At 38.7% G+C, this 230,686-nt stretch carries 219 protein-coding genes, 5 tRNA genes and 2 pseudogenes (2 of these 226 only partly in view); 114 read left to right on the top strand and 112 right to left on the bottom strand.

What is annotated here, in order from left to right; all coding sequences use genetic code 11:
• Window positions 1–18, top strand: the 3' end of a protein-coding gene (locus RCC89_10525) for a glycoside hydrolase family 5 protein (GenBank protein WMJ73592.1). The gene continues 1,095 nt to the left of window position 1, outside the view; 18 of the gene's 1,113 nt are visible here — the last part of the coding sequence; its start codon lies off the left edge, out of view; it ends in the stop codon at window positions 16–18.
• A gap of 130 nt (window positions 19–148) precedes the next feature.
• Window positions 149–1,414, top strand: a complete 1,266-nt coding sequence (locus RCC89_10520) for a GAF domain-containing sensor histidine kinase (GenBank protein ID WMJ73591.1) — start codon at window positions 149–151, stop codon at window positions 1,412–1,414.
• Window positions 1,415–1,436: 22 nt separating this feature from the next.
• On the opposite strand, the gene RCC89_10515 is transcribed toward RCC89_10520, so the two are convergent.
• Both RCC89_10515 and surE read right to left on the bottom strand, forming a co-directional pair.
• Window positions 1,437–1,874 carry a response regulator gene (locus RCC89_10515; GenBank protein ID WMJ73590.1) on the bottom strand — a complete coding sequence of 146 codons (438 nt, stop codon included), beginning with the start codon at window positions 1,872–1,874 and terminating at the stop codon, window positions 1,437–1,439.
• A gap of 84 nt (window positions 1,875–1,958) precedes the next feature.
• Window positions 1,959–2,699, bottom strand: coding sequence for a 5'/3'-nucleotidase SurE (gene surE, locus RCC89_10510; protein ID WMJ73589.1), 741 nt, complete (start codon window positions 2,697–2,699; stop codon window positions 1,959–1,961).
• Window positions 2,700–2,810: 111 nt separating this feature from the next.
• Here surE and RCC89_10505 point away from each other — a divergent pair, with 111 nt between their 5' ends.
• Both RCC89_10505 and RCC89_10500 read left to right on the top strand, forming a co-directional pair.
• Window positions 2,811–3,722, top strand: coding sequence for a diacylglycerol kinase family protein (locus RCC89_10505; GenBank protein WMJ73588.1), 912 nt, complete (start codon window positions 2,811–2,813; stop codon window positions 3,720–3,722).
• A 129-nt stretch (window positions 3,723–3,851) separates the two neighbouring features.
• Complete coding sequence (locus tag RCC89_10500; GenBank protein WMJ73587.1) at window positions 3,852–4,367, top strand: acyl-CoA thioesterase; 516 nt, start codon at window positions 3,852–3,854, stop codon at window positions 4,365–4,367.
• Window positions 4,368–4,473: 106 nt separating this feature from the next.
• Here RCC89_10500 and RCC89_10495 read toward each other — a convergent pair whose 3' ends face one another.
• The gene (locus tag RCC89_10495) at window positions 4,474–4,626 is read right to left on the bottom strand and encodes a lmo0937 family membrane protein (GenBank protein ID WMJ73586.1); all 153 of its coding nucleotides are present in this window, start codon (window positions 4,624–4,626) and stop codon (window positions 4,474–4,476) included.
• Between the two features lie 264 nt (window positions 4,627–4,890).
• Between RCC89_10495 and RCC89_10490 the strand changes: the two genes are divergently transcribed.
• Window positions 4,891–5,415 carry a hypothetical protein gene (locus RCC89_10490; protein ID WMJ73585.1) on the top strand — a complete coding sequence of 175 codons (525 nt, stop codon included), beginning with the start codon at window positions 4,891–4,893 and terminating at the stop codon, window positions 5,413–5,415.
• Window positions 5,416–5,417: 2 nt separating this feature from the next.
• Here RCC89_10490 and RCC89_10485 read toward each other — a convergent pair whose 3' ends face one another.
• Window positions 5,418–6,395: an acyl transferase gene (locus RCC89_10485; GenBank protein ID WMJ73584.1), complete on the bottom strand. Its 978-nt coding sequence runs from the start codon at window positions 6,393–6,395 to the stop codon at window positions 5,418–5,420.
• Between the two features lie 20 nt (window positions 6,396–6,415).
• Here RCC89_10485 and RCC89_10480 point away from each other — a divergent pair, with 20 nt between their 5' ends.
• The gene (locus tag RCC89_10480) at window positions 6,416–6,910 is read left to right on the top strand and encodes a hypothetical protein (GenBank protein ID WMJ73583.1); all 495 of its coding nucleotides are present in this window, start codon (window positions 6,416–6,418) and stop codon (window positions 6,908–6,910) included.
• Between the two features lie 118 nt (window positions 6,911–7,028).
• Here RCC89_10480 and RCC89_10475 read toward each other — a convergent pair whose 3' ends face one another.
• Window positions 7,029–9,434, bottom strand: coding sequence for a thiamine pyrophosphate-dependent enzyme (locus RCC89_10475; protein WMJ73582.1), 2,406 nt, complete (start codon window positions 9,432–9,434; stop codon window positions 7,029–7,031).
• Between the two features lie 181 nt (window positions 9,435–9,615).
• Between RCC89_10475 and RCC89_10470 the strand changes: the two genes are divergently transcribed.
• Complete coding sequence (locus RCC89_10470) at window positions 9,616–10,392, top strand: DUF1573 domain-containing protein (protein ID WMJ73581.1); 777 nt, start codon at window positions 9,616–9,618, stop codon at window positions 10,390–10,392.
• Window positions 10,393–10,715: 323 nt separating this feature from the next.
• Entirely contained in the window at window positions 10,716–11,831 is a 1,116-nt protein-coding gene (ald, locus tag RCC89_10465; protein ID WMJ73580.1) for an alanine dehydrogenase, read from the top strand.
• Between the two features lies 1 nt (window position 11,832).
• Here the strand turns inward: ald and RCC89_10460 are convergent, their stop codons facing one another.
• On the bottom strand, window positions 11,833–12,201 hold the full coding sequence (locus RCC89_10460) for a type I restriction enzyme HsdR N-terminal domain-containing protein (GenBank protein WMJ73579.1): 369 nt from the start codon (window positions 12,199–12,201) through the stop codon (window positions 11,833–11,835).
• Window positions 12,202–12,323: 122 nt separating this feature from the next.
• Here RCC89_10460 and RCC89_10455 point away from each other — a divergent pair, with 122 nt between their 5' ends.
• Window positions 12,324–13,094, top strand: a complete 771-nt coding sequence (locus tag RCC89_10455) for an AMP nucleosidase (protein WMJ73578.1) — start codon at window positions 12,324–12,326, stop codon at window positions 13,092–13,094.
• Window positions 13,095–13,295: 201 nt separating this feature from the next.
• Window positions 13,296–13,502 (top strand): hypothetical protein, encoded by a 207-nt coding sequence (locus tag RCC89_10450; GenBank protein ID WMJ73577.1) that lies wholly within the window; start codon window positions 13,296–13,298, stop codon window positions 13,500–13,502.
• A gap of 75 nt (window positions 13,503–13,577) precedes the next feature.
• Here RCC89_10450 and RCC89_10445 read toward each other — a convergent pair whose 3' ends face one another.
• Entirely contained in the window at window positions 13,578–13,772 is a 195-nt protein-coding gene (locus RCC89_10445; protein WMJ73576.1) for a cold shock domain-containing protein, read from the bottom strand.
• Between the two features lie 113 nt (window positions 13,773–13,885).
• On the opposite strand from RCC89_10445, the gene RCC89_10440 reads away from it, so the two are divergent.
• Window positions 13,886–14,338, top strand: coding sequence for an SRPBCC family protein (locus tag RCC89_10440; GenBank protein ID WMJ73575.1), 453 nt, complete (start codon window positions 13,886–13,888; stop codon window positions 14,336–14,338).
• Here the strand turns inward: RCC89_10440 and hisD are convergent.
• Together hisD and hisG are read right to left on the bottom strand one after the other, a co-directional pair.
• Window positions 14,335–15,624 (bottom strand): histidinol dehydrogenase, encoded by a 1,290-nt coding sequence (gene hisD, locus RCC89_10435; GenBank protein WMJ73574.1) that lies wholly within the window; start codon window positions 15,622–15,624, stop codon window positions 14,335–14,337. The genes RCC89_10440 and hisD overlap by 4 nt on opposite strands.
• Window positions 15,621–16,481 carry an ATP phosphoribosyltransferase gene (gene hisG / locus RCC89_10430; GenBank protein ID WMJ73573.1) on the bottom strand — a complete coding sequence of 287 codons (861 nt, stop codon included), beginning with the start codon at window positions 16,479–16,481 and terminating at the stop codon, window positions 15,621–15,623. Before hisG ends, hisD begins: the two co-directional genes overlap by 4 nt.
• 202 nt (window positions 16,482–16,683) lie before the next feature.
• On the opposite strand from hisG, the gene RCC89_10425 reads away from it, so the two are divergent.
• The 3 genes from RCC89_10425 (at window position 16,684) to RCC89_10415 (ending at window position 19,004) form a co-directional block, all read left to right on the top strand.
• Entirely contained in the window at window positions 16,684–17,145 is a 462-nt protein-coding gene (locus tag RCC89_10425; GenBank protein WMJ73572.1) for a DUF1232 domain-containing protein, read from the top strand.
• Window positions 17,146–17,153: 8 nt separating this feature from the next.
• Window positions 17,154–18,125, top strand: coding sequence for an alpha/beta fold hydrolase (locus tag RCC89_10420; GenBank protein WMJ73571.1), 972 nt, complete (start codon window positions 17,154–17,156; stop codon window positions 18,123–18,125).
• Window positions 18,126–18,308: 183 nt separating this feature from the next.
• Window positions 18,309–19,004, top strand: a complete 696-nt coding sequence (locus RCC89_10415) for an SOS response-associated peptidase (GenBank protein WMJ73570.1) — start codon at window positions 18,309–18,311, stop codon at window positions 19,002–19,004.
• Window positions 19,005–19,115: 111 nt separating this feature from the next.
• Here the strand turns inward: RCC89_10415 and RCC89_10410 are convergent, their stop codons facing one another.
• Window positions 19,116–19,559: a PA2169 family four-helix-bundle protein gene (locus RCC89_10410; protein WMJ73569.1), complete on the bottom strand. Its 444-nt coding sequence runs from the start codon at window positions 19,557–19,559 to the stop codon at window positions 19,116–19,118.
• A gap of 246 nt (window positions 19,560–19,805) precedes the next feature.
• Here RCC89_10410 and RCC89_10405 point away from each other — a divergent pair, with 246 nt between their 5' ends.
• Both RCC89_10405 and RCC89_10400 read left to right on the top strand, forming a co-directional pair.
• A complete protein-coding gene (locus tag RCC89_10405; protein WMJ73568.1) occupies window positions 19,806–20,852 on the top strand; it encodes an AMP-binding protein in 1,047 nt (348 codons plus the stop codon).
• Between the two features lie 84 nt (window positions 20,853–20,936).
• Window positions 20,937–21,695: a hypothetical protein gene (locus RCC89_10400; GenBank protein ID WMJ73567.1), complete on the top strand. Its 759-nt coding sequence runs from the start codon at window positions 20,937–20,939 to the stop codon at window positions 21,693–21,695.
• On the opposite strand, the gene RCC89_10395 is transcribed toward RCC89_10400, so the two are convergent.
• From RCC89_10395 to RCC89_10345, 11 genes are all read right to left on the bottom strand, one after another.
• Window positions 21,684–22,061, bottom strand: coding sequence for a hypothetical protein (locus RCC89_10395; protein ID WMJ73566.1), 378 nt, complete (start codon window positions 22,059–22,061; stop codon window positions 21,684–21,686). The two genes, RCC89_10400 and RCC89_10395, sit on opposite strands and share 12 nt — an antisense overlap.
• A 92-nt stretch (window positions 22,062–22,153) precedes the next feature.
• Complete coding sequence (locus RCC89_10390) at window positions 22,154–23,227, bottom strand: ISAs1 family transposase (GenBank protein WMJ73565.1); 1,074 nt, start codon at window positions 23,225–23,227, stop codon at window positions 22,154–22,156.
• Window positions 23,228–23,436: 209 nt separating this feature from the next.
• Window positions 23,437–25,002: an NFACT RNA binding domain-containing protein gene (locus tag RCC89_10385; protein WMJ73564.1), complete on the bottom strand. Its 1,566-nt coding sequence runs from the start codon at window positions 25,000–25,002 to the stop codon at window positions 23,437–23,439.
• Between the two features lie 105 nt (window positions 25,003–25,107).
• A complete protein-coding gene (locus RCC89_10380; GenBank protein ID WMJ73563.1) occupies window positions 25,108–26,055 on the bottom strand; it encodes an MlaD family protein in 948 nt (315 codons plus the stop codon).
• A 13-nt stretch (window positions 26,056–26,068) separates the two neighbouring features.
• On the bottom strand, window positions 26,069–26,803 hold the full coding sequence (locus RCC89_10375; protein WMJ73562.1) for an ATP-binding cassette domain-containing protein: 735 nt from the start codon (window positions 26,801–26,803) through the stop codon (window positions 26,069–26,071).
• A 3-nt stretch (window positions 26,804–26,806) separates the two neighbouring features.
• The gene (locus tag RCC89_10370; protein ID WMJ73561.1) at window positions 26,807–27,586 is read right to left on the bottom strand and encodes an ABC transporter permease; all 780 of its coding nucleotides are present in this window, start codon (window positions 27,584–27,586) and stop codon (window positions 26,807–26,809) included.
• 90 nt (window positions 27,587–27,676) lie between these two features.
• Window positions 27,677–29,584: an ATP-dependent DNA helicase RecQ gene (locus tag RCC89_10365; GenBank protein WMJ73560.1), complete on the bottom strand. Its 1,908-nt coding sequence runs from the start codon at window positions 29,582–29,584 to the stop codon at window positions 27,677–27,679.
• A gap of 88 nt (window positions 29,585–29,672) precedes the next feature.
• Window positions 29,673–30,176 (bottom strand): RNA polymerase sigma factor, encoded by a 504-nt coding sequence (locus RCC89_10360; protein ID WMJ73559.1) that lies wholly within the window; start codon window positions 30,174–30,176, stop codon window positions 29,673–29,675.
• Between the two features lie 53 nt (window positions 30,177–30,229).
• Window positions 30,230–30,406, bottom strand: coding sequence for a hypothetical protein (locus RCC89_10355; GenBank protein WMJ73558.1), 177 nt, complete (start codon window positions 30,404–30,406; stop codon window positions 30,230–30,232).
• Window positions 30,407–30,765: 359 nt separating this feature from the next.
• Window positions 30,766–31,275: a sigma-70 family RNA polymerase sigma factor gene (locus RCC89_10350; GenBank protein WMJ73557.1), complete on the bottom strand. Its 510-nt coding sequence runs from the start codon at window positions 31,273–31,275 to the stop codon at window positions 30,766–30,768.
• Between the two features lie 249 nt (window positions 31,276–31,524).
• On the bottom strand, window positions 31,525–32,190 hold the full coding sequence (locus RCC89_10345; GenBank protein ID WMJ73556.1) for an ABC transporter ATP-binding protein: 666 nt from the start codon (window positions 32,188–32,190) through the stop codon (window positions 31,525–31,527).
• Window positions 32,191–32,315: 125 nt separating this feature from the next.
• On the opposite strand from RCC89_10345, the gene sucC reads away from it, so the two are divergent.
• The 4 genes from sucC to RCC89_10325 all read left to right on the top strand — a co-directional run bounded on the left by sucC (window position 32,316) and on the right by RCC89_10325 (window position 35,284).
• Complete coding sequence (sucC, locus tag RCC89_10340) at window positions 32,316–33,506, top strand: ADP-forming succinate--CoA ligase subunit beta (protein ID WMJ73555.1); 1,191 nt, start codon at window positions 32,316–32,318, stop codon at window positions 33,504–33,506.
• A gap of 130 nt (window positions 33,507–33,636) precedes the next feature.
• Window positions 33,637–33,708 (top strand) — tRNA-Arg (locus RCC89_10335).
• 65 nt (window positions 33,709–33,773) lie between these two features.
• Window positions 33,774–34,805, top strand: coding sequence for a nucleoid-associated protein (locus RCC89_10330; protein ID WMJ73554.1), 1,032 nt, complete (start codon window positions 33,774–33,776; stop codon window positions 34,803–34,805).
• A gap of 92 nt (window positions 34,806–34,897) precedes the next feature.
• Entirely contained in the window at window positions 34,898–35,284 is a 387-nt protein-coding gene (locus tag RCC89_10325) for a hypothetical protein (protein WMJ73553.1), read from the top strand.
• Window positions 35,285–35,347: 63 nt separating this feature from the next.
• Here RCC89_10325 and RCC89_10320 read toward each other — a convergent pair whose 3' ends face one another.
• On the bottom strand, window positions 35,348–35,566 hold the full coding sequence (locus RCC89_10320; protein WMJ73552.1) for a DUF2892 domain-containing protein: 219 nt from the start codon (window positions 35,564–35,566) through the stop codon (window positions 35,348–35,350).
• A 105-nt stretch (window positions 35,567–35,671) separates the two neighbouring features.
• Here RCC89_10320 and RCC89_10315 point away from each other — a divergent pair, with 105 nt between their 5' ends.
• From RCC89_10315 to RCC89_10305, 3 genes and pseudogenes are all read left to right on the top strand, one after another.
• Complete coding sequence (locus RCC89_10315) at window positions 35,672–36,538, top strand: outer membrane beta-barrel protein (protein WMJ73551.1); 867 nt, start codon at window positions 35,672–35,674, stop codon at window positions 36,536–36,538.
• Between the two features lie 184 nt (window positions 36,539–36,722).
• Window positions 36,723–37,604, top strand: a complete 882-nt coding sequence (locus RCC89_10310; GenBank protein WMJ73550.1) for an Rpn family recombination-promoting nuclease/putative transposase — start codon at window positions 36,723–36,725, stop codon at window positions 37,602–37,604.
• 50 nt (window positions 37,605–37,654) lie between these two features.
• A pseudogene (locus tag RCC89_10305) lies at window positions 37,655–37,945 on the top strand (PD-(D/E)XK nuclease family transposase).
• Between the two features lie 48 nt (window positions 37,946–37,993).
• Here RCC89_10305 and RCC89_10300 read toward each other — a convergent pair.
• The 3 genes from RCC89_10300 to RCC89_10290 all read right to left on the bottom strand — a co-directional run bounded on the left by RCC89_10300 (window position 37,994) and on the right by RCC89_10290 (window position 40,774).
• The gene (locus RCC89_10300) at window positions 37,994–39,094 is read right to left on the bottom strand and encodes a mechanosensitive ion channel (GenBank protein ID WMJ73549.1); all 1,101 of its coding nucleotides are present in this window, start codon (window positions 39,092–39,094) and stop codon (window positions 37,994–37,996) included.
• Window positions 39,095–39,318: 224 nt separating this feature from the next.
• Window positions 39,319–39,756, bottom strand: a complete 438-nt coding sequence (locus RCC89_10295) for a hypothetical protein (GenBank protein ID WMJ73548.1) — start codon at window positions 39,754–39,756, stop codon at window positions 39,319–39,321.
• 40 nt (window positions 39,757–39,796) lie between these two features.
• Window positions 39,797–40,774 carry a polyprenyl synthetase family protein gene (locus RCC89_10290; GenBank protein ID WMJ73547.1) on the bottom strand — a complete coding sequence of 326 codons (978 nt, stop codon included), beginning with the start codon at window positions 40,772–40,774 and terminating at the stop codon, window positions 39,797–39,799.
• Between the two features lie 48 nt (window positions 40,775–40,822).
• On the opposite strand from RCC89_10290, the gene RCC89_10285 reads away from it, so the two are divergent.
• Window positions 40,823–41,677, top strand: a complete 855-nt coding sequence (locus RCC89_10285) for an alpha/beta hydrolase (protein ID WMJ73546.1) — start codon at window positions 40,823–40,825, stop codon at window positions 41,675–41,677.
• A gap of 100 nt (window positions 41,678–41,777) precedes the next feature.
• On the opposite strand, the gene RCC89_10280 is transcribed toward RCC89_10285, so the two are convergent.
• Window positions 41,778–41,996 (bottom strand): hypothetical protein, encoded by a 219-nt coding sequence (locus RCC89_10280; GenBank protein WMJ73545.1) that lies wholly within the window; start codon window positions 41,994–41,996, stop codon window positions 41,778–41,780.
• A 106-nt stretch (window positions 41,997–42,102) separates the two neighbouring features.
• On the opposite strand from RCC89_10280, the gene RCC89_10275 reads away from it, so the two are divergent.
• On the top strand, window positions 42,103–42,597 hold the full coding sequence (locus RCC89_10275) for an AAA family ATPase (protein ID WMJ73544.1): 495 nt from the start codon (window positions 42,103–42,105) through the stop codon (window positions 42,595–42,597).
• Window positions 42,584–43,576 carry a hypothetical protein gene (locus RCC89_10270; protein WMJ73543.1) on the top strand — a complete coding sequence of 331 codons (993 nt, stop codon included), beginning with the start codon at window positions 42,584–42,586 and terminating at the stop codon, window positions 43,574–43,576. Before RCC89_10275 ends, RCC89_10270 begins: the two co-directional genes overlap by 14 nt.
• Here the strand turns inward: RCC89_10270 and RCC89_10265 are convergent.
• Window positions 43,573–44,184, bottom strand: a complete 612-nt coding sequence (locus tag RCC89_10265; protein WMJ73542.1) for a DUF4136 domain-containing protein — start codon at window positions 44,182–44,184, stop codon at window positions 43,573–43,575. The genes RCC89_10270 and RCC89_10265 overlap by 4 nt on opposite strands.
• Before the next feature lie 153 nt (window positions 44,185–44,337).
• Here RCC89_10265 and RCC89_10260 point away from each other — a divergent pair, with 153 nt between their 5' ends.
• A complete protein-coding gene (locus RCC89_10260) occupies window positions 44,338–45,624 on the top strand; it encodes a citrate synthase (GenBank protein ID WMJ73541.1) in 1,287 nt (428 codons plus the stop codon).
• Window positions 45,625–45,663: 39 nt separating this feature from the next.
• On the opposite strand, the gene RCC89_10255 is transcribed toward RCC89_10260, so the two are convergent.
• The 3 genes from RCC89_10255 to RCC89_10245 form a co-directional block, all read right to left on the bottom strand.
• Window positions 45,664–46,407 (bottom strand): prephenate dehydrogenase/arogenate dehydrogenase family protein, encoded by a 744-nt coding sequence (locus tag RCC89_10255; GenBank protein WMJ73540.1) that lies wholly within the window; start codon window positions 46,405–46,407, stop codon window positions 45,664–45,666.
• Window positions 46,408–46,793: 386 nt separating this feature from the next.
• Window positions 46,794–49,025 carry a Tex family protein gene (locus RCC89_10250; protein ID WMJ73539.1) on the bottom strand — a complete coding sequence of 744 codons (2,232 nt, stop codon included), beginning with the start codon at window positions 49,023–49,025 and terminating at the stop codon, window positions 46,794–46,796.
• 120 nt (window positions 49,026–49,145) lie between these two features.
• Entirely contained in the window at window positions 49,146–50,012 is an 867-nt protein-coding gene (locus tag RCC89_10245; protein ID WMJ73538.1) for a TraB/GumN family protein, read from the bottom strand.
• A 540-nt stretch (window positions 50,013–50,552) separates the two neighbouring features.
• Here RCC89_10245 and RCC89_10240 point away from each other — a divergent pair.
• On the top strand, window positions 50,553–50,897 hold the full coding sequence (locus tag RCC89_10240; GenBank protein ID WMJ73537.1) for a hypothetical protein: 345 nt from the start codon (window positions 50,553–50,555) through the stop codon (window positions 50,895–50,897).
• Between the two features lie 123 nt (window positions 50,898–51,020).
• Window positions 51,021–51,320 (top strand): hypothetical protein, encoded by a 300-nt coding sequence (locus RCC89_10235; GenBank protein ID WMJ73536.1) that lies wholly within the window; start codon window positions 51,021–51,023, stop codon window positions 51,318–51,320.
• A gap of 8 nt (window positions 51,321–51,328) precedes the next feature.
• Here RCC89_10235 and RCC89_10230 read toward each other — a convergent pair whose 3' ends face one another.
• Window positions 51,329–51,826, bottom strand: coding sequence for a histidine phosphatase family protein (locus tag RCC89_10230; protein WMJ73535.1), 498 nt, complete (start codon window positions 51,824–51,826; stop codon window positions 51,329–51,331).
• 127 nt (window positions 51,827–51,953) lie between these two features.
• Here RCC89_10230 and topA point away from each other — a divergent pair, with 127 nt between their 5' ends.
• Together topA and RCC89_10220 are read left to right on the top strand one after the other, a co-directional pair.
• Window positions 51,954–54,284 carry a type I DNA topoisomerase gene (topA, locus tag RCC89_10225; protein ID WMJ73534.1) on the top strand — a complete coding sequence of 777 codons (2,331 nt, stop codon included), beginning with the start codon at window positions 51,954–51,956 and terminating at the stop codon, window positions 54,282–54,284.
• Between the two features lie 3 nt (window positions 54,285–54,287).
• A complete protein-coding gene (locus RCC89_10220) occupies window positions 54,288–54,971 on the top strand; it encodes an NAD-dependent deacylase (GenBank protein WMJ73533.1) in 684 nt (227 codons plus the stop codon).
• On the opposite strand, the gene RCC89_10215 is transcribed toward RCC89_10220, so the two are convergent.
• The 4 genes from RCC89_10215 to RCC89_10200 all read right to left on the bottom strand — a co-directional run bounded on the left by RCC89_10215 (window position 54,953) and on the right by RCC89_10200 (window position 57,368).
• Window positions 54,953–55,603, bottom strand: a complete 651-nt coding sequence (locus RCC89_10215; protein WMJ73532.1) for a rhomboid family intramembrane serine protease — start codon at window positions 55,601–55,603, stop codon at window positions 54,953–54,955. The two genes, RCC89_10220 and RCC89_10215, sit on opposite strands and share 19 nt — an antisense overlap.
• A 114-nt stretch (window positions 55,604–55,717) precedes the next feature.
• The gene (locus RCC89_10210; GenBank protein WMJ73531.1) at window positions 55,718–56,044 is read right to left on the bottom strand and encodes a phage holin family protein; all 327 of its coding nucleotides are present in this window, start codon (window positions 56,042–56,044) and stop codon (window positions 55,718–55,720) included.
• A 7-nt stretch (window positions 56,045–56,051) separates the two neighbouring features.
• On the bottom strand, window positions 56,052–56,348 hold the full coding sequence (locus RCC89_10205) for a hypothetical protein (protein WMJ73530.1): 297 nt from the start codon (window positions 56,346–56,348) through the stop codon (window positions 56,052–56,054).
• Between the two features lie 198 nt (window positions 56,349–56,546).
• The gene (locus RCC89_10200) at window positions 56,547–57,368 is read right to left on the bottom strand and encodes a M48 family metallopeptidase (GenBank protein ID WMJ73529.1); all 822 of its coding nucleotides are present in this window, start codon (window positions 57,366–57,368) and stop codon (window positions 56,547–56,549) included.
• Between the two features lie 123 nt (window positions 57,369–57,491).
• Here RCC89_10200 and RCC89_10195 point away from each other — a divergent pair, with 123 nt between their 5' ends.
• The 16 genes from RCC89_10195 to RCC89_10120 all read left to right on the top strand — a co-directional run bounded on the left by RCC89_10195 (window position 57,492) and on the right by RCC89_10120 (window position 73,555).
• Complete coding sequence (locus tag RCC89_10195; protein ID WMJ73528.1) at window positions 57,492–58,103, top strand: fumarylacetoacetate hydrolase family protein; 612 nt, start codon at window positions 57,492–57,494, stop codon at window positions 58,101–58,103.
• The gene (locus tag RCC89_10190) at window positions 58,090–60,009 is read left to right on the top strand and encodes a M23 family metallopeptidase (GenBank protein ID WMJ73527.1); all 1,920 of its coding nucleotides are present in this window, start codon (window positions 58,090–58,092) and stop codon (window positions 60,007–60,009) included. Before RCC89_10195 ends, RCC89_10190 begins: the two co-directional genes overlap by 14 nt.
• Window positions 60,010–60,015: 6 nt before the next feature.
• A complete protein-coding gene (bcp, locus tag RCC89_10185; GenBank protein WMJ73526.1) occupies window positions 60,016–60,465 on the top strand; it encodes a thioredoxin-dependent thiol peroxidase in 450 nt (149 codons plus the stop codon).
• Window positions 60,466–60,487: 22 nt separating this feature from the next.
• Window positions 60,488–61,360: a transketolase gene (locus RCC89_10180; protein ID WMJ73525.1), complete on the top strand. Its 873-nt coding sequence runs from the start codon at window positions 60,488–60,490 to the stop codon at window positions 61,358–61,360.
• Window positions 61,361–61,596: 236 nt separating this feature from the next.
• Window positions 61,597–62,790 carry a hypothetical protein gene (locus tag RCC89_10175; protein WMJ73524.1) on the top strand — a complete coding sequence of 398 codons (1,194 nt, stop codon included), beginning with the start codon at window positions 61,597–61,599 and terminating at the stop codon, window positions 62,788–62,790.
• 189 nt (window positions 62,791–62,979) lie between these two features.
• The gene (locus RCC89_10170) at window positions 62,980–64,251 is read left to right on the top strand and encodes a VWA domain-containing protein (protein ID WMJ73523.1); all 1,272 of its coding nucleotides are present in this window, start codon (window positions 62,980–62,982) and stop codon (window positions 64,249–64,251) included.
• A gap of 70 nt (window positions 64,252–64,321) precedes the next feature.
• Window positions 64,322–65,278 (top strand): transketolase C-terminal domain-containing protein, encoded by a 957-nt coding sequence (locus tag RCC89_10165; protein ID WMJ73522.1) that lies wholly within the window; start codon window positions 64,322–64,324, stop codon window positions 65,276–65,278.
• A gap of 267 nt (window positions 65,279–65,545) precedes the next feature.
• Window positions 65,546–67,030, top strand: a complete 1,485-nt coding sequence (locus RCC89_10160; protein ID WMJ73521.1) for a DUF5982 domain-containing protein — start codon at window positions 65,546–65,548, stop codon at window positions 67,028–67,030.
• A gap of 147 nt (window positions 67,031–67,177) precedes the next feature.
• Window positions 67,178–67,363, top strand: a complete 186-nt coding sequence (locus tag RCC89_10155) for a hypothetical protein (protein ID WMJ73520.1) — start codon at window positions 67,178–67,180, stop codon at window positions 67,361–67,363.
• 518 nt (window positions 67,364–67,881) lie between these two features.
• On the top strand, window positions 67,882–68,706 hold the full coding sequence (locus RCC89_10150; protein WMJ73519.1) for a DUF3365 domain-containing protein: 825 nt from the start codon (window positions 67,882–67,884) through the stop codon (window positions 68,704–68,706).
• Entirely contained in the window at window positions 68,706–69,185 is a 480-nt protein-coding gene (locus RCC89_10145; GenBank protein ID WMJ73518.1) for a hypothetical protein, read from the top strand. The genes RCC89_10150 and RCC89_10145 overlap by 1 nt, the downstream gene beginning before the upstream one ends.
• A gap of 24 nt (window positions 69,186–69,209) precedes the next feature.
• Window positions 69,210–70,241 (top strand): ferredoxin--NADP reductase, encoded by a 1,032-nt coding sequence (locus tag RCC89_10140; protein WMJ73517.1) that lies wholly within the window; start codon window positions 69,210–69,212, stop codon window positions 70,239–70,241.
• A gap of 1 nt (window position 70,242) precedes the next feature.
• A complete protein-coding gene (locus RCC89_10135; protein ID WMJ73516.1) occupies window positions 70,243–70,956 on the top strand; it encodes a cytochrome c3 family protein in 714 nt (237 codons plus the stop codon).
• Between the two features lie 22 nt (window positions 70,957–70,978).
• A complete protein-coding gene (locus RCC89_10130; protein ID WMJ73515.1) occupies window positions 70,979–71,386 on the top strand; it encodes a globin family protein in 408 nt (135 codons plus the stop codon).
• 827 nt (window positions 71,387–72,213) lie between these two features.
• On the top strand, window positions 72,214–73,113 hold the full coding sequence (locus RCC89_10125) for a DUF5777 family beta-barrel protein (GenBank protein WMJ73514.1): 900 nt from the start codon (window positions 72,214–72,216) through the stop codon (window positions 73,111–73,113).
• 1 nt (window position 73,114) lies between these two features.
• Window positions 73,115–73,555, top strand: coding sequence for a cytochrome c (locus RCC89_10120; protein WMJ73513.1), 441 nt, complete (start codon window positions 73,115–73,117; stop codon window positions 73,553–73,555).
• Window positions 73,556–74,168: 613 nt separating this feature from the next.
• On the opposite strand, the gene RCC89_10115 is transcribed toward RCC89_10120, so the two are convergent.
• Window positions 74,169–76,091, bottom strand: a complete 1,923-nt coding sequence (locus tag RCC89_10115; protein WMJ73512.1) for a T9SS type A sorting domain-containing protein — start codon at window positions 76,089–76,091, stop codon at window positions 74,169–74,171.
• A 217-nt stretch (window positions 76,092–76,308) separates the two neighbouring features.
• On the opposite strand from RCC89_10115, the gene RCC89_10110 reads away from it, so the two are divergent.
• Window positions 76,309–76,662 carry a cytochrome c gene (locus RCC89_10110; GenBank protein ID WMJ73511.1) on the top strand — a complete coding sequence of 118 codons (354 nt, stop codon included), beginning with the start codon at window positions 76,309–76,311 and terminating at the stop codon, window positions 76,660–76,662.
• Window positions 76,663–76,795: 133 nt separating this feature from the next.
• Here RCC89_10110 and RCC89_10105 read toward each other — a convergent pair whose 3' ends face one another.
• Entirely contained in the window at window positions 76,796–77,137 is a 342-nt protein-coding gene (locus RCC89_10105; protein WMJ73510.1) for a hypothetical protein, read from the bottom strand.
• Between the two features lie 110 nt (window positions 77,138–77,247).
• Here RCC89_10105 and RCC89_10100 point away from each other — a divergent pair, with 110 nt between their 5' ends.
• A complete protein-coding gene (locus RCC89_10100; GenBank protein WMJ73509.1) occupies window positions 77,248–77,904 on the top strand; it encodes a DUF4136 domain-containing protein in 657 nt (218 codons plus the stop codon).
• Window positions 77,905–78,035: 131 nt separating this feature from the next.
• Here RCC89_10100 and RCC89_10095 read toward each other — a convergent pair whose 3' ends face one another.
• Together RCC89_10095 and RCC89_10090 are read right to left on the bottom strand one after the other, a co-directional pair.
• Window positions 78,036–79,034: a DUF1574 family protein gene (locus tag RCC89_10095; GenBank protein ID WMJ73508.1), complete on the bottom strand. Its 999-nt coding sequence runs from the start codon at window positions 79,032–79,034 to the stop codon at window positions 78,036–78,038.
• Window positions 79,035–79,036: 2 nt separating this feature from the next.
• Window positions 79,037–80,362 carry an MBOAT family O-acyltransferase gene (locus RCC89_10090; GenBank protein WMJ73507.1) on the bottom strand — a complete coding sequence of 442 codons (1,326 nt, stop codon included), beginning with the start codon at window positions 80,360–80,362 and terminating at the stop codon, window positions 79,037–79,039.
• A 539-nt stretch (window positions 80,363–80,901) separates the two neighbouring features.
• Here RCC89_10090 and RCC89_10085 point away from each other — a divergent pair.
• Window positions 80,902–81,864: a sodium-dependent bicarbonate transport family permease gene (locus tag RCC89_10085; protein ID WMJ73506.1), complete on the top strand. Its 963-nt coding sequence runs from the start codon at window positions 80,902–80,904 to the stop codon at window positions 81,862–81,864.
• A gap of 363 nt (window positions 81,865–82,227) precedes the next feature.
• Here the strand turns inward: RCC89_10085 and RCC89_10080 are convergent, their stop codons facing one another.
• The 5 genes from RCC89_10080 to RCC89_10060 form a co-directional block, all read right to left on the bottom strand.
• Window positions 82,228–82,806: a hypothetical protein gene (locus RCC89_10080; GenBank protein ID WMJ73505.1), complete on the bottom strand. Its 579-nt coding sequence runs from the start codon at window positions 82,804–82,806 to the stop codon at window positions 82,228–82,230.
• 118 nt (window positions 82,807–82,924) lie between these two features.
• Entirely contained in the window at window positions 82,925–83,677 is a 753-nt protein-coding gene (locus RCC89_10075; GenBank protein ID WMJ73504.1) for a ceramidase domain-containing protein, read from the bottom strand.
• Between the two features lie 66 nt (window positions 83,678–83,743).
• Window positions 83,744–85,912, bottom strand: coding sequence for an MFS transporter (locus RCC89_10070; GenBank protein WMJ73503.1), 2,169 nt, complete (start codon window positions 85,910–85,912; stop codon window positions 83,744–83,746).
• A 334-nt stretch (window positions 85,913–86,246) separates the two neighbouring features.
• Window positions 86,247–87,167 (bottom strand): transposase, encoded by a 921-nt coding sequence (locus RCC89_10065; protein ID WMJ73502.1) that lies wholly within the window; start codon window positions 87,165–87,167, stop codon window positions 86,247–86,249.
• Window positions 87,168–87,198: 31 nt separating this feature from the next.
• Window positions 87,199–87,585 carry a hypothetical protein gene (locus RCC89_10060; protein WMJ73501.1) on the bottom strand — a complete coding sequence of 129 codons (387 nt, stop codon included), beginning with the start codon at window positions 87,583–87,585 and terminating at the stop codon, window positions 87,199–87,201.
• A gap of 67 nt (window positions 87,586–87,652) precedes the next feature.
• Here RCC89_10060 and RCC89_10055 point away from each other — a divergent pair, with 67 nt between their 5' ends.
• Window positions 87,653–89,140 (top strand): hypothetical protein, encoded by a 1,488-nt coding sequence (locus RCC89_10055; GenBank protein ID WMJ73500.1) that lies wholly within the window; start codon window positions 87,653–87,655, stop codon window positions 89,138–89,140.
• On the opposite strand, the gene RCC89_10050 is transcribed toward RCC89_10055, so the two are convergent.
• Both RCC89_10050 and RCC89_10045 read right to left on the bottom strand, forming a co-directional pair.
• Entirely contained in the window at window positions 89,133–89,333 is a 201-nt protein-coding gene (locus RCC89_10050) for a hypothetical protein (protein WMJ73499.1), read from the bottom strand. The genes RCC89_10055 and RCC89_10050 overlap by 8 nt on opposite strands.
• Window positions 89,330–89,542, bottom strand: coding sequence for an addiction module protein (locus RCC89_10045; protein WMJ73498.1), 213 nt, complete (start codon window positions 89,540–89,542; stop codon window positions 89,330–89,332). Before RCC89_10045 ends, RCC89_10050 begins: the two co-directional genes overlap by 4 nt.
• A 395-nt stretch (window positions 89,543–89,937) precedes the next feature.
• On the opposite strand from RCC89_10045, the gene RCC89_10040 reads away from it, so the two are divergent.
• Window positions 89,938–90,255: a transposase gene (locus RCC89_10040; GenBank protein ID WMJ73497.1), complete on the top strand. Its 318-nt coding sequence runs from the start codon at window positions 89,938–89,940 to the stop codon at window positions 90,253–90,255.
• The gene (locus tag RCC89_10035) at window positions 90,255–90,644 is read left to right on the top strand and encodes an IS3 family transposase (GenBank protein WMJ73496.1); all 390 of its coding nucleotides are present in this window, start codon (window positions 90,255–90,257) and stop codon (window positions 90,642–90,644) included. Before RCC89_10040 ends, RCC89_10035 begins: the two co-directional genes overlap by 1 nt.
• Before the next feature lie 50 nt (window positions 90,645–90,694).
• Here the strand turns inward: RCC89_10035 and RCC89_10030 are convergent, their stop codons facing one another.
• Genes RCC89_10030 through RCC89_10015 form a run of 4 tightly spaced genes read right to left on the bottom strand, consistent with a single transcriptional unit; the run spans window position 90,695 to window position 93,247 of the window.
• Complete coding sequence (locus tag RCC89_10030; protein WMJ73495.1) at window positions 90,695–91,036, bottom strand: cytochrome c; 342 nt, start codon at window positions 91,034–91,036, stop codon at window positions 90,695–90,697.
• 38 nt (window positions 91,037–91,074) lie between these two features.
• Entirely contained in the window at window positions 91,075–92,529 is a 1,455-nt protein-coding gene (locus RCC89_10025; GenBank protein ID WMJ73494.1) for an IS66 family transposase, read from the bottom strand.
• Window positions 92,530–92,585: 56 nt separating this feature from the next.
• Window positions 92,586–92,945, bottom strand: coding sequence for an IS66 family insertion sequence element accessory protein TnpB (tnpB, locus tag RCC89_10020; protein ID WMJ73493.1), 360 nt, complete (start codon window positions 92,943–92,945; stop codon window positions 92,586–92,588).
• 2 nt (window positions 92,946–92,947) lie between these two features.
• Window positions 92,948–93,247 carry a hypothetical protein gene (locus RCC89_10015; GenBank protein WMJ73492.1) on the bottom strand — a complete coding sequence of 100 codons (300 nt, stop codon included), beginning with the start codon at window positions 93,245–93,247 and terminating at the stop codon, window positions 92,948–92,950.
• A gap of 32 nt (window positions 93,248–93,279) precedes the next feature.
• Here RCC89_10015 and RCC89_10010 point away from each other — a divergent pair, with 32 nt between their 5' ends.
• A complete protein-coding gene (locus tag RCC89_10010; protein WMJ73491.1) occupies window positions 93,280–93,768 on the top strand; it encodes an IS3 family transposase in 489 nt (162 codons plus the stop codon).
• Window positions 93,769–93,959: 191 nt separating this feature from the next.
• Here the strand turns inward: RCC89_10010 and RCC89_10005 are convergent.
• Window positions 93,960–94,250: pseudogene (locus RCC89_10005) on the bottom strand (tyrosine-type recombinase/integrase).
• Window positions 94,251–94,741: 491 nt separating this feature from the next.
• On the bottom strand, window positions 94,742–95,317 hold the full coding sequence (locus RCC89_10000; GenBank protein ID WMJ73490.1) for a transposase: 576 nt from the start codon (window positions 95,315–95,317) through the stop codon (window positions 94,742–94,744).
• A gap of 261 nt (window positions 95,318–95,578) precedes the next feature.
• On the opposite strand from RCC89_10000, the gene RCC89_09995 reads away from it, so the two are divergent.
• Together RCC89_09995 and RCC89_09990 are read left to right on the top strand one after the other, a co-directional pair.
• A complete protein-coding gene (locus RCC89_09995) occupies window positions 95,579–96,310 on the top strand; it encodes a hypothetical protein (protein ID WMJ73489.1) in 732 nt (243 codons plus the stop codon).
• Window positions 96,307–96,840 carry an integrase core domain-containing protein gene (locus RCC89_09990; GenBank protein WMJ73488.1) on the top strand — a complete coding sequence of 178 codons (534 nt, stop codon included), beginning with the start codon at window positions 96,307–96,309 and terminating at the stop codon, window positions 96,838–96,840. The genes RCC89_09995 and RCC89_09990 overlap by 4 nt, the downstream gene beginning before the upstream one ends.
• 789 nt (window positions 96,841–97,629) lie before the next feature.
• On the opposite strand, the gene RCC89_09985 is transcribed toward RCC89_09990, so the two are convergent.
• From RCC89_09985 to lepA, 7 genes are all read right to left on the bottom strand, one after another.
• Complete coding sequence (locus tag RCC89_09985) at window positions 97,630–98,292, bottom strand: hypothetical protein (GenBank protein ID WMJ73487.1); 663 nt, start codon at window positions 98,290–98,292, stop codon at window positions 97,630–97,632.
• Between the two features lie 330 nt (window positions 98,293–98,622).
• Window positions 98,623–99,114 (bottom strand): hypothetical protein, encoded by a 492-nt coding sequence (locus tag RCC89_09980; protein WMJ73486.1) that lies wholly within the window; start codon window positions 99,112–99,114, stop codon window positions 98,623–98,625.
• Window positions 99,115–99,118: 4 nt separating this feature from the next.
• The gene (locus RCC89_09975; protein ID WMJ75654.1) at window positions 99,119–100,141 is read right to left on the bottom strand and encodes a polymorphic toxin type 43 domain-containing protein; all 1,023 of its coding nucleotides are present in this window, start codon (window positions 100,139–100,141) and stop codon (window positions 99,119–99,121) included.
• A gap of 22 nt (window positions 100,142–100,163) precedes the next feature.
• Window positions 100,164–102,077: an OmpA family protein gene (locus RCC89_09970; protein ID WMJ73485.1), complete on the bottom strand. Its 1,914-nt coding sequence runs from the start codon at window positions 102,075–102,077 to the stop codon at window positions 100,164–100,166.
• Window positions 102,078–102,175: 98 nt separating this feature from the next.
• Complete coding sequence (locus tag RCC89_09965; protein WMJ75653.1) at window positions 102,176–102,757, bottom strand: 7-carboxy-7-deazaguanine synthase QueE; 582 nt, start codon at window positions 102,755–102,757, stop codon at window positions 102,176–102,178.
• Between the two features lie 89 nt (window positions 102,758–102,846).
• Window positions 102,847–103,746: a tetrahydrofolate dehydrogenase/cyclohydrolase catalytic domain-containing protein gene (locus tag RCC89_09960; GenBank protein ID WMJ73484.1), complete on the bottom strand. Its 900-nt coding sequence runs from the start codon at window positions 103,744–103,746 to the stop codon at window positions 102,847–102,849.
• A gap of 84 nt (window positions 103,747–103,830) precedes the next feature.
• Window positions 103,831–105,615: a translation elongation factor 4 gene (lepA, locus tag RCC89_09955; protein ID WMJ73483.1), complete on the bottom strand. Its 1,785-nt coding sequence runs from the start codon at window positions 105,613–105,615 to the stop codon at window positions 103,831–103,833.
• A gap of 125 nt (window positions 105,616–105,740) precedes the next feature.
• On the opposite strand from lepA, the gene RCC89_09950 reads away from it, so the two are divergent.
• Window positions 105,741–108,053 (top strand): patatin-like phospholipase family protein, encoded by a 2,313-nt coding sequence (locus RCC89_09950; GenBank protein ID WMJ73482.1) that lies wholly within the window; start codon window positions 105,741–105,743, stop codon window positions 108,051–108,053.
• Between the two features lie 45 nt (window positions 108,054–108,098).
• Complete coding sequence (locus tag RCC89_09945) at window positions 108,099–110,519, top strand: DUF5686 family protein (GenBank protein WMJ73481.1); 2,421 nt, start codon at window positions 108,099–108,101, stop codon at window positions 110,517–110,519.
• Between the two features lie 400 nt (window positions 110,520–110,919).
• Here the strand turns inward: RCC89_09945 and RCC89_09940 are convergent, their stop codons facing one another.
• Window positions 110,920–112,359: a hypothetical protein gene (locus RCC89_09940; GenBank protein ID WMJ73480.1), complete on the bottom strand. Its 1,440-nt coding sequence runs from the start codon at window positions 112,357–112,359 to the stop codon at window positions 110,920–110,922.
• Window positions 112,360–112,597: 238 nt separating this feature from the next.
• Between RCC89_09940 and RCC89_09935 the strand changes: the two genes are divergently transcribed.
• Complete coding sequence (locus tag RCC89_09935; GenBank protein ID WMJ73479.1) at window positions 112,598–113,344, top strand: DUF2490 domain-containing protein; 747 nt, start codon at window positions 112,598–112,600, stop codon at window positions 113,342–113,344.
• A gap of 152 nt (window positions 113,345–113,496) precedes the next feature.
• Here the strand turns inward: RCC89_09935 and RCC89_09930 are convergent, their stop codons facing one another.
• The 3 genes from RCC89_09930 to RCC89_09920 all read right to left on the bottom strand — a co-directional run bounded on the left by RCC89_09930 (window position 113,497) and on the right by RCC89_09920 (window position 118,042).
• Window positions 113,497–115,968: a T9SS type A sorting domain-containing protein gene (locus RCC89_09930; GenBank protein ID WMJ73478.1), complete on the bottom strand. Its 2,472-nt coding sequence runs from the start codon at window positions 115,966–115,968 to the stop codon at window positions 113,497–113,499.
• Between the two features lie 108 nt (window positions 115,969–116,076).
• A complete protein-coding gene (locus tag RCC89_09925) occupies window positions 116,077–116,502 on the bottom strand; it encodes a DUF1573 domain-containing protein (GenBank protein ID WMJ73477.1) in 426 nt (141 codons plus the stop codon).
• Between the two features lie 148 nt (window positions 116,503–116,650).
• Window positions 116,651–118,042, bottom strand: coding sequence for an AAA family ATPase (locus RCC89_09920; GenBank protein WMJ73476.1), 1,392 nt, complete (start codon window positions 118,040–118,042; stop codon window positions 116,651–116,653).
• 30 nt (window positions 118,043–118,072) lie between these two features.
• On the opposite strand from RCC89_09920, the gene RCC89_09915 reads away from it, so the two are divergent.
• The 3 genes from RCC89_09915 (at window position 118,073) to coaD (ending at window position 120,060) form a co-directional block, all read left to right on the top strand.
• Window positions 118,073–118,570: an NUDIX domain-containing protein gene (locus tag RCC89_09915; protein ID WMJ73475.1), complete on the top strand. Its 498-nt coding sequence runs from the start codon at window positions 118,073–118,075 to the stop codon at window positions 118,568–118,570.
• Window positions 118,571–118,711: 141 nt separating this feature from the next.
• Window positions 118,712–119,611 carry a DUF3822 family protein gene (locus RCC89_09910; protein ID WMJ73474.1) on the top strand — a complete coding sequence of 300 codons (900 nt, stop codon included), beginning with the start codon at window positions 118,712–118,714 and terminating at the stop codon, window positions 119,609–119,611.
• Entirely contained in the window at window positions 119,608–120,060 is a 453-nt protein-coding gene (gene coaD / locus RCC89_09905; protein ID WMJ73473.1) for a pantetheine-phosphate adenylyltransferase, read from the top strand. Before RCC89_09910 ends, coaD begins: the two co-directional genes overlap by 4 nt.
• Here coaD and RCC89_09900 read toward each other — a convergent pair.
• Window positions 120,048–120,719 (bottom strand): NUDIX domain-containing protein, encoded by a 672-nt coding sequence (locus RCC89_09900; GenBank protein ID WMJ73472.1) that lies wholly within the window; start codon window positions 120,717–120,719, stop codon window positions 120,048–120,050. The two genes, coaD and RCC89_09900, sit on opposite strands and share 13 nt — an antisense overlap.
• Before the next feature lie 121 nt (window positions 120,720–120,840).
• Between RCC89_09900 and pyrE the strand changes: the two genes are divergently transcribed.
• The 3 genes from pyrE to RCC89_09885 all read left to right on the top strand — a co-directional run bounded on the left by pyrE (window position 120,841) and on the right by RCC89_09885 (window position 123,168).
• Window positions 120,841–121,470, top strand: coding sequence for an orotate phosphoribosyltransferase (gene pyrE, locus RCC89_09895; protein ID WMJ73471.1), 630 nt, complete (start codon window positions 120,841–120,843; stop codon window positions 121,468–121,470).
• A 35-nt stretch (window positions 121,471–121,505) separates the two neighbouring features.
• Window positions 121,506–122,558: an AI-2E family transporter gene (locus RCC89_09890; GenBank protein ID WMJ73470.1), complete on the top strand. Its 1,053-nt coding sequence runs from the start codon at window positions 121,506–121,508 to the stop codon at window positions 122,556–122,558.
• Window positions 122,559–122,649: 91 nt separating this feature from the next.
• Window positions 122,650–123,168: a metallophosphoesterase family protein gene (locus RCC89_09885; protein WMJ73469.1), complete on the top strand. Its 519-nt coding sequence runs from the start codon at window positions 122,650–122,652 to the stop codon at window positions 123,166–123,168.
• 9 nt (window positions 123,169–123,177) lie between these two features.
• Here RCC89_09885 and RCC89_09880 read toward each other — a convergent pair whose 3' ends face one another.
• The 3 genes from RCC89_09880 to RCC89_09870 form a co-directional block, all read right to left on the bottom strand.
• Window positions 123,178–123,363 (bottom strand): hypothetical protein, encoded by a 186-nt coding sequence (locus RCC89_09880; protein ID WMJ73468.1) that lies wholly within the window; start codon window positions 123,361–123,363, stop codon window positions 123,178–123,180.
• A gap of 74 nt (window positions 123,364–123,437) precedes the next feature.
• Window positions 123,438–123,884 (bottom strand): hypothetical protein, encoded by a 447-nt coding sequence (locus RCC89_09875; protein WMJ73467.1) that lies wholly within the window; start codon window positions 123,882–123,884, stop codon window positions 123,438–123,440.
• A 145-nt stretch (window positions 123,885–124,029) separates the two neighbouring features.
• The gene (locus RCC89_09870; protein WMJ73466.1) at window positions 124,030–124,872 is read right to left on the bottom strand and encodes a class I SAM-dependent methyltransferase; all 843 of its coding nucleotides are present in this window, start codon (window positions 124,870–124,872) and stop codon (window positions 124,030–124,032) included.
• 164 nt (window positions 124,873–125,036) lie between these two features.
• Here RCC89_09870 and hisS point away from each other — a divergent pair, with 164 nt between their 5' ends.
• The 4 genes from hisS to RCC89_09850 are packed head-to-tail and all read left to right on the top strand — an operon-like array spanning window position 125,037 to window position 129,788.
• The gene (hisS, locus tag RCC89_09865; GenBank protein WMJ73465.1) at window positions 125,037–126,410 is read left to right on the top strand and encodes a histidine--tRNA ligase; all 1,374 of its coding nucleotides are present in this window, start codon (window positions 125,037–125,039) and stop codon (window positions 126,408–126,410) included.
• A gap of 3 nt (window positions 126,411–126,413) precedes the next feature.
• A complete protein-coding gene (locus RCC89_09860) occupies window positions 126,414–128,342 on the top strand; it encodes a gliding motility-associated C-terminal domain-containing protein (protein ID WMJ73464.1) in 1,929 nt (642 codons plus the stop codon).
• A 13-nt stretch (window positions 128,343–128,355) separates the two neighbouring features.
• Window positions 128,356–128,688, top strand: coding sequence for a YbaB/EbfC family nucleoid-associated protein (locus RCC89_09855; protein WMJ73463.1), 333 nt, complete (start codon window positions 128,356–128,358; stop codon window positions 128,686–128,688).
• 2 nt (window positions 128,689–128,690) lie between these two features.
• Window positions 128,691–129,788, top strand: a complete 1,098-nt coding sequence (locus RCC89_09850) for a glycosyltransferase family 2 protein (GenBank protein ID WMJ73462.1) — start codon at window positions 128,691–128,693, stop codon at window positions 129,786–129,788.
• Here RCC89_09850 and RCC89_09845 read toward each other — a convergent pair.
• Window positions 129,699–129,917 (bottom strand): PspC domain-containing protein, encoded by a 219-nt coding sequence (locus RCC89_09845; protein WMJ73461.1) that lies wholly within the window; start codon window positions 129,915–129,917, stop codon window positions 129,699–129,701. The genes RCC89_09850 and RCC89_09845 overlap by 90 nt on opposite strands.
• 119 nt (window positions 129,918–130,036) lie before the next feature.
• Between RCC89_09845 and RCC89_09840 the strand changes: the two genes are divergently transcribed.
• Entirely contained in the window at window positions 130,037–131,830 is a 1,794-nt protein-coding gene (locus tag RCC89_09840) for a hypothetical protein (protein WMJ73460.1), read from the top strand.
• A gap of 124 nt (window positions 131,831–131,954) precedes the next feature.
• Complete coding sequence (locus tag RCC89_09835) at window positions 131,955–132,932, top strand: pyruvate dehydrogenase complex E1 component subunit beta (GenBank protein ID WMJ73459.1); 978 nt, start codon at window positions 131,955–131,957, stop codon at window positions 132,930–132,932.
• Between the two features lie 141 nt (window positions 132,933–133,073).
• Here RCC89_09835 and RCC89_09830 read toward each other — a convergent pair whose 3' ends face one another.
• The 3 genes from RCC89_09830 to RCC89_09820 form a co-directional block, all read right to left on the bottom strand.
• The gene (locus tag RCC89_09830) at window positions 133,074–133,646 is read right to left on the bottom strand and encodes an archaeosortase/exosortase family protein (GenBank protein ID WMJ73458.1); all 573 of its coding nucleotides are present in this window, start codon (window positions 133,644–133,646) and stop codon (window positions 133,074–133,076) included.
• A 116-nt stretch (window positions 133,647–133,762) separates the two neighbouring features.
• Window positions 133,763–135,100 (bottom strand): signal recognition particle protein, encoded by a 1,338-nt coding sequence (gene ffh / locus RCC89_09825; GenBank protein WMJ73457.1) that lies wholly within the window; start codon window positions 135,098–135,100, stop codon window positions 133,763–133,765.
• Window positions 135,101–135,321: 221 nt separating this feature from the next.
• Complete coding sequence (locus RCC89_09820) at window positions 135,322–137,751, bottom strand: YfhO family protein (GenBank protein ID WMJ73456.1); 2,430 nt, start codon at window positions 137,749–137,751, stop codon at window positions 135,322–135,324.
• A 391-nt stretch (window positions 137,752–138,142) separates the two neighbouring features.
• On the opposite strand from RCC89_09820, the gene RCC89_09815 reads away from it, so the two are divergent.
• From RCC89_09815 to RCC89_09805, 3 genes are all read left to right on the top strand, one after another.
• Complete coding sequence (locus RCC89_09815) at window positions 138,143–138,772, top strand: class I SAM-dependent methyltransferase (GenBank protein ID WMJ73455.1); 630 nt, start codon at window positions 138,143–138,145, stop codon at window positions 138,770–138,772.
• A 636-nt stretch (window positions 138,773–139,408) separates the two neighbouring features.
• Window positions 139,409–140,053 (top strand): NTP transferase domain-containing protein, encoded by a 645-nt coding sequence (locus tag RCC89_09810; protein WMJ73454.1) that lies wholly within the window; start codon window positions 139,409–139,411, stop codon window positions 140,051–140,053.
• A gap of 35 nt (window positions 140,054–140,088) precedes the next feature.
• Entirely contained in the window at window positions 140,089–141,111 is a 1,023-nt protein-coding gene (locus RCC89_09805) for a LicD family protein (protein ID WMJ73453.1), read from the top strand.
• Window positions 141,112–141,299: 188 nt separating this feature from the next.
• On the opposite strand, the gene RCC89_09800 is transcribed toward RCC89_09805, so the two are convergent.
• Entirely contained in the window at window positions 141,300–142,649 is a 1,350-nt protein-coding gene (locus RCC89_09800; GenBank protein ID WMJ73452.1) for a hypothetical protein, read from the bottom strand.
• Between the two features lie 133 nt (window positions 142,650–142,782).
• Here RCC89_09800 and RCC89_09795 point away from each other — a divergent pair, with 133 nt between their 5' ends.
• Together RCC89_09795 and pfkA are read left to right on the top strand one after the other, a co-directional pair.
• Window positions 142,783–144,264, top strand: a complete 1,482-nt coding sequence (locus RCC89_09795; protein WMJ73451.1) for a polysaccharide biosynthesis C-terminal domain-containing protein — start codon at window positions 142,783–142,785, stop codon at window positions 144,262–144,264.
• Window positions 144,265–144,515: 251 nt separating this feature from the next.
• Window positions 144,516–145,520 (top strand): 6-phosphofructokinase, encoded by a 1,005-nt coding sequence (gene pfkA / locus RCC89_09790; GenBank protein WMJ73450.1) that lies wholly within the window; start codon window positions 144,516–144,518, stop codon window positions 145,518–145,520.
• Window positions 145,521–145,562: 42 nt separating this feature from the next.
• On the opposite strand, the gene miaA is transcribed toward pfkA, so the two are convergent.
• Complete coding sequence (gene miaA / locus RCC89_09785; protein ID WMJ73449.1) at window positions 145,563–146,471, bottom strand: tRNA (adenosine(37)-N6)-dimethylallyltransferase MiaA; 909 nt, start codon at window positions 146,469–146,471, stop codon at window positions 145,563–145,565.
• Entirely contained in the window at window positions 146,468–147,022 is a 555-nt protein-coding gene (locus RCC89_09780; protein ID WMJ73448.1) for a hypothetical protein, read from the bottom strand. The genes miaA and RCC89_09780 overlap by 4 nt, the downstream gene beginning before the upstream one ends.
• Before the next feature lie 313 nt (window positions 147,023–147,335).
• Between RCC89_09780 and RCC89_09775 the strand changes: the two genes are divergently transcribed.
• Window positions 147,336–147,827: a VOC family protein gene (locus tag RCC89_09775; GenBank protein ID WMJ73447.1), complete on the top strand. Its 492-nt coding sequence runs from the start codon at window positions 147,336–147,338 to the stop codon at window positions 147,825–147,827.
• A 273-nt stretch (window positions 147,828–148,100) separates the two neighbouring features.
• On the top strand, window positions 148,101–149,321 hold the full coding sequence (locus tag RCC89_09770) for a DEAD/DEAH box helicase (protein WMJ73446.1): 1,221 nt from the start codon (window positions 148,101–148,103) through the stop codon (window positions 149,319–149,321).
• A 99-nt stretch (window positions 149,322–149,420) separates the two neighbouring features.
• Here the strand turns inward: RCC89_09770 and RCC89_09765 are convergent, their stop codons facing one another.
• Both RCC89_09765 and RCC89_09760 read right to left on the bottom strand, forming a co-directional pair.
• Window positions 149,421–154,412: a C25 family cysteine peptidase gene (locus RCC89_09765; GenBank protein ID WMJ73445.1), complete on the bottom strand. Its 4,992-nt coding sequence runs from the start codon at window positions 154,410–154,412 to the stop codon at window positions 149,421–149,423.
• A 41-nt stretch (window positions 154,413–154,453) separates the two neighbouring features.
• The gene (locus RCC89_09760) at window positions 154,454–155,533 is read right to left on the bottom strand and encodes a PorV/PorQ family protein (GenBank protein WMJ73444.1); all 1,080 of its coding nucleotides are present in this window, start codon (window positions 155,531–155,533) and stop codon (window positions 154,454–154,456) included.
• Between the two features lie 318 nt (window positions 155,534–155,851).
• Here RCC89_09760 and RCC89_09755 point away from each other — a divergent pair, with 318 nt between their 5' ends.
• Both RCC89_09755 and RCC89_09750 read left to right on the top strand, forming a co-directional pair.
• The gene (locus RCC89_09755) at window positions 155,852–156,472 is read left to right on the top strand and encodes a hypothetical protein (protein ID WMJ73443.1); all 621 of its coding nucleotides are present in this window, start codon (window positions 155,852–155,854) and stop codon (window positions 156,470–156,472) included.
• Window positions 156,473–156,555: 83 nt separating this feature from the next.
• Complete coding sequence (locus RCC89_09750) at window positions 156,556–157,062, top strand: hypothetical protein (GenBank protein ID WMJ73442.1); 507 nt, start codon at window positions 156,556–156,558, stop codon at window positions 157,060–157,062.
• Between the two features lie 75 nt (window positions 157,063–157,137).
• Here RCC89_09750 and RCC89_09745 read toward each other — a convergent pair whose 3' ends face one another.
• Together RCC89_09745 and RCC89_09740 are read right to left on the bottom strand one after the other, a co-directional pair.
• Window positions 157,138–158,862, bottom strand: coding sequence for a M3 family oligoendopeptidase (locus tag RCC89_09745; GenBank protein WMJ73441.1), 1,725 nt, complete (start codon window positions 158,860–158,862; stop codon window positions 157,138–157,140).
• Between the two features lie 16 nt (window positions 158,863–158,878).
• The gene (locus RCC89_09740) at window positions 158,879–159,940 is read right to left on the bottom strand and encodes a ferredoxin--NADP reductase (GenBank protein WMJ73440.1); all 1,062 of its coding nucleotides are present in this window, start codon (window positions 159,938–159,940) and stop codon (window positions 158,879–158,881) included.
• A gap of 229 nt (window positions 159,941–160,169) precedes the next feature.
• On the opposite strand from RCC89_09740, the gene hemN reads away from it, so the two are divergent.
• From hemN to RCC89_09705, 7 genes are all read left to right on the top strand, one after another.
• Window positions 160,170–161,522, top strand: a complete 1,353-nt coding sequence (hemN, locus tag RCC89_09735; protein WMJ73439.1) for an oxygen-independent coproporphyrinogen III oxidase — start codon at window positions 160,170–160,172, stop codon at window positions 161,520–161,522.
• A 266-nt stretch (window positions 161,523–161,788) separates the two neighbouring features.
• The gene (locus tag RCC89_09730; protein WMJ73438.1) at window positions 161,789–162,985 is read left to right on the top strand and encodes a molybdopterin molybdotransferase MoeA; all 1,197 of its coding nucleotides are present in this window, start codon (window positions 161,789–161,791) and stop codon (window positions 162,983–162,985) included.
• Between the two features lie 2 nt (window positions 162,986–162,987).
• A complete protein-coding gene (locus RCC89_09725) occupies window positions 162,988–163,554 on the top strand; it encodes a molybdenum cofactor guanylyltransferase (GenBank protein ID WMJ73437.1) in 567 nt (188 codons plus the stop codon).
• Window positions 163,551–163,784: a MoaD/ThiS family protein gene (locus tag RCC89_09720; GenBank protein ID WMJ73436.1), complete on the top strand. Its 234-nt coding sequence runs from the start codon at window positions 163,551–163,553 to the stop codon at window positions 163,782–163,784. The genes RCC89_09725 and RCC89_09720 overlap by 4 nt, the downstream gene beginning before the upstream one ends.
• Window positions 163,785–163,817: 33 nt before the next feature.
• Window positions 163,818–164,249 carry a molybdenum cofactor biosynthesis protein MoaE gene (locus tag RCC89_09715; protein ID WMJ73435.1) on the top strand — a complete coding sequence of 144 codons (432 nt, stop codon included), beginning with the start codon at window positions 163,818–163,820 and terminating at the stop codon, window positions 164,247–164,249.
• Window positions 164,250–164,252: 3 nt separating this feature from the next.
• Window positions 164,253–165,149 (top strand): bifunctional molybdenum cofactor biosynthesis protein MoaC/MoaB, encoded by an 897-nt coding sequence (gene moaCB, locus RCC89_09710; protein WMJ73434.1) that lies wholly within the window; start codon window positions 164,253–164,255, stop codon window positions 165,147–165,149.
• A gap of 81 nt (window positions 165,150–165,230) precedes the next feature.
• Complete coding sequence (locus tag RCC89_09705) at window positions 165,231–165,932, top strand: hypothetical protein (GenBank protein ID WMJ73433.1); 702 nt, start codon at window positions 165,231–165,233, stop codon at window positions 165,930–165,932.
• Between the two features lie 276 nt (window positions 165,933–166,208).
• On the opposite strand, the gene RCC89_09700 is transcribed toward RCC89_09705, so the two are convergent.
• The 4 genes from RCC89_09700 to RCC89_09685 form a co-directional block, all read right to left on the bottom strand.
• A tRNA-Lys gene (locus RCC89_09700) sits at window positions 166,209–166,281 on the bottom strand.
• A gap of 130 nt (window positions 166,282–166,411) precedes the next feature.
• Window positions 166,412–166,484: transfer RNA gene (locus RCC89_09695), tRNA-Lys, on the bottom strand.
• Between the two features lie 171 nt (window positions 166,485–166,655).
• On the bottom strand, window positions 166,656–167,468 hold the full coding sequence (locus RCC89_09690) for an SDR family oxidoreductase (protein WMJ73432.1): 813 nt from the start codon (window positions 167,466–167,468) through the stop codon (window positions 166,656–166,658).
• On the bottom strand, window positions 167,458–168,273 hold the full coding sequence (locus RCC89_09685; GenBank protein ID WMJ73431.1) for an alpha/beta hydrolase: 816 nt from the start codon (window positions 168,271–168,273) through the stop codon (window positions 167,458–167,460). The genes RCC89_09690 and RCC89_09685 overlap by 11 nt, the downstream gene beginning before the upstream one ends.
• A gap of 96 nt (window positions 168,274–168,369) precedes the next feature.
• Between RCC89_09685 and RCC89_09680 the strand changes: the two genes are divergently transcribed.
• The gene (locus RCC89_09680; protein ID WMJ73430.1) at window positions 168,370–169,023 is read left to right on the top strand and encodes a hypothetical protein; all 654 of its coding nucleotides are present in this window, start codon (window positions 168,370–168,372) and stop codon (window positions 169,021–169,023) included.
• Between the two features lie 238 nt (window positions 169,024–169,261).
• Here RCC89_09680 and typA read toward each other — a convergent pair whose 3' ends face one another.
• Complete coding sequence (typA, locus tag RCC89_09675; GenBank protein WMJ73429.1) at window positions 169,262–171,076, bottom strand: translational GTPase TypA; 1,815 nt, start codon at window positions 171,074–171,076, stop codon at window positions 169,262–169,264.
• 176 nt (window positions 171,077–171,252) lie between these two features.
• On the opposite strand from typA, the gene metG reads away from it, so the two are divergent.
• Window positions 171,253–173,313, top strand: a complete 2,061-nt coding sequence (gene metG / locus RCC89_09670; GenBank protein WMJ75652.1) for a methionine--tRNA ligase — start codon at window positions 171,253–171,255, stop codon at window positions 173,311–173,313.
• A 339-nt stretch (window positions 173,314–173,652) separates the two neighbouring features.
• On the opposite strand, the gene pth is transcribed toward metG, so the two are convergent.
• From pth to RCC89_09640, 6 genes are all read right to left on the bottom strand, one after another.
• Complete coding sequence (gene pth / locus RCC89_09665; protein ID WMJ73428.1) at window positions 173,653–174,213, bottom strand: aminoacyl-tRNA hydrolase; 561 nt, start codon at window positions 174,211–174,213, stop codon at window positions 173,653–173,655.
• Window positions 174,214–174,294: 81 nt separating this feature from the next.
• Window positions 174,295–174,870 carry a 50S ribosomal protein L25/general stress protein Ctc gene (locus tag RCC89_09660; protein WMJ73427.1) on the bottom strand — a complete coding sequence of 192 codons (576 nt, stop codon included), beginning with the start codon at window positions 174,868–174,870 and terminating at the stop codon, window positions 174,295–174,297.
• Between the two features lie 25 nt (window positions 174,871–174,895).
• Window positions 174,896–175,822, bottom strand: a complete 927-nt coding sequence (locus RCC89_09655) for a ribose-phosphate pyrophosphokinase (protein WMJ73426.1) — start codon at window positions 175,820–175,822, stop codon at window positions 174,896–174,898.
• A 74-nt stretch (window positions 175,823–175,896) separates the two neighbouring features.
• Window positions 175,897–175,969, bottom strand: a tRNA-Gln gene (locus RCC89_09650).
• A gap of 175 nt (window positions 175,970–176,144) precedes the next feature.
• Entirely contained in the window at window positions 176,145–176,867 is a 723-nt protein-coding gene (locus RCC89_09645) for a porin family protein (GenBank protein WMJ73425.1), read from the bottom strand.
• A gap of 133 nt (window positions 176,868–177,000) precedes the next feature.
• Window positions 177,001–177,861: an SDR family oxidoreductase gene (locus RCC89_09640; GenBank protein WMJ73424.1), complete on the bottom strand. Its 861-nt coding sequence runs from the start codon at window positions 177,859–177,861 to the stop codon at window positions 177,001–177,003.
• A 69-nt stretch (window positions 177,862–177,930) separates the two neighbouring features.
• On the opposite strand from RCC89_09640, the gene rffA reads away from it, so the two are divergent.
• Both rffA and RCC89_09630 read left to right on the top strand, forming a co-directional pair.
• A complete protein-coding gene (gene rffA / locus RCC89_09635; protein ID WMJ73423.1) occupies window positions 177,931–179,061 on the top strand; it encodes a dTDP-4-amino-4,6-dideoxygalactose transaminase in 1,131 nt (376 codons plus the stop codon).
• 110 nt (window positions 179,062–179,171) lie between these two features.
• Entirely contained in the window at window positions 179,172–180,149 is a 978-nt protein-coding gene (locus RCC89_09630; GenBank protein ID WMJ73422.1) for an OmpA family protein, read from the top strand.
• Between the two features lie 91 nt (window positions 180,150–180,240).
• On the opposite strand, the gene RCC89_09625 is transcribed toward RCC89_09630, so the two are convergent.
• A complete protein-coding gene (locus RCC89_09625; protein WMJ73421.1) occupies window positions 180,241–181,380 on the bottom strand; it encodes a cystathionine gamma-synthase in 1,140 nt (379 codons plus the stop codon).
• 101 nt (window positions 181,381–181,481) lie between these two features.
• Here RCC89_09625 and RCC89_09620 point away from each other — a divergent pair, with 101 nt between their 5' ends.
• Together RCC89_09620 and RCC89_09615 are read left to right on the top strand one after the other, a co-directional pair.
• Window positions 181,482–182,165 (top strand): VTT domain-containing protein, encoded by a 684-nt coding sequence (locus RCC89_09620; protein ID WMJ73420.1) that lies wholly within the window; start codon window positions 181,482–181,484, stop codon window positions 182,163–182,165.
• A gap of 38 nt (window positions 182,166–182,203) precedes the next feature.
• Complete coding sequence (locus RCC89_09615; protein ID WMJ73419.1) at window positions 182,204–183,658, top strand: DUF5723 family protein; 1,455 nt, start codon at window positions 182,204–182,206, stop codon at window positions 183,656–183,658.
• 153 nt (window positions 183,659–183,811) lie between these two features.
• Here the strand turns inward: RCC89_09615 and RCC89_09610 are convergent, their stop codons facing one another.
• The 4 genes from RCC89_09610 to lpdA form a co-directional block, all read right to left on the bottom strand.
• The gene (locus RCC89_09610) at window positions 183,812–184,171 is read right to left on the bottom strand and encodes a hypothetical protein (protein WMJ73418.1); all 360 of its coding nucleotides are present in this window, start codon (window positions 184,169–184,171) and stop codon (window positions 183,812–183,814) included.
• 10 nt (window positions 184,172–184,181) lie between these two features.
• Window positions 184,182–184,742 (bottom strand): sigma-70 family RNA polymerase sigma factor, encoded by a 561-nt coding sequence (locus tag RCC89_09605; GenBank protein ID WMJ73417.1) that lies wholly within the window; start codon window positions 184,740–184,742, stop codon window positions 184,182–184,184.
• A gap of 392 nt (window positions 184,743–185,134) precedes the next feature.
• Window positions 185,135–185,449: a rhodanese-like domain-containing protein gene (locus RCC89_09600; protein ID WMJ73416.1), complete on the bottom strand. Its 315-nt coding sequence runs from the start codon at window positions 185,447–185,449 to the stop codon at window positions 185,135–185,137.
• 11 nt (window positions 185,450–185,460) lie between these two features.
• The gene (gene lpdA / locus RCC89_09595) at window positions 185,461–186,855 is read right to left on the bottom strand and encodes a dihydrolipoyl dehydrogenase (GenBank protein WMJ73415.1); all 1,395 of its coding nucleotides are present in this window, start codon (window positions 186,853–186,855) and stop codon (window positions 185,461–185,463) included.
• A 350-nt stretch (window positions 186,856–187,205) separates the two neighbouring features.
• Between lpdA and fabG the strand changes: the two genes are divergently transcribed.
• Both fabG and RCC89_09585 read left to right on the top strand, forming a co-directional pair.
• A complete protein-coding gene (fabG, locus tag RCC89_09590) occupies window positions 187,206–187,952 on the top strand; it encodes a 3-oxoacyl-[acyl-carrier-protein] reductase (GenBank protein ID WMJ73414.1) in 747 nt (248 codons plus the stop codon).
• A gap of 239 nt (window positions 187,953–188,191) precedes the next feature.
• The gene (locus RCC89_09585; GenBank protein WMJ73413.1) at window positions 188,192–190,270 is read left to right on the top strand and encodes a VWA domain-containing protein; all 2,079 of its coding nucleotides are present in this window, start codon (window positions 188,192–188,194) and stop codon (window positions 190,268–190,270) included.
• 276 nt (window positions 190,271–190,546) lie between these two features.
• Here RCC89_09585 and carA read toward each other — a convergent pair whose 3' ends face one another.
• The 5 genes from carA to RCC89_09560 form a co-directional block, all read right to left on the bottom strand.
• Window positions 190,547–191,650, bottom strand: coding sequence for a glutamine-hydrolyzing carbamoyl-phosphate synthase small subunit (gene carA, locus RCC89_09580; protein WMJ73412.1), 1,104 nt, complete (start codon window positions 191,648–191,650; stop codon window positions 190,547–190,549).
• A gap of 61 nt (window positions 191,651–191,711) precedes the next feature.
• Window positions 191,712–194,528: a carbamoyl-phosphate synthase large subunit gene (gene carB, locus RCC89_09575; GenBank protein ID WMJ73411.1), complete on the bottom strand. Its 2,817-nt coding sequence runs from the start codon at window positions 194,526–194,528 to the stop codon at window positions 191,712–191,714.
• A gap of 53 nt (window positions 194,529–194,581) precedes the next feature.
• Complete coding sequence (accC, locus tag RCC89_09570; GenBank protein ID WMJ73410.1) at window positions 194,582–195,916, bottom strand: acetyl-CoA carboxylase biotin carboxylase subunit; 1,335 nt, start codon at window positions 195,914–195,916, stop codon at window positions 194,582–194,584.
• 51 nt (window positions 195,917–195,967) lie between these two features.
• Window positions 195,968–196,456 (bottom strand): acetyl-CoA carboxylase biotin carboxyl carrier protein, encoded by a 489-nt coding sequence (gene accB / locus RCC89_09565; protein WMJ73409.1) that lies wholly within the window; start codon window positions 196,454–196,456, stop codon window positions 195,968–195,970.
• Between the two features lie 303 nt (window positions 196,457–196,759).
• Window positions 196,760–199,339, bottom strand: a complete 2,580-nt coding sequence (locus tag RCC89_09560; protein WMJ73408.1) for a phosphoenolpyruvate carboxylase — start codon at window positions 199,337–199,339, stop codon at window positions 196,760–196,762.
• A 195-nt stretch (window positions 199,340–199,534) separates the two neighbouring features.
• Here RCC89_09560 and RCC89_09555 point away from each other — a divergent pair, with 195 nt between their 5' ends.
• On the top strand, window positions 199,535–200,458 hold the full coding sequence (locus tag RCC89_09555) for a LysR family transcriptional regulator (GenBank protein WMJ73407.1): 924 nt from the start codon (window positions 199,535–199,537) through the stop codon (window positions 200,456–200,458).
• Window positions 200,459–200,623: 165 nt separating this feature from the next.
• On the opposite strand, the gene RCC89_09550 is transcribed toward RCC89_09555, so the two are convergent.
• The 3 genes from RCC89_09550 to RCC89_09540 form a co-directional block, all read right to left on the bottom strand.
• Window positions 200,624–201,097 (bottom strand): Dps family protein, encoded by a 474-nt coding sequence (locus tag RCC89_09550; protein ID WMJ73406.1) that lies wholly within the window; start codon window positions 201,095–201,097, stop codon window positions 200,624–200,626.
• 124 nt (window positions 201,098–201,221) lie between these two features.
• Complete coding sequence (locus RCC89_09545) at window positions 201,222–201,662, bottom strand: hypothetical protein (GenBank protein WMJ73405.1); 441 nt, start codon at window positions 201,660–201,662, stop codon at window positions 201,222–201,224.
• 335 nt (window positions 201,663–201,997) lie between these two features.
• Window positions 201,998–202,438, bottom strand: a complete 441-nt coding sequence (locus RCC89_09540) for a DUF2141 domain-containing protein (GenBank protein WMJ73404.1) — start codon at window positions 202,436–202,438, stop codon at window positions 201,998–202,000.
• Between the two features lie 323 nt (window positions 202,439–202,761).
• On the opposite strand from RCC89_09540, the gene ftsH reads away from it, so the two are divergent.
• On the top strand, window positions 202,762–204,654 hold the full coding sequence (gene ftsH / locus RCC89_09535) for an ATP-dependent zinc metalloprotease FtsH (GenBank protein ID WMJ73403.1): 1,893 nt from the start codon (window positions 202,762–202,764) through the stop codon (window positions 204,652–204,654).
• A gap of 833 nt (window positions 204,655–205,487) precedes the next feature.
• On the opposite strand, the gene RCC89_09530 is transcribed toward ftsH, so the two are convergent.
• From RCC89_09530 to RCC89_09520, 3 genes are all read right to left on the bottom strand, one after another.
• On the bottom strand, window positions 205,488–208,046 hold the full coding sequence (locus RCC89_09530; protein ID WMJ73402.1) for an ATP-dependent Clp protease ATP-binding subunit: 2,559 nt from the start codon (window positions 208,044–208,046) through the stop codon (window positions 205,488–205,490).
• 107 nt (window positions 208,047–208,153) lie between these two features.
• A complete protein-coding gene (locus RCC89_09525; GenBank protein WMJ73401.1) occupies window positions 208,154–208,780 on the bottom strand; it encodes a WbqC family protein in 627 nt (208 codons plus the stop codon).
• Between the two features lie 8 nt (window positions 208,781–208,788).
• A complete protein-coding gene (locus RCC89_09520; protein WMJ73400.1) occupies window positions 208,789–209,415 on the bottom strand; it encodes an L-threonylcarbamoyladenylate synthase in 627 nt (208 codons plus the stop codon).
• 105 nt (window positions 209,416–209,520) lie between these two features.
• On the opposite strand from RCC89_09520, the gene mltG reads away from it, so the two are divergent.
• The 4 genes from mltG to RCC89_09500 all read left to right on the top strand — a co-directional run bounded on the left by mltG (window position 209,521) and on the right by RCC89_09500 (window position 212,059).
• Entirely contained in the window at window positions 209,521–210,561 is a 1,041-nt protein-coding gene (mltG, locus tag RCC89_09515) for an endolytic transglycosylase MltG (protein ID WMJ73399.1), read from the top strand.
• A gap of 1 nt (window position 210,562) precedes the next feature.
• Window positions 210,563–210,982, top strand: a complete 420-nt coding sequence (locus RCC89_09510; protein ID WMJ73398.1) for a thioesterase family protein — start codon at window positions 210,563–210,565, stop codon at window positions 210,980–210,982.
• Window positions 210,966–211,898, top strand: coding sequence for a YihY/virulence factor BrkB family protein (locus RCC89_09505; protein ID WMJ73397.1), 933 nt, complete (start codon window positions 210,966–210,968; stop codon window positions 211,896–211,898). Before RCC89_09510 ends, RCC89_09505 begins: the two co-directional genes overlap by 17 nt.
• A 76-nt stretch (window positions 211,899–211,974) precedes the next feature.
• Window positions 211,975–212,059: transfer RNA gene (locus RCC89_09500), tRNA-Ser, on the top strand.
• 208 nt (window positions 212,060–212,267) lie between these two features.
• Here the strand turns inward: RCC89_09500 and RCC89_09495 are convergent.
• Window positions 212,268–212,663, bottom strand: coding sequence for a hypothetical protein (locus tag RCC89_09495; protein ID WMJ73396.1), 396 nt, complete (start codon window positions 212,661–212,663; stop codon window positions 212,268–212,270).
• A 45-nt stretch (window positions 212,664–212,708) separates the two neighbouring features.
• Window positions 212,709–213,770 (bottom strand): DUF6340 family protein, encoded by a 1,062-nt coding sequence (locus RCC89_09490; GenBank protein ID WMJ73395.1) that lies wholly within the window; start codon window positions 213,768–213,770, stop codon window positions 212,709–212,711.
• A gap of 292 nt (window positions 213,771–214,062) precedes the next feature.
• Here RCC89_09490 and RCC89_09485 point away from each other — a divergent pair, with 292 nt between their 5' ends.
• Window positions 214,063–215,199, top strand: coding sequence for a glycerate kinase (locus RCC89_09485; protein WMJ73394.1), 1,137 nt, complete (start codon window positions 214,063–214,065; stop codon window positions 215,197–215,199).
• A gap of 47 nt (window positions 215,200–215,246) precedes the next feature.
• Here the strand turns inward: RCC89_09485 and RCC89_09480 are convergent, their stop codons facing one another.
• Window positions 215,247–215,699 carry a hypothetical protein gene (locus RCC89_09480; protein ID WMJ73393.1) on the bottom strand — a complete coding sequence of 151 codons (453 nt, stop codon included), beginning with the start codon at window positions 215,697–215,699 and terminating at the stop codon, window positions 215,247–215,249.
• A 151-nt stretch (window positions 215,700–215,850) separates the two neighbouring features.
• Here RCC89_09480 and RCC89_09475 point away from each other — a divergent pair, with 151 nt between their 5' ends.
• Window positions 215,851–216,267, top strand: a complete 417-nt coding sequence (locus RCC89_09475; protein ID WMJ73392.1) for a hypothetical protein — start codon at window positions 215,851–215,853, stop codon at window positions 216,265–216,267.
• A 40-nt stretch (window positions 216,268–216,307) separates the two neighbouring features.
• On the opposite strand, the gene RCC89_09470 is transcribed toward RCC89_09475, so the two are convergent.
• A complete protein-coding gene (locus RCC89_09470) occupies window positions 216,308–217,012 on the bottom strand; it encodes a type 1 glutamine amidotransferase domain-containing protein (GenBank protein WMJ73391.1) in 705 nt (234 codons plus the stop codon).
• Between the two features lie 161 nt (window positions 217,013–217,173).
• Between RCC89_09470 and RCC89_09465 the strand changes: the two genes are divergently transcribed.
• Both RCC89_09465 and RCC89_09460 read left to right on the top strand, forming a co-directional pair.
• Window positions 217,174–217,683: a Rho termination factor N-terminal domain-containing protein gene (locus RCC89_09465; GenBank protein ID WMJ73390.1), complete on the top strand. Its 510-nt coding sequence runs from the start codon at window positions 217,174–217,176 to the stop codon at window positions 217,681–217,683.
• Entirely contained in the window at window positions 217,680–218,240 is a 561-nt protein-coding gene (locus tag RCC89_09460) for a CDP-alcohol phosphatidyltransferase family protein (GenBank protein WMJ73389.1), read from the top strand. Before RCC89_09465 ends, RCC89_09460 begins: the two co-directional genes overlap by 4 nt.
• Window positions 218,241–218,312: 72 nt before the next feature.
• Here RCC89_09460 and RCC89_09455 read toward each other — a convergent pair whose 3' ends face one another.
• Window positions 218,313–218,786, bottom strand: coding sequence for a hypothetical protein (locus RCC89_09455; GenBank protein WMJ73388.1), 474 nt, complete (start codon window positions 218,784–218,786; stop codon window positions 218,313–218,315).
• Window positions 218,787–218,899: 113 nt separating this feature from the next.
• Window positions 218,900–219,439 carry a hypothetical protein gene (locus tag RCC89_09450; GenBank protein ID WMJ73387.1) on the bottom strand — a complete coding sequence of 180 codons (540 nt, stop codon included), beginning with the start codon at window positions 219,437–219,439 and terminating at the stop codon, window positions 218,900–218,902.
• 365 nt (window positions 219,440–219,804) lie between these two features.
• On the opposite strand from RCC89_09450, the gene RCC89_09445 reads away from it, so the two are divergent.
• On the top strand, window positions 219,805–220,836 hold the full coding sequence (locus RCC89_09445) for a Gfo/Idh/MocA family oxidoreductase (protein ID WMJ73386.1): 1,032 nt from the start codon (window positions 219,805–219,807) through the stop codon (window positions 220,834–220,836).
• A gap of 541 nt (window positions 220,837–221,377) precedes the next feature.
• On the opposite strand, the gene RCC89_09440 is transcribed toward RCC89_09445, so the two are convergent.
• Complete coding sequence (locus RCC89_09440; GenBank protein WMJ73385.1) at window positions 221,378–221,713, bottom strand: hypothetical protein; 336 nt, start codon at window positions 221,711–221,713, stop codon at window positions 221,378–221,380.
• A gap of 251 nt (window positions 221,714–221,964) precedes the next feature.
• Here RCC89_09440 and RCC89_09435 point away from each other — a divergent pair, with 251 nt between their 5' ends.
• From RCC89_09435 to RCC89_09400, 8 genes are all read left to right on the top strand, one after another.
• Complete coding sequence (locus RCC89_09435) at window positions 221,965–222,507, top strand: NUDIX hydrolase (protein ID WMJ73384.1); 543 nt, start codon at window positions 221,965–221,967, stop codon at window positions 222,505–222,507.
• Window positions 222,508–222,798: 291 nt separating this feature from the next.
• The gene (locus RCC89_09430) at window positions 222,799–223,488 is read left to right on the top strand and encodes an SDR family oxidoreductase (GenBank protein ID WMJ73383.1); all 690 of its coding nucleotides are present in this window, start codon (window positions 222,799–222,801) and stop codon (window positions 223,486–223,488) included.
• A gap of 31 nt (window positions 223,489–223,519) precedes the next feature.
• Window positions 223,520–224,638: an NAD-dependent epimerase/dehydratase family protein gene (locus RCC89_09425; GenBank protein ID WMJ73382.1), complete on the top strand. Its 1,119-nt coding sequence runs from the start codon at window positions 223,520–223,522 to the stop codon at window positions 224,636–224,638.
• A 37-nt stretch (window positions 224,639–224,675) separates the two neighbouring features.
• Window positions 224,676–226,721, top strand: a complete 2,046-nt coding sequence (locus RCC89_09420) for a GDP-mannose 4,6-dehydratase (protein ID WMJ73381.1) — start codon at window positions 224,676–224,678, stop codon at window positions 226,719–226,721.
• Window positions 226,705–227,709, top strand: a complete 1,005-nt coding sequence (locus RCC89_09415) for a zinc-binding dehydrogenase (GenBank protein WMJ73380.1) — start codon at window positions 226,705–226,707, stop codon at window positions 227,707–227,709. Before RCC89_09420 ends, RCC89_09415 begins: the two co-directional genes overlap by 17 nt.
• A 99-nt stretch (window positions 227,710–227,808) precedes the next feature.
• Entirely contained in the window at window positions 227,809–228,840 is a 1,032-nt protein-coding gene (locus RCC89_09410; protein WMJ73379.1) for a Gfo/Idh/MocA family oxidoreductase, read from the top strand.
• A complete protein-coding gene (locus RCC89_09405) occupies window positions 228,830–229,969 on the top strand; it encodes a glycosyltransferase family 4 protein (GenBank protein ID WMJ73378.1) in 1,140 nt (379 codons plus the stop codon). Before RCC89_09410 ends, RCC89_09405 begins: the two co-directional genes overlap by 11 nt.
• Window positions 229,966–230,686, top strand: the 5' portion of a protein-coding gene (locus RCC89_09400; protein WMJ73377.1) for a glycosyltransferase. The gene runs 389 nt beyond the window's last position; only the first 721 of its 1,110 coding nucleotides appear in the window; the start codon lies at window positions 229,966–229,968; its stop codon lies beyond the right edge, outside the window. The genes RCC89_09405 and RCC89_09400 overlap by 4 nt, the downstream gene beginning before the upstream one ends.

Here is a 230,686-nt window from a genome sequence, read left to right as displayed (position 1 = left end):
AAGGAATCAGAAGATTAAACGTAATCCTGTATACATCAGTAAAAAAAGGTTTAAAAAAGTAGACTAAATGCTTTTTTAAACCTTTTTTTACTGATACAAGTTAACATTTCCTGAAAAACTCGATTATTTATTCTTTAAGAGTTGTAGAATGAAGAAAATCAGAAAGCTTCCCATTCCTAAAAATGAGCAGAAAAGGTTAGAGTCCATACTTGATTACGACTTTTTAGATGCACACTATGAAAAAGACCTGGATCAATTAACCACTTTTGCCTCAAAATTATTCAATGTACCCATTGTTCTTATTACAATCATCGATGAAAAAAGACAATGGTTCAAGTCAAACCACGGGCTTTCAGTAAAAGAAACAGAAAGAAGCATTTCCTTTTGCCAATACACCATAATGGGTGAGGATATTTTCGAAATTGAAAACACCCACAAAGATGATCGCTTTTCGAGTAATCCGCTGGTAACCCATGAGCCTGAAATTCGGTTCTATGCAGGCACTCCTTTAATTAATGAAAAAGGATACGCCATGGGCTCATTGGCTTTAATAGACAAACAGCCACGAAAGCTTTCGGAAGAAGAGAAAAAAAACCTGAAGTTGTTAGGCAAGCAGGTTATCGTTTTTTTTGAATTAACCATGAACAAAAAAGCCCTTGAAAAAGAAAAAGAGCTTTTAGAAAAGCGGGTCATTGAAAGGACTCAAGAAATCAACAAACAGTATGAAGAACTGGAAATCAGAGACAAAAAACTGGTTTCCCTTAACAATGAACTTAGCCGATTTATTTATAAACTGTCCCACGATTTATTAGGCCCAATAAAATCGCTACAAGGGTTAACAAATTTAGCACTTGACCAAGTAAACCAAGAAGAGGTTAAAAATTACTTACAACTCCTAAAGAAAACTGAAGACAAATTAGACCGTACAATCATAAGTCTTGTCAAGCTTATTTCCGTGCGCGAACCTTGTAAGTTTAAAACCATTGAATGGGAAGAAGCAATAAACAACACTATTAAAAGGGTTAAAAAGCGGTTTCCCGAACATGAAGTACAGTACAAAACAACAATTTCTGCCACCAAACCATTAACTTCGGATCAAGCTTTGATAGAAGTAATGCTAGAAGAATTTTTTGCCAATAGCATACTTTACAACTATTCTACTACCCCCCAGATCGATATCCAAATCTTTGACAGTAAAGATGGTATAGCTATAGAAATATCAGATAATGGCATAGGGCTGAGAGAAGAAGACAAAGCCCACATCTTCGAAATGTTTTATAAAACAGAAAAGTCGTCAGGCAGTGGTTTGGGACTTTATCTAGCCAAAAACATTATAGATAAAATGGAGGGAGAAGTTACAGCTGAAACATTAAAAAATTCCGGAACGAAATTTTCAATAAACATTCCGACATAAAAAAAGACTAACCTCTTCTAGATTAAGTTATTTGCTTTGCAAAATACCTGCTATAAATATCCTTTACTTTTTCTGTAGACAAAGGCTTTTCCACGGTTTCCCTAACCCCCAACTCAAAAAGTCGCTCCTGAGACTCTTGTTTAACAACGGCAGACATACCAATAAATACGACTTTGTCCCAGTTGCTAAAGTTAGCATCTTGCAGGCGTCGCATCAATTCTTCTGCATCCATTGCTGGCATGAAAAAATCTATAAAAATCAACTCTGGGCAGAGACCGGAAGGCAGCTCCTCACACTGCTTTAATATATACTCCAAAGCCTCTTTACTATTCGCAAAGGTTTTGACCTTATCGGCAATCTTCATTTTTTCTATAACCCGTGTAGCCACATAATTATGTGCTTGGTCATCATCTATAATCAATATTTGCTCTAGTTTATCATTAATCATAATCTCTTTCATTTAATGCATTCAGTTGTAATGACTAGAATATATCTACGCCATACAACTGAACCTACTCAAACCCTGATTATATATCCCTAAAGATTAACAAACATCTATTTTATGATATTTCTTCATATTCTCAAGCTTGCGGCCATCCGTCAAGTCAATCCGTAGAGGGGTAATGCTTACATAGTTATTTTCTACGGCCCACCTGTCTGTTCCCTCTTCCGTTGCTTCTAAAGGAGTAACAGTAAACCAGAAGTGCTGACGCCCCATTGGATCCCGATCTTCCACTACTTTTCCATCATAGTGCCTTACTGACTGCCTTGTGTACATAATATCACGTGGATTTTCAGGAAGGTTAACATTGATCAAGTCTGGCGTTTTTTCTTTCAACAACTCTTCTAGAACTTGCTCGACAAATGGTATAACATTGTCAAATTCTGGTTCATCTTTAGAAACCGGTACACTAAAAGCAATTCCCCTTACTCCTAAAAGAGTCGCTTGTTTCGCAGCGGCAAGCGTTCCAGAATGCCATATAGAGTTTCCTAAATTTGGCCCTAAATTAATTCCAGAAAGAACCACATCTACGTTATCCCACTGCGAGATCCCCAAAGAAACACAATCGGCAGGTGTACCATTGACCCTATATGCTTCAAATCCTCCTTGAATAGGCGTGTGCTTATATGTCAACGGCCGATAAGCTGTTACAGCATGGCTCATAGAAGACTGTTCAACATCCGGTGCAACAATCCGGACTTCACCGAACTTTTTGGCCACTTCTGCCAGTGCAAGAATCCCCGGGCTGTAAATTCCATCATCATTTGATATCAAAATTCTCATAACTAAATCGCAGTTAATTCTATTAGAATAACAAATAAAAACATTGATGGTTACTTAAAATCCAGATTATGCCCAAAACGCCTACGCTGGATGGTTTAAACGTTTCTTATAATGAAAATTATTTTTGCCCATAACCCCACTGCTGGAGATGGAAATTTGTCAGAGTCGGAACTAAAGACACTTTTCGGTGCAGGTCATGATATTGATTACTATAATGTAAAAGAAAAAACATACCATAAAATAGCTGAGCAAAAAGCAGACTGTGTAGTAATAGCCGGCGGCGATGGCACGGTAGGAAAAGTTTCGAAAACTTTAATTGGCCGAGAACATCCCATATATATAATACCAAGTGGTACAGCAAACAATATAGCAAAATGTCTGGGGATAAGCTTTAGCAAAGACAAGCTAAAAGAGCTAGACAAGCACAAATCCACCATTTCCTTTGATGTAGGTTTAGTGGAAAACAATTGCGAAAGATCTCACTTTATCGAATCCATTGGCTTTGGCCTTTTTTCCCATATGGGATCCATTGTCCACAAGCTCAAAAAGGAGAATTACATTACTTTTCCAAACGCTGAAGAAAAAATAAAATTTGCAGTGGATATGATGAAAAGGCTTCTAAAAAACTATCAACCGAACCAGTATCATATTAAGGCGGATGGAAAGGAATATTCGGGCACCTACCTTATGGTAGAAATAATGAACATAGCCTCTATTGGACCAAACCTAAACCTAGCCCCAAAAGCCAAACCTGATGACGGATATTTTGACTTGGTATTAGTAAAAGATAGTCAAAAAGAAAACTTGATAAAATTTCTAAATAGCTGCCTAACAACTCCATGCCACGATTACCTGCACATTGTAAAAGCCAAAGAAATAGAAATCCAATGCGCTTACTGCGAAGCCCATATTGATGATACATTTATAGAAAAAGCCCCTTCGTGCAGCAATAAAAACAAAAACCAAATAAGTTTTTCTATTAGACCCCAAAAAAGAGCATTGACTTTTTTAAAAAATACGTAAATGGACAATGTGAAATATTTAAACAAAAGATTTATGCGACGTGTATGACTGTTCAGCATTGACGCAAACCATTTTTTTTGTATATATGCATTTCAATAGGCCTCTATTGCAATAGCTTTAAATGAACTTATGAAAACTAGAAAACACGCCAAAGACTCCTTGGTAATAAAAACAGAAATGGTACTGCCCAATGATACCAACCCACTTAACAATCTGATGGGTGGGCGAATGATGCACCTGATGGATGTCGTATCTGCCATTTCTGCCCAAAAACATTCAAACCATGTGGTGGTAACAGCATCTGTAGACAATGTCTCTTTTTCACACCCCATAAAGCTGGGAAGTGTGGTAACAATGGAGTCTAAGATAACTCGAGCGTTCAGTTCATCTATGGAAATCCATATTAAAGTGTGGGCAGAAGATTTCACAACAAACTCAAGGATAAAAAGCAATGAGGCTTTTTTCACTTTTGTAGCTGTTGACAATACTGGGCGACCAGTGGAAGTACCTGAGGTAATTCCTGAGACAGATGAAGAAAAAGAGCTTTATGATAGCGCACTTAGAAGACGCCAGCTCAGGCTCATATTGGCCGGTAGGCTGCAGCCTTCTGATGCTACAGAGCTCAAAAACCTGTTTTCGTTATAAACGCAAGGTATAGGAAAACAAGCACAAACAAACCTTGGACTTAACACAAAAGGCAGTCCTTTACAAGACTGCCCTTTTTGTCAGTACCTTTCTATCGGTATCAAGGTCAGGCTCCCCGTATTACACGTAATAGGAAAGCGATCACCGCAAGCACTAATAATACGTGAATTACTCCTCCTACGGCATCTCCAAACCCAAGAAAGCCTACAAGCCACATGATTACCAATACTATTGCTATTATATAAAGCAGATTTCCCATAATTCTCCTTTTAATTTACAATCATACTGTCGTACACATAAATAACACACAGGCAATACTTATGTTTACAACAACTGTTTTATATAATCATCTTTAAACACCCCAAAATGTTTAAACCCTAAGTCAAGACATTCTAAAAACTGACAATAAACACTTTACAAATCCATAAAAAATACCGTTCACCTAAAATCAGGTAATTTCCAATCCAGCAATACCATTATTCATGATTTTTTATTATTTTCATTTCTAAAAGATACAAAACCTATGTTTTCACCTGAAGAATCAGCATTGTTTCCACACATATTCCCCGAAACACTGTACCTGATCAAAAATGAATTTGCCAGTAAGAAAAAACAGACTGGAGCGCAAGATGATGTCCTGGAGGCAAAACCACCTAAAACAAAAGCAGCTCCAACCCAACCAGAGCTGAAGGGAGGCAACAAAAAGAAGGTGTTAATTCTTATAGGAGATGACTCGCTTAGCAACCCTGCTCTAAAAGAACTACTGATGAAGATTTTAGGAGCTGTTGGGCTAACAGAAGAGGATATAGCCCTTGCCGTTCTTGAAAAAACCTTGATACCTCAGGACTATTTTCATGCTTCTAAATGCCATAAAGCAGTGCTCTTTGGTATCAATCCTTCATACGCTGGCTTTCAATCAGATTTATATATGGTTTCTTCAGGCAATAATATCAGTGCAGTATTTTCCGACCCTCTATCGAAAGTATCCACAGATGTAAACGTAAAGAAAAAGTTATGGCAAGGCTTAAAAAATCTGTTTGGGGTGTAAAGTCATACCATTAGTTGGCTACACCCCCTGATATCGCTGTTGTCAAAACGACCAAGTACTTCAAATTTTCCTTGCCTGTACCTGCCTATGTCCATAGTTTCTATAAAGGCACAAGAGTCTACATTGGCAAGGTCTATAATATTAATTCCCCCAGCACCTTTTTGGCTAAGAGAAAAAGGGTCGTTAACTTCCCTCAACAAAACTTTCATCCATGGCGGGGTAGAAAACAAGCCTTCCCTCAAAGAATAGGCCTGAGACAATAATTCACACATACCATATTCAGAATGGATTTGGTCAAGGTGAAAAGCGTCACACAGTATCTGATGAAGTTCTTCTCTTATCAATTCTTTTCGCCTGCCTTTCATACCTCCAGTTTCTATCATAATTAACCCATGAAGATCTTGACTAAACCTCTCTGCCATTTCTAACAAAGCAAAGGTAACCCCCAGAAGTACCGGTTGTACCCCTTCATCCAAAGATTCCCGTACTATAGCAATAGTATCCTGTGAAGTTTTGACATACCCTGAACCTGGCATCGCTTTTTTAATCAAATTATCTGCCATAAATATCAAAGAACTATGAGGGTTTTCCTGATAAGAAGGCAACAAGCATATCAAGCGTATATTACTAATAGCTCCATACTGCTGCTCAAAAATGTGCTGACTAACCTTTCTATAAAAATCCAAGTCATGTAAATAGTGACGGCTGCGACCGGTTTCTGAGGTTCCGCTACTCATAAAAAAGAACTCCGACACGTTAGCACCTGTAATTACTTTATGGTGTTTAAAAAGAGAAACTGGTAGAAAAGGAATATCTTCTATTCGCTCTATATCTTCCGCAACAATATTAAGTGCATGAAGGTATTTCTTATATATTTCATTATTTTGCGCCTGATATTGGAATAAACGTATAGCTTTTTCGTTAAAATCATCGGAAGAAGTCGAGAATAACTCTTTTTTAAATTTTTTAGGAAAATTCATACAACCAGTAGCTTATTAATATGAGCAAATATACTTGCATATTATTATTTTTTCTTACTACTATGGCCTTTTATAGCTGTAGCAAAAGCCCCAATTACCCAAACGAACCATTTATCCGTTTTGAAAAACTAGAACAGTTTACCTTGGGAAGCAGTGACTCATTGGTGATTCACTTATATTTTGAAGATGGAGATGGAGACCTAGGGGAAGACAGAGAAACAAATGCCGAACCCAATTTTTTCGTAGACCTTTACAGATTTCAAAATGGAGAGTTTGTATTATATGAATTAGAATTACCCCTCAATGGTACCTTTCCCCCTATGGTTGACAAAAGTTATAGAGGGCCTATTGATGGGATCTTAAAAAAAGGTTTGCCATTAATCCCTCATAGCCGCCACCCTGGAAGGTATAGAATGGATATAAGGATCAGGGACCGAGCCATGAACTATAGCAACACTGTAACTAGTCCAGAGTTTGTAATTGGACAGGAAAACAATGATGACTTCCCTTTGTAACCACGCACTTCCCCCTATTGCTACGCTCTATGTTAATGAGCAAAAACGTAACTACTTAAGAGGTATAGAAAAATTCAATTTTTCCCAAACAGGTTTATTAGAAACCAATTTCCCCAAATCAATAAATCTGAGGAAACTGCTGAGGATCGGCCTCATGCATCATTTCATACACCACATCAAATACATCTTCGGCATTTGGCTTAGAGAAGTAATCTCCGTCTGTGGAATATGCCGGTCTATGTTCTTTTGCGGCTAAAGTTTTAGGTGCAGAATCCAGCCAATACCATGCATTTTGTAAGTCCATAACCTGTTGCAACATGTAAGCTGAAGCGCCACCAGGAACATCTTCATCTGTAAACAACACACGGTTGGTCTTTTTAATACTCTTCACAATCGTGTGGTTAATATCGAAAGGCAGTAAAGTCTGAACATCTATTACCTCACAAGATACGCCCACTTTTTGCAATTGTTCTGCTGCATCTAGCACAATTCGGCACATAGACCCATAGGTTACTATAGTCATATCTGCCCCTTCACGCAAAATCTCAGGCACACCCAATGGAACCGTAAATGTCCCCAAGTTAGCAGGAAGCTTTTCTTTCAAACGGTAACCATTGAGAGACTCAATGATCAAAGCTGGATCATCAGATTGAAGCATGGTATTATAAAGCCCTGCGGCTTGAGTCATGTTTCTTGGCACCAATAAGTGAATGCCCCTTAAAGAACCTAAGATCATTCCTATAGGAGAGCCAGAATGCCAAACACCTTCCAAACGGTGTCCTCTGGTTCTAATAATCATTGGCGCTTTTTGTCCACCTTTGGTTCTATAATGGAGCGTTGCCAAATCATCAGACAAGGTTTGTAACCCAAAGAGCAAATAATCTAGGTACTGAATCTCGGCAATAGGCCTTAGCCCACGCATAGCCGCACCCAAACCTTGTCCCATAATAGTGGTTTCCCGGATACCGGTGTCGGTAATCCTCAGCTCACCAAACTTTTCCTGAAGGCCGGCAAAACCTTGGTTCACATCACCTATAACACCAACATCTTCCCCAAAAGCAACGATCGTTGGATCTTTACGGAACAGCGCTTCAAAGTTTGCCTGCAACACCTCTCTCCCATCCACCATAGGACTTTCGTCTGTGTACTCAGGTACTATAACAGGCACATGTAAAGGAGAGTCTTCAGATTGGCTAATGACATGGGAGCTATAGCGCTCAAAGTTCTCTTCACTTGTACGACGAACCCAGTCACGTAATTTACCAACTGCAGGATTTTCTTCACCTCGCAACAACCTTAAAGCTTTCTTTACCGCCCTTATCGCATCGGATCTGATTGGGTTTATAGTCTTCGCTAATTGATCTTTAATAGCAAGCAAAGCCTCTTTATGAGGAGAGTGTTCTGCACTTTCTTGAATAAACTCTAAGGCCAATGTATAGTCATCCTTCATAGAGTCAGTAAAGGCACGCCAAGCCTCCTGTCTCGCCTTACGGGCAGCCTCCTGTGCTTTGTTTTCTACAGCCACCACTTCTTCTTCTGTGGCAATCTTGTTATCTAAAATCCATTCCCTAAACTTCACATTGCAATCGTACTCCTCTTCCCACTCCAATCTTTCTTTGGTTTTATATCTTTCATGGGAACCTGATGTTGAATGCCCTAAAGGTTGAGCTAGGTCGTATACATGCAAAAGTACTGGCACATGGTCTTTTCTACAGATTTCCGCCCCCCTTTTATAAGCTTTGCACAAAGCTTCATAGTCCCAGCCGGCAACTTTTATAATTTCGATTCCGCGCTCATCAGAAGTTCTCTTAAAGCCTTCAAAAAGTTCAGAAATATCTACTTTAGTAGTTTGATATTCCTGCGGAACAGAAATACCATAGCCATCATCCCAGATGGAAGTTAGCATAGGGACTTGCAAAACACCTGCTGCATTAATGGCTTCAAAGAAAACCCCTTCAGCCACAGCGGCATTTCCGATGGTACCAAATGCGATCTCGTTACCATTTTTTGAAAACTGCTTAAACTGCTTAAGCTCTGGATTCTTCCTATAGAGGCTAGATGCCCATGCTAGACCTAGCAATCTAGGCATTTGAGCAGCAGTAGGAGAAATATCGGGGCTTGAGTTTTTTATAGCAGTAAGGTCTCGCCACTTTCCATTATCGTCCAGACTTCGGGTTGCATAGTGGCCTATCATCAGCCTACCTGCCGAAGCTGGATCTGCCTCTACATCTGTATGGGCATAAAGTTGGGCAAAATATCCTTGCAACGATAGCTCATCAATAGCCATCATAAAAGTCTGGTCTCGGTAATAGCCCGATCGAAAATCTCCATATTGGAAATATTTTGCCATGGCTATTTGGGCTACTTCTTTACCTGTGCCAAATATTCCAAATTTGGCTTTGCCCATATATACTTCCTTTCGTGCAAGAATACTGGCCTGACGGCTTTCACAGGCAACCCTGTAATCATTCAGTATTTCTTCCTTTGTCAGAGACAATTCGTCGATATTTTCCTGAGTCTTCAAAATGTTTGAACTATTTTGACCGTTTATACCCTATACAATTTTAAAGCCAAAAATAAACAAAAAGGTTTAAGCTTTCCAAGTCAGTAGCAAATGTTTAAATTATTGGAATAATATTTGGTATTTGAGTATATTTGAAAAACCTGTTTAAAACATTAAAAAAAACCTTTTATTAAAATAAACTATGAAACGATTATTTTTATCGGGTGCAGTACTTCTGCTTTCATTCGTAACTGCCCTGGCCCAAGATGGGTCTTTTAAATTTACCGAAGAAAAACATGACTTTGGTTTAATTGAAGAAGGGGTTCAGGCTACGTATGAATTTGAGTTTGTAAACACGGGATCGACCCCAATTACCATTTCTGATGTAAGGCCAAGCTGCGGATGTACGACACCAGAATGGCCTAAAGAACCAGTTGGACCAGGACAAAAAGGCACTATTAAAGCCTCTTATAACAGCCAAGGAAGACCTGGCGTCTTTAACAAGAGCATTACTATAACTTCTAATTCTGTAGAGCCGACCAAAGTCCTTTTTATCAAAGGAATCGTTGAAAAGAAAGAAGAAAAAGAAGAACCTTCTGCAGAAGACCTGAAAAATTCAGCAACAATTAACCTTAATAAAGAGAAACACCATTTTGGCAAAATAGAAAGAGGTCAAAAAGTTAGCCTTAAAGTGGAAGTAAAAAATACAGGTAAAGAAGCATTGTCCATTAACTCGGTAAAAGCTGCTTGTGGCTGTGTTTCTCATAATATAGATGGGGAAATACCTGCCGGAGAAACAGGTGAGCTTGAAATCATATACTCACCTTATTATGATGGGCCAAATACGGACAAAATCATCATTTCGTCCAATGACATTAACAATCCTAAATCAACAGTTACCCTTTCTGCAGATGTAGTTGAAAGTCTGTCTTCTGACTCTCCAGTTAAAGAAGAAGGAAGCGCAGTACCTTTCAAGTAAAAACACAACCCCTCCAATAAAAAAGGCTGTACCCTCCTAGGTAGAGCCTTTTTTTTATACTCCTCAGCCTACCTTTTTTCAAACCTTTGCGTATAAATTCCAGAAGAAATTTGTTCTAAAAAAAGTATATTCTTTAACTTGGGTTATGCATTGGATTTCGTTACAAGGGGCGAAAGAACAAAAAATCAGCGTTTTTGGTTTGCAAAGCATAATGGCCCTATGGTTAAAAACCAAATGCGAGCAAAGCGTTTGATTTGAAGTATTTTGCCACGAAATAGAAGTTCTAATGCATATTTTAGGTTAAATTTCTAAAAAAAAGAGACATGGTTATTGGAGTACCTAAAGAAATAAAAAACAATGAATATCGCATAGCCTTGACACCTGCCGGCGCTAAAACCTTAACGGCCAAAGGGCATAAAGTACTTATAGAGAAAAACGCAGGCTTAAATTCTGGCATAAGCGACAGTGAATTTACAGGAGTAGGTGCTTTAATTATTGAAAGTGCTGATGAAGTATACAGACAAAGTGACATGATTGTAAAGGTAAAAGAGCCTTTGCCGTCCGAGTATGAATTAATAAAAAAAGACCAGTTGGTATTTACCTTCTTCCACTTTGCGTCCTCCGAAACATTGACAAAGGCCATGATAGAAAATGGTTCAACTTGTATAGCCTATGAAACGGTAGAAAAGTCAGATTATAGCTTACCTATATTGGTTCCTATGTCAGAGGTAGCCGGAAGGATGTCTGTTCAACAAGGAGCTAAATACCTTGAAAAGCCATTTGGAGGCAGAGGTGTTTTGTTAGGCGGTGTGCCTGGGGTAAAACCCGCCAATGTAATAATTTTGGGAGGCGGCGTGGTAGGTACCCAAGCTGCAAAAATGGCAGCTGGCCTTGGTGCGGATGTCATTATTATGGACATTAGCCCTGCAAGGTTACGCTATTTATCTGACATATTGCCAGCCAATGTCAAAACTGAGCTTTCAAACGAATACAATATTGTTGAAAACCTTAAATTTGCTGATTTAGTAATAGGGGCTGTGCTAGTGCCAGGAGCCAAAGCGCCAAAACTGATTACCAAAGAAATGCTTTCTTTTATGAAGCCAGGATCTGTCATTGTAGACGTAGCCGTAGACCAAGGTGGCTGTATAGAGACATGCAAGCCCACAACCCATGACAACCCTGTCTATACCGTCAATGATATCCAACACTACTGCGTAGCCAATATTCCAGGTGCCGTTCCGCATACCTCTACCAGAGCACTTACAAACATTACACTGCCTTATATTGTCAATTTGGCAGACAAGGGTTGGGAATATGCATGCACACAAAACAATGAGCTAAAAAAGGGCCTCAATATTGTCCAAGGGAAGGTAGTATACCAAGGCGTCGCAGAAGCTTTCAACCTGCCTTATATACCGGTTGAGGATATACTAAAATAGTCTATTCAGAAGGTTGAGGGAAAGCAGGTATGCCAGAAATAAATTTACTGGTACCTTCTTTATGGTCAATAAAGCAACAAAAATGCTTTATTCCATTAGAAACTAGTATATAATTAGCCTTGAGAGTTTGGTTATACACAGAGGCCTGACTAAAAACTTTTTCATCGATCTTCACCTCAGGAGCTTTACATTCTACAATCATAAAACATTCACCCGTTCGGTTATAGATAACAATATCCGTACGTTTGAGTAATTTATTGTAACGCAATCCGGACTCCAACTTTATCAAAGACTTGGGATAATGGTAATATTTAATAAGAAGATGTACAAAATGCTGGCGAACCCACTCTTCGGGAGTTAACATTATCATTTTTTTTCGTATAATGTCGAAAATATGGGTTTTCCCATTAACTTGCTGAAATCTGAATTCAAATTCAGGAAAATTAAGTCTGGTCATATTAACAAATATACGTTCAGAGAACTACATATACTATGAAAAGTAAAGAGGAAATTGTCAATGACTGGTTACCAAGGTACACCGGAACTTCATTGGATGAGTTTGGAGAATATATTTTACTGACAAACTTCATCAACTATGTAGAAATGTTTGCAGAAAAATTCAATGTTGAAATAATTGGTAAAGACCGGCCTATGCAAACAGCTACGGCCAACAACATTACCATAGTCAACTTTGGGATGGGAAGTGCAGTAGCAGCTACTGTAATGGATCTACTTTCTGCTGTAAAGCCAAAGGCTGCACTTTTTTTAGGAAAATGTGGCGGTTTGAAAAAATCTAAGGTAGGTGATTTTGTTCTGCCCATAGCAGCCATAAGAGGCGAAGGTACCAGTGACGACTATATGCCCCCTGAAATTCCAGCTCTCCCCTCTTTTAGACTCCAAAGAGCGGTTTCTTCAATGATAAAAAAACATGAACAGGACTACTGGACAGGTACTGTTTATACAACCAACAGAAGGGTATGGGAACATGATGAGAAGTTCAAAAAATATCTAAGGCAGATCCGGGCCATGGCCATTGATATGGAAACAGCCACCATATTTGTGGTTGGTTTCTACAACGGCATCCCCCATGGCGCTTTGTTGTTGGTCTCGGACAATCCAATGGATCCAGATGGAGTAAAAACTTCTAAAAGCGATGAAACGGTCACTAAAAATTATGTTACAAAGCATTTAGAAATAGGCATTGATTCGCTACTAGAGCTTATAAATTCGGGAGAGTCTGTCAAGCACCTTAGATTTGAATAGTCTCAGGAAAAGTGTACACAGGAGCCTATACTCGGTATGTACAATAAGGTACGGCCATTTAGGGCATATTTCGGACTTCAAGACCTCAAAACACTTGATATTTAAGGAGGGCAACATAAGACCAAGCTTCCATTAGCTCAAATCTCCTGTGCAACCATTTTAACACACCTATTGTTTTTTTAATAACAAACAATAGGTCTTATGAGCAATACACAAATGATATTAGGAGCTATTGGTGTAATTATACTAATAGCTGCAGGAGTAGCTTATAATACGATAGATTGGGTAGAAGGTCTGATTTTGATTGTATTGATGATAATTGTAATTCCTCTCCTGTCGAAGTTTCTGAAAAGAGTGCCTAGAAGAGACGAACGGCACCATATAAATGATGATGATGACTATAAATAATAAAAACATGCCCCCTCATGGAGGCATGTTTCTTTTTGTAACCTAAAAAACCAATTAAACCAATCCGTATATCTTTTATGATACTAGTTCTACGTTAACCGCGTTCATGCCTTTTCTTCCCTGTTCTACACTAAACGTAACCAAATCATTTTGGTTGATTGGACTAAGCAAGCCACTAGAATGAACAAAGATGTCTTTTTGAGAATCATCCTCTACAATAAATCCATATCCTTTAGAGTCATTGTAGAATTTTACTTTTCCTTTTTTCATAAAATAAAATTAAAAATTGCAACTCTCATATAAACCAGATCTATACCCTTTTGTTTAGAAAAAAAATAAAAAAAACTAAAAAACTTTACCCTTTCCCTAATGGTTGACTTGTCATGAAAACAAGAACCATCAAAAGAACCACAACATTAAACAGACCTATAGAGGAAGTTTTTAATTTTTTCAGCAAGGCAGAAAACCTAAATATCATCACGCCTCCCGAAATGCAGTTCAAAATTATTTCAAAGCCCCCCATTGAAATAGCAGAGGGCACAATTATAGATTATAAGATTAAATTGAGCGGGATACCGATGTTTTGGAGAACCCAAATAACCCACTGGGAACCCATGAAAAAGTTTGTAGACAAACAGATCCGTGGACCATACCTACTTTGGGAGCACCAACATATACTTACCCCTAAAGGCACATCTACAGAAATGATAGATATAGTGGATTACAAAGTCCCCGGATGGATTATAGAACCCTTGGTACACAAACTATTTGTCTCAGGAAGGCTCAAAAGTATTTTTGACTACCGCCAGACCAAATGTGCAGAAATATTTTCTTAGCCCTGTTTAAGGTGCTTCAATCTGACTGTAACGGCATTTTTGTGCGCATCGAGCTGCTCAGCTTCTGCCATCAGCTCTATAGCAGGCCCTAATGCTTGTATTCCAGCTTCAGTTATATGTTGAAAAGTAACTTTTTTAACAAAAGAATCTAACGAAACACCAGAGTAAGCACGGGCATACCCATTGGTAGGAAGGGTATGATTGGTACCAGACGCATAGTCGCCGGCAGCTTCAGGTGTATAGTGGCCTAAAAATACAGAACCAGCATCGGTAACCATATCCGCTAAGGCTTCAGGATTTTTCACCTGTAAAATAAGGTGTTCAGGGGCATACGCATTACTAACCAACATGGCCTCTGTCATATCGTTAATCAATATAGCCTTACTATTATCCAAAGCTTTCTCTGCTAAGGATTTCCTGGGAAGTTGCTCAAGCTGCGCATGAACAGCGTCCAATATTTCTGAAATTTTGGTTTTACTATCAGAAATAAGTACCACCTGACTATCAGGACCGTGTTCAGCTTGAGAAAGCAAATCAGCAGCTACAAACACTGGGTTAGCGCTTTCGTCCGCAATGACAGCAACTTCTGATGGCCCAGCAGGCATGTCGATAGCAACCCCTTCCCTACTTACCATTTGTTTGGCGGTAGTAACATATTGATTGCCGGGACCGAAAATCTTATAAACAGAAGGAATACTTTCTGTTCCGTAAGTCATGGCAGCAATGGCCTGTGCTCCCCCTACTTTAAATAATTTAGAAATACCCGTAAGCTTTGCAGTATACAGGATAGCAGGATGTATACTGCCATCTTTAGAAGGCGGGGTACATAAAATTATTTCACGGCAACCTGCTAGTTTGGCAGGAACAGCTAACATAAGTATGGTAGAAAACAGTGGCGCAGATCCTCCAGGAATATAAAGTCCCACCTTTTGAATAGGCAAACTTTTCCGCCAGCACTGTACACTTTTAGAAGTTTCTACTTTTATAGATTCTTCCTTTTGTAGTGCATGAAATTTTTCAATATTAGAACGAGCTGTATTAATAGCTTCTTTGAGTTCCTGCGGAACCAAATGCTCTGCCTGCTGCACCTCTTCCGAAGAAACAGCTAGTGAAGAAATTTCAGCCTGATCGAACCGGCGTGTAAACTCAAGCAACGCTTTGTCGCCACCTTCTTTTACAGACGCCAACACCTCTTGGACGGCACTTTCTACTACAGTATTATCTGCATAAGGCCTTTCAAGAAGTTTTTCCAGATCGCTATTCGCAGGATACTCTATTATTTTCATTGGATAATTTTCTCTATAGGTAATACTAAAATTCCCTCAGCGCCGGCATTTTTAAGCTTTTCTATTACTTGCCAAAACTCGTTTTCATTTACCACAGAATGTAAAGAACTCCACCCCTGCTGCGCCAACGGCATAATGGTTGGACTTTTAACACCTGGCAACAAAGCTATTATTTCTTCAATCGATTCATCAGGAGCGTTCAGAAGAATATATTTAGTGTTCCTAGCCTTTTTTACCGCATTCATTCTGAACAATAAATCTTGAAGAATTTTATTTTTTTCTTCAGCCAATTGAGGACTGCTGATCATTACAGCTTCAGAACGGAATACAACTTCGGCTTCTTTCAAGCCATTGCTGATAAGCGTGCTACCAGAGCTAACGATATCACATACCGCATCAGCAAGACCAATACTAGGGGCGATCTCTACAGATCCACTAATCTCATGAATATTAGCAGAAATGTTCTCCCTTTTCAAGAAATCCGACAAGATCTTAGGATAAGAAGTTGCTATTTTCTTACCATTCAAACTCTGAGGGCCTGTATAGTCCTGATTTTTGGGTATACCTATGGATAAGCGACACTTGGAAAAACCAAGACGGTCTACAACATTTACATATTTTCCGGTTTCCTCCGATACATTTTCCCCCACAATACCTATATCAGCGACTCCATCGGCTACGTAGCCAGGGATATCGTCATCTCTCAAAAAAAGCACCTCAACCGGAAAGTTAGAGGCTGTAGATTTTAAGGAACTCCCTCCGTTGGCAATATCTATTGCACATTCTTTTATAAGCTTGAGGGAATCTTCACTCAACCTGCCGGATTTTTGTATAGCTAGACGTAGAATCTGGTTCATAAAAATTTGTTTCTAAAGAAGATTCCAAAATTAAAAAATTAATACTGATATTGACCTAAATTTTATCACTTTTTATTACAACGCTTTCACTTATACCAATAACATTTTACCATAGTCAAGTATTATTATTTATATGAAGCATAGGTAATTTTCTTATTGCTTTTTGAAGGTGAAGGATAGAAGAGGATAAATTTTACAACATATGACAACTTTGGGAAAAGGATTAAATACGCTGAAAGGAAAAGCAGGGGAGTTTTTCAGGGAGTCACCTAGGTTTGAGAAACTAAAAGAAATTGCAGGGCATTATTTCACACATCCTGAACAGCTAAACAACATGCTTTCAGATGTATACAATAAAGCCACCCACGAAGACAAGCAGGTAACAGTATCTGATATGTGGGAAAAACTGAACGCTTTTTACAGGATGTTTCAAGCGCATGTAAGAGGCGACTACAAAGAGCTTCCTACTTATAAAGTAGTTGTACTTATCGCAGCGCTTGTTTATCTTGTGTCACCATATGATTTAATTCCTGATAAAGTTCCTTTTTGGGGCGCAATTGACGATATTGCTGTCCTAATGTGGTTCATCAAAACCATCAACGAAGAAGTAGCTAAATTTCAGGAATGGGAGTCTTCTAAAATGTTGGAAGCTCAACATGCGTAAACTATAAAATGCCAGTTAATTACCAGCCGGGCTATCAAAGCCCCGCATACTTATATACAGGACACTTACAAACAATATTGCCTGCTCTTTTTAGAAGGGTGGGCAATGTGCATTACAGACGTGAAAGAATTGTTACAGATGACAATGACTTTTTAGACCTTGACTGGTCCACACCAAATAACTCTAACCACCTCGTGATTATCAGCCACGGCCTCGAAGGAGACTCTTGTCGCCCCTATGTCTTAGGAATGGTACGCGCCTTAAATCTCAAAGGATCGGATGTGCTAGCTTGGAACTATAGAGGATGCAGTGGAGAGGCAAACAAACAGATCCGTTCATACCACAGTGGTTTTACAAGTGATTTACATTATGTAATTCAACATGTGCTGGCTAAGCAACAATACGACTCACTATATTTATTGGGTTTCAGTGTTGGAGGAAACATCACATTAAAATACCTTGGAGAACAGAAGTTTACCATTCCCTCCGAAGTCAGGTGCGCAGTAAACTTTTCTGTACCTTGCAACTTGGAAACCACTGCATATCACCTTGCGCGGTTTCGCAGCAAAATATACATGCAGCGATTCATTAAAAGCCTTACATCCAAACTTAAAGAAAAGGACAAGTTATTTCCCGGCACTTTGGATCTCTCGAAACTTGGTGCCATTAAAAACTTTTATCAATTTGACAGCCAATATACTGCTCCTATGTTTGGATATAAAAGTGCTAAAGCGTACTGGCAGGAGAACAGTAGTATTCATTATATAAAAAATATTACATTACCGACTTTAATTGTCAGTGCAGCAAATGACCCTTTTCTGACTAAAGAGTGTTTCCCCATATCAGAAGCAGAAAAAAAATCTAATATTCTATTAGAGATTCCTGCCACAGGTGGTCATTGTGGCTTTTACGAAGCCAATAGTGAAGGAATTTACTGGTCTGAGAAAAGAGCTATTGAATTTATAGGCAATTATATTTAAATTTAAACCTTATTATGCAACAAGGGTCTTGGTAGGTGGCATTGAGCCAAAAGTCAGAAAACTTTCAGCCGATAAATAACTGTAAACACACAGAAACAACAAAGCTGCTGATTTTAAAACCACTTACCCAACAAAGTCCTGGCATATTCCAGGTTAAAACGTATTTCTAGAAAACAAACAATTATGTGTGGAAGGTATTCTCTTGTTCAAGCTGCTGAAAAACTGGCAGAAAGGTATAATATTCGAAACACTACCGGTTGCAAGCCCAGGTATAATGTTGCTCCAGGGCAAAGCATGCCTGTTGTTTGTAACAACGACCCCGAAGAAATAAAACTCTTCACCTGGGGACTGATACCAAATTGGTCTGTCAATGAAACCACAGGGCAAAACCTAATCAATGCCAAAGGGGAAGTTTTATTCAGCAAAGCACCTTTTAAACAAATAGCGGGTAAACAAAGGTGTTTGATACCGGCAGATGGATATTATGAATGGAAAAAAATAGGTAAAGAAAAAAAACCTCACAGAATCACCCTCTCTGACGATTCGGTTTTTTCTTTTGCAGGTCTATGGGACTCATGGGAAAATTACGACGGCAAAATCATCTATACTTTTAGTATAGTAACAACCCCTGCCAATGAGCTCCTAAAAGAGCTAAACAACAGGATGCCACTCATTTTAAAGCCAGAAGATGAAAGTCAATGGCTCGATACAACGGCTAGCCCAGACGACCTTGGCAAACTTATCCAACCATTCAATGGCGATAAAATGAGCTACTATAAATCTCACAGGATTGTCAACTCTCCTGACTATGATATACCTGAATGTTTACATGTAGCCCCTAAATTATATCCAGGCGAAACGTTTTCTCTTTTTGACTAAAGAAAAATCAGCATTTTGTTATAAAAACTCTAACAAAAAATGCCACTATTGAATGTGGCATTTTTTATTTTTCATATCGCAATTAGGTTAGTCATAATAAGCATTTTCTAATTAATGAAGTGCTTCTTTTTTAGCCTTAATATTCCCTAGAGCACTTCTAAGCTCTCCCAACTGCTTTACAATAATATTTCTAAGTTCCATTGGCAGGTTTTCTTCAAGGTTATCTTCGTAAGCTCTAATAGCAGCCTGCTCACCAGTAATACAAGCACCTAGAATAGCCTCTCTGCCACCTTTTGTAATAGAAGCCTTCAGGTCAATCCATATTTTCCAAGCATCGCCAATGGTACGCGTACCTATCTCTTCTGGATTAATTTCATCGCTGTATGGCATTAACTCTTTAACGAAATCTTCTGTTTGTCTGGCATACTGCTCAAACAAAGAGGTAAGTTCCTGGTCATTTACATCTTTAGCTGCTGTCCTATAACCCTGAACCCTTTCATTGCACACTTCAATCAAATCGTTAATCTTAGAAATAATCTCCTTTTGCTCTTTCATTTCCCGTCTTTTTAGAATCCCTCTCTTAAATAACTATATTTAAAAAAAATATGTTTGAATACTTACATCAGCACCAAAAAACACATATCTTTTTTTACTTTCAAGGCCAAGTTTAACCGGAATATATAATAGGAATCGCCATGAGGGGCAAAACAACATAACTGCTGACTTAATTTGCTTTGCCCCCAAATTAAGCTCCTAATGCATACTTCGGTTACCTTTATTACTTTAAATTCCTGTTGAGTTATGATACCTGAAATTCCTGAAGACTTTGAATACGCCAGAAACTTTTGTCAAGCATGGGAAAAAGGTGAAAAATACTTTCAAATAAATACTTCTGGCTCTACAGGAAAACCAAAACCTATTACCTTGACAAGAAACCAAATGGAGGCGAGTGCCCATATGACGGCTGAAGCTTTAGGCTTACAAAAAGGAGACAAGATATTATTGTGCATCAATACAGCCTATATTGGGGGGCTAATGATGCTGGTAAGGGCCATGGTGCTTGACCTGGAACTTATCATTTCCTCCCCCTCTTCTAACCCATTACACAACATAGACCCAGAGCAAAAATTAGACTTTACAGCTTTAGTACCCATTCAGCTCGAAAATATATTAAAACAAAGTCCTGAAAAAATACATATACTGAACAACATGAAAGCCATCATTGTAGGTGGAGCTCCGGTGAACGAATCATTGAAAACGTTGTCGAACATTATCACCGCACCTGTTTACAATACTTATGGTATGACAGAGACAGTTTCTCACATAGCACTGAAAAAGATAAATAACCAAAACCAGAAAAGTGATATCTTTACAGCGCTTAAAGGGGTAAACCTAGGACAAGATCACAGAGGGTGCCTGACCATTTCAGCCCCTTCGACTGATTATAAACAAATCATAACTAATGATGTAGTAGAACTAATCAGCTCCGATCAGTTTATATGGAAAGGTCGAGCGGACAATGCGATCAATACCGGTGGAATTAAAGTTCACCCGGAAGAACTAGAAAAGAAAGTCTCTAACATACTTAATGAACATGAGATACCATGCCACTTTTTCATTACTTCTGTACCTGATGATTTTTTAGGTGAGAAAATCATATTGGTTACTGAAGGGAAAAAAGAGGAGTTAGAAACCATTGGTCAGCTATTGAAAAACAAACTTGGGAAATACGAAAACCCCAAAGCATTATACAATCTCAACCGCTTTGTTTACACTAAAAATGATAAAATAAACCGGATCAAAACAAAAGAATTACTATTTGGAACCCCTGGGGGAAATAAGGAGTAAACCCTTTCACCCATTATAAACATTAAAAAAAAATTTTTGGACGTTTCTCAGCACGTCCTATTTAACAAGCAAGTATATAAGCACATGGACAAGATTAAAAAATTTGAAATATCTTATAATATAAACGAACTTCCGCCTCCCTTTTCCCACCAGTACCTAATAAAAGGAACACTTGAAGAAGATAGTCCCTATATAGACTTCAATGTTCAATATACAAACCGGGAAGAGCTGACAGAAGAAGAGATTTATGAAGAAGGTTTTTCACCAGATGATGACTTTACGTGGCAAGGCAATTTAAAACCTGTCTGGGGCAAGGAAATCCAAAAAGTGCTTTCTAATATTAAACTAAAAAAGAACCCCACAGCTGACATACATTTAAAAGTAACAGACCAGCAGGGAAACATCCATGAAGGCAGTCCAAAAGCAGAGCATTTTAGATTTTTTGTAGAAGAACTTATACAGGCAGTATATGTAACTACTGGCAAAGAAGTGCCTTTCACAATTGCGATAAGAAAGATAAAAGACAAGCAAACTGACTACCTGCTACATCTCACCCCAGACTTTAGCGAGAAAAAAGTTTTAGTATCTGTTTTTAAAGACAAAGGAAGTGAGGTAAAAATGGAATATCCTTGGGAAAACCTGAACGCTTTGTTAAAAGATATTTTTTCCCTTGACTTTTTCCCTGAAGATGCTTTGGAGAAAAAACCCAAAAATGCCGGAACCTATATTGATCCCGGCGAAGGTCTATGGTATAAATTTGGCGAATCTGCTAAAAATCCCGAAAATATGCAGACTTTACAAAAACTCGATAAATTGTTTGACCAACTAGCATCACATGGATAAATGGTCGGCAGAATTACTGCCGGCTTCCTTTAACTGCAATTGCCTTTCACCGATCAGTAAGTGCATTCTACGAATGGTGTTATCTTGCTGAATGAATGTAAAGAAACATTCATTTTCTGAAACCCATTCAAATTTTACATTTTCTGAGTCGAGCTCACTGCTATGTATTTCAGTTGTAACTGTTTCATCAGAGCCATAACCTTTTACATTGATACTGACATTGAAAGGATCAACCATAGTAGGCTTAACACCAGTAATTCTGATTTCAACATTTTGCTCAGGCGACTGTTCTACAATTTCTACACTTTTTTCAGTACAAGCTGATAAAAACAGAGCAAAAACAATAAATACTAAAAGGTTTCTCATGTGATGTTTCTTAATTGATAAATTTATCGATTAAGATAATGAAAAAATCAACATGATTCAAATATCGGCAGGCTCTACCAGGGCTGACGCATTTAAAAAACATCTAAAATTTCTTCCCTGAAAGCATCATTGAATATTGCCTTATACCTTTTTTTGGGTTTTGTTTCCTTAGATTTATGTTTTTGTAGCAAGATCAGGGACACTTTATTTAAGATGTGGAAGTTTTGTGCTGTATATCCCTTTCTTCTTCTGGAACTATCTTCCCCAAAAACCACATCCAGGCTCCAGTGCAGCTTGTTTTCAATTGCCCAGTGGTTGCGTATTGTACCGTTAAGCCATTCAGCGGTCTTGTCATGGCTGCTTATATAATACCTCACCTGTTGCTCCTGCTTTCCTGTAAGCTTGTTATAGCGCTCTGACTCTAACCTTGCCACTGACTTTATGCCGCACCATTGATGTGCTGCATCTATGAACCTCAGGTCATTTATCAGTTTGCAGGTGCGGCTCTCCAACCTGCCATGTCCCGTGTCTATCTGTTTGTGCACATCTGCAATTACCTGTTTTTTAAAAGCCCTGTCTATTTGCTGGAATAGCTCTTTCTGGTTGTTCTTTACAGCAATTACATAATCACCGTTTTTCCGGATTATTTTTTCCGTAATATCTTTTTGGCAGCCCATGGCATCTATTGTCACTGTTGTGTTTTCAACAGTTATCATATCCAAAAGCTTGGGAATGGCTGTGATCTCGTTGCTTTTGTCTGGCACGGCCAATTGACCGAGGGTAAGCTGGTTAGCGGTGGCATAAGCCGATACCATGTGCAATGCATTGGCGCCCTTTCTGTTGTCATACGATCCACGGATCCGCTTCCCGTCAATATTGATTGTCTCGTTTTCGACTGGTCTGAACATGGTTGATGCCCACTCTACAAAACACTCGCCAAATTCATCCGGTACTATCTTTGCAAATACCCTTTCCAGGGTATCGTGCGAAGGGACACCGTTACGGTAAGGAAAAAATTTACGTAGCCATTCAATTTTTTCTTTGCCGAATGTAACAATCTCATGCCAGTCCCCCGCATTGCTGACAACGGCACTTACGCACAGAAACAGGATCTCCTGCAGCGGATATTTGAAATTGCCTTTGATGGTTCTTCTTGGTTCTGACACAGTGCCAAATATACGAACAAATGAATCGGAAACTGAATTTTTTAATTGAGTTCTCTATATAGAAAAAAGTCAAGCAAAAAATGTTAAAACACTGATTATCAATTAAAAAATTATTATATTTGTATCATCAGTGCCCCGTAAGGCACCCATATATTAAATAAACCCAATAAAGGTTATGAGACTTGCGGAACGCCCTGTAAGGCAGTTCCTTACACCCTGAAACTTAAATGCGTCAGCCCTGCAGGCTCTACCATAATAACCTTTTCCTTTTCAACTTTGACTGCGCCTGTAGGTGCCCCTTTTACTTTTCTCACAAACTTCTTTTCTGTAACAATAACAGGGCACAGCGAGTCTGTTTTTCTCTTAGAATAAAAGGCTGCTACAGAAGCCGCTTTTTCTATTACTGGTGCTGGAAATGGTTTACCAGGCTTATTTCTTATAACTACATGAGAACCGGAAACATCACGAGCGTGCAACCACAAATCATTTTTAGCAGCATATTGCTGAGTCAACACATCATTATTGGCAGCATTTCTCCCTACCAGAATTTTGAAACCCATAAATTCGAACGTCTTAAAGTTTCCTTCGGTAGTACTTACTTTTTCAGGATCTTCCCTTTCATATTTCTTCTTGATCTTATTGAACGATTTATAGTTTTCCGCCTCTTTTGCAAGCTGAAGATCGTTTTTATATTCCTGAATACGACTTTCTCCCCCAGCTATATTATCACGTATGCTTTGTAGCTCCACAGGCCTGTTTTTAGCTTTTTGATATAGCTTTGAGGCAAACTTTTGAGGAGACATGTCTGGGTTTAGGGAAATATCCACATGTCGGTCATTGTAAAAATCATATAGGTTCACGCTTTCAGCCTTGGGAGGAATGGCATGCAAATTAGCCATAATTATATCAGCCGTTTGTGAAGGTGATGCCTTTTCTTCAAGCTCAATTAATTTTGAATACGCATTTTCAATATACTTTTCGGTCTTCTTAATAAGCTGCCCCAGCTTACTTTCCAATGCTTGTTTTTGCCTGTTTAGCCAGGTATACTTAAAAAAGTGAACATACAGCGCAGAAGAAGCTTCAATGGCAGAAGTAAATTCCTGAGCTACCTCTCCATGTGCAAAAAAGGACAAATGATACTGGCCATCGTCATTAATCAAGTAAAAATGTTTTTGATTAAGAGTATCTAGAACTTTTTGCAAAATAGATCTACGCCCATTACTGTCAGCATCATCATATCCAAGTTCAGTCAAATACTCAGCAGTTTCTTTGCCCAAAAAAGGGTATTGCTTTATGAACGTCCTTACATCTGGAAGGGCTGTCAAATCAAAGTCGACCACCCTACCAATTGAATTAATATCCAAGTTCAAGTCTTGGCGAAGGCTATTCTTGAACATTTTGCAAAAAGTACCCTGTTCAAACAAGATTATATTTGCACGATTACCAAAGAGCTTAAACAAAAGTTGATAACCATGAAAGTTTATTACAAAAGCCCTCTCGCCTTCAGGTTGCGTAACAGACTCAACCGTCGCATTTTTAAGCTCATTAAAAAGGTTAACGGTATTTTTCTTTGCTCTAAAATATTCTTTAGGGAAATTCAAAACCGAAAAAACAGAAGTCAGATGCGCCTGAATCACAAACTCTTTCTCTTGATGTGTAAAAATCAGGATTAACTCATCCTTGTTCTGACTAAAACACTCAGCAAGCTGCATCCCTGGCAATATTTCTCCCAGCTCACTACTGATATTTTTAATAAAAAAATAATTATTATGCACGGCAATTTAGTTTTGAAAGCAGGATAATAATAAAAAGTATCAGGGGAAAATAAAAGGTTCCCATTGGCATTTATTTGTACTCCAGCTTTTTTCACCCCATACTGCTCAATCATTCCTACGTGTACCGAACAAAAAATTCATCAGTCCACTGTTCCGAACCCGCTTTACCAGAACTTCAAGATCCTCTGCACTTTCATTGGCCTTTCCTAAGGTTTCATCCATAGTATCGGCCATGGTAGTATCCGTTAAAAGCCTACCTAAAGGTCCTCTAGAGTTGTTGAGTTTTTCTGTAAAAAGAACCAAGTTATCCGTAGCCTCAGCAGACTTGCTTCCAGCGGACTTTAAGGAATCCAGAGCAACATTTAAGTTTCCAGAAATTTCTTCATCTACCAACAATTTGCCCAAAGTCCCCTCCCCTCGTCTAGTTTTAGCACTTATGGCAGAAAAATCTTCTGAAACCTGAGATAAATTTTTACCAGATTGCTCCAAAGAGTAAAAAGCATTTACCAACCGATCCTGAAAATTAGTATCAGCCACCATCATACCTAAAACACCTTCCCCATGCTTAACCTTGTCCATAATTTCAGAAAGATCCGCAGTAATTTTTTTGGCATTGGCACCAGTTTCCACAAAAGTGTTCATGATATCTTCCATGGCCACAGGCTCTTCGCCCTTAATTTCATCATTTTCGGCAATTTGAGGCATGTCTGAGCTGCCTGATGAAATCACGATGATACGGTTACCCATTAAACCTTCAGAACCAATACTGGCCTTACTGTCTTTTCTGATATACTTGGCAACTTCTTTAGAAATAGCCATAGTAACCTTTACCCTTGCCCCTTCCTCAATATCCAAACTTCTTACCGTTCCTACATTAATGCCAGAAAATTGTACATTATTGCCACTTTGAAGCCCACTAACATTGTGAAAGTAAGCTTTAACATTCACGGTAGACCCAAAAAGATTGCGCTGCTGCGCCAAAAAATATAGGATCCCTATAAATATTAGCGTACCAACAATTACAAACGCCCCTAATCTTATATTCCTGCTCATTCACGTATCCCATTTAATGAAAAAAAGCCTTAATGTATGCATTATCGGAATTTCGAAGGCTTTCAAAATCGCCTTCTTCCTGAAAACGACCCTCGCTAAGTAAAAAAATCCTGTCCCCAACCGATTTTGCACAGGCCATATCGTGCGTAATAACAAGGGAAGACATATTATACTTTTCCCTCATCTTATTAATTAACCGACTTATCTCCTGACTTGTTACAGGATCAAGCCCAGTTGTTGGCTCATCATACAACATTATTTCAGGCTTTAAGACCAAAGTTCTGGCCAGTGCAATTCTTTTTTGCATTCCACCGGAAAGCTCCCCTGGCATTTTATTTACTGTATTCTTCAGACCAACACTTTCCAACACATCCATAATAGCTTCTTCTAACTCCTCTTTAGAAATACTAGCATTTTTCCGAACCAACGGGAATTCAAGATTTTCCCTGACAGTCATTGAGTCGTATAATGCACCACCTTGAAACAAAAAACCCACTTTTCGTCTAATATCCATCAATTCACGGTCAGAAAGGCAGCAGACATCTTTATCCAATACTTTTAATGTACCATTATCAGGCTTGATCAGCCCTACGATAGATTTAAGCAAAACAGATTTCCCCGTACCAGAGCGTCCTAATATGACAAGGTTCTCCTTTTCGTACAAATTGAAAGAAACCCCATCTAAGACTTTCATGTCATTAAACCTTTTTGTTATGTTAGATGCCTCAATTACAATTTTCCTACTCATAACTTACATAAATAATTGGGTAATCTGTACAGCTATCATATCCAGGATAAAAACCAGAAGAGAGGCCACTACCACAGCGGAGTTAGCAGCCTTACCGACCCCTACAGTACCTTTTGTTGCATTATACCCTTTATAGCACCCTACTATCCCAATAGCTAAACCAAAGAAAAATGATTTGACAGTGGCCGAAACTATGTCAATAAAAAGAACAGCACCTAGGGCTTGCCTCAGGAACAACCTCAAAGACATAGAGCTATCTATGTTCATTCCAAACCAAGATCCCATAAGACCTATGATATCTGCATAAAAAACCAAAACAGGAATCATGAAAGTAGTGGCTGTGACCCGTGTTACCACAGTGTAGTTAAAAGCCCTTGTGCCAGATACAGCCATAGCATCAAGCTGTTCTGTGACCTTCATAGAACCAAGCTCAGCCCCAATACCACTACCAATTTTTCCAGCACATATCAATGCAGTCAGCACAGGCCCTATTTCACGGATAATAGAAAGAGAAACCATGGCAGGAATGAAAGAAACCGCACCAAACTCTGCCATAGTTGGCTTCGCTTGGATGGTCAATACCATGCCAATAATAAAAGCAGAAATACCTACAAGCGATAAGGACTTTACACCTAAATTATAGCACTGCTTAAAAATCTCCTTCCACTCATGCGGAGGCGTAAAAGCTTCTTTAAAAAACTTCCCGGTAAACCGTGTCAGGGCTCCTGCCGATTCCAGAAATTGCGAAATATGTTTGGGTAAAAATGATTGATAATCTTTCATACAAAGAGCTGCTCAATATTATTAAGCTTTTCCCCTTGCATTTTGTTAAAAAACATACCCTAAAATTCAACCTGCATTATGCATCCAGGATCAATCAGGTTTGTCATTTTCGTGATATACGATATTGTCCTTGATATATACTTGCCCAGCGTCAGCCAACACCCTCAGTGAAGCAATAATTGTATCATTAGAGTAGGTTTTATAATCTTGTTTCAAGTCCTTTACCGACGAAGATCCTTGCTCTAATCTTTTAAGTAACTCATTTTTCAACTCTTCGGACTCTGCAAGTTCGCTTTTCTTCCGCTGTAAACAGTTATCACAAATACCACATCCGACTTCAAATTCTTCATCAAAATAATCAAGGATAAATTGTTGACGACATACCAACATCTCCGTCATATAACCTTGCATAGCACGAGCTTTGGCAAGCTCATTTTCTTTGCGCGCCTCTATCTCTTTTATATTTAAAGCCAACCCTTTCATATCAGCCCTTGCTTCAGTGAACAAAATATGAGGTTTGTCTTTTACAGGCTGATAGATAAGAACATTTGTTTTGTGAAGAAACTGAAGTCTTTCTTTTACCATTGGTTCCCCCAAGTTGGAAAGCTTGCCGATATCGGTTTCAGAAACAACGGTAAACCCGCTAAACAGTTCGCCTCCATATAATCTAAGCATAGATTTTAGCATAAGGTCAAACTGAGGATTTTCAACTCGAAACTTATACAAGTCAGCTTCGCTAATAGTCAAGTGTAAGCGTGAAGGTGTATAAAAAGATTCATTAAACTCGATAAACCCTGATTTTTCCAGTTGCTTTAAAGCATGGTAAGTTTCAGTGGCTGGATATTTATAAATACGGACAAACTCTTCAAAACTAAACTCGAACAATTCATCCTTACCAGAACCTACTGCCAACCTATAAAAATTCCCTAAGCTTTGATACACCCTCTTTATGAGGTCTGTAGGTGGGAATTTCTGGTAAATCCGATCCAAAAGACCTTGTACTTCTTGCTGGTAATAAAGCAAAACCGCATAAGATTTTCTGCCATCACGCCCTGCCCTTCCCGCTTCTTGGTAGTAAGATTCTGGGTCTTCAGGAGGGCCATAGTGTACCACTACCCTTACATCAGGTTTATTAATGCCCATTCCAAAAGCATTGGTAGCCACCATCACCCTAAATCTATCCTTAAGCCATCTATCCTGAATGCCTTCCCTTTCATTCACTGGCAGTCCGGCATGGTAATACCCGGCAGATATCCCTTTCCTATTTAGCAAAAGAGCAAGCTCCTTTGCCTTTTTGCGGTTACGCACATATACAATAGCAGCCCCAGGGACTTTATTTAAAATTTCTACAATTTTACCTTCCTTATCATCAGGATTAAAGCAGGAAAAAGAAATATTGGGTCTTGAAAAACTGTTTTTAAAACGCTTGCAGTTGGTTAAGGCCAGCTTATCAATAATATCATCTTGAACTTTAGAGGTTGCAGTAGCGGTAAGCGCAATAACAGGCACCGAAGGCAAGAGTTCTAAAAAAGAGGCAATCTCTAAATAAGAAGGCCGGAAGTCATAGCCCCATTGGGAAATACAATGGGCCTCATCAACAGCGACAAAAGATACCCGGAAGTTTTGCACGTACCTTAAAAAAAACTCAGACTGAAGCCTTTCGGGAGAAACATATAAGATCTTGAGGTAACCTTGAAGACAATTCTCAAGCGTAATAGAAATATCCCTTTTATGCATTCCAGAGTACAAAGCCCCGGCAGGTATGTTCAATTTCTTAAGCTGCTCTACTTGATCCTTCATCAACGCTATCAATGGGCTGATTACGATACATGTACCATCCATAGCAAGAGCAGGCAATTGAAAGCATAAAGACTTTCCTCCACCTGTAGGAAGCAAAGCCAGTACATTATTGCCATCTACAACACTTTGAACAATATCTTCCTGGGGTTCCCGAAAGGATTCATATCCCCAATATTTCTTCAATAACTCTGTAAGCATTTACCCATAAAACTCGACCGCACCCAAGATAATAAAAAAGGCTGCCCGATAAAAGCAGCCTTCAAATATTTACCAGTATGTCAGAACCTTATTTAAACTCTCTCAAGCAGTCCATTAAAGTTTTCCGCGCCACATGGATCCTATTCTTCACCGTACCCATTGGAATATTCAGGTGCTCGGCAATTTCATTGTATTTAAATCCTTCATAGTGCATCATAAACGGCACTCTAAATGTTTTATCAAGCTTTTTAATTGCTTTAAAAATCTCTTTAGTGTTAATATTTGCAGCACCTTCATTAAAAGATATAGTACTGGTAATGTTAAAGTTATACCCCTCATCAATAGGATCTACCAAAGTGTTCCTTTTGTCAATCTTATGGTAGTTGCTAATAAAGGTGTTTTTCATAATAATATATAACCATGCCTTGATGTTCGTGCCACTCTTAAACTTAGACCGGTTCCGAAGTGCTTTTAAAATAGTATCCTGAATCAAGTCATTTGCATCATTGTTATTGTGCGTGAACTTTAATGCAGGAATTTTAAGGGATTTTGATGCTGAATAAACCATGTCGTTGAATTCAACTGCTGTCATAAACTTAGTTTTTAGGTGGAGAATAGTTAAGGTTATTAAAAAATATTAGTTAATTATTGATTTACTTTCTTATTACCAGACTTCTTCTTGAAAGTCTCTACACTATTTATTTGCTGTGTTTCCGAAAAAGCATCCATGTAATCCTCATCATCATACTGATGTACCAATTTCTTAAATTCATGTTTAATTTTCTTGCCCGAAAGATTTTTCTGACTGAAGTGACGTTTCATAATTCAACCTAAATTTTTATTAAAAGTTCAACAAATAAATTACAAATACTATGTAAACAAAATATCAAAATACACTTAAAAAACTCTTCTTTTAGTGACTTTGTTATCACAAAACTACAGCAAATAATACACTTAGCAAATATAGAGAAGCAAAATTTACATGTAACTTATTAACCTTTTATTAACAAAATAAACATGTACCAAAAACACAAATAATTAAATAAGGAGAATAATATTTATTCATGTAATATTTATAAACATTTTACTTATTTAATTACAAAAATGAAAAGCTGGGTATAAAAAAAGGCAGACGTTAATAAAAACGACTGCCTAACACAGTTAAATACTTATATATAAGATTATCTTATCTTATAATCTTTAAGATCTTGCATAAGAATTTTTCTCGCTACGTGTATACGGTTTTTAACAGTACCCATAGGAATTTTAAGCTGTTGTGCGATCTCCTCATATTTAAAACCAGAGAAGTGCATCATAAATGGTTCTTTGAAAACCTTATCAAGGTTATTGATAGCTTTATTGATTTCGTCCATTGCCACATTACTAGTACCCTCATTGCTGGTAATAGTACTTGGAACTATCAAAGCGTAATCATCATCTATTGGGTCAACAAGATTGTTTCTCTTTTCAATTTTATGATAATTACTTATAAAGGTATTCTTCATGATTATATATAACCATGCTTTAATGTTAGTACCTTTCTTAAATTTATTTTTATTCTTTAAAGCTTTTAAAATCGTATCCTGCACAAGGTCATTAGCATCAGATTGATTGTGCGTAAACTTTAGTGCAGGATATTTTAAAGATTTTGAAGCGCTATATACGAGGTCGTTGAATTCTACATTAGTCATAAAAAACCAGTTTTTACTTTTCCTTAAATTTACTTTACCATATCACATACCATAAAGGAACAAGAGACATCAAAATCATCAGATTCAAATAAGTTCCGATAATTTATATAGAATTAACACCATGTAATATTTTAATGTTTGTTAGCTATCCATATTTTTTAAAAAAAATTTATATACAACTAACAATCAACACATTTATAAAAACAAAATCTTTTTATAAAAACTACACACGCCACTATATACAGGTAATTATATACGCACTTGTTCAATGATTTTACCGTCTTCCATCACCAGCTTCCGGTCTGTAATCTCAGCAAGCGCCTCATTATGGGTAACAACTACAAAAGTTTGCCCAAACTGATCTCTTAAATCGAAAAAAAGCTTATGAAGCTCTGCTGCATTTTTAGAGTCGAGATTACCACTTGGCTCATCTGCAAAAACAATAGCAGGTGAGTTAATCAACGCCCTGGCCACAGCGGCTCTTTGTTGCTCCCCGCCGGACATTTGTGAAGGTTTATGGTGCAACCTGTCCTTTAACCCAAAGTATACAAGAAGCTCTTTGCCCCTTTGCTCCACCTGCTCCTTATCCTTTTTGCCTATATACCCAGGCATACACACATTTTCTAAAGCTGTGAACTCTGGCAATAAATTATGAAATTGAAATACAAAGCCAATCGAATTGTTTCTAAAAGCAGCCAACTCTCTATCCGAAATTGTAGAAACATCAACACCATCGATAATAAGCTCACCACTGTCAGGCCTATCTAAAGTGCCTAAAATATGTAAAAGAGTACTTTTCCCAGCTCCCGAGGCACCTGTTACAGAAACCACCTCTCCTTTTTTAATCTCCAGGTCTATTCCTTTGAGCACCTGTAGATCACTATATGACTTATAAATGTTTTTGGCGTTCAGCATGCGTTTAAATTTAATCCTTAATTAACAAAAAATAACCCAAATCTAAGGCAAAAGGATTAAAATAAACGCTTTTCTTGATATTCATATCCAAATGGTTTAGATTCGTGCAGCTAAAATTTTTACTTATGAATATACACGAATACCAAGGAAAAGAGCTAATAAAGAGCTACGGAGTAAGAATTCAGGAAGGTATAACCGCTGACACACCCGAAGGTGCAGTAGAGGCCGCAAAAAAGTTAAATGCGCAAACTGGTACCGAATGGTATGTGGTAAAAGCTCAGATTCATGCAGGAGGAAGAGGAAAAGGTGGTGGTGTGAAGCTGGCCAAAAACCTTGACCAGGTAAAGGAGGTCTCAGGAAATATCCTAGGGATGAACCTTGTAACCAAGCAAACTGGAGCTGAAGGAAGACTTGTACGTAAAGTTCTTATTGCACAGGATGTATATTATCCAGGACCATCTGAGACAAAAGAGTTCTATTTAGGTATCCTTTTGGACAGGGCTCTTGGCAGAAACGTAATTATCGCAAGTACAGAAGGCGGTATGGATATTGAAGAGGTTGCAGAACAACACCCTGACAAGATCTTTAAAGAATGGGTAGACCCTCTTACTGGTCTTCAGCCTTTCCAAGCTAGGAAAATTGCTTTCAAACTAGGTCTAGAAGGCGATGCTTTCAAAGAAATGGTCAAGTTTGTAACCAACCTTTATAGGGCTTACGAAGGATCAGATGCTGCTATGGTAGAAATTAACCCAGCGCTTAAAACTTCTGACAATAAAATACTCGCGGTTGACGCAAAAGTAGGTCTTGACGACAATGCTCTTTTCCGTCACAAGGAGCTTGCAGAACTAAGAGACTTAAACGAAGAAGATCCATTAGAGGTAGAAGCTTCTGAATCTGGCCTTAACTATGTTAAGTTAGATGGAAATGTAGGCTGTATGGTTAATGGCGCAGGTTTAGCTATGGCAACCATGGATATAATCAAGCTGTCTGGTGGTGAGCCTGCAAACTTCCTTGATGTAGGAGGTGGAGCAAATGCTCAAACGGTAGAAGCTGGCTTCAGAATCATTCTTAAAGACCCTAATGTAAAGGCCATACTTATTAATGTATTTGGTGGTATTGTTAGATGTGACAGGGTTGCTAATGGAGTTGTAGAAGCTTATAAAAATATCGGCGACATTAAAGTACCGATTATTGTAAGGCTTCAGGGAACCAATGCTGAGGAAGGCGCGAAAATTATTGAAGAGTCTGGATTGAAAGTATTCCCTGCTATCTTGCTTAAAGATGCTGCTACTAAAGTAAAAGAAGTACTTAGCTAATAAGCACTTAAAATAATCAAAAAGGGCTGATAAAAAATTCAGCCTTTTTTTCTTTATTTTAAAATCTTTTTTCAGTTAGATTTGTATCCAAATTAATCAAGGTATACTATATAGTATATTTGGATTGTTTGCACCCGTAGTTTAATGGATAGAATATCAGATTCCGGTTCTGACGGTGCAGGTTCGATTCCTGCCGGGTGTACAAAGCCAAACCTAACAATCTAAGGTGTCATTAATTGGCACCTTTTTATGTATACTCCAACTAAGATGCTTGACTTTACCAAAGCACATCTAAAAAATTTATGTATCCATAAAATTGGAAACAGGGTTCGAAACGAAGACCTGGTGCTTTCCAATGACTTTACAGACATAAGCGATACTGAACTCAATAGCCTCTTAAAGAACTTTTTTTTGTCCTCCATCCCCAAAGAGGAACATTACCAGTTCTCTAAAGAGGACGGTATTGTTAAGCTAATTTCTGCAATATTTGAGGAACCACAACAGTTGCTTCCTAACAGCAGGCTTATTGCTGAACACCTTTACGAAATTTCCAGGCATCCTAAAATTAAAGGTGGAGAGCTTTGCATTGCTTATTTTACAGATTGTGTATACGAAGATGAACTCATAGACGCCATCGGCATATTCAAATCTGAAAACAAACAGAAGTTCCTGAAAATATATACCGCACAAGGAAATATTGGCATAAATAAAGACGAAGGTATAGATATCCATAAATTGGACAAAGGCTGCCTTATTTTTAATACATTTCAAGAAGAAGGTTATATCGTAAATATTATTGACAAGACCAACAAAGCAGACGAGGCTTCTTTTTGGAAGGATGACTTCTTAGGCCTCTCCCCTATACAGGACGAATACCACAATACTCAAAACTATTTAAAAGTTTGCAAAGACTTTATAAGCGGCAAGCTCAAAGAAGAGAAAGAGCTTTCTAGAACTGATGAGATAGAGCTACTGAACCAGTCATTTTCTTTTTTCCAAGAAAAAGAAAATTTTAACATGGACGAGTTTAACAATGAAGTGATTAAGGAGCCGGAAGTGATAGACGCATTCAAAGAGCACAAAAAAAACTACGAAGAACAAAAATCCATTGTTATAGCAGACGAATTTGCAATCTCTCCTGTAGCAGTAAAAAAGTCAGGTAAATATATAAGAAGTGTGCTCAAATTGGACAGTAATTTCCATATTTATATTCACGGCAACAAAGAGCGCATAGAAAAAGGCTACGACGAAGGGAAAGGGATGAACTTTTACAAGTTCTATTACGAAGACGAAGAATAGCAGCAACCTAAGTCGAAGCTTTACTTTTCTAGCATATATTTTCTCTTTCCAACAAACTCTCTTAACCAATCAGGGTTATCATAGAAAAAGCAATGCAAATTCTTTTTCTAACGATATTTCTGAGCTTAACCTTTCTTCCCGAAAACCTAGAGCGCTTTTTGGCACCAAAGGATATCAACCAGGAAGTCACTTTGCTGCGAAGAGCCTACCGACAGTTTATCGGGATCAATGACTCCATCCACCAAAACGATGCAGATGCAGCTGCCATTCATGCAGGCAGGTTCAACAGGATCATAACTAGACTTGAAAAAACTTTTCCAGAAAGAGACTATTCCGAGCTTATCGACCTCTCTGGAAAAATTATGATCAGTAGAACCCTGGAGGAGCAATATGAAAACTTCATCCTCTTAGAACAGGTTTTCAAACCTACCTTACAGGAAGCGGGGATTGAAGACGATTTTCCTTCCCATCAATATTAAGCCAGGTGATGCTATAGGACTGATTTTTTCTTATGATCTAAACCGTTACCATTACCTATATGCTTACACTTCAGAAGCACCTTTTCGCTTTCTATTACCAATTCGGCAAGAATTATAGTTTACCGCTTTGTTGATTGGACAAAAGGAGAAAAAAGCCGTGAGCAAGAAATACACCGCAAACCCTCCAAATATCCAACTATTGATCGAAATGGCTAGTATCAGCAAGATTATCCCTAACACAACCCGTACTACCTTATCATTATGGCATACATTCCTTGTCATAAGCTCCTTTTTATTTAATTAACAAAGCCCAACCGCAATTAAGTTTAACACAACATTAAAGCGAGATTTACGTACAAAACGCTATTGATAGAGTTTTTCAAACTGATGAAGTACTTCAAATTCTTTTTTGTTACAGCAATTATATGCACCTTCTTGCATCCAACCACAGGTGTAGCTCAAAAAGTGGGTATTAAGCTGGGTGGTGGACTGTCAAGGTTAGGATCCTCGCACTTAATGAACTCCATGCAAAACCGTACAGAAGAAAACAGTTCATTAGAGCATGCCGGGGCAAACCCAGGATATGGAGGACACTACTCCATCGGTATATTTGGGGAACATATCTTCTCTCCTTCATTTTCTTTACTTTCAGACCCTTCTGTAAATTTTACCCGCAGCAAAATCTTCTTGACCACTGTTTCCGAAAACTTTTATGAAGCAGATGGAGCCTTACATGGCAGCAGTAGAAGAATATCATCCAGTGGATCATTTAGGTTTGGATATGTGAGCGTACCCATCCTTGCCAAATACGCTTTTCCCCATAACAGACGAACTTATGCACTAGGTGGCTTTGCCGCAAACTTTGTATTCCGTGGGCGTTTTCAGTCACATGAGAAAAATATGTTTTCGGTCTATGAGTACGATGCGATCAATAACACTTATATAGAAGAAAAAAGTGCTGAAGCCCAAGTAACCGACTTTAACCCCGTCAGGTTTGATTTTATATTGGGTATTGGAAGCGCCACAAGACTTCTACGCAGAGACATGTTCATTGAGCTAAGGTATAACCTTCCACTTACTAGAACACCTCTAGTGGTCGGAGACATAGCAGAAAGCACTTATAACAACTTTATCTTTACAGAAAGTGGCAGAGCAGCAGCATTAGATCAGGCGCCACAATACCCATTATCCAACTTCAACCTCAGTACACTGACATTTACCATTAGGTATACCTTACTACAGCTCGATTATTAAGGGTTACGAGAATTAAGCCTCAACTATCAGCCCTAAACCCTCACAGTAAACAACTTGAATATGTTTAATTTTTCAGGTATATTAAAGAACAATTAAATAATAGCAGGGCGATATTTCCTTGTATTATAAGAAAAAGAGACAGGCAAATCCCCAAAAGTAGTAACTTTGTACAAAGATACTTGTCATGGCTGAGTTTAAAGAAAAATACATAAACCCTTTTACTGATTACGGTTTCAAACGCCTATTTGGTGAGGAACCCAACAAAGACTTGCTTCTAGACTTTCTGAATGTACTATTAAAAGAAGAACAAGGAGAAATAACAGATCTAACCTATCTGAAAGGAAAACAGTTAGGTGCAACCGAAGTGGACAGAAAAGCCATTTTTGACCTATACTGTGAAAATGAGAAAGGTGAAAAATTTATCGTAGAGCTTCAAAAAACTAAGCAGAATTTTTTCAAAGACAGAACTGTCTATTACTCAACCTTCCCTATACGCGAGCAGGCAAAACGTGCAGATTGGAACTATGAATTAAAGGCTGTTTACACAATAGCCATTCTCGATTTTGTGTTTGACGAAGACAAGCACGAGCCCAATAAATACCGCTATGACATTAAGCTATCAGACATAGAGACCAAAAAAGTTTTCTATGATAAGTTGACATTCGTATATCTTGAAATGCCAAAGTTCAATAAAACCATTGATGAACTGGAAACAAGGTTTGACAAATGGCTGTTTGTATTAAGGAACCTCAACAAACTAGACCGAGTGCCTGACAAGTTAAGAGAACATATTTTTGAAAAAATTTTCGAAACGGCTGAAATTGCAAAGTTTACGCCAGAACAAGTCCAATCATACGAGGACAGTTTAAAGTATTACCGTGACCTAAAAAACTCTCTGGACACAGCCAAAGAGGAAGGTAGAGAAGAAGGAAAAGAAATTGGCAGAGAAGAAAGAGCTTTTGAAATAGCTAGAGAACTACTAAAAAATAATGTAGATATAGACATTATCATTCATTCTACAGGGTTAAAAAAAGAACAAATCACAAAGCTTAAAAACCAAAATTAAGGAAAAAGGAAAATATACAAACAATGGTAGTATAGCAGAACCTCAACAAACTAGACCGAGTGCCTGATAAGTTAAGAGAGCATATTTTTGAAAAACTTTTCGAAACGGCTGAAATTGCAAAATTTACGCCAGAACAAGTCCAACCATACGAGGACAGTTTAAAGTATTACCGTGACCTAAAAAACTCTCTGGACACAGCCAAAGAGGAAGGTAGAGAAGAAAGAGCTTTTGAAATAGCTAGAGAACTACTAAAAAATAATGTAGATATAGACATTATCATTCATTCCACCGGGTTAAAAAAAGAACAAATCACAAAGCTTAAAAATCAAAAAGATCTTTAATATAAATAGAAAAACGCCTTTTTTTACCTGGAGATTAAACAACTGCTATTAAACCATTCTTGGAGGCACTTCATCATTTGTAGAATTTTCTTTCTCCTGTAATTCAGCCCGTACTTTAGGTAAGGAGTCCGGGTAATTCTGTTGAACAAATGTAATTAACTGTTCACGTACATAGCAGCGCAAATCCCAAGCCCTAGGAGCATCTTTTGCACTCATAAGCGCTCTCAACTCCATGGTTTTTTCTGTGGTATTGGTCACCTGGAGCACCCAAACTTTTTTATCCCAAAGAGGGCTACTGTCTAAAACCCTTTTCAACTCTTGCCTTAAGGGTTCTAACGGAATCGAGTAGTCCACATATAAAAACACCGAGCCTAGTATATCGGAATGGTTTCTCGTCCAGTTTTGGAAAGGTTTTTCAATAAAATAGGTAATAGGCAAAACTAACCTTCTCAAATCCCAAATCTTTACTACAACATAGGTCAAATTAATTTCTTCTATCCTCCCCCATTCATTCTCAACAATGACTACATCATCGATCCTAATAGGTTGGGTGAAAGCTATCTGAAAACCTGCCAAAATATTGGCAATAGTACGTTGAGCGGCAAAACCAATTATTACGCCAGCAACACCGGCAGAGGCTAGTAAACTGGTACCTATTTCCCTGACTCTTTCAAAGGTCATTAAGATGAGAGAAAGGGCGATTATACAAACAATGGTAATAAATATCTTTTTTATAAATTGAAACTGAGTCCTGATTCTCCGCCGACTCATGTTATCCTCAATATCAATAGTATACTTTACATAAATAAAGTCTTCGAGGACATAAGAAAGCTTAATGATAATCCAGGAAAATATAACAATCCACCCTATTTCAAGCCCCTTCTGCAAATACTGGTGCAATAGCTGAGGGAATTGAATAAGTGGATATGCCAGGTTAATAAAGAAAAGAATAAGCAATAAGTAAATAGGTAAGAAAACCCTTTTCTTTAATGAAGAAGCCATAAAATCACTTCTTCTCTGCAGTAAAAAGTATGCGATCTTAAGCATTACAAAAGAAACTCCCCAACCCAGCAGCACAACCAGAACAAGCTCACCCATGCTTATTCCAGTACGAACCCATTCATCCGTATCAAAAAAATTGGTATCCATAAAACTACTGATTCTACATATCAAAAGAGCTGTTCTACGATCAGCCGCTTTACACAATTTTGTTACCCAATGCCATAACAGTGCGCCTTGAGCTTTTTTGCCTGTTTTTCTTAAATAATCTTATAAGTAAAAATAAAATGATGTGGGTTAAACACAAACTAAATGAAAAAAAAAAGATGCCCCTGTTACTGAGGCATCACCATTATCCTTTTACCCTGAGAAAATCAGGCTACTTTTGCCAATACATTTTGAACCCCACTATAGGAATTAGTAACCGACTTTTTAACCATAGGATAGGTTCTGTTGACCCACTTCACTGTTTTGGTATAAGAAGTTGAAACTGGTTTAACTTTCTTCTGAGTCCACTTATTAAACATCTTATAACGTTTAGAGAAAAAGCGGCCTTTTTTAATATCCTTATACCATTCCGATTTGCGGATAGCCTTATATTTTTTTCTAAACCATTTTTGCACCTTAACAGTATTTGAAGAAATCGTCTTTCCAACCTTTCTATAAGAAGTCCTTACAGATTTCGCAAAATTCTTCTTCATTTTTTTCCTATACTTTCTTGTATATCTGCTAGAAAGGCCAACTGCACTTGCCAATAAAATGTCATTGAAAACAGACCTTCTTTTTTTCTTAAACAACATCATCCTTGCCATAACCCTACATTTTTTGTTTTCAAAAAAACGAAACCTACATTTATTTCTTTCTCTCTATAGTATAAATAACCAACTGGTGAAGCGATTGTTTGCTGGCAGAGTCTGGGAAACCATCCAAAAGGCCTAAGGCCTCATCCTTGATCCGGTGCATAACTTCTGTAGCATATTCTATACCGCCGGAGGACTTTACAAAATTAATGACTTCTTTAACTTTTGCCGGTTTAGCGCTTTCATTACGAACGATGTTGATAATCTGCCTTTTTTTAAGCCAACTTGCTTTATTGAGGGCGTGTATTAGCGGAAGGGTTAACTTTTTTTCTTTAATATCGATGCCAACAGGTTTTCCTATGGCTTCTGAAGTGCTATAGTCGAACAGGTCATCTTTAATTTGAAAGGCCATACCTACCTTTTCCCCAAAAAGTGCTGCGTTTTTTACCGTTTGTTCATCAGCTCCGGCAGAAGCTGCTCCTACAGCACAACAAGACGAGATTAACGAAGCTGTCTTCTGCCTGATGATCTCATAATATACATCTTCGGTAATATCTAGGTTGCGGGCTTTCTCCATCTGCAGCAATTCTCCCTCGCTCATTTCCTTAACAGCTTTAGAGACTATTTTCAACAACTGAAAATCATCATTTTCCAATGATAACAACAAGCCCCTGGAAAGCAAATAGTCACCAACCAGCACGGCGATTTTATTTTTCCATAAAGCATTTACAGAGAAAAATCCCCTTCGGTAATGGGCGTCATCGACCACATCGTCATGAACTAAGGTAGCGGTATGAAGCAGCTCAATTAAAGCAGCCCCGCGATAAGATGAATCATTTATACCGCCACACAGCCTCGCCATGAGAAAAACAAACATCGGACGCAGCTGTTTTCCTTTGCGTTTGACAATATAGGTCATTATCCGGTCAAGCAGCATGAATTTACTTTTCATGCTCTCACGGAATTTTATCTCAAAATTCTTGATATCGTCAGCGATCGGTTCCTGAATGCTCCTAAGATCTGCAGCCATATGACTGCAATATTACTATGAAAAACGTTATTTTCTTAATATTGTGGCATGGGAAATTTAAAGAAAATTAAAAACCACGTTTTTACGGACCCAAAAAGCGGTTCTAAGATTCTTTTAGATATATATTTTAAGGAATCTGATGCCCCAAAAGATGTTATTGTCTTTTCGCATGGCTTTAAAGGCTTTAAAGATTGGGGCTATTTTGACCTGATGGCAGACTTTTTTGCCAACCAAGGGTATGTTTTTATAAAATTTAATTTTAGCCTTAATGGCACTTCTCCTGAAAAGCCTGATGAGTTTGTCGACCTAGAATCTTTCGCTAAGAACACTTTTTCGCAAGAACTTGCAGACCTAGACGCTGTGATCAATTGGGTTACAGAAAACAATGAGTTCTTACCGAAAGAAAATATTCAAAAAGTCTTTCTCCTAGGCCACAGCCGGGGTGGGTTTATTGCCACTTTGGAAGCTTTTGACTCCAACAAAGTCCATGGGCTGGTAACCTTAGCGGCTGTTGCTGACTTTAAAAACCGCTATACAGAGCAACAGATAGAGCTTTGGAAGGCTGATGGCGTAATGTATATAGAAAACGCAAGAACAAAACAGCAAATGCCTTTAAACTTTACGCTTTATGAAGATTTGATAGAAAACCATGACCGATTGAATATAAACGAAAAGGCTTCAAAACTCTCAAAACCTTGGCTTATTGTGCATGGTTCAGCCGATACTTCAGTTGATGTGAGTCATGCATATAAGTTTAAAGAACTAAACAACAATGCTGAACTTATGATCATCGATGGAGCCGATCACGTTTTTGGAGGCGCACACCCATGGGAAAAACAACAGCTTCCAGATGACATGCAAAAGGCTTGTAATGAGATATTAATATTCTTAAAAAAAGTGTAGTCCTAATCACATTCCTATTATCTATAGTACAGATAGAACAAACAAAAAGGAGCATTATAGCTCCTTTTATCATCCATATTTATAATAGAAATTTCGCAGATTAACTTATGTTAATTGGTATTTTGTAATCCTCTTCTGCTTTCTCCACTTTATCACGCACATCCTTAAACCCACTGGTTTTAATTCCATAGCCAATAACACCGGCTGCAGACAAAATTCCTACACCAGTAAGAACATTTTTAGTAGTCATGTATTTCTTCATGAAGGAATTTGCTTCTTTAGTCTTTTTCTTAAGGTTTACCTTTACTTCTTTCTTCATAAATCTTATGTTTAACTAATAAGTAGAATATTCTTTTCCCTTAACCCCAAAACATAAATTACAACTAATAGGTTTTCTCACTTCTTAAAGAATCAAAAAAGAGCCTATGGTAATAGCCATCACAGGATTGCCCGGATCTGGAAAAAGCTGGTTTGCAAAAAAACTTTCCGAAAAGCTAAATGCAACATACTTTAACAGTGACCAAGTAAGGAACAATGCCTTTTCAAAAAAAGACTATTCCCCTCAAGGAAAAATACAAGTGTACAAAAAAATGTACAACCTGGCCCAAGAGGCTTTAAAAACCAACAATACAGTTGTTCTAGATGCGACATTCCACAAACAAAGCACCAGAGATAGCTTAAAAGCCCACTTTCCTGAAGTCGAAATTAAGTGGATTAAGGTAGTAGCCAATGAAACATTAATCATAGATAGGCTATCAAAAAAGCGCCAAGACAGTGATGCAGACTATAATGTATATCAACAAATTAAAAATGAGGAAGAAGACCTAAGGGAAGAACATTTAACACTTGAGTCTACCAATGAAAATATTAACCAAATGATCGCATTGGCACTAAAACACTTAGACTATGAACAAGCATGATACCCAGCAATTACATCATTACCTAACCTCAAAGCACAAGGAAGTCAAGTATCTGGAAACCCATATTTCACATATTTTCATCACCCCTGCGTACACATACAAAATAAAAAAATCTGTAAAAACCTCCTTTCTAGACTTTAGCTCACTGTCTTTAAGGAAAAAGTACTGTTTTGAAGAACTGCGGCTAAATCAACGGTTGACTAAAGACGTTTACCTCTTTGTCCAAGCATTAACCAAGAAAGGCCAGCAGGTTTCTTTTGAACCAAATGGTGAAATAGTAGAGTATGCCGTGGTTATGCATACATTACCCCAAGACAAATTAATGTCAACGCTATTGGAACAAAACAAGGTCAATAAGAAACACGTTGAAATACTGGCCGAGCGTGTGGCTGACTTTCACAAAACAGCAGACATCGTACCTGGAGCTTTTTCTACAGAAAGATACCGAAACGATTTCAATGATTTAAGGAGCATTAAAGAAATAATAGAAAAGTATCTGGGAAGCGATGGGGTTGACACAATAGAAGAAGCGATCGCCTACTCTTGTGAACACCTCCAAGAATCTCAATTTTTATATAAAAAAAGAGCAGAAGAAGGGTTCTTCAGGGACTTACACGGAGACCTTCACAGTGGAAATATATTTCTACTTCCAGAACCTGTGATTTTTGATTGTATTGAATTCAACAAAGGCTTTAGAACCATAGACACATTAAACGAAATAGCTTTTCTGAGCATGGATCTAGAAGCGTTTGGGCACTGGGGCCTAAGCAAGGCGTTTATAGATAGCTACCACTCTGCCTTCCCCAGTTACGACCCGAAGAAAGAACAGCACCTGCTACAGTACTACAAGCTTTACCGTGCATGCGTACGCTTAAAAGTCATACTATTAGGCATAGAGGACACATTTCCGCATAAAAAGTTCAACAGGTATTACGACCTTATACAAAAATACCTTAATAACACGCAACCAATCTTCTAATTCGCCTCATGCCCCTCTAAAGGAAAACCTTCAAATATCTTAGCCACATGCTCCGGAATATTTCTTTGCAACCTGTCAGGATTAGTGATTCGCTTTTCCATCCACCCTCTCCAGACAAGTCGGTTTTCATCCCTTTCTATCATATCGACAACCATAGCCCCTTCCGTATACTCTACTTGCCTTATGCCGTAACCTTCGACAAAAGGCATGGTATAAAACCGGTCATAGTAGAACGGGTGCATTGGCCCAGTAAAAATACCAGGATAATAATAACCGTAAGTACTATATAAAGGACTAGCATCAATCAACTCCTGCCTGTCTTCGAGCATGGTATGAATAAGCAAAAGAACATCAGGGCTATCGACATCGACCTCAAAACCACGGGACTCCATTTCGCTGTCCACAGCCTGCCGGATACTTTCAACCAAAATTTCATTGTTAATAAGACTGTGCTCTTTGTTTAAGGCAGTGTCTGGCAAAGGCAACCAGGCATACGTCTGAAATTGGCCATAATCCAAGCCGTCTATTTGGTCGGAGTAATAATTCCCCCTTCTACAGCCTACAGTGACTACAACTGCGGTCAGTAAGTAAATCAGTTTTAGTTTCATACCCTCCTATCCTTATCTATATAATTCACCCAAAAACAAGCATGAATGTTTCAATTACTAAAAAAAATTGCGTTGCAGGACTTTCAAAGAATCATTTTTTTTAATATTTTCGCTCGCCAATGAATCGTTTTTTCACTCCAAAAATTTTTGATAATGTCCAAACAAGCTGAACTGATCCTTGATGGCAAGAGTTACCAACTACCTGTTATAGAAGGTACTGAAAATGAAAAAGCCGTTGACATAACTAAACTTAGAGGTCAATCTGGTTATATCACTCTTGACACAGGGTATAAAAATACAGGCGCTACTCAGAGTGCTATTACTTTTCTTGATGGAGAAAAAGGGATACTTCGCTACAGAGGTTATCCTATCGAACAGCTAGCTGAAAAATCTTCTTTCCTAGAGGTTTCTTACTTGTTAATATACGGCGAACTTCCTTCTAAGCAAGAACTAGAGAGCTTTGCAGGAAGAATTAGAAAGCATACCAACCTTCACGAAGACTTTAAAAAGATTTTTGATGGTTTCCCATCCAATGCGCACCCTATGGGCGTATTGTCATCTATGGTATGTTCGCTGACTGCATTTTACCCTGGTTCTATTAACCCAAATGCAACTAATGATGATATAGACCTGACCATCATCAGGCTCATGGCTAAGCTGCCAACCATTGCAGCATGGTCTTACAAAAACTCTAAAGGGCAACTTGAAATGTACCCAAGAAATGACTTAGACTACTGCTCTAACTTCTTGTACATGATGTTTGGCCTTCCAAATGAGCAATACGAAGTAGACCCTGTAGTTGTTGATGCCCTAAATACGCTTTTAATTCTACATGCAGACCATGAGCAAAACTGCTCTACCTCTACTGTTAGAATTGTAGGTTCAGCTCACGCAAGCCTTTATTCTTCTGTAGCTGCTGGTATCAATGCACTTTGGGGACCGCTACACGGTGGTGCAAACCAAGCTGTAATTGAAATGCTAGAAGCTATTAAAGCTGACGGTGGCGATGCTAAAAAGTATCTTGCCAAAGCTAAAGACAAAAATGATCCATTTAGACTAATGGGCTTTGGTCACAGAGTATACAAAAACTTTGACCCAAGAGCTAAGATCATCAAAAAAGCTTGCGATCAGGTTCTTTCTAAGCTAGGTATCAACGACCCTGTATTAGATATAGCTAAAAAACTTGAAGAAGAAGCTCTAAGCGACCCTTACTTCATAGACAGAAAGCTTTATCCTAATGTAGACTTCTACTCTGGTATCATCTACAGGGCACTAGGGCTTAGAACAGACCTGTTTACAGTTATGTTTGCTCTTGGACGTCTTCCAGGTTGGATTGCTCAATGGAAAGAAATGAGAGAAGCTGGTGAGCCGATTGGTAGACCAAGACAAGTTTATGTAGGCCACAATGAAAGAAACTACGTTCCTGTAGAAAAAAGATAATTAATTAAGCCAAAGGTAACGATGTGATACGAAACCGTATCACATCAAAACTTTTGGATCTTCCAATTTCTTATTTAAAATATTAAGTTCATCAATAAACTGATCCCTTACCTCTTTGGCAAAGGGATTTTCTTTTTCTATGGTCAAGAACAGATCTAATGAATCTTGTCCTAAGTTCCTTTTTATATCAAGAAGGTACTGATAAGCTTGCGTTTTTTGCTCTACATCAGGTATGTCCATTTCATTGACAGCCCTTCCTATAAAATGTGTCAGCGCTTGCACATAAGCCATCTGCTTATCATGTACAACAGGCGTCCGCTCCAACACATTTAGCTCAAGAATTTTAGAAAAAAACCTGAACAAGTTGCCATATAAGCGAGTCCTCACCGGGCTAACCACCATATTAAAGCCTTTAATGCCATTCCTTCCACTCTGTGGCCCAAACAAAGGGTGCGTGCCTACAATCTGTACACTAGATGGAAGGTGCTGCATCATTAAATCTACAGGTTTGATCTTGACAGAAGAAATATCTAGCACCAGTGCATGTGGGTTGATAATATCCTTTACGGAAATAACCAAATCTTCCAAATACTGCACAGGAACTCCCAAGACAACGATATCCTTTTGAACAACTTCTTTGAGCGACCCCCATTTAACGCCCAATTTGGAAGCTGCATCAGATAGATCCATACGGTCATGGACATATATATTAAAATAAGGCTTCAAGTGCGGGACAATAAACTGACCAAAACTCCCAAAACCTACTATACCAAGATTTTTCATTTTTGATGTATCATTAGAAAAAACAAATATCTAATTTATTTTTGTAAAACTTTTATAAAGATAATGCGTTAAAAAGAAAATGTGCGAATCATGACCATTTCTTAAATTAATTTTTTTATTTTAAGAATTGAAAAAAATTGCCAGGTTTTACAATATTTATCTTATATTTGAATAATTCTATTAAAACTGTTAAAATTTATAAGGGCTTATGAAAAAATCATTATTACTCTTTGGTATGATTGTATTTCTGGCGAGCGCTTGCCGTCAATACACCTGTCCGACTTATACTAAGGAGGATGTGAAAACAATCAAATCTCAAGAAGAAAGAATCTGAGCGATTTGTCATACATAAAAAAGGGGTTAAATTGAATTAACCCCTTTTTTATTTACTTGAACTTTTGCTTAAGCTTGGCTAGCATGTCATTCATATCTCCGCCACTATCATTGGCTGAGGCTTTTCTCTTAGGCTTCTTTTCTTTAGCTTGCCCTGTCATCGGGTCTGCTTTCATTGACAGTGAAATCCTTTTTCGCTGAAGGTCAACTTCTAGTACAGTCACATTCACCTTTTGTGCCACTTTGACTACTTCGTTAGGATCTGAGACAAACTTGTCTGCAAGGTGGCTAATATGTACTAGCCCATCCTGATGCACGCCAATGTCAACAAATACTCCAAACTTGGTTATATTAGTCACTATACCAGGTAAACGCATACCTACTTTCAAGTCAGAAGGCTTTTCTATTCCTTCGGCAAAACTAAACATCTCAAATTTTTCACGAGGATCCCTACCAGGTTTTTCCAGTTCCTGAAGAATATCATTTAAAGTAGGCAAACCGATAGTATCAGTCACATACTTCTTTGGGTCAATTTTTTTCCTTAACTCAGGCTTTTTCAACAAGTCTTCAATTTCACAACCTAAGTCTTTGGCCATTTTTTCTACCAAATGATAACTTTCAGGGTGTACAGCACTAGCATCAAGAGGGTGTTTGGCATCACGTATGCGAAGAAAACCTGCACATTGCTCAAAAGCTTTTTCACCCATCCTAGCTACCTTTAAAAGCTCTTTTCTGCTATTAAAAGGGCCATTTTGATCCCGGTACTCAACAATATTTTTTGCCAATTGCGGCCCTAGGCCTGACACATAAGTCAGTATTTGTTTACTAGCTGTATTTAGCTCAACTCCAACAGAGTTTACACAACTCATGACAGTTTCATCCAGCTTTTCTTTCAATGCATGTTGATCCACGTCATGCTGATACTGACCAACACCAATAGACTTAGGGTCAATCTTTACCAGTTCAGCCAAAGGATCCATAAGCCTACGCCCAATAGAAACCGCACCGCGTACCGTCAAATCATAATCTGGGAATTCTTCCCTGGCCACTTCAGAGGCAGAGTAAACAGAAGCACCGCTTTCATTGACCATGACAATAGCAATAGACGAAGGCAACCCTGCTTTGCGAACAAAGGCCTCAGTTTCCCTACATGCCGTTCCATTGCCAATGGCAACAGCCTCAACTTTATATTTTTCACATAACCCCTTTAGCTCGGCTTCTGCTTCAGCCACTTTATGCTGATAATCATGGGGGAAAATAGTGGTATAGTGCATCAACTTCCCCTGTCTGTTCAGCACAACTGTTTTACAACCAGTCCTAAAGGCTGGATCTATAGCTAGAATATTCTTTTGTCCTAAAGGCGCAGCCAAAAGCAACTGTTTAATATTATCACTAAAAACACGGATGGCTTCATCGTCAGCTTTTAGTTTAGAGCCCATGCGTACCTCGGTTTCCATAGATGGTTTTAACAACCGCTTATAGCTATCTGTAACCGCAAGTTTTACCTGCGCACCTGCCTCATTATTCGACTTTACAAACTGCTTCTCCAAAAGGTCAATAGCATCGTCTTCCGGAGGATAAATATCTAACATTAAAATCATTTCTCTTTCACCCCTACGCATAGCAAGCATCCGGTGCGAAGGTACTTTGGATATCTCCTCTTCCCATTCAAAATAGTCTTTATACTTCTCCCCTTCTTTTTCTTTTCCAGGTATAACGCGCGACTGCACAATACCTTTTTTGGTAAATAGGTTACGCATTTTCTTTCTCGCCTCTTGGTCTTCATTGACTTTTTCAGCTATGATATCCCTTGCGCCAGCTAAAGCTTCTTCAGAAGAGTTAACCTGCTTTTCTGCATCAACATACTTCTCGGCTTCTCCAACAACCTCACTGCTATCTTGAGCAAGAAGCATCTCGGCCAAAGGTTCAAGCCCTTTTTCCCTAGCAATAGTCGCCCTTGTCCTCCTTTTTGGCTTGTAAGGCAGATAAATATCCTCCAACTCAGACATTGTTTCTGCTTGCTTTATCTTATCTTCAAGCTCTTCAGTAAGTTTACCTTGATCTTTAACAGATTTAAGAATAGCCTCCCGTCTTTTTGCTAATTCGGTCAGTTGATTGTTCCGGTCTTTAATAGAGGTAATAAAAACCTCATCGAGACTACCGGTCATCTCTTTCCGGTAACGGGAAATAAACGGTACTGTAGCACCTTCTTCAAGAAGTTTTAAAACCGCCTGTACATTTTTTTCAGGCAGGTTCAACTCTTGTGCAATCTGATTACTGTGCAATGCCAATTGATTTAAATTTTAATATTAAACACAAATAGTTTCCAAAAATATCAAAGAGAATTTAAAAAGCGGTAAGAAAATATCCACATGTAATAACCAAAGCTGTACATATTAAATTAATTATTTGACAGGAAGTGGTTTAAGCGTATAACCTTCCTTTCTTAAAAGTTCTAATATTCCCTCTTCACCAGGCAGGTGCCCTGCTCCTACTGCATAAAAAACAGGTTTTTCATGAAGGAGTTCCTGTATTCTCTTAACCATTTTTTTATTCCGCTCTTCCAACAGAGCATAGCTAAACTCATCCCCTATATCAGAGTCCTTAACAGCCACTAGCAAACCTTCCAAGTCTTGAGCTATATAGGTATGAAGCATCTTTAATGTAGCTTCTTGATATTTATCAATATTAACTACCATATCCACCAGCATTTCCGCTTGCTCTTCAAGGGAGTAGAGGTTAAGCACTTCCAACTGGTCACTGATACTTTCAAGGCCAAACACCTCTTTATCACGTTTTTTTGCTTGTCGCTGCAAATATTCATCAATAGTCTCACCTACATCTTGCTCCATCATTTTTTCTGTAACAAGAGCGGATGTAAAAATAGGCTTTATTTTATTAATCATCAGGGCATAAACACCTAAGTTCTTCCTCGCATATTTTTGTACAGTTTTATAATCATCTTTATCCAGTAACGATTTGAGGTTGACACTATCTGGCATCAAAATCATACCAATATCTTTTTTGATCACATCAAGATCCGCAACTATTTCACCAGCCATAGCATCGCATTTGTCAAGTTTGTTCAACAAAGAGTCTCCAAAGAAAAAAGCTCTTTTGTCTTTTACATGCATAGTGCCAAAAAGGTAGGAAGGCTTTTCGATACCATTGCCAGATATCTCCCAAAGCAAGGAACCCTCTTGGGAAAACACAGCGCCTGCAGAAAACCAGACAATTATAAGGGAATAAAAAATATTTCTTAAAACAACCATAATCATGTTATATAATAGTGTTACCCACTTAGATATCTTATGTGTTATTAGCTTACCAAGACTCGCTTAGCAGATTTTTGCCTCGCCGGCAGGGCCTTACTTTTTTTATTAGACAAAAAAAGTAAGCAAAAAAGTCAAGGCCTGTGATGAAATTTGCTAAACTTTATAACCATTACGCTAAAAAATTTGAAACTAACCCTCCTTGCGTCGGGCTCAAACAGCAAATTTTTTGGCCGCTTCATGCTTATAAAGTTCTTAACGCAATTTCATCAATGGCCACCTTATTTTCTAACAATGGCACATATCGCCATTTAAGAAAGGCAGTTAAAAGCATTTTATCGTACAAAAAAAACTTATTACTTCCTAGAGACTTAAATGGGTAATCCTATTTATATTATAACTATAAAAATAGATATAGCCAACATATTTTACCAAAAACCAGATTATAAAGAAGAAAATTCAAAAAAACACCTAACAATGCACCAAATCCACATGTTACTATAATAAGATAATGAATGTGGGAAGAAAATTTGAGGGGCAATGAGATATCTTATACTGGTTATGGTGTTCGCTTTGATGAGCACTGTAAATGATGCACAAGCGCAAATTTTAAGTAAAAACTCAGAAAAAAAGCTTTACACACAAAAATACAAGGAAAAAAGTCAAATAAACGACAGGAAGTTCAACAACAAAAAAAGAGTACGCGACTTAAAACGAAAACAAAAACTCGACAAAAGAAAAAGAAAACGTTTAGAGCGCAAAAAGCGTCAACAAAGACGCACCAGACAACAAAAGGTTAAAAACAACAAAAAGTATTACGGGACGCCTGCTTCAAGATATTATAGCAGCAACAATCCGTTAAGGATTTTTAAAGGAGAAAGGTAAATGACAAAAGAGGGGCATATTTCTAAAAATGTTCCTCTTTTTTTAATCTAAGGACTTTTTAATTAACTTGCAAGTGAACAATAAGTCCAACATCTGAGCGTACTTGAATAGAAAGGAATTTACATGAAATACTTATTTCTTATACTTTTTTCATTCGCTTTTTTAAATTTCACCCATACGACCTATGCCCAGTCACCAAAAAAAGGAATGGGCTCTCAGGAAGATTTGGACAAGGAAAACAAAAAAGCAGAACGTAAATCTAACAAAAAGACCTATTACGAAAAGCAAAAGGAAAAAGAGCGAAAAAAGAAAGAAAAGAAAAACAAAATAACCCGCAAAAAAGCAGAAAGAAAGGCTAACAAAAGGCTTAGAAAAGCACAGCGAAAAACCAGAAAAAACAAAAGGAACTATGGTAGACGTTAAGCCAACATTTATTTGTAAAGCTTAGGGTAAATAAACCAGTTAGTATAGCCGAGTCCGCCAGACACCTCCTCCCAGCTATCAACATCAATCCTTATACTAATAGCACCACAGGTAGGTATATTATTTATTTCATCCTTTGTAAGATATTCGGCAAACCAGGTAAAACCCGGATTATGGCCAAATATCGCCACTTCTGTATACTTATTATCCAAGTTATTGACCAAGCTCAATAAAGTTCTCAAAGAGGCTTCATAAACATCTTCATTAAAAACTATCTTATTACTATCAAAATTGATTTGTTCAGTGACCAGTTCAGCAGTGAGCTTAGCACGTTTAGCCGGGCTACTGATAATTAGTTGAGGTTGTACTCCCAAAGAAGACAATCTTTTTCCAATACGGGGAGCATCGCTATACCCCCTACTGTTAAGGTCTCGGTCAAAGTCCTTTTGTCCTGACACTGACCAGTCTGACTTGGCGTGTCTTATTAGTATTAGTGTACGGCTCATAAGCTATTTTACTAATCAAATTTAATTAAATAAGAGTTATTAATAATGCAAAGTTTGTTCTTTTTAAAAAAAAATACACATATTTGATCAAATCTAAACGTTTACGTGGGGAATTCAGATTTATATTATGTCAAAGAATTTAGTGATAGTTGAGTCGCCGGCAAAGGCAAAAACCATAGAAGGCTATTTAGGAAAAGACTTTTTAGTTAAATCTAGCTATGGTCATGTGCGCGATCTACCAAAAGGTGATCTCGCCATTGATGTTAAAAACGGGTTTGTACCTACTTATCAGGTTTCTCCTGATAAGAAAGAAGTTATAGATCAATTAAAAAAACTGACCAGCGAAGCAGAAACAGTCTGGCTCGCAACGGACGACGACCGTGAAGGTGAAGCCATTTCCTGGCATTTGAAGGAGGCACTGGACCTCAACAATGAAAAAACCAGAAGAATTGTATTTAGGGAAATAACCAAACAAGCTATTTCCAATGCCATAGAATCTCCGAGGGGCATAGATCAGGACTTGGTCAATGCCCAACAGGCAAGAAGGGTTCTCGACAGGTTGGTAGGTTTTGAGATCTCCCCTATTCTTTGGAAAAAAATTAAAACCGGACTATCTGCAGGAAGAGTACAATCGGTAGCAGTGCGTATGGTGGTAGAAAGAGAAAGAGAAGTTGAGAAGTTTAAGGCCAAAGCTGCCTTTAAGGTAAATGCCATTTTTGAAGTAGAAAAAGGCAAAAAGCTCACCGCTGAGCTAGGTGAGCGCTTCGACACTGAAGAAGAAGCCTTAGCTTTTCTGGAGAAATGTAAAGACGCAGAGTTTTCAATCAAGAACCTAGAAAAAAAACCTGCAAAAAAAACGCCCGCCCCTCCTTTTACAACTTCTACCTTGCAGCAGGAGGCATCAAGGAAACTTGGTTTTTCAGTGGCACAAACCATGACCATAGCCCAAAGACTTTATGAGGCTGGAAAAATCTCTTATATGAGAACGGACTCATTGAACCTGTCAGACTTTGCAATAGACGCTGCAAAAAATGAAATCAGTAAAGCGTACGGCGATGAATTTGCCCATGCCAGAAAATATAAAACAAAGTCTCAGTCGGCACAGGAAGCGCACGAAGCCATCAGACCTACAGACTTTTCTGCCCATGAGGTAGAAGGAGACAGAAACGAACAAAGGCTTTATGAGCTAATATGGAAAAGGGCCATTGCCTCACAGATGTCCGATGCACAACTAGAAAGAACAATAGTCACTATTGGTATATCTACCGTGCCTCAAACATTAGTAGCTAAAGGTGAAGTAATCAAGTTTGAAGGTTTTCTAAAAGTTTATATTGAGTCAACAGACGAAGAAGAAAGCGACGAGGAAAGTGCTGGCATGTTACCTCCGTTAAACATCGGACAAACACTAGGCCTGCTTCAAATGAAAGCTTTAGAGAGGTACTCTCGCCCTCCTGCTAGGTATACTGAAGCTAGTTTGGTAAAAAAACTGGAAGAAATGGGCATAGGTCGTCCATCTACCTACGCTCCCACTATTTCTACCATTCAAAAACGAGGCTATATTATCAAGGAAAATAGGGACGGAAAAGAACGGAAGCTTAAAGAACTTGTCCTTAAGAAAGGTAAAATTGAAAATAATACTATTACCGAAATGACAGGGCAGGAAAAAGGGAAACTGTTCCCTACAGACCTAGCCATGATTGTCAATGACTTTTTGGTACAACACTTCCCCAATATTACAGACTACTCTTTTACTGCCACTGTCGAGAAAGAGTTTGATGAAATAGCAAGTGGCTTGAAAGAATGGAATAAAATGATAGAAACTTTCTATTCAGGTTTTCATGACCGGGTAGAAGAAACATCTAATATTGACAGGGCCAGTGTTGGCACTTCAAGGGAATTAGGGATAGACCCAAAAACTGGTAAAAAAGTAATTGTACGTTTGGGTAGATTTGGCCCTTTGGCCCAACTAGGCGAACAACCTGCCGAAGGCGAAGATGGCGAAAAACCTATTTATGCAAGCCTCAGAAAAGGGCAGCTCATTGAAAACATTACACTTGAAGAAGCCTTAGAGCTATTTAAGCTTCCTAAAGAAGTTGGCGTGTTTGAAGACAAGCCTATGACGGTTGCCATTGGGAGATTTGGCCCATATGTAAAACATGACGGAAAATTCTTTTCCATAGGCAAAGATTTAGACCCTCTTGATGTAGACGAGAAAAAGGCTATTGAAATAATAGAGGCCAAAAGAAAGGCTGATGCAGAAAAAGAAATCAAAGTTTTCCCTGAAAACCCTGACATCAAAGTACTGAATGGAAGGTTTGGCCCATATATTTCTGCAGGCAAAAAGAATGTAAAAATACCAAAAGACAAAGACCCAAAAAGTCTTACCCTTGAGGAATGCATAGAACTTGCTGAAAAAGCACCAGAAAAGAAAGGTAGATTTGCCAAAAAGAAAAAATAAGTAATGAAAAAGCTTGTAGTCTTATCAGGAGCAGGTATAAGTGCCGAAAGCGGCATTGCCACTTTTAGAGATTCCAACGGTCTATGGGAAAATCATGAAGTGACCGATGTCGCTACCCCTGAAGGATGGGAAAGAAACCCTGCGCTGGTTTTAGAGTTCTACAACCAGCGCAGGAAACAAGCACTTTCAGCACAGCCCAATGCAGGGCATAAAGCCATAAAAAAGCTTGAAGAAAAATATGATGTAACTGTTATCACCCAAAATGTAGATAACTTGCATGAGAAAGCGGGTTCCTCAAAGGTATTGCACCTACATGGGGAACTTTTCAAATCCAGAAGCACCGTAGATGAAAACTTGATATATGATGTAGAAGGTTGGGAACTTAGGCTTGGTGACAAATGTGCCAAAGGCAGCCAATTAAGGCCACACATTGTATGGTTTGGCGAAATGGTACCAATGATGGAAGTAGCTATAGGATTGGTTGCTGAAGCTGATATTGTTATCGTAACAGGAACATCTTTACAAGTTTACCCTGCCGCCAGCCTGCTCCACTACAGGACACCTGGCATTCCCATATATCTTGTGGATCCCAAAACACCCGAACTTGAGCTTCGCGACGTAAGCATCATTAAAGAAAAAGCAGGAACAGGTTTGCCTAAACTGGTTGATCAGCTACTCACCACCTGATCGTCCGTATCACTTTCTTTAGAGTCCTTATCTGGACCTTCTTGCTTGCTCAGGATGCCAGTTTTGGGAATCGTATTAATTTTTCGGTAATACCATGCGCACATTATACCCGCCAAGGCTCCAAAAAAGTGGGTTTCCCAAGAAATGTTCTGATAAAATGGGAATATGCCCCATACCATACTTCCATAAACAATGGTCACCAATAGCGAAAGAGTTATGGACTTTCTGTCGTTCCTGAATATTCCACTGAAAAATATAAACGAAGCCAAACCATAAATCAGCCCACTTGCACCTAAATGATATCCATCGCTAGTAGCTGAAATCCATACCCATATCCCACTCAAAAAGTAAATCCAAAGCACTACTTCAAGGGCAATCTTCCGGTAAAAATATAATATAATAATCCCTAAGGTGGCCAAAGGCAAGGTATTGGACATCAAATGCTCATTATCCCCATGTATCAATGGTGCCGTAAAAATTCCAGGGAGTCCAGATACACTCCTAGGGAAAATACCTAAAGTCCTAAAATCAGTACCAAGTGCTTCCTCTCCAAGTCTTACAAGCCATAAGATACAGATAAAAATAGCGGTAAAAACCAAACTCTCAAAAGCTTTCCTATTCTCCGTTTGCATATAATAAAAACGGTTTTTACCTACTTTTGGTTATAAAGTTTTTAAGAAAAACAAGCAGCAACCCCAAGGCATTCCTTTTTGCAAAAGTTAGTAAGGTACGATAAAAAACACAATCTATTTATACAGTAAAGAGTTGATAAATGATATGCCTAAGCTAAAAAGTAGAGCCCACCAAAAATTGACTACTTCGAACCCTGGTACCAGATAGGCTGCGAGCATAACGATAAAACCATTGATGACCAACAAAAAAAGTCCAAGAGTAAATACAGTTACAGGTATGGTTAGAAAAACCAGTATAGGTTTAATAAATAAATTTAGCAGTGACAATACCAGCACCAGTGCTAAAGCAGACCAAAAACCTGTAACTGTAACCCCTGGAAGTATGGCAGACACCCCAAGGACAAAAATGGATAAAATAACGAGGCTAATTAAAAAGTTCACTTGAGTATTAGTTTAAACAACGTTCTTCTTTAAATTTTTGCATTCTTATTTGCTTTTCCAAAGTAACAGCTTTTTCTTTTTGAATGCTAAAAAACCTTTTCCAATCCATTATTTTTCTATAGTTTAGCTTTTCACCAGTTTTCAGTATTTCTTTCAAAAAATCCTGAAAGTCAAGCTTGTGCCAGTCGTGCAATTTTGAATTTAACCGCTCAAGGTGAAACTCTTTATAAAGCGACTCTTTGAATGAATTCAGAACTACTTCATACTCTCTTTCTTTGCAGTTTAGGTGGTCAGACATATTCATAGGCATACATTTTAGAGGTTAAAAATTGAATCTATAAGGAGTGTATAAAATAAACAGGTGAGCAAAAAGGATTGTTTGGGCAAAACCAAAAAAACAGCCTCCCAAAGAAAGCTGTTTGTCTAAAACAATTCGCCACAAACAAAACAATTAAGTTTCGCTAGTAAAATTACTTATCCACATCATTTAAAACCTAGAATTCTAATTACCCGCTGCTGCATGTTGCTCATAATACTCTAAAGCTTCGGGCAACGACTCTTGCATATCCTCTATCCTCTGCTCTGTAGGCGGGTGTGTAGCCAAAAGTTCTGGAGGTTCAGGTCCCCTGTTGATTTCAGCCATTCTTTCCCAAAAGCTAACAGCCTCACGAGGGTCATACCCAGCCATAGCCATAAACAATAAGCCTAAATGATCAGCTTCAGATTCTTGTCTTCGGCTAAAAGGCAACATAATGCCCACTTGAGCACCTAAGCCATAAGCAGCCATAAACAATTGCTGTGTTTGCTGAGGACGCTCACGCATGGCTACAGCCAATGCCACACCACCAAGTTCAGCAGTAAGCGCTTGGCTCATCCTTTCATTTCCATGCTTGGCCACCACGTGCGCTATCTCATGCCCCATAACAACAGCAAGCCCTGTCTCATCTTGGGTAACAGGTAGAATGCCAGTATAAAAAGCCACTTTTCCGCCTGGCATTGCCCAAGCATTTACTTGCTCGTCATCATCTATTAAATTAAACTCCCAATCATAATCTTCCAGCTCATCTTCCATATTGTTATCGCGGAAATACTGTTCTATTGCCGCTGCAATGTCATGGCCAACACGTTGAACCATTTCAACCTGTTCAGGATCATCAGAAAGCCTTTCCTGATCCAGCATCTGGTTATACTGCTCTTGGGCCATATTGTGTATCTGCTGATCAGGAACCAAGTCCAATTGACGTCTACCAGTAATGGGTACCCTACTACAATCAGCAAAAATGGTCAACACAACCAGCAAAAAGGTGTATTTTGTTTTTCTCATCCTCCTCCAAGTTTTTCCTTATTTATATATAAAAAAACATAGGCTACAGGCATTTGTTTAAGTTTGTCTTTTTATCCTGTTCAGAAAAAAATATTTTTGCATGTCATATATTAAAAACTGAAAATGAAAATCATTGCCGTAGGAAGAAACTATTCCGGCCATATAAAGGAACTGCAAAATAAAAAAAGCGAAGAGCCAGTTATATTTTTAAAGCCAGACACTGCACTCTTGAAGAAAAATGCACCTTTTTATCACCCATCCTTTTCGCAAAACATTCATCATGAAGTAGAGCTTATAATAAGGATATGCAAAGAAGGTAAAAATATTCAGGAGAAATTTGCACATAAATATTACGATGCCATAGGCGTAGGTATTGATTTTACAGCAAGAGACTTGCAGCAAAAGGCCAAGGAACAGGGACTTCCTTGGGAACTGTCGAAAGCTTTTAACGGTTCAGCACCGATTTCGGAGTTTATTCCACTAGAAGAACTTGACGATATTAGAAACTTAAACTTTAGCCTTTTTGTTAATGGCGAAAAAAAACAGGTGGGAAATTCTAATGAAATGATTTTCCAGTTTGATGAAACAATATCCTATATCTCAAAATTCATTACTTTAAAGAAAGGTGATATTATCTTTACAGGCACACCTGAAGGGGTCAGCAAAATAAATATTGGAGATGTACTTGAAGCTTATCTGGAAGACAAAAAACTTCTTACCGTTGAAATTAAATAAATCGGTTTTATATTTCATAGGCTTGTTATTAGCCTTTCAGGTCAATGCTCAACACCAAAGGCCGCCTATGCCCGAGCTGCCCAAAGACTACTTTACCTTTCCAATTAAACCAGGAAAGCAAAATTATATCGCAGGGAGCATGGGTGAACTTAGACCTAACCACTTCCACGGTGGCATAGACATAAAAACAGACGGCGTCATTAACCACCCGGTCTATGCATCAGCAGATGGTTATGTATGTAGGGTAAAGGTTTCTACCACCGGCTATGGAAATGTGCTATATGTCAGGCACCCCAATAATTTTGTTACCGTGTATGCACACTTGGAGAAATTCAGCAAACCCATAGCAGATTATGTCAGGCAAAAACAGTATGACAATGAAAGTTTTGACATAGAACTATTTCCTAAAAAAGACGAGCTCAAAGTAAAGAAAGATGAAGTTTTAGCGCTCTCTGGAAACTCCGGCGGCTCTACAGGCCCCCATCTACACTGGGAAATCAGAGATACCCTAGACAATATATTCAACCCGCTTTTACTGGGCTTTTCTGAATTGAAAGACAACATTGCTCCTATCATTCAAAAGATAGCCGTAAAACCGCTTGCTATTGATGGAAGGGTCAAAAATGAATTCGAAAGGTTTGAATTCACACCTACCAAGACAGGTCAAAATTCCTATACCATCTCAGAAACAATTTCTGCTTGGGGTACTATTGGTATAGAATTGAAAGCTATTGACAAAATGAATTATACCAGCAATGTCTATGGTCTGGAAACAACAGAAGTGATCTTTGATGGTGACACTATTTTCTCCCAAAGCATAAGCTTTCACCCAATAGAGAAAAGCCGCTATATAAACCACCATATCGATTACTGCACCTATCACCAAAAAGGCCAAAGGTTTGAAAAATGCTATGTTGATGACGGCAACTTGCTTCCAATTTATACCACCTTGCGCAACAATGGCAAAATCACTATATATGACACTGATGTACACACAGTAAAGATCAATGCATATGATGCTTTTGGCAATCTTTCGACTCTTAACTTTAAAATAAAAGGAGAAAAGCCGAAAACATCCCTAACGGGCTCCCCGCCCGCTTCTGGTTCTTGGACAAGCGATGTTACGAAAAACACCTTAAAAATCATTAATCGCAATGGGGCGACCATACCGGCTTTATTCTATACTAAAGATAGAGATACGATCAGCTTAGAGCCTGCCTATAGAAAAAGCGGGTACAATGTATACCTGTATGACTTGAAAAAAGGTATACCTGATTCGGTAGTGGCAGGAAACAACAAAGAGGTATTCAACTTTTCGGCCATGGTACCCTCGGGCGAAAACCATACAATAGAAAAAGATGGTATCAAAATAGAGTTTCCGTCCAATGCACTGTTTGACTCACTGTACCTTAAGCTAAATCACCAAGTGACGGATAAAGGCAAAGAGTATTTCCATATCCACAACCTCCAGACCTCGCTTTACCGCCCTATAAAGGTAACCATAGACCCACTGCTAACAAACTACGAAAGCAGCAACACCCACTTATATCACCTCAATAAATACGGGAAGGCCGGTTTTGAAGGAGGTACATGGGATAAAAATAAAATTGTCCTTAAAACAAAAAATTTTGGTACTTTTACATTTGAACAAGACAGCATTGCTCCTGAAATCAAGCTAAAGTCTGTTCAGGGAAACACTATCTACCTCACTATCAAAGATGAGAAATCTGGCATAGGAAGCTTCAGAGCAACTTTAGATGGTGAGTGGATACTAATGAACTATGACCATAAGCGGAACCTGCTCTGGTCTGACAGGCTTGACAAATCTGCGCCTTTAAAAGGAAATTTTGAAATAGAGGTCAAAGACAATGCTGGCAATAGCAGTATTTTTAAAACAAAACTATAAAGTTCTATGGCACTAAGTAAAGGTGACAAAGCACCAGAGTTTGAAGGCAAAGACCAAAATGGCAACACTATAAAGCTTTCTGACTTCAAAGGCAAAAAAGTTATTCTCTATTTTTATCCTAAAGATGACACTCCTGGCTGTACAGCACAGGCTTGTGACCTGAGAGATAATTATGACAGATTTCTTAGTCAAGGTTTTGTGGTGCTTGGCGTAAGTGGCGATGATGAAGCTTCTCACAAGAAATTTGCTGAAAAATATGACCTCCCTTTTTCTTTGGTTGCTGATCCTGACAAAAAGATCAATGAAACTTACGGTGTGTGGGTAGAAAAAAACATGTACGGAAGAAAATACATGGGCACAGCCAGAACAACATTCATTATTGATGAAAATGGCAACATAGAAGACATCATCAAAAAAGTAAAAACCAAGGAACATACCAATCAAATCCTAAGCTAGTATCTAATTATATTTTACATAAATGTCCACCACAACTACACAAAACTACGATATTGTATATCTAAAAAAAATGGCCACTCAAATAAGGAGAGATATCCTTAGAATGGTCAACTGCTGCAACTCTGGACACCCAGGCGGGTCATTGGGCTGTACAGAGTATTTTGTTGCCTTGTATTTTAAGGTAATGAAGCACAACCCAGATTTTAAAATGGACGGCATAGACGAAGATTTATTCTTCTTATCTAATGGCCATATCTCACCAGTTTGGTATAGCACCCTTGCCAGGGCTGGTTACTTTGAGCTTTCTGAGCTAGGAACGTTCAGAAGAATAAACTCAAGGCTACAAGGACACCCTGCTACAGAAGAAAACCTGCCAGGCATTAGAATGGCTTCTGGGTCTCTTGGTCAAGGACTTTCAGCGGGAATTGGGGCTGCACAAGCCAAGAAACTAAACAACGACGACAAGCTTGTTTATGTACTTATGGGCGATGGCGAGCAGCAAGAAGGTCAGGTATGGGAAGCTGCTATGTATGCTGCCCACAATAAAATAGACAATATCATTGCGGCCATAGACTACAACGGACAGCAAATTGACGGCCCTGTAGACGAAGTGCTTTCTCTGAGAAACTTAGCAGATAAATATCGTGCCTTCGGATGGGATGTACTAGAGCTTGACAAAGGAAATGACATGGCAGCGGTTTTGAACACTTTGGAAGAAGCAAAAAAACGTACTGGCAAAAGCAAACCTGTCATGATTCTTTTGAAAACTGAAATGGGATACGGCGTAGATTTTATGATGGGCACGCACAAATGGCATGGTGTTGCGCCTAACAATGAGCAATTAGAACAAGCATTAGGCCAGCTCGAAGAAACCCTTGGGGACTATCCAGGCTAAACTTTTGTTCTTAATAAACATATAAGAAGAGGCTGTCAATAAAACAGCCTCTTTTGTTACTGATAAACTTACACTATTTTACACAAATATCGGTTACTTATAATATAACCAATATTTATCCTAGGACATAAATAATTATAGCCGGGGAATCATTTGAGAAAAAAGGAACCAAACAAAGCTTAGCTACATAGATTTTGCATACTTAGCTAATGCCATATATTGAACAAACTTATTAGATGAGTTCACAATACAATTTGCAAAGACTTTATCATTTTGATTTCCTAAGGCTGTTTCTTGTATTAGCAGCGCTCCTCTCCCATTACCTTATCTCCCAAGACTGGCGTACACTCATGGGCACAGAAACAGTGTCCAACATAAGATTGCTTACCCGGATGTCCTTACCTGGACTACTTATTATTTTCGGTTTTATGGTAGAGTATATTTATGCCAGCAAATGGAAAGTAAAAGGAGGGGCAACCATCTTCAACAGAATGCTTTACCGTACCATATTAAGTTATTTGGCTTTTGTAGCCCTGGCTTTTGTGGGATTGCTGGCAGGGCATACAGAATTAAGAATTTTTGCTGCATGTATAGTTTTTTTGAGCACATCACTCCATGCTCATTTATTTAAATATTATGCCATACTGATCCCGCTCACCTTTCTGCTTATGTCTGTTAGGTTCAAGTTTGGATTTGTGGCCAAAAGCGTTTGTGTGGCAGCCCTGATAGCCACTGCAGAACTGCTCAACAGTGCAGACTTTGAACTGCACTATGCACTACAACACTTTGCAGCTTTGACTTTTGGATATGATGATATTTTAGGACCAAGCATCATGCATTCATTCGCTTTTGTTCTATGTGGGTCCATTGCTGCAAATTTTATTCTTAAGAAAAAAAACAGCTATTTATTGGCATTAACAGCCATGGGGGTAACATCTGCCGTGCTTTTAGGGCATGAAATATACAATATTGGATTTTCTGAATTTAAAGCCTCCATTGCCGACTATGACCAATATAGGGCAAACAACAGTTATGTATACTTCTGCTATGGCATAGTATCATTTTTATTGCTTTGGGTCATCTCCATGGTTGCAGCAAAGTTCCTGAACAGTAAAATAAAAAACGTTATTTCAGTTTACGGCGGGAACACGTTCTCGATATTCTTCTTCGGGAACATGATTATACTGCTCACCCCTAACATAAGTACCAATATTACAATTACCTTATTAGGGCTATTGGCCACCTTGGCCCTGTCTCTTTACACTTTAAATATCCTAAACTGGGCTACGGAAAAGCTTCATTGGGTAAAAATGGCAGACATTTTTATTAAAAAGCTTAATGAAGTCTTGTTTAGCTTTGTACTTAGGATTAATGAAATAATAAAGGGTAGGAAAAAAATCATAACAATCAACAACAAACAAAAAAGGTAGTCGAGCACATTATATTACACTTTTATTTTAATCTTAAACGTTATTTTTTCGTATAATCCAGAGAAAATATAATATTCAGCAAAATTGTATCTACTATTACGAACACTTTTATTACTGTTCATCTTCTTTATAATGCTTCCCCAACCAGGGTCTACCCAACAAATCCCCAAAAAAACCAGGATATTGTTTGTGCTAGACGCCTCAGGCAGCATGTATGCTATTTGGGAAGGTAAATCCAGAATGGAAATTGCCCGTGAAGTGCTTTCTAATTTGGTTGACTCCTTAAGTAACGATCAAAATATTGAGGTGGCACTCAGGGTCTATGGCCATGAATACCATAAGAGGTATCAAAACTGTAAAGACACAAAACTAGAAGTACCTTTTGGAAACAAAAACCACGAAGCCATTAAGAAAAAGCTAAAAACTATAGAGCCAAACGGTACTACGCTAATAGCCTATACACTTGAACAGGCCGCCAACGATTTTCCGAAGGATGACAATGTGAGAAATATCCTCATTCTTTTGACAGATGGCATAGAAGTTTGTGGAGGCGACCCTTGTGCTGTTTCTCTTGCCTTGCAGAAAAAAAACATATTTCTAACCCCTTTTATCATAGGCATAGGCCCTGAAGAAGACTTTGCCAAAGAACTTGGTTGTATTGGTAAATATTTTGACGCAAATAAAGTAAGCGAGTTTCAAGGCAATCTACAAAAAATACTCAAACACAGCCTTTCAGAAACCACAGTCAGGGTCAACCTGTTGGATGCATATAGCAAGCCTACCGAAACGAATGTCAATATGACTTTTAAAAACAGTATCACAGGAGAGGTGTTGCATGATTATGTACACCTGATCAAACCCAACGGAAAGTCTGACGAAGTGGAGGTAGACCCGGTAATTACTTATGATATTATAGTAAACACCATTCCTCAGACTGTGAAAAGAAACATAGTGCTAGAGGGGGGCAAAGAAAACATAATAGACATCAGTACACCACAGGGAACCTTACTGCTTAAAGACAACCCTAAAGATTACAGAAATCTTCAAGCCATAGTCCGAAAGTCAGGGTCTGCACAGACCCTGCATGTCCAAAATGCAGGCACACAAGAAAAATATATAACAGGTAATTATGACATAGAGATCTTGACCTTACCCAGAATACATTTAAAAAATGTTAAGATCGAGCAAGGGAAAATCAAAAGCATTCCCATACCCTCTCCTGGCATATTAAATATAAGTGACGCACTTACTGGCTATGGTAGCATCTATAAAATAAAAAGCAATGGAGATCCAGAGTGGGTACATAACTTTACCAACGCTCGAATGAGCCAGCCTTTACAACCAGGAAACTACAAAGTGGTTTTTAGGGTAGACAAGAGCATTAACAGTAAATTTACCGATGTGAAGTATTTTACCGTCCGTTCGGGGGCTTCTGTTGCAGTAAAATTATTCAGTAAATAAATTTACTGGAAATCATGCTGATTTTACCACATAATTTCCCAAATTTGCATGCGAAGTTTTTTATAATTCAATGAAAAAATACACCTATACAGAAAAATTTGATACCCGTTCCGGTTTTGGTGCAGGTCTTGTAGAAGTAGCAAGAAAAAATCCTAAGGTAGTTGGCCTTTGTGCAGACCTAATCGGTTCATTAAAGATGGGAGATTTCAAAAAAGAATTTCCTGAACGTTTCTATCAAGTCGGAATTGCTGAGGCCAACATGATCGGTCTTGCTGCCGGTATGACCATAGGTGGATATATTCCATTTACCGGGACTTTCGCCAACTTCTCTACCGGAAGGGTTTTTGACCAAATCAGGCAATCGGTTGCATATTCGGGCAAAAATGTAAAAATATGTGCTTCTCATGCCGGAATCACCCTTGGCGAAGACGGTGCTACCCACCAAATCCTCGAAGATGTGGGCATGATGAAAATGTTGCCTCACATGACAGTGATCAACACTTGTGACTTTAACCAGACTAAGGCTGCAACTATGGCTATTGCTGATTACAATGGCCCGGTTTATTTAAGGTTTGGACGCCCTGTTGTCCCTAACTTTACACCAGCCGATCAAAACTTTGAAATTGGCAAAGCAGTAATGCTCAATGAAGGTAAAGATGTTACCATTGTTGCTACTGGACACTTAGTATGGGAAGCCATACAAGCTGGAGAAATGTTAGAAGCACAAGGAATCGACGCAGAAATTATAAACATCCATACCATTAAGCCTCTAGATGAGCAAGCCATCATCCAGTCAGTACAAAAAACTGGTTGTGTGGTAACCGCTGAAGAACATCAGGTTTTGGGAGGTTTAGGAGAAAGCGTAGCAGGTACTTTAGGTCGTAACTACCCTGCCCCTATTGAATTTGTAGCAGTCAAAGACAGCTTTGGGGAAAGTGGAAAACCTGATCAATTAATGGAAAAGTATGGCCTGAAAGCAAAAAACATTGTAGAGGCAGCTCAAAACGTCATCAAAAGAAAAAGATAACAACACTCGTTATACCTTATAGAAAGCCGGTCAATAGCCCGGCTTTTTCATTTTATTTAACTCTAAGATTAATATAAACGGTGTGAATAAAAATAGCATACAGATAAAAACATAACTGAAACTTTAATCAACTCGCCCAATAATTTTCAACACCCCATTACCCCTTCCTAACAACTACCTGCTGAGTAAGTATAGCGTATAAGCATCCAAAGTTTTTTTATTTCTCTAACTGGCATTATCTTTAAGCTGAAAAGACCAATAGATTGAATGAAGAGAACCCTTACAGGACTGCTATACCTTGTTATAGCCACCTTTGTATCAAACGCACAGGTGTCGTTTATCGGAGACAGCATTGTAGTTACAGAAACAGACACACTTCAGCTCCCTTTTGCTCTTGATGCTTCTAAAAGATTGAACAGAGAAGACATAGAAAATAAAAGAGAAGGGTATTATGTAACGGGGCTACCAGAAATGACCATAGACCCTATTCGTGGTTTAAGTATAGGAGCCAATGCGTTCCTTTTTAACAACAGAGACCGTAGCGATCCATTTTTTTATTATACTCCCTACCGTGCGAGGTATGCATTAAACTTCAGGGCTGCTCAAAATGGACGTATTGATGGCGCTGTAAGCGTAGATGTTCCCTTTGCTTTTAACACCAAATGGAGACTACGTGGAGACTTTATTTATGCCAACGATCCCAACTGGCAATATTTTGGCATTGGAAGACAAACATTAAACCCTTTACAATATACAGACAAAAGAACAGGGGACCGTATAGATAGAGCAAGGTTCAGCAATTATTACCATAACCTTGCCATGACACAAGAAATAAATGGCCAGTTATTTACCAACGCCCATTACAACGAGCTTGACTATACAGAATTCCTAACTGCCGTGGTAGGAGAAAGAACGTTTTTTGAAGGCAGGATGCGCTTGATGTTTGGCTATGAAATACTCATAATAAGAATCAACACCTATGACAATGAAGTGACACCAGAAGCCATTCATCATGAAACAGGAGAAGATGTAGAGGCAGTTCAAGGAGAAACAAGGCTTACCAGAGATTTTCGGGCAGGCCAAGAAGACCCCAATTCTCCATGGGCTAGACATAATATTGGAGGTTATGAAGGCGGTCGCATTGGCCTGTTACAAACCGGCCTAATGTGGGACACACGTGACCTAGAGCCAGACCCATCCAGTGGTGTTTTCTTAGAATATGCCCAAGAAATATCAGCTCCCTGGACTTTGTCAGAGTTCAGCTTTACAAAACACTTAATGCATGGTATTTTCTATAAAAGGCTGTTCCCTGACAAACTGGGCAGAACGGTACTTACAGGAAGAATGGCTTTAGGTTATATCAGAGGCCAAAACATCCCTTTTACAGAAGTGCTTGACCTTTGGGGCGCTTCTGAAGAAGGTGGCATCCCGGTGCTAGGAGGCGCAAGAGCACTACGTGGATACAGAGAGGGAAGGTTCGCTGGCATGGTCACCCACCTCATGAACCTCGAACTTAGGAGCCGGTTTTACCAAACAAACATATTGAACCAACACCTGGCATTTTACGCAGTTCCATTTTTTGACGCAGGTACCATATGGGACAGCTTTAGAGAAATTGAGCTAAGCCAGTACAAAGGAAACCCTGGGCTAGGCTTACGGATTGCGTGGAACCAAGCTACCATTCTCAGATTTGACTATGCAAGGTCAGCGGAAGACTCTCAGTTCTTCTTTGTATTTGGCCACACTTTTTAATAGCATTAAAAGTATTTGATGACAAAAAGCGACTCTTAAGCCATTCAATAACTTTATAAATCGTAAAACGCCTTTTACATATCTCCAATGGTTTGGGAACTCATACAATCAACCCAAATGTTTTCTTACCAAACAAAGAGCAGTTTTATGACAGATAAACAAAAGGGTGAAGAAAAGAAGCTAAACAAAGAAAAAGAGTCCCCTAATACAGAAAAAAAAGAGAGCAAGGAAAAAGACAAGGAGCAGATAAAAAACGCTCAAGAGGAAGACATCAATGTATTAGGCAGGAAAATACACCAGCCAAAAGGTGGACATTCGGGTTCCCATGGTTAATTAATTGGTTTAGAATATCGTAAAACCACCATTTTTTTGTTAACCTGAACTATGCAATAAGGTAGTAATACCAAAACAAATATTAGGTGTCACACAGCAGGATAAACACTATTACGAGTTTTCTCGATTTGTTTTGCCACAAAAAAAGGCTATTGCATAATTCAGGTTAAATATGGTAGACATTCTTTAATCTGTCCCCATCATTCCGTACAATACCTTTATTACATTCTACCAGCAAAAGCAATAAAAGGCAAGCTCACACACTAAGTATTTTCCCGTACACAACAACAATTCTAATCTCAGTTCAAAAGTACTACTATAGTAAAACATATTCATCAAAACCAGAATCTTACAATAGATAAGACATAAATAATATTTTTAAACCATTAAATATAAATATCCAAGGAAAATTCTCGCACAGGTATTTTTACCTAATATACGTATTGACTATTTAAGTATTTATACTTATGTTTATGTCATAGTTAATACTTATAAAATTCACCAAAAAAATTATTACCATGCGTGCATTACCAAAGTTTATGGCTTTCCCTAAAGGATCGATTTTATGTTTAACATTATTGACCTTTGTTGTAGTTTCATGTGGTGACCCTTTGCCCGAAGAAACTAGTTCTGGTACAAAATACCCAATAGAAGAGGCCTTTACCATGCTGGCCCAAGAGAACGATGCTGCACGTACATTATACACAAAAGCCATTGTAGATGCTGGCAAACTTAAAGGCCTTGCTTTTGACGAGGACTGGCAAAAGAACCACATAGAAGCAGGCCCATTGCCAGCCTTATTCCTTAGAGCAACCTCTATGGAAATTCAAAAAACAGATATTCCCTTAGGATTATTTTTAGGAAGCGATTTTCCTGTGAACCAAGCAAATGAATTTACAGGAAAACAAAAAGAGTTATTTGAGAAAATTAAAGAGGACAAAGAACCAAAATTTTTCTTTGACGAAAAAGCGGGCAAACATACTGCTATGTTTCCAGACTTTGCCGTCGTACAAGGTTGCGTAACTTGCCATAATGAACATCCCGAGTCACCAAAAGACGATTGGAAGCTGGGAGATATCATGGGAGCTACCACTTGGACTTTCCCTAAAGATTCGGTTACAGTTGATGAAATGAAAGCTCTGCTAAGGGTTTATCGAATGGGAGCATCAAAAACCTACCAGTCATACCTTGACAAGACCAATACTTTTAAAGATAAGGAAAAACCGATTATAGGAGCTGAATGGCCAGCGCACGGATATTCCTTACCGGAAACGGCTGTTTTTGTTGACAGCATATCAAAGATAACATCTCATACAAGTCTAAATTCTATCTTAAAGTACTAATGAGCAACAACAAGGGATATATCATAGTTGGGTGGATCCTGCTAACGCTTTACCTAGGCCAGCACCTACTGGATATCCGATGGGAATACTTGGAGTCGCTGCAAACAGGTGAAATGTTTAACCGCTGGACGGGACTTGCCCTTGGGATATACATACTCTCCCAATGGTTTCTGACTCCTGTCAGGCTCAATAAAATGCTAGAAAAGAACAACCAGTTGTTTACAACCATTCATAAGTGGATGGGGGCTATAGCGCCACTAGTATTCTATATACATACCATGTATTTAGGCTATGCGTACCTGTTTTTTCTTAGCATCACCTTCTTTTCCAACTATGCATTAGGCTTACTTAATCCAGAGGTAATAAAAACCAAAGCAAACTGGTACTTACAGGGGTGGATGATAGCCCATGTGGCTTTCTCTCTTCTGATTTCCATGCTTATGATATACCATGTCTGGATGGTATTCTATTATGAATAATAAATAATCTAAATAAATAGAGCTATGAAACTTAAAGTATTGAATGTAGAAAAAGAAACATCTGACTCTATAAGCATCCATTTTAAACAACCATTTTTCAACAAGATAAAATATAAACCAGGCCAATTCTTGACCTTGATCCTTGATGTGGACGGCAAAGAAGTAAGAAGGGCATATTCTATCAACAGCACACCTAAGATAGACAAGACAGTAACGGTAACAGTAAAAAGGGTTAAAGATGGAAAAGTTTCGAACAGACTGTTTGAGGAACTAAAGCCAGGAGACACGCTAAAGGTAATGAAACCTATGGGAAACTTTGTGTTTGAAGCGGCCAAAGGTGTCCGGAGACACTTTGTCCTCTTTGGAGGCGGTAGCGGCATTACACCACTCATGTCCATAACCAAAAGCATATTGTATTTTGAGCCTCAAAGCAATGTTTCATTATACTACGCAAACCTAAACGAACAGTCGATCATATTCAAAAGACAACTCAAACAACTAGAAGAACAATTTCCTGACAGGTTTAACCTAGTCCATATTTTAGAAAAACCTTCACCTAATTGGACAGGAGAAACAGGTAGGATAAACAAAGACAAAATAGCTGGCTGGATCAACAATATGCTACCTGAAAGCGCCGATCAAAGAGCCTACTATATCTGCGGCCCAACAGGGATGATGGAAGTGGTTCAAAACAGCTTGTACGATTTAGACATACCTGAAGAAAAAATCCACATAGAATCTTTTACAGCGCCTGTAAAAAAAGCATGCGGGGCAGCCTCAGAGCACCAAGTGGCTTTTGTTCTAAATGGAAAAGAACACAAGGTACCTGTAACACCCAATAAAAGCATATTAGATGCTGTACTAGATGAAGATATTAAAGCGACTTACTCTTGTCTAAGTGGAATATGTGGCTCTTGTAAAAGCAAGTTAATCTCTGGAAAAATAAAAAACGAGGAAAAAAACATCCTCTCAGCAGAAGAAAAAGAAGCAGGATATATACTCCCTTGCGTGTGCTTCCCAGAAGATGACAATGTAAAGATAGAAATGAAAAGTTAGCATGAAACTTAACATAAGCAGGAAAAGAAAAAGACAGGTGTTAGGTATGTCCGTAGGGCTATTTTTAGGTGTAACGGCATGGGCAATCCTTACCATTCCATCCAATGAACATATGCTTTCTTTAGGGCCTATGAACACAGGTCATGAAGAGCTGGAATGTCAGGCATGCCATACAAAAGCAAAAGGGAACCCTTTTCAGCAAATACATGCAAACATCTTATACCTAACAGGCCAACGAAAAACGATGGCTGACTTTGGCATGCAGGATGTAGACAATGCAAAGTGCATTTCCTGTCATGACCGCCCAAATGACAGACACCCTGTACATAGGTTTGAAGAGCCACGATTCGAAGAAGCACGGCTAGCAATTGGCCCTGAAAAGTGCGAGTCTTGCCACCTAGAACATAAAGGGGTAAGGCTTACTATAAACGAGACTTCATATTGCATTAACTGTCACAGTGACTTGAATATGAAAAACGACCCTTTAGACGTGCCTCATGTGGAACTAATTCAAAACGCTATGTGGACTTCTTGCCTGCAATGCCACGACTTCCATGGAAATCACCTGATGGAAGCACCCGAAAAATTGAGGGATACCATAGAAACTGCAAGAATAAAAGACTATTTCTTAGGTGGACCTGACCCATATGGCGACAGCAAAAAATACAAAGTAGAAAAAACAGAAGACAATCAATATAAAGAAGCATCTTATTAACAACCTATAAATACCAATTATCATGACTGAAAGACAAAAAATCCTAGTGCAAAAATCTTTTGAAAAAGTTGAACCCATTTCAGAAATAGCAGCAGAAATTTTTTATAAGAAACTATTCACCTTAGACCCTTCCCTGAAACCATTATTTAAGGGAGATATGAAAGAACAGGGCAAAAAACTAATGCTTATGATAAAAACCGCTGTTAAAGGCCTTGACGATCTAGATGCATTAGTTCCTGCGGTACAAGACTTGGGCAGAAGACATGTAGGTTATGGCGTTAAACCAGACCACTACAATACAGTAGGCGCGGCCTTACTGGCTACATTAAAAGAAGGGCTCGGAGAAAGCTTTACCGAAGAAACAGAGGCCGCATGGGCTGAAGTATACAGCATTTTGTCATCCACCATGCTTGAAGCTTCATACGCCTAGGCTGGTGGCCATAAACAAGCATTTGAGGCTCCTAAAACTTGGTAAACATGGAAGCCTATATAAAATGCTTTAATAAAAAATAAGTGGGGCGACTTAACGTACCACCCACTTATTTATATTATGCCCAAGCAGTATTTTTTTACTTCAGAATATGCAACATTTTTTTAACCTGGATTATGCATTAGATTTCGTTATGAGGGGCAAAAGAACAAAAAATCAGCGTATTTGGTTTGCAAAGCATAGTGGTTCTATGGTTAAAAACCAAATGCGAGCAAAGCGTCTGATTTGATAATTTTTTGCCACGCAATAGAACATTCTAGTGCATATTTCAGGTTTAACTTCTGGATTCATAAAGATTACCTGCCTTCCTTGCATATTCCTGAGTAACTGCTTGGGTTCAATTATTTTTTGTCATAAACACCTGTTTTATAATCAAAAGCTCCTACAAAATTCCCTTCCCCCTACTATTCCATAAAAGTTTTCCCTTTCTACCCAAAAAGCAATCTAATTATAAATAGTGCAGGAAAGTATTTGAACTAAAAAAATCTCTATTAAGAGATTATAAAAAAGAAGGGCAACATATCAACAATGGAAGAAGATCATAAATAAACTATAGCATTAAAACCTACAAAAAAGAAATGATATATATCACTTTTTAACAAAGAAAACCAGTGATATATATCACCCTAATTACTTCCAACATACCATATACAACTAAAGTTATTATTAATGATTACAGTTTAATAGCATAAGATTTATGAAATATTATATCATTTTTAATATATCAATTTAAACTTAATATTGAGTTTTTAAGCATAAGATATTTTATGAAAAAAGAAAAATACTTAAAATATTCAGTCTTCATAATTATTAGTTTTTATACAACTATATGTTATGGACAAGACAGTGAAAAACCGGCAGTTATTAAGAACTTTAGAAGTAATGAACTCATAAATACACAGACCACAGAATCAATACAAAGTAATGCTGTTGAATTTAATATTAAACACAGGTTTGGTGTAGTAAGCCCCGGAAGGGAAATACTAACGGAGTTTTTAGGTATGGATTTACCATCGAACATTAGATTAGGTTTAGCTATACCAATTTCAGATCGTTTATATATTGGAGTGGGAAGAACAAGGTTTAATAAAATATATGATTTTGAAGGAAAATATATAGTAACACAACAAACCGAAGACGAAAGTTCACCTGTGTCAATTGCTGCTTATTTCAATGCGGCAATACGAACTGACAACTTCCCATCAGTACCTGATAATGCTTATTTCGAAGATGGACATACGCCTTTCGAATACCATTTTGTGCACAGATTAGCTTATAATAGTCAATTAATAATATCACGAAAATTTGGCAATAAGTTATCTTTACAAGTGGCGCCTACATTGGTTTACAGAAACCTAGTTTCGCCAGAAAGAGACAACTATGTAATGGCCGTTCCAATTGGAGGATCTATAAAGACAGGTTTAACTTCTTCTATCATTTTTGAATACTCATATATTATAAATGAAAACCTTTCAAATCATAGGTATCCACTATCTATAGGATATGAAATAGCAACGGCTGGACATACATTTCAAATATTCTTAACATCTAGCCAACATATATTACAGCAACAACTGCTCACTACAGAACAAGCAGATTATCTAAACGGAAACTTTGTGCTAGGATTTAACTTAAAAAGAGTTTTTTGGAAAAGAAACAAAAAGTAATATGAAACTAAAGAACATAATACCTCTTTTAATTTTGGCATTGCTTTTAGCTTGCGCTAAAGACAAAGGACCTTTGGTTGTACCAGAAGACGAACCCATAGCTGAAAATGGTGATGACGAAAAAGAAGAGACTTCAGATGAAGAAAACCCAGACGAAGAAACAGAAACTTATACATTTAGTTTTAAAGATGATATTCAGCCCATTTTCAACCAAAACTGTGTAACATGCCATGGTGAATTTCACCAGCTAAACCTAGAGTCTTGCTGTGCACATGAAATACTCACTACCAAAGGTTATGTAAACACTAGCAGTCCAGAGGATAGTCCTTTATACAGGGAAATAAAACATCCAAACCCAAGAATGCCTCCTGCCAACCCGCTTAGCGAAAGCGATGTGGACAAAATTCTAACTTGGATAAAAGAGGGCGCTAAAAACAACTAAAAGTAACGCTTTATAATTTTCTTCATGCTCGCTTGCTAAACAAACCCGTCTTTTAAAAGAGGCGGGTTTTCTCTTTTCACTTTAATCCTAATAAAGCAAAGTGATGGTCATAGCAAGACAAAACGCACATTCTCTTTTTTTTCAACTAGACAACTAAAAAAGCCTAATGTAAAACACCATACATGATGACCAACTAAAAATAAAGTAAACAACACCTAGAAGACCCTGCAATGAGATTTCATTTGCGGATCCAAGAGGTCTAACTTTTCGAAAAATGATTGATTCCAATACGAAAACAAGAACACTGCAAGAATACAAAACCTTGACCCAAAGCTATAAAAAAAACCACTTTTAAAGCAGGAAAAAGGCTATCTAAACCTGAATTATGCAATACATTTTAACTGGTAAAACTTTGGTACTAAGCTACATGTTAGCGTATTGTGGCAGAAAAACACCTATCGACCTAAATGTAAATAAATTAGAATGTTCAACACCTTTAGTATTGGCCGGAAAATAAAATAGGAAAGGGAACGCCCCTCTCCTATCATAACACTACACTAAAACCTATTCAACATGCAGTAAAATAAGCAGAAACCATAAAACTATAAAACGGCTAAAGCTTAACCACCTTAACGACCTCATAGCCAGAATCGAAAGTAACCTTTACCTGATACACACCAGGTGAAAAACTGGAAATGTCTAACACTTCTTCAGAAGCACCTGACGTAATGTAAAACTGCTTATCTAACAACACCTGCCCAAGCTCATTATATATTTCTACCTGATACTGTGGATCAGAATCAGCATTTACATTCAAAAACAAGCGATCATTAACAGGGTTTGGGTATAACTTAAAGGTGTAATCTTTTTCCACTCTACTAGCAGTAACCTTTTCCATAGGTTCATAAATAAAGATATGGTCATCGCCATAGCCAGCAATCCAAACACTACCAGGAAAAACGTCATCATCTCCTTGACATGTAATATCCAATGGTTTGTCCATACCAGAAGCAAATAGCGAATCGTCATAGAGTTTTCGGTCGCCCAAGTTATTAACTACACTGCTCCCAGATTCATTAAGTTTAATATGGTATACAGGACCAGTTATACTATAGCCCACAGTTAAAATATCGCCTTTCATATCATAGTTTGAGGCTTTATACTCACACATGCCATTGGTTGAAGTTGTAAAAGTCACCAAAGACGGATCTTCTTCACCTGGGTTTTGATATTCACCTTCAGCAGGATTTGCCATATCTACTGGAACAGGTGGCCAATCATTCGGCAAAGGATAATCAGAATCAGTGGTGCTTGATCTCCAAACGCCCTCTTCATCTTCACCGCCAAAGTGTGTAAAAAGACCGGCACCTTCAGGATTTGCCCTCACAGGATTAGGGTGTCCACCATAATAGCTACCTTCATCATAGTCATTAATGTTTCCAATAAAGTGCATACCATCTAAATTATTGACCATAGGCGAGTTTTCTCCAGGCCCCAAAGACCCCGGTTCGTCAGGATCATAATTATTGGTAACCGTACCATCTGGACCTTCATTGTAAGGAAAACCTCCATACCCTGGATTAGCACCATTATCAATGGCATACATGTTACCTTCGCGACCGGGAGTGCTGGTAATTAAAATATCATAGGTGTTTCTAAAACCAGAAGCATATACCTGAACAGGCCCGTCAGGATCAATTTTTGCCTGGTTCAAACCACGGTTCCCACCCCAAGGATCGTTGACATCGGACCCATCTGCATTGTTTTCCCGTGTAGGGTCATCAAGTGTTGGAAGGTCATACTTATAAGGGTGATTACCTGTTGGATCATCCTTGATGGACATAGCCTCTATAGCATCGAGATCTATGCTTAAAATGGCAGCCGACAATGCGTATTCGTTGGTCATACCAAACATAGAAGATGGTCCTCCTGCATTGGTAATCCCTCCTATTACAGCAAAAAGTCGGTTATTATCTTCATCAAACTGCAAACCGTTTGGCGCGTGGTTTTCTTGGCTCCTAGGCAAACCCCTCACAAGGTCGACTTTCTCCCAATTGCCTTTCTCTTTGCTCAATTTAGATATAATACCAGAATTGGTACAAAGATCCATTGTACCCAACGCACCTCCACCTATTCGACTATCGCTCGATGAAACAAATATAACCGGATTTGACTCTGTACCTGCCACAAAAATCCCTGTAACCAACCGTGTATTTACCTCCGGATTAGGTGAACCGTCATCATTATGATTAGGAATTTTCTGTACAAGGTTTACAGTTTCCGTAGATGTGACCTCATAAGAACTAGAGTCTTTTTTCTCTATTTCAAATATTTTAATTAAACCATTTTGCTGAGAAACATAAAGCCTTCCATCAGGGCCAAATTGTAAGGATGTAGGGTTATGAATGGAAAAATTTTTTAGTTTACTTTCAGAAAAATCCTGCGCATTACTACTATAAAAAAACACACATAAAAAGACAACTAATAGCTTATTAACACTTCTAAAAACTGAGAATAAAGTAGAATATACTTTCATAAAAAAACGATTTTGGTTATGCCATTTTAACTACCAATAATCCCATTTGTTCTTCTCCGTTTAAGTTAATCTATCACGTATACAAAAAACTTATTTAACAATGATATATATCAATATTTAATAAAAAATTCACTACAAAAGATGATAAATATCATCTTTAGAACCTTTGTTCAATACAAAAGTTAAGCAGGTAATACTAACAGAAAACTTAAACATTATGAGAAAGCTAACAACTTACTTAATTTCATCTCTAGTAATTCCGATTATTTTCAGCTTTAATTTTACAACTAATGATGATGGAGAAAAAACATTCACCCAAAATTGCACTGCTTGTCATACTATTGGAGGTGGAGACATAACTGGCCCAGATTTAAAAAACATTACGGAAAATCGTGATGAGGAATGGCTAATTGAATTTATTAAATCTCCTCAAAAAATGATCAAAAACGGAGACAAAACTGCTAATGATTTATTCAACAAATACAATCAGGTAATGATGCCTGACCAAAATTTATCAGATGCCGAAATAAAAGAAGTATTAGATTACATAACCAAAGAGAGTGCGAATTAATTAATATTATAAAAGTGGTTTTCAAAAACAAAAACAAGAATTGAACAAACAAAGGTTTTATGTTACAGACGGCATTTATAGTTGCATTTATAGTTTATTTTATAAAAGCAACTACGTGGAGGGGAATGATTTTCTATGGAATCAAAGAGAAGTTAATGGTGTTGCCAGAGTCTGTAAGAAAACCTTTGTTTGACTGTCCTATATGCATGACTCCTTGGTGGGGCACGATTATATACATCACGGGACACTTTTCAGGTCTTGAAGACTTCACACTACTAACTTTTCCTATAGTACTATTTACTGTTTTGGCCGCATCAGGAATAAATACCGTAATGCTAATATTCAACAAAATATACGATAAAATAAAATAGTCAACACCAATAAAACAACAACACACCCTAATGTTGTCTTTAACCGCCCATTTTAGAACATGCAACACATTGATGATCATACTATACCCAAGTTTAAAACGCATTGTTGACATCTACAATAATCAGCACAAACAACTCATAAAAACACCACTTTAAACATTTTCTATATCTTTATTTGTTTAATAAAAGGAGGGTTAGATAAATCGGGAAAGGAATGAAACTACGTTTGTATTTAAGTGTTTTGGCAATGTTGGTAGTGGTCGCTTCATGTAGGCGGGCTAGCTACTTTGACGAAAAAGTAGAAGGGCATGATTATGAACAATATAATACATACGCCTGGGTACCAACAGAAGAAGATGATGACGAAAATGGAAATAATCTAAGGATCAATTCAGAAATTCATATTGAGAACATAAAAAGTGCAGTAAACACCCAAATGCGCGAAAGAGGGTTTGAGCTTGACACCGAAAATCCAGACATTCTGCTTAGGGTAGATACAGAAACCGAGACACGCCGTGAAATGATTACCACAGGACCAGCCTTTGGCTGGGGCGGCATGTGGGGCCCTGGATTTTACGGCTGGGGTCATCCATATCGCGGCTGGGGTGCTTGGGGACATCCCTGGGGCGCTTGGGGCGGCTGGGGTGGCTGGGGCCATCCATATGGCGGCTGGGGCGGCTGGGGCCATGGCGTCAGGCAAGTACATTACCAGTACGCAACTATTGTGGTCGATATGTTTGACAGAAGAAACAATCAACACATTTGGAGAGGCGGCATAGAAAAAAGGGTCAACAATCCGCAAAGATTCCAAGAAAGAATTCCTAGACATGTTTGCATCATGTTTGAGGACTTTCCGGTAGATAGAGAGTAAAAGCAGGAGCCCACAAGGGCTTCTGGCTTAATCCAAAAAATAGCAGGTCTGAGCAACTTTAGGTAAACACTGAAAACTAGGCCAAAGGCATCAGAGACAAATAAGAGATAATTATATACGTCAAATATCCATTACAATATATTTACTTCCTCTTCAACTGTTTCTGCCATTAAATCAACTTCATACACTTCTCTTTTAAACCTACTTATAAAATGCTGGTTAAAAAGCTCTACACCAGCTTGAGTTAAGTGGTTAGTATCAAAAAAGTGCGTTAAAGCGTCTAGTTTTACGTCTTCTGAGTAATTATAATCCCAAAAAGGAATACCATATCTTACAGCGAGGTCATGAATAGGGTTATAATACTTAGCTTCATAATCTTTTTGAACCGAATGATACAATTCTCTGGTAACAGGAGCGGAAACCAGCATTACCCGAATATTTTTAGACTGGCACAAATCGAGAATTTTACCCAAATATTCCATTTGCACTGGATGCACGTCCCATTTAGAAGACAATATTTTACGTTCGAAACCTGGCAGGTTGGCAATGGTATCGGACATAACAAAGCCACCTGATATATAAATATCATGCGGAATATCCTTTTGTGCAACATCAAAAAAGCTATATTTCAACCAACCTAAAAAAGCAGAGTTCAGAAACCTGATATCACGTTTTTTCTCCCAGGCCATTTCAAGCATATTGCTTGTAAAACCAATATTAGATATAAGATCTATAGCCGACTCTGTACCGTCATTGACCAACATGTTCCAATAAGTTTCTATTACAACTACTTTAGGATTAACCTTTTCCAAATATTCATTCAGCACAAAATAGGTATTAAAAGGTGTTTGTATAGGAGAACCAAGATTTACAGCAGACAAACCTTCCTTATCAAAAAACCTGGTATCAAAACCCCTGTAGGCGTGAGAAGAGCCTATAAAACAAACATCTACATCAGAAACGTTTTCAGCTTCACTAAAGCGCACTAAACTATGTCCTACCCCTCCCCTGGCATCTACAATGTTTTGCAAATACCCATCTCCTGTAAAAACTAAAGCACAGACAAACATCACATAAGAAAGTCCCAAATAGGCCAAAGTCTTCAATAAATTAAAAACAAACTTCCTCATAACTAAAACTGAAAATATATGAACTCAGAACCATTGAATACACCAAAAAACACAATACATAGAAAAAGCATCGTATATGTACATCTTCGTAAGAAAACAGAACTATCGGCTACTGTAGCTGAAAAACCTTTTTCCCTAATCAACCATTCTATCAATAAAAAAACACCTAACATGTAAAAGTAATGGACAGAAATAACAAGTTTAGACTCCCACAAAGGGTTCGCCCAAAACCCTTGAATGTACCCAAAAGCATGACTAAGGCTCTCCGCCCTGAAGAAAATCCAAGCAAAACATACCAATACGAAAGTGAAAGTCATTTGCAATATTTCTTTCATGCTAGGCAAATACCTATTTTCTGCTACGGTGTCTAGGTGCTTACGGTTTCTATTAGCAAGCAGTAAGGGAAGAAAGTAAAGTGCGTTTAACCCGCCCCAGAAAATATACGTCCAATTAGCACCATGCCAAAAACCACTGACAAGGAAAATCACAAAGGTATTTCTTACCACTTTAAGCATAGTTCCCCGGTTGCCTCCTATGGGAATGTATAGATAATCTCTAAACCAGGTTGATAAAGAAATATGCCACCGTCGCCAAAATTCACTTATATCTCTTGAAAAATAAGGTGTTTTAAAATTCACCATAAGATTAAAACCCAACAAAGCGGCCACGCCAATGGCTATATCAGAGTAACCTGAAAAGTCTCCGTAAATCTGTACAGCAAACAATATCGCCCCTAGTGCCAAATAAGCAACAGACATTGACTCATAATTGCTGAAAATACGCTCTACCGCTAGAGCAGCCCCATCTGCAATAACCACTTTTTTGAACAAGCCCCACAAAATAAGGCGCATGCCATTGACAGCTTTATCATAATCAAAAATTTTTTGCCCCTGAAATTGCGGGATAAGGTTCCGAGCCCGTTCTATTGGGCCAGCCACCAATTGAGGTAAAAAGCTTACAAAAGCAAAAAAAACGACCGGATCCTTTACTGCATCAATTTGCTTTCTATAAACATCAATGGTATAACTTAGCGTCTGAAAGGTGTAAAAACTAATACCTACAGGCAATATCAGCGACAAAGAGGTAACATTTGCCTGCAACCCGAAGGCAGCAGTCATTTCCACAAAAGACTCTATGAAAAAATTGTAATATTTGAACAGCCCCAAACAACCTAGGTTAAACAAAATACTGAGCGAAAGGTACACACGCCTGAGATTCTTCTCCCTTGACTTGGAAATAGCACTTCCTAGAATAAAGTCTATCAACGAGCTGGCAAAGATCAATAATAAAAACCTCCAGTCCCACCATCCATAAAAAACGTAACTCACTACCAGCAAAAAGAGGTTCCTAGCCTTTATATTCTTCTGAAAAACAAACCAGTATAACAGAAAAACAACAGGTAGAAAGATTAAAAATTCGAACGAATTAAATAACATAGTCTTTCAAATGTTTGCCAACCCCAAAATTCCATGGAAGGCATTTTTGCACATTATTATAATATACAACTAATTATAGATGGCAAAAAGTATTTAACCAAGCAAAGTTAACAAAATGTGCCAAATAGCCTTTAGAAACAGCACCTGAATACCTGCATATACATTCAGCTATAAACCTCATTCTTAACCTGACTAGATTAAAGACAAGAAATCATACAAATCACTGGACAGCCAAAACTCCCCCTTGTTGCAAGTCTTTTCTTAGCCTGATATATATAAGTTATTGTATAAGACAGGATATGATTGATTCCTTTAATAAATTATAAATAAACATATATGCAAATCATTATAAATATAAATAAAAATTTATATAAAAAACTACACATATTTGCCGAAAAAAACTTGAGAGAAATTCTTAACTATTCAAACAAATGAATATTCAACTATTACTCGAAAACTTGACCAATCCGGCGTTGTTATTCTTTATACTCGGCATTGTAGCGGTTTCGTTAAAGAGCGATCTAAAAATCCCTGCAAACTCGTCAAAGTTTATCTCTTTATACCTGTTGTTTAGTATTGGCTTTAAAGGTGGCCAAGAGCTATCACACGAACATTTTACAAATGAGATTTTGTGGTCTATGTTTTTTGGTGTAGGGGTCTCAGTAGCAATTCCATTGTATACTTTCTTTATATTAAAGCAGAAACTCAATATTTTTGACTCGGGCGCAATTGCCGCAGCTTATGGTTCGGTCAGTGCTGTTACCTTTGTAACGGCTGTTGGATACCTAGAAATGCAGCAATATGAAATTCGTGGTCATATGGTAGCCATTATGGCATTGATGGAGTCGCCCGCAATCATTGCAGGCCTAATTTTGATAACCATTTATAATAAAAATACAGAAGACACCATTGACAAAGCCTCGGCCCTTAAGCATTCATTTACCAATGGCAGCGTTTTGATGATCCTGGGAAGCTTGGCAATTGGCTTTCTAGCCAGCGAAAAACATGCTGAAGGGATAAAACCTTTTACAACAGATATTTTTAAAGGCTTTCTGGCTATTTTTCTTCTGGATATGGGAATTGCAAGTGGCAAACGTCTAAAAGCCTTTCTTAACGCAGGGTATTTTCCAATGTTCTTTGCCATAATCATACCTATACTGAATGGCGTTATAGTAGCTTTCTTGAGCGCTTTTGTAACTCAAGATATAGGGAGTAGGTTTGTTTTTGCCATTCTTGCTGCCAGTGCTTCTTATATTGCAGTACCTGCAGCGATGAAAATTGCCGTACCGAAAGCTAACCCAGGCATGTTCCTACCTATGACCCTGGCAGTTACATTTCCAGTAAACATTACCATAGGCATGCCAATTTACTTTTGGCTGGTATGTACTTTCTAAACTCTCACTTATAATGGTAGAAAAATAAATATTATGATGGATTATAAGATATAAAAGAGCGAACTTTGGAGTATGCCACTGTGACTAAACAGTACATTTTGATAGCTGCAAGCTACCTTTGGCAATACAGCTTTATTGGATAGTACGGGGCTGTAGCTGGAAGCTACAGAGAGCGTATACGCTAATATTAAACTAAGACATTAACCGTTTCTTTTAGCTAAAGAACATTTAGTCTGAAAAATCCCTACTACTTCGGATATTCGCTAACTAAAAAAATATTCTAAACAAAGGCCAAGGGTTAGTGAAAAATATAAACTATGATAAAAATGGAAGAAATCCGCTTTCAAACGCCAGCAGAACCATTCACTCATCAAAAAAAAGTGACTGGGAGCAAGTGTGAGATAGAATGATCCGGTTCAACTTATTTCTTTTAAAGTAAAAAGAAATTCCCTCGCCAGTTAAATACAGCACCTTTCCTCTCTCTTCAAAAAGCACATGATGTTGTCGCAGTTTGGAAACAACAGTATCATAATCACAACCCAAGAAGACGCCATGTTTTGTACCCAAACTACTATTTTTGTTAAGCTTTATAAACTTTAAACCAAAAACTGTGTCTGCAACCGCTTCTGATACCTCAAATATAGGAGACACTGTATAATAGAAGCTTACATCTTTATAATGCAGAACAACATTTTTTAAAGTTGGCCTAATCCACCGACCATCATAAGTCATCACCTTTTCTGCCCTCTTTTCTACATTTTGCTTAACCGACCGAGGCTCGCCAAATATTTTCACTATATCATACATGGAACACCTACACCCAATACAATTGTTGACCAACTCGTTATACTCTTCTACATACTTTAATTGAGGTTGAGAAAAACCTAAAAAACTAATACTAACCAAAGCTAGTATATTAAACAATTTGAAAGTATAAAGCATAATCTGATAATGTAACCTATCTAAACCAAACAAATTTACTTCAATAAGTCAACAAGCTCCTTCACAGCAAAATCTATCGCATCAATCAGGTTAAAACCAAAGCAAGCAAAGTCAACCATTAGGATGCTTTGTATGTGGATTTCCCAATATACCTATACATAAAATACATGGCCAATGCTGCTGCAAGATGCTTAAGGGCATGGCCGCTATAAGACAGGGCATGCATGATTTCATGGTCAAAATGTTCAAATACTTTGGCTATTACATAACATAGCAATATAATGATAATCAGTCTCATGTTTTGGAGTTTTCTTTTCCCAGAAACGAGTATAATAGGCAAAGCCAGCATGGGAAAAAACTGTGTAAAAACATAAGGGCGCAGGTCGCCTGATCCGGCCTTTTCTGTAACGTACCAATAAATGACCGAAAGAATACCTATCGGTAAGCCAAAGTAGAATATTGGCTTTCCTTTCTCTAAACCATAAGCTTGGGTAAAAATTAGGCTAAAAAAGCTTATAAAGATAATGGTCATGGGCAAGCGGTCCCACAACAAGGTAGCGTTATGCGGATCCAGATGATAATACCCGGAACCCAATCCTGTTAAAACAAACCCTATAAAAAGTATCTGGCTAATCTGACGTAAAAGTGGAGGATAAGAGCTAAGCCTGGTAGAAAATAAACCCCAAACCCCTATGGCCACAAAAGGGATATTTGTCCATACATTATGAAAGTGGGGTATGGAAAAGCATGTTCTCTGATCAGCAAAATGATGGTACATACTGCTTTGAGGAATTGGATCCATCAGCAAAAGCAATCCTGCACACGTTAACGCAAAAATATAAAACCAGTTGTTTTGTAAGTATGTTGGCATTTTGTCGTTGTTTTAGAGTGAATCGCTAGGTTTTCTTTAAATGTCACGGCAGGTCTTGTAACTTCTTCACCCTAACCTCACAAACCCTTCCCTATCTATACTTCCCCACAATTCGGTGGCCTTCCAGTGAACATCGTCCCAGAAGGCAGCAAGGTAGCAAATAATACCGCTTTGGTTTTCGGGAAGTTCGTTGCCGTCTATGTCTACCACTTTGACGGCTACCCCAGGTAAAGGTCTGCCTATACTGCCCGGCTGGGAGCCATTAAGCTGAATCTGCTTGCCAGAGATATCTTTGATGGTGCAGTCTGGGGTACTGACGACCAGGTTTTCCAAATCGCTACCGTTTTTTGCAAGCAGCCCTGTTTTGTCCTTGCCCAACAACACCATTTGATGGGCTTTCTCTAGTGCCATGCCAGTATCATAATTATGATCTTTTATCAATTGCTTAAAATTGTATACTTCCAGCTCTTTCATTTTCTGCCGAATCTGAAAAGAAGTTAAGGGTTGATGATAAGCTTCACTAATTTTAAGATACACAAGTCTTCTTAAAGTTCTAAAATTAAACCCATAAGTTTTACAAGTACCTGTCTGGTAAGAAAGCGGCGACCCTACCACATTGCCCATGTGCAGCAGCACAACTGGGGCTTTAGAAGCTTTTATCAGGTATTCTATACCCTTTTTGAATTCCAGTAAATGCCCGTTTCGGCTGATTTGGCCTTCGGTAAACAGACATACCATGTGCTGGTTATCGAGTTCCTGCTTACATTTCATGGTAAAGTTCCAAAGGTCTTCCTTGCTCTTATTATCGCCCACAGGTATCATATTAACACTTTTGAAAAACCAGTGCAGCCATGGATTGTGATACACTTTCTCGTGCATGACAAATCTGGTATTACGAGGCACTGCGGCCACCACCAGCAATGAATCCAGTAGGCTAACATGGTTACAAACCAGTATGGCTCCCTGTGTTTTGCTAATGTTTTCCATGCCTGAAATTCTTAACTTATAAATAGTATGCGCCAGGGTCCATAGTATGAACCTTACCACAGCTGCAGGTAATTTAATAAAACAAACTAAGCTAGTAACTGACATTATTCCGCCCGTTAACAAGAAGATTCCTTTGGAGCCTATTATCGGCTGTGCCAAGGCAAAGAGAGCTGCAGAAAGCAGGAAAAATATAAAAACAACCATGTTGCTGAGCGCCAGTATCTGTCCGAGCTTTTCTTTAGAACTTCTTTCCTGCACCCAGGCATCTAGAGGCACTTTAAACAGTCCCCCCAAAAAGGCGGCAATAATTAGTACCACTATAAAAAAGGTTGGCGAAAGGTTAAACGAAAGGGCCATGGTAGCCAAACTTAAGCCAATGCCGGCAAAAGGAACAATTCCAATTTCAAGACGTGATTTGGTAACTCTTCCGGCAGCAAAGCATCCTAACCCAATACCTATGGCAAGTGCCGCGGTTACGAACCCTGTCTGGGTGGGGGTAAAACCTAAGCGCTCAGGACAATGTACCAGCAGGTTCATCTGTACAATGGACGCTACCAGCCAGAATATACCCAAGCCGACAAGGCTGGAATTAACCCCTTTAAAACTCTTTGCTTGTTTCCAGGCAGACTTGGTAAAGGTATAGGGGTTAAGGCTTATAGAAGTGTCTTTTTTATTGGCCGCCTCCGAGCGGGTGATCCTGGTGCTGGAAACATAGCCCATGATTGCAGGTACTGCCAGTGCTGTAGCTAGCAGTAAGGTTTGAATTTCTCTGGCATCGGCTATAAAACCTGCCAGTGTGGTGCCTAGCAATACTGCTGCAAAAGAGAGCATTTCCATAATACCTACAGTTTCCGAAAGCCCTTCCTCCTGTGATATTTCTTTGATAAGCCCATACTTGGACGGCGAGTATATTGCGCTTTGTAAAGCCATAAGCAGCAAGGCAAACATCACAACTGCCAAACTTTGAAAATAGAACCCAGTAATGGCAATGGCCATAATGGGCAATTCGGCTAGTTTACATAATTGTAAGATCTGCTGTTTAGGATATCGCTGTGCCAATGCCCCGGCAAGTGGTGAAAACAGAATAAAAGGAAGTACCAGCAATGCGGATGCGCAAGGAATAACCATGCTCCTGTTTTCGGGACTAAGCCAATAAACAGCCACAAAACAGATGAGGCTCTTGAGTAGGTTATCGTTGAAAACTCCATAAAACTGGGTGATAAACAAATTGAACCGTGCCTTTTTCATAAGTATAAAGGTTTATGAAGCAAAAGTAGGCCGTCTTGATAGAGCTTTCAATCCATAATCCTCACTTTACGTACTTTTTTATTACTTAAAAAAAGGCATTTATTTACATTAAATTGAATTTTTAAATTTTAAAACGTACTTTTAAAAACTAGTAAAACATTCCGTTTTTGAGAAATATTGGTAATGGAACGCCTATACCTCTTTCCTTACACCCAACATTTAAAGGGCAAAGTACGGAAACGAAACAATGAACTTAGTATATCCTACATAACTAAAATCCATCACTTTACCCTCATCGACAAACAATTTAGGGTCACCGTATTTTTCTGGGGATTTAAGCAAAAAGCTTAGAGAGCCTGAACAAGAAAAACCTGGTATCTACAACGCCTCTTAAGTTTGCCCTGAAGAGCTTTATTTTTGAATTAAAAGATTCCGCATTTGCATTGGTAGATCTATTGTCAAAGAAGTTTAGAATATTGCTCATATGGTTGCTTACTGTATTTGCTACCGTTAAAAATTCTTTAATTTCCATCTCATGAGTTTTATTGATCCATTCATTAAACTTTTTTTCAGCGGAAATTTTTGTGTTGCTTTCATATATTAGCCTAAACTCAAGAACATGGTCATAAGCTTTTTTGAGGTCTGGATAATTTTCAAAAGCTATGTTGGCTCTCTGCTCTTGGCTTTGAGTCCAATCAGCTTTCTTTTTGGCAAAGACATACCTGCAGCGGGCCAAAAGTTGCTTTGGGGTGTCCCCATTGGGCAATAAGGGTGCTTTATACCTAACGCCATTCTTTTTGGCAGCTTCGATAGCCTTGTTTTCCATATCCAGTTCAACCCATCTTTGATTGACCCTTATATGTTGTAGAGCCTCCAGGGCCAGCCTTACTACATGAAAGCGGTCTGTAACCAAATTTGCCATGGGGAAACATGTTCTTGCGGATGACTCCATGTTTTTTGCCATGTCAAGGGTTACTTCCTTTACTTTATTCCTTTGTTCCAGAGGGATTTTCTCCAGAACTTGTATGATATTTGCCGACAATGTGCCTTTTACAGAAGCTACCAAAGAGCCTCTTTTGCCTCTCCCGTTTTTATTGGTAATAAAAGTGTACAACTCTCCTTTTGACAGTGCAACTTCGTCTATACTGAGATGCTCTCCGATATTGTCCGGAAAGACCAAATAGTCTTCTGCATGCTCTTTTTGTTCCCACTGCTTAAACCCACTGCTTTTCTTCTTATAGTGCCTCCTCAACAAATCCCCTTTGACCTCATAATAGCTGCCAATGTTACCAATGGTATCTTCGCGGGTCTCGACCTGTACCTTTTAAAAAATCTGAAAGCTCTTGAGTGATTTTAGAGCCTTCAGCTACAAATGAATAGTCATTGTAAACTATTTTGTTCTTGCATGTTTTATGCCTCCACCTTCGTCGCTTAAATTCAAGATAAACGGCTTTTCCCCTTATAGGGAAATCTTGCACAATTTTAGGTTCATAAAAACCTTTAGACTCGTACTCTTCAGGATTATGTTTTCCTAATAGCCGGTTCTGCTCAATGAGGTTGATTTTATAAAAGGATCTTTTGCTGTTCAGGTCACATAGCTCTATTACAGCTTCTATTTCAAAAAAATCTAGTATGCCTTCCGGCAAAAAAGGGGCAATAATATTTTCTTTCATCTTGCCTTAAAATTAACAAATCAAACCAAAACTCCCCAACTTTTACGTGTGAGCCACAATTTACCCTATGGATAACCTGCAAGAAATAATTCACTCATTAGACGCAAGTGACTGCGAAGAATTTTCATGGTTCATTCAAAGGTCCAGATTTAAAAAAGACAGAAAGGACTTATTGCTGTTTAAGCTTCTCAAAGAAAAAAAGAAGTGGGACACGGAAGAACTTATTGCAAACCTGAACACTAAGAACAGCAATGCCTATCACACCATCAGAAAGCGTTTGTTTAGACATCTCTCAGACTTTATATTGCTAAAGTCACAGTCAAAGCAGGAAAATGAAACGGCGCAAATACAAGCCAATCTGAATACCGCCAAATTTTTGTTGGACAAACACCTCCATGAACTGGGATGGAAATACCTGCTGTCGGCAGAAGAAATGGCTTTGCAACAAGACGCTTTTCATATTCTCAACGATATTTATTTGCTAGAACTAAATTATGCACACTTGCAGCAAAAGGTGTCGCTGGAGGAGATTATTGAGAAGTATGAGCGCAATCGGGTATTACTGAATGTAGATGAGCGCTTTTCTATAGTAAAAAGTGTTATTGTGAGAGAGCTGGAGCGCTACAGACTATCAGGGAAAGAAGTAAAGTTTCAGTACCTCATCAATAAAATATTAAGTAAATACCAAATTAGCCAAGAAACCCTCCAGCAACCTAGGCTATTCCTGAAACTCTTGCAAATAATTCGTTCCGGCACCATTGCGACCAAAGCCTTTCACAATTTTGAGCCCTTTTTGACATCCAGTTACAAAAGCCTGTTTAAAAAAGAAGCGCCCCAAAGCTATGGCTCCTATCAGATAGAAATGCTTTACATGGTGGCCCATACATTGTATAGAAACAAGAAGTTTCCCCAATCACTTGACCACCTTATAATGCTGGAGCAAGCCCTGCTCGCCGGCCCAAAATCATTGAAAAAGCGTTTCTGGGGCAGGGTCATACAGATGAAAGCTGCCAACAAGATGTTTCTTGGGCATCTGGAAGAAGCTATTCAAATTTTATCAGATATGCTGGTGATGGATTATGGTTTTCAGGCTAATGAAACAAACAACACCATTATAAACCTTGGCATGTACCACTTCATTCGTGGGGATTACAAAAAAACCTTAAACCTGTTCTACCACTTTGACCATTCCGACAACTGGTATAAAAAGCAAATGGGGGTTGAATGGGTATTTAAAAAGAACCTGATGGAGGTAATTCTTTACTACGAGCTCAACAAATTGGACATCTGCGAAAACAGGATACGCTCTGTAGAACGAAGTTTTGCAGCTTTGGCTGATAATCCTATTTACAAAAGAGGGTTTGTTTTCCTAACTTTGGTAAAAAACTATATACAAAATCCACTATCTACAGATATTCATGCTAAAGTGGAAGAAGCCTTTGAATGGCTCCCCAAGGAACAGGAAGATATTCAGGCCATGGCTTTTTATACTTGGCTTAAGGCAAAGCTCATGAAACAAGAATATTATCCGGTACTGTTGGAATTGGTTAATTGATACCTAAAAATCCCGATTCAGACAAAAAAGAATAGCGCAGATCGCCAGCCAGATGCTCTTCGACTTTCTTCAAAGTAGCGTTTAAGCTCTCTAAAAATTCGTCGCCTAGCTCTTCTCCCTGTCCTTCATACCACTCATAACCTTCCTTGATATCAGCTCTGGCATCGTCTGTAAAAAATAGACTGTAACTCATTTCTTTTTGACATGTTTTTTTACTTCCTCCCAAGTATATAGGCTACTTTCCCCACGACGGTATTTTTCCATTCTTTTGTCGAGTTCTTGTTTCAGGTCTTCGCTTTTGGAACTGCTGTCTTCCAATATTTCCTGTACCTGGCTCAACAATGCATCGTCCTCGGTCTGGATAAGCTTTTCTATTAGTTTGTATTTAATTTCTGGTTTCATGTTCGAGTGCCGCATTTGGTCATCAGTAAAGTTAACGATTTATTTTCATATGTGGTTTACCTCATAGGGTGGTATTGTTGCAAGACGCTATAATAATATTGTGTATTAGCGGGTTATTTGGCAGTACGTTCTGGTAGCTGCAAGCTACCTTTGGCAATACGGCTTTATTGGATAGTACGGTGCTGTAGCTGCAAGCTACAGTGAGCATATAAACTTAAGTCTACCTTTAAAAGTGACCGGTAATGGGTCCAGCTTAATTCCCGACGCACTGAGTCGAACTTTTTTTAAAGCTCTAGTGGAAGAAGCCTTTGAATGGCTCCCCAAAGAACAGGAAGATTGGAATGTATATATTTGATAGGACAGTAAGTTAAGCTCTTTTTCTTAAATTTGGAACGATGAGTAAAAGAGAAAGAAGGTCATATGACCACGAATTTAAAACAATGGCTGTAGAGCTGCATTTAAGCGGGAAGACCAGTACCGCTGTTGGGAAAGAATTAGGCATTGGTCCTGATTTAGTAAGGAGATGGTCACGTGAAATGAAGACGAATGGCGCTGCCAGTTTTCCAGGAAATGGGAAACAGAACCTTTCAGAAGAACAAAAAGAAATTCATGCCTTGAGGAAAGCCTTAAAGGAATCTGAGCTTGAAAGGGAAATCCTAAAAAAGGCGGTAAGCATCTTTTCCAGGGGAGACAGCAAATATACCAATTCATAATGGATCATAGAAAAGAGTATGCTGTTGAAAAGATGTGTAGGACATTTAATGTTGCCAGGAACAGCTTTTATGAGTGGAAGAAGGAGAAACAACTCAAACTGGCTCAACAAAGAGCGATATTGCTAAAGGAAATCAAAACAGTGCATGAGTTAAGCAATGGTACCTATGGAAGTCCTAGAATTACATTAGATCTTAGAAAAAAGGGTTTTGCAGTATCCAGGCCAAGGGTTGCCAGGATCATGAAAGACCACGGAATCAGGAGTGTTGTAAGTAAAAAATTTAAAGTCTGCACAACTGATTCAAACCATGGATTTAGCATCAGTTTCTCATTTTCTTTTTTCCCCAACTCACATTACGCAAGCTACAAGCTTGCAATATTTTGGGTCTAAGATACGCTATCGCTAATCTTAGACCAGAGGGGGGGGATACAGCGGTTATATCACTTGCTCGGACTTTCGGGGAAGAAGCCTAATTGAGAACAACTTTTCTCAACCTCTACAATAGGTTCATCAAAAGGTTCATTATAATAAGAAAGAATATATTCTGTTATGTGAGCTTTTTCACAATCTGTTAAGTCAAAATAGGTAGGCTTGTGGTAATTAGAATCATTAATGTTCGGAATAATTAAAACTATAGCTTCTTTTGGAGTATCCTCTAAACTTATATATCCAGAATCACTACCTAAACTATGGCATGACTGGCAATTATTTAGAAATAACTGACAACCAAGTTTGGCATCAGCAAGTATCAGACATAACTTATATCCGGACAAATGAGGCATGGTTATACCGTAAGCCTTCGGGCAAGTGCATGTTGATTTTATAATTTTACCCACTTCCCGGGTAGCAGTTCTTCCAGCCTGTTTACCGGGTGATTGTCTATTCTTTCCAGAACATCTTTCATCCATTCCAATGGGTTTACACCGTTGATTTTGCAGCTTGCCACAAGCGAGTATATTTGGGCGGCTCTCTGGGCAGCATCATGTGAACCGGCAAACAGATAATTTTTCCTTCCTATGGCTACTGGCCTTATTGAGTTTTCCACCAGATTGTTATCTATCTCCAGCTTGCCATCCTCAAGATATATGGAGAGCCTTTCCCATCTGCTCAAGGAGTATTCGAGCGCCTTTCCAATAGGACTCCTAGGGGCAATATTAGGGTACAGGTTTTTCATCCATTCTTCCAGGTCGTCCAATGTTGTTTTTGCATCAAGCCTTGATTCCTTTCTTTCTTCAAAAGACATCCCGGCCTCCCTTGCTTTACGCTCAATATCATATAACTTCTGAAATTCTTTCAAGGCATGTTCTGCATTTTCTTTGTCATTGTCCAATGCTTTCTCAAACATCCTTCTGGCATGTGCCATACAATGGAACAATGTTATGCCCTTGATGTTGGCAAACATATCATATACGTTATACCCGTCACATTGCAGGTATCCCTGAAAACCCTTCAGTATATCTGATGGCCCTTCGCTCCCGCGCCCGGGACGATAGTCGAACAGCACCTGTTTCCCGACAGGGTCATAATATACCCAGTAATACCCCCGGTGGATTTTACTTTTTTTATCCTTGTCGAGAACTTTTATGGGTGTCTCGTCTGCCATCAGGTAACCGGCTTGCAGTGTCCTCTTTTTATGCAGTTCGTATAAGATTTTAAGCTTGTTTACCCCTTGTTTTACCCAGTCTGACATTGTGGAAGAAGGAAAATTAAGGCCTTCTCTCTTAAATATCTGTATCTGGCGGTATAAAGGAAGGTGGTCAACATACTTGCTGACAACAAGGAAAGCGACAAGGCTTGCTCCGGCTATCCCTTTCTCTATCGCCCTGTATGGCAATTCTCCAATGGCAACACCCTCCCCTTCAGGTTTTGCGTATTTCGGGCGTACAATTTTGCGCACATGAAACTTTCCGGTGGTATATTCAAGAACCTCTGTCACCTCTTCCCCAATTTTTTTCATGCCTGAGGTATCTTCTTCAGGCTCAACAATCTCTTCCACCCTTGGTACATGTGCCGGTATAGGGAGGCGGCCCGGGTGCTTGCGGGCTGTTTCTTTTTTGACACGCTTAAACCTGACGACCTCCTCTTTTTCAGGGGCAGTTGCCTGCTCTTCACCAAGTCCCAGGTTTAACTGTTCCGGTGCGGACGAAGGCACAAAACGCTCGCTTTTGGTGCCATATATGAGGCGCTTCAGCTCTTTGAGCTCAAACTTCAAAAGTGCGATCTCGGACATCGCCTCCTCATATTTTTCTTTATAGTCTATACCTTCGGCAAGCATGTTGCAAAGATAAATAATATACCTATGTAGGTGGTATTAGGAAAAAAAGAATAAGTTTAAAGATTTCCAGGACTTTTATATCTTTTGCGGTGCCTGACCGACTCAAGGGAAATCCCTTGTAAGACCAGTTGCAATACCGAGGCGGATATTTCAGATTTGGTCACATTTTTGCAATGGACAGGTATTTCATAAGTCCCTCTTTCAAGGCGTTTGTGATACATACTGAAACCGTCGCCTTCCCATAAAAGGAGCTTGACATGGTTTCGGTTTCGGTTCAGGAAAATAAAAATGTCCCCGTTCATGGGGTTTTCGTTAAGTTTGCTCCTTACAATACCTGATAGGCTGTCAAACCCTTTCCGCATGTCGGTTTTGCCCGAATAGAGAAAGTACCTGCACTGGTGAGACAATGAAAGCATGGCTAGCTGACTAATTGTTTAACAAATGATGGATCTGCCATGCCGTGGAATATGACCTTGGCACCGGAAGGAAAGACAACTTCCATGTTGCCGGCCGCAGGGTTAATTTCATCAGGGCTGCTTACTTTCAGAGGGACAAATCCGGTACCGGGCTCCTCTGTTCTATATTTGCCGCACCAATAGATGAATTTTTGATAATTGATGTTCTGCCGAAGGCTAAATTCTTTTTTACTGATACCGCTTTGTTGCCAGAGCTGATAAAGCTCACGCATCTGGTCAGATACTTTTGTGTTTGTTGCCATTATTTTGCTGTTATAGTTTGTAATGCAAACTTATGGCGTTATTTTTTGGGAATAAAGATGTACTTGGCCGTAGGTATACGTTATACCTGACCATGATTATGGACTTATATGATAGGAAAATAATAGGATGGTCTATGTCCACTTCGATGCATGCATATGAAACAGTAGTGCCTGCATGGAGGATGGCACTGATAAACAGACCTGTTTTTCAAGAGCTGGTTTTTCATTCAGACAGAGGCGTGCAGTATGCATGCAAAGAGTTCAGGGATGAGCTTGGTAAGCTAAATGTTACTCAGAGCATGAGCAGAAAAGGGAATTGCTGGGACAATGCAGTGGCTGAAAGCTTCTTCAAAACCCTGAAATCTGAAACTGGTTACCGGAAATATGAATCAATAAAGCAGGCAAAAAAGGGATTGTTTGAATACATTGAGATATGGTACAACAGGACCAGAAGACATTCCTCTCTTGGATATCTTTCTCCTGAAGAATTTTATAATATTCATAGAAAAAGTGCTGCGTAAAAGAAGCATAAACCTCGAAATCCTCCTATGATTTTTCTTCTAAATCATAGGAGGATTTGAGGAGCCCTGCGGCAGGCATTAATTAATCAAAAAAAGGGTCCAGCAGGTGCGTGGCTATGCTGTGCCGTAGGTGGTGGAGGCTGGTCTCTTTTGCGATATCTGTCCTTTCGATTATCTGTTTCAATACCTTGTTATGGCCGCTCCCGCTCATCCTCCCCCCCCAGCTTGTTGAGGACAAAGGCTTCTGTGTCCTTTACGTTGGCCAGCGTGGCACGCTCGTTCAGGTAATAGCTTTCCAGTTCATTGCGCACCTTTTCCGGCATTGGCACGGCCCGCCGTTTTGCCCCTTTCCCTTCCCTTACATAAAGGATGTTTTTCTTGAAGTGCACGTCCTGGATGTTCAGCGACTCCCCTTCCTTGCGCCTTAGCCCGCAACTGTAAAAAAGGTGCAGCACCGCTTTCTCTTTCAGGTTTTCCGCTGCTTTGAAGAGCTGTCCGGTTCTTCCTGCGTGAGCGGTTCCCGTGGGTTGGCGCCGGGACTTTTGAACTTGAGCACGCTCATGGGGTTATGGGGGGATTGCCTTTGCTATCCGTAGCTTCCAGCCACGGGCTAACTATGACAGCTTTGTCATTTACCTATACGCAAACAATAAAGAACACCTCCTGCCTGTTTCTTTCCGCAAAAATGTTCCATACTTAACGGCTTGTGCTGTCTATTCAATTTTCTATCAGGAGGAAGGAATCTTTGCTAACCTTAGCTTCCTGCTACGGAACACTTGTATTAATTAAACATTACAATATGTAGATAGTACGTTTGGTAGTCACAGGCTACCTCTGCAAGTACGTCTTTGTTTGATAGTACAGTACTGTAGCTGCAAACTACAGTAAGCATTAAGGGGGAGTGCGTCTTTGTTTGGCAATACGGTACTGTAGCTACAAGCTACAGTGAGCATTAAGGGGGGGATTGCCTTATTCAATATAGATAATCTATCTCTATCTCAAGAATGCTTTCCATACCAGCATATGCAGATGCGCTAGAATAAACATAGTCCTCTGCTTTATAAACCAAACCGGCCCTAACAAGATTTTCATGAATGTAGTTTAGTTTCTGGTCAAAAAAATATGTTGACTCTAGCTCTACTGGATGGTTTTCATGTGTCCATACTTTATAGCTTTTATTTCTAGACGAAATTTTACCTTCTCTGCCAAATAGTTCAAGAAGCCAAGTGCGCCTGCTTTCGGAAACATCTTTAATATGTTCGATAATTTGTTTGCTAGTATAGGACTTAAACTCTCCAATAACCTTGCTCAATTTCCCTTCTTTTACCGAAACGATCATATGCACATGGTTGCTCATAATGACATAAGCATGGACATTAAGCCCTTTATTGATCTTTGCAAACCTTAAACTGTCTATTATAATATCTCGGTAATTTTGCCTAGAGAAAATATCTACCCACAAAACCACCTGTAGCGTAAGATAAAATATGCCCTCTTCGTTTCTGATTTTATAACCTGAACTAAGATCTATGTTTTTTATAGCCGCCATAAACAAGTAAAAAAATCCAATGCAATATGCAGATAAACAATAATATATAAAATATTTATATCTAAAAACTTGGTAGTACGTTTGGTAGCCGCAGGCTACCTTTGGAAGTGCGTATTTAATTGATATTACGTTTCTGTAGCTTCAAGCTACAGTGAGCGTAGGAGGTATTAAATCACCACTGCTATCCGTAGCTTCCAGCTACGGAACACCAGTATGTTATTGTCGAAATACCAAAAGTAGCTTACAGCTACACCAAAAAACATGAAACATGTACCTGCCAGGGCTAAATATGACAGCTTTGTCATTTACCTATACGCTAACAATAAAGAACACCTCCTGCCTGTTTCTTTCCGCAAAAACATTCCATACTCAACGGCTTCCACTTGGAGAAAAACTGACTGTAGCTCCTATACAGGACACCAGTTCAGAAATATGCAAAAGGAATCTTTGGAATGGTATGAGCTTATGCAGGAAAACAAAAGGCTTAAGTCTATATTGTTTGCTATTGCAAGGGTTTGGATAAGCATTTCGGGAATTGTGCTTCCGGTATTGAAAAAGCATCACGGGGAGATGTTGATCAATGAAGTTCAAGGCCTCCTGAAAATACTGCCCGCTAATCTTTCACTGAATATTTTCAGGTTATCCTATGCTGCTTTTAGTTACAGGATTGCAAAACTTAAACTTTCCTGTCTCAGTCAGCCGTTCAGCCTTTGCCTTAGAAGGCACCCTTTACAGCTTTCAGGCAAAGAGGTCAATGTAATGAAAGGTCTTTTGTCTAGCTTTCCCTGCTGGCCGGTGTCTTCTGTTGCGCATTATGCAAGGAGAAACTCTATGCTGTTTGCTTCTTTGAGCACATGGTACAAATACGCTAACCTTTTAGGGCTGAAAAGGGTATTCAAAAGGTCTCCTGAAAAGTTGAAGGGAGTTGTTTCGAGCAGGCCTAACCAGTTCCTGCATGTCGTACTACTTTTTATACGCTCCGAGATGGCTTGAAGCGTGCTATAGTTTTTGTTTCTGATAATTTTTCAAGAAATATCCTGGGGTGGAGTGTTGGTGAAAGGTGCTGTGCTGAAAATGTTAAAAATGCACTTGCCATGGCAATACAGTCTATAAAGTTCCATTACTCTGATTTTGTCTGTGCCACGCTTGTTGCGGACGGAGGAAGCGAAAACCATGCGGTAACAATTTCGCAATTGCTTGAAACTACTCCGAATCCTGAAATCACCAAAGTGGTTGCCCTGAAGGATATTGCTTTTTCTAATTCTCCTGTGGAGGCGGTGAACAAGGTCATGAAGCGATATCTGAGATATTATGAGCCTGATTCGGGTGAAAGGCTTTATGAATGTCTTTCTCTTGCGGTAGAGGATTATTGTTCTGTCAGGCCGCATGTTTCTCTTGGTGGACGTACGCCTTTGGAAGCTTATACTGATGTTTTTCCAGGTCTGGATTTTACTGAGCAAGCAAGGAGGGCGAGGGAGGTAAGGGTTAATTTTAACAAAAGTAATGGGTGTGGGAGGTGTTGATGTCTGGTAGTACGTTTGGTAGCCGCAGGCTACCTTTGGCAGTACGGCTTTGTTTGATAGTACGTTGCTGTAGCTGCAAGCTACAGTGAGCGTTTAAGGGGCGAGTAAATGGTAGTTATATGGATTTAAGCTAGTATACTCAAGATAGGATAACATTAAGGTTTATAGTATGGGTATTAATAGGTATATAGTACGTTGGGGTAGCTGCAAGCTACCTTTGGCAATACGGCTTATTTGATAGTACGGTGCTGTAGCTGCAAGCTACAGTGAGCATTAAAGGTTAAAAGGAGAAACAGTGTACGTAAATACCTGTTTCTCTTTAATTTTGACCCGAAACTTCGCTGTAACGAAGGTTGGTTTGTGAAATTATTGTGGGATTAGCGCGGCTATTATACAAAAATATGAGCAATAGGTAAAACTACTGAAAAAACAAAAGATAATATCAAAAAAAGAACTGTGATTCTGAAATTATAAGCAAGTTTTCTGAGCTTAAAATCTTCATTATGTTTAACTTCTTTCTGCCAAAATAAAGGGTATAAAGAAACAAGCTGATTCCCATCAAAGTCTTTTGCAAAATATGATTTATGTTTCATGTATATATTAGGATGATTAGACCTTATATACTTTGAAGCTTCAACACCTAAAATGTAATGTAATATTAAAAATACAGGGAACGTAAACAAACCAAAATAAAACCCTAGTCTTTCAATTACAATACTTAACACGAACACAACAAGCCAGTATAATCCAAAAGTTTTTAGTATGTTTATTCTTTGCAGAAAACTTATCTTATTCGACTTCATCAACAATTTCTTTCAATGCTTCATAATTTTCTTTCACTTCATTTAATTCACCCTGAGCAACTTCTAATTCTTTTTCTAATTTAGCCACATATCCCTTCTGCCTCTTAGCAATACTATCCCAAGCTTCAAGAGTATAAGGATTTGCAGATCCTTCAGGCATTTTTTCCCATTTTGAAAGAAGATCCTTTTGATGAGTCAAATCTTCGGTCATTTTTTGCACTTTTTTCTCCAAAGGCTGAATCATACTATTTTCAATATTGACTAAAGCCTCATTTAGTTCAGACTTAAACTTTGACAAAACTGCCTTATCAGTAACAGGATGCAATTTTGTCTCAGTTTTATAAGCAGAGACACTAGCAGGAAAAACAAAAGCTCCAATACCCACTTGGAAATTCATTCCATCATGTTCCCCAGATTTAACATAACCAGCTGAAACATCTGCTCCCATAAACGTTGTATTACCACTTACAGAATACCCAGTTCCTGCAGCATCAAGAGGATCTTCCATATATGGAAATACAGTAAATGAAAGGGTAGACGAAATAGATATATTAGATTCCACTCCATAGCCATATGACCCATAAGCCCAAACACCTTTAGAACTAGCCACAATACCACCTTCAGAAAAACCACTGATTAAAAAACTCATGGTATTGTTTTTCCCCACTTGAACAACTTCTAAACCTTCCCACTCAACACCATCTATTACTCTATTTTCACTAAAAGCATAAGGAGAGTTATAAGCAAAGTCTGCAACTAATGGGTAAACAGCAGAAAGTATATTAAACTTTAAATCCTGTTTATCCTATAATCCTGAAAATCCCGGTTCAGACAAAAAAAACCGAAAAGCCTCGCCAAAAGACCTTCCGGTTTCTCATTTTCTTTTTCTCAACTCACCTTACGCATGCTACAAGCTTGCAATGTTTTAGGTCTAAGATACGCTATCGCTAATCTTAGACCAGAGGGGGGGGGGAAGTAATTAGGCTCCATTGGAAGTAAGATAAATATACTTTTTCATCTTATGCTTCAATTTTTGACCTACCCACTTTTCACTTATTTTACTTTTAAAAACAATTTTCAAATCTTCTACTAAGATATTAGCTGTAAGAAGAAATTCTATAGATAAGTTACTCCAATAATCTGATTCCATATTAAATGCAGTAATCGTCATTCCTTTAATAGGAAAGACTTGATCAAAATAACTTTCATTGATTTTATACTCCTGCATTTTATTATCAATAATACTTTTAAGGGTGAAATGGGGTATTTCTAATGTCTTTAATAACCCAATAAAATTATTTGAGTCCCAGAAAACTATTAATATATCAGACTCTTCAATTAACACCCACCCATCTTGACTTATCCCAAACTCATAACCTTTAGGAGGATATGTAAATATACGCAAATAATTTTTAAGTTTTTGACTTAAAGTCACCCCATTACTCTCTATTATATTTTGCAACCCTTCCATAATCTTAAAAACTAGGACCTTGAGTATGAACAACTGATTGTCCAGTTTGGTTTTCCAAAAATTGTTGAAACTGCTTACGAACTTCAGGTGTCCAATTTCTGTAAAAATGACCAGATGCTTCATTTGTTATTATACGACCATCTGATCCTCTTTTAAACAATCCGCCTACAACTTGATTGTTAGCGCCTATAGACTTAGCTAAATTCTGATGAGGAGACAATCCTGCTACAGGAGCTTTAGGGCTACCCACTACAAAAGTATTTGTATGAGGATCAAAAACAAATTCTATTGCCTTACTTGGGTTATAGTTTTTGAATTGAGCTACAGATTTAACTTGGGGACTCACCTCCAGTACTCCAGCTACAGGACCAGAACCTGTTCTGTAAGGCCCAGGCTTTAGCGCACTATTTGGTGATTTAATTACAAAATATTCCCCTAAGAATAAAGATCCTAGAAACAAAGCATTTTCAGTAATAAATGCTGTTTTGTCTGCAGTTGATCCAGAAGAAAAAACCTCCTTACCTTTATAAGAAGTATATGCTCCATAAGAAATCAAACCTATTAGAGCTTCTCGATCCCCTTCAAAAGCTCTAGAAAATTGATTATAAATATTATTCCCTATCTGTGCAACTGTGAGATTGCTAGCAACTCCTTTTATAAAATTAAGAGAGCCTCGTTTAAGACCATCAACTACGCCAGAATCATCTGTATTTTGCTCTTTACTATCATTATCAGAACCATCATTATCAGAACCATCACTATCAGAATTATCACCATTATCATTTATTCTTTCATCATCAGGCCCTTCAGAAGACGCTCCACTTGGATCTTTATAATAAATAGGGTTATTGTCAAACGCAGCGTAAGCTGATTGATACTCATGGAAAATCGGGTCAGTACTGACCCATCTTGCTATACGGGCGTCATATTGCCTTTCAAAGGTAGTATAGCTGTTCCCGGATCCAGATATCTCATCATCCTTCTCCATTCCATTGAAGCCATACCTATAACACCCTCCCCAATTCACCCACAACACAAACCTCCCCAACTTACATCACCTGAAACTCAATTCTTCTGTTAAGCCTACGGTTTTCTTCTGTATCATTAGGAGCCACTGGTTTACTTTGACCGTAGCCTTTGTATGACAACCGAGATGAATCTATACCTTTTAATTCAATATAGTCATAAACCGATTTTGCCCTATTGAGTGAAAGTTCCTGGTTTGCTTTTTCATTTCCGGTATTATCGGTATGTCCCCCAAACTCTATCTTTACGTCTGGATTCCCCTCCATAAACCTGACAATTTTGTCCAGCTCGGTTTTTGACTTTTCTTCTAGCTTATAGGAGTTAACTTCAAAGTAAATATTCTTTAAGACAGTAGCATTACCGGCTTTGATAGGGAACAAGCCTACATCAAGGTTGACAGGATCAAATGTCTCTTCGGTGTTATAGTCAAAAGTTCCTGAGTAAAACAAGTATCCGTTTTTCTGAACATAAAGCCCATACTCTCTACCTTCTGTCAAAACAATCATATACGCCCCATTGTCCGGGTCTGAACTTACCGACTGAATGGTTTTACCACTTTCCAGGTCTATGAGCTCTACAGTAGCCCCGAGTGGATCACTGGTTACTGCATCCGATACCTTACCTTTGGCATAGGTGGTTTTCTGCTTTTCTTTAAGCGCTTCGGGAATATCGAATTTGTACAAAAAAGACTGGTTAGCTTTGCCCTCTTCGGCTTTATAGGTAGAATAATACCCTTTTTCTCCATCAGCGGTAATAAAAATAGTGTTATCGTTGAGGTGGGTATTAATAGGATAACCGATATTTTCTGGCTCGCCCCACTGTTCATCTTCAAGACGGGACACAAAAATATCAAATCCACCCATTCCAGGATGGGTATCAGAGGCAAAATACAAAGAGTTACCACCAGCATGAATGAAAGGTGTCACTTCCCTACCGGATGTATTAATCGGCTCCCCTAGGTTTACAGCCTCCGTCCATTCGCCATCTTCATCCAAATAGCTCACCCAGATATCTTCTTTGCCCTTGCCACCAGGTCTATCAGAAGAGAAAAATAGTTTTCGTCCATCGGCAGAAAGCGCAGGTTCTGAATCCCATGAGGAAGAGTTAATAGCTGGCCCCATATTCGCAGGCTTCGTCCACTGGTTACCAGAACGGAAAGACACATACAAATCACAACTCCCATAACTGTCTTGCCTGTTGCATGAAGCAAAAACCAACACCCTTCCGTCGGCAGACATGGTGCAAGCCCCTTCGTTTTGGCGGGTGTTAATCACGGGAGAAATAGGTTCAGGAGCAGACCAGCCGTTATCTTTCCTATGGGAAATCATTATATCTTCATCGTCTGTCGGCCTTACACCATCACGTTTGGTAAACACAAGGGTTTGATTATCCGCAGTCAATACAGGAAAAGCATGTATCTGAAACTGGTTAATGATTTTTGGGAGCCGTTCAGGATTTACCTGCAAAGGGTTCTTTTTGGCCTCAATACCAAACTCAGCCTGTTCGGCCATTTTACGTGCGGCGTCAGACCCTTTACCTGAAGGTCGGTGCTTTAGCATTTTCTGCAGATACACCAGTGCATTGTCATAGTCCCCGTCTTTGAAATAATATTCGCCCACTATTTGATAAGCTGCCGCAAGTTCTTTGTGGTCTGGCTTAAGTTCTACAGCTTTCAGGAAGTTCTTCCTTGCTTCCTTGTCATTTCTTAAAAGTTTATAAGAGCTGCCTAAGCGAAGGTAAGCTTCTGTAAACTCAGGGTCTTTTTTTACAGCCTTTTTTAGGGCATCTATTGCACTGTCAAAATCTCGTTGTTTGATCAGTTCGTCTGCTTTTTGGTAAAGCTTTTTCGCTTTTTTATTGGTGGTACTCAGGGAGCGTTCCTGTGCAGAAACGGCAAAAACCGTCAAAAAAAATAAAACAAAAGCAAAATATCTCATATACACTTGTTAATGATCGATCAGTAAATAAACTTTTAATAGTTAAGAATATTGCCACCCGATCACCAAAAGCCCTTATATGAACCCTTGGTGCGGGATTAGGGAATATCCATGTATTTATGGGCCTGAAGAGAAATGTGCCACCTAGGGTGGGTTTTGACATAGTCTACAATAAGTGGCAGCATTTCGGCTTGTTTGCCCCACTCTGGCTGTAGAAACAGCCTGCACCGTGGCGATACCTGGGCTGCATGCTGTTCAGCCCATTCCAGGTCTGACTTGTGGAAAATAACCACTTTTAATTCGTGGGCAAGTCTATAAATCTCAGGGTTTGGCTCCTTAAACTTTTTTGGTGAAAAACACACCCAGTCCCAAATACCAGTTACCGAACAAACTCCGGAGGTTTCGATATGCACCTTAAAACCTTTTAAATGAAAGGCCTTTGTAAGAGCAGAGAGGTTATACATAAGTGGTTCCCCTCCAGTAACGACCACTGTACGGGAAGGAAACTTTAACGCTCTTTCCAACAACACATTTACATCTATAGCGGGATATTTATCTTTATCCCAAGAATCTTTAACATCGCACCAGTGACAGCCCACATCGCAGCCTGCTAAACGGATAAAATAAGCCGCTTTTCCCTGATGGAAACCTTCGCCCTGAATGGTATAAAAGTCTTCCATTACTGGCAAGGCTTCTCCGGTATGTACTTTTTCGTCACTCACGATTGGTATAAATTATAATTATTGCAGAGGCAACAACAGAACCTTAGTTATTGATATATTTCTCCTTTGGCTGAATTAAAGGTATTTATAAGCAAACCAGCAATAGTCATAGGCCCTACCCCGCCAGGCACTGGAGTTATATAACTACATTTTGGTGCTACTTTTTCAAAATCAACATCTCCTTTTAAAGCAAAACCTGATTTTTTGGTTTGGTCCTCAACCCTGGTTATACCTACATCTATAACGACCGCACCGTCTTTTACCATATCTTCGGTTATCAAACCTGGCAAACCAACCGCAACAATCAGGATATCCGCCAGTTTGGTATATGCGCTTAAGTTTTCTGTAAACTTATGGCACAATGTAACGGTACAGTTGCCTGGATTTCTGTCGGCCCCCATCAAAATAGACATTGGAGACCCCACAATATTGCTTCTTCCCACCACCACACAGTGTTTACCGAAAGTTTCGATATTATAACGCTCCAAAAGTTTTAATATGCCAAAAGGCGTAGCAGAAATATGCGCCGGAAGGTTTTTGTTCATCCTACCAATATTAACAGGGTGAAAGCCATCCACATCTTTCTCTGGACTGATCCTTTCGGTTACTTTTTGTACAGATATATGATCGGGCAGGGGGAGCTGTACGATAAGCCCATCTACATCAGGGTCATTGTTAATTTCATCAATTTTCTCCAACAATGCTTCCTCGCTGACATTACTCTCCATTCTTACCAATGTGCTTTTGAAGCCCACGGTTTCACAGCATTTAACCTTATTTGCCACGTATGTTTCACTGGCACCATTATTTCCTACGAGAATAGCAGCCAAATGAGGTGTTTTTCCACCGCCTTTGACATAAGCTTCTACTTCTACGGCAATTTCTTTCCTGATTTCTTGCGATAGTTTCTTACCGTCAAGCAATTGTGCTGTCTGCAAACTGGACATTTATCTATTATGTATTATTAAAGTTACGATCCAAAGCCGAACTGCGACCATCTGGGTGCATTCTATAACCTTACCTATTGGCACTTATTCTAGCTTCAACACTGCCATAAAAGCTTCTTGAGGAATCTCTACGTTTCCAACCTGGCGCATACGCTTTTTCCCTTTTTTCTGCTTTTCCAGAAGTTTCCTTTTACGGGAAATATCCCCTCCATAACATTTGGCAATCACGTTTTTCCGTAATGCCTTAACCGTTTCGCGCGCCACCACTTTTGTACCAATGGCAGCCTGTATAGCTATTTCAAACTGCTGTCTTGGTAGCAGTTCTTTAAGTTTTTCACAAAGTTTTTTACCCCATTCATACGCCTTGTCGCGGTGAACAATCGCAGATAAAGCATCCACTTTCTCTCCGTTCAGCATGATGTCAAGCTTTACCATGGTAGAAGCTTTGAACCCTTTAAGTTCATAATCAAGAGAAGCATACCCACGAGAGATGGTTTTAAGCTTATCAAAGAAGTCAAAAACCATTTCCGCTAAAGGAAGCTCAAAAGTAAGCTCAACCCTATCAGCCGTCAGGTAGACTTGATTTTGGAGCATTCCACGTTTATCCATACACAGCGCAATTACAGCTCCTACATATTCAGATTTTGTAATTATCTGCGCCCTAATATACGGTTCCTCGATATGGTCAACATAATTAGGTTCAGGCATATCAGAAGGCGCATTTATCTTATTGATTTCCCCGCTTTTCATATGAGCGTGAAACTGTACGGAAGGTACAGTAGTAATCACAGTCATATCAAACTCACGCTCTAGCCTTTCCTGCACAATTTCCATATGCAGCATCCCTAAAAACCCGCACCTAAAGCCAAAGCCTAGCGCAGCAGATGTTTCTGGCTCCCAGATCAAAGACGCATCATTAAGCTGAAGTTTTTCCATGGCTTCGCGCAGGTCTTCAAACTCACTGGTTTCTACTGGATAGATACCGGCAAAAACCATAGGTTTAACCTCCGAGAACCCTTTGATCATTGGGGCTGGATTAGAAACATGGGTTATGGTATCACCTACTTTAACCTCTTTTGCCTGTTTAATACCCGATATAATATAACCTACATTGCCCGCTTCTAGTACATTTTTGGGCTCTTTGTCCAGTTTAAGTATACCAATTTCATCAGCATCATAAGTTTTATTGGTGCTGACAAATTTCACTTTATCACCTTTTTTTAATGTACCGTTAAAAATACGGAACATTACTTCTATACCACGGAAAGAGTTAAACTCAGAGTCAAAAATAAGCGCCTGTAAAGGTGCAGAAGGATCGCCTTTAGGTGAAGGTACCCGCTCTACAATAGCATTTAAAATATCCTCAACCCCTATCCCCTCTTTGCCACTGGCGTGGATAATACTATCCCTGTCACAACCGATCAGGTCTACAATTTCATCTTTCACCTCTTCAGGCATGGCACCTGGCAGGTCAATTTTATTTAAAACAGGAATAATTTCAAGGTCATGTTCTATAGCCAGGTACAAATTAGATATGGTTTGCGCCTCTATACCTTGAGAAGCATCCACAATCAACAATGCACCTTCGCATGCTTTAATAGATCTGGAAACTTCATAAGAAAAGTCCACGTGTCCAGGTGTATCGATAAGGTTGAAAGTATACATTTCGCCCTTATATAAATAATCCATCTGGATGGCGTGGCTTTTAATGGTAATCCCCCTTTCACGTTCCAAATCCATGTTGTCCAGTAACTGATTCTGCATTTGTCTTTCAGTAACAGTCTGGGTAAATTCCAATAACCTATCGGCAAGTGTGCTTTTACCGTGGTCTATGTGAGCTATTATGCAAAAATTTCTAATGTTTTTCATTCTGAGCGTAAAGAAATACAAATTTAGAAAATTCAAATACTAAAAAAATAATTCATCAGTTATTAATTCATACATTTGAAATTTCCGTATATGTCTCTATAAATTAAATATATGATTGGTCTTATATGCTAAAAAGGCTTAAAAATATTAAAGCTTTTGTTGATGCGGTTCGCTACTCCTTTCCTTTTCAGTTACTTCTGAACCATTTCAAGAAGAATCAGATCTTTTTACTGATCTGGCTGCTCCTCTTTGCCTTTATTACACAAAATGCCGGAAATATGTTCGGCATTCCCTATTTATTCCTGGACCCTGAATATATGTACAAAACCTCCGCACGTGGTTTTTTTATTCTGGGTATAGCCTTGGGCATATTTATAATGTCTTTCCATATTACCACCTACATCCTTGACAGTTATAGATTTAGCTTTCTCGGCACAGTACCAAGGCCATTTACCAAATTCTGCATTAACAATAGTATAATACCTTTAGTCTTTATAATAGTTTACCTGATCTCAATCATTCAGTTTCAGCTGAGCAATGGTTTTCAACCTCCGTTTGTTATTATACTAGAAGTACTTTCCTTGCTGTTCGGTATACTCATTACTGTGCTGATCATGTTTTCATACTTCTGGTCTACCAACAAAGACATCTTCAAACTACTAGCCGGTAACCTCAACACAAAACTTAAGCAAAATACCATTACTAGGGTAAATGTACTGAGAAAATACCGCAATGCTAAAAAAGACAAGTATTTTGTTACAAGTTACCTCTCTTCACCTATCAGCATAGCAAAAGTACCAGAATATAATAGTTTTGACAAACAATTGCTTTTCAAAGTATTTGACCAAAACCACCTGAACGCTGTCATTGTCGAAATATTTATAATTGTACTGGTGATTGTGCTGGGCATGTTCCGGGACATTGCTTTTTTCCAAATACCTGCCGGCGCTAGTGCCATCTTGTTCCTGGCCATTTTGATCATGATTACCGGTGCCTTTTCTTTTTGGTTGCGTGGGTGGGCCATCAGCACCATCATCCTAATGCTTATCACCATAAATTTTTTGGTCAAGAATGAAATAATCACTACCCATTACCAAGCTTTTGGCATCAACTATCAACAGCCTCCGGTCGATTATAATCTAGAAAAGCTCCAAGAAATCACAAACCCCATCACCTATCAGGAAGACTATAATGAAACCATTAAAATTCTGGAAAATTGGAGAAAGAAATTTCCGGAAAATGAGTTACCAAAAATGGTTTTGCTTTGCACCAGTGGCGGTGGACAAAGAGCCGCGGTGTGGACTACCAGAACCTTGCAACATGTAGACAGCACTTTAAACGGATCTCTGTTCAAACATAGCGCCCTTATTACAGGTGCTTCTGGGGGTTTAATCGGAGCTAGTTATTTTAGAGAGCTTTACCTAAGAAAACAACAAGGTGAAAACATTAATATCTATAGCGAAAAATACCTTGACAACATATCACGCGATGTCCTTAACCCGATTATATTTAGCATGGTTGTCAATGATTTCTTTATCCGGTTTCAAAGGTTCAGTGATGGGAAATACACCTATATCAAAGACCGGGGCTATGCTTTTGAACACCAGGTGCACACCAACACCCAATTTAAAATGGACAAACGTCTGAGAGACTATAAAGAACCAGAGCAACAAGCTACTATTCCTATGCTGATTATGTCTCCTACCGTAATCAATGACGGAAGGAAACTATATATATCTCCCCAAAACATCTCTTATATGTCTACGGCATCTACTGTTTCTGAAAAACAGAACCTGAATGCCAAAATAAAAGGGATTGAGTTTAGGAGAATGTTTGATGATCATGATGCCGATAATCTTCATTTCATGAGCGGATTGCGCATGAGCGCTACATTCCCTTACATTACTCCAAACGTGGAACTGCCAAGCAAACCTGCCATGGAGATCATGGACGCGGGCATTTCTGACAACTTTGGTATTCATGATGCAGTCAGGTTTCTCTATGTTTTCAGGGAGTGGATCAAAGAAAATACCAGTGGGGTTGTAGTCGTTTCTATTAGAGATTGTGAAAAAGATGTACCTATAGAAAAAAGAAAAAAGCCTTCCATTTTCACCAAATGGATGGCACCTATAGGAAGTATTTACAATAATTGGGATTATTTACAAGACTTTAACAATGACAATTTGTTGGAGTATGCACACTCATGGTTTGGTGCAGATTTAAATGTGGTTGAATTTGAATATATACCTAAGCCCAAATTATGGGGAAAACTAACCGAGAAAAAAATTAACCCAGACGAAGTAGAGGCTCATGGCGACAAAGCAGCACTTAGTTGGCACCTGACCACCAGAGAAAAAGAAAGTTTAACCAGAACTATTCATGAAGGGAATAATCAGGCGGCACTTTCCAAGCTCAAAATTCTGCTAAAATCAAGGTAAAATCATATATTTACCTTTTAGAAGCACATTCTATTTGTAATTAGCGTGAAAAAGCACCTGTATTTATATATTTTACATTTATCTTTCTTCCTACTGCTAATTACTCCTTGTTTTTCCCAAACAGAAGGCTTCTATAAATTTTCAGGACAAGTCACCGACGACTCCACACACCTAGGCTTTCCATTTGTTCTAGTAGAAGTAAATCAGGGGGAGAAATATCAATTTTCGGACATAGAGGGAAGGTTTGAGATAACGTCCCCCTCACCTATTCATAAACTGAAATTTATTCATCCTGGCGCAAAGCAGCATGTTGCCTTAAGCACGGACACCTTAACAGACAGTATTAACTTAGTCTTGCAGAAAGTCCGGTTCCCAGATAACCTTACTTCCACACCAGACGATGCACGAAAACTTATTGAAAAGGTATTAAAAAACAGAAAGCGCAATAACCCTGCGAAGCAAACTTGGGAGTCTTCGATTTATTCCAAGTATACAGTATCGGCTACCGATATACCTGCACCGCCGGACAGTAGTATTCTCAATAAAATTATATCTTTTTTTTCCATACCACTCAGAGGAAGAAAAAAAGAAAGCCTATTTTTGGTAGAATCTGCAAGCAAGAAAAAGCACTTAAACCGGCAAAACCAATTTGAAAAAATTACTGGAGCAAAGTCCACTGGGCTAGATGTGCCTATGCTGTACTCCTACGTCATCCCTTTACAATACACAACGGTCTATGACAAATTTATCAATATAGGATCTGACGAATATATCAGCCCATTAACAGGAAATCCATTCAGAAGGTATGCTTTTGAAATACTTTACACATTAAAACAGAACGATGACACCACCTATATTGTCAGGTTCAACCCACTGCCGAGAAAAAGCATCCAAGAGGTGAAGGGGTTCCTTTATATATCGGCAGCAGACTACTCTATTAAATACTTTTTGGCCACAGATGCTATAGAGGGCGCTTTATACCTGGAGCTGGCCCAGCAATATAAAAAAGTGGACAAGATTACAGTCCCTGACGTTACCGTTACCACGGCCATTTTAAAACAAAATAGAAGGCCTTCCCCCATGCTCTTAACAGTGCAGGGCAAAACATGGTACGATACCAAAGTACCGGAAGTAAGGTTTAAGAAAAGAGATTTTACTGAAGTTGTTCGGGCATATGAACCAGGCGTAACCAAACAACCAGAAGAGTTTTGGGAAAAACACCGTAGGGAGCCTTTGACACACGAAGAGCAAGAAGCTTATAAAGCCTATGACTCTTTGGGCAGGGACAAGAAAATCCAAACACTCCTTCGCTTGGGCGAAAGGATTCATTTTGGTTATGTACCATTGGGCAAAGTCAATTTTGACCTTAACAGGTTTATCAATTATAACGAAGCTGAAGGCACTAGACTTGGGTTAGGCTTTCATACAAACGAACATTTTTCCAGAAACTACTTCCTCCGCATGCATGGTGGCTACGGCCTTAGGGATGGAAGGTTTAAGTATGGAATAGATGGTTCGTATTTCTTAAATGGCAATCCAGATAACCACGTCAGTTTTATGTACGGTAGGGATTTGACAGAAGCCGGTGCAGTAGAGTTTCCTTACGACCTGCCACAGTATAATAGCGAAAGGTTGAGAAACATGCAGCTTGAAATTATGGACATGAGCAGAACTGTACAGTTTGCCGTCGGAAGGAGTTTGTTTAGGAACATGCAAGGGCAAGTAGCTTTGTCCCAAACAAGGGCACAACCCGTTTATGACTATGCCTTTCGCGACCATGAAGGGACATTTAACTTTACCGAGCTAAAAGCTGGTTTCCGCTTTGCTCCCGGGGCACAGTACTTCCGTGTTTCAGGACAAAAAATACCTGCCGGCTCGGAGTACCCTGTTTTTTGGTTTTTATACACCAGAGGGATAGACAACTTTTTGAACGGAGAATATGGTTTTTCGAAATATGATGTAAAAATCCAACAAACCTTTAGAACAGCCCGCTTCGGAACCACAGGCATACAATTACTAGGGGGAATTACTGTAGGAGATGCCCCTTACTCCCGGCTATGGAATGGTCGTGGTGCGCTAAAGGTACCTTCTATTGTCATTCACAATAGTTTTGAGACCATGCGGTATAACGAGTTCCTATCTGACCGGTTTGTGGCCTTATTCCTTTCGCACAACTTTGGAAAGATATTTTCTAATGACCCAAACTTCAGACCGGAACTGGTACTTTCGCACAACATGGGTATTGGCTGGTTAAGAACCCCTGAAGACCATTCAGGCATTGACTTTAAAACCATGGAAAAAGGCTATCTTGAATCAGGGTTCTTTTTGAACAAACTCATCGTGGCCAACATTGCAGGAGCTAAGGCAGGCTTAGGTTTTGGTATGTTTTTCCGTTATGGACCTTATGCAAACCGTCATTTACAAAACAATATGTTCTTTAAAATGGCTTTGTTGCTTTACGTTTAACCTAATTATACGGTTAATTCCGCCATGAGGAGCAAAATAATCAGCACTTTGTATCGAAAAACATTGTGCACGAAGCGCGACTGACTTGAACTTATTTTGCTGCGTAACAGAAAGCTCTATTGCATGTTTCAGGTTACACTTTTATTTAGGGCGCGCTGAAAAACGCCCAAAACATTGATCTGTTGATATTTGTATAAGAATTAGGAGGTATAGGTGCAAGGTTTTTTCGGTTATTTCTTATTTTTCCGTGCACATTAAAGTGAGAAACTTTTAATCCAATACTTTTTTGGGCTAGCCACAAGCGCACAATCTACTTTATGGCCTTACATTCGAAGTATTCCAATACGTCTTCATGTAAGGCCATGCGTATCTTGCACACTTGTGACTTTTTCAGCAGTCCCTATTTAAAAAGCAAAAACTCAACTTCCTGCCCTTTTATATCTTCCCTAATAATTAGATCTCCTTCGAAAGACTTTCTATATACTACTTTATTCTTTCTTACATAAGAGTTGTCTAACTGTTCCACAAACTGTCCTGCATGCGTCTTTTCGCTAGGGTTAAATGAAAAAAATTGCTCATTGAAAAGGGAGTTTTTTGTACTAGAGGTATAATAGTTTTTCACTTCCCCTTTTTCATCAAGAATAATGTTGTGCGCTTCATTTTTATACCAAAGCCTAAAAACTATTTGGTGGTCTAGCACATCCAAAAATGTACCTCGCTGGAAAGGAGTGGCCATAATGCGGAAAAAGCTATCGTCAATCACCTCTTCCGGCATTTGAAATTGCTTATTAAACACCAAGTTTCCATTCATATCAAACTTACTTACAAAAAAACCCTCATGAATATTGCCGACAGCCCTATAGCGGTTAGGTCCATACAAGCCATAAATGTATAAAGCATTTTTATCTGGATATAACTTTAGTCCTCCATATGCACCATTTTCATGAATGACGTGAACGTTGTTAATATGCTGGTCTACATCGTCATCTTTTTCTCCGTTGGAAGTCCCTGTCAAAAATGTACGAAAGTCGTTACTATTTACAATAGCCCCACCAGCTAAGTCCTTAAGATTATGCGAAGGCATTAAAAAATCACTTTTCAACGGCACCTCTATGTTTTGTTCACCTAATAAGGTACCATCTTGTGAAACCTTGGCAAAATTAAAATGACAGCGTTCTGCTATGTGTTTTGACAAAAAGTATAATGTATCTTTTGAATTCCCTGCCAGTTCCCAGAAGGATGCATTTTCAGGATCCTCAAGTTTTGGAAGTTGGGCATTAAATGCCCCAAAACTAAAACCATTATGGGCATAGCGGTTTATAATGATTTTTTCTTCGCCCCTCTTCTTTTTACGATGCTGTAAATCTTTTTCTGTAGCAATAAGATACAAAAAGTCATTGTCACAATAGATAGTTTGCAAGTAACCTTTGGGCAAATCATCTAAAAGATGTTCTTGCAGCTCTCCTTTATCATTGATTTGTGCCAGCCTAACAATGCTTTTTTCATTAAAAGGTTGATGGCCTGAGATTGTCAATAAATAAACCATTTCGCCATCTTTTGAGGAAACAAGGTATTCCTCATATTTACCTTTTTGACGGTAAGGAGACAAACGCACCTGCCATTTCTCTTGAAGCCCTCCCTCCATATATGTGATACGTATATTCCTATCTTTTAAAAAGTCAAGATCCCGACCTGTCTTCAAAATTATATCTCCAGAACCCAAGTAGGAGACATCCAAGAGCTTGCTTTTCTTATCTAATGGTATACTATGTGTTACCTGGGCATAAACAGCATTACTAAAAAAAATTAAACCCAGAAATAACAGTTGAACAAATTTCATATATAAATCTAATGTTAAAGCACCCCAATTACTCATTAGGGATTTCCAAACTTGCCTTTTAAACATCTAAGACACTAGCACAATCAAAAATAAGAAACGTCTATATCCTCAAAACTGATGTGTCTTCGTTTACTTATTACAAAGTTAATAAACAAAAAGAATCTTTATTGCTTCTGCTCCAAACTTGGCATGCTTTTTAGTATATTGTAAGTAGTGGTCAACAAAAATAAGTTTATAAATGAAATCATTACCATGGGTGATTATACTGATATGCCTTTGCCCATTCCGAATACTTGCTCAAAACCAACCGCGTCCTACCTCCTATGGACAATGGTTTATGTATTTTGGTGATAATAAAATCAATGACAGATGGGGCATTCACTCAGAAGCACAGTTTCGAAATTACCCGCTTACTAACACATTACAACAAACATTGATTAGGCCTGGCGTAAATTTTTATGCCACGCCTAACCTCATGCTTACGGCCGGTTATGCATTTTTGCACACCCACCCAGGTTTAAACGTAACTACAGCAACTTCAGTGACAGAAAACAGGCTATGGCAGCAGCTGGTCCTTCGTCAGAAACCTTGGATCCTCTCGGTAGAACACAGGTACAGGTTTGAGCAAAGGTTTATGAATAATCATGACACCAAATTAACAAATTACTCAAAACGCATACGATACCGTGTAAATGCGCTTCTACCCTTATACCACTTTGTGCCAAAATTAAACCACATATTTATTAACGGCTATAATGAGCTATTTGTAAATGTAGGGAAAGAACAGTCAGGAGGAGTTATAGACAGAAACAGGCTATATTTTGCTGCGGGATATCAGTTTAATCCAAAAGTCAATTTTCAAGTAGGATATTTAAAACAAGTAATTAAAATTCCGGGCAAAACCACTCCTGACATCAGCCATAATTTACAAGTCGGAATATTCTACAACACTGAACTTATTAAAACAAAAAAAATGCAACCATAGAGAGCGTATATAATTTCATTGTTCTCCCTATGTCTTCGAAGCATGATAAACATACTCGTTAACTAGGCCTACTGAAAAAGCCACAAATGTGCCAGATACATACTGGAACGGCTAACCCTTCAAACCGTCTTGGCAATTTTAAGTGTGCCTAGTTAATAAGGAAGTTTAACTATCCGGTCTGTCTTTTTTCCACTTTTGTTATAAAAAGTAATAAGGTACACCCCAGCTTTTAAAGCTTCTCCATAGGAGCTTCTACTTTCAGTATTTCCACTAAAAAGTGTTACACCTGCTATATCAGACACTATAAACTCAAAATGCTCTCTACCACGAGTTTTGATTTGGAATGCATTGGCAAAGGGGTTTGGGAAAACTTCAGGAAAGACTACATCGGAATTGCCTATAAAAATTATTTTACTCTCCTCGGTACTACCATCGTAATCTTCTGAAATAAGTTTATAATATGCCGATTCTAAAAAATCATGGTCTGTAAAAATATAACGTTGTTCGTCACTGGAATTTCCTACTGCTTCTACACTACCAATATGTTTAAAATCCATACCATTCAAAGCTTTCATAATCAGGAACCTTTTAGCATTCTGTTCAGTGGCTGTGGCCCAATGAAGCAAGGCTTGGCCTTTTCTGGACGCTCCCTTGAAATACAGTAATTCGACAGGCTGTGCATCAGAACATCCACCTACCTCAGCAACCACAGGCAACCTGGCACACCCTGTACCGACACGAATCCGCACATTATAAAAAAGCGGGTATCTATCATTGTTCATGACCCAAGGGGCATTTCCTGTAAGTTCCACAACATCCTCAACGATATAAGGAAGACCGCCATTTTCAGCTCCGTATACCAAACGTCCAGAGGATCCATCTGCATCCATTAAATAGCTGCCTGGCTCGAGTGTTATACCAACATGAAGCCGAACCTTGCCTACTTCCACCGCTTTCTCTACCACTTTCAGCACTTCGCCATTTTTAGTTATGCGCACTACCAAATCTTGATCGTCCGAAGCATATACCGTTACGGAGTCTAGGTACAACTCACGTTCCACAATCAAACGCATCATTTTATCTTCACTGTCAAAATCAGAAATATTCCATACTTGACCGTCTCGCTCCAATTTACCAGTATGAAAAACTTCTTGAGTATTATCCTGCACGTAAAAAGTAGTAGTTTCTTCAACAAAGGGGTCATACTCTTGTCCCCCATGTAACAGCGTCCCCCCTTCAGGAGCTGTATACCAAGCAAAAGGGCCATCTTCCGAGCTTTGAGGAATAACTTCCAAAAAAGCCACCCCAGGCTCAGGAAGGCAATCTCCCACCCCTTCAGGAAGCGCTGAACTTATGTTTGCCATAACCTCTACCGGTTCACAACCATCTGCGCTAATATTAACGACATAGTTACCGGCAGCACGAACTTCTAAATAAGGAGATGTGTCGCCTTCTAAGGGCTGATCATTTCGATACCACTGAAAAGTGTATTGTTCAACAGGCAAACGTGTATCTAGTAAGATCTCCGCAGGGTCACAAAGATTGTATTCTGTAGTTAACTCAGGTTCTGGAATGGTTGCATATGCCCTAACGCTATCCTCACGTACACAACCTAAAGAATCTACCACTACCCGGTACTTTCCAGTTTCAGAAATTTCCAACTGCCCACTGCTCTCCGAAAGCAAAACACCATCTTTATACCATTGAAAACTTCGATCTGTTTCATCTAGTTGAGTATTTAACGTTAACGTCCCCTCAGTTCCACAAAAAGAAACATCGCTATTCAAATCAGGTGCAGTACACTCAGGGGGGAACACTTCTTCAGGAGTGGTACCGATCTTAATATCATCAAACCAAATAAAACAATCTACCCCAGGCTCCCAACCAGGGCCGGATCCACCGTGAAAAGTAGAAAAATAGAAATTATCAACTTTGTCTCCGTTATTTACAAACCTCAAGTTTTCTACCAACAAGGCATGTTCGCCATCTACCCATAGCTCCACCTCACCGTCATTATTATCGCCAGTATTAACCTTAACCCTTTCTATAATATTATACCATTTGCCTTTCTCAAAATGAACGACATCTCCATTTTCCCATGTCAGGTTATAGTCCGTGCCACAGTTGCCAGGCTTGTCCATATCATACAGATAAAGGACAGCCCTACCTTCAGCACGCCACATGAGCCTTGCAGAAAACCCATTATATCCAGTACATTCGCTACATCCACTACAGTTGCCCCCTCCTGCTAGTCCAGGCAGTTTTCCTCCAAAACTACTGGAGCCCCAGCTAAAATTATCACTAAAGCGCAACCAGTAAGAAACATAATACTCATCCCGGGGCTCAAGGTTCAACGGAGCTTGCGCACCTGAGTTGGCAGGACCCACCCCGTCTTCAGGAAATAAGACCCTTAATGAGTTTTCGCCAGAAACGGCATATTGGTTATCGACAAACGCTCGGCTTTGGTTAAAACCATTGACCCACCTTGGATCAAACCCGTCATCGATCCAAGAATCCATAGTATATTCATGACCAGAAGGGAAACTCTCGAAGCCATTGAATTCCTGGGCAGAGCAATTCAATGCACAAAAAAATAATGCTATAAAAAACAAAAGTTTCCTCATACCATATAAGCTAACGCAATACAATATAAGGAAACCAATAAAAAATATTACTTATTTTCGACAAACCTAAAAAACACCCCAAAAAGCATTATAAAACAGGCCTGTATATCATTTTTCCTCTTTTTCTTTAGGTAAAATATTAGTGACAATATTAACCGTTTCGCGATGGTTACTGGCATTAGAAAGAATGGTTACCACCTTATTCTGTCTTCCTATCTTATTTTTAGAATTAAAAACAACTTTAATATCTCCAGACTGTCCTGGCATAACAGGTTGTTTACTCCAACTTGGAGCTGTACACCCGCAAGTAGTAACTACATCGGAAACAATAAGGGGTTCAGTACCTGTATTTTTAAAAACAAAAACATGACTCACTGTATCTCCCGTCACAATGTCACCAAAGTCTTTAGATTTTTCAATGAAAGTGATTTCAGGCCCCTCTTTTGACTGTTTCTCTTTTTCCTCATTGTTTTGCGCCGAAATACTGTTCAGACCAGCGAACAAACAAAAAATAACTACGAATACCTTTTTCATCTTACTTAATTTTATAATACAATATCAAATTTTGATATAAAAGTTCAACATAAATTATGTTATGACGGGCAATATAACAAAAAATCAGAAGCGTCTGATTTGAAATTGTTTTGCCACGCAATAGAAAGTTCTAATGCATATTTCAGGTTCAAAAAAACCTATCATCAAAGTTAAGCAAATATAACTCTTTTCCAGCTCTAGTAACGGCGGTATATAACCATCTGATATATTCTTCATTGATCATTTCTTCTTGTAAAAAACCCTGGTCCAAGAAAACCGCCCCCCACTGTCCGCCTTGAGCTTTATGACATGTCAACGCATATGCGTACTTTACCTGTAGCGCATTAAGGTACTTATCATTTTTAATATACATCGCCCGTTTTCTTTTGGGCAAATCCATATAGTCCTCAGATACAGAATCATACAATTTCCTATATTCATCTCCCGACAAGGCAGGCGCATTAGAATGAAGCACGTCAAGGATTACGAGACTTTCAAAAGGAGGCTGCTCAGGATAGTCTTTTAGGTGCAACTCTAACAAGGCAAATCTATAGCCATGCATTTCAATAAACTTTCTTATTTTGCGCACCTCCACAAAATCACCATTGGCAATAAAGTCAGCTTTGTGATCTTCAGGCAAAGCGACATAGTTGTTCTTCACCACCATCAACAAATCACCAGCTTCTACCTCTTCCTCCCGAAATTGAATAGCCTGACGTATATACTTATTATAATTAACAGCAGCCTTATTAGACCTGCAAATTACTATATTATCATCAGGTCCAAATTTATCAATGGCATAGCGAAGCCCATCCTCGATTTTATCAGGCGTTATCCTATACAAGTCGCGATACCCCCTTGTTATAAATTTAAAGTCAAAACCTTTTCCGTTAACTTGCTGTCTGAGTCTTGTTGCATTGAACAATATACCTGAATTGTAATCCTGCCTTACCACTTCCGTCAATTCATAGTCGACCACATGCATTTGGTAATAAACAGCCAAATAAGAAGGGTCTAATGCAGGGCTTTGCTTTTTTCCTACCGGAGGAAGCTGCGCTGGATCACCGGTAAATATTATCTTATTGCCTTTTTTGGAGAATACATAAGTTATCAAATCAGCCAACAAACTACTCCCCCCATACTCTGCATCATCTGATATCATAGAAGATTCATCTACAATAAAAATGGTATTTGAAGCCGTATTCTTTTTTCTTTTGAAAGAAAATTGGCCAGTGGCAGCATCCTTGTCCCGGATAAATATTTCTCGGTGAATGGTACTTGCACTTTTTCCTGAGTAACCAGCCATTACTTTAGCAGCCCGACCCGTGGGTGCCAAGAGCACATAATCATACCCATTGACATGGTTTACCAATTGGCTTAACAGAGTCGTTTTTCCGGTTCCTGCATATCCCTTCAAAATATAGGCCTGCCTTACCGAATCACCGTTTGAGAGAAAAGCATCTAACAGATAGCAAGCCTCTTCTTGTCCTTTAGTTGGGGCAAATGGAAATCTTGAAAGAATTTTTGACGAAGCAGACATTCAGAAATGCATTTTGTAAATTGCAAAAGTATGGAAGATCTAAACAAAGAAATAGAAAAAGTATTCGGAAACAAACTTCGTGTAAGAGTTTCCGGCATTTGTATAAAAGACGATAAAATTTTACTGATCAGGCACAGTTCTTTAGGCCCTAAAGGTATTTTATGGGCGCCTCCTGGTGGCGGGATCCATTATGGAGAATCAGCAAAAGAAACACTAAAAAGAGAATTCTTAGAAGAAACAGGGTTAAAAGTAGAGGTAAATGAATTTCTTTTTGTACATGAATTCATGGAAAAACCGTTACATGCCATAGAACTCTTCTTTAAAGTTACTATTCTATCGGGAGAAGTTGCCCTAGGCACAGATCCGGAGATGACACAAAACAATCAAATCATTAACGAAGTTGTATTTCTCAGTTTTGAAGAAATTAAGAAAAAAGACCCTTTAATTTTTCACCATGTAATAAACCTTTGCGGATCAACAGAAGAAATTCTGAACCTCAGAGGATTTATAAGGGGACAAAGCAACTAAATTAAATTAATCTAAGAAAAAATGAAACTTTTTCTTCACTACCACGAAAAACTTCAATAAATTTATGTGATATCCCATTGGGAGGTAAAAATATTTATTTAGAACTTTGTAATAAATATTACTTAATCAGGAAAACAACATATGCAGGACAATCTGACGACTTTCTATAAGCTTACAAAAAAAATTAAAGACGATAAGTTCAGTATCGATTTGATACCTCGATATGACCTATCTCTTCAAGTCAGTACCTCATTGTTTAGGCTCTGCATAGTAGACACGGAGGAAAACCGTTGCCTGATAGTGGAGGATTACCAATTACAGGGCATTACAGACACTTCTCAACTAATCAAAGTGTTGAATGAAATTTATGAAGACCACCACCTTTTAAAAGCTGGTTTTTGGAAAACGATCAGGCTAGGCATTAAAAACCTAAACTTTTCTTTAGTACCCCACTCCCTTTTTGACCATGAGTACCTTACAGACTATTTAACCATCAATTGCAAAAAAGATGTCTTAAGCAAAGACCATGTGTACTACTACAAACAAAACAGTTCTGACGCTGTAAACATATTTTCAGCCAACAAGCAGATTGTCAAATATTTTACCGAGGCTTACCCTCTAAAAAAACTGCATATTGTCCATCACACTTCATCATTAATTGAAGGCATCTTGCAAGGCACCAAAGGGGATGAAAAAAGTGAAATGTTCATACTGGTTGAGAATAACTACATCACCTTATTGGTAAGGAATCAGAAAAAACTAGAATTTTGCAACTGTTTCAATTTCACCTCTACGCAAGATTTTGTATATTTTGTTATGTTTGTTTTTGAGCAGTTGAACTTGGACCCGGAGAAGACTAAAGTATTCCTGTATGGAGAAATCACACCAGACTCTGCCATATATATTAAGCTTAACAGTTATATATGTAACTTAAGATTTGGCAGTAGACCTGAAAACTTAAGTTTCAGCTACCACTTTGACGAGCTTTTTGACCATCGTTTTTTTGACCTTTACAACATGCACCTTTGCGAACAGCCATGACAAAAATAGCTTTATTCCCTGGATCTTTTGATCCCTTTACAAAAGGACATTACGATGTGGTCATCAGAAGTTTATCTTTATTTGACAAAGTAATTGTTTCTTTAGGAAACAACAGTAGCAAAAACCGGTATTTCTCCATTGAAACAATGATCAACAAAATAGAAGAAGCTTTTCATGACCAGCCAAAAGTCGAGGTAATGGCTTATAAGGGGCTTACAGCCACATTTGCCAAAGAGCAAAATGCTAAATATATAATCAGGGGACTAAGAAACACCACAGATTTCGAATATGAAAACACTATTTGCCAGGCCAATAAGCACCTATGGAGTGAACTTGAAACCATCTTCTTAATTACCACGCCGTCATTGGCATCTATCAGCTCTACCATTATTCGGGAAATTCATAAACATGGAGGGGAAATAAACTCTCTTCTTCCCTATAAGCTCTGAGGAGTTTTATTATATACTTTTACAATTTCCTCAATAGACTTATAGGTATTTTTCAATGCTGATTTAACCTCTTTGTTGGACATCCAAACAACCTCTTCTATAAACTCTTCTGTTTGTGGAGCCATGTCATCATCGCTAACACAGGTCATTTCATACCAGTAGGTTTTCTTTAATATTCGTTTTCCTTTTCTTATGTAAGAGTGCCAGGTAGAACCAATTTTTTTATCCAACGACACTTTAATATTGCATTCTTCTTCTACCTCCCTCAGTGCACCCTCGGCTGGGTCTTCATGCTTATTTAGCTTTCCTTTGGGCAAATCCCATTTACCTAAGCGGAATATCATTAAAACCTTATCTCCTTTCCTAACAATGCCCCCAGCAGCTTTAATAATTTTAAAGTTATCCTTTACATAGTCCTTCATCAAACCTTTGTCCCGAACAGCAAAAGTAATTGACCACAGCTCTTTAAGCTTTTTGTTTTCCAAAATCTTGATAAGACGATCTATCTGAGCTGCCTTAGCATCATATATCAAAACATCTCCCAAAAGTTTTTTAGAAGTAATATCCTCATCACGTTTCAGAACAACGTCATAATCTTTGTGAACGGGAGCGTCCAATTTTACTATAGAAACTGGCTTATCGTTTATAAAAAGTTTCATTCAGAACTTTAAAATCTATTTCTTTAAATAAAATCACATATACACTCCAACAAATTAGGATTAGCTATTGTTAAAAAAAAATTATTTGCGGTTTTTTGTATGAAATATTTTAAATGCTATCATGAATACCGCAAGAAAAACGGCAGCATCACTTCTGCAAATTAAAGCTATCAAATTAAGTCCAGACAAACCATTTACTTGGGCTTCAGGATGGAACTCCCCTATATATTGTGACAATCGGTTATCTCTGTCATATCCTGAAATACGGACGTTGATAAAGGATGGACTTGCTGAAGCGGTAAAAGAATCCTTTCCTCAAGTAGAGGCCATTGCAGGAGTTGCCACTGCTGGTATAGCCCAAGGGGCCTTGGTGGCAGATGTATTGGATTTACCTTTCTTATATGTGCGTCCTAAACCAAAAGACCATGGCATGGGCAATCAAATAGAAGGGGCTGTCTCCGAAGGACAAAAAGTGGTTTTGATAGAAGACCTTGTATCTACCGGTGGCAGTTCTCTGAAAGCTGCAGACGCTTTAAAACGGGCAGGATTCGAAGTACTGGGAATGGTCGCCATATTTACTTACGGTTTTAAAGTTGCCGACGATAATTTCAAAAATGCAGGTATCAAACTAGTAACCTTATCGGACTATAATACACTTATCGAAGAAGCTGTATCTGGAAATTACATCTCGGAAAGTGATTTAAACAGCTTAAAAGAGTGGCGAAACAGCCCTGACACCTGGAAAAAGTAAAACAAAATTAGGGTTTTCGAAGTCATACTATTGTTATGCCTAATGAAAACCCTTTTAGATTCTTTGTAAAGAAAACTTTTTTCATTGCTGCACTTATATTAATAGCAGTAATGGTCTTTTATGCCTATCACATTTTTTTGCTGTTGTTTGCAGCTATTATGATGGCTATACTTTGGAAAGGTATTAGCAGATGGCTTCACAAAAAGACAGGCATCAAAGAAAGTATTTTACTGGCCTCTGTCATTATAGTCAACTTTGGCCTTATAGTACTAATGTTCATCGTCCTTGCACCTAAGGTCGGAGAACAAGTGGAAGTGCTCAGCCAAGATATTCCCAAAGTAATGGAAGAAATACAGGATTGGGCGCAACAGTCTGAGATTGGCAGAAGACTTATGCAGGAAGTGCCAGATGACGGATCTGTTGAAAACCCTGCAGGTATTTTACAAGGTATTGTCGATTTTTTGGCAGCCACTGTTAATATAATCCTTGATTTCGCAGCAGTAATTATCCTGTCTATTTTTATCTGCGTAAGCCCTTCTTTATACAAAGGAGGCTTTCTAAGGTTGCTGCCCAAAGACGTCAGAAAAAGAGGTGATGAGGTCTTAAGAACCCTTGACTATACCTTGTTCAGGTGGTTTGTTGGAAAAATAGTGGACATGACAGCTGTAGCGATACTAACAGCTATTGGACTATGGATCATAGACATCCCCTTAATACTAACGTTTAGTCTGATAGCTTTTTTCTTTTCGTTCGTACCAAACATTGGACCGGTTATTGCTGCCGTCCCCCCTATTTTGGTATCCTTTTTAGACGATCCAAGCAAGGCTATCTATGTTGCATTGTTATATATAGGGGTTCAGCTGATAGAAAGCTCCATTATCACCCCCGCCATTCAAAAAAAAGCTATCACCATGCCACCAGTGCTATTGTTGTTGATACAAATTTTCTTTGCTATGGTAACAGGCCCACTAGGCCTGCTATTGTCCACCCCTATCCTAGCAACAGCAATGATCCTAGTTAAAACATTGTACGTCGAAGATGCCTTGGATGACCAAAAAATAGAGGTCAAAGGAGAACAAAAACTTTAGAAGGCAAACGTTGACTAAACACTTTGTTATTCCTTTTGGAGTATTGTTGACTTTTAATAAAATTTACTCCAAGTTATAAAAAAGCAGAAAAATGACAAGAATTGGGGTTATTTCTGACACGCACGGTTATTTGGATCCAAAAGTCTTTAACCATTTTGAAGATTGTGATCAAGTATGGCACGCGGGAGATTTTGGCACTTTAGACATTTCTGAAGCATTAGAGGCTCATAAACCTTTAAAAGGTGTGTACGGTAACATTGATGGGAGCGAAATCCGACTTAAACATCCAGAAACTTTAGCTTTCCAAGTAGAAGCACTAAAAGTACTCATGATCCATATAGGTGGGTATCCAGGAAAATATCCTGCAAAAGTAAAACAGTTAATAAAAAAAGAACAGCCCGATATATTTGTATGTGGGCACTCTCATATTCTAAAAGTAATGACCGACCGTAGTTTTAATAACATGTTGGCAATAAACCCAGGTGCGGCAGGGATACAGGGATTTCACCATATCAGAACTTTATTAAAGTTCGATATTGAAAATGATAAGATAGTAAATATGAAAGCAATTGAACTTGGCAAAAGAGGGGAAATAAAAAAAGGTGAATAAATCACCTTTTTATGCTTTTTCTTCGCCTTTTTTAGCTTCTGCTTTTGCTGCACCTGGAGTTTGTTGATTTTTCAGTTCATCAACGTCAACTTTTTTAACAACAGGTTTAGTGGTAAGAAGCTTAATTTGTGCTAACCTAGCTTTTGCAACAATTTTATTTCTCTTCCCTTTTCTTTGTAGTCTCGTAACTGCCATAATGATATATTTTCTTTGATAAACAAAATGCAAAATTAAGCGATCTCAGTTTCAATAAAAAACTTTTCACCAAATTATTTCAGAAAAAGAGTCATTGAAAAACAAAGAGCATGGCCTCCTAAACATGCTAACTGCCATATCCACCACTTTGGGTTAAGGTTATTCCTTCTAAAAAATCTATTGATCCATAAAGAAGAAATCAATATCCCAACCAACCCAAACATTATATTAACAGCATATAAAGCTAAGGTTTGCGTCTGATGGCTGTTTATAATCACTAATTGTTGTTCATCTTCTGAAAACTTCCCAAAAGGTTTTACTAACTTATCTCCATGTAAATAGGAAATCAACACGATGGGTTTGTCATGGGTTTCAACAACAGGCGATGCTATTCCTAGAACTTTGAAGATCAACAAACCTGTCAGGAACAATTCCAGCCTGAGAAACAGAAACGGAGTAAGCAACTTGCCATAACTCCGCTTTCGATAAATAAGATATACAAAAGCGCGTGTCCAGTTCATACTAAGACCTCCTTTCAAAAGTCTTTTTACGAAAAAAACACCGATGGGTTAAGTTCTATAATCGCAAACATTTGTATATCAAGACAAAACGCCAAAACAAAAGCCTATACATCCCTATTTTTTAAGACAGTTAAAGCTAGAACCTTTAGCCCTTTTTATATAGGTAAAACATGTATTTTTTATACTTCTTAAAATTTTCACCACTGCGTTGACCAGTAAAATGCTTATTCTGCATTTTGCCAAGCTTCTTCTTGTATTTCCACTTTACAAATTTAGCAACCCAAGGGAACCTATCTTCTGCTAGCATAAAAATCAAGTTATAGGCTGGGTGCAAAACTTCTTTGCTAAGATCATTAACAATATCTATAGTAGGTGCAGTCTCAGCGGTAATATCTTGTTCTTTAACAAGATGAACAGGATGCGTCTTCACTTTCCCTGTAAACTCCTCAAATTCATGCCCTCCCCCAAGCAAGCTTTTCTTTTCTGGATCTGTTTTAAAAAAGTCACATATCATAATATGGCCTTCAGGATTCAAATGTTCTAAAGCTTTTTGAAATGCAGAATCTATAGGAATGTATTGAAAACTTTCACTAAATATCACAAGGTCATACTTAATCTCGGAGTTCATATTCTCAAACTTCATTTGAAAAATATTAGATTCAGAGCCTAGCAATTTCCTAGCATGTTCGGTGAGAATTACCCCAGGCGAAACAGCATCAACCTTGTACCCTCTATCTACCAAAGTTCTTGCCATTTTCCCGCTACCACACCCTACATCCAAGATTTTATTAACCCCTTCAGGAATATGATCCATCAAAAACTCTGCATAATTTTTTTGTGCTTGTGCAAGGTTTCCAACATCACCTTTCAGTCCATTAGAAAATAAACCATAGTGCAAATACTCTGTTTTTAAAAAAAACTTAAAGATCAAAAGACCTATTTCTAACCCTACTTCTTTAGAATCTACTTTCTTAACTTTTTTAAACATATAATTAATCATTTTAAAAGGCTAAAAATAACAATATTATACCAAAATCCCATCAAATAAATTTTTCACGCCAAACAATAATTAGATATGATGCCCAAATGCCTTTCATATGATTTAGCTATTTTTTTATTAAAAAGTTACTTTTTGTATTAATTTTGGACTCTATGAGCGAGCAAAAACCAACTTTACCTAAAGGAACACGTGATTTCGGACCGGATAAAATGGTTCGAAGAAACTATATCTTTAACATTATAAGAAGATGTTTTCATAAATATGGTTTTTTACCACTTGAAACTCCCGCACTAGAAAACCTGTCAGTCTTAACAGGTAAGTATGGAGACGAAGGAGATAAACTGATATTCAAAATACTCAATTCGGGAGATTTCCTAAAAAAAGTAACACAGGAAGATATCAACCAAGGCGCAGCTACTTTAACACCTAAAATATCTGAAAAAGCGCTTAAGTATGACCTGACTGTGCCTTTTGCCAGGTATGTGGTCATGAACAGGCATGAAATCACTTTTCCATTTAAAAGATTTCAAATACAGCCTGTTTGGCGGGCAGACAACCCACAAAAGGGTCGTTATAGAGAATTTTATCAATGCGATGCAGATGTAATCGGAACACGTTCATTAATATGTGAAGCAGAACTCATTATGTTGCTCAATGAAGTCTTTTCTGAGCTAAACATTGAGGATATCAGCATTAAAATAAACAACCGGAAAGTTCTATCGGGAATTACCGAAATCATTGGCAAAAAAGGAAGCGAGACAGATCTTTGCGTGGCTATTGACAAACTCGACAAAATTGGCAGAGAGGGCGTAACAAAAGAGCTTCAAACAAAAGGGTTTTCTGATGAGGAAATTTCATGCCTTGACCCTCTTTTTAACTTAAGCGGAAACCACGAGCATGTTATTACGGCACTTAAAGAACTATTAGCCACCTCAGAAGTAGGACTTCAAGGTGTAGAAGAACTGGAACAGGTATATGAATACTTGATCGCTTCAGGTTACGAAGGTAGACTACCTGAGCCAGACATCACCCTGGCACGTGGATTAAATTATTATACAGGAGCCATTCTTGAGGTCAAGGTCAACAATGTAAAAATAGGCAGCATTAGCGGTGGAGGCAGGTACGACAACCTGACCGGCGTTTTTGGCATGCCAGATGTGTCTGGTGTGGGCATTTCTTTTGGCGTAGATAGGATATACGACGTCATGGAAGAGCTCAATCTATTCCCTACCGAACTCCAGCAAGCATCTTCTGCAGTTCTTGTCGCCAGTTTTGATAAGGAATCAGAAAAGTATTCGTTATCATTGATCAGAAGACTCAGAGAAGCAGGTATCAGTAGCGAGATGTACCCAGAACCAGTAAAAATGAAAAAGCAGCTCAACTACGCCAATGCAAAAAACATCCCGAATGTCATTATTATTGGCTCAGAAGAAATTTCATCAGGGTTGCTTTCAATTAAAAACATGGAAACCGGCAATCAAGCTAAAAAAACTGTGGATGAGATCATAGCTGAACTCAAACCCTGAAGCATGAAAAAAACTTTATACCTAATTCTTGCCTTGTTCATTACAAGTTTTGCCTATGCACAACCGTATAAGGCAGATTTTAAGGTTGTCGATAATTTTACCAGAAGCTGTGTGCCTTTTACCGTAACAGTAAAGGACTTGTCTGGATCTGAAGCGGATCCTCAGTTGGCAAGCCCTTTTTACTATTATGGAGATGGAGGCGATACGACACAAGCCAAAACTTATACCTACACAAAACCCGGGATTTATTCTATAACCCAATTTATCCAAACAGGTGGCAACCCGCCGGTAGACAGGATTACCAAGACTGACTATATAGAAGTACTGCCCAAACCTCAACCTGTATTTTCTGTAAACTACTGTCAGGACAGGATTGTCCAGTTACAAATAGAAGATGCTCCTTATGAAGAGTACATCATTGACTTTGGTGACGGAAGCGAAGAGGTTATTATTTTGCGTGATGAAATGGCGGAACACACTTATGCAAATGAAGACCCCAGAACTATAACTGTAACAGGCCAGTATGCACCAGGAGGTTGTGGCGAAAGCGCAACGAAGACCATTAACCCCTTAGAACAATTGATAGTGCCTGATATCATTTCACTAAAAGCATTATCTAATGAGGAACTGGTACTTGAGTTCAATGCTTATGACAATCATGTCTATAATATACTTAAAGTAAACCAGGAAACAGGAGAAAGTGATCTGATAAGTACCATTAAAGATCAAGAGGGGCTTATTGAACACACGTTAAGCGGCTTTAACCTCCCATCCGAGCCAGTGTGCCTCATCATTTCTGCTGCAGACTGCAATAGTTCTGTAGAAAGCCCTACTATTTGTACTATTAACCACACGGTAGAGGCAGTAGAAAATGAAAACCAAATCTCTTGGGCTCCTTATGTAGACTCCGAATCATTTGCCCGTTATCTCATTACCAGAAACGGCACAGAAATATTCGAAAGCCTTTCCCATACAGAAGGCCAGTTCGCTGACACTGAAATAAACTGTGGGCAAGAATATTGTTATGTATTGAAAGCAGAACTTCAGCATACAAATGCAGCAGGGACACCTATTATCGTTCACGCCGCTCCCCAATGCGTCCAAGCCTTAACCACAGAACCACCACCACCTGTTTCTGAAATTAATTCAACCATAGAAGACGGAGCAATCAAGGTATTATGGGAAATCCCTGAAAACCCTTCTGAAGTAAATGAAATTAAAGTCTATCGCTCTGTCAATGGAGGAGACTATGCCCTACTTCAGGAGCTGAACGACCTTAATTATACGGATCAAGAAATCTCCATTCCTGAAAACACCTACTGTTATAAAGTTTTTTACAAAAATCCATGTAACTTACGACCAACAACAAGTGCAGAGACCTGTCCGATCATATTGAGCGCAGAACAAGGAAGAGAGGATTTTAACCGCTTGTCATGGACTTCCTATACAGGATCTTTTTGGGAGGATGAGCCAAACTATATTCTAGAAAAACTGGAGGAAGGCTTAACACCTTACGCCACAGAAGAAATAGGCCCTTTATTAAACATAGAAGATCCACAAGAGGAAGGTGTACAGGTAATAAGGTACCGTATACGTATCCAATCAGAAGGAGACACGTCTTTCACGAGCTACTCCAATGTACAAGAGCTAAGATATAGAATGGGTATATTCCCACCAAACACCTTTACACCAAATAATGATGGCCTCAATGATACATTTGAAGTAAAGGGAAGGTTTGTAAAAAACTATAGTATTACTATTTTTAACAAATGGGGCGAAGTTGTCTATAGCAGTACAGATATGGATGAAGCTTGGGACGGAACTATTAGAGGACAAGCTCCCGTACCCGGTTCTTACGCCTATGTAATAGAAGCAGAAGATTATACTGGAGAAAGAATTAACAAAAGAGGAACAATATCCATTATTTTTTAAAAGGAGGTATATTATGTTTGATATGATGAATATGCTTGGCAAAGTAAAAGAAGTCCAGGCAAAGCTTAATGAAGCCAAACAAAACCTAGGCAAAATAGAAATAACTTCTGAGTCTGGAGGAGGCATGGTCAAAGCCACAGTAAACGGTCATAGACAATTAATAAAATTGGAGGTAGACAATGACCTAGTGAAGCCCGAAGACAAGGACATGCTGCAAGACCTAATTGTAGCCGCTACCAATAAAGCACTAGCGGATATAGAAGAAAAAATCCGTGAAGAAATGAAAAAAAGCACACAAGGGGTGCTTCCTGATATTCCAGGATTCGACTTTGGCAATTTGGTATAACAATGGAAGAAATAGCCATTGTTATACTTAACTGGAATGGAAAAAAATATCTTGAGCTATTTTTGCCTTCGGTAATAAATAATAGTGCCGGCGCAAAAATATACATAGCAGACAACAATTCTGCAGACGATTCCGTACCTTTTCTGGAGAGGAACTATCCAGAAGTTACGATCATACAGTTCTCTGAAAACAAAGGATTTTGTAAAGGATATAACGACGCATTAAATTTAATTGACTCAAAATACTATCTTTTATTAAATTCTGACGTAGAAGTAACCGAAGGGTGGCTTGAACCTTTGCTACAAGTTTTTCGAGACGATGAAAAAGTCGCTGCTTGTCAGCCGAAAATCAAAGACTATAAAAAAAGAGACTACTTTGAATATGCAGGGGCAGCAGGCGGTTTCATAGATAAATGGGGATACCCCTTTTGCAGGGGGCGCATTTTCTTTTCGCTAGAAAAAGACACAGGCCAGTATAATGACATTGCAGAGGTTTTTTGGGGAAGTGGCGCCTGTTTATTAATAAAATCTGAAGCTTTCCATGAAGTCGGTGGACTTGATGAAAGTTTTTTTGCTCATATGGAAGAAATAGATATTTGCTGGAGGCTAAAAAACTTAGGCTACAAAATAATGTACTGTGGAAAAAGCGAGGTATTCCATGTAGGCGGTGGCACCCTGTCAAAGTCTAGCCCAACAAAAACTTTTTTAAACTTTCGTAACAGCATATATAATATTTATAAAAATAATCCAGGGCAAATATCTACCAAAATAGCTGTAAGGCTCATTTTAGATGGCGTTGCCGGGGCAAGATTTCTTTTTACAGACTCTTGGCGGCATACCATGGCAATTCTACGTGCTCATTTTTCGTTTTACTTAAACATTAATCAGTTAAAGCAAAAAAGAGCGCTGGAGAAAAAAAGAAGGAAAATAAACACCCGTTCTGAACTATATCATAGAAGTATTGTGTTTGACTATTTTAAAAAAGGGAAGCAAAAGTTTTCCGATTTAAAATTAAAAGTCGCGGACAACACTTCTGCTCCTTCTCAAATGGCGGTGAATATTCATAACAAAAGCCATGCAGAGATAAATAAGAACAGGTGATCCGAGCGTTAAAAAAGATGCATAAACAAAAAAGATCCGAATACTGCTGGTCGCTATACCAAGTTTTTCACCTAACGAGGTACAGACTCCAAAAGCATATTTCTCAAGGAACGAATATAGTCTTTTCATACGCTTTAAAATAACATTAGATTAACTGTGAGGTTATTAAATTTGTTTAAAAATAGCTTTCATTTTTTGTAATAATTAAAATATAACAATAAATTCGCAAAAAAACAATAGGGTTTATTATGGTAATCAATAAGAAAATCACTTCAGTTGCTTTAGTGGCGGGACTTCTGAGTATAAACGGATGTGCCCTCAAGCAAATGATCAAAATGTCTAAAGATCAAGAACTTCAGGTACAACCATCTCCGCTGGAAGTACATGGTGACAGTGTTTCATTTGAAATGTCTGCACTACTGCCAGTAAAAATGCTGAAGAAAAACAAAATCTATACGGTAAATGCTTATTATGAGCATAACGGAGAAAAGATTAAACTGGAAGAGGTAGAGTTTAAAAGCAACGACTACCCAGACGCTAATATGAACCAGCCTAAGCTTTCTCATAGATATTCTTTTGGTTATGACCCTGAAATCGGAAATGGGGACCTCATAGTAGTTGGTACAGCTTCCAACATGGCTAAGTCAAGATCAAAATCTACAGACGAACTTCCATTGGCCAAAGGGCTTATCACCACTTCTACTCTTGTTAAAGATATATACCATGTAGCTTATGCAGATCATGGTTATGATTTTAGAGAAGAACTTATCCCTACTACTGTTAATTTCTTCTTTGACCAAGGAAGATCTAACCTAAAAGCTTCTGAAATTTCAGGCGAAGAAGGCAAAAAACTAAATGCTTACTTAGCTCAAAATAACGTTACAAGAACAGTAACTATTATTGGACAGCACTCTCCTGAAGGTTCTGAAACCAAAAACTCAAAACTTGCTGACGAAAGGGCTTTAGTTATTGAAAAGCATTACCGTCAGGCAATGAAAAAATATGACCACAAAAAAGTAGCTGACTCCATTAAATTTGTCACCAAAGGTGTTGTAATGGACTGGGCTGGTCTTAAGAAAGAGCTAGAAAAAACTTCTGCTATCAATGACGACCAAAAAGCGCAAGTGCTTGAAATCATTGACGGTAAAGGTTCTTTCGCTGACAAGCAAAAAGAAATCGAGAAGCTTTCATTCTACAAAACGCTTCTTAACAAGGTATACCCTAACTTAAGAACAGCAAGAACTGAAATTCTTACAGTTAAGCCGAAGAAGTCTAACGCTGAAATATCTCTTTTGGCATCAGCAATCGTAGAAGGTAAAGCCAATGCAGACACTTTAAGCTATGAAGAGCTTGCTTACGCTGCTACGCTTACCAATGACCTTGAGCTAAGAGAAAAAATCTACGTAGCTACTATTAAGAAAAAAGATAGCTGGGACTCTCACAACAATTTAGGTGCTGTATACCTAGAAATGGCTAAGAAAGAGCTTAACAAAAATGAAAGAGCTAAGCTTGCTGAAAAAGCCATCAACCAGTTTGAACTTTCTAACAAGCTAGAAAACAACGCTTATGCAAACACAAACCTTGCATCTGCGCTACTTATGACAGGAAAGAAAACTGAAGGTGTGCAAGCTATCAACAAAGCTGCAACTCAAAAAGCAGACAACGAGCTGAAAAAAGGTATAGCGGCTGTACAAGGTACACTTGAAATCAAAGAAGCTAAGTACAAAAATGCAGTTCAGAATCTTTCTAAAGCAAACGAAACTGCTGAAGTTCTTTACAATCTTGCACTTGCCAGTCTTTTGAACAAAGATTACCAAGCTGCTAAGAAAACTTTTGATGCAGCCATCTCTGCTGACGAAAACAATGCATTAGCACATTATGGTGCAGCTGTAACAGCAGCAAGGCTTAATGATGAAGCTTCGTTAACTAGCAACCTTAAAAAAGCAGTTAAGCTTGACGAAAAACTAAATGAAAGGGCAGTTACTGACATGGAATTTGCAGACTTTGCAAACTCTCAGAACTTTAAAAATGCGCTTAAATAATAAACCCTTTTATATAAACAAAAAAGCCCCGTTTTTCGGGGCTTTTTTGTTTATATTCCATTTGTGATTTGTCTTTCTAATTCCTATTTTTGCTCAGTTTCAAATTTAGACTATCCAAAAACACATGAGACAAATACAATTTCGCGAAGCCCTTAGGGAGGCATTGAACGAAGAGATGAGAAGGGACGAAAATATCTTCCTTATGGGTGAGGAAGTGGCAGAATATAATGGAGCATATAAAGTAAGTCAAGGTATGCTCGATGAGTTTGGCCCTGAAAGAGTCATCGATACCCCTATTGCAGAGCTTGGGTTTGCGGGTATTGGTGTTGGCGCTGCAATGAATGGGTTAAGACCTGTTATTGAGTTTATGACCTTTAACTTCTCACTTGTTGCTATTGACCAAATCATTAATGGTGCCGCTAAAATGATGTCCATGTCTGGAGGTCAATATAGTGTTCCTATTGTTTTCAGAGGCCCTACAGGAAATGCAGGAATGCTTTCTTCACAACACTCTCAAAATTTCGAAAACTGGTATGCAAACTGTCCAGGACTTAAAGTAGTAGTACCTTCTGACCCACATGATGCCAAAGGTCTATTAAAATCTTCTATCAGAGACAATGACCCTGTAATATTTATGGAGTCTGAGTTAATGTATGGAGATAAAGGAGAGGTACCTGAAGGAGAATTTCTTTTACCTCTAGGTATTGCAGAAGTAAAAAAAGAAGGCTCTGATGTAACCTTGGTTTCTTTCGGAAAAATGATGAAAATCGCTTTCGAAACTGCTGCCGCAATGGAAAAAGAAGGTGTTTCTGTAGAAGTTATCGACCTTCGCTCTGTAAGACCTATTGACTATGAAACTATTGTAAACTCTGTAAAGAAGACCAATAGACTGGTAGTAGTAGAAGAAGCTTGGCCATTAGCAAGTATTTCTTCTGAAATAGCTTACCATGTTCAAAAATATGCATTTGACTATCTTGATGCTCCTGTAGCAAGAATCACTAACCGGGATGTTCCTCTTCCTTATGCGCCAACGCTTATTGAAGAGATTCTTCCAAATGTAAAAAGAACAGTTGGTGCTATTAACTCTGTAATGTATCGCTAGTAATACATGATTTTCCAAATACAAGAGAACCACCCCAAAAAGGTGGTTTTTTTGTTACTCTTCTACTCTAACGATAAATGGTGTATCACAATAGTTTATAACTTAGTACGAATACATCTTATAACTTCAACTAGATAAACCTTACAGCGAAGGCACTTTACCTATCCCCCTAACCCACACAAGCAACATAGCACCAACAGCTATATAAGCAAGAATATTAAATAAGTCATGGTGATCCATGAAAAGATCCTTTTGGTATTGATAACTCAAAAGCAGGGCTGAAATACGTCCAATGTTAATAATTTGGATCAAGACAAGCCCTAAAAGGATAAAAGGTGTTTTATTTTTACTAGAGGGAAATGCAAATATAAAAGCTATCCAGCAGAACATGATTTTTAAGCCAAGGCACCCTGGAACAATGATAACTCCTGCCCCACTGTCAAGCCTGAGCAAAGGTCCATCTATAACAACATTGTGCCCGACCTTCTGAACTGTCAAAGCTACTAGGTAGGCCAGCCCTTCGGCCATCCATCGAATAGGTCCATACTTTTCCAGCATTGGCCAATAAAAGCTACCTCCTGGAATGCTTAAGCCACGGTAGCATTCATACATACCAAGCATGAGCAAGTAGGATATAACCAGTTTCAAGACAAAGTGGACTACTGGCGAAAAAGAAAGATACTTATCTTTGAAAAGGTTAACAGCTCTAAACACTTAGGAAAATCAGCAAAAATCTCCTAATAAGCAAATATCTTTAAAAGAAAATTCGGAGGCAAAAAAAGTGCTGATGGTAACCACCAGCACTTTGAATATGTAAATTTAAATAGAAATTATTTCCCTAAGCCTTTTAGGCCACCAGGCATCATCATCTTTTTATTACCAGACATCTTGTTCATGCTCTTCATCATCTTACGCATGTCCCCAAACTGCTTAAGAAGATTGTTCACCTGCTGAATAGATGTTCCGCTGCCATCCGCAATACGCTTTCTTCTAGGGCCATTGATAATATCAGGGTTCTGTCTTTCCTGAACAGTCATAGAGCTAATAATAGCTTCTATAGGTTTGAAGGCATCGTCGTCAATTTCAACATCCTTCATCATTTTACCCATGCCAGGAATCATGCCAACAAGATCCTTCAAGCTACCCATTTTCCTGATCTGGTGAAGCTGCGAAAGAAAATCTTCAAAGTTGAATTGGTTCTTTCTGATCTTCTGGTTGAGCTTTCTGGCCTCATCTTCATCGTATACCTGCTGTGCACGCTCTACAAGCGATATAACGTCACCCATGCCAAGAATACGCTGTGCCATCCTATCTGGATAGAAAAGGTCAATGGCATCCATCTTTTCGCCTGTACTGATAAACTTGATAGGCTTTTCTACCACTGTTCTGATAGAAAGGGCGGCACCACCCCGGCTATCACCATCAAGCTTGGTCAATACGACTCCGTCAAAATCAAGTCGCTCGTTAAAGACTTTAGCCGTGTTTACAGCATCCTGACCAGTCATGGAGTCAACTACAAATAACGTTTCTGCTGGCTTAAGCGCTTCTTTCAACTTAGAGATTTCTTTCATCATGGCTTCATCTACAGCCAAACGGCCGGCAGTATCCACAATGACAATCTTCTTATTGTTTTCTTTAGCGTGTTTAATGGCATTGTTTGCTATCGAAACAGCGTCCTTATTATCAGGCTCTGCATAAACATCGACACCAACCTGTTCACCTAGAACCTTTAGCTGATCCATTGCAGCAGGTCTGTAAATGTCACAGGCAGCTAACAAAACATGGCGGCCTTGCTTTTTAAGATAATTGGCCAATTTACCAGAAAAGGTTGTTTTACCAGAACCTTGTAAACCGGCAATAAGGATAACAGCAGGATCTCCTTTGATGTTGATATCCTCCTTTTCACCTCCCATTAACTCGGTTAGCTTTTCATAAACTATTTTTACAAGAAGTTGCCCAGGCGAAACAGCAATCAATACCTCACGGCCAAAAGCCTCTTCTTTAATAGAGTCAGTAACCGACTTAGCCACTTTATAGTTAACATCCGCATCGATAAGAGCCCTTCTGATCTCTTTGACAGTAGAGGCCACGTTGATCTCTGTAATTTTACCCTCCCCTTTCAGGGTTTTCATTGCCTTATCTAGCTTCAGCGAAAGATTTTCGAACATAGCGTATTTATCAGATATTTATTTCAGTACAAAAATAATAAAACTTACCAAAGAAATGATGAATTATTCTCCAATATGCCTTTAACCATAAAAAACATAAAGTTGTTTAGCCCCAGCACTTCAAATATAGCCATTAAAGTTACTTAATTCACATAGGCAATAGGGCTTCTATAAACTGCAAGTTCTATGCTATTTATAAAAGTCCTATGCAAAAGCTAAGGTTAACTCACTGCTTCCTCTACCAGTTCCTCTTTATGGCTTTTTTTCTTAAAAGCCACAAAGAGAACGAATGGTATCAGCAATATAATTAAAATACTGCTGATCAACATAATTATATTTCCGATCCTATAAGAAGCAGGATCAAACTTAAATTCGATTTCATGAGTCCCTGCAGGGATTTCCAAGCCACGTAGTACATAGTTTACCCTCATATGTTCTACCGGATTTCCATCTATATACGCCTGCCACCCTTCAGGATAATAAATATCTGAGAAAACAGCAAAAGAAGGTTGTGATGCCTCAAACTGATACTTAAGGTGGTTTGGTTCATAATGGGTAAGTTCTATACTTCCTTCTTTAGAAAACTCTTGTTGGTTTACCGTAAAAAGGCTGGCATCAACCACAGCTGTTTCAGAAGGGTTGAAATTACCTAAGAAAGCTATTTCCTCATCAGGTGATTGAACCTCTTCTACTTTATCTACAAGCCAAACTGGCCCTAAAGCTCCTCTGTTTTCCTGAACAGGACTTTCGGCCTGCCCTGTTATTACAAAACGTGTATTGAGCATGTTTAACACAGGTCTATTCATCTGACCCAAATGATGTTCAATGAGGTCTTGGTAACGCCTCATTTTAGCACCATGATATCCACCTACAGATTTATGGTGATAAGAAGTACGGGCTTCATTGAAAGGATCTCCTGCAAGGTTTAGGACACGGTAATATGGATCTCCTTCCCCTTTGCTCAAAATAACTTTATCTGCAGCAGTTGGAGCCAAAAAGCGTTCTTTAGCACCTTTCTCAAATTTATCATCGTAAAGAAATCTCTTATTTACGCTCCAAAGGTCAATAACAATAAGGCCTGCAAGACAAAGCATGAGAATATTGAAAGAGAGCTTCTTTTTGACATAGAAGAAAACCAGTCCGGCAGCAAATAGAATTAAAAGCAAAGAGCGCCAAGCATCACTTCTTAGTAAAGACGCCCTGTCACTACGAATGGCACTTCTTAGCCACTCAGGTAAGCGCTCGTCAACACTGCCTACATATGACGGTGATCCAGAAAACAACAGTACAAGCAGGACTATACCACCGGTAATACCAGAAGCCACCATTAAGTTCTTCAGCAGTTCTTTGTTATTTTCTTTGACATCAAAAATCAATTTTTCCAAAGACAAAGCAGCTGTTAATGGTAAGGTAAACAAAGCAATTACCAATACCATAGTCACCGCTCTAAATTTATTATACCCTGGAAAATAGTCAAACATAAAATAGTTAAAGCTTTCGAAGTTATGCCCTAACGAAAGCAGTATAGACAGAACTGTTCCTCCCAACAACCACCATCGAAGGTTATTCCCTAGAATGAACATCCCCAGCACAAAGAAGAACACAATAACAATACCTATATAAACCGGCCCACTGGTCATAGGTTGATCTCCCCAATACATAGGAGCGTTCTTAACGAAATCACGACTAGCAGCCGCAGGGTTACCAGCACTTCTAAGCGCCTTATAGGTTTCCGAATCTTCACCAAGCCTCATTTGCGAGCCTCCACCATATAGGTTAGGAACAAAGAAGGTCAAGTTTTCCAATCGGCCCTGGCTCCATCTGAAGGCATAGTCTTTGTCGAGGCCACCGTCACCATTTTCCTTTCTATCAGAAAGTTCTGCTTTTCCCCGTATAGAGTATTGACTGTACTCCTGCACAGTCCATAAGCGCCCAAAATTTGCACCAACACCCAATGAAGCAGCTATGAGCAGTACACCACATGCTTTGAAAAAATCAGGGAGTGTTTTTTTCTGATAAGAAATGATAAGCTCACTAATAAAAAATATACCTATCAGTAGAGCGAAGTAATAAGTGATCTGAATGTGCTGTGAACTAATCTGCAAATAAACAGCCAGAGCGGTAAGCAGAAGTCCAGGCAGGTATTGTTTTCTCAATGTCAAAATAATGCCCGCCAACAACAACGGAGCATATCCCATGGCTACTACTTTCCAGATATGCCCTGCGTCTATAGAAACAAAAGCAAAAGTTGAAAAAGCATAAGCAAATGCACCAGCAAAAGCTACAAGTGGACGGCATCTTAAAGTCACCAATAAAATATAGAATCCAAAGAAAAGAACAAAAACCATTTCTGCAGGACGTGGCAGAAACAGAATGATACTTCGGAGTGTCGAAAGTAAGTCGCCAGAAAAAATTATATTTATAATATAAAGAGGCATGCCACCAAACATAGAGTTAGTCCATAAGGCCTCCTCCCCTGTCCTTTCCCTATATTCCCGTGCCTCCTGACCAGAAGCTATTCCGTGAAAAGCATCATGTAATTCCAGTTCCTTTCCTTCAAAAAAAACAGGACTAAAATATATAATGACTAATAAGATAAAAGCTGCAAAAGCCAATAAGTGTGGTAAAAAAGTCTTTAAATATTTGTTCATCTTAACCAATAAATCAATTTAGTGTCAAAGCTAAAACTTTACTTTCGATTCTCAAACAACATATTGCAAATGTACCTGCTAAAAAGTAAGTTTTTACAATAGTCATATATCTAAAATCATCTCTTAAAGATTAGACATAATCCTGAAAAAAAATTAACAAAAAAATCATCCGCAGCATTCAACTCTAGCGTTAAAATCAATAAAAAATTATAAATTACCCCTGGGATAAACTATAATATAAAAAGAAACAAAAATATTTTCAAAACACACTACTTCAACAAGTTAAGACACTTTATAAAAGTAGAAAAAATCAAATAAAAACAATCCAGCTATTTCACTCAAAACACTATTTGTTCGCTTTAAAAATTCATGAAAACAAAACCTAAAATCTATGCGTGAGGGGGAAAACTACTGGGGAAATCTTTCTAAGAGAATTATATCTCCAACTGAGGTAAAGAATAAAAGGGTCGATACCACAGATTTAGAACTAGATTTTCTATCCCCCTTTCTCCACCAACACTTTGAGCTGTTGGACATAGGAAGCGGCACAGGGCTAATTATTAACAAACTAGTAGACAGGGTCAAGAGCATTACTGCAGTTGAGAAATTTGAGGGTTTTACAAGGTTTATCAACTGCCACCCTAATATGTTAGTAATCAACGCAGACCTGTATGGATTTAAAATACGCAAAGAATTTGACATAGCACTTTGCTTCGGTGTAGCTCAATATTTCGTCAGGGAAGATATGGCTGAAATATATAAGAACATTCATAGCATGGTCAAACCAGGAGGACTGTTTTTTGTCAGGATGCACTGTGGGCTCACTGAAGATGTTTGTGTAGATGGTTACTCTACAGAACTAGAGTGTCAATTTTTTGCCCAATACCGGCAGGTAGACAGCGAAATGGCATTGTTACAAGCTTCCGGATTTTCAAACATCCAATGCTTTGACATCTACCCTGATACTTTTAATGTATGGCCCAATACGAGGCACTTTCTATTTGTATGCAGTAAAGCATAAACTTTGCACCCGGATAGCTAGGGCGCGCTGAAAAACACCCAAAACATTGACCTGTTGATTCTTTTATAAGAATTAGAAGGTATAGGTGCAAGTTTTTTTCGGTTATTTTTTATTTTCCCGTGCACAGTAATGGGAGAAGCTTATAACCCAAAACTTTTTTTTGGGCTAGCCACAAGCGCACAATCTACTTTATGGCCTTACATTCGAAGTATTCCAATACGTCTTCATGTAAGGCCATGCGTATCTTGCACACTTGTGGCTTTTTAAGCAGGCCCTAGATAATAAATGTCCTCTTCTTATTTGCCATCCGGGGCAAAAACAATCTTTCAAAGTTTTTTTGTGATGCTACTCAACATTAATTACCTTTGAAGTGTTATGTTAACAATATAAATGGGTAAACCGCTTGTTTTCTAGAATTGCATTTTTCTTTAATTTTTCATGGAACACTGTAGGATGCGTCCCTATGTTTCATTTAGTAAAGTGGTTATATATTAACTTTTGCTTAACCCATAAAGAGCTTATGCCTATCAATTTCACAAGCTATATAATAGGGTCGCAAGCCTGAAATAGCAAAGGAGAATAATTGGCATTTAAGCTCTTTAAACTATTTGTAGAACAACCTTCTTTTATATTAAAATGAAAATCAAAAACGCTGTTATTTGTGCGGCAGGTCTTGGCAGCAGGCTTGGAAAAAACATGCCAAAGTGCATGGTAGAGGCAGGAAGCCATAGAATTATTTATTACCTAATAAAACTTCTTGACGATGTTCCGAATGTACGGGTAGTGGTAGGCTATCAAGCTGAAGAAGTGATGAAATATGTAAAAAACATCCGCGAAGATGTTACTTTTATTCATAATCCAGATTTTAAAACCACCACGAACTCTTATAGCCTTTACCTAGGCTCGCATGATTTAAAAGAGCCATTTATCAACCTGGATGGAGACACGCTCATGCCCCAAGAGGCTTTTGACACTTTCCGGGATAAGCTTATGGAAGGTGAAGATTTGGTTGCTGTATCACCTGCATATACAGAGTTTGCCATTTATGCCAGATTGGACGAAAACGAAAACATCGTAGAGTTTGGCAGAGATAAAATCTCTGACTACGAGTGGACTGGACTGGCTTACTTTTCTAATTTTAAAATTTCCAAAGAAGGACTGTTCGTTTACCAAGAACTAGAGAAGCATTTACCTATCAAAGGATGCATCATCGAAAGTTATGAGGTAGATACTCCTAAAGACTTGGAGCATGTCCTAAAGCATGCAAAATTTATTGAATAATTACCTCCTATAGTAAAAAAATAAGGAGTCGCAAAATGATTAAGGCATTAGAAAGAAGCGCTGCCCTAAAAAAAACCCATGAAATATGTTTGGAGCTATTGATCATAGTAGACAAACTATGTAAAGAGCATGGCATTGAATATTGGATTGACAGTGGTACGCTGTTAGGCGCTGTAAGACATGGAGGCTTTATCCCTTGGGACGACGATTTGGACATTTGCCTTACCAAAGATGAGTATGATAGGCTACTCCCTGTATTGGAAGACTTTTGTAACAACAACGAGGACTATGTCTTATTTTTCTCACCACATAAGTTCGGCTACTGGAGTGAGTGTTTTGGGAAAATAGACTACTTGTTAGATGGTGTTTTCCCAATTAAAATTGACATCGTACCGGTAAAAATCTTTGAAAATACACCTGAAGCAATCGCTAAAGATGAAAGCATCACCAATGTTGCTTCTGTTTACTTTAGAGGTGAGCCTAAATACCCTGAAGCAATCTTAGAAGAACACAAGCCATACCTTCCTAAAGGGGACAATGTTTACAAAGAAAAAGACAGGTTCTATGAGTTTTACAACAACTATCTGAACGCTAGTACACATGTATCTGAAGGAAAAGATTACTTGATCAACTTTTCTTTTAACGATTGCATGATCAAACGAAAAAGAGGTCCTTTCCACTATTCGGATGTTTTCCCTCTGAGCAAGGTAAAGTTTTGTGAAATCGAATTTAGCAGTCCAGGGAACATTGAAGCCTATCTTATAAACATGTATGGCACTTCCTACATGCAATTACCTGAAGAAAAAGACCGCTATACACACTTTACTAAAATCTACCCCAGCAAACTATCAAAAAAGCAGACCGTTTATTTGCTCAAGCAATTAAATTACTATAGTGTTAAAAACCTCGCTTTAGGTAAAAAAAACAGAAAGCTTTACCGAAAGATCAATAGCATAAAGTCTTTCCTGTTTTTATCAGCTAAACTGAAACTACGTCTGGACTTCATCACTATTTTCTATTTAATGAAATATGCCTTCATTGCTTTTAGAAAAAGATAGTTGAACCTGAAATATGCAATAGAACTTTCTATTTCTTAGCAAAACAACTTAAATTCAGTCGCTTCGCTCACATTTATATCTTAGCCATAGCGCTGCTATGCTTTGCGACCCAAAAGTGTTGATTTATTGTCATTTTGCTCCTCACGACGAAATTTATCGCATAGTTCAGGTTGAACAAGTTAAGCAACCTACGATAAAGCTCTTTTTAAAGCAGCTTTCTTCTTTAAGCTTCTGGCAGTAACTTTATTCAATAAATAAGCGAGTTTTTCAGTCTGTTTTTCATTAGAATAACAAATGATGTCAGAAGAATCGACAGTTAGCATACCTGCCTTATACTTTTTATAACTCTTCAACAGAAACTCTTTTACACCTTCAAGATCACAATAGTCAAAGGTTTCGCCAGCGCCAGTGTTACTCAATATGTTAGCCACATCAGAATCCAAAGGCCCAAAGCTTAAAATTGGCCTATGAGCCCTAAGATTTTCATATAACTTACCAGGAATACGCCCTTTGGCATTACGGGCTTGGTTTAAAGGCAGAAGAAGGATTTGAGAATTAATCATACACCGCAATGACTCTGCCCTTGGCACCATTCCTTTCAGTATTAGATTCTTTTCAAGACCAGCTTTTCTAAACTCTTCTACTACACCATAATCTACCTGCCCCATCAGAACAATCCTTAAATCATCTACAAACCCAGGCACTTCTTCCTTCAGGGCTTTAAGCGCCGCAAATAAAGGCACAGGACATCTGTCAGGCCCCATTAAGCCAGAATGGGAAATAGTAAATTTTTCATCCAGTTGCTGCGGCAGGGATTTGAAGTCATCTTCATCATATCCATAATACAAAACTTCTGTTTTAGAAGCGCCAATTTCTTCTAACTGCCTTCCCCACGTTGGGCTTGCAATTGTAATTTTGTCGGCAGCTTTAAAACACTCCTGCTCCATCTTTTTATGTTTGCGGTCTGCCCAACTTGTAAGGGGGAATAGCTTATAATAATCTACCTGAGTCCACGGATCCTGGTAATCTGAAACCCAAGGAATACCTAACTTCTTTTTCAAGTGATACGCTATCATGGTATTTGTATGTGGCGGCCCATCTGAAAATATAGCATCAACAGGGTTTTCTTGGAGATACTTGCTCAAAAACTTAACAGATGGCTTAATCCACAGGGCTCTAGCGTCTGGAAAAAACAAGTTACCTCTTATCCACAAAGACAAATGATGCATAATCCCAGGTTTTTTATCATGCGTGTTCAGCACATTGCCCATAGGATCATCTTTTTTCTTCCCAGTGATTAACTTATAAAAATTAAAAGGTTCAATACAAGGAGTTTTTAAAACAGTAATTCCTTCAGGAATATCTTTAAAGTTTGATTGATCCTTAATAGGATACTGTGCATTTTCAACAGTATGAATCACAGGCTCCCAGCCAAACTTTCTCAAATACTTGGCAAACTTCAAACACCTCAATACCCCTATCCCCCCAGCAGGAGGCCAGTAGTAAGTGATAATCAAAACTTTTTTTCGATCTGTCATAAAAATGAATGTCAAATAACTTAAACTATCAAAACTCCCAAAAACCTATCCTTACAATAAAACCCATTGATTAACAGTTCAAGTATGAAAACTGCCACTTTTTCAATAGCTTCGTCCCAAAATTGACTATTTCATGGGAATAATCCAACGCCAAAGTTTCATTGCAACCCTCCTATCCTACACAGGAATAATAATCGGGTATGTAAATGTGGCTCTCCTATTCCCGAAGTTCTTTGAACCTGAACACCTAGGACTTCGGTCTGTACTCATGGAGTTTTCCCTGATTATGGCACAAATATCCTTGCTTGGATTCAGAGGTGTTATCACCAGGTATTTCCCATATTTTAAAAACGAAGCTAAAAAGCACAATGGCTTTTTGTTTTTCGTTATCCTTGTCCCGCTTTTAGGTTTTATTTTACTAAGTACTATTGCCCTTATTTTCAGAGAACAAATTTTTGACATTTATGTTAAAACCTCACCTCTAATTTATGAATATTATCCTTTAATTTTTGTCATATCCTTCTTTATGCTGCTATCTATTATTTTTGAAATATATGCAGCGTATTTTAATATTGTTGTTTCAAATCTCATCAGAGATGTTTTTCTAAGGCTATCCCTCTCAATACTCATACTGCTCTTTATACTGGACATCATAAGTATAAACCTATTTTGGTATTTATTTGCCGCAACTTATGCCATAGCCTTTCTAATGCTGGTGGTTTACGTCAATAGTATAGGCCAGCTTCTGATAAAACTTGACCTAAGAAAATTCAAAGGTAAAATCCTTAAAGATATAGCTTCTTTCAGTGCCTATGGTTTTTTCGGAAGCACTGCTGCTTTACTGGTCTTTAAGATTGACACAGTAATGATATCCTACATAATGCAGGATCTGGCTGAATTAGGCATTTACTCGTTGGCACTTTATATAGCCTCTGTCATAGAAGTACCCAAAAGGGCTCTATTGCAAATAAGCAGTCCTATTTTATCCAATGCCTTTAAGAACGATGACCATCAACTGGTTAAAGATCTTTATCACAAAAGTTCCTTAAATCAAATGATAGTCGGAGGATATATTTTTTTGGTATTATGGACTGGGATTGATGCCATTTTTTCAATAATTCCCAATTCTCACATTTATAGTGCAGGCAAATGGCCTCTGCTTTTTGTGGGCCTCGCAAAACTGTTTGATATGGCTACAGGCAACAACTCAGAAATAATTAACTATTCAAAATATTACCGATACCATTTTTACTTCACCCTGACCTTAGTACTTCTAACTATTGCAACCAATTTTATTTTTATACCTATCTACGGGATAACAGGTGCGGCCATGGCTACAGCACTATCTGTACTTGTTTTCAATACTTGCAAATACATTTTTATAGTAGCAAAGTTCAGAATACAACCATTTACAGTTCATACACCTAAAGTATTGCTGTTAGGCATCATAGCCTATTTTATAGCCGGTATTTTACCAGAAACAGAGCATGCTGTTCTGAACCTTTTTATTACTGCAACTGCTATTACAGTAATATACTTATTTCCAATTTTGTATTTCAAGATCTCACCAGAGCTTACCGATCTGGTTTTAAAGGTTCTAAAAAGGAAAGCATAGCAAAGTTAGCCAATTTGAAGAACCCTAAACATGGATAATATTAATACAAATGTGTATAATGGATACATGACAAAACCAGGGCTAAAAGCATGCATTCTCCAAATTTGTTTTTAAAAAAAATTTTATTGAATAAATCGAGTTTAAAGTATAAAAAAATTTAATATTCATAATCGGGCAAATCTTAATGATAAATAAATTTTAAAACATCTTTTTTTTTCTTAAAATTGCCAATGATTATTTAACAGGGATATATGAAAAAGATAGCTGTATTTACTTCCGGAGGAGATGCTCCGGGCATGAATGCCTGTATAAGAGCGGTAGTACGTTCCGGACACTATTTTGGATTAGATGTTTTTGGTGTCTATCGTGGATATGACGGCATGATCAACGGAGACTTCATTGAGATGGATGACAGATCTGTTAGTAATATCATTCAAAAAGGAGGAACAATCCTTAAATCTGCCAGAAGTGAAGAATTCAGGACAAAAGAAGGCCGTAGAAAAGCATACGAAAAACTAAAAGAAAATGGCATAGAAGGCATTATTGCTATTGGTGGTAACGGTACTTTCACAGGTGCTGAGTTGTTTTACAATGAATTTGAAATCCCTTGCATAGGTGTACCAGGAACCATAGACAATGACCTTTTTGGTACTGACTTTACCATTGGCTATGATACGGCTGTTAACACTGCGTTAGCTGCTATTGATAAAATTAGGGATACCGCAGATGCACACGAAAGGATCTTCTTTATAGAAGTAATGGGACGTGACACGGGTTATATTGCTGTTCGCTCGGCTATAGCTGGTGGTGCAGAAATGGCTTTGATGCCTGAAACTAAAGACGAAGTCAAAGATGTCATTACCAAACTAAAATATGGCTCAAGCCAATCTAAAGCTTCGCATATCATTATCGTTGCGGAAGGAGAAGAAACTGGTGGTGCGCACCAAATCGCTCAAAATGTAAAACAAGCATGCCCACACCTCGACACCAAAGTAACCACATTGGGACACGTTCAAAGAGGTGGAGCCCCTAGTGCTTCTGATAGGGTGCTGGCAAGCCGTTTAGGACTTGGTGCAGTTGAAGGACTTATCAAAGGTAAATCTAACGTTATGGTTGGTGTAATCAACAGAAGCCTTTGCTATACGCCGCTTAAAGATACTATTACTAAGAAAAAACCGATCAACAAAGACCTTATTAGAATTGTTGAAATACTCAATGGCAGGAAATATCAGACAGATCCTCCTATTATTCAATAATTACAGTTGATATAAAAAAAGCCTGAATTGATCAGGCTTTTTTTATGAATGTCTTATGGCGTCTTCAATAAATTTTTGAATCTCCCTTTCCGCACCTGCCGGAAACCAGTTCATTTCTGGATCGCGGCGAAACCAGGTTATTTGCCTTTTAGCATACCTGCGGGTATTTCTTTTAATTAATTCTACGGCCTCTTCTAGTGAGGTTTTCCCCTCCATAAAATCAAAAAGTTCCTGATAACCGACCGTTTGCAATGGGTTAAGATGACGATTTTCATAAAGCCTTTCTGCCTCCTTTAGCAAACCGTGTTCCATCATCAAATCTACCCGTCGATTGATACGGTCATACAACTCCTCCCGAGGTCGCTCGATACAAATCTTAATACTTTTAAAGGGTCTTTCAGAAGCCTCTTTCTTTCGAAATGATGAGTATGGTTTACCTGAACATCTTATTACCTCCAAAGCCCTTATGACCCGCTGCGGGTTAGCCCTATCAACCGTGCTAAAGTAAACAGGATCTTTTTCTTTCAACTCCTCTAACAAAACCTCTAGCCCTCGCTCCTTTAGCAAACTGTTAAGCTCCGCTCTTACTTCAGCATTTCCTTCAGGTAGCGCATCAAAACCTTCACAAACAGCTTGAATGTACATACCTGACCCTCCTGTCATTATTACAGGGTTCTTTGATTTAAAAAGTAATGCAAGGAGGCTTAAAACATCTGACTCATATTGACCAGCATTATACTCTTCAAAAACGGAATGAGAATCAATAAAGTGATGTTTAACTCCTTCTAGTTCGCTAATGTCAGGTTTGGCTGTACCAATACTCATTTCACGAAAAAACTGTCGGGAGTCTGCAGATATCACCTCCGTTTGAAAATGCTTGGCCAAACGAACGCAAAGATCTGTCTTGCCACAAGCCGTGGGGCCGGTTATTACGACCAGGAATTTACTCATTCTTCTACCAACTCTTCTATCTGATCAAGTTTATCTTCTGAAAACTCCCCGGAAGTGGCATAAATGATTTTTCCATCTTTATCTAACACAAAAAAGTAAGGTGTATCTTTTTTGCTCAAATCAAGATAATCTTTGTAATCATCTATTTTGCCAGAATAGACAAGTACATAAGGTTGGAGCTTTTTATCAACATTCTTTTGCATTTTTTTTACGACCTTTCCTGAAACAGCTTTGCTCGCACCAGTAAACATGGGAACAAAATACAAATTCACATCATAGTCAAAGTCAAAGAGAGAGGGGGTGGATGATTTATTGATAAAAGTATTATATACAGGTTCATACCATGTAACCAAATCATCTTCGGCTTTCTTTGAATAAGCCAGCCCTAACAAAGTAAACTTTCCTTTTGTATCCACAGGAAGGTTAATTTCCTGATCCGTTAGAGTGGTACCTACCAAACCCGGAAAGCTTTTCCCCGTCTGAGCAAAAGTTGAAAAGCATAGTAGCGTACCAAACAATAAAATAGCTCCTTGTGCAGTGATTCTAGTCATACGATAATTAATTTATTTAAAACAATGATTTTCAATAATTAATATTTCATCAAAGATAACACTAGTTGAAAATTACAAAAAAAGTCAAATAAAATAACCTTAAAGTTCAATAAAATTAATTTAAAAAACGGCTTTATTGAAAATTTATGATAAAAAGGTAGTTAAGAAACGCACAATTGAACACCATCCCCACAATTATTCTATTAAAAAACCATGCCCCCCCTTCCTCATTACCAGCTATGGCTGAAGAACATTCTAATATTTAAAAAGTATAGCAATTAGTAAATGACGAGCGCTATAAACCTATATACGTATGAAATCAGGCTATTCTATCCCAAGTAAAACCCAAATAGGTCATGTACACCTTAAGGTTTCCGACCTGCAACGAGCGTTAGACTTTTATTGTGGACTCTTGGGGTTTGAATTGACTACCACTTACGGGAAAGATGCTGCCTTTATATCGGCTGGGGGGTATCATCATCACATAGGTTTAAATACTTGGTTTAGTAAAAATGCACCCCCAGCAGCAAAAAATGCCGTAGGACTGTTCCACACAGCCATATTATATCCTTCAAGAAAAGACTTGGCAACCATTCTCCAACGGCTACAGCATGTCAACTACCCCTTATCGGGCGCATCAGATCATGGGGTCTCTGAAGCAATATATCTTAATGATCCTGACTCAAACGGAATTGAACTCTATTGGGACAGACCAAAAGACCTGTGGCCAAAAAAAATGGACGGTTCGTTAGACATGTATACGAAATCTCTTGACTTGGAAGATTTGCTAAAAGAATTAGAGTAGCTATATCAGCAAACCGAAAAAATATACATTCAACCTTCTGTTGTTACTTACCATTCCGGAAACATTTGCCGTACCACGAAACCAAAAATTCGGTTAATTGGTTTAAATTAAAATAATTGATATATTAGCCTACTTCTAATATGGTTTTTAGTTACTGTCTCAGTCTATGAGGATCGGGAACAGAAATTTTTTAGCACAAACTGAAGCAAAAAACTAAAAGAGGAGAAAGGTAGAAAAGTAATGTGCTTTTCTCAGTTTAGAAACAAATAACCTATGACATTTGATGATTTTAAATTTGACAGCGCCTTATATGAAGGCATGTCATCAATGAATTTTAAGACCCCCACCCCTATTCAAGCTCAAGCCATACCTGAAATCATGTCAGGAAAAGACATAATAGCTTGTGCACAAACAGGAACAGGAAAGACTGCCGCATACCTGTTGCCAGTTATTAACCATGCTTTAAAACAAGAAAGCCGTAACCTGAGCACAATTATTATTGTTCCTACACGTGAATTAGCCAGTCAGGTAGATCAGGTAGCTGAAGGGCTTACATATTTCACCTCCGTTGAGACTTTCCCTATCACAGGAGGCGGAGACGGGGCTGCTTATGAAAGAGAAAGAAAAGCCTTAAAAAAAGGAGGCGCTGATGTAATCATTGCTACCCCAGGTAGGCTTATCAGTCACCTTGCTTCTGGATATGTAAACACAAAAGAAATCAAACACCTTGTACTAGATGAAGCAGACAAAATGATGGACATGGGCTTTTATGATGACATTGTTAAAATCATCAGGCAGCTTCCAGCAGACCGTCAGAACATTTTACTTTCTGCTACCATGCCGCCTAAAATAAGAAAGCTGGCTTCAGAACTAATGAATGATCCTGTACAAATCAACATTGCCGTTTCCATGCCAGCCGAAAAAATACGCCAAGAGGCATACGTGGTACATGAGGAACAGAAACTGCCCATTTTACAAGAGGTGCTAAAAGCAGAGGAGCTGGAAAGCATTATCATTTTTGCTTCAACCAAACAAAATGTAAGGGAGCTTAACAAAACCCTTAAAAAAGCTGGACTAGATGCAAACGCCATCCACTCTGACCTTGAGCAACCTGAAAGGGAAGCTATTTTCAACAACTTCAAGAACAGACAATTCCGTATCTTAATAGGTACTGACCTTATCTCAAGAGGAATAGATATAGAAAACATCGACCTTGTCATCAATTATGACATCCCTGGTGACGCTGAAGATTATATTCACCGGATAGGCAGGACCGCACGTGCCGCCACTAAAGGAAGAGCAATCTCCTTTATCAATGAAAAAGATCAAAGAAAGTTTCGGAGAATTGAGCAGTTGATGGGTAAGGATGTAGAAAAAATACCTGTTCCTGAACAGTTTGGACCTGCGCCTGAATACAAAGCTCTTATCAACAAAAAGAAAGGCGGAAGAAAGCCATTTAGAAAAAAGAAGTTCTATAAAAAGAAAGACCAATAGGGCTATTTAAAATTAGGCAATAGGATCGGGGTGTTAAAAAGTCCTATTGCTTATTTCATCTTGGTCTTACATAGTAGCATCAATAAATCTCGCCTAACATTACCTTAAAATATACATTTTCCCATAACCTTTCTTAAAACCTTTGTCCCCTGCTGTTTGGCGGTGATTTAGATCGTCACCGTCCCTAATTACAACTCGATAAAGGTAGACACCATTGGCCAACCTGTCACCAAACTCATCTGTACCGTCCCAAGCATACTCTGTAATATTGTTTCCTATCCTCAAAGGCCCCAGTTCTTCCATCATAATTTCTCTGACCACTTTGCCTGTTACAGTCATGATTTGAATTTTCATATCACGAGGGATCTCACTGCCCGTTAAGGTAAATACGAACCTGGTGCTACTGGAAAAAGGGTTAGGATATGGGTAAATATTAGTAATGGAAGCTTCATTGACTACCTCAAATTTTATTTCAAAAGGCCCACCTGAACTATTCCCCGATTCGTCGGTAGCCCCTTGAATACGCAAGGTATAAATTCCATCCGCCAGATTTTTGGGGTTGTAGTCGACCTTAAAACTATTTTTCTTATCAGCCGATTGTCCATAATTGACTATTTCCGGATCAGTAAAAAACACCTGTTTAAAATCGCAGTTTTCACACGGAGCTTTAAGAAAAATACGCATTTCTGCTGTATCTTTCTTCAAAAGATATTTATTTTCGTCATTAATTGAGATGTTGATCATTGGACTCGGAGAAACGATATCTCCATCCATAATGTGAATTCCGTCGAAAGCTACATCCAGTACAGGACTGGTCATATCTTTTTCAACAGTATAATTTAGGTTTAATAGGTTATTGTGATAATAAACCTCCGGTTGAAGCTTCGGGTTAACATAGACCTGAAAATCATTCTTACCGGCTGCATTTCTCGTAGGCACTGCATACTCAAACTTTAGTTTTTCCCAAGCCTTCAACTTTCCTATAGGCACCACTTCTTCTATTTTCACCTCATTGTTAGCTCTAAGCGTATATTGAACTTTAACAGTATCCTTAAAATCAAGGTCTGATATATTCTCAAAAATAAAATTCAACCTAACACTATCCCCCTCTACCCTATCTTCCACCTTGTATTGCTCAACACCAGCCAAAGTAGTGTTTAATGTACCTTCTGGAACGCCGTTATAAATCACCTGCCAACGTTTCAATTGTGGCGCTTGTAAGTTTACCGTATCCGAAATATAGGCAACCAACCTGATAAAGGGATATTGCTCATGGTTTATAAAACCCAAGTCTAAAGAATCATCAGGCATTCCACGGTACAACTCTACAGGATTTTTTTGTTCAAGGTCATAGCCTTTTATGGTCATTTTCCACTCTTTATGCTCACCTTTTACTTTTATATCACGGTACAGTTTGCCCCATCCTGAAGAAGGGCCTATAACAGTAGAAGCAATACGCCCCCTATCCCTCTTTCCATTAATGGAAATATCTGCATGCACGATATCATCTGCATCGCCATAAAGATTTAAAAGAGGTTGCCTTTCTGCAACTGGGGTATTCTCGGGATGTTTTTTACCTATTAAGACAAAAGGTTTGCCAGCAGAAAGGCTATCGATATTTTCAAACCCAAATCGTTCTTCAAGTATCTCTTTCAATCCCCAAGCACTTAAGTTTACATTGCCATAACTCATCAACAAAATATGATCGTTATCAGGGAGTTCATTAAGCACATTTTCCAAAACACTCGGAGCCGTAATGGCATTGATCACACGCGTCTGGTCTGCATATTGATTGTGTCCACAGGGATTTCCGGTCAACGCATACGGTCTACTGGTTGACCGGTTAAAGCCTACAGCCAAAATAGAATTTGCGGTACAGCTCCCCCTCGGGATTTCATTTCTGTAAAAAACCAAAGCTCGATCATTAATGGCAAGCTCGGTATTAGGTATGGAACCATTGTAATGATCTTCATATTCTGCACCCGCCGAAGCTGCTACAATTCTTGTTTGCACCGGTTCAAAGTCCCAGCGGCGTGTATCTTTATCCCTAACCACATCGTCCAGGGAAGCTCTGTAAAACTGAGGGAATGCACTTTGAGACCAACCATTCGGGCTATCTTTAATATAAATAAAAGAGCTATTTGCCCATAAAGTATCTTGCCCTGTTGGTATCTCATTAAACCTCGCACGCCAATAATAAACAGTGCTATCATTAGCTGGCGTCTCTGGCAACAAAGATGGAACATCCCACTTTAACAAAGACCCTGAGTTAATTATAGAAGACTTCCTAAAGGGACTATTAAAAGTATGTGATGTATCTAATTCAATATAATAATCTTTTTCTCCAATCAGCAGGTCTGTGGATTGAGCTATTAAGGTAACAGGCAATTCGCTAACAATTCCATATTCCTTAGGAAAGACAGGAGAAACACCCGTTAGTGGCATAAAATAACTTAAGGATGCTGCATTATTAGTACGGTCAGATTCTTCTATTTCACCTTCTGGATCTATAACTACATCAAAAACATTCATACCAAAGGTATTGGCATCTCTTGAATGAACCGTGTGGTACAAAGTATCTTTATAGGCTATTCCAGGCACACGTATTTGTCCAAGTTGGGAAGTTAACCCATTGATAGTTCTTGACAAGGCCACAGTTACCGAATCGTCACGATAAAAGTGTCCGAAATTGGTAATTACGATACCAACCTGAAAAGAATCTGAGACTGCAGTAACAGGATTATCGTCAAAAGATTCCAAAAAGATATTATCACCCGTAATATGATAATCAGGCAAAGTTGGCGCATAAACTTTTACAGAAGGGTCGCCCTGCAACATCATCTGTTGAACCTGCGTTCGGTTAGAAGCATTGTTGTACATAAAGTTCCTGACTACCCGCTGATGTATTTTACCAACCGACCTTCCAGAAAACACCCTGCTTCTAAAGGCTGTCTGGTAAAAAGACCGGCTGAAATAGTACAATTGGTCTGTTAACCCATAATCAGTATGCCCTAGCACAAGAATCGCTCCTTTGTTCTGTGTTATAATCCAGTCCTCTGTAATAGAAGTTTTTACATAAGGATTACCTGAGTTACAACCGTTCATCAAGATCATCGGATACTTTTTGTAATTATTGTACCCATGCAAAGGGTTAGAAACATATCCAATATCCACTTCAGTCAAAGCGGGAGCCGAATGTCCAAAAAAAGTCATATAGGAAATCCCTTCATTGACAATACTGGAAAAAGACTCCCGAAACGCATCGTCCACAGTGTTTGTGTTTTGCTTGGAATAAGTTGCGACAACATTTCCACCAAACACTGTATCTTCAACAATAGCTCTAAGGTTGTTAACATTGTTTCGGAAGGAATTTTGCTGATATTCACTCGTTCCTCCACTTATATGTACCAAGTGCTTTCTCCAAAGCTGTCGACTGTCCAATGATTCATGGTCTTTAACCTTTTGCAGATAAGCACGCGCTTCAGCCAAATTTCTAACTGGTGCACGACCAACGGGAACCGCAAGGTTATGACTCGGAAGGGAATCTATTAGCCCCATAACATATAAATTATCCGTTCCAGGTACTCCGGCAGGCGGTATAAAATCCTGAAGTCGAAAATCTGCATGGCTATTGTTGATAAAAGCGTGCGGGTCATGTCTGTAGAAACGATTGCCTTGGGCTGTATTTCCATGAAAATTAACGGTCAGCCCTTTTCCAAAAATAAAAAGGTATTCAGGGTTTCCATTTTCTACAAGATACTTACAGAAATTATGTATGGCCAAAGGTGTTTTCTCCCCATACGAAAATTGGTCATAAATTTTTTCTACATCAGCTAAAAGAACTTTGTGGCCGCCCCCTGTGCCAGAACGACGGTAAGAAGCATACTCGGACGCAGCCGACCATAGGGTAGGATGAGACAACAAAATAAAGTTTGCATTATGAGCATCTGCATTACGATAAGTATGCATTTCTACAGCTTTTAGCTGGTCTACTGTAATGAGGTTTTCATTACTATTGACCAAGATCTTCCTTGATGCAGTAGTATTAGGTACAGCAGCTCGTAGTGTATTGTTCTCTACTTGAGAAGCAATTTTAAAAATATTATTTTCATCTGTTATATCATAGACTACTGCATTGGCAGGTGCTCCAGGCAATTCCAAATTAGAGTTTCCTGAAGCATTCTCCGACAATCTAAAGTGTTGTGCAAGTGTACCACCCATGTTAAAAGACTGCGGATACAGAAGTCTAATAGCTGAGATAGAAACAGCGTCAGCGGCACTGCCACTGTTCAACCTGATAGAAAGACTAAGTTTACCATCTGCCGAAAAAGCAGACATAGGCACTTGCAGTAAAACCTTTCTGGTTCTATAAGAGGTAAAAGAGCTGACAGAAGAACTAGTGGCCGGAGCGTTGGGATTTCCAACCAAGACAGTTACATCATGGGGAAGGCGGTTCCTCCCTGCCAATACAACCTCCACCTTAGCATCCTTACCTTGCGCATATAAGTTTTGGGTTTCCAACTCTACGGTATGGGTAACAGTAGCCGCATTGGCAGCGCGCGAAACAATAGGGCCAGTCCACCCTTCACCAAGGTCGAATTCCGATAAGGTATTATAAGTGTTATAAACCATTCCTTCAGAATAGTTATCTGTGTATACCTTAATAAGCTCCTGCATATGATAGGTATCAGGGCTTTCAGAAGAAACAGCTTCTATCGTCTCCATTCTCTTTCCCGAAGCACTGGACCACGTCAAGAAATAAGCAGTACTGTCAGAGAAAAGGTTGTACCAAGGGTGCGGCTGTGCGTTATTGACATATAAATGAGCGTCTAACGTACCATCGTTTTCCTTACCATAAAAATAAAGGCCTTCGGAGGTGACATCTATCGCCTGTTCTACACCACGATGATACAATTTGATCGCATCAGGATTATTTAATGGCACACCTGCAGCAGCGAGTTTGTCATTACTGATATAATGTATCCCCGTTTGTGCGGTTGTAATCTTAAGATATTGATTGCCAGATTCGATCCATGAAAAAAAATCACTTTGTCCAAGCGCCACGAAATGCACCAAAAATGCAATACACAAAAAGAGGTATTTTAATAATATTGCATGCTTCATTAGCTACACTAAATGGCAAGTTTGAGAGAAAAAACGTTCGAGTACAACACCTCTGACATGTCACCAATATTTGTCAAAGCATAGTCAATAGAAAACTTATAGATTTTCACACCTATACCAAAATTTGGCTGGATACTGGTATAAGTTTTATCATCCCAATCTTTTACTTCTTGAATATTACCTACACCACCTCTAATATAGACAATTTTCTTATAATCAATCTCAAGCCCGGCGTAAGGGTCAACAGAAACCAAGTTTGTCTTAAGCAACGTGTTTCGCATCCCATCGAAAGTGCTAACAAGATCTACAGACGCTAAAATGCCTATTCTATCTTCAAAAAGAGAAAACTCCCGTCCTACTCCTATTATCAGCCTTGGTAAAGTAACTTCTATGGAATTAACAGGGATATCATTACCTGTTTGCAAGTAAATATCTTTCACGAGGGCTGTGTTATGGTTCCAAGCATTGAATGTACTTGTAACATCTCTGGCCACAGCTCCGAAACGCCATTTTTTATGGTCATATTGAATACCCGCATCTAATCCGAAACCCCATGCATTAGCAAATTGGCCTACCACACGATGGATCACCTTAACATTGGCGCCCATCCTCAGGCCCGGTATAGAAGGCGTTTGTCTGGCATAAGAAAGTAAAAAACCATAGTCTGCGGCTGAGAAAAACCGGATATTGTTATAGTTTATCGCCCCGTTATTATCATATAAAAACCGTGTATCAGGAATATCATCAACGCCAAAACGAATACCGGTAATAGCTAAAACACTGTTGGAGTCTATTCTGGTAGCAAAAGCAGCGTAGTCATATTTTGCAATACCTGCGAAATATTCCGCATGCATCAATGACACTTCATACTTAGATTCCATATGCAGCAACCCAGCGGGATTCCAATACCCAGCAGTCACATCATTGGCAATCGCAGTTTGTGCACCAGACATACCCAACGCCCTGGCGCCTACCCCTATATTTAAAAACTCATTACTATATTTGGGTGCGGTAAACTGGGCATGGCTTAAAAAAGGAAGATTAGTTAGTAAGAGAAAAAATAAAAAAACTGCGTATTTTTTATCCATAACATATAATATCAACGAAACAGAAACGTATCTGTGAGTTTTTAATTGCCCGAAGATTGCCCTGATCATTAACAAATTTAAAAAAATAAAATACTAAACTTGCTATAAACTGATTTACAAATTGACATATAAAGTAAACCATGCCATAAGCAGAATAAAACAGCTCCACCAACAAACCCATAACAAACTATCAGTAAACAACTTACCAAACAGAAACAATACCTGTCACAGGTAAAGAAATATAAAGATAATTAAATCGTTGTTTTAAAGGAACGTAAATTATTTTTATAATTGTTTCTGCATAAATTTAAGAATACTATGAAAAGATTTTTTATTGCAATTATTGCGATAGCCTCTACCTGTTTGTTCACCTTTTGCGAGAAAAAGACATCGGAGAAGCAAGAAAAGAAAGAAACCCATGAAAAGGCAATCCCATCAAGTCCAGAAGCAATAGTCGCAGAATACCAACAAATATGTGACAGTGTAGATTTCTATTGGGCCGAAATGATGCGTTCTGATGACCAAAAAATAGCAGACATAAAAAGGCTTTTACAAGAAGTAAGTTACTGCAAAAGGTACAACCAAATAGCCCTAGACAGTATCAGCAAAATGGCTGAAAACCTGATAAGTAAAAGATACGTCCAAGAAAACATGGCCGATGAAAGCATAGATGCTTATGATGCAGCTACAGACAGCTTAATCAGAGCTACTTTTGATTTGACCCAAAACACACCCGAACTTTCCAAACATTCTATCGTACCTGAACTCATAGAAGATATTACTGAAGCTGATATGACACTTTGGAAATATAGGAAAGACTACGACGACTATGCACTAATATACAACCAGTTTATTGAGGAGAACAAAGAAACCTTAAAAACAATAGACTCAATCAATGGTTCTTTAAATAAGAAACCTTTATTTCAGATTCAACAATGAGAAAGCTTTTAACGATAAATATTTTTATAATTTGTATTTGTTTAATTGCCACATCATGTGGTCAAAGAGGTCTCTTTGGCGGCATGAGCAAAAAAGCTAAAGTCAAAAAAGAGGTAGACACTGTGGTAGACAGTATGGATCAGGCATGGCATGTAATGATGGCCGCCGATGACCGAAAACTTGCTGATATAGACAGGCTTATTGGTGAAATTTCTAATGTGAGAGGTGTCGAAGAACCAAAAACTTCCGAACTGCAAAAGGACTTTGATGACTTGTTGCAAATGAGGTATCAGCCTGAATCTTTAACAGATGAGCAGATAGACAGTTACGATTTGGCAACAGATAAAGTGATAAAGAAGTCTTTTGAATTAATTGAAGAAACAGAGGAATTGGAAGACGATGAAGAAATCTCAGAGCTCCAAAAAGAGATAATGGACGAAGACAAAGATGTGGTACTGTACCGCGCCAGGTATGATGAATGGGCATACAAGTACAACAAACTAATTGACGATAACCAAAAGAGGCTAGAACGTTCCGGTGATCCGTACAACAGGCTTAAGAAAAGAAAACTGTTTAGGTTAGAACCATAAACAAAGGGCCTTAAGTGAGGCCCTTTGTTGTTTAGCAAGATCTAACAGGACAACATCCTGTCAATAGCTTGTTATCTATACTGCCAACTTATCCAACTCAGCTTTTACAAAAGACATCAACGCTTTAATATTCTCACGAGAAAAATCAAAGCGTACCCCTGCTGCTTCATAAACCTCATTTACCGGTCTGGTGTACCCCAACTTTAAAGCCTCAGTATAGCTGGAAAATCCTTTACGAGGGTCAGCCTTATAGTTTTTCCAAACGCCAACCGCACCTAACTGCGCAATGGCATATTCTATATAGTAAAAAGGTACTTCATAGATATGCAACTGCTTATGCCAAACATAGTCTTTATACTGCTCAAGACCAGTCCAGTCTGTGACAGAACTGCTAAAACTGGAAAAAATGTCGTTCCAGGCTTTCACCCGCTCTTGGCGAGAATGATTAGGGTTTTCATAAATCCAATGTTGAAACTTATCTACCGTGGCCACCCAAGGCAATGTATTGATAATCCCCTCCAATTGCTCTCTTTTAGCCCTAACCAAGTCTTTTTCATTATCAAAAAACACATCCCAGTGCTCCATAGAAATCAACTCCATAGCCATAGAGGCTAGCTCGGCAACCTCTGAAGGAGGGTTCTTAAAAATACTTAACTCCAAATCTCTGGTCAGAAAAGAGTGATAAGCATGTCCGCCTTCATGCACCATAGTAACCAAATCCTGAAGAGAAGAGGTAGCATTCATAAAAATAAATGGCACACCGGTTTCATCCAAAGGATAATTATAACCACCCGGCGCCTTACCTTTTCTAGAAACTAAATCAAGGTGCCCCATTTCTTTCATTGTCCTTAAACAATTACCTAAATAAGAATCTACCCGATCAAAACATACCAATGTTTTTTCCAACAGCTCCTCTCCTGTTTTGAAAGGCTTTAAAGGTGTTTTCCCAAGGTAGTTCACATTCAAGTCCCACGGACGCAAATTGTCCAGAGCAAGTTTATTCTTCCTTTCAACTGCCAAATCATTAAGCAATGGCACGACTTCTTCCTCAACTGCAGAATGAAACTTAAAACAATCTTCCACACCATAAGAAAACCGTCCCAAAGCTGTGTGCATATAGTCCCTAAAATTAGAAAAATCAGCATTAAGGGCGACTTTGTTTCTAAGGTTTAGCAATTTATCAAAAAGACCGTCCAACTGATCTTTGTCCTTCAACCGGCGTTCTGCTATTTTTCTATACGCTTCTTCCCTCAAGTACCTATCGTACAAGTCCAGGTAATCACCGGCCTGTTGGAGCGTCAGTTCCTTTCCCTCCATTTCCACTGTCATGTCGCCTGAGATACTACCAAACTTTTGCTCTTCTGTATGAATTTGGGTTTCTAAAGGAATATTTTCTTCCCTAAAAATTCGCTCATCCTTCTCAAGCAGCTTTTTCACAATATCATATTCAGGATCATCAAGCGATTTCAAGTAAGGGCTTTCCAGTGCTTTTTTGTCCAACCTATTTGAAAATGGTGCTACCTGAGGTTGAATTTCGTTTACAAAGTAATTGAAGCTGTCCGTATATTCTTTACTTGCCGTATCACAAGTCATTTTTATATACCTCCACCCCAATTCTTCTGAAAGCACAGATTCCAGCTCACTTCTGTCCCTAAACCACTCCCTCAGTTCCTCAACATTATTAATAGGCCTACTTACAAGCTCTTCATAATAAGGCCGAACCTGCTCCCAGTTTTCTACCTTAAAGGCTTCTTCTAAAAATCTTCTTTTTCGCTTCTTTAGCGTTAATGCTTCAGACATTCTATGTATTTTTTCTTTAGTCAATCTCGATTACTACATTGCGGGTCACCGGATGGCCTACACATGTTAGGACATACCCTTGCTCCAGCTCTTTATCAGAAAGCGCATCAGAGTCTTGCAAATTAACCTTACCACTAATACATTTTCCAAGACATGCAGTACATAAACCACTTTGACAGCTATAAGGCAAATCTATGTCTTCCTCTAGTGCAACTTCCAAAATAGATTTTTCAGGAGGAACTGTAATTTTATATTCTGTTCCTTGATAAAAAATGGTCACATCTTGGGCACTCCCCTGTTCTAGCTCTACAACCTCACCAGCAGGCTCTTTAGCATCTGAGGAGACAAAACTCTCTTGATGGACTTTATCTTTAGCAACCTCTAGAAGCGTTAATGCCTGCTGTGCCTCTTCCATCATACCTTCAGGGCCACAAATGAAATAATCGGCACGTTTCATATCCAGGCCTTCATAAGACTCCAACAGCTTTATAATTAAACTCCTATTTAACCTTCCCGCTGGTTTATAAGAAGTGTCTTTAGGTTGGCTTAAAACATGGACTACCTTAAACCGCCCTTCATGCTCCTTGACCATTTCATCTAGCTTGTCCTTAAAAATAATAGAGTCTTCATTTCTATTTCCATAAAGTAAATAAACAGAGGATAAAGGTTCTTTGGCCAATACAGATTTTGCAATGGACATTAGAGGTGTTATACCACTTCCGGCTCCTAATAATACCACGTCACGTTTTTTATGGTAGTCAAGTTCAGGACAAAAAGTACCCATTGGCTGCATCACTTCTATTACATCTCCTTGCTTGATATTATCAGCCAAATAGTTTGACACCAAACCGCCTGACACCCTTTTTACTGTAACAGCAGGGTACTCGTCTATACCGTCGGCAGAACATAAAGAATAAGAGCGCCGCACTTTTTTTCCTTCTATATCTACTATTAAAGTCAAAAATTGCCCTGACTTATAGGATAAGGGCTCCTGATTTGTTTCAAAAACCAAAGTAACAGCCTCGTCTGTTTCCTGAACTACTTTGTGTACTTTTAAATTAAAATATAAGTTACTCATGAATCCTAAATGAAAAATTTATACAAATAAAAATGATTCTGATTAAAAACAGGCAAAAAAGAAAATGGTTTTTCAAATAATTCAATCAGATTACCTGAATGTACCGATTTAGAACGGCAACAAGGGGTACAAGTGATAAATCATGGTCGCCAATATGATGTGAGTCATTCTTTCCCCTATTACCATTTTCTACATTTGCATTATCGACAACTCGAAAAAAACAGTTACAATGAACAGAGCCGATCTTATTTCCAAATACGATATACCTGCACCAAGATACACAAGCTACCCTACCGTTCCTTACTGGGAAAGTGATGGTTTTGACCAACACATATGGGCAAAACATGTAGGACAGGCTTTTCAAAAATCACCAGAAATAAGCTTATACTTGCATCTACCATTTTGCGAGCAACTCTGCACATACTGTGGCTGCAACAAACGTATTACAAAAAACCATAAGGTAGAAACTCCTTATCTTAACACCCTTCTCAAGGAATGGAATATATATCTGGAAATATTTGGCGGCAAACCAATTATCAAAGAATTGCACCTTGGTGGCGGAACCCCTACTTTTTTCACTCCTCAAAACTTAAAATATCTTTTAGAAAGCATATTTAGTAAGGCCATTATACCAGAAGATCCAGATTTTAGTATAGAGGTACACCCCAACTATACAACAAAGGAACATCTACATGTATTAGCCGCATTAGGTTTCAAACGCTTAAGTGCCGGCATTCAAGATTTTGACCCGAAAGTCCAAATAGCTATTAACAGGGTACAAACATTTGAACAAACAAAAATAGTATTTGACGAAGCTCGAAAAGCAGGTTTCACCTCATTGAATGCGGACATCATTTATGGACTCCCTTTTCAAAAGCTGGAAAGTGTAAAAGGAACAATCAGCAAAACCAGTGTACTAAAACCTGAGAGAATCGCTTTTTACAGTTACGCTCATGTACCTTGGAAAAGCAAGGCCCAAAGAAGGTATAGCGAAGAAGATCTTCCTTCAGCAGACGAGAAGCGGGAACTGTATGAAAAAGGAAAAGAAATGCTTGTAGCACATGGGTATACAGAAACTGGCATGGACCACTTCTCGCTACCGCAGGACGATTTGTATATTGCGATGAAAGAAGGGAAAATGCACAGAAACTTCATGGGCTACACAGTACAGAACACGGGACTGCTCATTGGTTTAGGCGCATCTTCAATAAGCGATAGCACCGACTGCTTTATGCAAAATGTGAAAGAGGTGGAAGAGTATGAAAAAGTGGTCAATGAAGGTAGGTTGCCGGTTCTAAAAGGACATGAGCTAACTGAAGAAGACCTATTCATAAGACAGCATATTCTTGACCTAATGTGCAGAATGGAGACAAGCTGGGATGCCAGTTCTGAATCAGAATCATTTAAAGAAGGATTAGAGAAGCTAGAACCTTTTATAGAAGACAACTTGGTCGTCCTCAAAGAAGGAAGCCTTAAAATAAAAAAAGAAGGAAAGCCATTTATACGAAACATCTGCATGTGTTTTGACGCAAGGCTATGGAGAAAAATACCAGAAACCCCTATTTTCAGCAAGTCTATTTAGTACAGAGAAGTATACGGGATACAATATAGAGCAAGTTTTTTTAGAGAGTTTATAAGGTAAAAAAGAAACCGTCCCATTAATCAATTAACATAAAACCTAATTCTTATTAAGTAAAAATACTTAAACAAGAATTAGGAATAAATAAACATTTAGCATTAATTTTAAAAAAAACAGCGCACGATATTCAATGGTCAAATGGCAACCATTTACCATCAAGCTGTTTAAGAAACCCATTTTGCAACTGATGTTTATTAAAGTTTCATGATATGATTTCAGTAGAAGAAGCCAAAAAATTAATTATAGAAAACACCTCTATTTCAGAAAATTCGGAAGAAGTACATTGTGAGCTAGCAGCAGGGAAAATATTAGCAGAAGATATATTCTCCCCTACAGACCTTCCCCCATTCAGGCAAGCTGCCATGGACGGTTATGGAATAGCATTAACAAAAGAAACCCAAAGCATTAATCACAAGGTAATTGCAGAGGTACGCGCAGGAGATTATGTAGAAAGGCCTGTAGACGCACAAAGTGCTGTCCGAATATTTACAGGGGCAAGAGTTCCTGACGATGTAAACTGTCTTGTCATTCAGGAAAATGTGAATGCCAATAACGACACGATAACATCGGACAAAGCTGATTTTTTGAAACCCATGGCCAACATTCGGCCACAGGGCGAGCAAGTACAAAAAGGGGCGCTGGCTTTGAAAAAAGGTACGCTGCTCACTCCTGCCAGCGTAGGCTACCTGAACAGTATGGGCATCGAAAAAATTAAAGTAATAAAACCTGCCAAGATCGGCATCTTGGTAACAGGAGATGAACTCCAAAAACCAGGAAGCGCTTTAGACAAAGCCCAAGTTTATGAGTCTAATTCAGGGATGCTAAAATCTGTTTTACACTATACTTTAGGGCTTAAAGATGTCAGCATCCATTTTGTCAAAGATGATTTCAATTCTGTTAAGGAAACCATAGATCATATTTTTAAAGAAAGCGACCTATTGTTGGTCACTGGTGGGATTTCGGCTGGAAAATATGACTTTGTTAAAAGAGCATTAGAAGAACTAGGCGTAAACAGTATATTTTATAAAATAGCCCAAAAACCAGGAAAGCCCTTATATTTTGGCAAAAAAGCATCCAAAGCAGTCTTTGGGCTTCCAGGAAACCCTGCCGCTGCCTTGACCTGTTACTACCAGTACGTTTACCCTTATTTAAAAAAGCACCAGGGACACTCTTCATATTTTCTTCCTGAACAAAACATGACCTTAAAAAACAGCTTTGCCAAAAAACCAGGTCTCGCCATGTTTCTTAAAGCCAAGGCAAATGGAAGTGAAGTAGAAATATCTCAAGGACAAGCATCATCCATGCTTCACACATTTTCAGAAGCCAATGCTTTTGTATATCTTCCTTCGGAAACAGGAGAAGTTAAAACAGGAGAACCTGTAAAAGTCAACTTACTCAACCATTAACTATGAAAGCTACAGGAATCATATTGGCCGGGGGGAAAAGCAGCCGGATGAAAGAATACCCTAAAGGCTTGCTCACTTTCAATGGCGATACCTTTGTCAACCATATAGCCAATGAACTTGAGAAGGTAACATCAGAAATAATTGTCAATGCCAACTCACACAAGTACGACCATTTGGGGTATCAGGTAGTCACGGATGTAATGGAAGAAAAAGGCCCCTTGGGAGGAATATATAGTGCGTTACAACAGTCTTCCAACCCACTAAACATAGTAGTTGCTTGTGATATGCCCATGGTTTCTGCATCGTTTATGCAAATGTTATTAGAAAACATTCAACATTTTGATGCTGCCATACCCAAGACAGGTGAACTACTACAACCATTGTATGCTTGTTATAATAAAAGTAGTCTATCTAAACTACAGGACTTGATCAATGAAGACTTTTTAAAGCTCCAACAACTCCCTGCCAAGTTAAACTGCAATGTCATTACCTGTAGTTTAAAAGGGGCGGATCAATACCTAAACATTAACACGCCGGAAGATTACAAAAAATTAACATCTGAACTATGAGCATAAAAATATTATTCTTTGGATCGGTAACAGATATAACAGGCCAAAAAGAGTTAACCGCCGAAAATATCTCAGACACGAACACCTTAAAAAACTACCTGTTAAATAAGTTTCCTAAAATTAACGGCTTAAATTTTGTAATAGCACGTAACCAAGAGGCCATCACCGACAATGTTCCTTTAAACGACGGAGATGAAGTTGCATTACTCCCACCATTTTCTGGAGGATAAAATTTTTGACACTAATTTTCAAGCCAACGAAAAATGGAAAAACTATTTATACAAGGCCCCATAAAACCGCTATTCGTTTCAGAAGTAATTCAAAAGCATGCTTCAGATTACAGATCTGGTGCATTTACCATGTTTCTTGGTCAGATACGCAATGACGAAATAGACGGGCAAGAAGTTCAAGGCATAGAGTATACAGCATATGAAGAAATGGCAGAAAAAGCTGCCCAGAAAATCATTGAAGAGTCTATAAAAAGCTTTGAGCTCAATACCGTTCAAATTTATCATAGCCTCGGTTTGGTCAAAACAGGGGAAGCCAGCCTTTTTGTACTTGTCACAGCAGGGCACAGGCCCAATGTATTCAAAGCTTGTGCGCATATAGTAGAAAGAATAAAAAAAGAGCTTCCTGTTTGGGGAAAAGAAATTTTTGACAACAATACTTATACCTGGAAAAAAAATATTTTTTGAAACATGGTAGATATAACAGAAAAGTCCACCACCTTAAGACATGCTATAGCACAAGCCATTGTAAAAACTAGTAAACAAGAAACTATAGACGCTATAAAAAATGGTTTGGTTCCAAAAGGCAATGTGTTTGAAATAGCTAGAGCAGCAGGTTTGTTTGCTGTAAAACGCACATCAGACACCATCCCCGACTGCCATCCTCTACCTATAGAATACACACATATTTCATATGAAATTAAAGGGCTTGACATATTCATATATATTGAGGTAAAAACCATTTATAAAACTGGCGTAGAAGTGGAAGCCATGCATGGTGCATCGGTAGTAGCCCTAACCATGTATGACATGCTAAAGCCCATTGACAAAGGCATTGAAATTGCCAATATAAAACTCTTAGAGAAAAAAGGTGGAAAAAGCGACCATAAAGCAGCAAAACCAGGAACAACAGCTGAAGTAATTGTATGCTCAGACAGCATTGCCAGTGGCAAAAAAGAAGATAGGGCAGGCAGTATTGTCAAGTCTAAGCTAGCATCTTATAATCTGGAAATTTCAGGTTACACTATCATTCCCGACAATCAAGAACTATTAAAAGAAAAGATCGTCTCAGCAAGCCAGTCAGCCAATTTGATAATCATTTGCGGTGGCACCGGTTTAACAAAAAAAGACAATACCCCAGAAGTATTAAAACCTTTGCTTGAGACAGAGATTCCAGGCATCATGGAGGCAGCCAGAAGCTATGGCCAACAAAGAACCCCAGCAGCAATGTTTTCAAGAGGAGTTGCAGGACTTATGGGCAAGACATTAGTCATGGCCATTCCAGGCTCAACCAAAGGAGCTGAAGAAACCATAAATGCCCTTTTCCCGGGCGTATTGCATATTTTAAACAACCTCCAAAAACAGTAAAACATACTGACTAGTAGACTGCTAAACATTTTTCTATGTTCCATGTTCCTTTAGAAGACAAGAAAGAAAAGGAATAGAAAGATGGAGAGAGAGAACATAAATGTACACAATACGTGGTCGGGCTTCAAGAGAGGAAATAAGATCTCATGGGGAGCCGTATTTGCAGGTGCATTGATCGCAGTTGTACTACAACTGACCTTTAGTGTACTTGGATTTGGTATAGGGATTGGCACATTGGACCCAATGGATCCTGGCGCAACTACTGAGGGATTGGGTATAGGTTCTTTAATATACTGGGTATTGACCAATTTGATTTCAATCTTTATAGGTGCATATGTTGCGGGTAGACTGGCCTCTATCCCAAAATCTTTTGAAAGTATGCTTCATGGCGTAACTACTTGGGGCGTATATTCACTATTCAGCTTTTTCCTGCTTACCACCACAGTCGGCACCATTATAAGTGGCGTTGGTGGTATTATAGGCCAGACCATGGAAGTGGCCGGAGCAGGCTTAGCTTTTACTCCTGAAGACATCGAGCAGCTTGAGGAGGAAGTGAGAGCTACCATAGAAGCAGAAGGTGAAGAAGTGCCGGAAGATGAAGAAATGCAGCAAGAAATTAGGGCATACGGACAGGAGATTACCCAAGCTGCTTCCAGAGCAGGTATATTTATGGGTATATCCTTGATCCTAGGTGCAGTTGTTTCTGCATTTGGCGGAAAAGCGGGCAAACCAGATTATGAAATTGCCCATAACGAACCGGGACCAGGACGTACACATACGTAATTAAAACATAACATAATATATATTCGAAAGAGCTTCATTGTCTTTTTGGAATATATTTGCAATAAATATAAAGCAGAACAAAAAGGTGGGGCTTCCCCACCTTTTTGTTTTTCTCCAATTAAACTTAACCCAATACTTTCTGCCCTTTTGTTGGTGTTTTCACGCCATTTTGTTGGGGTTTTCACCAACAATATTTTAAACTTAAAACACTTTACCTTCCTCAGGATGTAGGAATAGGAAATAAAAAAAGCCTCCCAAATTTTTGAGAGGCTTAAGTGATCCCGCTGGGATTCGAACCCAGGACCCATACATTAAAAGTGTATTGCTCTACCAGCTGAGCTACGGAATCGATATTTTATGTCTATCTTTTTGAGGGTGCAAAGTTAAAAATATTTTTCTTAAAATCTACAACAACTCAAAAAAGTATTCTTTATCATTTTATCCTTGTATCACGTTTTAATACAAGCTTTTTTATTTTGTGATCCCGCTGGGATTCGAACCCAGGACCCATACATTAAAAGTGTATTGCTCTACCAGCTGAGCTACGGAATCGATATTTTATGTCGTTCTGTTTCGTAATTGCGAGTGCAAAAGTAGGAGGTATTCCTTTAAATCCAAAACCTGAAGGCAAATTTCTTCAATAATTTTTCAATTCACACAGGCCATATTTCGCAATTAACATATTTTCAGAAAGATAGTAACCTATACTTTTTTTGAAAAAAATTAGGCCTTCTGCAAAGGAGAGTCCTTTTCTTTAGCCAAAACTTTAAATACGACTTTATCCATAAATCCAGGAAACCATTTATTCATGAACACAGTCAGTTTACCTTGGGTGGTCAATACAATATCCCTTTTTCTTTTTACTACAGCTTTATACATATGATTGGCTACTTCTTCGGCAGTCATCATTTTACCTTCATCTCTTGGAGATTCTCCTTGTACAGAGCCATCCTCCCCTAGCGCAGAAGTACGTATATTGGAAGTAGTAAACCCAGGACAAGCCACAAGTACATGAACGCCCTTGTACAATAACTCAGCACGCAAAGACTCCATAAAGCCTTGCATGGCAAATTTTGAAGAAGAATATCCTATTCGAGCAGGCAATCCACGCAAACCTGCAATAGAGGAAACTGCCACAATAGACCCTTTTTGTTTTAAAATATAGGGCAAGGCGTATTTAGTAGCATATACAGTCCCGTAAAAGTTGATATCCATAACTTTTTTGATCACCTCGACATCAGCATCTTCAAACAAAGCACGCATAGTAATACCGGCATTATTAATAAGTATATCAATGGTTCCGAAACGATCAACGGTATGAGCAACCATCCGTTTGCAATCTTCCTGAAGGCTTACATCTGCGATTATCGCTAACACATCAATTCCTTTGTTTTTAAGCCACTGTTCTGTCTCTTGGAGCTTTTCAGGGTTCCTACCGGTAACAACAACCTTAGCACCTTCCGACCCAAACTTTTCAGCACATGCTTTTCCTATACCAGAAGACCCTCCAGTAATGATAACAACTTTATTTTTCATTCCTTTTTCTGTAAAAATCAGCCACGGCATTGATCAGGTTACTGTGGCCGGCTTGTAAAACATAAACTTCAGAACTTTTAATATACTTCAAAAATCTTTTTAAATGGCTAATGGTGATAATTTTATCATATTTACCTAAAAAAAAAGTCACTTTTATTTCGTGCTTGTTTATCAAACTAGCAAGCGCACGAACATCATAACATAGCAACCTAAAAACCACCCAAGAGAAATAGACCCTCCTCCGTTGTTTAACGGTAGCCATTTGCGAATTGGAAAATTTAGTCACCCTATTATTCAAAAAACCAGCTCCACTAAAAAACTTTGCCATTCCCAAATAAAGCCCAGGCCTTAAAACAATCCTTCTTAGCAGCTTCCTAGGCAATCTATAACTTGTTGCCAATACATACCATGGGTTGCGCCTAACGCCGTCAGGAGCTATTAAGATCACCTCCTCTACCCTTTCAGAGAAAGCCTCCAACACCCCTAAGGCAAACTTCCCTCCCATACTAAAGCCTAACACAGAGAACCGACCAATATTTTTTTCATTCAAAAAAGATAATATCATCTCTCGCAGAAAGTGTTTTGACATTGGTTCATCTTTCTTATGCCAAAAGCTTTGTCCGTGATAAAACAAGTCAAAACTGTATATAGTATAGTTTTCAGACAGTTCCTCATCCAACTTTTTAAAACACTCATTGCTCTGACCATAGCCGTGAAACGAAAGCATCGCCTTACCTCCTCTCCCTCGGACAGAATAGTGCAAGACCGCTCCTGAAAACATAAAATAACTCGATGTATCCATCATACAACATTGAACAATTTTTTAAAATTATTATTAATCATCCAATATTTTTGATTAACTTAAACAAATTTCAAGAAAAAAATAAGCCACGCTAAAAGAATGAACCGGATATTAGGGTTAATGATGTTTTTTGTCTTTATGGGTTATTCTAGCATAGCCCAAGACAACTTTAGACAAAATGACTTTTCTAATTTTAAACGCCCTAAGCATAATGCTATAAAAACATCTCCCCTAGCAATGATACAGGGGCCGATCATTTTCACAAGCGAATACCGTTTATCTATTGAAAAAGCTGTTGGAAAGCAGCTTTCTGCCCAAATGGGACTCTCATATCTAGGGCCATCCAATCTATTGTCGCTCGATGAGTTTATACTTGCGGAAACAGGGCAGCATGTAAATACCGAAACGAACGGATTTAGACTGCAAGCAACATTTAAATATTTCCTATCTGACGAAGTAATGGACGGTTTTTATATTGGACCTCATTTTTCTTACAGCTATGCCGAGTTCACCGAAAGGTCTAACCCCCAAACAGCTATCAGAATGCATTATAGAAATGCTGTTTTTATGGGCGGTTGGCAAAAACCATTTGCAAAATTCCTTGTCATAGACTTCTTTACAGCTATAGGCGGGCGAAACAATTTAATTGAAGCAGTAGAAAGAACCGGCACCCTTTATGATAATGTAGTAGACTCAGAACAGATAAGAGGAATTAAACTTATGCTAGGCTTTAATATAGGGGTAGCTTTTTAAAATAGAAATATGCAATAGTAACTTTTATTTCGTGGCAAAACAACTTCAAATCAGACGCTTCGTTCGCATTTGTTTTTTAACTTGCTTTGCAAACCAAATACGCTGATTTTTTGTTCTTTTGCCCCTCATAACGAAATCTAATGCAGAATTCAGGTTCAAACAAGCAATCAATAATAGATATATAAAAAAAGCCTTGCCACTATATAGTAGCAAGGCTCTAATTAAATGTTAGATAATATTAAGAAACAGTCGCTTCTCTTTGCTTGTTTCTATTACGTTCTGTTTCATCCAGATATATCTTTCTCATCCTAATACTTTTAGGAGTCACTTCAAGATACTCATCCTTCTGAATATACTCCATCGCTTCTTCAAGAGAGAACTGGATTTTAGGAGCAATTTTTACGTTATCATCAGAACCCGAAGCACGCATGTTGGTAAGTTTTTTACCTTTCATGACATTCACTACAAGGTCGTTGCTCCTAGAGTGCTCTCCGATAACTTGTCCCATATATATTTCCTCACCGGGATCTACAAAGAATGTACCCCTATCCTGTAGTTTGTCAATGGCGTAAGCTGTGGAAGTACCAGTTTCCATAGAAATCAAAGAACCGTTATTTCTTTCAGGAATAGCACCTTTAAAAGGCTCATAAGACTTAAACCTATGTGTCATAACCGCTTCACCAGCGGTAGCAGTCAAAACATTATTCCTCAATCCGATAATTCCCCTTGATGGAATATTGAACTCAAGATGCTGCATATCTCCTTTAGGTTCCATAATAACAAGTTCTCCTTTTCTTTGAGTAACAAGTTCAATAACCTTTCCTGAAGACTCTTCCGGCACATCTACTACCAAAAGCTCTACAGGTTCATGCTTTTGCCCATCAATTTCCTTATAAAGCACCTGAGGCTGTCCAACCTGAAGTTCATACCCCTCACGACGCATAGTCTCTATAAGAACAGACAAGTGAAGGATACCCCTTCCGTAAACCAAGAACTTATCTTCAGAATCTGTATCTTTTATTCTTAGCGCCAAGTTCTTTTCTGTTTCTTTATACAGCCTGTCCCTGATATGTCTTGAGGTTACAAACTTACCCTCTTTACCAAAGAAAGGTGAGTTGTTGATGGTAAACAACATACTCATTGTAGGCTCATCTATGGCAATCCTTGGAAGCTCTTGAGGGTTTTCCGGATCTGTAAGCGTATCACCTATTTCAAAACCTTCTATACCCACTACAGCACATATATCACCAGCATGTACTTCAGGCACTTTTACTTTACCAAGACCTTCAAATACCTGAAGTTCTTTAATCCTTACTTTTTTAATACTTCCGTCAGCTTTGGTAAGCGCCATGTTGGCACCTTCTTTTAATGTTCCTTGGTAAACCCTACCGATGGCAATACGGCCAACGAAAGAAGAATAATCCAAAGAAGTGATCTGAAGCTGAGGAATACCTTCTGGAGAAGGTGCAGCAGGTATATTTTCTACAATAGAATCCAATAAAGGAATAATATCGTTAGTAGGCGTTTTCCAGTCATGTGCCATCCAGCCATTTTTAGAAGAACCATACAAGGTTACGAAATCAAGTTGGTCTTCTGTGGCTCCTAAGTTGAACATCAAATCAAATACTGATTCGTGCACTTCGTCAGGGCGGCAATTTTCTTTATCAACTTTATTTACTACTACAATAGGCTTAAGTCCCAGACCTAAAGCTTTTCCAAGAACAAAGCGTGTCTGAGGCATTGGTCCTTCAAAAGCATCGACAAGCAAAAGAACACCGTCTGCTAGTTTCAGAACCCTTTCTACTTCACCACCAAAGTCGGAGTGACCAGGGGTATCAATAATATTGATTTTAACATCTTTGTATCTTACAGATACGTTTTTAGATACAATGGTAATCCCTCTTTCTCTTTCGAGGTCATTGTTGTCTAGTATAAGGTCATTAAACTCCTGATTCTCGCGGAACAGCTTAGAGGCATGAATGATTTTATCTACGAGTGTGGTTTTGCCATGGTCAACGTGTGCGATAATGGCAACATTTCTAATGTTCTGCATTTTAAATTAATTACTGAAAATATCAAGATACAAAAATATGTATTTCCTTTCTATTTATAACCGGATCAATATTAAATTTAATGTATTTTTTAAAATTTGAGTTCATTATCCTTTAAATTATAAAATAAATCCTAAACTCTTTTACCTCAATTTTCTTTTTATATTTGCCTTTTCAAATAACAGAAACCATGTCTGAGCAATTTAAAAGATATACAATTACTTCTGCACTTCCATATGCCAATGGTCCTGTACACATTGGTCATTTGGCAGGTGTTTATGTTCCAGCCGATATTTATGTACGTTTCCTTAGGTCCAAAGGCAAAGAAGTTGCTTTTGTTTGTGGGTCTGACGAGCATGGTGTGCCGATAACCATTAGAGCTAAAAAAGAAGGTGTTACCCCTCAACAAGTAGTAGATAAATATCATAACATCATAAAAGAGTCCTTCAAAGAATTTGGGATTTCTTTTGACATCTACTCAAGGACATCCTCAAAAACACATTACGAAACCAGCTCTGAATTTTTTAAAGACCTTTACGAGAAAGGTTGTTTTGAAGAAACTACTACCGAACAGTATTTCGACCCTAAAGCCAAACAGTTTCTGGCAGACCGGTACATTGTAGGCACCTGTCCAAAATGTGGCAATGAAAATGCTTACGGTGACCAATGTGAGTCTTGTGGTTCTACCTTAAGCCCTTCAGAGCTTATAAATCCTCATTCCACCTTAAGTGGAGAAAAACCAGTTTTAAAAGAAACTACCCATTGGTACCTACCGCTGAACAAATATGAAGATTGGCTCAAGGAGTGGATACTTAAAGAACACAAAGAGTGGAAACCCAACGTTTATGGACAATGCAAGTCATGGATAGAGCAAGGCCTGCAACCCCGTGCCGTAACACGTGACCTTGACTGGGGCGTACCGGTACCTCTTGAAGGTGCGGAAGGAAAAGTCCTTTATGTCTGGTTTGACGCTCCTATTGGTTACATTTCTGCAACTAAAGACTGGGCAGCAGAAAACAACACCGATTGGGAAAAACACTGGAAAGACAAAGAAACGAAGCTTGTTCATTTTATTGGTAAGGACAATATAGTTTTCCACTGCATTATTTTCCCTTCTATGCTCAAAGCAAGCGGTGACTATATTCTGCCTGATAATATCCCTGCCAATGAATTCCTTAACCTGGAAGGCAATAAAATATCAACGTCAAGGAACTGGGCGGTATGGCTTCATGAGTACTTAAAGGAGTTTCCGGGTAAAGCCGATGTACTAAGGTATACACTTTGTGCCAATGCCCCAGAAACTAAAGACAATGACTTTACCTGGAAAGACTTTCAAGCAAGGAACAACAATGAACTGGTGGCTATCTATGGCAACTTTATCAACCGTGCCGTAGTATTGACGCACAAATATTTTGACGGAAAAGTTCCAGAGGCAGGCCCGTTAGAAAACATTGACAAGGACGTTCTAGAGAAGCTTCAAGCTTTTCCAGAAAAAATTGCCAGCTCACTTGAATTGTACCGTTTCCGCGAAGCACTGAGCTACCTCATGGATTTAGCACGCACAGGAAATAAATATTTGGCAGACACAGAGCCGTGGAAATTGTTCAAGACCGATCCAGATAGAGTGAAAACCATCCTTAATATTGGTCTTCAAATCTCTGGTGCTCTTGCCATTTTGTCTGAACCATTTTTACCGTTCACTGCTGCCACCTTGAGCAAGATGCTAAATTTAACAAACAAAAAATGGGAGCATGCAGGCACAACTAACTTACTGCCAGAAGGTCATACTATAAACAAAGCAGAACTCCTTTTTGAAAAAATAGAAGACAATGCTGTTGAAGCCCAAATACAAAAATTGCTGGACACCAAAAAAGCCAATGAACTAGAAGCAGCAAGTGTTCCTGAACTAAAGTCTGAAATCACTTTTGATGATTTCACCAAAGTAGATATCAGAGTTTCTACCATTCTTGAAGCAGAAAAAGTACCTAAAACTAAAAAGCTGCTAAAGCTTAAACTAGATACCGGGATTGATGAAAGAACGGTGGTTAGCGGAATTGCAGAATACTATAAACCTGAAGAAATTATAGGGAAACAAGTATGCCTAATGGCGAACTTGGCACCACGTAAAATCAAAGGAATAGAGTCCCAAGGAATGATTTTAATGGCTGAAGACAAAGACGGAACCTTGGCTTTTGTCAGCCCTGGGAAAGCTGTATCAAACGGTAGCCAAATAAGCTAACCAAAAATCTCATATCCGAAATAAACTTTAGTATTGACTAAGGTATATTTCGGATATGATTAGGGCGCGCTGAAAAACGCCCAAAACATTGATCTGTTTATATGTTAAAGGTTATGAGGTATAGGTGCAAGGTTTTTTCGGTTATTTCTTATTATTCCATGCACAGTAAACTGAAAAACTTTTAATCCAATACTTTTTTTGGGCTAGCCACAAGCGCACAATCTACTTTATGGCCTTACATTCGAAGTATTCCAATACGTCTTCATGTAAGGCCATGCGTATCTTGCACATTTGTGACTTTTTCAGCAGGCCCTAATTACCTGTTTTTTTAAGATTGAATTATTTATTGAACTGGGTCATAGTCATCTGAAGACCTATTGTCGTAAAGGCTTCCACAGCATCACAACACCTGTCTAATAGTTCATCGAGGCCAGCTTCTTCCTCTGGGTCAAAAGGACTAAGAACATATTCAGATTGTCTTCCTTTAGGAAAGTCACTACCTACTCCTATTCTCAATCGTGGGTAAGTGGAGTGCCCAAGCATATCTTGGATATTCCCTAATCCATTATGCCCTCCATTAGACCCTTTGGGCCTGATCCTAATTTTTCCAAAAGGTAAAGAAATATCATCCGTGATTACCAAGCTGTTTTCAATAAGTATTTTTTCACTATTGAGCCAGTGGCAATAAGCCTTTCCGCTAAGGTTCATAAAAGTAGTAGGCTTCACAAGGATCAGGTTCCTTCCTTTAAATTTACCTTGAGAAACAAAAGCATGGCGACCAGAATCGAAGCCTGTGCTCAACCGGCTTGCCAAACGGTCTAACACCATAAAACCTATATTGTGCCGGGTATTGGCATAGTCCGGACCAATATTTCCTAAGCCACAAATCAAATATTTCATATCAGCAAAAAATTAAACGAAAAAAGCTGTCTCTCTTGAAGAAACAGCTTTTTTGCAAAACAGTTTATTAAAAAACGCTTATTATTCAGCAGCTTGTGCTTGTTGTCCTTTAAGTGCTCTTGGTACTTCAACAGTAGCAACAGGAAGCGACTTGTTGTTAAGGATAGTATAGTCTCCAGGTGTGATTGCAGAAACTTTGATAGACTTACCCAATTCTAATTTTGAAATATCTACACTGATAGACTCAGGGATATTTTTAGGATAAGCTTTAATTTTGATTTTCTTCAAGTTAACAGTAAACTTACCACCTTTTACTACACCAGGTGAAGTTCCAGTGAATTTAACAGGAACATCAACTTTAACTAGTTTAGTAGGTACTAGTTCAAGGAAGTCTGCGTGAAGAATATTTTCACTTACTGGGTGAAACTGTACTTCCTGAAGGATAGTTTCATACTGCTTTCCATCAACATTGATCAATATTTTTGGAGAGTCAGGCGTATATACTATATCTCTGAATAGAAAAGTCGGAACGTGGAAATGTACTTGGTCTTTACCTCCATATAATACACATGGCACTTGCGCTTCAGCTCTTAGGTCTTTAGAAACCTTTTTACCGAGATTTGCTCTTTTATACCCTATAATCTCTACGGTTTTCATCTTTTTTTAATTTATAAGTTTAAGTTTAAATAAAAAGCGAACTAATAGACTCGTTGTCCTGAATTTTCCTAATAGCCTTAGCAAAAAGGTCAGCAACAGTAAGTACCTTAATTTTTTGAGAACTTGTTTTTAAAGGAATAGTGTCTGTTACTACAAGCTCCTCCAAAAGTGAAGCGTCAATGTTTTCGTAAGCAGGACCAGAAAGTACAGGGTGCGTACATATAGCTCTTACACTTTTGGCACCTTTGTCTAAAATTAATTTTGCAGCCTTGCAAATTGTCCCCCCTGTATCTACAAGGTCGTCGATCAACACTACATTGGCACCTTCTACATCTCCAATTAATTGCATGGCAGCAATCTCATTAGCTTTTTTACGATGTTTGTCGCATACCACTAAGTCAACACCAAAATACTGAGAGAAACTTCTTGCACGTGCCACACCTCCTACATCAGGAGAAGCAAAAATCAGCTTTTCTAAATTAAGCGACTGAATGTAAGGGATAAGAATAGCAGCGCCATCCAAATGATCTACCGGAAAATCAAAGAAACCTTGAATTTGTCCAGCGTGTAGATCGCAAGTCATCAACCTGTCTGCCCCAGAAGCCGAAAGCAAGTTTGCTACCAACTTAGAAGCAATAGGTACACGAGGCTTATCTTTCCTGTCCTGTCTTGCATAACCAAAGTACGGAACAACTACAGTAACATAAGCGGCCGAAGCTCTCCTTGCAGCATCAACCAGAAGCAAAAGCTCCATAAGGTTATCTGCATTAGGAAAAGTAGATTGGATCAAGAATACATCAGCACCGCGAACAGATTCGTCGTAGCTAACTGAAATCTCACCATCACTAAAACGCTTGATTGTTACAGATCCTAATTCTTTGCCGTAAGAGTTGGCTATTTTCTCTGCAAGGTAACGGGAATTGGTACCGGAAAAGATCTTGATGTACGACATATCGTATTTAGAAAGAAGCTACTTTAAACAAATAAATCCCGGGTCTTAAGTCCGGGATTTATTTCCTGTATTTGTTGTCCGACCAGGTCTCGAACCTGGACTCTTCTGAACCAAAATCAGACGTGTTGCCAATTACACCATCGGACAATAACCTTCTCATTGTTGGGCTGTTTCCCCGTTTGAGATTGCAAATATGTAGGTTTAACTTTTAAATACCAAACCCTGTTTAGAAAAAATTTAACTTTTTATAATTACAACCTGATTATCAATAAAAAAAATTAACTATCGCACGAACATTTATATTAGCTAAAGCTCACCCATCTCATCTCCCCAAGTGAACTAGGTATCCCAAAGAAAGCATAATTACCCTGTTGGCAGAGTTTTCTCCAAAATCAACCCCTTGAAAATACTGTCCTACCGGAGGTATAGCTGTGCTAATATTATTAACAAACCCATGGTTATATCGAACTTCCACCAAAAAATCTCCAGGTCCAACAGTCATTCTGTAGCCTACCCCTACCGTAACACCGATATCCAAGCGCTGATCTTCGTCTTCAAATTCATAGCTGGCATCTTGGGTCACATTTATAGGGAAGGCTCCATAATTACCTGTTGCTTCCACATCCATCCTACCAGAAGACCAATAACCTGCATAAGGACCTGCCAAAAAGTAATAACCAATCCTTTCTAACCCCATGGTTAGTTTAAAAGGAACCATAAGGTTGAAAAAATCAGTACGCATTACTGCCCGGCCATCTACGTTATAAGCAGCAAAACCATCATGTCCGCTTTCACTAAAATTAAAACTGGAACCTTGGCGAGAGTACATCACGTCAGGCTGAACAGATAATCTGTGATGTAAAAAAGGAAGTCCAAACTGTGCAGAAACGCCTCCATGAACTCCTAATAAAGGTGCCTGCGAGACATCTTCAATGGAAGTGCTCAACCAAGAAACATTCCCGCCTCCTTTTGCTCCTAAAGATACCTGTCCCTGGCTAGGGAACTGTATACAAAAAACGGAAATTAATATCAGTAAATATCTCATAATAAGAAAATTGTTGTTTATTACAAAAACTAAAAAGAATGCCACCACAGAAGTAAGGCTATGATGGCACAAAGTATTTTAATAAAAGTACTCAGTATATCCTATACAAAAACAGAAAAATACACCCGCTCCATCACTTTCCCCTCACCTGCTTCTCTACATCATCCCACTGCTCCTGCGACACATCGTCGAGATCATTGAACTCTCCTGCCCCTTTTAACCACTCACCACCGTCAATAGTTATAACCTCACCATTAATATATGCAGAAAAATCAGATACTAAAAAAGCCGCTAGGTTTCCTAACTCATGGTGTTTGCCAAACCTTTTCAAAGGAATACGTTTTTCGGGATCCATTTTGTCGGCTACCGCTTTAGGGAACAACCTTGCCCATGCCCCCTCTGTCGGAAAAGGTCCTGGCGCAATGGCATTCATCCGAATGTTGTACTTGGCCCATTCTACAGCCAAAGACCTGGTCATAGCCAATACGCCAGCTTTAGCACAGGCAGACGGCACCACATATCCTGAGCCTGTATAGGCATAGGTTGTTACAATATTCAATACAGTTCCTGCTTGCTTATTGGCGATCCAATGTTTACCCACACACAAAGTACAGTTGGTGGTACCTTTTAAAACAATGTCAAGAATAATGTTAAAAGCCCGTGCAGAAAGTCTTTCTGTAGGAGAAATAAAATTTCCTGCCGCGTTATTTACCAGCACATCTACTTTACCAAAGGCTTCTACAGCCGAAGCATGCATTTTTTCAACTTCATCATAGTTTCTAACATCACAAGCCACTGGAAGCACAGCCCCCCCGGTTTCTTCCATGAGTTCGGCTGCTGTTTTTTCAAGCACCTCAAACTTCCGGCTAGAAATAACCACAGATGCACCAGATTCCAAAAAAGTTTTTGCCATTGACTTTCCCAAACCAGTACCTCCCCCAGTTATCAATACCACTTTACCTTTTAGAGCTTCTTTGCTTAACATATTTTCCATATTACAGAAAGTCTAGTCTAACATTAATGTACTACACCAAAGCTAATAATTATTTATTAGCTTTACGCTATGATACCATTCAACAAGCCATTTATTGTAGGTAAAGAGCTTGAATATATAAAAGAAGCTGTTGAAAAAGGCAAGCTGTCAGGGGATGGGCATTTTACCAATAAGTGTCAGCACTGGCTTGAAGAAAACTATCAAGTAAAGAAAGCTTTGCTCACCACTTCCTGTACAGATGCTTTAGAAATGGCGGCCATCCTCCTAGACATAAAACCTGGCGATGAGGTAATTGTGCCTTCATTTACTTTTGTATCTGCTGCCAACGCTTTTGTCTTAAGGGGCGCCAACATTGTATTTGCCGATATTGAACCCAATACGTTCAACATAGACCCTGATGGACTCCCGTCACTCATATCCAGCAAAACAAAAGCCATTGTACTGGTGCATTATGCAGGCATAGCTTGTCAAATGGACGAAATATCTGCCATTGCTGAAAGTAACAATATTCCAATTATAGAAGATGTGGCATTGGCTATGGATGCCTTTTACAAAAAACAAGCACTGGGTTCTATAGGGACCTTTGCCACTTGGTCGTTTCACGAAACAAAAAACATTATTTGTGGTGAAGGAGGTGCCTTAGGAATCAACAACCCCAAATATTGTGAGAGGGCCGAAATTATAAGAGAAAAAGGCACCAATCGTTCAAAGTTCTTCAGGGGAGAGACCAAACAATATGAGTGGGTAGATATAGGTTCCTCCTTTTTGCCGTCAGAGATCAATGCAGCTTATTTGTTTGCTCAACTTCAACAAAAAGATGAAATTCAAAAAAAGCGCATCAAAATTTGGGATAACTACCATACTCATTTAAAAGATTTAGAAGCCAAAGGATTTCTCAAGCTTCCTGTTGTGCCAGACTATGCTACCAAAAACGGTCAATTGTTCCACATTCTGTGCCGCACACACAAAGAAAGAAACGATTTAATCCAGCACTTAGGAAAGCACGGCATTAAAGCTGTATTTCATTACCTTCCCCTACACTTGAGCAGTTATTATCAGCAAGACATTAACAACAAGCACATTCACCTACCAATCTGTGAAGATATAAGCGAGAGAATAGTTCGTTTACCACTTTTTTATTCCATGACAGCACAAGAGCAGGAGCATGTAATTAAAAATTTGATTAAATTTTACATTTAGTAAAGCAAAATCAGATATTTAAAACTATATTTTCGTTGGTGTTGAAAAAAAAAGACTGTACTTTCTGATTCATTAAAAGTATTATTGTAAAAAAATCTAAAAAACCTGAGATGTCAATGTTATCTGATATGAAATTGCTTTTGGCTGCCGGCCTTATGCTAAGCATGAGTGTTACCTCATGTGTTACAAGACAAAAATTTGATGATCTAAATGCTAAAAAATCAGCACTCGAAGTTGAAAACGCTGAATGCTCAGAAAAGCTTGCTGCGGCAGTTGCAGATAGGGAGCGGCTAAGCGAGTTGGCTGGTGATTTAAACAAAAAGTGCCAAAAGCTTATAGATGACACTACCCAAACAGGAGATTCTTACAGAAGATTAAAATCAAACTTTAGAGATGTAAGCCAGTCATACGAAAAGCTCATGGAAAACCATGACAAATTCAAAAGCATGACATCTGCTGAAAAAGACAAGCTCAGCCAAGACCTTGCCAGAAGAGAAAAGGAGCTTTATGAAGCTGAAAAGAAAAACAGAGAGCTTACTGAAAGTCTAAAAGAACGCGAAAATCGGGTAAAAGAACTAGAAAAAGTACTGGAAGACAAAGACGAAGCAGTAAACGAACTCAAAAATAAGGTTTCAAAAGCCTTGCTTTCTTTCAAAGAAAAAGACTTAAGTGTTAATGTAAAGAATGGCAAAGTTTATGTTTCCCTATCAGAACAACTTCTGTTCAAGTCAGGAAGTACATCCATAGATAGCAAGGGCCAGGAAGCTTTAAAGACACTTGCTGAGGTATTAAAAGACCAAGACGATGTCAATGTTATGGTAGAAGGGCACACGGATGATGTCCCGGTAGGGAAAAGCTCTGGTGCCATTAAGGATAATTGGGACTTAAGTGTATTAAGGGCTACAGAAATTTCAAGAATCCTTATCAACGCCGGCGTTTCCCCTAGAAAGATTGTACCTTCTGGCCGTGGAGAATTTTCGCCTGTAGCTGAGGGCAAAACCAAAGAAGCCCGTCAGCAAAACAGAAGAACAGAGATTATTCTGACTCCTAGGTTGGACGAGCTGTTCCAAATCCTTGAAAATAACTAAAAAGCAATAAGTAAAAATAAAAAGAGCCACGGATATCCCATGGCTCTTTTTTTGTATCAAGGGTTTTACCCCTATTGCACCCTAACAAACACTAACCAATGGCCTGATTTAAATCTTCTATTAAATCTTCCACATCTTCTACACCAATACTTAGCCTTATAAGCGTATCTTTCAACCCTCCCTTTTCCCTTTCCTCTTTAGGAATGCTGGCATGGGTCATAGAAGCAGGGTGGCCACATAGAGACTCAACGCCACCCAAAGACTCTGCCAAAGCAAAAAGCTTTACCCTCTCCAGAAAATTAGTAGCATCTTTGATATCGTCCCCCTTCAATGTAAAAGAAAGCATGCCACCAAAATCACGCATTTGAGCAACAGCAATGTCGTGATTCTTGTGATCTTTTAAACCAGGATAGTAAACTTTATCTACTTTAGGATGGGAGTTTAAGAAGTCGGCAATCGCCCTGCCGTTTTCACAATGCCGCTGCATACGCAAATGAAGCGTTTTGATCCCTCTTAACACCAAAAAGCAATCTTGAGGGCCAGGAGTTGCACCACAAGAGTTTTGTATAAAGGATAGCTTTTCGAGTAGATCTTTATCATTGACCACTATGGCTCCCATAACCACATCGGAGTGCCCCGCAAGGTATTTGGTCACGGAGTGCATGACAATATCAGCACCAAAATCCAAAGGGTTTTGCAGGTAAGGAGTCGCAAAAGTATTATCAACAGCCACCATCACCCCCTTCTGGCGGGCCGTAGAGATGATGCTTTTTATATCAACCACATTCAACAAAGGATTGGTAGGCGTTTCAACCCAAACCAACTTGGTCTTCTCATTGAAGTAAGCCTCCACACTTTTAGGGTCATCCATAGGGACGAAATGAAACTTAATGCCATATTCAGAAAATATTTTTGTAAAAATCCTGTATGTTCCCCCATAAAGATCATTGGTAGAAATAACCTCATCGCCCGGTTTTAGCATTTTGATAATAGCATCAATAGCCGCCATCCCCGAAGCAAAGCAAAGGCCGTACTTCCCATTTTCCAAAGCACTGATGCTATCCTGCAGAGCCGACCTGGTAGGATTATGCGTACGAGAATACTCATACCCTTTATGCTGCCCCGGCGAGCTTTGCACATAAGTAGATGTTTGGTATATAGGTGTCATGATAGCACCTGTAACTGGATCCGGTTTAACTCCGGCATGTATGGCTTTCGTTCCGAATTTCATAGAATCTTAAAGTTTATTTTTTATGCAAGTTATACTTTTTGCCTGATGTTACATAATATTGCTTTTTCTTAGATTGTTTTAATTATTCAAGATTTCTACTGATGGCGTTAAAAAACCTCCTAAAAAAAAATAAAAGCTCGGCAGTTTACTTGCTGATCTTAGGGGGGCTTGCACTGACCATGTCATCGATAATGACTTTTTTTGCTGCCACACAAGAAGCTTTTATACATGCTTTCCGATGGGAGCAATGGACACTCTTTTTCTGCCTTACAAGTTTAACGATGGCTGTAGGTCTTACGCCAACTACTTTCATAGCACTTCTTACAGGGTATTTCTTAAGTTGGGCAGCCCTACCTCCCTTAGTCATTTCTTATTGCATAGCCTCTGCACTGGGGTACTATGCGGCCAATTGGGTAGACAAAGGGGCTTTTTTACAGAGCATCTCCGAAACCAAAGGAGTGGCAGGCATTCTGAAAAATATAAAAAAGAGCGAATTCAAGCTAGTATTTTTTTCCAGACTATCTCCAATACTTCCATTTGCCGTTACAAACATCCTTTTAGCTTTAGCCAAGGTAAAACATAAAAGTTATTACCTCGGATCCCTTACAGGAATGCTACCTAGAACAACATTATCAGTTTATATCGGTAGTACCATTGCCACATTTTCAGATATTGAGCAACAAGACACAGATATTACCAGCAGGCTTATATGGCTGTCCCTCATCACCATATCCTCTGCAGGAATTTTACGTATATTTGTGAAGGCTTTTAAATCCGAGAATTAATAACTTTCATTTTTCACCAATACGATTGCCAATTGCACATGAAAAATAAAATTTTACCTGTTTTAGTAATTCTTCTTTTATGCACAACAGCGCTTTTCGCTCAATCCGAATTAAACACATTTTCTATTGCCGGCCGAGGCCCTGCCACTACCTTTGCCAATGACTACCATACTATTGGCATTAACCCGGCAAACCTGGGCAAAAAACAGTTTAAGTCAAAAACCGTCACTTTCGGGCTGGCAGAAGGAGGCATGTCTCTATATTCAGGCATTTTAAGAAGAAGTGAACTTACTAGTCTGTATAATTCCACAGACCGCTTTGGATACGACCAAAAAAGGCAAGCCATGCATACGTTTACAAGCAGCCCTATGGCTATAAATGCTTCTATTATGTCTCTTGGCGTAGCAGTGCAAATTGAAAAAATAGGAGGGTTTGCTTTTAACTCAAGAGACAATTTAAATATCTATACAGAATTTAGCGACTCTTTCTCTGAACTACTCTTTATGGGCTACGGGTCACGTTTTTTTGATGAACTGGTTTTGCATAACGGAGATGTAATGGCCAATACACCGCAAAACTATCAACAATACATGCGCCAGATTGCCTATGGACGTTCCAATACACCGTTTAGTTTTTCCGATGTGTTTGATGGTTCAAGAATATCAATGAACTACTATAGAGAATATAATTTAAGTTATGGGAAAGAACTTTTTAGTAATGATATGATCTCTATAAGTGGTGGAGTGGGCGTAAAATATATTCAAGGATTTGCACTTCTTGACATGGTTGCAGAAAACGGAGAACTAAGAAGTACAGGCGCATTTTCCCCTGCTTTAAACCCTTATACCAATGGTTTTGAAGGTCCCTCTGCCAGCCATGGCTCTAACCTCTCCCCTGCCGGTCATGGATGGGGCATGGACTATGGTGCTACTGTAATTTTTAAAGAACGCTTACGATTTGGGGTAGCCGTCAACAACATTGGTTCTGTTACCTACAATACCAATGTTTACTCCATGAAAGATATACCCCTCAATGAATGGTCAAGCCCAGGAGCCATGAATTATGCTTTCTATGAAGACTTAAATGATGCTATAGACATACAAAACCCTGTAAGGTGGGAAGGCGAAGAACAAGTAACAGTTCAGCTGCCTACTATGTGGAGAATTGGCTCTAGTTATCACCTGAAAGATGATAAAGCAAGTATAGGATTTGATTTGGTAGTTCCCGGGAATAGTGCCCCCGGAAACTTTGAAAGACCTTTGATTTCAGTCGGTGGAGACATTAGGCCTCTAGGGTTTTTAAGAGTGTCTGGTGGAATGGTTTATGGTGGCAACTTTGATCAAAGACTAGCTGTCCCCCTTGGACTTACTTTTGTGCTAGGCAAAAACGGCACATACGAGGCTGGTTTTGCTTCCAGAGATTTCATTTCCTGGTTTATGAAAGACAACCCTATCGCATCGTTTTCATTCGGATTTCTCAGGTTCAGAATATAACCTAGTATAATAAACCCTAAAGGCTGGTGCAGTAGGGCCTACTGAAAAAATCACAAGCGTATCCAAAAGGAATTTCTTTTGGATACGCTTATGGCTAAGCCAAAAGATCAAACAGTCTCTATAAAATATTCAAAAACACCCTTTTCATGAGTTTTAATATTCTTCTTGTTGTAAAGCCAACATTTCTTTACAGTAGAGTACTTCTGAATCTTCTATAGTGCTACTTTTATTAAGGGAATCAGGAGCAACAGGTTTTATGTTTTCAGAATCCTCAACAGGGGCACCTTCCTTGCTACTTTGCTTTTCTTTTTCTCCATAAAATATTGCCAAAAGAACAGCAAGTACAAGCATCACGAACAAACGTAACCGAGTATTTTTATACAAAGGTTGAGTGGCTTTTTTATAGGAATAAATGTCCTTATAGTTATTCAAAAGCTTATCAAAGTCCTTGTGCTTATCTATTTCTTCGTCTGTTAATTCGGGCTTATTTTTATTAATCTTAAACTTTTCCATTTAGGAAACCTTATTTTAGTTTTATATTTTTTTTTATTTTACCAATTATGCGGTAAATTTTGACCTTGGCATTATTTTCAGTTACCTTCATAATATGGCCCACTTCTTTAAAAGGCTTGTTTTCAAAAAAACGAAGCTCTAAAAACTGCACTTCCTCTGTAGAAAGTTGATTAAGAGATTTTATAACCAGACTTTCCCTTTCTGCGTCATATTCCGGCTCTAAAGCTTCCATCATACGCTCCAAACCAGCGTCTTCAATACTTACATAACGCTGAACCTTCTTAGCACGCACAACCATATTAATTTCATTACTAGCAATTCGATAAAGCCAAGCTGAAAAAGGTAGCCCCCGGTGTTCATATTTGCCGATATTCATCATAGCCTTTAGAAAAACCTGTGATGTGATATCTGCCGACAGCTCCTCACGGTTTGTTCTACGGTACACAAACCTAAATATAGGGTTATAATACTTCTCATATAGAGGAGCAAAATGCTCAGGATTGCTTTGAGCCCTGCTTATCCAAATACGCTCTTGCGCTATTGCACTCTTAGATTGATGTATTGTCTGCAAAACGAAAAAATTTTTACCTACATAATGCAGGACTGCAAGAAAAGATACACTTTTTATCCTAAATAAAAGAGATTTTTTATGAGAACAGGTGTGACCAACAAAAATAAAATCGGATCAACATGGGCAACACACCATAGTCGTAACATTCCAGCTACGACTCATTAATTTAGTAGCGTCTCGCTAACTACCATGTCGCCACCCTCCCCTTTCGGAGTTGCCTACCTGAAAAAGTATTTTCACAAGAATTCTAAAGCACTGAACTGAATATACTTGATTCGCAAAAAAAAAATTATCTGTAAGCCTTTACGACTAACCCATCAAGCCTACTTCACTGAAAATAAAAAAAGCGCAGTTTCCTGCGCTTTTTTTATTTCTATTAATATTCGATAGAATTATACATTTAGACTATCGTCTATTTCATCTTTCCATGCCATAATCCCTCCTTTTAAATTATAAAGGTTTTCATAGCCATGATTAGATTCCAAAAAGTTGATGGCATTAGCACTACGTTTTCCGCTTCGGCAATGCACCACTACTTTTTTATCTTTTGAAACCTTATCTGTATTTTGAGGAACTGTCGCCAAGGGAATCAATTCACCATTGATATTAGCTGCATCATATTCGCCTGGTTCACGGACATCAATCAATTGAAAGTCTTCATTGTTGTCCATCATTTGCTTAAGTTCCTTTACACTGATTTCTTTCATAGAAATGTTTTTTAAATGTGAATAACCTCGTCGTATGCTGCTGCTGTAGCTTCCATAACCGCCTCAGACATTGTAGGGTGAGGGTGTACAGATTTAATAATCTCATGACCAGTAGTTTCAAGTTTTCTGGCCACAACTACCTCAGCAATCATTTCAGTTACATTCGCACCAATCATATGCGCCCCTAACCATTCACCATATTTAGCATCAAAGATAACTTTAATAAATCCATCTTTGTGACCAGCTGCACTTGCTTTTCCTGAAGCGGTAAAAGGAAACTTACCAACTTTCACTTGATATCCTTTGTCCTTAGCTGCTTTTTCAGTCAAGCCAACAGAAGCTACTTCAGGGAAACAGTAAGTACAGCCAGGAATGTTACCGTAATCAAGTGGTTCAGGGTTTTCGCCAGCAATTTTTTCAACACAAATAATTCCTTCGGCTGAAGCCACGTGAGCAAGAGCAGGTCCTTTTACAATATCACCAATGGCATAAATACCTGGGATATTAGTTTTATAGTAATCGTCAACAATTACTTTGCCCTTATCTGTTGCAATACCTACATCCTCAAGACCTAAACCTTCTAAGTTTGTAGAAATACCTACAGCCGACAATACGACATCCGCTTCGATATTTTCTTCACCATTTTTGGTTTTCACTTTCACCTTGCATTTAGCACCAGAAGTATCCACAGACTCAACAGAAGCATTGGTCAATATGTCTACACCTGCTTTTTTGAAAGATTTTTCAAGCTGCTTGGACACATCTTCATCTTCTACCGGTACAATGTTAGGCAAGTATTCCACGATGGTAACTTTTGTGCCCATTGCATTATAAAAGTATGCAAACTCTACACCAATAGCGCCAGATCCCATGACAACCATAGATTCAGGCTGCTTGTCCAATACCATGGCTTGTCTGTAACCTATTACTTTTTCACCATCTATTTTCACATTTGGAAGCTCCCTAGACCTACCACCGGTAGCAAGGATTATATGGTCAGCATTGATCACCTCTTTTTTACCATCTTCAGCAGTCACTTCAACCTTTTTAGACCCCAACACTTTACCAAAGCCTTTTATGTGATCTATCTTATTTTTTCTGAAAAGAAATTGAATTCCTTTGCTCATTCCCCCGGCCACATCTCTACTGCGCTTAACCACAGCGTTAAAATCAGCTTTGGCTTCACCAACTGAAATACCAAAATCAGAAGCATGCTTTATATACTCAAATACCTGAGCGCTTTTAAGTAAAGCTTTTGTTGGTATACATCCCCAGTTCAAACAGATTCCACCTAATTCAGCTTTTTCAACAACACCTACCTTCATTCCTAGCTGAGAAGCCCTAATGGCAGCCACATAGCCTCCCGGGCCGCTACCAATCACGATCAGATCATATTTTGCAGACATAGTAAAAAACAATTAATTTGTTGAGCAGGCAAATTTAAGGGATTTGCTTTTATATCAAAACCAATTATGCGTGTTTCTACTTAGGATGCAATCCAAAACCCACAAACTTATGATTTTAAGACTACTATAGAAAAATATTTACATTCATATTTCAAGCATCAGTTATCAGCAGATGACTGGTAAAATGCGTAAATTTAACTCACACGCTACAATTATAGGCCTTGGCAATAAATATCAATATGCTTTTTATCACAAGTGTGACAATGCTACACGTTAAGATTTTCGCACTTTCTTTTTAATTATGAATTGGACGCTTTAATTTTGGTGCTCTGTAATTAATCTTTTTTAAAATGAGTTTATTAAAAGGAAAAAATGTATTGGTAACTGGTGCCTCAAAAGGGATTGGCCGGGCTATGGCACTTAAGTTTGCACAGGAAGGCGCAAATGTTGCCTTCACATATTTATCAAGTGTTGAAAAAGGCGAGGCATTGGAAAAAGAGCTTCAAGCTTCAGGTATAAAAGCCAAAGGTTTCCGTTCTGACGCTTCTGATTATGCAGCAGCGGAAAAACTTATAGGAGATGTAGTCTCTGAGTTTGGGTCTTTGGATGTGCTGGTAAACAATGCGGGCGTGACCAAGGATGGACTGCTTATGCGTATGTCTGAAGAACAATGGGACGCAGTAATAAACATCAACCTTAAGTCGGTTTTCAACCTGACAAAATGTGCGACCCGTCAATTGATGAAGCAAAAATATGGTTCCATTATAAACATTACTTCGGTAGTTGGAGTAGCTGGTAATGCGGGTCAAGCAAATTATGCTGCTTCTAAGGCTGGAATCATCGGTTTCACAAAATCTGTTGCCCAAGAATTAGGCTCCAGAAACATCAGATGCAATGCCATTGCTCCTGGATTTATTGAAACAGAGATGACCGCAGAGCTTGATCCTAAAGTTGTCAAAGGATGGACAGATGCCATTCCGTTAAAAAGAGGAGGCGCACCGGAAGATGTTGCCAATTGTGCTGTATTCTTGGCCTCTGATATGTCTGCCTATGTTACTGGACAGGTGCTATTAGTAGATGGTGGAATGCATACTTAAACCTGGATTATACATTAGATTTCGTTATGAGGGGCAAAAGAACAAAAAATCAGCGTATTTGGTTTGCAAAGCATAGTGGTTCTATGGTTAAAAAACCAAATGCGAGCGAAGCGTCTGATTTGAAGTTATTTTGCCACGCAATAGAAAGTTCTAATGCATATTTCAGGTTAAAATAACCAAAAATACGATTTAGAACAGGGGAATATACGTTTCTCCTGTTTTTTTACGTTTAGCTGTAAATGGAGAAATTACAAATAGTCACAGAATATTCCCTTTGGTTTGCCTCGCTCTGCCTTTTGGCAGGCTTTGGATATGCTTATCTCCTATACCCAAAAAAAGCACCTTGGGGTTCTGGCGTTAATAAGATCCTTTTTACACTACGTTTTGTTCTAGTTAGTGTACTTTGCCTGCTGCTGCTAGGCCCTCTGGCAAAAATGATCAAAAACCACCCTGAAAAACCTACTGTGGTATTTGCCATTGATGATTCCGAATCTATTATAGATGGGACAGACTCTACCATTTTACAAAATTTCAAAGAAAATCTTGTTGAGCTGGAACAAGCCCTTGGCACAAAAGACATTGAGACTAAATTTTATTTTTTAAGCGGCAGCAAAAACAACTTATCAGAAAATAGTTTTACAGCCCAAGCGACCGACCTTACCAAGCTTCTCAGAAATATTCAATCTGATTACGAAAACAGGAATTTAAGTGCAGTAGTACTTGCTTCAGACGGTATTATTAACCAAGGCATGTCCCCTACCCACAGCTCTTGGCGGTTCCCAATCCACGCCATTGGGCTGGGCGACACCAATGCACGAAAAGATTTAAACCTAAAAGCACTGTTCTATAACAAAGTAGCTTACGCAGGGAACAAATTCCCAATAGTAGCCGAACTACACAATACAGGCTTCAAAGGAAAAGATGCCAACGTTACCCTAAAGCAGAACGGCAAAGTGTTGGGACAAAAAAAGGTTACATTTGATAAAGAAACCGGGGTTCAGGAGGTCAAGTTTTATACGTCTTCGGAAACCCACGGTATTCAGCATTATGTAGTGGAAACAGACGTTCTTGATGGAGAATTTACGGCAAAAAACAATGTTTCCCATGCTTATATAGATATTATAGAAGGACGGGAAAAGATACTTATACTCGCCGCAGCACCACACCCTGATATTAAAGCCATTCGAAGTGCTTTAGAAACTAAAGCAAACTATCAGGTAGAAGTCCATATTCCAGGGTTGAAAAAGTTTAAAGACGAAAAATACGACCTGGTCATTTACCACCAGCTACCAGACAAACGCAATACTGCTGCTGACCTGATTAATAAGCTGCAAGGAAAAACCTCATCACTTTTTATAATCGGCAGCCAAACAAACCTGCAAAAGTTCAATCAATTGAACAAGGTACTGACCGTCCACTCAAATTCATGGCAAAGAGACCAAGTCTTAGCAGTTTTCAATAAAGCATTCGACAGATTTTCTTTCAACAATAATGAACCGGAGGTATTTGCAAAATATCCTCCATTGGCTGTCCCATACGCAAACTATTCAACAAAAAATAACCCTGATGTACTTTTCCACCAAAAGATTGGGAACCTAAAAACCCAAAAGCCATTGATTTTGGTTGATAAAGGCGAAGGAGACCACAAGTTTGGCGTAATAGCCGGCGAAGGAATTTGGCAGTGGAGAATGACAGAGTTTACAGAAACTGGCAATTTTAAGGCCTTTGACCATATGCTTGCTTCCCTGACAAAGTATTTGTCTTCTAAGGAAGACAAGCGGAGATTTAGGTTTTACCCTTTATCAGACCAATTTTTGACTACAGACCGTATCTTATTTGAAACAGAGATCTATAACTCTATTTATGAAAAAGTATACGGAAAGAAGATCGACATCAGCATTACCAATGAAGAAGAAATAACCAACACGTACTCTTTTGTTAACAGTGAAGCCAACTCGGTATTTGAAGTAAAAGGTCTAGGAGAGGGCATTTATAAATATACAGCCACATTAAATGACGGCGACAAAAAAGAAAAAGTACACGGAGAGTTTCTTATAGAAAAAGTTTCTCTAGAAGCACTGGACATGACTGCTAACCACGCCATGTTAAGAAACTTAGCCTCTCAAACCAGTGGTACCTTTGCTTTGCCTTCAGACCTATCTTCTGTAAAAGAAACACTTTTAGGAAAGCAAACAAAAAGTATTATCCACAGCACAGAAGAACTTTCTGAAATTATTAATCAGTGGTGGCTATTGTTGGTTCTACTATTAATTATTTCTGTAGAATGGGGTACTAGAAAGTTTAAAGGAGGATATTAATTTTTGGGGTTACCCATTTAACCTGAAATGTGCATTAGAACTTTCCATTACGTAAACAAATAACTTCAAATCAGTACTTTGCTCACATTTATGTCTTAAACCATACCGGCACTATGCTTTGCGATCCAAAAGTGCTGATTTATTGTCTTTTCTGCTCCTCATAACCCCATAGTTCAGGTTTAAATCTCTTAAAAGCACAAAAAACAGAGGCCACTTCTGATAATAGAAGTGGCCTCTTTGTATTTATAATACCGAGTTTTACAACTCTGACTATACTTATTTACCCTTATGCTCTTGAATCAACTTAAAGAAGTCGTCAAACAAATATGCAGAATCGTTAGGTCCAGGACATGCCTCTGGGTGGTGCTGCACTGAAATAACAGGTTTCCCCTTTATTTGAATACCAGCTACAGTATTGTCATTCAAATGAATATGGGTAATCTGAATATTTTCATTATCTTCACAAGACTCTCTGCTAACCGCAAAACCATGGTTCTGGCTGGATACTTCACACTTACCAGTAAGTAAGTTCTTCAACGGGTGATTGATTCCTCTGTGGCCATTGAACATTTTGAAGGTAGAAAGTCCTTGTGACAAAGCAATAATTTGGTGCCCTAGACAAATACCCAGTACCGGTATATTGGCATCAATGATTTTTCCTACTACCTCGATAACCGCTTTTAAAGGTTCAGGGTCGCCAGGACCATTTGATACAATTACGCCATCAGGCTTCCATTCCATCAGCTCTTCAAAGCTAACATTGTAAGGGAATACCCCGACAAGTGCATTTCTCTTTACACTACTACGCAAAGTATTTTCTTTTACTCCAAGATCAATAACAGCCACTCTATAAGGGCTATCAGCAGCGCCAAGTTCATACTTCTCTTTAGTAGAAACTTTTGAAGCCAATTCCCTACCTTTCATAGGCGGAACTTTGCTCAATTGCTCTTTAAGTGCTTCAAGGGATGTCCCATCATTAGAAATGATAGCATTCATAGCACCCTTTTCCCTGATATGGCGAACCAATTTCCTGGTGTCTACATTTGATATCGCAGGAATATTTTCTCTCTCAAAATAAGATTGAAGTGTCTCCGACTCCCTGACACGTGAATGGATCGGGCTGAAGTTTTTACAAACAAAGCCATTAATTTTTACAGACTTAGACTCTGATTCGTCTGAATGAATACCATAGTTCCCTATATGAGAAGTACTGGCCACTACAATCTGTCCAAAATAAGAGGGATCGGTAAATATCTCCTGGTACCCTGTCATACCAGTGTTAAAACAGATCTCCCCAGCACTGGTTTTAGGTGTCCCATGAGATGTCCCGTAAAAAACGGTGCCATCCTCGAGCAGTAAAATACCTGTTCTGTTATCCATTATATTCGATGTTGTCAATTGATACTAAGATATTGATATTAAATTACAATTATTCAGGCAATTACATGCTTAAATAAAAATTTCGCTCACTATATACCTTAAGGAAAAACTCATCCTTAAGACTGTCAATGAAGTGAATAGCTTCACCTGTAGACTTCATTTCTGGCCCTAATTCCTTGTTTATTTCAGGGAATTTGTGGAATGAAAACACTGGCTCTTTTATAGCATACCCTTTTTTAGTCGGGTTAAAGGTGAAATCTTTAACCTTTTTGACCCCTAGCATCACCTTGGTGGCATAGTTAACATAAGGCTCATTATATGCTTTAGCTATAAAAGGAACGGTTCTGGAAGCCCTAGGGTTCGCTTCAATAACATAAACTTCATCATCTTTTATAGCAAACTGGATATTAATAAGACCTACAGTGTTGAGTGCTACAGCAAGTTTCTTTGTAATATCCTCTATTTTTTGAATAACTGCATCACTTAAATCAAAAGGCGGCAATACTGCATGAGAGTCTCCAGAGTGGATTCCCGCAGGTTCAATATGCTCCATCACCCCTATGACATATACATCCTCACCGTCGCAAATTGCATCAGCTTCAGCTTCAAGTGCCCCTTCAAGGAATTGGTCAATAAGGATTTTGTTTTGAGGCATGTTGTTCAAGATATCCACCACATGTTCCTCAAGCTCCTTTTCATTGATAACAATTTTCATACTCTGCCCACCCAATACATAAGAAGGCCTTACCAGTAAAGGAAACCCAAGCTCCTTACTCATTTCCACGGCCTGCTCCGCTGTGGTAACAGATCCAAACTTAGGATAAGGAATATTAAGATCTCTCAGCAAAGCAGAAAACAAACCTCTGTCTTCCGCAAGGTTCAGCGGTTCAAAACCGGTTCCTATAATAGGTATTTTGTATTTATGAAGTTTTTCTGCCAGCTTAAGTGCCGTTTGGCCTCCTAACTGAACAATAACACCTTCTGGTTTTTCATGCAGGATTATGTCATAAATATGCTCCCAGAAAACCGGCTCAAAATAAAGTTTATCAGCAGTGGCAAAGTCTGTAGACACAGTCTCAGGGTTACAGTTGATCATGATTGTCTCATAACCAGATTCCTTTGCGGCCAAAACTCCGTGTACACATGAGTAGTCAAACTCAATACCCTGTCCAATACGGTTAGGACCAGAGCCCAACACAATCACTTTCTTTTTATCAGAAACGATAGATTCGTTTTCTTCTTCAAAAGTGGAATAGTAATACGGAGTAAGTGCTTGGAATTCAGCAGAGCAAGTATCTACAGTTTTATAAACCCGTTTAATGCCTAATTCATTTCTCTTCTCATATACTTCACTTTCAAGACATCTCATAAGATGTCCCAACTGCCTGTCTGCATACCCTTTTTGTTTGGCCTGCATCAACAAGTCTTTAGGAATAGTATCTAAGGAATACTTCTCAATTTCCCTTTCAAGGCTAACAAGTTCCTGAATCTGGTTTAAGAACCAAGGATCAATCCAGGTGTTTTTGTGAATAGTACTGAAAGATATACCTAACTTAAATGCATCATATACATGGAAAAGCCTGTTCCAACTTGGATTAGCAAGACTATGCAGGATCGCCTGCTGATCAGTAAGCTCTTTACCATCAGCTCCAAGACCATTTCTACCAATTTCCAGTGATTGACAAGCTTTCTGAAGTGCCTCTTGGAAAGAACGACCGATACCCATGGCTTCTCCAACAGACTTCATCTGGAAACCTAACCTACGATTAGCACCTTTAAACTTGTTAAAGTTCCATCTTGGTATTTTAACGATTACATAATCAAGTGTAGGCTCAAACATGGCAGAAGTATTGCCAGTAATAGGGTTGGCAAGCTCATCTAAGGTATAACCTATCGCTAATTTTGAAGCAATTTTAGCAATTGGATAGCCCGTTGCTTTACTAGCCAAGGCAGATGACCTGGAAACCCTAGGGTTTATTTCTATGGCAATGATATCCTCATTTTCATCATTGCTGACAGAAAACTGGACATTACACCCACCTGAAAAGTTACCTATAGAGCGAATCATTTTGATAGCCATGTCACGCATTTTCTGGAAAGTGCTTTCCGAAAGTGTCATGGCAGGGGCTACTGTTATAGAATCCCCCGTATGGATCCCCATAGGATCAAAGTTTTCTATAGAGCAAACAATGACGACATTGTCACTCTTATCTCTTAGCAATTCTAATTCATATTCTTTCCAGCCAATAACCGCTTTGTCGATCATGACTTCGTGAATAGGAGAAGCTTGAAGACCATCATGTAAAGCCGCTTCAAACTTTTCTGGCTCATCCACTACGGCACCTCCAAAACCTCCCAGCGTGTAGGAAGGTCTGATTACTACCGGAAATCCGATTTCCTGTACGGCTTCCTTACCTTGTAAATAAGAAGAAGCTGTCTTAGATGGAGCTACAGGAACCCCAATTTCTTCCATTTTTTCTCTAAAGAGCTCGCGGTCTTCAGTAACTTCAATGGCAGCAATATCTACACCTATAAGCTTAACATTATACTTTTCCCAAATTCCAGCTTCCTCACATTTAATAGCTAAGTTAAGGGCAGTCTGTCCACCCATAGAAGGTAAGACAGCATCTATATTTCTTTCTTCAAGAATTTTTACAATTGACTTCGGCTCTAAAGGTAACAGGTAAATATGGTCAGCCGTTACCTCATCTGTCATAATGGTAGCCGGGTTCGAGTTTATAAGAGAAACCTCAATGCCTTCTTCCCTTAAAGACCGGGCGGCCTGAGAGCCCGAATAGTCAAATTCACATGCTTGGCCAATAACTATAGGGCCACTACCTATGATTAGAACGGATTTTATAGATTCATTTTTTGGCATAATTGTTCTGTAAATCTAAAATTTAATATATAAAACTGAAGGCAACCTATCTTTTAAGGTTTAAAGGTCTCAATAAATTTAGTAGTATAATTTCCGCTACGGAAATCTTCGTTTTCCATTACTTTAATATGAAAAGGAATGGTAGTTTTAATACCTTCCACAATGAACTCATTTAGCGCCCTGTGCATCCTGTCAATAGCTTCTTCTCTTGTTCTGCCAGAAGTAATGAGTTTGGCAACCATAGAGTCATAGTAAGGAGGAATTTCATACCCAGAATGAATATGAGAATCTACCCTTACGCCGTAGCCTCCAGGCTTATGCAGACCAGTAATTTTACCCGGCGATGGCCTAAAGTTATGATCTGGGTCTTCTGCATTAATCCTACACTCAATCGAATACTTTTGAGGGTATAAGCTTTCACCAGAAATTTTATGTCCGGCGGCAACTTTTATCTGCTCGGCTATTAAGTCAAGATTGGTAACCTCTTCGGTTACAGGGTGCTCAACCTGAATACGGGTATTCATTTCCATGAAATAAAAGTTCCTGTTTTTATCAACAAGAAACTCAATGGTACCTACGCCTTCGTAATCAACAGCTTTAGCAGCCTTGATGGCAGCCTGCCCCATTTGCTCTCTTAACTCAGGGGTCATAAATGGAGATGGAGACTCTTCTATCAGTTTCTGATGCCTTCTCTGCACAGAACAATCTCTTTCAGATAAATGTGCCACATTTCCATATTGATCTCCAATTATTTGTATTTCTATATGCCTTGGCTCCTCAATAAACTTCTCCATATACATTCCGGCATTACCAAAAGCGGCCTCTGCTTCCTGCATAGCTTTGGTCAAGGCATTCTCCAACTCAGACTCCTCCCATACAATCTTCATTCCCTTTCCACCACCACCTGCCGTAGCTTTTAGCATTACTGGATAACCTATTTCTTTGGCAGTAACTTTTGCTTTCTCTACACTTTTAATTAACCCTGCAGAACCTGGAACCGTAGGAACGCCTGCTTTAATCATCGTATCTTTAGCATTAGATTTATCACCCATGCCATTGATCTGATCAGGAGTAGCCCCTATAAACTTGATATTGTGATCCCTACAAGCAGAAGAAAAAGCGGCATTTTCAGACAAAAAACCATAACCAGGGTGAATAGCATCAGCATTGGTAATTTCCGCAGCCGCAATAATACTATGAATCTTAAGATAAGAATCCTTACTCTGTGGACTTCCTATACAAATAGCCTCATCTGCAAACCTAACATGCAGACTATTCTTATCTGCGGTAGAATAAACGGCTACCGTTTTAATGCCCAACTCTTTGCACGTACGGATCACCCTTAGAGCTATCTCGCCCCTATTTGCTATTAGTATTTTTTTGAACATTCTAATCTAATTTACAGAAATCAAGTTATCAGTGTATCTAATTATTAAATATCAAGCCTTTAGCAAGAACAACGTCTGGTCTAACTCTACCGCTTGTCCATCTTTGACCAGAATTTTCTCTACAACACCAGAAGTTTCAGACTCTATTTCATTAAAAAGCTTCATCGCTTCAATAATGCACAAGGCTTGTCCTGGTTTAACTTCAGTCCCTACTGAAACAAGTGCTGGTTGATCCGGTGCCGAAGAAGCATAAAAAGTGCCTGTCATAGGTGATTTAACAGGGACAAGATTTGCATCATCAGGTTGCACTGGAGGATTGACCGGCGCTGAAGGTTCCGCTACTGGAGCTGATGGTGCAGCTTGGGTGGCTGCCGGCGCTTGTGGTAAGCTTTGTACAGGTCCTGGAACTATAAAGTTTTTTTCTGTTACTTCAGGATCACGCTTCACCTTAATTTTAACATCAGAGGTTTCAAACTCCACCTGCTGCAAGCCTGCTTCATAAATCTGCTTTAAAACCTCTTTAATTTCCTTAATATTCATTTTTTTATTATTAAAAACATTCTCAAAAGATACTATATCGCATTACCACGAATACTAGCAATTATAAAAAACAACCTTCTCTTTATCCTTTTTCTAAAAATGGCAAAACAACTTCTAACCAGTCAAAATTAGGCATTTGAGCTACTTTATTTGTAACATCAATAAACTGAGCTATCGTTATTTTGCCACTTATGAAATATTTTTATAAGTATTCCAAGCTAAAACAAAGCAAAACTAATAATAAACAAATGAAAAATCGTTCTTTTTTACTACTCTTTTGCTCAGAATTACCACAAATGTCATTTAGGCCGAATTTCTTTCTGCGTTAATTATGCCAAAAGAACACCGTATTACCATCCTTTCATACACTTCTTTCAAATTAGCTATAGACTCTTGCTCATCGGCCTGTCTAATTTTTGCCAATGCGAATTGCTGAATAGTAGTCAATGGCAATTCAATTCTCTGGCGCATTTGTATTGACAGTTTATCTACAGGCTTATTATCCATTAATTCTTCCTCTCCGGTAAGCTCCAATACCAATTTTATGGTACGTTGATACTCATCGTGGAAATCATTCCACAGATAACCATACTTTTCGTGCTTGCCAAAACTCTGCGTAAGAGGGAAAAATGCTTTGGTCATGGCCATTTCACAATTGCCAATCAAGGCCCTAAAATAAGCGGAATTTTTATAAAGCTGCACGACCTTGTCCCATTTACCTTGCTTCTTAAACTTATCTAAAGCAGATCCAACACCATAGAAACCAGGAAGATTTTGCTTGATTTGACTCCAAGAACCTACATATGGTACTGCTCTCAAATCATCGAGGGAAAGTTTTTTATCTTTATTCCTTTTAGAAGGTCGACTAGCTATATTCGCTTCTGCATAGTATCTTAATGGGCTGAAATAGTTCAAGTAGTCAAGAAAATCTTCGTTGTGCTTTAATTCTTTGAAGGCGTTATAGCTTTCTTCTGACAACTCTTGAAGGGTAACAGCATCCTCATCAGTCAATGTAACATCATTGTTCCTGAAAAGGGCATTGTTAATACCAGCATGCAGCAACTGCTCTAGGTTATATTGAGCAGAGTCGCTGTTCCCAAAGTTCGAACTGATAGTTTGCCCCTGTATTGTTAATTGAATCTCTTTGTTTTCAATATCACCACCCATTGAAGCATAAAATTGATGGGTTTTACCACCACCACGAGCAGGAGGGCCTCCCCTACCGTCAAAGAAAACAACCTCTACATCATATTTTCTGGAGATTTCAGTAAGCTCTTTTTTAGCTTTATAAATGCTGTAGTTGGCCATCAGATAACCTCCATCTTTGGTACCGTCAGAAAAGCCCAACATGATTGTTTGTATATTCCTTCTGCGCTTCAGATGTGATTTATATCCTTCTGTGGTATAAAGCTCTTCCATAACTGCAGGAGCAGCTTTTAAATCATCTATTGTTTCAAATAAAGGAACAATATCAATATTTAGTTCTTCTTTCTTCCATCCACTCAAAAGGAAAAGCCCATAAGCTTCTAGTACACTTAAAGCTTTGGTAGAGTGGCTAATAATATAGCGGTGACAACCCTCTTCACCATTGATCTGCTGAATAGTTTTAACAGCATGCATGGTTTTGATGGTATCTTCGTGCAGCTCATCGCTAAAATCAGAAGGTGAAACCTCTTTTGAAATACTTAATAAAAGATCAGCTTTTTCTTTATCTGAAAGATCATTGTAATTTTCAGGAAGCGCATCTGTTTTTTCTGCAACCTGCTGAAGGATCTCCATGTGTACTGAACTATCCTGACGAATATCCAGTGTTGCAAAATATAGCCCAAACACCTCTACCTGAGCTATTAAAGCATCTACCTCCGTAGCAAAGAAACCATTGTACCTGTCTTCCAATACTTGTTTAATACTTAATAAGGTATCAACAATTTCCTCTTTTGAAATATCAGCCTCATGACCAGGAACAAATATGTTGTTATACAACTTTTCTTCTAAGGCCTTTAAAGGAGCAGCTACATTTTTAAATGTCAGTCTCCTGCTTAATCGTCTCACCTCACGGTAATAAGAAACAACAATGGCAGTTCTTAGCTCGTCAGCAACTTTTAAAGTAGTGTCAGCCTTTACAAAAGGGTTTCCATCTCTATCGCCACCTGGCCAGAAGCCTAAACGCACCACAGGGTTATGAAGGTCAAGGATTTCCGGGAAATGTTGTTTTAATGAAGTATAAATTTTACCAACAGCAGGATAAAACGTATTCTGAAGGAACCATATCAAACTCTTGGCCTCATCAAAAGGTGTTGGCCTTTCTTTCTTTAAGAAAGGAGTAATACCTAATTGCTGTAAATATGAATTAATTACAGCACTATTATCAGCTTGTAAAGCCTTAGCCAAATCATGTATAATACCTAACACTGAGCTTGGATAAAACTGTGTTGGGTGAGCTGTTAGCACAAGTCTTACAGAAAATTTTTTAACAACTTCTTTTAATTCTTCATACTTGTCGTTTACAGCAACATCTGACCACAAATGCCTCATAGTACCTGGGCCATTGGTATCATTGACCTGAGAAAAGGCGGCATCTTCCAAGGCGTCGAAAAGTACTACCTGCCGCTCTGTATATTGAATAAACCTAAACAGTAAATCGTTACGGTTTTTATCGTCCTTGTAAGAGGTGTATTGATCAAAAAAAGAGTTTACAATCTCTTCTGGACTTTTCCCATTTCCAAATCCATCTTCACAGTGTGCCAAAAACATAGAAAGTAAAATACCTGTTCTTTCTACTTTATGAAAAGGAAGGGATGTAAACAAACTATTATAAAGCTGAAATTTATTCCCTACTTCACTTTTAAACACCGACAACATTCTGTTATCTGCTTTTACCATTTTGCTTTTTCCTGTATCCAAATGCATTAGCAGCTATTTTTTATGTACTGACTATATATTAAGAAACTTAAATTGACCACAAAAGTAAATTTGCTTTAACAATTCTACAATGTTTCATCAATTTTAACTCAAAAAAACAAAAATAAAATCATATATTTTTATTTATATTTAAAATATCTAACATAAACAAAACTTATGAACTATACCTTACACCAGCTACAAATCTTTTTAAAAATAGCTCAATTAGGCAGCATTACCAAAGCTTCAGAAGAGTTATTCATCAGTCAACCAGCAGTTTCCATACAACTAAAAAAGTTTCAAGAACAATTTGATATCCCGCTAACCGAAGTCGTGGGCAGAAAACTCTATGTAACCGATTTTGGAAAAGAAGTAGCTGCTGCTGCAGAAAAGATTATCGATGAAGCATATGCCATAAACTACAAAGCGCTCTCTTTTAAAGGTATTTTATCAGGCAGCCTTAAAATTTCTGTTGCTTCTACAGGACAATATGTAATGCCTTATTTTTTAGCTGATTTTATTCATAAAAACAAAGGAGTAGAACTAAAAATAGATGTAACCAACAAGCTGAGGGTAATAAAAAGTCTTGAGAAGAATGAAATAGATTTTGCCCTTATTTCTGTATTACCCGACAAGCCAGGGATAGAAAGTGAAGAACTGGTCGAGAACAAATTATATTTGGTAGGAAATACAAGACTGGAAACCATTCCAAAAACTCACTCTAAAAGCGTATTAGAAGAGCTTCCACTTATCTATAGAGAAGTTGGCTCTGCTACACGAAATGTCATGGAAAGGTTTATTAAAGAAAATGAACTTTCTATAAAAAAGAAGATGGAGTTAACTTCTAACGAAGCAGTAAAGCAAGCTGTAATAGCTGGTCTAGGCTATTCCGTCATGCCCCTCATTGGCATCAAAAATGAATTGAACAACGGGTCATTACAAATTATTCCTATTGATGGTTTGCCAATAAGGTCAAAGTGGCGCCTTACTTGGTTAAAAGACAAAAAAATGTCGCCTGTAGCAACGAAGTTTATACATTACATTAAAAGCGAAAAATCAAACATTATCAAAAACGAATTTGATTGGCTAAAGGATTATTAGTTTACAATGGGATATTGAGAAAATTTGATCCATCGTTTCTTTTAACTAGTCACAAGTGCACAAACGCTATAGCCTCAGATTCGAAGTACTTCCAATAAGTCTTCACAGAAGGCCACACATATCTGCACACTTGTGAGTTTATCTAAATGCTACTTTGCAAGTCTTTTATCCTAAATAAGCAGTATACATCCATACAAGCTTTTCTTGCTCTCTGATGTAATCACTCATCAGAGCATTGGTTCCCTCGTCATCGGCATCACCAGAAAGTTCCAAAATTTCCCGCTGTAAAGTGAGAATGATGCGAAGAGCTGCCAAAATGCTTTTCACGCCTTGCGTTCCATCTGTCACATTTGCTTCCTCCTTGATAGAAGCATGTTTTAGGTAATCTGTATAACTGTGGTACGGGGTGTACCCCAAGGTCAATACACGCTCTGCTAGTTCATCATTTTTCACTTGCAAGTCTGAATACAATTCTTCAAACTTAGCATGAAGTTCGAAAAACTCTTTACCTTTAATATTCCAGTGCAAACCTCTGGTGTTAATATAGAATATTTGATAATTAGCTAAAAGAATGTTCAGCTTGTCTGCCAGCGTCTTGGCTTTTTCATTATTAATTCCTATTGTATTTAGCTTTTCCATAAATAAAAAAGTTTTGATTTACTCAAAGGTACAGCCGTCATAAAGAAAAATCAAAGAGATTTTCCCTATCGCTTATAAACAAAATCTATCAATCAACTGTTTTTGGGCCTCTAAGGTTTACAGGCTACTTATATTTGTCCCTTACCTCTGTCCCATCAGGAAGAAACTGCAAGTAGATATTTTGGTACCCTGGCTCCTGAAGCACCAAAACATAAAAAAAGTCAGTAGGTGTGTAACACTCTAGGAACTCATAAACCTCCCACCTAAAGTAATCAGTCCGCTGGAAAGAAAACCAAACATCTTTAGGCAACTTGGAGCGTCTAAGTAGTTTCTCGGTCCTAAACCATTCCCCATCTGGCTTATAGTAAGCCCTGTGTTTATCTTTACTGTATTTAAACTCTGCTACGTAATGGTCTTCATATTTTCTATACCGCCATTTTGACACCTGAATAGAACCATATTTTTCAACAAATGCTTGTTCCACTTCTTCTGGAATATCCACTTTCGTTCTCTGGCCAAAAGCAGAGAAAGAAACAACTAACAACAAAATCAATAATTTATTCATATCAAAACTTAAATCCACCGCCAACCGAGGTAAACAAGGAGCATGACCTCACCTTGCATAAACCATTTATAGCGTATAATAACCAACAATCTTAAAGCATTTACCCATAACGTCTCAGTACAAATAACACCTACAAATGTATGAAAACATTCATGCTATTTGAAATCTTTTTAATGCATTAGGTTTCGTTATGAAGGGCAAAAGAACAAAAAATCAGCGTATTTGGTTTGCAAAGCATAGTGGTTCTATGGATAAAAACCAAATGTGAGCGAAGCGTCTGATTTGAAGTTGTTATGCCACGCAATAAAAGGTTCTAACGCATATTTCAGGTTAAGTCACATATATTTAACAGTAATCTTTATTCTTTTTTCAGGGACATCAAGAGTTACTTTGGTATCGCTAAAAGAAGGAGCACTTAGCTTCACTTTCGGATTGTTAGAAAATCCGAATCCTTCTTTAGGAATTTTCATCCAACTATAGTCCATTTTTTTATTTAGATTTTCGTCATGTAGCAAAGCCACTGCATATTCTCCAAAAGGTAATTCTCCTGTATCAACCACACACTTACCATCTTCAATTTCACAATAGAACCTTTTATAAGAACCACCATCTTTTAAAAAATCCTCTTCTGAGTTATATAACCCCAACCGTACATTGCCATCATCGTTTCTAAACCCTTCCATTTCAATAATCAACTTCCCATGTTGAGCAAAAACACCACCTGACAGCAGCGAACAAGTTAAAACCAACACCAGAGATCTTAATATTTTACCCATAAATAAAAACCCGTTATTTATCTTAAACAACTCAAAACTTTCTCATTTATTGAAAAAACCAGCCAAAATTAAACCCGGATGAAGCAAAAGGGCTGGATATAATTGTCAAAAGAAAAAAAACAAACAAATCCCCTGATTTCAAGCCCTTTTCACACATATAAAAAAGGCTTACTACATTTTATGCTAATATATCGAATATAATTTATGCCAGTACAAAGAAACACATCTTGCATTCATCAAAACATAACCTGTTACATATGGTTTTAATTATAAAAGGAATTTTTTAATGGATTAATCCATCGAGTTTTTTAATGTACGAAAAGATGAGCAAGAACGAACCGGATAAAAAAGATCCACAAGATACTAACAACCCTGACATTTCAGGAGGATATTTAAAATACTTAATCTACTTTTTGCTGTTTCTAATGGTAATGTTCTGGCTTTGGTCTCCTGGCGGACCTGCCGAAATTACATGGACTGACTTTGAGGAAATGGTAAAGAATAAAAAAGTAGAAAGTGTTAAAGTAATAGATAGGGAAATTGCAGAAGTAACTTTGCGAGAAGACGTAGAAGTGAACGAGGAAATAAATGACGAGGACACTCCTGCTTTATTTGAGACCACAGGCGCACAATACCAATTTAACATAGGTACACCAGAAATTTTTGAAGATAGGCTGTGGCGTATCCAAAGAGAATTTCCTGAAGATGAGCAAGCGGAAGTCATATATACTTCTTCTACCGATTGGTCGTGGTTACTCATTTTGGCCTTTCCCCTTTTACTTCTTATTCTAATCTTTTCCTGGGGGCGGCGCATGAGCAAAGGCGGCGCAGGAGGCAATATGTTCTCCTTTGGCCAATCAAAAGCTAAAATGTTTACTAGTCATGATAAGCTAGGAGTAAGTTTTAAAGATGTAGCAGGGATGGAAGAAGCAAAAGCAGAGCTACAGGAAACGGTAGATTTTTTAAAACATCCTCAAAATTATACTAAACTAGGTGCTAGGATACCAAAAGGGGTACTGTTGGCCGGCCCTCCCGGAACAGGTAAAACATTAGTAGCCAAAGCTGTGGCAGGTGAAGCACAAGTTCCATTTTTCTCATTATCAGGCTCTGAATTTGTAGAAATGTTTGTTGGAGTAGGTGCTTCTAGGGTAAGGGACTTGTTTAATAAAGCCAAAGAAAAAGCCCCCTGCATAATTTTTATAGATGAGTTAGACGCCATAGGAAGATCTAGGGGCAAAAACAATTCGATGGGCGGTGCCAATGACGAAAGGGAAAATACATTGAACCAATTGCTCACCGAAATGGATGGCTTCACCCCAAATTCAGGGGTTATAGTATTAGCCGCTACCAACCGAGGTGAAGTATTGGATAAAGCTATTATGAGGCCTGGTCGTTTTGACAGGCATATATATCTAGAACTCCCAAACAACAAAGAGCGAAAAGATATATTTCAAGTGCACATGAAACACTTAAACCTAGAAGAGAATGTAAACACTGAAACGCTTGCTTCTCAAACCCCGGGATTTTCCGGTGCCGACATAGCAAATGTTTGCAATGAAGCTGCACTATTGGCCGCCAGAAGGAAAAAGAAAAAAGTAGGCCAACCGGAATTCTCTGATGCCTTAGACAGAATCGTGGGTGGACTAGAAAACAGAAGTAGCGTACTTTCTCCAGAAGAAAAAAAGACAGTTGCTTACCATGAAGCTGGGCATGCCTTGGCAACTGTACTTCTAAAAGGAATAGAAGGCGTAGTTAAAGTTACCATTATTCCAAGGGGGAAATCGTTAGGTGCTACGTGGAACAAACCGGAAGAACTGAAACTTTTGAGCCTTTCAAAACTCAAAAACGAAATAAAAATCATGTTGGCAGGCCGAGCTGCAGAAGACGTAATTTTTGAAGAGGTAACCTCTGGCGCATTGGATGACTTGGAAAGGGTAAGTAAGCAAGCTTATGGTATGATTGCCTATTATGGTCTTGGAGAAAAAGTTGGAAACATAAGCTACTATGACTCCTCTGGACAAGAAAGCTTCCAAAAACCATATAGCGAAGAAACTGGAAAAATGATAGACCAGGAAGTGAGAAAACTTGTAGATGAATGCTACCAGGATATTAAAAACATGTTTCTCAAACAGAAAAATAAATTAGAAAGCATTGGTAAAGTGCTTTTAGAAAAAGAAGTGATTTACCGTGATGATTTGAAAGAAATTCTAAAATAACGCTATCGATATATGGGAAGCAGAAGCTTCCCATTTTTTTGTACACCTTCCACAACTGGGCATTTAAAATAACTCACAACCACTCTTACCAATAAAAATTATTCATTCAAACATATTTACTTTTGTCCAACAACTTGTTTTCAGTAGGATCAATAGCGCCATGTCCCTGCATAAGCTTTTCTTTTCATTTATCAAGGGTATGAAATAAGCTTACTAAAGCGCCCTGACATTTTTTTATCCCCTACTCCTTTATACATAAATAATTGAGATCTCATACCTACTATCTCAATTAACATTAAACCTCGAAAAAGATGCGTGAGCTGCACAGGCTACCTGCTCAATGACATTAATTAGGGCGCACTGAAAAACGCCCAAAATTCTGATCTGTTTATATTTGTATAAAAATTATGAGGTATAAGTGCAAGTTTTTTTCGGTTAATTCTCATTTTCCCGTGCACAGTAAATTGAGAAACTTTTAACCTGAATTATGCGATAGATTTCGTCATAAGGAGCAAAATAACAGTAAATCAGCACTTTTGGGTCGCAAAGCATAGCAGCGTTATGATTAAGACACAAATGTAAGCGAAGCGACTGATTTGAAGTAATTTTGCCACGTAATAGAAGTTCTATCGCATATTGCAGGTTTAATCAAATGCTTTTTTGGGCTAGCCACAAGCGCACATACATCTTCATGTAAGGCTATGCGTAGTGTAGCCACAAGGGATGCCTTGTGGCTACACACACTTGTGACTTTTTCGTCAGATCCTAACTACGAAAGCCTATAAACTACAAAAGCCCCATAAGGGGCTTTTGTAGTTCTTAATAAGAAGTGATTATTTATCAGAAGAAGATGAACTACCGCCTTCTTCCGTATTAACTTTCTTTTTCTCAATTTTCAGATGCAAAGAATCACTCTTTCCATCATGATCTGCTACCAACGTATCACCTTGTTGAACATCACCTTTGAGAATTTCTTCTGCAATAGGGTCTTCCAAGTGCTTTTGTATAGCTCTGTTTAACGGACGTGCGCCATACTGAGGATCGTAGCCTTTTTCAGAAAGAAAATCTTTAGCTTTCTCAGTAAGCTCAACATTATATCCAAGTGTAAGGATTCTATTGAAAACGCTCTTAAGCGTAATATCAATAATCCTATGGATATGCTCACGCTCAAGAGAGTTAAACACGATCACATCATCAAGACGGTTTAGGAATTCAGGAGAAAACGCTTTTCTAAGCGCACTCTGAATAGTACCTTTCATCAACTCATCTAAGTTATCGGTTTTGGATTTGGTGGCAAAACCAATTCCTGCGCCAAAGTCTTTCAAGTCTCTGGCTCCGATATTAGATGTCATAATGATGATGGTGTTTCTAAAATCAACTCTTCTACCAAGGCCATCGGTAAGAATACCATCGTCCAAGACCTGAAGCAATAAGTTAAACACATCTGGGTGCGCTTTTTCGATCTCGTCAAGCAATACAACACTATAAGGCTTACGACGGATCTTTTCTGTTAGCTGACCACCTTCTTCATAACCAACATATCCCGGAGGTGCTCCTACAAGTCTAGATACAGAGAATTTCTCCATATACTCACTCATATCTATTCTTACAAGCGCATCGTCCTTATCAAACAAATAGGTAGCAAGTACTTTTGCAAGCTCTGTTTTACCTACCCCTGTTGGCCCCAAGAACACAAATGAACCAATTGGCTTCTTAGGATCTTTCAGACCGACCCTGGTACGTTGGATTGCTTTAGTAAGTTTAACAATGGCCTCATCCTGACCAATAACCTTACCTTGCAATTCTTCTTTCATGCCAAGAAGCTTAGTACCTTCATTCTGAGAGATACGGCTTACAGGAATACCAGTCATCATGGCAATCACTTCAGCAACGCTCTCTTCTTTTACAGAATACCTTTTCTTCTTGGTCTCTTCTTCCCATCTCTGCTTGGCAGTTTCAAGCTGTTCGAGAAGTTTCTTTTCTTTATCTCTCAGTTGGGCAGCCTCTTCATACTTTTGGCTCTTGACAACTTTGTTCTTCTCCTTTTTAATATTCTCAATTTGCTCTTCAAGTTTAACAATATCTTGAGGAACATGAATATTATTTAAATGAACGCGTGCTCCAGCCTCGTCAAGTACATCAATCGCTTTATCAGGAAGAAACCTGTCACTGATATACCTGTCAGAAAGCTTCACACAAGCATCGACAGCCTCTTCAGTGTAATTGACATGGTGGTGGTCTTCATACTTCTCCTTAATGTTGTTAAGGATTTCCACCGTTTCTTCAGGACTGGTAGCATCTACCATTACGATTTGAAACCTTCTGGCCAACGCACCATCTTTTTCAATATACTGACGGTACTCGTCGAGCGTAGTAGCACCAATACATTGAATATCACCTCTGGCAAGTGCTGGCTTGAACATGTTTGATGCATCCAGAGATCCGGAAGCACCACCGGCACCCACTATCGTATGAATTTCATCTATAAAGAGGATTACCTCTGGAGATTTTTCAAGCTCGTTCATCACGGCTTTCATACGCTCCTCAAACTGTCCTCTGTATTTAGTTCCTGCAACCAAAGATGCAAGGTCAAGTGTAACTACTCGTTTACTGAAAAGAACCCTTGAAACTTTTTTCTGAATAATTCTAAGCGCGAGACCTTCAGCAATAGCTGTTTTACCAACCCCAGGCTCACCTATAAGAATAGGGTTGTTCTTTTTACGGCGGCTTAGAATTTGAGCAACACGCTCAATTTCCTTTTCCCTACCTACGATAGGGTCAAGTTTATTATCTTCACCCATCTTGGTCAAATCACGACCAAAGTTATCAAGGACAGGTGTTCTTGATTTTTCAGTAGCACCCGCTTTACCTGACTCTTTACCTGAAGAACCAGATCCTCCAAAAATTCTAGAACCTTCATCATCTCCTTCATCAGTATCAGAAGCCATAGGGTTGTGCGAATGATACTCAAGTAATTCTTTGATGACATCGTAGGTTACGTCAAATTTTTCAAGAATTTGCGTTGCTACATTATCTTCATCTCTAAGTATAGATAACAATAAGTGCTCTGTACCAATCAGCTCACTTTTGAATATTTTAGCTTCAAGATAAGTTATTTTCAGTACTTTCTCAGACTGGCGGGTCAAAGGGATATTCGCGAGGTTCTTGACATTCCCAGAGGCAGTACCTTTGGTGGCCTGCTCTACGGAAAGCCTCAGCTCGTCAAGAGAAATACCCAGTTTCTTGAGCAGACTAATGGCTACTCCCTCACCTTCTCTGATCATTCCCAGTAAAAGATGTTCAGCACCAATATAGTCATGCCCCAGACGGAGAGCTTCCTCTCTGCTTAGCGAAATCACTTCCTTGACCCTATTTGAAAATTTTGCTTCCATATGAAGGAGTTGTATATATTCGTAAATCTAATTTTTTCCCTGTAATTTCCCAATCCCAAAGAAAGAACTTTTTAAAAAAACATTGTGTATCGGCAATTTGTTCAAGCCTATCTTACAATATTCCCTATAATTTCTTTAGAACCGGGGCCTTCGCAAAAAAGTAAGTCCAGTATACTTAAACCAGGTACAAACTCTTTGCCAAATACCTGATAATATTGTACGTAACCCAAATCATTTAGTTGATTTTTTTTACCAGGTTGAAAAACATCCCTTTGGTCTATGTATTGATTAACGTCAATTTCTTCTTTCTTAATATAATTTTCTGTCATTTTGACATCAATTTCTATTTGAAGAAGATGAATACACAAATAAAAAGCCTCTAAATTAAGATCAAAAAGATATTGATGTTTTTTATTAAAGAGTTCTGTAACATAATCAATATAAAACTCAAAGTAAGGAGCCTTTCCATAAGCAGAAACAATAGAACGCAGGTGATTGTTCCGCCATGAGGTTGTATAATCAATCTCAACCTCCCTAACCCCTACTTTTTTTCCTGACTTTTTGACAGGAACAGTCAACAACTGCACTTTGTTGGCACCAAGAATATAACATCTGTTTCGATAAGTCTGTTTTTGGTAGTTTTCACATGCCTCAATACAAACAGAACCATTTTTCACAGCTTGTGCAAAAAAATCTACGTTCGGGAAATAATGTAACTCAACTAAAAGATCCACATACAAAACTAAATGTATTGTTCCAGATTTCCCAAACCTTCCCTTACCACTTCGAATTCCTCGTTGGTACAATCAACAACAGTAGAGGCCATATTGTTTCCATAACCTCCGTCAATTACTGCATCTACAGTATCCTTGAACTTCTCATAAATCAATTCAGGGTCGGTAGAATATTCCAGGATATCATCTTCGTCTCTAATGGACGTAGTAATAATGGGATTTCCTAGTTCTTTCACAAGCATCCGTGGGATGTTATTGTCAGGAACCCGGATACCTACTGTGCTCTTCTTAGGATTAAGTACTTTAGGAACCGTTTTATTGGCATTTAATATAAACGTAAAAGGCCCTGGCAATGCTTTTTTCATTACCTTATATACTTGGTCAGGTATCTTGGCATAATCGGCAATGTGGCTCAAATCATGACAGATAAAAGAAAAATGGCTTTTTGCCGGATTCATATTTTTTATTTTACATATCCTCTCTACAGCCTTTTTATTAAAAATATCACACCCTATACCATATACAGTATCTGTCGGATAAATTACCACACCTCCTTTTGATAATATCTCTGCAACTTCTCTGATTTTATTTTCCTGAGGGTTATCAGGATTAATTTTTATCAATTTTCCCTTCATAAAAAATAATTTAAACAACTTCTGTTCGTAGAAACCTTTGACAAATATATATTGTTAATCGAAATGTTCAATTTTAAGAAATCAATTTTGTAAATTGCCTGCCTTATGATAAGAAAAAAATCACCAACATTTCTTGCAGGGGTAATATTAACTTTTGCCATTGTTTGCATCACATTTACTTTTTATTTCTGGCAAATCTTCTTTTCGCCAAACTTTGCATTACAGCGACAAGAAGGATATGTCTACATACACTCAGGCGATACATTTAAAGATGTAATGCATACGCTTGAAAACGAAGGATTGTTGCACGACAAATTGTCTTTTGCATTTATATCTAAAATATTAGGCTATCAGGAGAAAGTTAAGCCTGGCAGGTATCAGATTAACAAAAAAGAAAACAACTTAACGGTAGTACGCCGCTTACGAAGCGGAGAGCAAACCCCGGTAAGGATTATCTTCAACAACATTCGTTTGAAGGAAGATCTGGCAAAGAGGCTTGGTAATAACCTTGAATTATCTCATGAAGAGATTTTAAATAAGCTCAACGACCCAGAATTGACAAGTTCTATGGGTTTTGACACCACTACTATAGTCTCTATGTTCATTCCGGACACTTATGAAATGTTCTGGACAGTTTCGGCAGAAAAACTGATCAACCGTATGCATTCCGAGTACAAGCGGTTTTGGAATGACGAAAGATTAGCCAAGGCTGAAGCTATAGGTTTGTCTCCAACTGAGGTATCTATCTTAGCCTCTATTGTGGAAGCAGAAACAAAAATGAACGATGAGAAACCACGTGTTGCTGGCGTGTACATCAACAGGCTCAATAAAAACATGCTTTTACAGGCAGACCCTACCGTAGTGTTTGCCACTGGCGATTTTGGCATAAAACGGGTTTATAAGGAAACAACCAAAATAGATAGTCCTTATAACACTTATATGTATCCAGGTCTACCCCCGGGACCAATCAACATTCCGTCGCGCACTTCTTTAGATGCTGTACTTAACTATGAAAAACACAACTACCTGTACTTTTGTGCTGCGCCAGACTTTTCGGGATACCATGTATTCGCAAAAACATATAATGAGCACCTGCGCAATGCCAGAAAATACAGTAAAGCTCTAAACCAATCAAATATTCGTTAATATGTTCAGCCACGATGTAAATATCAGAGTCAGGTATGCAGAAACTGACAAAATGGGTTATGTTTATTATGGAAACTACGCAACATATCTAGAAGTAGCAAGAGTTGAAACTTTCAGGCACCTAGGCCTCAGCTATAAAAAAATGGAAGATGCTGGTGTAATGATGCCTGTTCTCGAATATAAAACCAAATACATAAGACCTGCCCGATATGATGACCTGCTAACAATAAAAGTGTCTATCAAGAAGAAGCCAGAAGCTAGGATCATTTTTGAGTATGAAATTTTTAATGAAGAGGGCGTACTTTTAAACATTGCAGAGACTACGCTTGTTTTTGTAAGCTCAGAAACAGGTCGGCCTTGTTACCCACCTGAAGATTTTAGCCAAAAAATTGCTCCATTTTTTGATGAAAAACAAACTTAAGTCTTTTTACTCAAATAAAATTAAGAAGCCACTTTGGAACAAACTTCAACATACCTATCTACCCAAGGAAAAAGTCCCGGTAGCTTCTGTTTTGGAGATCTTCATCAACAAAATGCTACGGGATGGATTAGATGACAAGGCCAGTGCCATGGCCTTCAACTTTATTCTTTCTGTATTCCCAGGAGTTATTTTTTTGTTTACACTACTTCCCTTCTTTCCGATACCTGCACTGGCCGAGAACATTCTCGACCTATTAAGCGAAGCTTTTCCAGAAAGCATATATGAACCGATTGAAACAACAATTATCGACATTGTGGAAAATCAACGTGGCCGGTTGTTGTCTTTCGGGTTTATTTCTGCAGTATTTTTTGCCACTAATGGAATACGTACCATGATGATAACTTTTAACAGGTCTTATTACATAGTAGAGGACAGAGGCTTCTTAAAAAGGGTTTTTGTATCAATAATTATAGGCACGCTCTTGCTTCTGTCAGTTATCCTCATTGTCGCCATTTCATTTTATGTAAATATTTACCTCTTCCGATTACAAGAGCTTATAGGTGCAGGAAACCTATTGACACAATATGTACTGGTGGTCATGAAGTATGTTTTATTCCTTTCATTTTTTATCATTACCATTGCTATCACTTACTATATAGCCCCAGCAACAAAAAAAACTTTACGCTTTTTCTCTCCCGGTGTATTTACAGCGTCTTTTCTGTGCTTGTTGTTCACGTTTGCTTTTTCGTTTTATGTCAACAATTTCGACTCTTATAACAGGTTATATGGTTCAATAGGTGCATTAATGGGTGCAATGGTTTGGGTATACTCTATTAGCATTATGCTTCTCATTGGCTTTGAACTAGATGTGAGTATAGACATTGCGAGAAAGAAAATAAAAGCAAAAAAATCGTAAATATATTTTGCATTTCACAACCCAACCCCTATATTTGCAACTCAATTCAGGACAAAAGGTCTTGAAACTAACGCAAAGAGGGATGGCAGAGTGGTCGAATGCGGCGGTCTTGAAAACCGTTGTACCGCGAGGTACCGGGGGTTCGAATCCCTCTCCCTCTGCAAGAAAAGGTTCTGATACATTCAGAACCTTTTTTTTTGCCCTAACAAATACCTCAGGAATGAGACCAAGGCGGAACAATTGCCTGCTCGGTAGTACAGGAAAAAACCAGTAAAAAAATTTAACAGTCCATAAAAACAAAAAAGACTCCCCTAGCCGAGAAGTCTTTTAATATCCATTCGTAGAAAACATCCTTTTCTCTATACGGAATCACCGGTAAAGTTTTATTTTTTTATTAATATCATACTCGTCTCCCCGTCTGGTACTTTCCAGTTCACATGCATTAGGGGAAATAAAACGTACTACATAAACATCCGCATCTGCATCGCCAAACATGTGAATCTTTACAGCTACGTCATTTACAGAAGCAAAACTCCCATACCTCAAATCTCCTCCTACATATTTCACAACATCAAAAGTTGAGTCATTGAAATCAATATAGTCTTCAGGCGAAAGGACAACATGCTCGACCTTACGCTCATCGCCTAGTTTTGCATAAGTCATCCGCTCTATATTCCACCTTCCATCCAACTTTACCACGATATCTTCTATTTCAGCAGTTTCTTTGTGACAAGAAGCCAAAAATCCACAGAGCAACAAGATCATTAATCGATTTATACAGCGACTACCCATCTGAAAATAATTTTAAAACTACTCCCCCATCTGCTGACGCAAACGCTCTTCGTTTTTCATTCTTATAGAAAGCGAATGTAAGTATTTTTTAGCTTTCCTATTATTTAGCGATATAGCTTCATTTGCCCATTCTTTGGCAGTTTCTAAATCCCCTAACACTTCATAACCTACAGCCAGATTATACGCTGCCCTTCCAATGGTTTTCTTTTTATTAGACATTTCAAACACATAATACCAGTCATCCATAGCCCCTTCCCAATCTCCTTCAAGAATTCTTTGATGTGCTTCCTTTATATAAGGATCACGCTGAGATTTTCTAAAATAGAACCTCATAACCCTAGCAGGAGAAGGCGCAATCCTTCTAGCGTAGCTTACTCCAGATGCCCGGGATGTTTCCATTACGGCAGCCCTTCTATCTATCAAGCGATCAGCAGCATTGGTTGGCGAGTTCCCTTTAGCATTCCATCGCATACGATGTGTAAACCGGTGCTCGTCTACAATGACTTTATTTTTTGCGTCATAAACTCTAAAGAGCGCATCAATATCTACAGTTTCTTCTGCATAGTATTCAATGATCACCTCGGTTTTGCCATTTTTGCCTTTCTTCTTCCTTTCTTTTGTATAGTTTCTAACGTTAACATCTGGGTATAGAGCTTCTAACACAACTAGTCCATCACCTTCAAACTCCTCACATATTTCTACTACTTCCTCCCAGCTCATAGGTTCTGGCGCCTTGCCCAAAAAAGCAGTAAACCCTCCCCCTGACAACCGGTCTTCTACCAGCCGGAAATTGAACCGAGGAGAATCATATAAGCCTGAAAATATCCCTTCCAGCACTTCCATTGCAGATTCACCGTTTACAAACTGCCCACCGCCAGTCAATACACCCTCTACCACATTTCCGAAACTCCGAGGAGGCTTAGAACGGTCTATAATAATTAGTGTATCCATTCCCCGCCCCAAATCAACTTCTGCGGGCAAATATTTATCTATATAAATGGAAGATGTTTTACAGGAAGTCATCATTCCTGCATAGATTAAAACTACAACTAGAACAGTAAATTTAAAGGAAGTACTCATAAAAACTTTTTTTGATTTTACTAAAAAATCCAAAAACTAAAAAACTTTTTAGCATATTTATCTTTGTAAAAAGTTTAAATCGCTATAATAGAAAACGTATGAAACCTGAACCGTTCACTTACATACGCACCTTAACACCTCCCTTTATCCTGGAAAGCTCTTTCTCCTAAATCTTTATTAACAAATCATTGACCATAACGCTGTTTTGCTAACTTATTTTCTATTAGAAGAAAAATACTAGGATAGCATTGACAGTCAGCACACTGAATTCAACATATTCCTAATTTTAAGAATGAAAATTTTAATAGCCCCAGATTCGATGAAAGACTGCTTATCTGCCAAGCAAGTAGCGTCTATAATTGCTACAGGTATCGGGCATGTCCTTCCAGATGCACAAGTAACAAACATGCCACTTGCAGATGGAGGCGAAGGCACAACGGAAGTTTATGTGGCAGCCACAGGAGGTCAAATCAGCTTTGCCAATGTTCGGGATCCATTGATGAGGCCTATGAAAGCCAAATGGGGCATGTCTCAAGACCGGCAAACAGCTATTATAGAATTAGCTTCAGCCTCAGGATTGGAACTTCTAACAAAGACAGAAAGGAACCCGTGGGAAACTACCACCTATGGTACAGGCCAACTCATTCAAGAAGCAATAAAAGCAGGTGTTAAAAACATATTACTAGCCATCGGGGGCAGTGCTACCAATGATGGGGGAGCTGGAATACTTGCTGCTTTAGGTGCTGAGTTTACAGGTAGCCACCAGCAAAAGGTAAAACCCGCAGGTGGCTATCTTTCTAAAATTCACAAAGCCAATTTTATGCCTGCGCTAGAATCCTTACAAAGTATTGCTTTAACTGTTGCCTGTGATGTCAAAAATCCCTTAACAGGCCCTACCGGTGCATCTTACGTCTATGCCAATCAAAAAGGTGCTGACGAAAAAATGATAATTGCTTTAGACCAAAACCTTAAGTATTGGGCTGAGATTATTAAACGCCATACGGGCAGGTCAATAGAAAATATACCTGGCTCAGGAGCTGCAGGTGGTACAGGAGGAGGAATGTTGATATTTCCCCATGCCAGGTTAATGCCGGGCTTTCAAATGATATCTAAAGCGCTCAACCTTGAAGAACATATCAAAGCTTGTGATGTGGTCATAACAGCCGAAGGGAAAACAGACAAACAGACACTTTCAGGGAAAGTCCCTGCTGAAATTGCCAAGCTAGCACAAAAATACCAAAAGCCTGCTTTTCTTATTTGTGGAATAGCAGAAAAGGGTCATGAGGGGCTTTATGACTTAGGCATTTCTGAGATTATTCCTTTGTCATCGTCATACACCCCTACCCATGAGACCTTGGAAAAAGCACCTTATTTCCTCCAAAAGGCTTCAGAAAAAATAGCAAAATTGCTAGCAGATGGTAATTATTAATAAAAAGTAAACCCTCACCTAATTGGAACAGCAAGGGTTATTGAACATTAGGTAATGATTCCAACAACGGCCACTATGCCTAATAATCCAACAAATATCCAGAACAGTGTACCTGTCACCACCCTACCAGAGTCATCGCCGCGTTCGTGTCCATCAGGTTCAGCGGCATGTGTACTATAGTAAGATTCAGGCCTGATTGTTTTGCGGGGATCTTCATCATTTCTTGGAAACTTTTTACGCCCTGAAGGCGAAGTTGCCGCAAGCAGAAATCCCAAAATTACAGCAGCCAATAAACCTGGTAGCCAATAGAACCCCCAAGCAGAAGGCCCAACAGGGACAAACCATTCAGACACTGCCAGCATGGCTAAAAACAAAACCAAAAACACAGCCCATGCCCTTCCCCATGGCCCTACTGTCTTAAAAACAATATATAAAGTTCCTGTGATGATAGCCGCCACAAATAATGAAAAAATAACTTCTACCAATAGTATATTCTCCATAACACAATACCTTTTAAAAAAGGAAACACAGCTATTAAAAAATTGTTATGCAAACCTTTCTCAAGCCAACCATTCTTTGACCCAGCACACTTAACTTATCGGGTTCAACAATCTTAATGCTCTCAGGTTAGATTAAAAAACAAATGTACCTATGGAAAAAGTAGCAACGAGAGTCCATGAACTGATTGTAGTTAGCAAAAGCAGGAAAGAAGCATATCAGGCTGCTGCCAATGCGGTTTCAGACCCAAGTTTACATCAGAAGTTTGAAGAGTTCGGTCTTCAGAACCTTCACTTCATAAGCGACATAAGATACTTCTCCGATTATGATGAAAGTGAAGAAGACCCACAACAACCTCTTGCCATGTTGTGGAAAGACATTATGATTGCCATAAACAATCAGGGGTTTACTGACAAAGAAGACATTAAAGATGCGTGTCAAAAAGCTGAAAAAGAAACCGTAAAATTCTTCGAGCAAGTTTACGAGGACCAACTTCCTCCTGAACTGTTGCTCATAATCAGCAAACAACTGATGAACATAAAGGAAGCGGAAGCATCTTTAAAACTATAAAGGGGGCAGGTCACAAACCTCCCCCCAATAATCACAATAATTATTTTTCATATCTATGCTTCAGCTCATCATCGCGCGTCATAAACCTGTCATTGCCATCCTCCACCTGAATGTGCCCTTTTTTGTGCATAGTATCGGTTACCTGCCTCTTCAGCTCTGAGTCTTGAGTACTTCCTGAATTAAGGTCATCACTGACACTAACGCCAACGGACGAAAACATTTCAAGAACCTTTTCATTAAAAGCAGGCAAATCATCAGGATTCCGGCTAGTGATCAAGTTACCATCTACAACCACTTCCCTATCTACCCATTCGGCTCCTGCGTTTTTCAGGTCAGTTTTTAAAGAAGGATAAGAAGTAAGCTTTCGCCCCTTGACCATTCCAGTTTCCACCAAAGTCCATGGACCATGACAAATAGCTGCTACTGGTTTTTGGGTACCTATAAAATACTTTACAAAATCAATCGCTTTCTGATCAATTCGTAGGTAATCAGGGTTCATAACCCCTCCTGGTAATAACAGGGCATCATATTCATGGACATCAGCCTGGTCTACCATCTTGTCCACTTTTACTTCCTTTCCCCAATCATCAACTTCCCATGCTTTTACCTTATCTTTATTGGAAATAATTTCTACAGTTGCCCCTGCCTGACGAAGCTTTTCAACGGGAGACTCAAGTTCCACCCGCTCAAAACCATTATCTATCAGCACTGCAACCTTTTTTTCTTTTAGCTTCTGCTGCTCCATATCTGCAAGTATTTAGTTATTAGTAAACCTGTTTTCATTAACAGATTATACAGTTCCTCTATTAATAACAACACTTCTATAAAAGGCTTTGTTGATACCAGCAGAAACATTAAAGAGGTAGCCAAAGTTAAGTTACATAAAGGCTTTTAAATTTGATGCTTATGAAAGGAACATTGGACAAAGAAGGGAAATATGAAATTTTTGAAACAGTAAACGGTTCCCACATACTTGTTCTGAATGAACAACATTGGTATGCGATTGTAAAAGGTAAGTATGGGCATATTTTAGTGGCCACAGATAGTAATCACAAGAAAAATAAAACGGTACAAAAAGGAGATTTTTACAAAGCAGATTTTAGAAACAACCCTGAGTTCAATGACATCCCACATCTGTTTTTAAGAGACGGAAAAACCTATAAAGAGTTTTTACTCCCCAATGACTTACCAGATAAAAATGACCGCCAAAAGAAACTGGTAATAACAAAGAAAAGGGTTCAGGAAAACAAAGTAAAAAAAGCCGTCAAACCTTTAAAGAACAAGAACAGGGCTCCTGCAAAAAGAGAAGACCTAAAGAACAAGTCAAAACAGGAACTTTATGAGATGGCAAAAGAAAAAGACATTCCCAATAGGTCGAAAATGAATAAAAGAGAGTTGGTAAAAAAACTGAAATGATGGAAGCCCTCAAAAAACTTAATGCAGCAGACTATATTTCCCTATACAGAATTGTAAGTTCACCTTTAATTTTACATTATACCTGGCACGGAAAAAGAAAAAAGGCAGGTAGTTTGTTGACGGTAAATTTTATTTCAGACGCTGTTGATGGTTTTATTGCCAGAGCTAAAAATATAAGCTCTAAAAAAGGCGCCATGCTAGACTCAATAGGAGACGTTTTTACTTTGGGCGCAGGAGTTGTTGCGCTTATCAAATTTGAAAGGTTGTTTTTTCGGAGAAACAAAGAGCTGTTGATGACGGGACTGGGCTTATATGTGTTCCAGTTAACCCTGAGCCTAATCAAGTATGGCAAGATTACAAGTTTTCATACTTATGGCGCAAAAGTTTCTGCCATTTTACAAGCCTATTTTTTAATAAAGCTCATTATGAAAAGACCTGATAGTAAACTGTTCAAAGTAATGTATACTGTTAGCTTATTGGAAATCATAGAAGAGATTGCATTGGTCATAAAACTAAACAAATATCAAACAGACATTCGTAGTATTCTGACAAAGTGAGGCTATTCAAGAAAACAGCCTCACTTTAAACCTGAAAGTGCAATAGATCTTTCTAGTATATAAAACTAATTATCATATCTGCACCGCAGTCAGTGCTTTGTAAGCTCTTATGTCCGGATCAGAATTATCGGCCGGGTCAATAATATCAAAATCACCTTTTAGTACTTTAAGAGCATATTTTTCCCAATCAATTTCCTTTCTTGTCCTAAAACCCATAGCCCTTAACACAGGAACAGGCGGACACCATCCTTGTAAGGAATGCATCATTAAAAAACCCGATACGGCACCCGTAAGGGCCAGCCATCCTTTGTTTTTAAATATCCCTAAGGCAATTCCAGTCATTGCTAGACTAGACGCCGAAAAGTCTAAGGCCCGCTCGATACTCCACTCTTTTTCGAGTTGTTGGATTTTGGCATCTATTTCTCTTTTCGACCGATTGGTATATTTACGTACCGATGCCTGAATTTCATTATCTATTCTCTCGTTAACTTCAGGTATTGAATGTTTCCTTACCCTATCCTCTATCTCCACAAATGTTGTCTCCATAAACCCTCTTTTTTTATACTTTAACAAACAAAAAGTAGCCAGAGGTTTCATAGCCCTTCATATGCGGCATTAAACCAAAATTATGCAATAACACTATCGCATAAAATTCAGGTTTAACTAAGGCTAAATGCATCAAAGACTCCATTCTCCACTTTAACATTTCTTCCTGAATTATCCATAGCACCAGCCTCAAAGTTAAAGGTACCTTTAATTTGAGAAGCAGATACCTGGTCAATTATGATTGTACCACTTGCAGGAGACTTATACCCGCGATTATCTCCACCGCTAACATATTCAATATAGATCACATAAAAATCTGCATCAGGATCACCCTCCTCCCCAATAACATATTCACCAGGCTCAGGGTAGGTTTTTTCTTCACTCATAAAGTACATATTAAGAGAAAAGCTCCTATCGCCTTGCCCACCATCATCTATGCCAATAACAAGAGGCGTGTCTTGAATTTGTGTTAAAAAATAGGTCGCTTTCCCTTCCTTTTGAATATTTTCTTCACCTACAACCGTAAAAGAAGCATTGACAATCTTTTCCTCAGCATCTTCTTCTGGAGTAATTTCTTCTTTATCATTCTTACTACAAGCAAAAGCCAGCAACAAAACAGCAATTAAGCAAAGTGTGTGTTTAAATGAATGCATAAATAGAACTTATAATGACTATATAGTGATTTTCAGGAGACCCAATATAAAGATACAAAATAAAACAATAGGGTTATCCATTTAGATATCTTATGTGTTTATTAGCTTACTTAGGCTCGCTTAGTGGCTTTTTGCCTCGCCGGCAGGGCCTTACTTTTTGTCTTAGACAAAAATAACTTAGTACTCCCTAGAGACTTAAATGGGAAACCCTATAAAACAATTCACTTCCGTCTATTTTCAAAACTAAAGTAGAAAACTCAGAAAAGCGCGTTCTAACCTAAATAAGCAACATACTAAAAGCCAACCCTTTCACTAGCAAATACAAACCCTATCGCCAATTAAGAGTTTATTAATAAAAAGGCATTATGAAAAACGGAAAGTATGGAATTGCGCTGGTGGGTTTAGGGAAATATGCTACCAACCAACTTGCTCAAGCAATAGAGCATAGCGAAAGCTTCTATCTGGCAGGCATTGTTACAGGCTCTCCAGACAAAGCAAAAAAATGGAAAGAGAAATACAACCTGAAAGACGAAAGCATTTACGATTACAGCACATTTGACAATATTTCAAAAAATAAGGAAATCGAGGTAGTATATATTGTCTTGCCTAATTCTATGCATGCAGAATATACTATTAGAGCGGCACAAGCAGGCAAACACGTCATCTGTGAAAAACCGATGGCATCAAATACATTAGAGTGCAAACAAATGATATCGGCTTGTGAAGACGCAGGTGTTAGACTACTAATTGGTTACCGCTTACATTTCGAACCGCATAATCAGGAAATCATAAAACTGGGACAGGAAAAAGAACTTGGCAACATCAAACATATTAAAGCCGGTTTTGGCTTTGAAGCAGGATCTCCGGGACAGTGGAGGCTTAAAAAAATGTTTGGCGGTGGTGCGCTCATGGATGTTGGAATCTACTGTATTCAGGCAGCAAGACACATTACCGGAATGGAGCCGTTGTATATCAACTATGCGGAAATAACACGTCAAGATGGTAAGTTTGAAGAGGTCGACGGGGAAATAAAGTTTGAAATAGAATTTCCAGGTGAGATAAAAGCGGTTTGTGAAGCTTCTTTTGCCAAAAATATTGACTATGTTCATGCGGAAACAGAAGAAGGTTGGTTTGAACTATCTCCTGCCTTTGAATACCAAGGCCTAAAAGGTAGCACCAGTAATGGCCCACTGAATATTGAAAACATCAATCAGCAAAAAGCTCAACTTGATGCTATGGCCGATGCTATCTATAACAACACTGAAATTACAGCCGATGCTGAAGAAGGCCTTAAGGATATGGGCATTATAGAAGCTATATTTAAAGCAGCTGAAACAGGTAAGCCAGTAAACTTAACTGAAAAACAATCCCTACACCAGGCTGACAGAAGATGGTAAAAAAGGGGACTTCCCCCTTTTTTTAAACTTAGTTTTTATCAGCTTTACAAGCTAAACTTGACCTGCTTTCTTAGTTATCTGAAGCTTAAGCTGAAATATGCAATAGAGTTTTCTGTTACGTAGCAAATAATTCAGGTTTAATGACAAAAAACTATAGCACAATATCCAACTACAGCATTGTCTCTAAAGAGATGATATTGTAGGTAAAGATTTACAAAATCGGATTCTAACTTAAATCATTAACAAGAACCCAGCCCAAAAAAGGGGAACTCCCCCTTCCTTTATTTAGGGCGCGCTGAAAAACGCCCAAAATATTGATCTATGTATATTTGTGTAAAAACTGTGAGGTATAGGTACAAGGTTTTTTCGGTTATTTCTTATTTTCTCGTGCACAATAAATTGAGAGACTTTTAATCCAATACTTTTTTTGGGCTAGCCACAAGCGCACAATCTACTTTATGGCCTTACATTCGAAGTATTCCAATACGTCTTCATGTAAGGCCATGCGTATCTTGCACACTTGTGACTTATTCAGCAGGCCCTACTTATTAGACCTTTTGCTTTTTCCAGAGCTAGTTCCTGCTCGCTTCACAGGCTCGCGGTTTACTAGCTTGTTAAAGCGGCTTTTCCTACCTGTTTTGGTTTTATCTTGATAGACCATTTGCAGTTTATTCTTCTCAAACTGGTCGAAAAACTCGTCCCAAGTAATATCTTTTAGTTCAGCCTTAGGTTGCCGCCCATTTTCGAAACGAAATCGAAGCAATCCTGCATTTTTGTTATCTCCGGTACCTTTAACAGAGGCTGGCTTACCATCTCTCGCCTCTACCCACCTCTTAATCTGGTTATGATTTGTTGTTTTTTTAGATTCTCCAGCCATAATCACTTACTAATTAATCCCTAAAAACATAACTTTTTGCACAAGTTTAATGTTTGCCGAATATCATTTACAAATAAATTTAAGTGCAATACCTTACCTAGTGCCTCAAATCCACACGAACATTGTCTGCGTTTCCAGCCTTTAACTTTCTAAAAAAATAATTATGTTTGAACAACAACTTTAAGTTACTAAACCTTAAATATGCATTAGGGGATTCTATTGCATAATCCAGGTTAAATTTTATTCCAGCCATGAAAAAATGGAAACTGATTTCCTCGGAAAAGCTACTTTGGAACAAATGGTGCAAGATAAGAAAAGATACCGTAGAAACCGAAAAGGGCTTATTAGTTGACGACTACTATGTAAATGACAGACCTGACGTTGTTTTGATTCTACCTATAACCCAAGAAGGAGAGATCGTTTTAGTACGCCAGTACAAACATGCTGCGGGGGAAATTTTAATAGAGCTGCCTGGCGGATTTATGGAGGATGATGAAAAAGACCCTTTGGCCGCTGCCAAACGGGAGCTCCAAGAAGAAACAGGTTATGGCAATGGAAGTTTCAAGAAAATCCTTACCCTATTTGACAATCCTACAAAAGACACCAACACGCTTCATGTATTTTTGGCTACAGGATTAGAAAAAGTTTCAGCACAGCATCCGGACGAAACAGAATGCCTTCAAATAGTTAAAGTAACTGCGGAAGCGGCAAAAGAGATGGTAAGCAAAGGAGAAATAAAAGTTTCAGGTTCCGTGGCCGCCATATCGGTAGGACTAGCTCAATTGGGCAAGTAAAGATTACCAAAGATTTTTTTAGAACCGGGCAGCAACAAATATTATCCCTGTACACCTTACCCTAAGATTTCGGAACCACATGATCATTTCCGTCAAATCATACAAAACTTGAAGACAAAACCCTAATACATAAAAGGTTCAGCACCGCAAGCAACTCAACCAAAACACACTGTCTATTTGACACTTATAAAAAAACAAAAACCAAATAGCATTATCGAGGTTAAAGTTTAAGCAGTAAAATTTTAACAATTAGCAGAAGAAGAAGTTAAACCTGTACAAAGTTTATAGAAAATGTACAGAAGAGCTTTAGTCAGCGGAGGCGCATCCGGTATTGGATATGCAATAGCCAGCAAATTTAACAGTGAAGGAGTTAAGACTGCGATAGCAGACATTAACTTTCCACAACCCTTGCCCACCGGATTATATTCTTCACTTTGCAATATAGCCTCCGGGAGTGAAGTAGATAGGCTTTTCAGTGAACTTCACACCTCCTTTGGCCTACCGGATATAATTGTCTGTAACGCAGGCATAGGCATCCATGAAAAATTAACCGAAGGAGACCCTGAAAAATGGGCAACAGTAATCAATACAAATTTAATGGGATCGCTCAGACTGATCAGGGCTTTTGTACCATCAGTACCTGAAAACATGAAATGCGATGTGGTATTTATTTCGTCTGTATCGGCGGGCAAAACATACCCTTACGGCGGTATTTACTCTGCTACGAAATGTGCGCTGGAGACTATTGCTGAAACATTACGGGTAGAAGAACCAGGTATAAGGGTGACAACAGTCGCCCCTGGCGTAACAGAGACCAACTTTTTTAAAAATACAATTTCAGGCAGTCGGGAGGTTGATGAAAATGGCTGGGGGGCAATATCGCCAGAAGAAGTGGCCAACACGGTTTATTATGCAATTAGCCGGCCACATGGAGTTTCGGTAAACCATATAACATTACGCCCAACGCTGCAAACTTTTTAAAGATTTTCAAGGATTTATAAAAGACACAACAATGGCAAAAAGAGTTCTGATTACAGGTGGGGCTGGATTTATCGGCTCCCATCTAACAGATGAATTAATCAGATGTGGGTATAAGGTAAGAGTTCTTGATAACCTTTCTGAACAGGTACATGGGAAAAATTGTAAACGACCAGACTATCTGCACCCAGAAGCAGAGTTAATCGTCGGAGATGTAAGGGACAAAGATATAGTAAAAGAATCACTTAAAGGAATAGACGCAGTCTATCACTTTGCCGCTTTGGTAGGTGTAGGGCAAAGTATGTATAAGGTAAATGATTATGTGGACGTCAACAACACAGGCACCTCCGTCTTGCTTGAAGCATTGGTAGAAAAGCCGGTTCGAAAATTGGTTGTCGCTTCGAGTATGAGTATTTACGGGGAAGGGCTTTACCTAGACAAGCAAGGCAACAAGATCATGCACTGCGAAAGAAAGTTGGAAGACCTCAAAAAAAGTAATTGGGAGCTATACAACCAAAATGGGCATGAGCTCATTCCTGTGCCCACAACAGAGGACAAACACCCGAGCCTTTCCTCTATTTACGCATTGACCAAATATGACCAAGAAAAAATGTGCTTGATGATTGGGCAAGCATATAATATCCCTACGGTAGCCATGCGATTTTTTAATGTTTATGGCACAAGGCAAGCGCTTTCAAACCCATACACGGGCGTATTGGCCATCTTTGCCTCACAACTTTTGAACAACAACCAACCAATGGTTTTTGAAGATGGCCTTCAACAAAGAGACTTTATCAATGTAAAAGATGTAGCCAAAGCTTGCAGGTTAGCGCTAGAAAAAGAAAAAGCCACCGGAGAAGTCTTTAATGTAGGTAGTGGAAACAAATATACCATCAATGAAATAGCTACCTGCTTGGCTGGTGTAACAGGGAACCACCATATTTTACCAAAGGTGACCGGAAAATATCGGGTAGGTGATATCAGGCACTGCTTTTCCGACATGACCAAATCACGTGAGATTTTAGGGTTTGTCCCAGAGATCAGTTTTGAAGAAGGGCTCACAGAGCTTGCCGAATGGCTGCAAGACCAAAGCGCCTCTGACCATGTCAGCAAGGCAAGCAAAGAGCTAGAGACCAGAGGACTGACCGTGTAAAGCTTCGGTGTGATTAGTTAACGAAACAGATAAAGCAATGTTTTCAGACAACAAAATATATAACAATAGCAATGTTCATATAACAGGCCTGTTGGAATGGTTGAGGCCAGGCGAACATGAGCGTGTGGAAAAACTGGTAGAGGACTGCAAAAGGCTTGGCATAGAACACCTGAGAACAGGTTTTTCATGGGCTGATTGGTATACAGAAGGTGGTAAAGAATGGTATGACTGGCTAATCCCTTTTTTATCGAAGAATCTGGAGGTACTTCCGTGCTTCCTTTACACACCACCATCTATAGGTTTGGCTCCCAAAGTTTCAGCGCCGCCCAAAGAACCTAAGTCATATGCAGACTTTCTGGACATAATTATTACCCGATATGACCAACATTTTGAATGGGTGGAACTTTGGAACGAACCGAACAATAAGGTAGAATACGACTACACCCTTGACCTGAATTGGAAAAGGTTTTCTCAAATGATCAATATGGCCGCCTATTGGATGAAGCAAAGAGGTAGAAAAACCTTACTAGGCGGCATGAGTCCCATTGACCCCAATTGGCTGCATAACATGTTCTCGCAAGGGGCGATGGAACATATAGACGCTGTAGGCATTCATGGTTTTCCCGAAGTATTTGACCAACACTGGGATGGTTGGGAAAAGAATATTAACGCTATCAGGGAAACGTTAAACCATCATGGCCACAAAGCAGAAATATGGATTACAGAAGCAGGTTTCTCCACTTGGCAACATGACGAATTAAAGCAACTAGAAGAGTTTAAAAAAGCCCAAAAAGCTCCGGCGGACAGGCTTTACTGGTATGCTGCGTATGACCTAGACCCGAAACACCCTACAGTCGGTGGCATGCATTTGGACGAGCGGGAGTATCACTTTGGGCTAAAGAAATGTGATGGCACTCCGAAACTCCTTTACAGGATGATTGAGCAAAAGGGAATTGGGCTAAAGGAGAAAATGCCATACCTAAAAAAAGCATCACAAAATGACAAAGAAAAATATGCATTAATCTGTGGCGGTGCTGGATTTATAGGTACCAATTTAGCAAAGAGCTTGGTGGAAAATGGCCAAAAAGTCATGATTTTAGACAATGTGTCGAGACCAGGAGTAGAGAAAAACCTTAAGTGGCTGTATGATCAATATGGCGTAAACATAGAAATTGAAACCGGTGATATCAGAAACCAACATGTGGTCAAAAAGCTGGTAAACCATGCCAGTGAGATATACCATTTTGCGGCTCAAGTGGCTGTAACAACTTCTTTATACAACCCGGTAAATGATTTTGAAATTAATGCCCGGGGAACATTGAACATATTGGAAGCTATCAGGACGACAGCTGCTCCTATACCACTGATTTTTACATCAACCAACAAAGTATATGGTTCTTTAAAGGATATCCAATTTGTTGAAAAAGATCACAGGTATATGCCTCAGAGTACTGACTTGTGCAATACCGGAATTGCAGAAAACAGACCACTGGACTTCCACAGCCCCTATGGCTGTTCCAAAGGAGCGGCAGATCAGTATGTTTTAGACTATGCCAGAACATATGGAATACCAGCCACTGTATTCAGAATGAGCTGCGTATACGGCCCTCATCAATACGGAAACGAAGACCAAGGCTGGGTAGCCCACTTTTTAATCAAGGCACTAGAGAAAGAAACAATATCGATCTATGGCAATGGCAAACAAGTACGTGACGTACTTTTTGTCCAAGACCTGATAAAAGCTTTTGAATTGGCCAGTAGAAACATAGAGAAGCTCTCAGGACAAGCCTACAATATAGGTGGAGGAATAGAAAACACCACAAGTCTTGTCGAGCTAATACACTCAATAGGCAAACTTACAGGAGAAACACCAAAGGTGGAGTTTGCTCCAGCCAGAACAGGAGATCAGCTTTACTATGTTTCAGACATAAGAAAATTTTCGGAAGCAACAGGCTGGCGGCCTGAAAACAGCATCAACAAAGGTTTGCACAACCTCCTTGTATGGGTGTGCAAGCAAAAAGGAATTGAACTAAGTTCATTTAAAAACATAAAAAAGGAGGCTACTATTGATACGTTCCAGTGAAACATTAGAAAATCAAAAAACCGATGTTCAGCTAATGGACGCTGCGGTATTGACAGAACCTGGGAAATTTGAAATCCAGAAAGTCAATATTCCTGAACCAAAAGCCAATCAGGTAAGGGTAAAAGTAGAAGGGTGTGGTGTTTGTGCTTCAGGCATCCCTTTATGGGAAGGTCGTGAATGGTTTCAGTACCCTATTCCGGCAGGCAATCCTGGCCATGAAGGCTGGGGCACAGTAGATGAGGTAGGAAAAGATGTAAAAGGATACGCTCCTGGCGAAAGGGTGTCTTTTTTGTCTTACCATTCTTTTGCCCAATACGACATAGCAGATGCCGATGCATTGGTAAAACTGCCACCATCGCTTTATGGGCAGCCATTTCCGGGAGAGCCGTTAGGCTGTGCCATGAACATCTTTGAACGAAGCGATATCCGCAAAGGGCAAACTGTTGCCATCATTGGCATAGGCTTTTTAGGGGCACTGCTAACCCAGCTTTGTAAAAATGCAGGCGCTAACGTCATTGCCCTATCCCAGCGACCATTTTCTTTAGAAGTGGCCGATAAAAACGGCGCCGACGAGCTTATACCGCTTGACGACCATTGGAAAATCATTGAAAAAGTAAAACACCTAACAGACGGTAAATTCTGTGACCGGGTAATAGAAGCCACCGGAAAGGAGTGGCCATTAAACTTGGCTGGTGAGTTAACCATGGAAAGGGGCCGCTTAATCATAGCAGGCTTTCATCAGGACGGAATGCGCTCTGTAAACATCCAACTTTGGAACTGGCGTGGATTAGATGTTATCAATGCCCACGAAAGAGATCCTAAAATGTATATGAAAGGGATTAGAAACGCATTGAAGGCTGTGACTGATTCAGAGCTTTCGCCGGCCTCACTTTATACCCATACTTATAGTTTAGATGAAATTAATGATGCTTTTAGAACCATGGCTTCACGTCCAGAAGGTTTTGTAAAGGCGCTTATAAAAATATAACCGGCTTGAAGGGCCATAATTTAGTTTATTTTTTCACCAAGAGTTGAGCAGGTCGTCGCCAAGACGTCAGGTTCACTTTGGGATTAACATTTTATTACTATGGAAGAGTTAATTTTTAAGCAATCAGAAAAATCTGAAAGAACTTTTAAACCATCACTGGGATTTTTAGGAGTAGGTTGGATCGGGCGAAACAGAATGGAGGCTGTCCAAAAAACCGAAAAAGCTACCATATCTATGGTGGCAGATGTCTCAGAAGAAACCACCAAAGAAGCCTTAAAAGCAGCTCCTCAGGCTAAACAAGCTTCCTCTTTTGATGCCATATTAAAAAATGAAGAAGTTGACGGTGTTGTTATTGCTACACCAAGTGCATTACACGCCAACCAATCGATTCAGGCATTAAATGCCGGTAAATCTGTTTTTTGCCAAAAGCCCCTCGGAAGGACTGCTCAAGAAACTGCCGAAGTAGTCAGAACAGCCGAAAAATATAACCTTTCATTGGGAGTAGACCTCTCCTACCGCCACACCAAGGCTATGCGAGCAGTGTATAACCTCATTAAGTCAGGCAACCTTGGAGAAATATATGCGGTAGAACTGGTATTTCACAATGCCTATGGCCCTGATAAACCATGGTTTTATGATCCAGAGCAATCAGGTGGCGGTTGCGTCATTGACTTGGGCGTCCACCTGACCGATCTGGCTATGTGGTGCCTGGACTTTCCGGAAGTGAAAAACGTCAGCTCCAAACTTTTCCACCAAGGCAAACCATTACCAAAAGACGCAAAAGTAGTGGAAGATTATGGCATTGCCAGAATTGACCTAGCCAATGATGCCGCTATTGATTTACGCTGTTCATGGAATTTGCAAGCAGGAAAAGAGGCTGAAATTAAAGCCGTTTTTTATGGTACCAAAGGAGGCGCATGCTTTAGAAACATCAACGGCTCTTTCTATGACTTTGTAGCAGAAGCTTACTATGGCACCAAAACAGAAGTAATGGTAGAACCACCAGACGATTGGATGGGGCGTGCCGCTGCGGTTTGGGCCGAGGAATTAGCCGCTGGTGCAGAATTTGACAAAGACGCATGGCAGTATGTAAAAGTTTCAGAAATCCTGGACATGATATATGGCAGATAATAACAAAATAAAAATATTAATGACAGCCGACACCATTGGTGGAGTCTGGACATATGCGACTGAGCTGGCAAAGGTTCTGGCACCATACAATATACATGTACATTTGGCAACAATGGGAGCGCCACTTTCTCCCGAACAACAATATGATGTCAGATATACAAAAAATATCACTGTCCATGAAAGCAGCTATAAATTGGAATGGATGGAGAACCCATGGGAAGATGTAGAGAAAGCGGGCGCTTGGCTCCTCGAGCTAAACAAATCCATCAAACCAGATCTTATTCATCTGAATAATTATGTACATGGTTCGCTTCCTTGGGGCAAACCAGTTTTAGTTGCAGCCCATTCATGTGTACTATCATGGTGGCAGGCTGTAAAAAATGAAGACGCTCCTACTGAATGGTCCACATACCAGCAAAAAGTATCTGAAGGCTTACAAGCTGCTGATCTGGTAATAGCTCCTTCTCAAAATATGATGCATTGTGCCAAAGAGTACTATGGCCCTTTTAAAAACTCTAAAGTCATATACAATGGTTCCGACATCGGCACATTCAGAAAGAAAAGCAAGAAACCTATCATTTTTGCAATGGGCAGGGTTTGGGACGAAGCTAAAAACTTAAACCTATTAGCAGAAATAGCAGCCGAACTTCCTTGGCCTGTATATATTGCCGGAGACAACCAAGACCCCTCAAATGGCGAATTGACAAACCTCAGAAATGTTGTTTTTCTAGGAAAATTAAGCAAAAAAGAGATTACCAAGTGGTTATCGGAAGCTTCCATTTTTGTAATGCCATCTCGCTATGAACCTTTTGGACTGGCTATGCTAGAAGCAGGCATGTCCGGATGTGCCCTTGTAGCTGGACAAATCGATTCTCTGGCTGAAATATGGGAAAACAATGCTGTTTTTATCAATAACGATGACCAACAAGGCTTAAAAGAATGTCTTATCATGCTTATTGAAAACGACAGTTTAAGAACCAGTTTAGCCAATCGGGCTGAAATGCATAGCAGAAGATATGACTCCCGACAGATGGCTGAAAACTACTTTAGAGAATACCAAAAGCTATTGTTTCCTAGAAAACCTGCTAAAAGCAGGATTGCAAAAACAGAAAAAGTTACTGAATTATGAAGATATTACTTTTTTACCATTCATTACTATCAGACTGGAACCATGGCAATGCCCATTTTTTAAGAGGTATAGCTACCGAGTTGATTAACCGAGGTCATAATGTACAAGTTTTTGAGCCTGAAAATGGATGGAGTCTTAGCAACCTAAAAAAAGACTATGGGAACAAGGCCGTTGAGGAATTCTATAAGTATTACCCTCAACTAGAAACCAATTTCTACAACCATGATAATTTCAATTATGAACAAGCCCTAAAAGATGCAGACCTGGTCATTGTACATGAGTGGAACGAACAAAAAGTGGTTTCACGGTTAGGGAAGGAAAAAAGCCGATTAGGTTATAAACTCCTTTTTCATGATACTCACCACCGGATAATCTCTGATAAAGAAGCAATGGCCGCTTATGATTTAAGCCAATATGATGGCGTGTTGGCTTACGGAGAGGTTATCAGAAAGATTTATGAACAAGAGCATAAAGTAAATAAATCATGGACATGGCACGAAGCAGCAGACACAAACATATTCCGCCCTTTAGAGAAAAACTTTGAAGGCGATCTAGTATGGGTAGGAAACTGGGGCGATGAAGAAAGAACAGAAGAACTTCATGAGTTTTTGATAAACCCTGTCAAGTCACTAAAATTAAAAGCAAAAATATACGGCGTACGCTATCCTAAAAAAGCCATTGAGGCATTAGAAAATGCCGGAATTGAATATGGCGGAT

This window comes from Cytophagaceae bacterium ABcell3 (genome assembly GCA_030913385.1).
Lineage (GTDB): Bacteria > Bacteroidota > Bacteroidia > Cytophagales > Cytophagaceae > ABcell3.
The sequence above is the reverse complement of the archived record's forward strand: the minus strand, read 5'-3'. Positions and strand labels throughout refer to the sequence as shown.

Coding starts and splice junctions, on each gene's coding strand:
- ftsH (WMJ73403.1), top strand. CDS start 202,762: ATGAGCAAGAACGAACCGGATAAAAAAGATCCACAAGATACTAACAAC.
- RCC89_10130 (WMJ73515.1), top strand. CDS start 70,979: ATGACTGAAAGACAAAAAATCCTAGTGCAAAAATCTTTTGAAAAAGTT.
- miaA (WMJ73449.1), bottom strand. CDS start 146,471: ATGAGTAAATTCCTGGTCGTAATAACCGGCCCCACGGCTTGTGGCAAG.
- RCC89_10505 (WMJ73588.1), top strand. CDS start 2,811: ATGAAAATTATTTTTGCCCATAACCCCACTGCTGGAGATGGAAATTTG.
- RCC89_09510 (WMJ73398.1), top strand. CDS start 210,563: ATGTTCAGCCACGATGTAAATATCAGAGTCAGGTATGCAGAAACTGAC.
- RCC89_09855 (WMJ73463.1), top strand. CDS start 128,356: ATGTTTGATATGATGAATATGCTTGGCAAAGTAAAAGAAGTCCAGGCA.
- fabG (WMJ73414.1), top strand. CDS start 187,206: ATGAGTTTATTAAAAGGAAAAAATGTATTGGTAACTGGTGCCTCAAAA.
- RCC89_10290 (WMJ73547.1), bottom strand. CDS start 40,774: ATGGCTGCAGATCTTAGGAGCATTCAGGAACCGATCGCTGACGATATC.
- RCC89_10035 (WMJ73496.1), top strand. CDS start 90,255: ATGGATCATAGAAAAGAGTATGCTGTTGAAAAGATGTGTAGGACATTT.
- RCC89_09685 (WMJ73431.1), bottom strand. CDS start 168,273: ATGATGGATACATCGAGTTATTTTATGTTTTCAGGAGCGGTCTTGCAC.
- RCC89_09560 (WMJ73408.1), bottom strand. CDS start 199,339: ATGGTAAAAGCAGATAACAGAATGTTGTCGGTGTTTAAAAGTGAAGTA.
- coaD (WMJ73473.1), top strand. CDS start 119,608: ATGACAAAAATAGCTTTATTCCCTGGATCTTTTGATCCCTTTACAAAA.
- RCC89_10360 (WMJ73559.1), bottom strand. CDS start 30,176: ATGACAGCAGTTGAATTCAACGACATGGTTTATTCAGCATCAAAATCC.
- RCC89_09495 (WMJ73396.1), bottom strand. CDS start 212,663: ATGATCTTGTTGCTCTGTGGATTTTTGGCTTCTTGTCACAAAGAAACT.
- hisS (WMJ73465.1), top strand. CDS start 125,037: ATGAGCGAGCAAAAACCAACTTTACCTAAAGGAACACGTGATTTCGGA.
- sucC (WMJ73555.1), top strand. CDS start 32,316: ATGAATATACACGAATACCAAGGAAAAGAGCTAATAAAGAGCTACGGA.
- RCC89_09640 (WMJ73424.1), bottom strand. CDS start 177,861: ATGGAAAATATGTTAAGCAAAGAAGCTCTAAAAGGTAAAGTGGTATTG.
- RCC89_10355 (WMJ73558.1), bottom strand. CDS start 30,406: ATGAAACGTCACTTCAGTCAGAAAAATCTTTCGGGCAAGAAAATTAAA.
- RCC89_09795 (WMJ73451.1), top strand. CDS start 142,783: ATGGGAATAATCCAACGCCAAAGTTTCATTGCAACCCTCCTATCCTAC.
- RCC89_09995 (WMJ73489.1), top strand. CDS start 95,579: ATGAAACATGTACCTGCCAGGGCTAAATATGACAGCTTTGTCATTTAC.
- RCC89_09770 (WMJ73446.1), top strand. CDS start 148,101: ATGACATTTGATGATTTTAAATTTGACAGCGCCTTATATGAAGGCATG.
- RCC89_09985 (WMJ73487.1), bottom strand. CDS start 98,292: ATGAGTTTTTTAATCAGTGGTTTTTCTGAAGGTGGTATTGTGGCTAGT.
- topA (WMJ73534.1), top strand. CDS start 51,954: ATGTCAAAGAATTTAGTGATAGTTGAGTCGCCGGCAAAGGCAAAAACC.
- RCC89_09725 (WMJ73437.1), top strand. CDS start 162,988: ATGAAAGCTACAGGAATCATATTGGCCGGGGGGAAAAGCAGCCGGATG.
- RCC89_10365 (WMJ73560.1), bottom strand. CDS start 29,584: ATGCTTACAGAGTTATTGAAGAAATATTGGGGATATGAATCCTTTCGG.
- RCC89_09940 (WMJ73480.1), bottom strand. CDS start 112,359: ATGAAATTTGTTCAACTGTTATTTCTGGGTTTAATTTTTTTTAGTAAT.
- RCC89_10070 (WMJ73503.1), bottom strand. CDS start 85,912: ATGAAAAAGGCACGGTTCAATTTGTTTATCACCCAGTTTTATGGAGTT.
- RCC89_10495 (WMJ73586.1), bottom strand. CDS start 4,626: ATGGGAAATCTGCTTTATATAATAGCAATAGTATTGGTAATCATGTGG.
- RCC89_09730 (WMJ73438.1), top strand. CDS start 161,789: ATGATTTCAGTAGAAGAAGCCAAAAAATTAATTATAGAAAACACCTCT.
- RCC89_09885 (WMJ73469.1), top strand. CDS start 122,650: ATGACAAGAATTGGGGTTATTTCTGACACGCACGGTTATTTGGATCCA.
- RCC89_09420 (WMJ73381.1), top strand. CDS start 224,676: ATGTTTTCAGACAACAAAATATATAACAATAGCAATGTTCATATAACA.
- RCC89_10010 (WMJ73491.1), top strand. CDS start 93,280: ATGGCGTTATTTTTTGGGAATAAAGATGTACTTGGCCGTAGGTATACG.
- carA (WMJ73412.1), bottom strand. CDS start 191,650: ATGGATAACAGAACAGGTATTTTACTGCTCGAGGATGGCACCGTTTTT.
- RCC89_10380 (WMJ73563.1), bottom strand. CDS start 26,055: ATGAGCAGGAATATAAGATTAGGGGCGTTTGTAATTGTTGGTACGCTA.
- RCC89_09455 (WMJ73388.1), bottom strand. CDS start 218,786: ATGGAGACAACATTTGTGGAGATAGAGGATAGGGTAAGGAAACATTCA.
- RCC89_09690 (WMJ73432.1), bottom strand. CDS start 167,468: ATGAAAAATAAAGTTGTTATCATTACTGGAGGGTCTTCTGGTATAGGA.
- lepA (WMJ73483.1), bottom strand. CDS start 105,615: ATGAAAAACATTAGAAATTTTTGCATAATAGCTCACATAGACCACGGT.
- RCC89_09545 (WMJ73405.1), bottom strand. CDS start 201,662: ATGAATAAATTATTGATTTTGTTGTTAGTTGTTTCTTTCTCTGCTTTT.
- RCC89_10285 (WMJ73546.1), top strand. CDS start 40,823: ATGGGAAATTTAAAGAAAATTAAAAACCACGTTTTTACGGACCCAAAA.
- RCC89_10255 (WMJ73540.1), bottom strand. CDS start 46,407: ATGAAAAATCTTGGTATAGTAGGTTTTGGGAGTTTTGGTCAGTTTATT.
- RCC89_10085 (WMJ73506.1), top strand. CDS start 80,902: ATGAATATTCAACTATTACTCGAAAACTTGACCAATCCGGCGTTGTTA.
- RCC89_10260 (WMJ73541.1), top strand. CDS start 44,338: ATGTCCAAACAAGCTGAACTGATCCTTGATGGCAAGAGTTACCAACTA.
- accB (WMJ73409.1), bottom strand. CDS start 196,456: ATGAATATTAAGGAAATTAAAGAGGTTTTAAAGCAGATTTATGAAGCA.
- RCC89_09450 (WMJ73387.1), bottom strand. CDS start 219,439: ATGCATTCATTTAAACACACACTTTGCTTAATTGCTGTTTTGTTGCTG.
- hisG (WMJ73573.1), bottom strand. CDS start 16,481: ATGAACCAGATTCTACGTCTAGCTATACAAAAATCCGGCAGGTTGAGT.
- RCC89_09410 (WMJ73379.1), top strand. CDS start 227,809: ATGGAAGAGTTAATTTTTAAGCAATCAGAAAAATCTGAAAGAACTTTT.
- RCC89_10220 (WMJ73533.1), top strand. CDS start 54,288: ATGAAAAAGCTTGTAGTCTTATCAGGAGCAGGTATAAGTGCCGAAAGC.
- pfkA (WMJ73450.1), top strand. CDS start 144,516: ATGAAAAAGATAGCTGTATTTACTTCCGGAGGAGATGCTCCGGGCATG.
- RCC89_09460 (WMJ73389.1), top strand. CDS start 217,680: ATGATGGAAGCCCTCAAAAAACTTAATGCAGCAGACTATATTTCCCTA.
- RCC89_10175 (WMJ73524.1), top strand. CDS start 61,597: ATGAGTTCACAATACAATTTGCAAAGACTTTATCATTTTGATTTCCTA.
- RCC89_10240 (WMJ73537.1), top strand. CDS start 50,553: ATGAGATATCTTATACTGGTTATGGTGTTCGCTTTGATGAGCACTGTA.
- RCC89_10110 (WMJ73511.1), top strand. CDS start 76,309: ATGAGAAAGCTAACAACTTACTTAATTTCATCTCTAGTAATTCCGATT.
- RCC89_10195 (WMJ73528.1), top strand. CDS start 57,492: ATGAAAATCATTGCCGTAGGAAGAAACTATTCCGGCCATATAAAGGAA.
- pth (WMJ73428.1), bottom strand. CDS start 174,213: ATGAAATATTTGATTTGTGGCTTAGGAAATATTGGTCCGGACTATGCC.
- RCC89_09530 (WMJ73402.1), bottom strand. CDS start 208,046: ATGGAAGCAAAATTTTCAAATAGGGTCAAGGAAGTGATTTCGCTAAGC.
- RCC89_09950 (WMJ73482.1), top strand. CDS start 105,741: ATGCTAAAAAGGCTTAAAAATATTAAAGCTTTTGTTGATGCGGTTCGC.
- RCC89_10300 (WMJ73549.1), bottom strand. CDS start 39,094: ATGGATACCAATTTTTTTGATACGGATGAATGGGTTCGTACTGGAATA.
- RCC89_10515 (WMJ73590.1), bottom strand. CDS start 1,874: ATGAAAGAGATTATGATTAATGATAAACTAGAGCAAATATTGATTATA.
- RCC89_09550 (WMJ73406.1), bottom strand. CDS start 201,097: ATGGAAAAGCTAAATACAATAGGAATTAATAATGAAAAAGCCAAGACG.
- bcp (WMJ73526.1), top strand. CDS start 60,016: ATGGCACTAAGTAAAGGTGACAAAGCACCAGAGTTTGAAGGCAAAGAC.
- RCC89_09540 (WMJ73404.1), bottom strand. CDS start 202,438: ATGGGTAAAATATTAAGATCTCTGGTGTTGGTTTTAACTTGTTCGCTG.
- RCC89_10075 (WMJ73504.1), bottom strand. CDS start 83,677: ATGCCAACATACTTACAAAACAACTGGTTTTATATTTTTGCGTTAACG.
- RCC89_10275 (WMJ73544.1), top strand. CDS start 42,103: ATGGTAATAGCCATCACAGGATTGCCCGGATCTGGAAAAAGCTGGTTT.
- RCC89_09965 (WMJ75653.1), bottom strand. CDS start 102,757: ATGGAAGACTTTTATACCATTCAGGGCGAAGGTTTCCATCAGGGAAAA.
- RCC89_10310 (WMJ73550.1), top strand. CDS start 36,723: ATGGCTGAGTTTAAAGAAAAATACATAAACCCTTTTACTGATTACGGT.
- RCC89_10025 (WMJ73494.1), bottom strand. CDS start 92,529: ATGCTTGCCGAAGGTATAGACTATAAAGAAAAATATGAGGAGGCGATG.
- RCC89_09620 (WMJ73420.1), top strand. CDS start 181,482: ATGGCGTTAAAAAACCTCCTAAAAAAAAATAAAAGCTCGGCAGTTTAC.
- RCC89_09430 (WMJ73383.1), top strand. CDS start 222,799: ATGTACAGAAGAGCTTTAGTCAGCGGAGGCGCATCCGGTATTGGATAT.
- RCC89_10160 (WMJ73521.1), top strand. CDS start 65,546: ATGAAGAGAACCCTTACAGGACTGCTATACCTTGTTATAGCCACCTTT.
- RCC89_10215 (WMJ73532.1), bottom strand. CDS start 55,603: ATGCAAACGGAGAATAGGAAAGCTTTTGAGAGTTTGGTTTTTACCGCT.
- RCC89_10125 (WMJ73514.1), top strand. CDS start 72,214: ATGAAAAAAGAAAAATACTTAAAATATTCAGTCTTCATAATTATTAGT.
- RCC89_10030 (WMJ73495.1), bottom strand. CDS start 91,036: ATGCCTCATTTGTCCGGATATAAGTTATGTCTGATACTTGCTGATGCC.
- RCC89_10080 (WMJ73505.1), bottom strand. CDS start 82,806: ATGCTTTATACTTTCAAATTGTTTAATATACTAGCTTTGGTTAGTATT.
- moaCB (WMJ73434.1), top strand. CDS start 164,253: ATGGTAGATATAACAGAAAAGTCCACCACCTTAAGACATGCTATAGCA.
- RCC89_10490 (WMJ73585.1), top strand. CDS start 4,891: ATGTTTTCACCTGAAGAATCAGCATTGTTTCCACACATATTCCCCGAA.
- RCC89_09440 (WMJ73385.1), bottom strand. CDS start 221,713: ATGGCTGGAGAATCTAAAAAAACAACAAATCATAACCAGATTAAGAGG.
- RCC89_09900 (WMJ73472.1), bottom strand. CDS start 120,719: ATGAAACTTTTTATAAACGATAAGCCAGTTTCTATAGTAAAATTGGAC.
- RCC89_10230 (WMJ73535.1), bottom strand. CDS start 51,826: ATGAGCCGTACACTAATACTAATAAGACACGCCAAGTCAGACTGGTCA.
- RCC89_09810 (WMJ73454.1), top strand. CDS start 139,409: ATGAAAATCAAAAACGCTGTTATTTGTGCGGCAGGTCTTGGCAGCAGG.
- carB (WMJ73411.1), bottom strand. CDS start 194,528: ATGCCAAAAAATGAATCTATAAAATCCGTTCTAATCATAGGTAGTGGC.
- RCC89_10155 (WMJ73520.1), top strand. CDS start 67,178: ATGACAGATAAACAAAAGGGTGAAGAAAAGAAGCTAAACAAAGAAAAA.
- lpdA (WMJ73415.1), bottom strand. CDS start 186,855: ATGTCTGCAAAATATGATCTGATCGTGATTGGTAGCGGCCCGGGAGGC.
- RCC89_09505 (WMJ73397.1), top strand. CDS start 210,966: ATGAAAAACAAACTTAAGTCTTTTTACTCAAATAAAATTAAGAAGCCA.
- RCC89_10410 (WMJ73569.1), bottom strand. CDS start 19,559: ATGAAAGAGCAAAAGGAGATTATTTCTAAGATTAACGATTTGATTGAA.
- RCC89_10280 (WMJ73545.1), bottom strand. CDS start 41,996: ATGAAGAAAGAAGTAAAGGTAAACCTTAAGAAAAAGACTAAAGAAGCA.
- RCC89_09480 (WMJ73393.1), bottom strand. CDS start 215,699: ATGGAGAATATACTATTGGTAGAAGTTATTTTTTCATTATTTGTGGCG.
- RCC89_09880 (WMJ73468.1), bottom strand. CDS start 123,363: ATGGCAGTTACGAGACTACAAAGAAAAGGGAAGAGAAATAAAATTGTT.
- RCC89_10395 (WMJ73566.1), bottom strand. CDS start 22,061: ATGAGAAACCTTTTAGTATTTATTGTTTTTGCTCTGTTTTTATCAGCT.
- RCC89_09445 (WMJ73386.1), top strand. CDS start 219,805: ATGAAAAACGGAAAGTATGGAATTGCGCTGGTGGGTTTAGGGAAATAT.
- RCC89_09660 (WMJ73427.1), bottom strand. CDS start 174,870: ATGAAAACCGTAGAGATTATAGGGTATAAAAGAGCAAATCTCGGTAAA.
- RCC89_10055 (WMJ73500.1), top strand. CDS start 87,653: ATGGATAACCTGCAAGAAATAATTCACTCATTAGACGCAAGTGACTGC.
- RCC89_10485 (WMJ73584.1), bottom strand. CDS start 6,395: ATGAATTTTCCTAAAAAATTTAAAAAAGAGTTATTCTCGACTTCTTCC.
- RCC89_09970 (WMJ73485.1), bottom strand. CDS start 102,077: ATGAGATATTTTGCTTTTGTTTTATTTTTTTTGACGGTTTTTGCCGTT.
- RCC89_10450 (WMJ73577.1), top strand. CDS start 13,296: ATGAGCAATACACAAATGATATTAGGAGCTATTGGTGTAATTATACTA.
- RCC89_09600 (WMJ73416.1), bottom strand. CDS start 185,449: ATGAAAGAAATCAGTGTAAAGGAACTTAAGCAAATGATGGACAACAAT.
- RCC89_10420 (WMJ73571.1), top strand. CDS start 17,154: ATGCCAGTTAATTACCAGCCGGGCTATCAAAGCCCCGCATACTTATAT.
- RCC89_09840 (WMJ73460.1), top strand. CDS start 130,037: ATGGTAATCAATAAGAAAATCACTTCAGTTGCTTTAGTGGCGGGACTT.
- RCC89_10295 (WMJ73548.1), bottom strand. CDS start 39,756: ATGGCAAGGATGATGTTGTTTAAGAAAAAAAGAAGGTCTGTTTTCAAT.
- RCC89_10350 (WMJ73557.1), bottom strand. CDS start 31,275: ATGACTAATGTAGAATTCAACGACCTCGTATATAGCGCTTCAAAATCT.
- RCC89_09925 (WMJ73477.1), bottom strand. CDS start 116,502: ATGAAAAAGGTATTCGTAGTTATTTTTTGTTTGTTCGCTGGTCTGAAC.
- RCC89_09720 (WMJ73436.1), top strand. CDS start 163,551: ATGAGCATAAAAATATTATTCTTTGGATCGGTAACAGATATAACAGGC.
- ald (WMJ73580.1), top strand. CDS start 10,716: ATGGTTATTGGAGTACCTAAAGAAATAAAAAACAATGAATATCGCATA.
- RCC89_10470 (WMJ73581.1), top strand. CDS start 9,616: ATGAAACGATTATTTTTATCGGGTGCAGTACTTCTGCTTTCATTCGTA.
- RCC89_10135 (WMJ73516.1), top strand. CDS start 70,243: ATGAAACTTAACATAAGCAGGAAAAGAAAAAGACAGGTGTTAGGTATG.
- RCC89_09800 (WMJ73452.1), bottom strand. CDS start 142,649: ATGACAGATCGAAAAAAAGTTTTGATTATCACTTACTACTGGCCTCCT.
- RCC89_09630 (WMJ73422.1), top strand. CDS start 179,172: ATGTCAATGTTATCTGATATGAAATTGCTTTTGGCTGCCGGCCTTATG.
- RCC89_10500 (WMJ73587.1), top strand. CDS start 3,852: ATGAAAACTAGAAAACACGCCAAAGACTCCTTGGTAATAAAAACAGAA.
- RCC89_09715 (WMJ73435.1), top strand. CDS start 163,818: ATGGAAAAACTATTTATACAAGGCCCCATAAAACCGCTATTCGTTTCA.
- RCC89_10425 (WMJ73572.1), top strand. CDS start 16,684: ATGACAACTTTGGGAAAAGGATTAAATACGCTGAAAGGAAAAGCAGGG.
- RCC89_10105 (WMJ73510.1), bottom strand. CDS start 77,137: ATGCGTTTTAAACTTGGGTATAGTATGATCATCAATGTGTTGCATGTT.
- RCC89_09935 (WMJ73479.1), top strand. CDS start 112,598: ATGAAATCATTACCATGGGTGATTATACTGATATGCCTTTGCCCATTC.
- RCC89_10120 (WMJ73513.1), top strand. CDS start 73,115: ATGAAACTAAAGAACATAATACCTCTTTTAATTTTGGCATTGCTTTTA.
- RCC89_10455 (WMJ73578.1), top strand. CDS start 12,324: ATGAAAAGTAAAGAGGAAATTGTCAATGACTGGTTACCAAGGTACACC.
- RCC89_09835 (WMJ73459.1), top strand. CDS start 131,955: ATGAGACAAATACAATTTCGCGAAGCCCTTAGGGAGGCATTGAACGAA.
- RCC89_10315 (WMJ73551.1), top strand. CDS start 35,672: ATGAAGTACTTCAAATTCTTTTTTGTTACAGCAATTATATGCACCTTC.
- typA (WMJ73429.1), bottom strand. CDS start 171,076: ATGCAGAACATTAGAAATGTTGCCATTATCGCACACGTTGACCATGGC.
- RCC89_09750 (WMJ73442.1), top strand. CDS start 156,556: ATGAGCAAAAAAGCTAAAGTCAAAAAAGAGGTAGACACTGTGGTAGAC.
- RCC89_09850 (WMJ73462.1), top strand. CDS start 128,691: ATGGAAGAAATAGCCATTGTTATACTTAACTGGAATGGAAAAAAATAT.
- RCC89_09555 (WMJ73407.1), top strand. CDS start 199,535: ATGAACTATACCTTACACCAGCTACAAATCTTTTTAAAAATAGCTCAA.
- RCC89_09860 (WMJ73464.1), top strand. CDS start 126,414: ATGAAAAAAACTTTATACCTAATTCTTGCCTTGTTCATTACAAGTTTT.
- RCC89_10050 (WMJ73499.1), bottom strand. CDS start 89,333: ATGAGTTACAGTCTATTTTTTACAGACGATGCCAGAGCTGATATCAAG.
- RCC89_10320 (WMJ73552.1), bottom strand. CDS start 35,566: ATGACAAGGAATGTATGCCATAATGATAAGGTAGTACGGGTTGTGTTA.
- RCC89_10200 (WMJ73529.1), bottom strand. CDS start 57,368: ATGAGAAAAACAAAATACACCTTTTTGCTGGTTGTGTTGACCATTTTT.
- RCC89_09610 (WMJ73418.1), bottom strand. CDS start 184,171: ATGGAAAAGTTTAAGATTAATAAAAATAAGCCCGAATTAACAGACGAA.
- RCC89_09920 (WMJ73476.1), bottom strand. CDS start 118,042: ATGTCTGCTTCGTCAAAAATTCTTTCAAGATTTCCATTTGCCCCAACT.
- RCC89_09425 (WMJ73382.1), top strand. CDS start 223,520: ATGGCAAAAAGAGTTCTGATTACAGGTGGGGCTGGATTTATCGGCTCC.
- RCC89_09490 (WMJ73395.1), bottom strand. CDS start 213,770: ATGAGTACTTCCTTTAAATTTACTGTTCTAGTTGTAGTTTTAATCTAT.
- RCC89_10405 (WMJ73568.1), top strand. CDS start 19,806: ATGATACCTGAAATTCCTGAAGACTTTGAATACGCCAGAAACTTTTGT.
- RCC89_09960 (WMJ73484.1), bottom strand. CDS start 103,746: ATGTCCAGTTTGCAGACAGCACAATTGCTTGACGGTAAGAAACTATCG.
- RCC89_09760 (WMJ73444.1), bottom strand. CDS start 155,533: ATGGATAAAAAATACGCAGTTTTTTTATTTTTTCTCTTACTAACTAAT.
- RCC89_09470 (WMJ73391.1), bottom strand. CDS start 217,012: ATGGAGCAGCAGAAGCTAAAAGAAAAAAAGGTTGCAGTGCTGATAGAT.
- RCC89_09655 (WMJ73426.1), bottom strand. CDS start 175,822: ATGTCGTACATCAAGATCTTTTCCGGTACCAATTCCCGTTACCTTGCA.
- tnpB (WMJ73493.1), bottom strand. CDS start 92,945: ATGCTTTCATTGTCTCACCAGTGCAGGTACTTTCTCTATTCGGGCAAA.
- surE (WMJ73589.1), bottom strand. CDS start 2,699: ATGAGAATTTTGATATCAAATGATGATGGAATTTACAGCCCGGGGATT.
- RCC89_09870 (WMJ73466.1), bottom strand. CDS start 124,872: ATGTTTAAAAAAGTTAAGAAAGTAGATTCTAAAGAAGTAGGGTTAGAA.
- RCC89_09815 (WMJ73455.1), top strand. CDS start 138,143: ATGCGTGAGGGGGAAAACTACTGGGGAAATCTTTCTAAGAGAATTATA.
- RCC89_09890 (WMJ73470.1), top strand. CDS start 121,506: ATGCCTAATGAAAACCCTTTTAGATTCTTTGTAAAGAAAACTTTTTTC.
- RCC89_10040 (WMJ73497.1), top strand. CDS start 89,938: ATGAGTAAAAGAGAAAGAAGGTCATATGACCACGAATTTAAAACAATG.
- RCC89_09780 (WMJ73448.1), bottom strand. CDS start 147,022: ATGACTAGAATCACTGCACAAGGAGCTATTTTATTGTTTGGTACGCTA.
- RCC89_09520 (WMJ73400.1), bottom strand. CDS start 209,415: ATGAAGGGAAAATTGATAAAAATTAATCCTGATAACCCTCAGGAAAAT.
- pyrE (WMJ73471.1), top strand. CDS start 120,841: ATGAATACCGCAAGAAAAACGGCAGCATCACTTCTGCAAATTAAAGCT.
- ffh (WMJ73457.1), bottom strand. CDS start 135,100: ATGTTCGAAAATCTTTCGCTGAAGCTAGATAAGGCAATGAAAACCCTG.
- RCC89_10150 (WMJ73519.1), top strand. CDS start 67,882: ATGCGTGCATTACCAAAGTTTATGGCTTTCCCTAAAGGATCGATTTTA.
- RCC89_10520 (WMJ73591.1), top strand. CDS start 149: ATGAAGAAAATCAGAAAGCTTCCCATTCCTAAAAATGAGCAGAAAAGG.
- RCC89_09705 (WMJ73433.1), top strand. CDS start 165,231: ATGGAGAGAGAGAACATAAATGTACACAATACGTGGTCGGGCTTCAAG.
- RCC89_10345 (WMJ73556.1), bottom strand. CDS start 32,190: ATGCTGAACGCCAAAAACATTTATAAGTCATATAGTGATCTACAGGTG.
- RCC89_09745 (WMJ73441.1), bottom strand. CDS start 158,862: ATGTCTGAAGCATTAACGCTAAAGAAGCGAAAAAGAAGATTTTTAGAA.
- RCC89_10100 (WMJ73509.1), top strand. CDS start 77,248: ATGAAACTACGTTTGTATTTAAGTGTTTTGGCAATGTTGGTAGTGGTC.
- RCC89_10370 (WMJ73561.1), bottom strand. CDS start 27,586: ATGAAAGATTATCAATCATTTTTACCCAAACATATTTCGCAATTTCTG.
- RCC89_09755 (WMJ73443.1), top strand. CDS start 155,852: ATGAAAAGATTTTTTATTGCAATTATTGCGATAGCCTCTACCTGTTTG.
- RCC89_10440 (WMJ73575.1), top strand. CDS start 13,886: ATGAAAACAAGAACCATCAAAAGAACCACAACATTAAACAGACCTATA.
- RCC89_10270 (WMJ73543.1), top strand. CDS start 42,584: ATGAACAAGCATGATACCCAGCAATTACATCATTACCTAACCTCAAAG.
- RCC89_10330 (WMJ73554.1), top strand. CDS start 33,774: ATGCTTGACTTTACCAAAGCACATCTAAAAAATTTATGTATCCATAAA.
- RCC89_10400 (WMJ73567.1), top strand. CDS start 20,937: ATGGACAAGATTAAAAAATTTGAAATATCTTATAATATAAACGAACTT.
- RCC89_09645 (WMJ73425.1), bottom strand. CDS start 176,867: ATGAGATATTTACTGATATTAATTTCCGTTTTTTGTATACAGTTCCCT.
- RCC89_09475 (WMJ73392.1), top strand. CDS start 215,851: ATGGAAAAAGTAGCAACGAGAGTCCATGAACTGATTGTAGTTAGCAAA.
- RCC89_10015 (WMJ73492.1), bottom strand. CDS start 93,247: ATGGCAACAAACACAAAAGTATCTGACCAGATGCGTGAGCTTTATCAG.
- RCC89_09805 (WMJ73453.1), top strand. CDS start 140,089: ATGATTAAGGCATTAGAAAGAAGCGCTGCCCTAAAAAAAACCCATGAA.
- RCC89_09980 (WMJ73486.1), bottom strand. CDS start 99,114: ATGGAAGGGTTGCAAAATATAATAGAGAGTAATGGGGTGACTTTAAGT.
- RCC89_10000 (WMJ73490.1), bottom strand. CDS start 95,317: ATGGCGGCTATAAAAAACATAGATCTTAGTTCAGGTTATAAAATCAGA.
- RCC89_09875 (WMJ73467.1), bottom strand. CDS start 123,884: ATGAACTGGACACGCGCTTTTGTATATCTTATTTATCGAAAGCGGAGT.
- RCC89_09775 (WMJ73447.1), top strand. CDS start 147,336: ATGAAATCAGGCTATTCTATCCCAAGTAAAACCCAAATAGGTCATGTA.
- RCC89_10145 (WMJ73518.1), top strand. CDS start 68,706: ATGAGCAACAACAAGGGATATATCATAGTTGGGTGGATCCTGCTAACG.
- RCC89_09680 (WMJ73430.1), top strand. CDS start 168,370: ATGAACCGGATATTAGGGTTAATGATGTTTTTTGTCTTTATGGGTTAT.
- RCC89_09845 (WMJ73461.1), bottom strand. CDS start 129,917: ATGAAAAGACTATATTCGTTCCTTGAGAAATATGCTTTTGGAGTCTGT.
- RCC89_10180 (WMJ73525.1), top strand. CDS start 60,488: ATGTCCACCACAACTACACAAAACTACGATATTGTATATCTAAAAAAA.
- RCC89_10375 (WMJ73562.1), bottom strand. CDS start 26,803: ATGAGTAGGAAAATTGTAATTGAGGCATCTAACATAACAAAAAGGTTT.
- RCC89_09485 (WMJ73394.1), top strand. CDS start 214,063: ATGAAAATTTTAATAGCCCCAGATTCGATGAAAGACTGCTTATCTGCC.
- RCC89_09915 (WMJ73475.1), top strand. CDS start 118,073: ATGGAAGATCTAAACAAAGAAATAGAAAAAGTATTCGGAAACAAACTT.
- RCC89_09740 (WMJ73440.1), bottom strand. CDS start 159,940: ATGAGTAACTTATATTTTAATTTAAAAGTACACAAAGTAGTTCAGGAA.
- RCC89_09820 (WMJ73456.1), bottom strand. CDS start 137,751: ATGAACAAATATTTAAAGACTTTTTTACCACACTTATTGGCTTTTGCA.
- RCC89_10115 (WMJ73512.1), bottom strand. CDS start 76,091: ATGAAAGTATATTCTACTTTATTCTCAGTTTTTAGAAGTGTTAATAAG.
- rffA (WMJ73423.1), top strand. CDS start 177,931: ATGATACCATTCAACAAGCCATTTATTGTAGGTAAAGAGCTTGAATAT.
- hisD (WMJ73574.1), bottom strand. CDS start 15,624: ATGAAAATAATAGAGTATCCTGCGAATAGCGATCTGGAAAAACTTCTT.
- RCC89_09930 (WMJ73478.1), bottom strand. CDS start 115,968: ATGAGGAAACTTTTGTTTTTTATAGCATTATTTTTTTGTGCATTGAAT.
- RCC89_10265 (WMJ73542.1), bottom strand. CDS start 44,184: ATGAAACTAAAACTGATTTACTTACTGACCGCAGTTGTAGTCACTGTA.
- RCC89_10165 (WMJ73522.1), top strand. CDS start 64,322: ATGAAAAAATACACCTATACAGAAAAATTTGATACCCGTTCCGGTTTT.
- RCC89_10460 (WMJ73579.1), bottom strand. CDS start 12,201: ATGATAATGTTAACTCCCGAAGAGTGGGTTCGCCAGCATTTTGTACAT.
- accC (WMJ73410.1), bottom strand. CDS start 195,916: ATGTTCAAAAAAATACTAATAGCAAATAGGGGCGAGATAGCTCTAAGG.
- RCC89_10060 (WMJ73501.1), bottom strand. CDS start 87,585: ATGAAAGAAAATATTATTGCCCCTTTTTTGCCGGAAGGCATACTAGAT.
- mltG (WMJ73399.1), top strand. CDS start 209,521: ATGATAAGAAAAAAATCACCAACATTTCTTGCAGGGGTAATATTAACT.
- RCC89_09465 (WMJ73390.1), top strand. CDS start 217,174: ATGAAAGGAACATTGGACAAAGAAGGGAAATATGAAATTTTTGAAACA.
- RCC89_10445 (WMJ73576.1), bottom strand. CDS start 13,772: ATGAAAAAAGGAAAAGTAAAATTCTACAATGACTCTAAAGGATATGGA.
- RCC89_10140 (WMJ73517.1), top strand. CDS start 69,210: ATGAAACTTAAAGTATTGAATGTAGAAAAAGAAACATCTGACTCTATA.
- RCC89_09910 (WMJ73474.1), top strand. CDS start 118,712: ATGCAGGACAATCTGACGACTTTCTATAAGCTTACAAAAAAAATTAAA.
- RCC89_09405 (WMJ73378.1), top strand. CDS start 228,830: ATGGCAGATAATAACAAAATAAAAATATTAATGACAGCCGACACCATT.
- RCC89_10480 (WMJ73583.1), top strand. CDS start 6,416: ATGAGCAAATATACTTGCATATTATTATTTTTTCTTACTACTATGGCC.
- RCC89_09625 (WMJ73421.1), bottom strand. CDS start 181,380: ATGAAATTCGGAACGAAAGCCATACATGCCGGAGTTAAACCGGATCCA.
- RCC89_10205 (WMJ73530.1), bottom strand. CDS start 56,348: ATGAATATGTCTGACCACCTAAACTGCAAAGAAAGAGAGTATGAAGTA.
- RCC89_10045 (WMJ73498.1), bottom strand. CDS start 89,542: ATGAAACCAGAAATTAAATACAAACTAATAGAAAAGCTTATCCAGACC.
- RCC89_09435 (WMJ73384.1), top strand. CDS start 221,965: ATGAAAAAATGGAAACTGATTTCCTCGGAAAAGCTACTTTGGAACAAA.
- RCC89_10415 (WMJ73570.1), top strand. CDS start 18,309: ATGTGTGGAAGGTATTCTCTTGTTCAAGCTGCTGAAAAACTGGCAGAA.
- hemN (WMJ73439.1), top strand. CDS start 160,170: ATGAACAGAGCCGATCTTATTTCCAAATACGATATACCTGCACCAAGA.
- RCC89_10095 (WMJ73508.1), bottom strand. CDS start 79,034: ATGAGGAAGTTTGTTTTTAATTTATTGAAGACTTTGGCCTATTTGGGA.
- RCC89_09615 (WMJ73419.1), top strand. CDS start 182,204: ATGAAAAATAAAATTTTACCTGTTTTAGTAATTCTTCTTTTATGCACA.
- RCC89_10245 (WMJ73538.1), bottom strand. CDS start 50,012: ATGGTTGTTTTAAGAAATATTTTTTATTCCCTTATAATTGTCTGGTTT.
- RCC89_09585 (WMJ73413.1), top strand. CDS start 188,192: ATGGAGAAATTACAAATAGTCACAGAATATTCCCTTTGGTTTGCCTCG.
- RCC89_10325 (WMJ73553.1), top strand. CDS start 34,898: ATGCAAATTCTTTTTCTAACGATATTTCTGAGCTTAACCTTTCTTCCC.
- RCC89_10235 (WMJ73536.1), top strand. CDS start 51,021: ATGAAATACTTATTTCTTATACTTTTTTCATTCGCTTTTTTAAATTTC.